Here is a 222384-nt window from a genome sequence, read left to right as displayed (position 1 = left end):
ACCAGGTGAAGAACTTGAGGAAGAATTGTTTCATGCGGCAAGGGCCCTGCTTCGTCGGGTCCTGATGCCATCCGGACGGCGAAATGTCCAGTTCGGCGGGGGCGGCGGTGCCCTGCTGCAGATGCGGTCGCCGGGCACACGGACTCTGCCGCAAATCGGACGCGATCCGTTCATGCCGGATACAGCCTCGCCATGAAAACTTGTCCTCGCACGCAAACCGCCGTGATCCCAGGAACCACAGCCCTTTCATCGGGTTTGCTTCCGGGAAAAGGAGTTTTGATCATGAGAAGTCTGAAAGTCTTGAGCGCGGCTGCGGCCGTGGCGCTGGTTCTCCCGTTGGCGACGCCAAGCTTCGCGCAAGGTCGCGGCGGACATGGCGGTGGCGGCGGTGGCCATTTCGGCGGAGGTGGCGGTGCCCACTTCGGCGGCGGCGGCGGCGGTGGCGCTCACTTTGGCGGTGGCGGCGCCCGCATGGGCGGCGGCAACTTCGGCGGCGCGAGGATCGGTGGCGGCGGTGGCAATTTCGCAGCAGGTACAGCCATGCGTCCCAGCGGCGGAGCTGCCTTCAACGGCGGCGGCGGGCGCAGCTTCGCAGCAGCCGGGGGTCAGCACTGGAATGGCGGCGGCGGTCATTGGCACGGCGGCGGCTGGCGCCATCGCGGCGGCGGCTTCTGGCCCGGTGTCGCGGCAGGCGCTGCGATCGGCGGCCTCGGCTCGTACGCCTATTACGGCGGCGGCTATTACAACGACCCGTACTACTATGGCGACGACAGCTATTATGATGAGCCGTCAGTAGCCGTGGTCCCAGATAGCGGCGGCGACTCCGCGGGCTACTGCGCGCAGCGCTACAAGTCCTACGATCCGGCGTCCGGCACTTATCTCGGCTATGACGGCCAGCGTCATCCCTGCCCGTAACACGACCTGCAACACGTGAAGAAGAAGGCGTCGCAGCGATGCGGCGCCTTTTTCGCATTCGGGCGCCTCACCTGTTTCGCTCGCCTCATGTTCGCCATCGGCCACTGTCGCATACAACCGATGCGCGGACCTTTATTCACCGCACCGTGCATACCTACCCTTATCCAATCCCAAATTGACCCGACGCGCGATTCACCTGTATCAACTTGGCTATGGGGACTTCGATGACTGGGAAGTGTCATGCCGCGTATTCTCGTGGTCGATGACGATCCGATGGTCGGTGCGACCATCGAGGTCCTCCTCCAACGTCAGGGCTTCGACGTCACGTTGACTGACGGCGGAGAAACGGGTTTGGCTGCGCTCGAAACCCAGAGTTTCGACGTGATGCTGGTCGACATCTTCATGCCGCATATGCGCGGCTTCGAGTCCATTCGCATCTTTCACGAGCGCGCGCCGGCGGTTCCGCTGATCGCAATGTCCGGCTACGCCTTCGCCTCATCCGCCTCGCCCTCTCCCGACTTCCTCCGGATGGCGCTGGAGCTTGGCGCGACCCGCTGCCTGCGCAAGCCGTTCACGCCGGACGCGCTGCTGACCACGATCCGGGAATGCATCGCCGCGCCGGGCGATGGCTCGCAGCCGAAGGACAAGAAAGAAGCCCCTTGATCCCAACGCAGCGCGTCATTCTCGGTGCTGGACTTGCCATCCTCCTGATCATCACCGCAGCCTCGATCGGCCTCGACGTCAAGTCGCGGTCCGACGCGGCCTGGGTCAATCACACCGTCCAGGTGCTGAAGAAAATCTCCGACCTGCGCGTGCTGATGCGCAGTGCCGAGAGCGCCGCACGCGGCTACGAGATCTATCGCAACCCGAGCTTCAGCGAGGAATTCCAGGCGGTGCACGCCCGGATCGCACCGGCACTCGCCGACCTCAAGCGCAGCGTGCGCGACACTCCGGAACATGTCGCGCTGCTCGAGGGCACCGAGCCGCTGGCGCTGCGCCGGATCGAGATCGCCGCCGAAGTGATGCGCCTGCGCGCCGGAAACGACCAGGCCGGCATTGCCGCGCTCCAGGGCAAGGGCGAGGGCCGTGGCCTCATGGACACGGTGATGGGCAATTTCGATCATCTGAGCGCAGAAGAAGAACGATTGCTCGCGGCGCGCTCCCAGGATTCGCGCCGCACCGGCATCGTGCTGCTCGGCATCGACGTCGCCGGCGCGCTGGTGATCCTGCTGCTGGTCGTGATGATGATGCGCGAGAGCCGGCGCACCGAGGGCGCACTCAAGAGCACGCTATTGGAGACTACGGCCGCCAACCAGCAGCTCGAGACCGCAGTGGCCGAGCGCACCGAGCATCTGGTCACCGCGCATGACGAGCTCCGCCTGTCGGTCAACGTGCTCCAGAGCACGTTCCACAGCATGGCGGAAGCGGTGCTGGTCATCGACGCCGAGGGCAACGTCCTTCTGTCCAATCCCGCCGCCGAGCGCATGCTGCTGCACCGGACCGGCATGAACCTGCGCAATCTGCGGGCGCTGTCCAACGTGCTTCACGGCGACGGCGTCACCCCGCTCAAGCCGGACGAACTGCCGTCGGCACGCGTGCTGCGCGGCGAGCCGTTCGAGAATATGGAGATGATCGTCCGCCCGCACAGCGGCAATGCTCCCCGTCATCTCATGATCAGCGGCCGGCCGATGCTGGACGGGCAAGGCAACGTCTCCGGCGCGGTGCTGGTCTATCACGACGCGACCATGTCGCGCGAGACCGAGCGGCAATTGTACCAGTCGCAGAAGCTGGATGCGATCGGCAAGCTCACCGGCGGCGTCGCGCACGACTTCAACAACATGCTGACCGTGATCTCCGGCAATACCGAGACGCTGGTGGCAAGTCTGAAGCAGCAGCCCGAGCTCCAGCGCGTGGCGCGCCTGATCGACGAGGCCGCCGAACGCTGCGCCGAGCTGATCCAGCATCTGCTCGCCTTCGCGCGCAGGCAGCCGCTGCAGCCGCGCAACGTCGAGATCAACGCCGCGGTCGCGGACATCGCGAAACTCCTGCGCCCCACCCTCGGCGAGCAGATCGAGATCGAGACCGTGCTCGAACAGGGGCAGATGACCGCGCACATCGATCCGTCCCGCCTCACCAATGCCCTGCTCAACATGGCGATCAACGCGCGTGACGCCATGCCGAACGGCGGCAAGCTGCTGCTCGAGGCCCACCGCGTCGTGCTCGACCAGGCCTATGCGCAAAACAATCCCGACGTACGGCCCGGTCCTTACGTGATGCTCGCCGTCAGCGACACCGGCACCGGCATGCCGACGGAGGTGCAGCAGCAGGCGTTCGAGCCGTTCTTCACCACCAAGGAGGTCGGCAAGGGAAGCGGCCTCGGCCTTTCCATGGTCTACGGATTCGTCAAGCAGTCCGGCGGCCACATCAAGATCTACAGCGAGGAAGGCCACGGCACCACGATCAAGCTCTATCTGCCGCCGGGCGAAGGCATGGCCGAAGTGGCCCCCACCACGACGCCGCAGGCGGAAGGCGGCGCCGAGACCATTTTCGTGGTCGAGGATGATCCGCTGGTGCGCAACTTCGTCACCGTGCAGCTCCAGAGCCTCGGCTACCAGACCGTCGCCGCGCCCGACGGCAAGGCCGCGCTGGAGCTGATCCAGGCCGGCCAGCCGTTCGATCTGCTGTTCACCGACGTCGTCATCCCCGGCGGCATGAGCGGACGCGAGCTCGCCGACAAGGTGGCGACGATCCGCCCCGGGGTGAAGGTGCTCTACACCTCCGGCTACACCGACAACGCCATCGTCCACCACGGCAAGCTCGACGACGGCGTCATGCTCCTGACAAAGCCCTACCGCCGCAACCAGCTCGCCGAGATGATCAGGAAGGCGCTCGGTGGCGGGGTGGCCGGCTAGAGTTTCTGCTTGGCGGCACATCCAATGGCGTTGCAGATGATCCGCGCTGCGCAGATCGCCCGAATAGTCTGCACATCACGCTCCGGCACCAATTCGACCAGATCGAGACCGACAATTCTGGCCTTCGAGGCGACGCCCGCGATCAGGTCTATGACGTCGAAATAGGACAGGCCCGCTCCCAGGAGCCGTTGCAACAGGGGTAGCGTGCGTTTTTACTCCGAACAACATAAGCCATAGCCGCAGCGTAAGAGACATGTGTTTTCGCGTCTCGATCGCACCTGGCGGTTCCTCGGCCAGGTAGACAAACCGAACCCCAGGAAAAACCCGACTGAGCTGCAGCTGAACGTCAGCCACGCTTCCCAATGCAGTCCGGTCCGATTTGCGGATCACTCCACGCAATGACATCTGACACCTCGGCTTTTGTGCGTACACCAAGGCCGTCGATCCTTCCTGCCCCGACGGTAGCCCGTCAACAACATAGACTTCTGCAATTGGCCCCATAGCCGACTTGTCGCTCTTCGCACATTTCGCAGTGTTTCGATGCCTACCAATCGTCGCGACAACAGGCGAGTGTGGCTTTCCGGGGACAGTAATTTGCCAGAATAGCGCTACTTTCGGGCCACGATTTCGGATGCGCCATGGGAGAGTGGACATGAAAAAGATCGTGATCTCTATCGCCGCTATAGCAGCATTCACCGGATCAGCTATCGCCGCAGATATGGCTCCTCGTTATGCGAAGGCTCCACCCCCCGCACCTGTCACGGTCTATAACTGGACGGGTTGCTATGTTGGCGGCAACGTCGGCGGTGGTTGGGCCCGGACTGATCAAACCCGAATGTCGCGACTCGGTGTACTGTTTCCGGCGGACTATGGTTCTAGCGATAACAGCCAGGTCATTGGCGGCGGTCAGATCGGATGCGATTACCAATTTGCTGGAAATTGGGTGGTCGGCATCCAAGGCATGTACGATTATGCTCGCATCGGCAGCTCGCACGCTTTGCCAGCGTTCCCGACCTTTACCTCCGTTAACGAGACCAAAGACGTTTGGACTGTCACGGGCCGCGTCGGCTATTTATTCGTTCCGCAGCTGCTTGGCTATATCAAGGGCGGTGGCGCTTGGACCCGGCAGGACAATATCGTCGTGCAGCCCAGCGGAGCTCTTTCCGAAACGGCTCTGGGTGTGAACCGTTCTGGTTGGACAGTGGGTGGCGGTCTCGAGTGGATGTTCGCTCCGGGCTGGTCGGCTTTTGCCGAGTACAATTATATGGACTTCGGCCGTCGAGACGTTCAGCACATCTCGGCCGTTACCGGCAGTGGCTTCGTGGCGGGACTTCCCTCCGAAGTCATCTCGACTCGGCTGGAGGTGTCTACCGCGACGGTCGGCGTAAACTACAAGTTCAACTTCGGCGGTCCGGTCGTCGCCAGGTACTGATCCTTAAGAGCACTGCGAAAGCCCCGGCATCCTCCGGGGCTTTTTTGTGTGCTCAGCATGTCGCCGATCGGTCCATCCGCGACCTCGGAAGCCTTCCGCTCTCCGGCCGATGATGGCGGTAAAGCGGACATCAGGCGGCCAGCCGCTTCATGAGGACTCGCTCTACCGCGTCGCCAGCACCACCGCCGCCAGCGTGAACACCAGTGCGGCGATCTGCCCTGCTCCCAGCGGCTCGTGGAGCGCGATCGCCGACGCCACGACGCCGATCACCGGCACCGCCATGGTCCCGATCGCGGCGACGGAGGCCGGCAAGCGCGCAAGGGCCGCGAACCAGCTGACATAGGCGATGCAGAACTGCACCACGGTCGAATAGACCAGCAGCCACCATCCGACCGGCGTCACCAACTCCAGATGCGTGGTCTCGACGGCAAGGCCGATGATGGTGATCGGCAGGCAGCCGATCCCGATCTGCCAGGCGGCGGCCGTGATCGGCGGCAGGCGGATGGGGTACTTCTTCGAAAACACCGTGCCGGCGGCGAAGCCGATCGCGCCGCACAGCGCCATGATGATGCCCGGCAGCTTGTCCGCGGTGGCGGCAAAGCCGTTGCCGCCCATGATCGAGGCAAGGCCAGCAAAGGCCATCACCAGTGCGATGGTCCGCAACAAGGTCGGCCGCTCGCCCAGCACCGGCCAGGCGATCAGCGAGGCCCAGACCGGCATGGTGTAGGCGATCAGCGCCGCTTCGCTCGCCGGCAGCCACAGCAGCGCCAGGCCCATCAGCACCATCCAGCCGGTGACGTTGAGGAGCGCCGCGGTGACGAGCCGCGGCCAGATCGCGCGCGGGACACTGAGGCTGTCAGCGCGGATCAGCGCCAGCGCCGCCAGCAGCACGGCGCCCAGCACGCCGGTGACCCCGCGCAAGGTCAGCGGCGGCAGCTCGGAGAGCAGGAATTTCGTCACCGGCCAGTTGAAGCCCCAGCCTACCGAGGTGATGGCGAGGAACATCAGGCCGGCCGGGGCGATGCGCGGTCGCAGCACCGGCCGAGTCGAATCAAGCATGTGGGTAGTCCGGCAAAATTTGACGGAGCTTGGCGCGGATTCGCGCCTCCCACCACCACCCCGGCGGGCATGCCTGCCCTCACCTTCCGTAGCCCTACGTGAGTCCCCCGGAGGCAAGCCCGCGATTCAAAAATATACCTGCCCTGTGAACAGCGGGGTGAAGCCTCCGTGGCACCACAAGATGCAAATTTTTTCGGTTGGGAATCCCTGAGGACTCACTGATACTTGGCTCAACAACAGGCGCGGGCCTGCCCCCTGTTATCCCCCACAATCCACCATATTTAGTATTTGATTCAGGAACTCGCACTAGTTCTTGACGGGCGTAACGGAGAGTCCTAGTTTTCGATCCGTTCGGCGCGAGTGTGTTTGCGTCCCGCCGGCACTCCCCCAAAGGGTCTGCAAAACAGCACTCCGCCAAGCCAGACAAGGGCAGCGGGATACGGGCTTGTCTGCCCGGCGAGAGCGGACCTTTCGGGCGCCTGAACGGGCTGGAAACAGGCCCGGATGGCAATGGTTGAAGACGTGCAGTGGTTGAAGACTTGATGTGTGGGGCGTTGAACGCATGTCGGGCTCATCCCTTTGGGGCGGATGGGTCTGGACGTGCCGGCGGATGATCGGTGCGCGCATCGAGGAATCGCGTCGGGAGAAAATGGGCCGGGTCTACCGGCTGAGCTGCGTTGCCAAGGGGCCCGACCGCCCTCAAGCACCGCGAAATGAAATGATGACCCGGCACGCCTGAACGGAGGCGGTCCGGTCAAAGATAGGACGGGGCAAGACCATGCGGATTGAGCGGCGCCACACCACTTCGGGACAGTCACCTTACGCCGGCATCGATTTCCGGCTGACCACGTCGGAGATCAGGAATCCCGACGGCTCTGTCGTGTTCAAGCTCGAGAACGTCGAGGTGCCGACCACGTGGTCGCAGGTCGCCTCCGACGTCCTGGCCCAGAAGTACTTCCGCAAGGCCGGCGTTGCCGCGCGCCTGAAGAAGGTCGAGGAAGAGTCCGTTCCCTCCTTCCTGTGGCGCTCCGTGCCCGACACCGAGGCGCTCGCCCTCCTGCCCGAGAAAGAGCGCTATGTCAGCGAGCTCTCGGCCAAGCAGGTGTTCGACCGTCTCGCCGGCTGCTGGACCTATTGGGGCTGGAAGGGCAATTACTTCTCCTCCGACGAAGACGCCCAGACCTTCTACGACGAGCTCCGCTACATGCTGACCATGCAGATGGTCGCGCCGAACTCGCCGCAATGGTTCAACACCGGGCTTCATTGGGCCTATGGCATCGACGGCCCCGGCCAGGGCCATTATTACGTCGACCCCTTCACCGGCAAGCTGACCCGGTCGAAATCCTCCTACGAGCATCCGCAGCCGCACGCCTGCTTCATCCAGGGCGTCGGTGACGACCTCGTCAACGAGGGCGGCATCATGGACCTCTGGGTCCGCGAAGCCCGCCTGTTCAAATACGGCTCCGGCACCGGCTCCAACTTCTCGCGCCTGCGCGGCGAAGGCGAACGCCTCTCCGGCGGCGGCCGCTCGTCCGGCCTGATGAGTTTCCTCAAGATCGGCGACCGCGCCGCGGGCGCGATCAAGTCGGGCGGCACCACGCGCCGCGCGGCCAAGATGGTCGTCGTCGACGTCGATCACCCCGACATCGAGACCTATATCGACTGGAAGGTGAAGGAGGAGCAGAAGGTCGCGGCTCTCGTCACCGGATCCAAGATCAACCAGAAGCACCTCAAGGCCGTGCTCAAGGCCTGCGTCAATTGCGAAGGCTCGGGCGACGATTGCTTCGATCCCGAGAAGAACCCGGCGCTGCGCCGCGAGATCAAGCTGGCCCGTCGCTCGCTCGTGCCCGACAATTACATCAAGCGCGTCATCCAGTTCGCCAAGCAAGGCTACAAGGACATCCAGTTCGACGTCTACGACACCGACTGGGATTCGGAAGCCTATCTCACGGTGTCCGGCCAGAACTCCAACAACTCGGTCTCGCTCAAGGACGACTTCCTGCGCGCGGTCGAGACCGACGGCGACTGGAATCTCGTCGGACGCACCACCAAGAAGATCACCAAGACCCTGAAGGCGCGCGACCTCTGGGAAAAAATCGGTTACGCCGCCTGGGCGTCGGCCGACCCGGGCCTGCACTTCAACACCACCATGAACGACTGGCACACCTGCAAGGCGTCCGGCGACATCCGCGCCTCCAATCCGTGCTCGGAATACATGTTCCTGGACGACACGGCGTGCAACCTCGCCTCGGCGAACCTGCTGACGTTCTACGACATCCCCTCCAAGCGCTTCGACGTCGAGGGCTACGAGCACCTCTGCCGGCTCTGGACCGTCGTGCTCGAAATCTCGGTGATGATGGCGCAGTTCCCGTCGAAGTCGATCGCCGAGCTCTCCTACGAGTTCCGTACGCTCGGCCTCGGCTATGCCAATATCGGCGGCCTCCTGATGACCATGGGCCTGTCTTATGACTCCAAGGAAGGCCGCGCCATCGCGGGCGCGCTGACCGCGATCATGACCGGCATCACCTACAAGACCTCGGCCGAGATGGCGTCCGAGCTCGGCACCTTCCCCGGCTACAAGAAGAACGCCGCGCACATGCTGCGCGTGATCCGCAACCACCGCCGCGCCGCCCATGGCCAGTCCAACGGCTACGAGGCGCTGAGCGTCAACCCGGTGCCCATGGACCTGGTGTCCTGCCCGCAGACCGACCTCGTCACGCATGCGCAAGCGGCCTGGGATGCGGCGCTCGAGCTCGGCGAAAAGCACGGCTATCGCAACGCCCAGACCACGGTGATCGCGCCGACCGGCACGATCGGCCTGGTCATGGATTGCGACACCACCGGCATCGAGCCTGATTTCGCGCTGGTGAAATTCAAGAAGCTCGCCGGCGGCGGCTACTTCAAGATCATCAACCGCGCGGTCCCCGCAGCGCTTCGCGCGCTGGGCTATCGCGAGAGCGAGATCGCGGAGATCGAGGCCTACGCCGTCGGCCACGGCTCGCTCTCCAACGCGCCCGGCATCAACGCCTCGACGCTGAAGGCCAAGGGCTTCACCGACGAGGCCATCGCCAAGGTCGAGAAGGCGCTGCCGACCGCCTTCGACATCAAGTTCGCCTTCAATAAATGGACCTTCGGCGAGGACTTCATCCGCGACCAGCTCGGCATCGGCGCCGAGGCGATCGCGACCCCCGGCTTCGACCTGCTCCAGGCCGTGGGCTTTACCAAGCGCGAGATCGAGGCGGCCAACGTCCACATCTGCGGCGCGATGACGGTGGAAGGTGCCCCGCACCTCAAGGCCGAGCACTATCCGGTGTTCGACTGCGCCAACCCTTGCGGCAAGGTCGGCAAGCGCTATCTGTCGGTCGAGAGCCACATCCGCATGATGTCGGCGGCGCAGCCCTTCATCTCGGGTGCGATCTCCAAGACCATCAACATGCCGAACGACGCGACTGTGGAGGACTGCAAGTCCGCCTACATGCTGTCGTGGAAGCTGGCGCTCAAGGCCAACGCGCTCTATCGCGACGGCTCCAAGCTCAGCCAGCCGCTCAACTCGCAGCTCATCGCCGACGATGAGGACGAGGACGATGCGATCGAGCATCTCTACGACAAGCCGATGGCGGCACGCACCGCCCAGGTCTCGGAAAAGATCGTCGAGAAGCTGGTCGAGCGCATCATCGTGATGCGCGAGCGCGAGAAGATGCCGGATCGTCGCAAGGGCTACACCCAGAAGGCGGTCGTCGGCGGACATAAGGTCTATTTGCGCACCGGCGAATATGACGACGGCCGCATCGGCGAGATCTTCATCGACATGCACAAGGAAGGCGCCGCACTTCGCTCCTTCATCAACAACTTCGCCATCGCGGTGTCGCTGGGCCTCCAGTACGGCGTGCCGCTCGACGAATATGTCGACGCCTTCACCTTCACCCGCTTCGAGCCGGCGGGCCCCGTGCAGGGCAACGACAGCATCAAATACGCGACCTCGATCCTCGACTACGTCTTCCGCGAGCTGGCGGTGAGCTATCTCAGCCGCTTCGACCTCGCCCATGTCGATCCCAGCGAGACCGGGTTCGACGTGCTCGGCAAGGGCGTCGAGGAAGGCAAGGAGCCCGACGATCACGGCCAGCGCGCCTCCAAGCTGGTGTCGCGCGGCCTCACCCGCTCCCGCACCGACAACCTCGTGGTGATGCGCGGCGGCTCGACCGCGGTCGCGCAGGGCAACGACAGCGCACCATCAGGCGGCAGCAAGGTCACCTCGCTCGCCTCGCACGGTGCGTCAGGCCGCGCCGGCGACGTCCTGGAAGGCGCGGTCGCGCTGAAGCAGGAAGTCCAACACGACCTCTCGCCCACCGAGAAGCTGGAGGCCCTGCAGTGGAGCAAGTCCGGCAGCGCGCAAGTCGCAGTCCCCAGCAAGGCCGAGCGCCGCGCGGAAGCCAAGGCCAAGGGCTACGAAGGCGAGATGTGCGGCGAGTGCGGCAACTTCACGCTGGTGCGGAATGGGACGTGTATGAAGTGCGATACTTGCGGCAGCACGACGGGGTGTTCGTGAGGGGGCTAGGTCGCGACCGAGCTTGACCTGAGTATGCATTGAGGGAAAGGCGGCCGCGAGTCCGCCTTTTTCATTTACAACCACAAGACGTGCCATCTAAGTTTGGCTTTTTAGGAGAAACCCTTTGCCCGAAAAGCCAACGCAGCCTCCCCTATGTTTTGTTATCGGCCCGATCGGCAGGGATGGCACGTCCGAGAGAAAACACGCTGACTTGCTTCTGCATTCAGTAATAAGGCATGTACTTGAATCCGGGGATTTCAACTACAAAGTCAAGCGCGCCGACGAGGATGCTGATCCCGGCATGATCGGCGATCGCGTCGTAAGCGACATAATAAACTCTGATCTCGTGGTTGCCGATCTTACTGATCTAAATCCCAATGCCTTTTATGAGTTGGGGATTAGGCACTCAACAGAGAAACCAACGATACATATGGCCAAGCTGGGCACAGCTTTACCATTTGACAACATTTCTCATCGAACGATCTTCGTTGATTTGATGGATTGGCACAGCACTGAAATTGCCCGAAGCCGCCTTGCAGACGCAGCCAAAGCGATAAGGGCCGCTGACTACAAAGTCAGCAATCCTATTACCCAAGCAAATGCCAGTTTTCGGATGCGGCGAAGTGAAGATCCCCGAGAGCGAGTTCTGGCGGACATGCAAGAGCGAATGATTTTCTTGGAGAGTTCTCTGACGAGGTTTACGCCGCCCTCACCGGAAGAGCTAATCGTTAGTGAACGGCAAGAAGTGATAAGACAAGTAAAGAACGAAGTGGACCACCGCCGCCGCGAGGGGCAGTCTGACGTATTCATAAAAACGCGCCTCGAAACTGGTCCCTTCGCACACCGTCTTTCCGGCATATCCATTGAGGGAATTCTCATGAGGATCGTTATCGATGGTGGAGGTTTTGTGATTGGAATAGATCCACCAATCGACGGCGCCTGATCTCGATTGCAACCGTAGCCCGGATGAGCGCAGCGATATCCGCAAGCCAAGCAATCAATACTTGGAAGTTTCTTGCATGACCAGCAAAGCCGATTGGCCTGATCCCAACTGGCACATCGGACAGTTTGATCACCTTCATGCACTAGGCGTGATCACTTCTGCATACAATCACCTAGAATTCGTGCTGCTGACGTTCTTCATGAAGTACGTCGTAGCAGACCCTGCGGCCGCCCAAAGAATTTTCGGACTTCTCTCAAATTGCAATACTTGCGATCTGATACGAGAATCTGCACAGGCGAAAGAAGAAGATGAAATTGCACGAGAATCTGTGCTGCACTTCCTGAAAGGGTTCGAATCTCTGGAATGGAATAGAAATTTTCTCGCGCACTCTCATTCCATCTTGAACAACCCTGAGCAATCTCATCTGACTTTCGGGAAAGGGTCTCGAAGCAAGCCCAACGTTTGGAGTTTTGTCCACCTGAGCTTGCCAGAAATTAGGGGGATCGCAGACTCGATTCGCGATTATTGGTCGTTCGGATCCGACCTCAATCTCTGGCTTATTGGCCGCGGTACACTCATCTTTCCAGACGGCCGCAAAGAGACGGTGGTGCTTCCTGATAGACCACCTTTGCCAGAAAGGCTTAAGACAGTGCCTCGTCGCACCCCGGAGCAGCAAGCATAACCCAGATGAGCGCGGACCCGCGGCGACAGTTTGTAGGATGTCTGATGCGAAGCGATAATTGTCAGTTGCTCAGTTCAAAATGGCGGATTCGCAGCGCACGAGCTAGCGGGAGCGATATGTGAGGATCGATGGCAGGAAAGTGGTTTGCTAATCGGGGCCAGATTATACAAGCGGTGATCGCCTTTGTAGCGCTATTCTTAGGTATCTACGTGGCGTTACCGCAACTTCCCGTGCAACAGGGGGCTGCAGGCCTTCTGAAGATATGGCCGATCATCATTTTTCCCGCAATAACTACCGTGTGCGTCATTTGGTTCTTCAACCATCGACTATCGAAAAAGCTCGACCTACTAGGATCAAATATGAGCGGCTCGGCCGCGACGGGAGACAAGTCATCAGCACCACCCCTTCTAACTAATGAACTGTCCGATTTTCGAATCCCCGACGACGGCGTCAGCATTGAGAGTGTGACTTTGAGGCTGGGCGCGTACTGGGAGCGAGGGCCCGATTTGAGTCGAACCCGCATTACTCTTTCGCAGTTTATTCACGAACCAGACCAGCCCCCTATCGTCGAGCTTGCATTTGATTTTGGCACGGGCGCGTTTGTACACGGAGGCACGAAAACCAAGCGGACAAGTACAAATCGATATTTCGTTCCAGTTGCTGAGTCGGGCCTGCCAATGGAGCCCTATTCGATTTTCAAATTTACATTTGCGGAGGACAGCCTCAATTTCTTTGGTGTGCGCGTGGACCATATCAACTCATTTGATCGCAGCGCAAAACTGCTTATAGCTCGCTGCAGGCTGTTGCGCAGTCGAGGCTCGTAGGATGGTGCGAAATCCGCAGGTGAGTGGAACTACGATTACAACGACAGTGCACTAAACTGTCAGGGACGGATCGTTGCAGTTTCGGCGGCAGGGTCCCGGATATCGTTCCGCCTTCGCTCTGCGAGCTACGGCGGACAAGTCGCTCATCCGGGCTGGGAGCTACAGTTCGGTGTCGGACCTCGATCCGCCCTACCCGCGAGCCCGCCATAATTTCTCCTTCGCACGCGCGTTGTGTTGGACAGTGGCGAGGCCTATCGTTCCAGCGATCGGACTGCCGCACTCCCATTGACGCCCGACTGGATCGAGTGCGCATCGGTGCCCGAAGCGAACGACCCCAAACCTGATCACCAGAAGCCTGTTGACCAGAAGCCTGACGCCGCCAAGCCGGACGCGGTGCGCGCCGATGGCGGGCTGGCGCGGGCCTACACCCAGATCAAGAGCGCAGAAGAAGACCTTGCGCGGCTGGACCGGCTGGTTTCCGGAATGGAACGCGGCAGCGAAGGCCCGCGGGCCTCGCGAGCAAGCGCCGGTGCGGAGGCAGCCAAGACTCCCAAGGACAAGACTCCTGAGGACAAGACTCCTGAGGACAAGACTCCTGAGGACAAGACTCCCACGGACAAGGCACCGGCACCGGATAGCAAGCCTCGCGATCAAGGCCTGAAGGGAGATCGGCCCATGCTGCGCGCATTGATCAGCCTCGTGCTGGCGATCGGCATTCTCGGTGCCGCCTTCGCTTCGCACTATCGCGATGAGGAAATTGCGGTGACAGTGCACCAAATTCACTCGCCCATCCTCCCGATCTGCGGCTTCAGCTCGCGTTTGGTGCGTCCTATCAATTGAGTGCACTATCTGGATAGTCCAATTTGTTTCCGACTTCGATGCTCATCAATACCCTTCCTCCGAATTGCCTTTGCGGTAGAGCCCTTCCCTCCTAAACTCCCGACACACCGGCATGGGTTCCGACGGGCCCGGTAAAAGCGGAGTCGAGTTATGCCCAAATCGGAAAGCTTCCCGATCGAGAAGATTTTCGTTCCCACGAAAATCAAGAAAGCCCTCAAGCCCGAGGTCGTCGGGGAGATCGCGGAAAGCATGCTGGAGATCGGACAACAGGCCCCCATTTCCGTTCGGCTCGACGGAGACCGCCTCGTTCTGGTCGATGGACTGCATCGGCTCGAAGCCTGCAAGGCGCTCGGCGAGACGACCATTCTCGGTGTCTTGGTCCCGGCCGAGCTTGCTCAACACAAGCCAGGGCTCGCCGAACGACCCGAAGTCGAGGCAGAGCGCCTCAAGATGGCGCGGTTGAAGCAGTTGCGCCTGGAGAAGGAAGCCGCTGAGGCATCGACGCCTGCCTTTAGGAGCGTCCACGCAACGGATGCGCCGCGCACCCGTTCGACCAGAGGCACCCGCGACCATTCAAAGGCACCACCGGGCCGGACCGAGAAATCCAGACCGAAAACATTGTCGGACTGGATCACGCAGCAAAAGGGCAGCGGCAGCCGCTATTGATTGCTGGCTCCAGAATTCTGGCGCGTAAGGTGGGTTAGCGAAGCGTAACCCACCTCTTTTGTTTTCTCCGGCAAGTCGTGGGGGGTACGCCTTCGGCTAACCTACCCTACGAGCTACGAGCCAATTTCAGTTCGATCACGCCACGTGAACCGGGGTTGGATGGCATCGCCTCGCGCACCGCCAACACCCTTACGCCGCGTTGCTGCGCTGGGTGTGGCGGCCTTCCTTCACCTCTTCAATGATCTTGGCGCTGAAGGCCTTGAGGTCACCGGGGTTGCGCGAGGTGATGATGCCCTGGTCGACGACGACCTCGGAATCCTCCCACTTCGCCCCGGCATTGGCGATGTCGGTCTTGATCGATTTGTAGGACGTCATCCTGCGGCCCTGCGCGATGCCGGTCTCGACCAGCAGCCAGGGCGCATGGCAGACCGCGGCAACGACCTTCTTGGCATCGAAGATGCTCTTGATGAAGGCCAGCGCCTTGGGCTCGACGCGCAGGAGATCAGGGTTGATCTGGCCGCCGGGCAACACCAGCGCGTCATAATCGCCGGCCTCGGCCTGATCGAGGGTCTTGTCGACCTTGACGGGGCGGCCCCAGTCCTTCTCGTCCCAGCCCTTGATCTCGCCGGGCTGCAGCGAAATGATCTCGACGGTCGCTCCGGCCGCCTTGAGGGTATCACGCGGCACTTCGAGCTCCGATTGCTCGAAGCCGTTGGTCGCAAGAATCGCAATCTTTTTCCCGGACAGTTCCATCCGTGTCTCCGTTGATCGTGGGGTGATGCTCATCAATCGAATGATTTTGCATTTGGTTCCCAAGCCCAACATTACGGCAAGAGCTCGTCGGGTGGACGAGCGAGGCGCTACTTCGTATTGGCCTCGACCGCATCCAGCAGCGGCATCTCGCGATGCGACTCGCAGAAGCGCGAGAGCTTGTTGCCGTTCTTGTTCAGCGCTTGCGTGTCCACAACGGGATTGTTGCGGCGGCCGGCGTAGAACCCGGCCAGCCAGACGTTCACGGTCTGCATGTGGGTAATGCGCTGGGTGATGTACTGGTCGCAGCTGATCTTGGAAACATCGACCAGCACCTGGGCCTTGGCCGGCACGGCCAGCAGCAGGGCGGCGAAGGCACCAAGGACGATCACTCTTGTCTGAACCATGTTTTCCTTCCGATGAATGCCTGCACGCTGGAGGCGGTCGGGCGCTGCCTGCTTGATCCAGATCAAGGGGCCCGCTACCCCGCGACCCGCCCTCCTCCGAGCCCGCCATAATTTCTCCTTCGCACGCGCGTTGTGTGGGACAGCGGCGAGACCTATCGTTCCGATTGAACTGCCGCACTCCCATTGACGCCCGACTGGATCGAGAGCGCATCGGTGCCCGAGACGAACGACCCCAAGCCTGACGACCACAAGGCAGACGCGCCCAAACCTGAGGCCCCCAAGCCGGACGTGGGGCGCGCCGATGGCGGGCTGGCGCGGGCTTACGACCGGATCAAGAGCGCGGAGCAAGACCTTGCGCGGCTGGACCGGCTGGTTTCCGGAATGGAACACAGCAGCGAAAGCCCACGGGCCCCGCGAGCAAGCGCCGCCGCGGAGGCTGTCCAGCCTCCCAAAGACGAGATTCCCAAGGAGGAGCCTCCCAAGGACGAGCTTCCCAAGGCAGCGGCGCCGGCGCCGGACAGCCAAGTTCGCGATCAAGGCCTGATGGGAGATCGTCCCATGCTGCGCGCTCTGATCGGCCTCGTGCTGGCAATCGGCATTCTCGGTGTCGCCTTCGCTTCGCAATATCGCGATGAGGCCAGGTCGATCGGCAGGTCGATCATGGCGCGATGGGCTCCGCCGGTCGCGAAGGCGCCTCCGCAAGCCTCCGCTGTCGAAAGTCCGGCGCCACCGCGGGCCGTGCAACTGGCTGCCGCGGATGAGCCCGGCACGGTGCCAGCGCCGCCGGTCGCCAAGGACACGGAGAGCAATGCAGGATTTGACGCTTCAAGACCCGATGCCTCGAGATCCGACGCCTCAAGAACCGGCGCCACAACGCCTGATCCGTCGTCGTCTGATCTCGCGCAATCGCTCAAGACCATCAGCAGCGAGCTCGCGAACATCAACGGAAAGCTCGAGCAACTGAAAAGCCGCAGCGAGCAGACGCTGCGCGAGCAGGCCGACACCATTCAACAGCTCAAGGCGGCGCAGGAGAAGGATGCGGCGGCCAATGCGCGCCTCGCCGCACAGGTCCAGACGCTGCAAAAGGAGCTGACGACTTCACCCGCATCCGCACCTGCATCCGGGAAGCCGGCCGCGCGGAGCGTGATGAACAACGAGACCGCTGCGCCTGCACGGCCGCACGCTCAAGCGGCCGCACCTCGGCGGCCCAGGCCGTCGCGAGGGCCCTGGATGCCCCCGCCCTATATGGTCGATCCCTATTACGGCGATCCGGATTGGTGAGCCCGCTGGGCGAATGAGCCGACTTTACGGAGCCGCCGATCGAAGGCGGCCCCGGATGTTGAGTCGGATTGCGTTTAGCGCCAGCCGCGATGACGGCCCCTGCTCCAGCCATAGTGATGACCGTGGCCGCCACGTCCCATGTGACCGTGGCCGTGTCCATGACCGCCGCGCGCGAGAATCACCGGACTGTCGGAGCCAGCGACCAGCGTCTCCGCCGCAACCCGGGGCATGGCAGAAGCGGATAGTGTCGACATTGCCGCGATTGCGCACGCGGCAACGCCGATCAACAAATGACGTATCATGTTGGGGATTCTCCAGGAGCCGCGTGATCGCGGCTGCAGATGTGAATGCTTCCGCGGCCCCAGAGTTCCATCGAGGCATCCGGGCACGGCAATCAACGCGAGCAAGTCTGCGCCAGCACACAAGCTGGCGAGCCGGCATCAATCACGCGGCGAGATCTGAAGCTCCATCAACGCCATGCGCTCCAGGACAGCGGGGTCTCGCTCGCCCTCCTTCGCCGTGCGAAGGATTGTTTCCGCGATCGAGCGAACATGCGCAGAGCTGACCGGGGCCGGCAGTGACGCAACCGCCGTGTCCAGCGCGGTTTTCATGACGCCGATGGTTTCAGGCGTAAAAGATGCATTCGAAAAGTCTAACATGCTGGATCCGATCTGGAGGTCATCACGGGCGTCGCTTGGTTCGAATGGCTGCTGATATGCGCGATCCGGTCGACCAGGGCCGCTAGATGTCGCGGCAATGGGTCGTGCTCGCCGCCAAGCTTGATCCGCAGGCGGTCGCCTATTTCATTGCAGATCGCCAGGCTGGAGCCGCGGTCGATCTGAATGGCATTGCGAACATCGGGGCTGTTCATGAAGGTTTCCGGTTGATACGCACGGAGGACGCTTCGCGCCGAGCCGCTCTCACAAGGCGACTGCGGTCTTGTTCAGGCGAGGATCGGAGGTTCGATCTCGCTACGCTCGGGGATCACAGGCTCAACGGCTCCCTTGGGCCAGAGTTCCCTCCGAACACAACTTATGTTTGGATTTCACCGATGGCGTCCAAGCCAACGCGGGATAGATGCGGTTTTGGCCCGCGCCTCACGCACGTGGGATGGGTAGAGCACTTGCGAAACCCATCGCGTCATAATGGCAATTGATGGGCTTCGCTTCCGCTTGACCCATCCTACCTGCTTCAGACCATCGCTTCGGTATCTGCCACTGGACGCTTTCCGTCCTCCGAGTCTCCAGAGCGAACAGCCCTGCTTCCCGCCGCGAAAATGTCGTGCACCAATCCGAGCTTCCCCAGCCCGAGAATGATCAGGCCGTTGATATCGATCTCGTACCAGGCGTGCGAAATGTAGGCGTCGCGCGGAAACCGGTGATGGTTGTTGTGGAGGCCTTCACCGAAGGTGAGGATCGTGGTCACGAACTCGTTGGTGGTGCCGTCGTCGAGATCGAAGCGGCGGTAGCCGTAGCGGCCGTCGCTGTGGCAGACCGAATTGACCATCGAGGTGGCCATGGTCATGAGGTAGCTGCGGAACAGGCCGGAGAACAGGATGCAGCCGGTCATCGTGTGCACGCCGCCGAAGGCGTAGCCGATCGCGCCCGGAATGATCACCGCCGAGAGCGCGTACCAGTACCAGCGTGTCCTGGTGAAGAACATCGCGATCGGATCGGCCAGGATATCCTTGGCGTAGTATCCGGCATCGGTGGTGGCCTGGTCCCACACCCAGCCGCCTTGCGCATGCATCATCCCCTTGGCGAATGTGACATAGGGGTTGCCGTCGCCGTCATAGTAAGGGCTGTGGACGTCGCCGGGCTTGTCGGAGTGCAGATGATGCCGGCGATGATTGCTCACCCATTTCAGGATCGAGCCCTGCACCGCCATGGTGGCGATGGCCGCGAACAGCGTCCGCATCACTGGACCGCAGCGAAAGCTGCGGTGGACGAAGTAGCGATGCATGAAGCCGATCCCGACCGTGGACAGCGCGAACGTGCCGGCGAAGACCGAAACCTCCACCCAGCCGATGCCTTGCCAGAACGCCCAGACCAGCGCCGCGATCGAACCGCCGATCATGATGACGAAAGAGATGTAGGAGTCGCGAAACTTGGCCTCGACCACCGGCCCTTCGACCAGCACGCCCGGCGGCATTTTCCGCTCCGCGCCTTCCGCCGACACCACGCTTTCGATTACGGTCATTCCAGCCGATCCATTCACACAAAATTAACCCTGTTGCGGCGCACAGTACAACCTCGGGTTATTTCCATCAAGGATGCGAACTGCCGTGGGAGTACGGACCGGCGGCTTGAAAGGACGCGACCGGAGCGAAAAGAAGCCGGATTTCAAGGCCTGGTGGCAGCGTTAACCAGGTGCAAAGCCTCCGCAATGCACTCCCAGAAGACCGATGCCAGGACGAAGCAAGCCCCTCCTCTCTCGCCTTCGCAAGCTCAGGCGACGCGCACGATGGATGCGAAAGACCTTCGCGCGCGCACCGCGGATGGTCCGGATCGCGGGCGGCGTGGCGATGCTGCTTGCGGTCGTCGTGCTCGTGAACATCGCCTATCAAACCATGCGCAAGCCGACCGAGCTGTTCGTCCTTGTCGGCCACGCGCTCGACAAGGATCCACCGGAGACCTGGCGGCAATACGGGCCGCTATTCCGCAAGCATGCCACCGCGACGATCACGCCCGAATTGCTGGCCGCGCTGGCGCAGGTCGAGACATCGGGCAATCCGCTCGCGCGCACCTACTGGCGCTGGCGATGGAGTTTCAATCCGCTCGCGATCTACCGGCCCGCCTCCAGCGCCGTCGGCCTCTTCCAGATGCTGGACGCAGCCTATGCCGACGCCGCGCGGTTCTGCGTTCGTGGCAACGCAGTCACGGAGAATGCTTGCGGGTCTCCCTTCCTCTATGTCCGCGCGATCCCGAGCCACGCCATCGAACTCGCATCGGTGTATCTGGACCGTAATGTCGCCGATGTTCTCGCCCGCGCGGGCGATGTGAAGGCGAGCGCGCGCGAGAGACAGGATCTCGCCGCCTTCATCCATCTCTGCGGCGCCGGCCCCGCCACGGCCTATGCGCGCCGCAAGTTTGCGATGAGCGCCGACGAGCGCTGCGGCGATCACCTCGTCGCGAGCTATGTCGCCAGGGTCAACGCGATGAAGCGGCAGTTTGTGCGGCTTGCGGCGGATGACGGCGGTTAGGAACGTCGCCCTTCACCACCAATACGGCCACCGCCAGCCCTCGTAGCGGACATACGACGACACCAGCGGCGGGCCGTAGGGATCGACCCGGTCGTCTTCAGGGCGGTAACGATACCGTGGAACGATATTGTAATCCCACGGCGTCGGCCGGAGCACCGGAACATCCACCCTCAGCCGTTGTTCATCCACCACTCGGGCCTTCCGCACCCGGGCTTCGGCATCCGATATCCCGAGATTACACAGCACCAGGGCGGTTCCGAGCGCACACGCGACAGTCATGATCTTCATGCGTTGGTCTCCTTGCCGCCAGAGTGCAAAAGGACGCCAGGCAAGGCAAGCGAATTTGCGATCAAGCTTTGCCGGAATGACCGACGCCGGCCGCTCCGCCGTTTCGGCGCAGCGCAGACCGACCATCATGCGCCGGGCTTGCCATCCAACAGCGCGAGCGCTCGCGGCACCTGATCGCGGTCCGCAACCAGCACATATTCCTGCCGCGCCAGGCTGGCGCCGCTCGCGATCACGATCGATTGCTTCGGGCACAGGCCGAAGCATCCGGTCACGATCAGCTTGGCCGGCTTGGTGCCGTCGCGCTTGTTCGCCTTCAGTTCGGATTTCAGCGCACGCCTGACGTCGCGGCCGTCGTCGCTGCGCTTGAGGCACTTGCGGCAAACCAGGACAGGCGCCGCGCGGCGCGAGCGCACGATCATTGGGCTTGCAGAATTGGGGCTTTTAGAAATCGACGGCTTTTCAGACATGGCAACCTATGTGGGACGTCAGTCCATATAGGCATGGAACCGCGACCTCGCCGCCAAGGACGACGACGCGGCGCGCATGGCCGGGCATTTACTCCCGCGCGCGACGCACAGCCTCCGCCAGCTTCATCCTCTGCTTGTCCCACCGGCTCTGCTCCGCTTCGGCGCGTTCGTCGAGTGCAGCGCGCTCGGCTTCGATTGCCTCCGCCCGAGATTCGTGCTCCCGCTTTGCCTCGTCCAGCGCCGCCTGCGCGCTCGCAACCGCCTTGTCGCGGCGCGCGCGCTCCTTGGCGCGAGCGGCCTCCTCCTTGCGGCGCTCGGCTTCCCGCCGCCGCTCTTCCTTCTCGAACGCCGCGGCGGCCTTGCGCGCCTGTTGATCGTCGATCTTGCGGGCTGGTTGCTTTGCAGCCTTTAACGGACGCTTTTCCGGCTTGGACTTTACTTTGGACTTGGCCTTGCGCTTCGGCGTGGCCTCGTCGTCAGCGAGATCTGTCGGCAACTCGGAATGCTCGGTGAACGCCCCGTCCGACCCCACCGGACGCCGGAGCACCACGCCCGGCTTCTCCATCGTCGCCGCGACGATGTCGGGATCGTCGGTCTCCTTCGCGGCGCCCTGATGAAACAGATTGGACCTGGCGCCCCAGGCGTCCAGCGCCGCCTTCATCGAGGGCGCGGCGATCGCCTGGTCGTAGAAGCCGAGCGAGGTCTGGTAGGTCTTCAGTTTTCTTTTTGGTGTCTTCGGCATGTCGCTCCGCAGCTGGCGAGCCACCAGCTTCCAGCGGCGCCATCATGCCATACTGCCCCTGTTTTGCCCGACGAGTCAAATTCGATTCGGTATCGCCGAAGTCGGTGCGAGGCCCGTAGCCCGCTGCGCTCCATCCGTGCTACGGCTCAACACCACCGCTTTTTCGGATTTTCAACACGCTGAAATCCCTCGGGATTTCTACTGTGCATGGGGTTGTTTTCGACGTTTTTGTTTTGAGGCGGTGCCGCCTACGCCGCGTCCACGTCCTCGGGCGCCGGCCCTGCGACGAGCCCGTCGAGACCGACCATCAGCAGATCGGCGATGTGCATCAGCTGGTACAGCGGAATGTCCGCCAGGCCCTGCTCGGCCAGCGAGACGAAGGCCGGCGTGGCGCCGATGAGTTCGGCGAGCTGGCCTTGCGTGTAGCCGCGTTTTTCGCGCGCAGCCCTGAGGCGCGCACCGATCCCGAGCCGGTGGCGGGACTGCTCGTCCGCGGTCATCATCACGGCCTGCTCGTCCGCGCTCGCATAGCCGTCCGCGAATGCGCTGCCGATCAGCCGGCCCTTGCGCCAGGCGACGCGGCAGTCCTTGCGCAGTCCGCTGCTGAAGACCAGCGTGAACTGCTCGGCGACCCAGAGCGAGGCGTTGAGGCCAAGGCGCGCGCCGGTGCCCGAGACATCGCGGATCGTGCAGGGCGCGCTGATGATCTTGCCGGTGCCGTTGTCGAATTCGACAATGCCGGTGCGCAGCGTGTGATGTCTGACTGCGGCGCGATGCTCGCTCATGACCAGAACACTCCCTTCCGCCGCGACGTCGAACCGGCGCAGCCACAAATTCCGGACCTCGATACCGCAGAATTTTTCCCGAACTCCTAAATTTCCAGGGGTTCGACCAGGACTGAAAGCCATGGTAAAGGATTTGCTCCCAATCCATCTTTTCCGGCGGAAAGCGTGCGGCGCGCCCGTGACGGGCGACGAGGCAAACGATGACCGACGCGATGAAATGTCCGACCTGCAACTCCGAGCACGCATATCAGGATCGCGGCCTCTGGGTCTGCCCGGAATGCGGCCATGAATGGAGCGGCACGGCGGAGGCCGCCGCGGACGCCGCGCAGGAGGCCGGCGTGCGCGATGCCAACGGCAATGCGCTAACTGATGGCGACAGCGTCATCGTGATGAAGGATCTCAAGGTCAAGGGCTCCTCCTCCGTCGTCAAGGGCGGCACCAAGGTCCGCAACATCCGCCTGCAGGACGCGACCGACGGCCACAACATCGCCTGCAAGATCGACGGCATCGGCGCGATGAATTTGAAATCGGAGTTCGTAAGGAAGGCGTAAGCCGAGGCGGCCGCATGTCGCAATGTTCAGAAGTGGACATACGTTGCTGCGCCGGACCGCTACCCATGAGCCGACATCCGTACGAACAAGACTTGGGAGGCCGCTCTGCGAGGACCGCCAACAAGCGACGCGACCAAACCAAACCCGACCGATGACATGTTCGACAATCTGAGCGATCAGGCCGTCTTGCGATTGTACGAAAACATCCGGCATCAGGTTGCCGCCGACAAGGCGCTCGGAGGCAGGTATCGGCTGCTCGGCAAATCCGCCAGCGAGCGCGCCGAGCGGCTCGGGCGGGAGCTGACCGGCCGCGGCGTCAAGTTCACCACCATCGAATGGTAAGCGCCGTGCGGAGGCTTGCGGTCTATCGCTGCCTCTGCGCCAGATAGAATCCGCACAGCACCGTCACCAATCCCGCCGTCTGCAATAGTGTCGGCGGCTCGCCGAGCAGGAGCCAGCCGGTGAGCACCGTCAGCGCCGGCACGCAGGCGGGGACAACGGCGGCGCGGGCAACGCCGAGGCGTTGGACCGAGACGGCGAACAGATAAAGCGCAGCCGGGCCTGCAAGCACGCCCTGCGCCAGCGCCTGGATGGCGTTCTCACCGATACCGATCGCCGCGATCCGCGCGAGGCCGCCGGTCATGAGGTAGATCGGCAGCAGCAGCAGCGACAGCACGTTGATGACGAGCGCAGCCGACACGGCGGAGACACGCCAGTGGCGCACCAGCGCGCCGAAACCTGCGAACATCAATCCGGTCAGCACGAAGGTGAGATCGCCCAGCACGCCATCGACGCCGATATGACCGATCGATTCCGCGCCGATCACGCCGAGCCCGGCGACGATGACGAGGGCGCCAGCGATGCGCGACGCGGAGACATGCTCTTTCAGAAACAAGGCCGCGAGCAGCAGGCCGCCGAGCGTCGCGCAGGAGGGCTGGATCACGCTGCCATGGCCGAGCGGCACGAACAGAAAACCGGTGTAGGAGATCAGCGACATCACGGGGCCGCCGAGCACCATCAGCGCAAGGCCCCTGCCCCAGCCGATGCCGCAGAGATCGGAGATTCCGCCGCGTATCACCAGCGGCAGGAACGCGATGCCGGACCAGACATAGCGATGCACGAGCAGATCGACCGGCGTGAAGCCGACCTTGAGCCCGTGCCGCGTGCCGGCAAAGCCGAGCGCCCAGAACACCGCCGCGGCAAGGCCGCAGAGCACGCCGACAAGCGCCGGCGCCTGATCGTTCTTCCGAATGAGAGCGTCGGCGCCGCTCGTCCGCTGATCCATGGGACAAAGCGGTACGCCGACAGAGGCCATGGCTCAACCCATGTGCCTGCAAGGCTGGCACGCAAGCGAGAGACGCCAGCGCGCCTTCTCTCAGAAAAACCCGGGGCTGAGATCGAGCCCATAGGTCAGGCTCAGAACGAACACGAACAGCGCGGCGGCTGCGAACAAGGCGAGATGCTTGAGAATGAACGCGCGCGGCGAGACGCTTGCAACAACGGCTTTCTGTGCAACAGGCATGACTACTCCATTATGAAAATGATTCTTGGCTGCTCAATAAGCGGCGCCCGCATCAAGCGCCGCGATCTGCAAAGCAACTATTAAAGAGATCACACTCGCTTTGAACGGCCGTACACAACCGCACGTGATCATGACTCGCTGCGCCAAAAAAAAGACCGCGCTCCCGAAAGGGAACGCGGTCCAGGCAGGCTCGGAGAAAACGAGCCTGCATCACGTTGGCTTGATGTTGGCTTGTGGCGTCCCCAGATCAGCGGGCGCTGCCCGTCGTGACGTCAGCCGTCTTCACCTTGCGCGGCGACAGAACGCGGGTCTGGTGGACCGAAGCGACAGTAGTGGGCGCCGAGGCCTGCTGCTCGACATGCGCTGCACCGAGCACGCGCACCTGCATCGGGGAGACCGGAAAGCCGTTGACCTCATAAGTCGGCAGCTCGGCGGCGAAAGCCGCGGTGCTGCCCGCGATCGTCAGAATGGCGGCGGCGATCGACAGAGTCTTCTTGTTCATGGGTGATGCTCCTGATGGAAGGTTCGGAGCACATCTAAGCTCATTTTGCTGCGTTGCGACATGCGTTGCTGCATTGCAACAACGCGCCCGGTGCATAGCAATATGTTTAATGCGCACAAGGCTTTGGCCGAATCACCGCCGACTGCGACATGATACTTTTATGAGCGGCGGTCAGCCGCCGAGCACGTGTCCCCAGCCGTCGAAGACGTAGGTCTTCCAGATCACGGTTCCGTCCTGTCCCGGCTGGCTGGCACGCCTGAAATCGTCAGCCTGCTCAGCGGTCCACGTGATGATCGTATCGGAGAGCTGGTCGTGCAGGATGGCGGGCTCGGAAGGATCGAAGGCGTCCATGGGACGAAGCGACGAATGCGTCATGGCCGCCTAACGCGCCAGCCGGCCCAAGGTTGCGAAGCGCCGGGCGCCGCACCGTCGCCAGCGATTGCAGCTTTGCGACGAGGTTGGTGCCGAGGGCGTAGATGATCTCGATGATCGCGAGCGCGATGCCGGCTGCGATTAGGCCGTATTCGATCGCGGTAGCGCCGGATTCATCGGCAGCGAATTCGGCCCATTTGCATTTCAGTTTCATGTGCGTGTCCTTCCCAACTCTGCCGGAATCGCCGACACGGGAGACTTGCACAGCCACAATCCAAGATTGAGTAAATTCAGTCGCCTCAAGTTGATGACAATGAATGCCGCATTTGCGGGCCCTTTCGACTACGGCCCCCTGAAACCACAATGGAACCCGCGTTGCCCGCGCGCAACACCCGCTCGAAAAGCCCCATTTCGCCGAATTGCGCCATTGCGCCGCCACACCGTCCTCCGAACAATCGACGCGTAGCGTGCCTTTTCGTGCAAGACTGTTTGGTCAAGACTGTTCGGAGAAGACGCGGTTCGACAGAACCGTTTGGAGGCAGGGATCATGAATGATCGGCGGTCTCTTCTGGTGGCGGTCTCCTGCCCCTCGGCGGTTCTCGCTGGCTGGCTGGCGCTCTCTTTGTCCGCCTATGCCCCTGCCCTTATCGAGAACAGCGGCGCGAATGCTTCCGCCGTCTCGCGCGCGAAGGATCTCAGCCGGCTTGACCTCGCGGACATCCCGCACGCTGGGGCCATCGAGGACGGCGTCGCCCTGACCGCCGACATCGCGGCCGCCATCGCTGCGACACCGTCGATCGTAACCACTGAAACGGCAGCGCCCGAGGCGCCAGCTCCGGCCATCAAGCTCGCCTCGGCCGACCCGTTGCTGATCTTGCCGACCGAAGCGCCGCTCGTGCCGCAGATTTCAACTGAGCCGACTCCAGTCGCCAGCGAGGTGGCTCCGGCTCCCGCGCCGGAGCCCGTGATTAAGCTCGCCTCGGCCGATCCCACCGAGATCGTGACGACGGACGCACTGTCGCCCGCGACGATCGCGACCGGCCCTGCGCCTGCCGCGAGCAAGGCCTCGCCGTCTGCGGACACGACCGCGGTGCTCGACGAATGCTACGTCATCGAAGCCTGCATCGACCGTTATCTCTGGGCGCTCTACCAGCGCACGCCCAAGGAAGATTCCGTCAAGGTCGAGGATCGCCGCGCTGTCACCGTCAAGCGCAAGGGCAAGATGGTGACCGTGATGCGCAGCTTCACGAAACTGGTCGACGAGGACTTTGGCTGGAAGGATCCGAAGGCGGCCGACCGCGCCGGCATGTCGATGATGGACTACGTCATCGGCGGCATGGACAAGAGTTTCAAGAAAAAGCTGTTTCGCACGTTGCTCGCGGCTGAGGCTGCCGGGCTTTCGCCGGGCATCACCAGCGCGTTTCGGGACGACTATCGCCAGTCGATCGCGAGCGGCCTGAAGGCTGCCTCGGACCGATCCTATCACGGCGGCAGCACGCGCGGCGGCTACGGCCACGGCATGGCGGCCGACATCGTCAGCACCAAGGGCGACAACCGCGCGCAACGCTGGGTCTCGACCGAGGTGCTGTGGAAGTGGGTCGATGCCAATGGCAAGGCGCTCGGTATCGGCCGACCCTATCTCGGCCGCGATCCGCCGCATGTCGGCCCGGTCGACGGTTCGGAATATGTCTCGCGCCGAGGCACGTCGGACCGTAAGGAAGCCAGCGTCAAGCCGAGGAAGGCGCGGGCCGTGGCAAGCGCAAAGCCGCCAAAGGCGAAGGCACAGGCGACGCGCGAGCAGAAGGTTCCGGCAAAGCCGCAGAAATCAGCGCAATCGGCCGCGAAACGCGCGACCTGAGTATCACACCTTATCGTCCCGGCGTCGGCAGCGGCACGAGCTGCATCTCGACGGTGCCCGCCTCCTGTGTCCGCACCAGCACTGCAAAGATGGTTTCGACCGCGAGCCGTACCGCCGCCTCGGTCGCTGTGCCCTTGGCCAGATGCGCCGCGATCAGGCCCGTGAGAAGATCGCCGGTGCCTGAGGGGCGGATCGGCAGGCGCGGCGTCGCAAAGCGCGACAACTGACCGTCGGCGCACAGAATCGTTTCCACCTGCCCTTCCGCCGTATCAGTGAGCGTGCAACCGGTGGCGACCACGTCGATGTGGCCGGTCCCGGCCAGCGCTGCGCACGCCGCGCGCAGACCCTGCGCATCTGTGATGTCGAGGCCTGCGAGCAGCCCGAGCTCGAACTGGTTCGGCGTGGTCAGATTGGCGGCCGGCAGCAGCCGGTGCCGGACCACGTCCAGGATGCCGTCGGCGACGTAGACGCGGCCATCGTCACCGATCACGGGGTCGCAGAGATAGATCAGCTTTGGATTGCGTGTCAGCGCCCGCTCGACGAAATCGGCAATGACAGCGGCATTGCCGGACGAACCGAGATAGCCGGTGACGAGGACCGCGGCCTGGTCGACGAGATGGCGCTCCTCGACGCCTCTCAGCAGGTCTGCAACGAGCTCGGTCTCCAGCACCCGCCCGCGCAGGGTCGGATAGCGCGGATGGTTCGACAGCAACGTGGTCGGCACCGCCGCGACATTCACACCTTCCGCCTGCATGGCATAGGCGGCGGCGCTGTTGCCGACATGGCCGTGGACCACCTGGCTTTGAATGGAGATGACGAGCATGAAGGAGGTCCGTAGGAGTAATCGTCAAGCGGGCAAGGGTCGCCCAGATCACGAAAAATCATATCCAAGCCCCGGCCGCAGCGCTTGCATCTTCCGCGCCAGCCGCCGATGCCCGCTCTCCTCCGACCGCGCCAGCCGGCCGGCGACCGCGACGTGATCCGCATCGCTCTTGTGCTGGTTGAGCTTGGCCTGCCCCTCGACGGTATCCACCACGAGATCGATGACGCGAATGGTGGCTAACATGGTCTCGCGCTTGTCCGGCTCCATCTGCGCCAGGTCCCAGGGCGCCTTCGGCAGCCGCGCTTCGGCGACCGCGAGTAGCGCATCGCCGTGCCCGCGGTTCTCGTCGAGCCCGCGCACATGCGCCACGCCCGACAGGTGCACGGCCTCGTACAGCCAGGTCGAGACGTTGTCGCGCGAAGAATACCAGTCGTTGGAGATGTAGGCGTCATCGCCGGCAACGATCAGCAGAAAGCGCCGCACGCCATCCGCGAGCGGAACGAGCGGATTCCTGGCGGTGAAATGGATCTGGACGATCGCGCGCCCCTCACGTTGCTCCAGCACGAAGGGCACATGCGAGGCGCGCGGACCGCGCTCATCCGCAGCGACGATCATGCCGAAGCCGCGCTGGGTTGCGAATTCCAGCGCTTGCTGCTCCTCGATGCGGAATTGGGGGCGGAGGACATGCATGGCGGGGCGCTCGTTAGCGGGCTGGAGGACAAATCGAGGCTAACTCATGATCCAGTCAGATCAGAAGCGATATTGGCCCGCAAACGCAGATGTCAGGAATGATCTCGCCGCCGCGCAAGCTCATCGATATAGGCGCAGAACATGTCGGCCATTGCGTCGGCACGACGCGCGATCTCCGCCTCGTTGCGCGGTGTCTCCGAGAACTGCTTGCCGACCTCGCTCAGCGTCGTCTTGATCAGCTCGCCGGCAAGCTCCCGCGTCGCATCCGGCGCCTTGGGCAGGGCCTCCCGCATGAAGGCCGCGACGATGCCTTTACCGGCGGCCCGCGCGTCGTGTGCTTCGGGCGCATCGCGATAGAGCGGCGCGGCGTCGCTGAGCGCCGTGCGGATTGCAGCCTCCTCGCACTCGGAGCGAATGAAGGCGTGGACCAGCGCGCGCAGCCGCACCAGTGGCGGCTTCGCCCGGTCCGCCAGGATGCCGCGCAGGAGCTCGCTCGTGCACCGCCACTCGTCGCTCTGGAGGCGGAACAGGATCGCCGCCTTGTTCGGAAAATATTGATAGAGCGACCCGACGCTCACCCCGGCTCGCTCGGCCACCCGCGCCGTCGTGAAGCGCTGCGCCCCCTCCTTTGCCAGGACCTGAACAGCCGCGTCCAGAATGGCCGCCACCAGCTCGTTCGAGCGGGCCTGCTGCGGCTGTTTTCGTGAGGAAACTGAACGGCTTCGGCGATCGGCCATGGGGCCCTCGGGCAATGCGAATAGCGAATGCGACGAATTAGTCGTATTTCAATTCTCACGCAAGCACTCGCCTCTCGGCGACATCTGGAGAGTACACATGACCACCCCGACCATCACATCACTTGCGCCACTGCTCGATCGTCTGTTCGACCAGGACGAAGCCGCGCGCGGCGCGATGCGAGCCGCCTTCGCCGATGTGACCGACGCCGACCGCGCACGGATGATGCGGAGCAAGACCGCTTACCGCGACCTTTACGGGCGGCTGAAGGACGCACCGCTCGCGGTCTCCCGCGAGACCGGTCACCTGCTCTACATGCTCGCACGCAGCTGCCGCGCCAAAGCGATTGTCGAGTTCGGCACCTCGTTCGGCATCTCGACCCTGCACCTTGCCGCGGGCTTGCGCGACAATGGCGGCGGCCGCCTCATCACCAGCGAATTCGAACCGTCCAAGGCGGCCCGGGCGCGCGAGAACCTCGCGGCCGGCGGGCTGCTGGATCTCGTCGAAATCCGCGAAGGCGACGCGCTGAAGACGCTTCAAGTCGATCTGCCTGATACGATCGATCTCGTGCTACTCGACGGCGCCAAGGCGCTCTACCCCGATGTCCTGGATCTGGTCGAAGGCCATCTCCGGCCAGGCGCGATCATCGTCGCCGACAACGCCGACGACAGCCCTGACTATCTGGCGCGCATGCGGATGCCCGGAAGCGGCTACATGTCCACGGCCTTTGCCGAGGACGTCGAACTCTCCGTGCGGATCAACTAACGCCACGACCAATGAGCCGCCGCGCGAACCATCGCGCGGCGGTTTCGTGCGGCGCTCCTCCGTGTCGCAGGCTCGTCACTGACACGTGATAGCTGGACCCCGGCAAACGTCATATTCCCCGTACCGTGCGGTATCTTTCTTTGCACAATACGCCTGAGCCCGTGATGACTTACGCCTTCAATGCCTACGCAGCGCTTGCCCTCGCTATCGTCCTCGAGGTCACGGCGTCCGCCTTCCTCCAGCAATCCGTGCAGTTCACGCGGCTGTGGCCGACGCTGGGGATGGTGCTGTTCTATGTCGCCTCGTTCTACGCGCTGTCGGTCGCGATCCGGGTCATCCCCCTGAGCATCGCCTATGCGATCTGGGGCGGGGTCGGCATCATCCTGACTGCAACGATCTCCTTCGTGCTGTTTCGCCAGATGCTCGACGCTGCGGCCTTCGTCGGCATCGCGCTGATCGTGTCCGGAGTGGTGGTCATCAACCTGTTCTCGGCGACCACGGTGCATTGATGCCGGCAAGCACGGTGTTCACCGGCAAGGCCTTCGGCTTCGCGACGCCCTGCCGGCAGCCGACCCACGCCTACTGGCTTTGCGACGGCTTGGGCGCACGCGGCCCGGATCGCTTCGCGCCAGGCTTGGCCGCAGCTCGCGGCGGCGCCGTGTCGACCGATTCCAGATAGGCGGCAAGCGCCTTGGCTGTGTCCGAACTGGTTGCGTAATGGTCCTTCAGAAAACAGGACAGCGTCAGGTTGAAGCGCCCCTTGGCAAGACCGCGCGGGCTGCGATGGCAGGTCGCGCACCCATCGGCGAAAAGCTTTTGCGGCGACTTGCCGGCATCGAGATTTTGCGCCACGGCAACCGTCGCCGTCAGAACGGCGGCCGCCGCAAGAGTCATCGTTGGAAGAGTCATAGGGGGCGCGATCACGCCACGCCCCAATCGAAATGGCGAAATCAATGTCTTGCCCAGCCCCGTCTTGCGGTCAGGCCGCCAATAGCTGATCGAACTCGGGTGGCGCGTAGGCCTTGCCGTCCTGGTCGGTGATAACGACCTTCCACCCCTCGCTTGCCCAAACCTTTGCCTTCGCCACGATGAGCAAACGGCTCTCGCGGGCAAAACTGCACTTCTCATTGTCGCGTTCTGCGATCATCTTGTAGGCCAATGCGCATCCCCTTAGCGTTGCCTGCACCCGCTCTCGTCGTGGCAGCGGGCTTTGGCGGCAATTCGCCGGGAGCGTGGCAATTTGGTGCCATCCGCGGCAGCATTGTGCCTGGTTCCGATTGCGAAAGGAGCTTTTCGTGCGCCGCATCATGAATGCGATCCTGCTTGTCGTGGGGTGCCTTGGTGCGGGCCTGCTTGGCGCGGCGCCCACAGCGGCTCAGACCTACGATCCGCGCCATCCCGTCTGCATCGAGATCTACACCATCGACGGCCGCAGCATCGATTGCAGCTTTGCGACGATCGCGCAGTGCGCCGCGACCGCTTCCGGGCAATCCGCCCAGTGCTACGCCAATCCCTATGCCACGCAGAGCCGGCAGCTGAGCCCGGTTCCGTCGCCGCCGCGACGAAGCCGATAGCATCAGGTCTGCGCTCCGATCAGTGGACGCGAATGATGTGGGGGCGGCCAAGATCGATCAGCCCCTGCACCGCGGAGAGGCGGTCGTCGAGGGCTGCGATGGTCAGCAACAGATTGTTGCGGCGTTCGTCGAGAAGGCCCATCTCGGCGCCGGAGAGTTTGGTGCTCGATCGCTCCTTGTGAATCACCTCGAGAGATTGGCGCAATCCGGCAATCAGGCCGGACAGCTGCTTGGCTTCCTTGGTCATCGACCTCTTCGCGACATTATGGCGGCGCGTCTCCGCCTGGTTCTGTCTCATCGTCGTCATCCTCCCGTGCCCCGCTGCCCCGAGTGGAATGCTTACAGCTTTGAGTAGACATATTACGATCGATGAAATCTTCCCGCGAAGAAACTTCTTAAATTGTATGGGCAAGGAACCCGCTCGGGCCTCAGCAGAAAGCCCGGCGCGAGGGCCGGGCTTTCGTTGGCAAAGCTAGTGCTTCTGGTGCCCGCCACCGGGACCGCCGGCCGGCGCACCGCCGCCGTGCGGCGCGGCGTTGATGTGAGGAGCGCCGCCACCGCCATGAGGCATCGCAGGCGCAGCCGTGCGCGGCGCCGGCATTTGGGCATGAGCGTTCATCGGCGAGCCGTGGCTCACATTAGGCTGGGCCACATGCGGCATCGCGGGCCGGCTTGCGGGAGCTGCTGAGACACGCGGCGCCTCATGCGGGCGCGCCGTCGGCTGCGCATGCAGGGCCGCGCGGTGTGCGGCCTGCTCGTGCATGATGCGGGCCTGTGCATCGTGCGGATTGCGGCCCTGAAGATTGGTCCGCTCATGCGCGATGCGGTCGCTTCGTCCCGCACGGCTCCGGTCCGTCGCAGTCGCACTCTCGTGCCTGGCCATCGCGGCGTCGTGCCGTGAAGTTATGGCATCACGACCGGAGACCGCGGCCGCGCCCTTGACACTTTCCTTCGCATTTTCCCTGGCATTCGCACTGTTGCGCCCGAGTGCGACCGCCGCATCGCGCGTTGCCGCGCGGCCCATGCGAGCCGCGCGCGGATCGATCGTCATCCGCGTCGCTTCGCGCTGATGCGAGGTCCAGTAGCTATTCCAGTGGGCATGCCGCCGATACCAGGGCCGCCCCTCATAATAGCTCGACCAGTACGAGGTCAGCACGAAGGGGACGATCGGCACGTCGATCTCGTCGACATAGTCGGGGAGATAGACGTAATGATTGCGGTAGAGATATTCGAGATATTGCGACGACACCCAGCCACGGTCATCCGAGAAGCTCACGTCGCACCAGGCTTTGCCGCGCAGGCAACCATGGATATCGACGCGGGCGCCCTCGGGGATGCGATCGACCAGCGGAAAGCCCGAACCCGGCCCGGCGCGCAGGCCGGTCGAGACGGTGACCATACCCGGAGCGGCCAGCGCGGCCGTCGGGGCGAGCAGCAATGCGGCTAACAACATGCTTCGGAATTTCATGGCGTAGTCCTCCTCTTTCGAGTCGGAACGCGCAAGCGGAACAGGCGTTCCGCGAACGAAGGTCTCATCCGTCGAAAGATCGAGACGAATGCCGCGCGCGGTTCAATATTCATTCGCCGTTCATCGACATCGCGCGCACGCGCGAGTGTGTGCGCCGCCGTCCCGTCAGTTCACTTGCTGCATAAAACCGTCGAAGTACGCAGCAAGCGCAGCAAAATGATCGAGCGGCAGCACGGTCGCGACATACTGATCCGGCCTCACCACGACCACGCAGCCGGCCTTACGATCGATACCGCGCATCGCGAAAACGGCTTGGCCATTCTTGAGGTCCGGACAGAACATTTTCTCGTAGTCGATCAGGCCGTACCGGCCCTTGCGCGGAAGCAACAGCGCGGGCATCGCCTCGACGGCGAGCTCGCGATGATCCTGCTGGAAGACCGCCCGCAGGTCGATCACGCTGTCGATGTCGGCGGCCACGGGCGTGTAACGCCGGACCGGCGACTCCCGCGCCTCGGAGAGAAAATTGCACAAGGCGCGTATAGCCGAGCCGGCTGTTGCCGGATCCTCAGCGCCGGAGAAAGCGTAGATGCGAAAGCGGCCATCCGCGGACGCTGCGTGACCGAGATGCACCGGCTTGGCATCCGCAAGCCGGATCACGGGTGCGGAATGAAAGCGCGTGCCGATGACGAGGCCTTGCGCGAGCTGCTGGTGGGACGTCGCTCCGGTCAGAACCGACGGGCGGTAATGCGTCGCCGTGCCCGCGGTGTAGCGACCGTGCCTGACGAAATAGTCCTGCGTCCTGGCGGCATCGGCGCCGCCGGCCTTGGCGGCGGACGCAAGAATCCCAGCCCATTCGCGGTCGAAATCGATCAGCTCTTTCGCAACGGCCTGGCGCTCGGCCGAATAGGAATGCAGCAGGCTTGGCGCAGACTGCTTCCGCAAAACGGCAGCGAGCTTCCAGCCGAGATTGAAGGCGTCTTGCATCGAGACGTTCATGCCCTGCCCCGCCTTCGGGCTGTGGGTGTGGCAGGCATCGCCGGCGATGAAGATCCGCGGCAGACGCTTAGCGATCTCGATCCCCGGCACGTCGTCGAACTTGTCGGTCAGTCGCTGGCCGATCTCGTAGACCGACCACCACGCGATCTCCTTCACATCCAGCGTGTGCGGCTTGAGGATCCGCTGCGCCTTCGCGATCACGTCATCGGCGGTGATGTTGCGATTGGCGACGCGCTCGCCGATGTCGAGCTTGGCGAGCTCGACATAGAGGCGGACCATGTAACCGCCCTCGCGCGGAATGATCAGCAGGCTGCCGTCCTTCGCCGACTGGATCAGGGCCTTGAAGCGGATGTCCGGAAAATCGGTCACCGCCAGCACGTCCATCACGCCCCAGGCATGATTGGCGGAATCGCCGAGCAACTCGCGGCCGATCGATTTGCGCACTGTACTGCGGGCGCCGTCGCAGCCGACGACGTAGCGCGCCTTGATCGTCTCTATCTTGCCCTCGTTCCCGGCATCGAGCCGTTCGAGCCGCGCCGTCACGGCATGGTCGGCGGGACCCGCGGCCGGATCGACCTGAAGGTCGAGCAGGCGCCGGCTGTAATGGGGCTCGAGGCTGGCGGGCGCTTTGCGCATGACGTCGAGAAAACCGTCATGAATGCGCGCCTGGTTGAGAATGACGTGCGGGAATTCCGACAAGCCGTCCTCGACGTCCTGCACCCGGCCGCTGCGGACGATATGTTCTGGCAGCCGCTCGTCCGGCTTCCAGAATGTCGTCTCGTTCACCCAACAGGCTTCCTTGAGGACGCGCTCGCTGAATCCGAAGGCGTGGAACATCTCCATGGTGCGGCATGCGATGCCGTCCGCCTGCCCGACCAGCAAGCGGTCCGGCTTCTGCTCGACGATGCAGGTCTTGATGTCATCAAACTGCGCAAGCTGGGCCGCAAGCGTCAGGCCCGCAGGACCACAGCCGACGATGAGGACATCGACCTCTTCAGGCACGGCGCCCGTTGCGCCAGAAGGCTGAATGCGCGCGGCGGGATCTGCGATTTCAGGGTCACCCGGCTGAAATCCATTGAGATGGAATTGCATGAGCACCTCTCCCGCCGATGTTCTGTTTGGATATTGCTCAGTATGCTGACTATCAGTATACTTGTCAACGATCCCGGCCGTCCTACCCCAACGGAGAAATTCAGTGAAAGACAACAACGACATGCCCGGACATCTGGCGCGCCGTTTCCAGCAGATCGCGGTCGCGGTGTTTCTGGCCGAGGTCGAGGATGCCGGCTTCGACCTCACGCCGGTGCAATACGCCGCGCTCGCGACCATCAAGGCTAATCCGGGGCTCGACCAGGTGACGCTCGCAGGATTGATTGCCTACGACCGCACCACCATCACCGGCGTGATCGACCGCCTCGTGCAGAAGGGGCTCGCGGAGCGCCGCGCCTCGCGCCGCGACCGTCGTGCCCGCGAGCTCGAGATCACCGACGAAGGCCGCCGCACCCTGCGCAAGATCACGCCGGCCGTCGAATCCGCGCAACGCATCATGTTGCGTGGCCTCAGCGCGAAGGAAAGTGAGGATCTGATGCGGCTGTTGCACAAGGCCATTGCCGCCGGTAACGAGCTCAGCCGCGCCCCGTTGCGCGAGGTGCAGGCATAGAGCGTTTTCGAGCGAAGGGGCACCGCTTCGCGTCAAGAAAACGCGCCACGACAGAAGGCCCCCGTAATTCTACCCCTCATTGTCGCAGTATCGCGAAACCAGGAACTAACCTTCGGCTGTTACGGTCGGCGGCATTCGGCGTTTAACGCGCGATTAACTTTGCCGGTCTGGAGTTTCGGATGTTCAGGTTCCTCATTGCGGCGGCGGCGATCGCGCTCTCGGCCGCTCCGGCGCTCGCGAATGGCCATGGCGGCGGCGATGCCCCTCCCCCGCCGAAGCCCGCGACCTCACCGGCGAAAGTGATCCTGACCAAGCAGGGCCCGACGCTCGTCGACCTCAACGGCATGACGCTCTACTATTACGAGCGCGATACCACCGGCAAGACGTCGAACTGCAACGGCAAATGCGTCGAGAGCTGGATTCCGCTCTCCGCAACAGCCGATGCCAAGGCGATCGGCGATTTCACCGTGATCAACCGCAACGACGGCAGCAAGATGTGGGCATATCGCTATCGTCCGCTCTACACCTCGCCGGCCGACAAGGCGCCGGGCGAGGCCAACGGCAATGCCACGACGCTGCAATGGCGCATCGCCCGTCCCGAGAACTAGGGCGACCTCACCCGCGCCAGCTGGGCCGCGCCTCGACCTGCGCGTTCTGTCCGGGCGGCAGCACCACGACCATTGAATTGAGCTTCACGCGGTCATAGAGATCGATCACATCCTCGTTGCGCATCCGGATGCATCCGGACGAGATCGCCTGCCCGATATATTCCGGCTGGTTGGTGCCGTGGATGCGGTAGAGCGTGTCCTTGTTGCCGGCATACAGATAGATGCCCCGCGCGCCGAGCGGATTGGCGGGACCGCCGGGCACGCGCGCCGGATAGGGTCCGAGCCGCGCCTGGATGTCCGCCGTCGGAACCCAGTCCGGCCATTCCGCCAGACGACCGACCCGCGCGACCCCGGAGAACGCCATGGCTTCCTCGCCGACCGCAACGCCGTAGCGGATCGCCTTGCCTTCGGGCAGCACGAAATAGAGATAGCGCGCGTCGGTATCGACCAGGATCGTGCCCGGCTGCTCCTTGCGCGGATAATCGACGATATGACGGAGATATTGCTCGGGCACGTTCGCCTGCGCGTACGGCGTATGCGCCAGCAACTGCCGGTCGCGCGGCGTCATGCTCGCATCTGTCGATGGCGAAAGCGTTGTCTGCATGCAGCCGCCCAACGGAAGCATGGCAAGGACGAATAGAACAAATAAGGATCTTGGCACCGCCGGCCCCGATAGCGATAGCAGCACCCCCAGCAACACCAGATGCTGCCAAAATCGTGCTGAAAACAAGGCATTGCGGAACAATTGCGCGTGTTTGATCAACCGGGTTCCATCACCACAAACGGCGCAAGAGCGTCGCACAGTCTCCATCCCCTCGCCTTGCTTTGGTCAAACCCGGCTGGACTCGTGCGTCATGTGCTTGGGCCTCGGGGAATTGGATGGGCTCACCTCACGGATCTGCTCGCGCGAATGCGGACGGCCAACACTTCAACTACTCAACAACTGGGCTTCAAAACACCCAGGCTTCAAAGGAGCTGCGATGCTCGCGACGCTGAACTCTCGGCAAATCGTCGATGAGATCGTGAAGGACACGGTCACGAACAACGACCCGCACGACGCCGTGCAGATTTCGCCTGACGTTGTGCTGGCCTCGCGCCCTCTCAGCGTCGCGCCCGCGCTCGCGCCTGAGATTACGGCCCGTCCGGAGCCCAAGATAGATCCGGCGTTCACGCTGAAGTCCAGAACGAATCCGGAGCCGAAGTTCAGTCCCCTCGTGGAGCCGCAGGCGGCAGCGCCCTCGGTCGACACCGCCGTGCGCGTCGCGGCCAGTGATGGTCTCAGCCGGCAGAAGCGCTCCTCAGCCGGCAAATGGCTGCGCGGCGCGTTCGTCACGATGCTGTTTGCGGGCGGAAGCGCGGCCGCCACTGTCGCCTGGGAGAAACATGGCGACACCGCAAGACAGATGCTCGCCGAATGGACCCCGGCATTGTCGTCGCTGCTGCCGTCGACCTCGCACACGGCACCGGTCGCCGCCGCACAAGCCGCGGCGCCTGCGGACCAGGCTGCAACGGATCAAGCCGCAACGGATCAAGCAACCGATCAATCTGCGGCTCCGCCCGCAACCCAGCTTGCAGCAGCGGTGCCCGCGGCAGCACAATCCGATCCTGTACAATCGGTGCAGTCGATGACGCGCGATCTCGCCGCGATGGCGCAACAGATCGAGCAGCTCAAGGCCAACATCGCCGAGTTGAAGGCCGGGCAGGAGCAGATGGCACGCGAGATGGCGAAGCCACCCGCGCCGAAGCCGGTGGCCGATGCCAAGCCGCGCATCGATCCGCGCGCGCAAATGTCTGCGCTGCCGCCGCGACCCGCGGCGCCGCCGGTTCGCAAGCCCAAGCCGGTCGTGTCGCACACCTACATGCCGGCTTATTCGCCCGCGCCGCTCGCTCCGCCGCCGCCTTCGCAGGCTGCCGCAGTCCCACCGCCAGCTGCCATGACGACGCAAGCCGTTGCCGACGACGACGGACCTGTCGTACGACCGCCAATGCCGCTGCGCTGAACGATCGTCACGCGATGACACGAAAGCGTCGCGCGAGCGATGCTGTCCGAGTCGATATGATGCGTTGACTCCGGATGACTACGGGACGCGGCGCTTCGATCGTTCTCGATCAAGAGAAAAGGCCGTCGGGATTTATGCCGGCGGCCTTCTCTTGCAGCTGCCGGTTCCCGGAGCCCGGTTCTGCTGCAATTCCATGCCTCATGATCACGCCGACATATTTAATAAAATCTTAACACGCTTGAATGCTGCACATCATTTCTGCGCCATAAGCACAGAGATTGCGCGCGCCGTTCATTCGATAAACATCGACTCAGTGGTACCATCGGTCATGTGTTGAAACGTCCACCTGAAGCTCAATTCGTCACACCGGGGAATTCGGATGCCCTACTATTCCTTCGATCTCGTGGTTGGTGAAGAGTTCAAGAACCAGGGCGGCATCATCCTCGAAGACATCGAGGTCGCCTCCGACCGCGCCGTTCAACTGGCCACCGAGCTGTCGCAGGTGAAGCCCGAGCTGCAAAGCAAGGGTTGCGCTGTGCGCGTCACCGACCGCGATCACAAAGAGGTCTATCGTACGCCGCTCGATCCCGTGCCGGCCTGGCGGCGCTAGGTCGCCGACCGGCTTCGCAGCCGCACGCTATCCCCATTGCGGAGCGGCGCGGCAGCCGCTAGCCTTCCCGAAAATTCGGGGAGGTACCAAGGATGCGCACTGGTTTTCTGATGACGGCCCTGTTGCTGCTGGCGGCGCCGGCCCAAGCGGCCGACCATCCACGTTCGACCTATGTCACTTTGGTCTTGCAGGCCTTCGCCGCCAAGGTCGAATGTCCCGGCACGGATGTCGTCTACCAGGATCTGGTGCAGAAGGCGGAGCAGATGCAGCTGCCCGAAGGCACCACCGAGAAGGTCCGCAAGGCAATCGCGTGGATGCACACCGGCGGCAAATTGGGCGAGAAGCAGGACGACGATCTGATGGCCGAGGTCGCGGTGGCCACCCAGGCGACCGACCTCAACCAACGCCGCCTCGGCATGCCCAGCTGGTGCGAGGCCCAGAAGACCAACCTCGCCGGCCTGATCCGCAGCAAGGGCGGCTAGCGTTGTCGCGGGGCGTTAAGCACGCCGCGCCGGAACTTTTGCTTCGGCCAATAATCGTCACAATCCTCGCCAGCATGCGGCTCTCTTCGAATCTCGAACAGGGGAGCCCCATGCGGATCAACCATGTCATTCTCGCCGTGGCGTTTGCCGTCGCCACGATCCTGACTGCGCCCGTGCTGGCAAAGAATTCCGACGCCCAGAAGGGTGAGGACAAATCGACCTCGTCGTCATCGTGCAGCGCTTATCAGCAGGCGCCGGACGGCTCGTGGGAGCCGCTGCCCTGCAAGGAAACGGGCGAGCGCTCCCAGCCGCAGACGCAGCATCGTACGTCGCCGCAAGGCGCCGACCGCGGGGAGCGTTGAACGCGCGGGAGTGTCAGCTCTGGTGCGGACCGCGAATGATCTTCATCGCGTCGGCGAGGTGACGCCACTCTTTGGCTTCATCGGCCTCGCCGCGGCCCTCGCAAGCCCTGGCCTGTTCCGCGGCCTTCGCGATCGCCGCAAAACCGTGCTGTTCCAACATCTGGCGCGCGACGGTGTGGACCTGGACCTCGGTCATCATGGGCGTTCTCCCGTTTGACGAAACCGCGGTGCATCGCGCCGCCGCGGGTTGTTCACAACGATTGAGCCCCGGACCTCGTTCCGTAGCGTTCACTCGACGCGCAAAAGGCGGCCCGCTATACCCAGCGGACCGCCTTCTCACCCACCCCAAATTCGAAGCGTCGCGGCCGAAATCCTACCCGGCCGCCGCGCGCTTGCGCTCGAAATCGTTGGGCACCTCGATATCGACCTCGAGGGTCGAGACCTCGTCGCCGCGATCGAGCCGGACGATGACCTTGGTCGGGTCCAGCGTGACGTGCCTGGAGACGACCGCGAGAATTTCCTCACGCAGCACACCGAGCAGATCGGGCTGGCCGCGCAGTCCGCGTTCATGGGCAAGCAGGATCTGCAACCGTTCGCGCGCGACGGGTGCAGAGGCCTTGTTGCCGCGGAGAAGCCGAAGCAAACCCATGCTCATGCGGCCCTCCTTCGCAGCAGGCGGTCCATGAAGCCCTTGCGCTCGGTCGGCACCTGCATCGGCACGGTGTCGCCGCACAGCCGCCGCGCCGCGTCGATATAGGCCCGCGCCGGAGCACCTTCCGCGTTCGACAGCGTCACCGGCGTGCCGACATTGGAGGCGCGCAGCACGTCCTGGCTCTCCGGGATGATGCCGAGCAAGGGCGTTGCGAGGATCTCGAGGATGTCCTCGATGGTTAGCATCTCGCCGCGCGCGGCGCGCGAGGGATCATAGCGGGTGATGAGAATGTGCTTCTCGACCCGCTCGCCCTTCTCGGCCCGCACCGTCTTGGAATCGAGCATGCCGATGATGCGATCGGAATCGCGCACCGAGGAGACTTCCGGATTGGTGACGATCACGGCCTCGTCGGCAAAGCGCATCGCCATGGAGGCGCCGCGCTCGATGCCGGCAGGGCTGTCGCAGATCACCCAGTCGAAACGGCTGCGCAGATCGTCGATGACCTTGCCCACGCCCTCTTCGGTCAGCGCGTCCTTGTCGCGGGTTTGCGAGGCCGGCAGCAGCCAGAGGTTCTCCAGCCGCTTGTCCTTGATAAGGGCCTGCGGCAGCTTTGCGACGCCCTGCACCACGTTGATGAGGTCGAACACGACGCGGCGTTCGGCCCCCATCACGAGGTCGAGGTTGCGCAAGCCGACGTCGAAATCGACGACCACGACCTTTTCGCCGCGTTGCGCGAGCGCAGCTCCCAGCGCGGCGGTCGTCGTGGTCTTGCCGACGCCCCCCTTGCCTGACGTCACGACCAGTACCTTGGCCATCTCTCAAATCTCCTTCTGGTCAGTTCAGCGCAGTAATTCGCATGGTGTTGCCCTGGAGCCAGGCCTGAGCCGGCTTGCCGCGCAGGGCCGCGTCGATATCGTCGGCGGTCTGGTAAAAACCATCGATTGCAAGCAGTTCGGCCTCGATCTTCTGACAATAGATGCGTGCGCTCGTGTGACCGTTCACGCCTGCCATGGCACGGCCGCGCAGCGCGCCGTAGATGTGAATGGAGCCGCCGGCAACGACCTCGGCGCCGGAGCCCACAGAACCCAAAATGGTGACGTCGCCTTCGGGGAAGATCACGGTCTGGCCGGAGCGCACGGGGCTTTCGAGCAGCAGCGAAGTCGGCTTGGTCTCGACCTTTGCCTCAACCTTCTTGGGTGCACTCGGCTCGACCACGCAGCTCCGCCCGCCTGACAGCAGCGGCGGCATCATGGGGGTCAGCCGGCCCTCCTCCACGCCCTCGATCCCGAGCACGCGGATGTTGCGGTCCTGAAGGCTGGTGAGCAGATGGCCGATGCCGGACTGGCTGAGATCGACCGAGGACAGGTCGATCACCACGGGGCGGCCGGCGAAGAAGCCCGGCGAGCGCGCGATGGTGGTGTCGATCTCCTGCAGCCAGTCCTGGATGGGAACCGTCGGCACGAACACGAAGGCCACATAGGAGCGCCCGCGCAGGCGAACCATTTGGCGTTGAGGTTTTACTGCAGCCTCCATAGCGGCCGACTCGTTCCCTGTTATTGAATGGTTAACGATGCCGCCGATATGGTTAATGGCTGGTTAATTTCTCCGTGCGGTTACGTGAGTGGTGGGCTCGGCTGGGCGTTGGGGCAAATGTGCTCGCCCAGCACAGAGCTGTCATCGCCCGCGAAGGCGGGCGATCCAGTACTCCGAGACGGTAGTGGGCAATCGACAGGCGGCGGCGTACTGGATGCCCCGCCTGCGCGGGGCATGACAGCGACATGCGGGGCGAGCGCTTGCCCCCCCTACTTCTTCACCTTGCTCGCATCCATTTTGATGGTCGGATCGAGCATCTTGGTCGTGAACGCCGTCGTGACGTCGAACGGCTTCTCCATCCCGAGATAGGTCTGGACCAGATCGTAGTCCTTCTTCATCCGCTCGCCGTCGATCCAGCCGAGCGCCTTCGTCGTCGTGAATTCGTCCGTCATCAGAAACTTGATGCGCTCCCACTGGCGCTCCTGGTTCTCCTTGTCGAGACCGGAGACCTGGTCGAGCAGCGCCTTCAGGCAGGGCGCGGCGTCGGCAACGCAAGTCGCGAAGGCCTTTTGCGTGACGCGGACGAACTCCTCGACCAGCTTCGGGTTCTTCTGCAGATAGCCGCCGTTGACGATCAGCGAATTGCCGTAAGGATTGAGCCCGATGTCCTTCCAGTTGACGTAGCCGAGATCGGCTCCGAACTCGATCACCTTCAAATCGTGCTCGTTGTAGAAGTCGCTGATGATGTCGACGGTATGGCTCTTCAGCGCGGCGATCTTCGCCGTCGGTCCGACATTGACGAAGCCGACGGAGTCGGGCGCAAGCCCTGCAGCCTTGGCGAAGGCCGGCCACATCACGCGCGAGGCGTCTCCGGGCGGATTGCCGATCTTGTGGCCGGCAAAATCCTTCACCCCGTCCACGCCGTAGCTCTTCAGCCAGTAGAAGGTCTGGCCGGTGTTGGCGTAGACGCTCATCACGGCAACGGCGTCAGCCCCCTTGCTCTTCGCCACCAGCATGGTGGCGAGATCAGCGACGCCGAAGGGCGAGCCCCCAGAGCCGACCTTGGCGGCGGAGACGCCGGAGCCCTTGCCGACCTCGATGGTCAGATCGATGCCCGCCTTCTCGTACCAGCCTTGCGCCTTGGCGTAATAATACGGCGAGTGATCGGCCGTCGGTGCCCAGTTCAGGATCAGGTTGACCGCCTCGCCCGCGGTCGCCGGCACGACTGGTAATCCGAGCATCAGGGCCACAGCCAGGGCCGAGCCCGCCGCCTGCAAACGCTTCATCGCATCTCTCCTCGTTGCCCGCGACCGGCTTGTCGCTCTCCCCCTGTGAGGATACCAATGCAACAAGGCCGCCCTCAACTTGTCAACTGTTTGGTTGGAAATGCCCGCAAAACGTTCAGGCGACACCGTGCCGCAGCGGCGCGACCCGGTCGCCACCCGCAAGAAGCTGCTCACCGCGGCGCGCGAGGAGTTCGCCCGGCACGGCTTTGCCGGTGCCCGCGTCGACGAGATCGCGGAGCGCGCCGGCGTCAACAAGCAACTCGTCTACCATTATTTCGGCGACAAGGACGCGCTCTATCTTGCCGTGCTCGAATGGGTTTACGCCGATATCCGCGAGCAGGAGCGCCAGCTCAATCTCGAAGGCCTGCCGCCGGAAAAGGCGATCCGGAAACTGATCGAGGCCTCGTTCGATTACCTCGCGGCCAACCCCGATTTCATCGTGCTTCTGAACGACGAGAACCGCGGCGGCGCCCGCCACGTCCGTGGCTCGACGCGGCTGGAGGCGATGCATTCGCCGCTGGTGAAGAGCGTGTCCCACATCCTCCACGAGGGCGTCCGCGCCGGCATGTTCCGCAAGGGGATCGACCCGATCCAGCTCTATATCTCCATCGCGGGCCTCAGCTATTTCTATCTCTCGAACACGCCGACGCTATCGGCGATCTTCGGCAAGGACCTGTCGAGCCGGGCCGCGCGCCGTGCCCGCCGCCGGCACGTCGCAGATCTCGTGCTGCATTCGCTCCGTCCGTAATCAACCAACTGGTTGAAACTTCCCTCAAGGACGGTTAGGCTTGAGACCAGGCAGCAAGGTGGCCGGCAGCAACAGGGAGCAACCGGTGACAGGAGACGGCGCCCGCAATACGCGCAGCTTTGCGATCGTCCTGATCGTGCACCTCGCCGTGCTCGTGCTCTGGCAGGTCCTGGTCGATGCCTTCCACGTGCCGAAGTTCATCCTGCCCTCGCCGCTCGCGACAATCCAGACGCTGGGAACCGCGAGTTACGCCTGGGGCGCCAATACGCTGGTGACGGCGATCGAGATCCTCGGCGGCTTTGCGCTCGGCGCATTTGTCGGCGTGGCGCTGGCCGTCATCTTCAGCTGGGCGCCGCTGATCAGCCTCGTGCTGCTGCCGCTGTTCGTGACGCTGAACATGATCCCGAAGGTCGCGCTCGGCCCGCTCCTCATCGTCTGGTTCTCCTACGGCATCGTGCCGAACATCCTGATCGCCTTCAGCATCTGTTTCTTTCCGATCCTGCTCACCACCGCGCGGGGCTTGCGCGAGGTCGAGCCGGATCTGCTCGACCTGGTCAAATCGCTGCGCGGCTCGCGCTGGACCCTGTTCCGCAAGATCCAGCTGCCGGGATCGCTGCCTTACATCTTCTCCGGCATGAAGGTCGGCGCCATCCTCGCGGTGGCCGGCGCCATCGTCGGCGAGTTCATCGCCTCCGAGCGCGGGCTCGGCTACCTCATGATCCAGGTGCAGTCGTCGCTCGACACGCCCGCGATGGTGATGGCTGTCGTGCTGCTGACGCTGCTCGGCGTCGCGCTTTACGGCTTCGTGCTCGTCCTCGAACGCATGTTCGTGGTCGGTGACGCAACACCGACTTGAACGGCAAAGCCAAGACCAAGGACCACAACCATGCTCCTCACCCGCCAGACACTGCCGAAGACCATCCCTGATATCGCTGCGCTCGACGATCTGCTGTGCCAGCCGACGCAGGCATTGATCGAGGACCTCGCCAGGGTTGATGGCGACATCATGATCCTCGGCGTCGCCGGCAAGATGGGGCCGACGCTGGCGGGGCTTGCCAAAGCCGCAGCGCCCGATCGGCGCATCATCGGCGTCGCCCGCTTCAGCGACGCCGGCGTCAAGGACTGGCTGCACGCGCGTGGCGTCGAGACCATCAATTGCGATTTGATGGACGAGACCGCGATTGAGGCGCTGCCGAAGGCGCCCAACATCGTCTTCATGGCCGGCCGCAAATTCGGCGCGGAGGGCGACCTCTCGCTGACCTGGGCGATGAATGCGCACGTGCCGGCACTGGTCGCGCAGGCCTTCCCGTCATCGCGGATCGTGGCGTTCTCGACCGGCTGCATCTATCCCTTCGTCCTCGTGGACGGCAAAGGCGCAACCGAGGACATGGCGCCCAATCCGCCCGGCGAATACGCCCAGTCCTGCGTCGGCCGCGAGCGCATGTTCGAGCATTTTTCGCGCAAGTTCGGAATGCCCGGGCGGCTGTTCCGCCTCAACTACGCGATCGACATGCGCTATGGCGTGCTCCACGACATCGCATCGAAAGTGCTCACGGGCTCGCCGATCGACGTCAGCATCGGCCATGTCAATTTCATCTGGCAGGGCGATGCCTCGTCCCAGGCGCTGCGCTGCCTCGCGCATTGCACGACGCCGACCTCGCCGATCAATGTCAGCGGCCACGAGATCTTGGCCGTGCGCGACCTCGCAGCACGATTCGGCGCCAGGTTCGGCCGCGCGCCGGTGCTGACAGGAAACGAACAGCCGACGGCGTGGCTGACGGACACGTCCAAGGCCGTCGAGCTGTTCGGCCTGCCGGTCGTCGACACCGAGCAGCTGATCGCCTGGACCGCAGATTGGGTGTCCCGCGCCATGCCGAGCCTTGGCAAGCCCACCAAATACGAGGTGCGCGATGGACGCTACTGACGAGCTGGCCATCATCAAGCTCGGCGTCGACGATGCGATCGCCGGGCTCGTGCTGTCGACGGAAGCACACTGGAACCAGACCGAGGAGGACTGGCGCATCTTCCTGCACGATGGAATCGTGTTCGGCATTCGCGACGGCAGACGGCTGGTGGCAACCGCGGCCCTGCTGCCCTACTCCGGCAAAAACGCTTGGATCAGCATGGTGCTGGTATCAGGCACCCATCGCCGCCGCGGCCTTGCAACGCGCCTCGTCGATGCCTGCCTGGAAACCGCCCGCAGGAACGGCCTGACGAGCTGGCTCGACGCAACACCCGACGGTGCTGCCGTCTACGGACCGCTCGGGTTCACGCCGACGCTGCAATTGCGCCGTCTCAAGCTGGTGAAATCCGCGTTCGCGTCCGCGCAGCCACCTTCATCCGCGACGCTCGACGCGCTCCGCATGCGTGACCGGCAGGCCACGGGCCTCGATCGAACCGCCCTGCTCTCCAACTTCGCTCAGCGTCCCGGCTCACGCATCGTCTCCGCGAACGGCGCCATCGCGCTGGTTCGCGACGGACGCACCGCGCGCCATATCGGCCCGCTGTTTGCCGACGACACGGCAGCCGCGCTGACCCTGGTCGAGGCCATCGCGCGATCGGAGACCGGGCCGCTGCTCCTCGATGCCGTCGCGTCGCAAGCCGCGTTCCCTGACGGATTGACCGCATCGGGCTGGAGCATCGAACGGCCATTCCAGCGCATGCGGTTCGGCCCCGCCACTGCCGCGGGGGAAGACATGCCATTCGCCGTCGCCGGCCCTGAATTTGGATAGGACATCATGCACCACAGCCAGATCAATCGCGATATCCGCAAGCTGATCGCCGACGGCACCGTGCTGCCGGCGCATCCCCTCGCGCTCACCGCCGAACGCCAGCTCGACAAGAAGCATCAGCGCGCGCTGACGCGCTATTACATCGACGCCGGCTCCGGCGGCCTTGCCGTCGGCGTGCACACCACGCAGTTTGCGATCCGCGATGTCGGCCTCTATCGTCCCGTGCTCGAGCTCGCTGCCGAGACGGCGGCGAACTGGACCAAGCGTCCGCTGGCGCTGGTCGCGGGCCTCGCAGGTCCGACCAGGCAGGCCACCACTGAAGCTCGCACCGCGCGCGACATCGGCTACCACGCAGGGCTCCTCAGTCTCGCTGCGATGAAGAGCGCGTCCGAAGACGAGATCATCGCGCATTGCACAGCGGTCGCAGCCAAGATTCCGCTGGTAGGCTTCTATCTTCAGCCGGCAGTCGGCGGCGTGGTCCTGTCGAGCCGGTTCTGGCAGCGCTTTGCCTCGATCGACAATGTCATCGCGATCAAGATCGCGCCGTTCAACCGCTACAGGACCCTTGATGTTCTGCGCGGCGTCGCGGCGGCTGGCGCGCTCGACCGCGTCGCGATCTACACCGGCAATGATGATCATATCCTGCTCGATTTGATGCTGCCGTTCGATCTGCGCGACAACGGCGTCACCACGCGGACCTACTTCAAGGGCGGTCTGCTCGGCCACTGGTCGGTGTGGACGGCGAGCGCGATTGAGCAGTTCGAGCGCTGCAAGGCGGCACGGCACAAGGACAGCGTCCCGGCCGAACTGCTCGCGCTCGATGCCCGCGTCACCGATTGCAACAGCGCCTTCTTCGACGTCGCCAACGATTTTCGCGGTTGCATCGCCGGCTGCCATGAGGTGCTGCGACGGCAGGGCCTGATGCAGGGCCTATGGTGCCTCGATCCGAACGAGGGCCTGAGCCCCGGCCAGAAGGACGAGATCGACCGCGTCACTCGCGAGCATACAGATCTCAGCGACGATGCCTTCGTGGCCGCAAACTTGAATAAATGGCTGGCATGAGCTCAACCCCCTTCATCAGCCTGCAAGGCGTCCGCAAGGTCTATCGTAGCGGCGGAGCCGAATTCCTCGCGGTGTCCGACGTCACCATGGACGTGCAGGAGGGTGAGCTTGTCTCGCTGGTCGGGCCGTCCGGCTGCGGCAAGACCACGGTGATGAAGATCTTGGCCGGCCTGCACGACGCCGACGGCGGCACGGTGAAGATCGGCAATGCCAAAAGCCCGTTCGATCCGACCCGCGACATCGGCATGGTGTTCCAGCAGGCACTGCTGCTGAAATGGCGGACCATCCTGGACAACGTGCTGCTGCCGGCAGAGATCGTCGGCCTTCCGATGAAGGCCGCGCGCGAGCGGGCGCGCGATCTGCTCAATCTGGTGGGGCTTGCCGGCTACGAGCAGAAATATCCGCGAGAGCTGTCCGGCGGCATGCAGCAGCGCACCGCCATCGCGCGCGCCTTCATTCACGACCCAAAACTGATTCTGATGGACGAGCCGTTCGGCGCGCTCGACGCCTTGACGCGCGAGCAGATGAATCTGGAGATGCTGCGGATCTGGCGCGAGAGCGGCAAGACCATCATCTTCATCACGCACTCGATTCAGGAGGCCGTGTTCCTGTCCTCGCACTGCGCCGTGCTGACCGCCGGCCCGGCGAAGATGGCCGATTATTTCCCGATCGATCTGCCCTTCCCGCGGGCTCTGCCGCTGAAGACGACGGACGCGTTCGGCGCCTATGCACGGCGCATTTACGAGAAGCTGGGTTTGGGCGCGGCTTAATTCACCGCACGATAGATGCTGTAGGGTGGGCAAAGCGAAGCGTGCCCACCATGGCGAGTCGAGCAAGCAGTGGTGGGCACGGCGCAAGTGCGCCTTTGCCCACCCTGCGGGAGTTTGCGCGATCAGGTCTTGTTGCGCATCTTGCCGAGCAGATAATTGTCGTAGAAATTCTCCGCGATCTGCGTGTAGAACAGCAGCTCCTTCATATAGGCGTCGTGGCTTTCCTTGGTGCGCTTGAACAGGTCGCTCTTGGTGGCGAGCTCGTTCAGATGGTCCTGGGTCGCCGCATAGCAGGCCTCCAGCACCGGCTGCGGAAACGCCTTCAGCTCCGCGCCATTGGCGATCAGCCGCTTCAGCGCCGCCGGATTCACGCTGTCGTATTTCTCGAGCATCCAGGCGCCCGCGGCCGACGCGGCCTGATTGACGATCGCCTGGTACTGCTTCGGCAGCGACGCCCACTTCTCGTCGTTGACGATCATGTGCAGCATGGCGCCGCCTTCCCACCAGCCGGGGAAGTAATAGTATTTGGCGACCTTCTGGAAACCGAGTTTTTCATCGTCATAGGGGCCGACGAATTCGACCGCGTCGATCGTGCCCTTCTCCAGCGCCGGATAGATGTCGCCGCCCGCGATCTGCTGCGGGACCACGCCGAGGCGCGCCAGCACATGGCCGCCCATGCCCGCAATGCGGAATTTCAGGCCCTTGAGATCGTCGACGGTCTTGATCTCCTTGCGAAACCAGCCGCCCATCTGGGTGCCGGAATTGCCGCAGAGGATGGCATGCGCCTTGAACGGCTTCAGCGCCTCGTTGGTGAGGTCGGCGCCGCCGCCGAAATGCCACCAGGACTCCTGATGACGATGGTTCATGCCGAACGGCGCGCCGGTCGCATAGGCCAGCGCCGGCTCCTTGCCGATGTAGAAATAGAGCGGCGTCTGCGCCATGTCGACGGAGGCTGTGCTGACGGCATCCAGCGCCTGCAGGCCGGGAACGAGCTCGCCGGCCGCAAAGGTCTGGATCTGGAATTTGTTGTCGGTGGCCTCGGCAACATATTTCGCAAACGTCTGCGCGGTGCCGTAGATGGTGTCCAGCGACTTCGGGAAGCTCGACGTCAGGCGCCATTTGATCTCGGGCGCGCCTTGCGCGATCGCGGGTGCGGCAACCAGCGTCGTCGCGCCGGCGACCGCGCCGCCCTTGAGAAATGTACGGCGTTTCATGATGGGTCTCTCCCTGAACTACGTTTCAATGTATCGGCTTGAGCGCGATCTTCGCGAGCTATTGCCGTTCCTATAGCGGAATTCAAGTGGTGAGCGGTAGCCCGGATGGAGCGCAGCGCAATCCGGGAATCTCCCCAAATATCTGCCGTGTCGCTCTCAGAGCAGCTTGGCGCTGACGAACAGCGCGCGCACGGCGTTGGTCGCCTGCACGACGAGCATGGCGTTCTCGGCGGCGCCTTCGAGCGCCGCGACCGCGTCTTCGTGCAGCGAGCGGAATTCCATCCACTCGACCGATTTGAAATTGGTGAGGAATTGATAGGCCTGGCCGACGGTCGCGATCGCCAGCGTGTCGCCGTTCAGCTTGATCTTGAACGTCGTGCGCAGCGGGGTCTCGGAACTTTGCGGATCACTCATGGGCTGCTTCTGGACGATGACGGCTTAACGAAGGGAAAACGGCAGCCCCGCCGCGGCAGGCAAATATCAGGAGCAGATATCAGGACTCAGTGCTCGCGCGCTGCGAGGCGGTCGCCGATGGGGTCAACCTGGGCACCACGACCAGACGGTTGAACTCACCGTTGTCGTAGGCCTTCATGAACCGATCATAGTCCTTGATCGACACGCAACCGTTGGAGTCGCCACGGGGCCCGAGCATGTAATTGTGGGTGAGCAGGCCGACGCGGCCGAGCGCGCTGGTGCCTTCGGTAGGCGTCAAGCGCAGTGCGCGGACGCCGTGAAACAGTTTTTCGCGCGGCTTGAGGTCGTAGGTCGCGGGCGGGGTCGCGCCAACCATCCGCTGGTCGACGTGCTCCGGATCGTCCATCAGCGCGCCCATGCCGGAATGCGCTTCGAGCGCGAGGCCGCTCGGCAGGTAGAGCGCCTTGGCCGAGATGTCGTAGACCGCGGTGCGCGAATCGTAACCGAGCGCGGCGAGGTCCGGCGCCTTGCCGAACAGGCCACTGTCGGGCGTCAGCGAGGCCAGCCTGATCTTGTCGGTGAATTTTTCGAAGAAGTTGCGGTTGTCGACCCTGGGGTTGGTCTCCGCGTAAGCCTGGCTCGAGGCGATCTGGGCGGAGATGTCGGCCTGGGGCGGGCGCGAGCGCGGCATCGGGATGGCGTCAGCACGCTGCGATTGTCTCGTCTCCTCCGACATATGCCGGTCGTCGTCGGTCAGGGTCGAGCGCCAGTCGTCGCCCTGGAGCTTCTGGGCAAGCACCGCCTTGGCGTCGCGCAATTTGAGCTGGACTGCACTCACGGCGGAGCGCTCCAGCGTCCGCAAGCCGAGCTCGCGGGCGGGCGGACTGCTGGAAGCCGAAGCGAAACGATCATCGAATGAAGGCGCATTGGCCGGCGGCAGCGCAGCGGTGACCAGCGAGGCCGAACCGCCGATATCCGCGACCCAGGCGGCGGCGCCCAGTGCCAGCGCGACAGCGGCCAGAGACAGCAATATCGTCTCGGCTCGCCCAAGACGGCGGCGCGACAATAGCCTCTCGGCTTGTGCCCGGTCGGAAACCATCAGCTCCCCAAAATCGATCCCCGGGGGGACCCACCCCAACCCGGAGATTCTATACCAGCTACCACATTGGGAGCCAAAAGTTAGGCATAATCGCGGCCGGCAAGGCTCCGGCAAGCCATTCCAGGGTATCCCAAGGTATCCAATGACCGATCCTTTCGACCTCATGCGGTTTGTCCGGGCCCAGGACCCGGTCTATCGCGACATCCAAGAGGAGCTGACCCGGGGCCGAAAGCAGAGCCATTGGATGTGGTTCGTCTTCCCGCAGGTCGCCGGCCTCGGCTTCAGCGCCATGTCGCAGCGCTACGCCATCGCCTCCCGCGCCGAGGCCAAGGCCTATCTCGCCCACCCCATCCTCGGTCCGCGCCTGATCGAATGCACCCGCCTCGTGCTTGCCATGGAGGGTCGGAGCATCAACGCCATCCTCGGCGCGCCCGATGACGCCAAATTTCGCTCGTCGATGACGCTGTTCGACGCGGTGTCCGACGAACCCGTTTTCGACGAGGCGCTCGCCAAATATTTTTCCGGCGAGCGCGACGACGCTACGCTGGAGATCCTGTCGAAGCTGGATCGGCCGACATAGCGCGTCGGATCAGCGCCCCTGAAAGACGGCCGCGCGACGCTCGATGAAGGACTGAATGCCCTCCTTCGCGTCGGCGCTGGCAAGCACGCGATCGCGGATTATCGGGATATAGGTGATCGCCGCGGCCTCGCCGGCTTCGACATATTTGGCCGCGGCTTCCTTGGTGACCTGGATGCCGAGCGGCGCATTGCGCGCGATGATGGCGGCGAGCGCCATCGCCCGCTCGACCTGCTCTCCCGCCGGCACGACCTCCTGGACGAGACCGATTGTGTGGGCGCGCTCGGCTGAAAACTCGTCGCAGAGGAACAAATGATACATCGCGTCACCCCAGCCGGCGCGCGACAAAAAGCGGAAATGCGCGCCCCCGAGCGGCGCAATGCCGCGCTTGGACTCCATTTGGCAGAAGCGCGCATCCTCGGCGGCGACCACGATGTCGCCGGCGAGCATCAGCTCGATGCCGATCGTGAACACGATGCCCTGCACGGCGGTGATAACAGGCTTGCGGCAGCGCTTGGCAAGGCCGAACGGATCGACATTGCCTTCCCTGATATTGCGCTTCTCCGCAGTCGGGCCGAAGAATTTCGGCATGTCCAGACCGGCGGTGAAATCCCCGCCCTCGGCGCAAACCACGCCGACGCGATAGGCATCGTTGTCGTGCAGCTCAGTCAGCGCATCGGACAATTGCTCCATCATCGCCGGCGTGAACGCGTTCTTCTTCGCGGCGTTGTCGATGATGATCTTGAAGACATGGCCGTGCACCTCGGTGCGGATCTGACCTTCGCTCATTTCGCTTCTCTCCGGATTAGTCGGTGGGCAAATCAGGCCGGCGGCTGAATTGCCGCGCGGATAGCCTCGATCCGCTGCGGCGTGAACACACCGGAATCCAGGAGTTGGAGGATCGAGAGCACGCCGCCGCGCGATCCCCAGCTTCCCTCCTCGATGATCTCGAAATTGACCCACCAGGTTGGCGCAGGCGCCTGCATGCCGCAGGCCTCCGCAAGCCGCGCCAGCACATTGCGGATCACCTCCGCTCGCACCTCGGCAGGCCAGGCTGCGTTCATCACCGCGATATTGACGGTCATCACGTCGCGCGGCGTTTCCTGGTCCGACAGGAGCCGGCCGCCAATCGCCATGCAGTCGGCTGGCAGGTCATGGAAATGCACCTGAAAGCCCATTCGCGCCGCCGGCGCATGCTGGCCGATCTCGGGCGAGAGCACGGCGTCGGTCAGGCTTTCGGCGAGGCAGCGGCGCTGCGCCAGTCCGAGCCGGCCGGCAGGTGCGGTCACGGTGATGATGGTCAACCTATTCCTTTCTGCGACTATGACGCACGTCATATCGCAGTGCCGCTTGCCTATGTCAATCGTCATAGTTTAGATAAAGCACAGCCAACTGCGGAAGTTCCGATGACCACCACGCGCGACAAGATGATCGCCGGCGCCGCCGACCTGATGAGCCGGCGCGGCGTCAACGCCACCAGCATGCGCGACGTCGTCCGCCATACGGCGACGCCACGCGGCTCGATCAGTCACCACTTCCCCGGCGGCAAGCAGCAGATGATCGCCGAGGCCGTAACCTTTGCCGGCAAGCAGGTGTCCATTCCCCTGGAGAGGGCCATGAACGAACGCGGCGTGATCGGTGGCTTGCGAGCTTTCGTCGCATCGTGGCGCCGCCAGCTGGAAGCGACCGGCTTCGAGGCCGGCTGCCCCGTGCTCGCGGTCGCCGTCGACCGCTATGTCGGAGAAGCCTCCGACAGGGACGACGAGACGGCGCAGCAGCACCTGCTCGATCTTGCCGACGGCGTGTTCGCCGATTGGCGACAGATCATGCGCTCAGCCCTCCTGCGCGAGGGAGTGGCCGCCGAACGCGCGGAGCGGCTTGCAACGCTGGTCGTCGCCTCGATCGAAGGCACGGTCGCAATGTGCCGTGCAAATCGCAGCGCCGACGCGCTCGATCAGGTGCAAGAGGAGCTGGAGACGGTCCTGTCCTCCGCCCTCGCCCGCACACCAGGATAGAATGGAGACGCACCGATGGATCTCTCCCGACAACGCGAACTCGCCCGCCATCTCGCCGATTTGCGCCGCGAGGGCCGGCAGCAAAGCGGCCTCGAGCAGCGGCTGGTGCCGCCGGATGCCGACACGGCGTACCGCATCGCGCAGATGGTGGAAGAAGAATTGGGCTGGGACGTCGTCGGCTGGAAGATCGCCGGCATGAAGCCCGGGCTCCAGCGCCAGCTTGGCATTTCCACGCCGATCTATGGGCGGGTGTTCGCGCCACTGATCAAGACCTCGCCCGCGAGCGTGGAACACGTCAAACAATGCAGTCCGATTCCGGAGGTCGAGTACCAGGCCCGGCTCGGCGCCGACCTGCCGCCGCGCGCGAAGCCCTATACGGTGGAAGAGGTCGGCGATGCGGTCGCTTCGCTGCATCCCGGCATCGAGCTCGCGGAATGCCGCTTCGTCCACGACGCGGCGTTTCCCCCGATGCCCGCAATCATGGCCGACGGCTCCGGATCGGGAACGATCGTGCTTGGAGAGCCCATCGCGGACTGGCGCAAAGGCGACATTGCCAATCAGGAGGTCGTCCTGAACTGCAACGACGCCGAGAGGCGCCGCGGCAGCGCTGCAGAGGCGATCGATCATCCGCTGGTGCCGCTCGCCTGGCTCGCCAATGAGCTGTCACGAACCGGCATCGGCCTCAAGGCCGGCCAGACCATCTCCACCGGCACGCTGACGGGCATGCTGCGGCCGAAGCGGGGCGAGACTTACGTCGCCGATTTCGGTCCGCTCGGAACCGTAAGCGCGACCTACGCCTAGACGGACAGACTCAGCGCGCGGCTGCCCGCGGCCACCAGCGTAAACCCGGGATTAACATCGCCTGCTTATTGTCCGTGCAAATAATTTCCCGCGCCAGTTGCCGGACAGAATCATGAAAATCGGTACGCTCCTGACCACCGCCATCGTCTCGCTCTCGACAGTGGGCGGCGGCCTCGCCGTCTACGTCGCCGTGACGAAATACCAGACCATGGAGCGGATCACCGAGGCCCAGGGGCGGCTGGCGATCGTTCGCGCCGTCAGCGACATCCCACGCTACCTCAATCCCGAGCGCGGCTTTTCCACCAACATCCTCTATGGCCCTCCCGCCGTCGACCCGGCGCTGCTTGCCGAGCAGGACAAGCTGCGCAAGCAGACCGATGCCGCCCGCGACAGGATGAACGCGCTGCGCAAGGACCTGCCCGGCCCGTTCGACGACGGCAACACCACCGGCGGCAACATCGACGCCGTCAATTCGAAGTTCACCGCGCTGCGCGAGGCCATCGACAAGGCGATGTCGGGCCCGCCGGAGGCGCGCAAGGACGCGGCCAAGAAGATCGTCGCCGACAACGCCGTGCTCAACGCCGGCGTGACCGCGCTGCTCAACGAGCAGGTCCGCCGCATGGCGATCCTCAACGGCGATGCCTACCGGCAGGCCAGCTACGCCAACATCGCCATGACATTGCGCGACGTGGGCGGCTTCAACTCCAGCCTGCACAAGAATCTCGTCGGGGGCAAAAAGCCGGCGACCGATACCGAGAAGGCCGAGATCAGCCGCTCGCAGGGCCGCAACGACCAGATCGTGATGTCGCTGCTGGAGTTGCGCGGCAATCCCGCAACGCCGGCGAACGTTGCCGCCGCACTGGAGAAATTCAACGCGATCTATATCGACGAGTTCGGCCGCGAGCTCAAGCTGGTGAAGGAGGGTGCGGTCAGCGGCAAGTACGAACACGACATGGACACCTATTACACCGCCACGCAGCGCGGCCTCAGCACCATCATCGACGTCCGCGATGCCTTCTACGACAACGCGGAGCAGATTCTCGCCGGTGCATCCACGGCCGCCCATACCAGCTTCACCATCGCACTCGCGGGCCTCCTCGCCGTGCTGATCGCCAGCGCCGGCCTCATCGTCACGGTCCGCCGCCGCGTCTGCGCCCCGATCGTCAACCTGACGACCCGGATGTCGCGGCTTGCCGATGGCGAGGTTGCGGAAGAGATTCCCGGCGCCGAGCGTTCCGATGAAATCGGTGCCATGGCCGCGGCCGTCCGGGTGTTCAAGGACAACATGATCCGGGCCGACAGCCTTGCGGCGGAGAAGCAGGCCGAGAACGACGGCAAGATGCGCCGCGCACAGGCGCTCGACGGGATCACCCGCGCGTTCGAAGCCAAGGTCACCGAGCTCGTCGGCGGACTGTCCCGCGCGTCATCCACCATGGAAAGCACGGCGCAGTCGATGACCTCGACGGCGGCCCAGACCAACAGCCAGGCCGCGGTCGTTGCCGCCGCCTCACAGCAGACATCGAGCAACGTCCAGACCGTCGCGAGCGCCACCGAAGAGCTGACCTCTTCGATCTCGGAGATCGGCCGTCAAGTGGCCCAGTCTACCGAGATCGCGGCCCGCGCCGTCGACAACGCCCGCCGCACCGGCGACACCGCCCGAGCGCTGGCCGAGGGCGCACAGAAGATCGGCGACGTCGTCACGCTGATCCAGAGCATCGCCGAGCAGACCAATTTGCTGGCGCTCAACGCGACCATCGAGGCCGCCCGCGCCGGCGACGCCGGCCGCGGTTTCGCGGTGGTTGCTGCCGAAGTGAAATCGCTGGCGGGCCAGACCGCCAAGGCCACCACCGAAATCTCCGAGCAGATTTCGGCGATCCAGGCCGCGAGCGACGAGACCGTGACCGCAATCCGCAACGTCGCCGACGTGATCGGCGAGATCGACCAGATCGGCACCGCCATTGCGGCCGCGATCGAGGAGCAGGGCTCGGCGACCAAGGAGATCGCCCGCAGCGTCCAGGAGGCCGCGCGCGGTACCCAGGAGGTCAACACCAACATCTCAGGCGTGCAGCGCGCCGCGGACCATACCGGCACGGCCGCGAGGGAGGTGCTGGGCGCGGCCGAGCAGCTCTCGACCCAGTCACGCGATCTCGCCGGACAGTTCGACCGTTTCCTCGGTGAGGTCAGGGCCGCGTAAGCGCGGCAAACGCGCAGCTTCGTAGTCCGAGACCGTCAGTAAGGCGGTGCCTTGCGCGCCCGCTGCGCCTTGGCGGCCTCGATCCACCAAGCGAGATCGTCGGCGAAGCGCGGGAATGAACGTTCGAGCGCTTTGCCGCCCTCGCCGATCGGTTCGCCAGCTTCCGACAGCGTCTGTGCGATCGGGCCGACGCCGATGGTGCTCGACACCACCACCATGCCCATCTCCGACAACGTGCCATGCCAGGCGGTCGAGGCACGCGCGCCGGACAGGCGGCCGGCCGAATAGCTCACGATCGCGGCCGGACGCCAGAACCACTCCTCGAGGAAGTGGTCGGTGAGATTTTTCAGGCCCGGCTGGATGCCCCAATTGTATTCGCCAGTGACGAAGACGAAACCGTCCGCGCCGCGGATCTCTCCGGCCAGCTTCTCCAGCGCCTCGGGTGCGGAGCCCTTGGGATATTCCTTGTACATGCGATCAAGCATCGGCAGGCCGATCGCCTTGGCATCGATGAACACGGCGTCGTCGCCGCGGGCGCGCAGGCGATCGATGACGAAATTCGCAAGGCGGATGCCCATGCGGTCGGAACGGTAGGAACCGTAGAGGACGAGGATGCGATTGCTCATGGGCGGTAGTATAGCACGGATCAGCAAGCCGGCCTCAACGTTTTGACGCGCTAGGTTCGCCGCCCGTGCTCGAGCGTTTGCGACGGTGTCTCGCCGAACTGATCGCGATAGCTTCTGGAGAAGTCGCCGAAATGCCAGAACCCGAACGCCAGCGCGACGGCCTTGACGCTGTCGGCACCGGCGAGCAGCCGCTGGCGCACCAGCCACAGCCGCCGCAGACGTAGATAGCGGTGCAGGCTCATGCCGCGATAGCGGCGGACGACGTCGTGCATGGTGCGAACCGGCAGGCCAAGCTTGCGCGCGATCTCGTCGCTGTAGATGGGCTGAGAGAGGTCGTCGGAAAGCAGCGCGCGGATGTCCTGGAAGACCTTGAAGTTCCGCTCGTCATTGGGATGCAGGGTCCATCGCGCGGGACCCATATTTTGGAAAATTACGTCCACGGCGCCGAGCAGGGTCTCCTTCATGGCGGCCGCCTTCAGCGGCACGTCGGGCGCGTCGACCGGCTCCGACGCGGCTGTCAACACCTCCCGAACCACAACGCGGAGCCGGTTCAAGCCCGCGGCGGTCGTTTCGAAGATCTTGAAGCAGAGGGCTGCTTGTGGCCAGCCGCGATCCGTCACCTCCGGCCTGAACACCACCGAGGCGATTTCCCGCTGAACCTCCTCGACGGTGGTGTAGGCCGCGCCGCCGCTGCCGATGACGATGACGGGTCGTGTGCGCCGCGTGCCGTTGAATCGAACGGACACGTCCAAATCGTCCATCGTGAATCCGATCGCGGTGCAATTCTCGACGAGCTGTGCGTCGACGACCCGCGGAAATGCCCGCGTCAAATTCACGTCGCAGCCGGGCAGCGACAGAATGGTCTGCTCGGCCGAAATCCTCCGTACGAAAGGCGTGAACTCGAAGTTCAGGCCCCGTATGGCATTTCGAAATTCATCGACGTCAGAGAAACGAAATACCTTTGGCGCCAGCGTCGGCGCATCATCAGTTCTGTTCATGGCAATGTGAAACTTCGCGTCGCAACACGCGCGCGTCCGGCGACGATGCCGGCCCAACTTCCCCGTTCCGGTGTCCCCTCAGTCTGAAAGAATCACTTCGAACTATGCCGACCAGTTGGCGAGCGTTGAAGTCCAAATACAACCCGGCGCATCAAATCTCGCCAATTTTCGATAGCGTTTCCTGCCGTGTCAGCGGTGCACCAATACCCAAACGATCGAAAGCAACATTTCAAATTAACGTCTGTCGGGCGGAATGAGCACTGTTCGATAGTCAAAATCAATTTTGAGTCAGGCCCCTGCCATGATGGCAAATTCGCCTGCTGATATTCTCGCTGAATTGGAAGAGGCGGTCGCAGCGTGCCCGGCGGAGCGTTGCGACCGCATTCTCTCCGGCATGGTGCAGCTGCTCATTGGCAGCCACGACCAGTGCCGGGAATTGCTCGTCAACGTGGTCGACGGTGTTCTGCTGCGCTTGACGGAACGGGTCGATGCCAGCGCGCTGGTTCAGCTCAGCACGGCACTGGCTGAGCTTGACGTTGCGCCTCCCGAAACATTGTGGCGTCTGGCCTCACACGACGATCCCGACGTGGCGTGTCCGGTGTTGCTCAAATCGCAGGCACTCTCCGCGGCAGACCTCGAGGCTGTCATTGACTCCCGTGGCGAGCGGCATCGACGCGCAATCGCCGCCCGCAGCGAGATCGCGCCGGCCGTGGCCGAGGCGTTGATCAAGCACGGCGGCCCGATCTGCCTTGCCCTGATCAAGAACCCGGGAACGAAATTCTCCGACGCAGCCTATGCGGCGCTGATTGCCAAGGCTGACCAGGACGGCGAGATCGCGAAGGCGCTGGTGCTCCGGCCCGGCACGCCCGACCTGGTCGTACGCAAGCTGCTCTCCGCCCCACCAGCCCGGAAGGCACCGGCCACACCCAACCCGCCCGCCGCGGCGCCGGTGCCGGAAGCGGAGCCGGCTCCGCCAAAGCGGCCTTGCAGGGCCGACTACGCAAGCGCGAGGCCGGAGATCGTCGTCCTCAACCGCATCGGCAAGCTCAACGATTCCACGGTGAACCGTTTTGCGATCCGCGGCGAAACGGCTAATTTGTTCACGGCGCTGTCGGTGCTTTCAGGGGCGCCGCTCGAGATCATCGAGCGTGTCGTGAGCGACGACGATTGCGAAGGGCTGGTCATGGCGTGCCGGGCATCGCGGCTGAACTGGCAGACCACCCTTACCATCCTGAGCAACCGCGGCGGGAAAAGGCTCTCTTTTGCCGAGCGCGAGCGCGCGCAACGCATCTTCGAGACGCTGCTTCTGTCCACCAGCCAATGGGCAGTGCGATGGGGAGAAATAGCAGCAAGCGCCAACACGCGCGATCCGGTAGATCGCGGCTCGAAGATGGTGGTTAACCGATGAAGTTCGACGGTCGCAAAGCGCAGCGCGTAAAAATGGATCACAAGCAGCCGGTCAATCTGATGGGCTCGGACGGCACGTGGCGGCGCAGTTGCGTTCTGCTCGACATATCGCAAAGCGGTGCGAAGATCGAAGTTGAGGGCACGCTCGACGTGCTGCGGGCAAAGGAATTCTTCCTGCTGCTATCGTCGACGGGGCTCGCCTACCGGCGCTGCGAATTGGTCTGGATCGACGGCACCACCGCCGGCGTGCACTTCGTCACCGCAGACGGAAAGAGGAAACCGGCAGCCGCCGCGCAGACTGCCGCTCAGAGCAAATAGCCTCAAGGATTCATCAGCCCCAGTTAACTCCAGCATGATTCAGGTCAACCGTGCAGAACGCGCGAATTATATCCCGCCCCGTCAAAGGCGACGGCGGCATCCGACAGAAGGAAGCGGCACGCCCGTTCGTGCATGTGCTGGCTGATTCCTCGGACAAATTGTCGAGCGTCTGTTCGATTCTCGAGCAGCAGTTTGCCGTCGCAGGCGAACGGCTCGACGCGGAAGCCAAGCTGTCCGAGGTGCCGTTCGCGATCGTGATCCGTGCGGAATTGCGTGACGTCCGCACCATTGCGGCCATCAAGAAACGAGCCGCAAAGCTCGCGAAGGCAACGAAACGCATCTTCCTGGTCGAGCACTCCTCTCACATGAGTATCTCGCAGGCGTACGCGCTCGGAGCCACGCTCGTCCTTCCCGGGACGATCGACAAGATCAAGCTCCTGGCAGCGCTGGCTCATCCCGCCGAAGAGGCGTCTGGTTCCTCAGGTCACGCGCCGCAGCCGGACAACGCCGTCGAGACCGCGGCGATCGCCATCGCGTCGATGTTCACGGCCGTCACGCTCGGCGAGCCTGTCGACGTCGACGGCACGAAGGAAGCCGGCCGCCAGATCGCCGATCGCATCACCCAGCATGGCTTGTCGGAGTGGCTCACCACGGTGCGGCGCCATCACGAGGGGACCTATCAGCATTGCCTCCTCGTCACCGGCGTCGCCATCGACTTCGGCCTGAGCCTTGGCGTCGGCAGGCCAGATCTGGAGCGGCTATACACGGCGGCCATGTTCCACGACATCGGCAAGGCCCGGATTCCGCTTGCCATCCTCGACAAGCCCGGCCGTCTCGATCCGGAGGAACGTGCCATAATCGAGACGCACCCGGTGGCGGGCTACGATTTTCTGAAAGACCACGACAATATCTCGCCGGAGATCCTTGATGCCGTGCGGCATCATCACGAATTTCTCGACGGCAGCGGCTACCCGGATGCGCTTTGCGCCGGGAACATCGGTGATGTCGTGCGCATCCTGACGATCGCGGACATCTTCGCTGCCCTGATCGAGCACCGGCACTACAAGCCGACGATACCGCGGGCAGAGGCTTATAACATTCTCTGCGGAATGAGTGGAAAGCTGGAAAAGGCACTGCTGACCGCGTTCAGACAGGTCGCGCTCACGAGATGAGCGCAGCAACCCGTCTCGACCCCGGTCTAGTGCGCGGCGCGATGTCTGGTGCGGCGCGGAACGGTCCGGCACGCGAGCCCTTCGGCCAGCAGCTTCATGTCCTCGTGCCGGCCGCTCCGGATCAGCCGGCCGAACTCTTCGGGTGTGAAAGGAAGACTTGGATCATCATCGATCGGACGCCGCACTCGCGGGCCGAAGAACCGTCGAACCAGGCTAGCGAGCCGCCGCATGTCAATTCCCTCGCGCCAGCATCAAACCTTTCAGTCCGTACATTGTTCCTCCTGCACGATCGAGATTGCAAGAGGCCGCCACACGGTCCGCACCAAAAAAATTCGGCGAGAGAATAATCTCCTCTGCCTGCGCTACTCGGCGAATCCGACGTAGCGCACGAAATCGTCGTTGCCCTCGCGATCGGAGCGAACGGCGTTCGCGGCAAAGTTGTCGTCGGGATAGCCCATCGCGACGCAGGTCATGATCACCTCGTCCTCCGGAATGTTTGCGACCTCGCGCACGATGTCGGAGCGCATGATGCCCTGCCCGTTGATCACCGAACCGAGCCCGCGGTCCCAGGCCGCGAGCACGATGCCGTAGCAGAGCGCGCCCAGGTCGAAATGGCAGACCGCGCCGGGATCGAGCACGCGGTCATAGGTCAAGACCAGCGAGACCGGCGCGTCGAACTGGCGGAAGCCGCGCAGCACCCAGTCCTGGCGCATCGGCTTGTCGTCGCGCGCGATCCCCATCGCGCCGAACAGTTTCTTGGCGACGTCGACCTGCCGCGTCCGGTGCACACCCTGGTACTCGCCGTGGCTGACGATGTCGCGCTTGACCTTGGCGCCGCCAACCATTTCCTCCATGTTGCGTCGGCGCAGCTGTTCCAGCGGACTGCCTGTGAGCACGTGGACATGCCAGGGCTGGGTGTTCATCGATGACGGCGCACGCTTGGCGCTGTCGATGATCGCCTCGATCACCGCGCGCGGCACCGGCTCGTTCCTGAAGCCGCGCACGCTGCGGCGCGACTGGACCAGCGTTTCGAATTCCACCTCAAGACCTCCCTGCCCGTTCATTCCCTGACATTGCCACATGCGAGCGGTTGCCGATGCGGCGCGCCATATCTATGCTAACCCGCAAGCAAGACCAACAACCCTGCGAGGATCCGCCAACATGGCCGCACCGCTCGATCCCGTCATCGCCCAGATCATTCCGCTGCTGCCGATGCGCGATGCCACCACGATGACGCCACAGAGCGCCCGCGATTCCTTGCGCGCACTGGCTGCCTCGCGCGCGGCCATACCGCCGCCACCCGTCGACACTGTCGCGGATATCAAGGTGAAAGGCGGCGCCGGACCGCTCGATGCACGTGTCTACCGGGTCGGCACCATGTCGGCGCCGACCGTGGTGTTCTTCCATGGCGGCGGCTGGGTCGCTGGCGACCTCGAGACCCACGACCGGCAGGCCCGCAACCTTGCGATCGAGACCGGCGCCGTCGTCGTCTCCGTCGACTATCGCCGCCCGCCCGAAACGCGCTTTCCCGGCGCGTTCGAGGACGCCTTTGCCGCGGTCAGCGACGTGTTTGGCCGCGTCGCGGAATTTGGCGGCGATGCAAAACGCCTCGGTGTTGCCGGCGACAGCGCCGGCGGCAATCTCGCCGCCACCACTGCGATCGCCTGTCGCGACGCCGGCATCAAGCTCGCTGCGCAACTCCTGGTCTACCCCGTGACCGACGTCCTCGGCAGTTATGCGGACGCGCGCGAGAACGCACGCTTTCCCTCGCGCGCAGAGAATGCCGAAGGCTACTTCCTCTCACGAGCCGTGATGGAGTGGTTTTGCGGTCATTATCTCGCAGATCCCTCGCACGCCACCGACTGGCGCGTCTCGCCGCTGCGCGCGAATTCGCTTGCCGGCGTCGCGCCCGCGATCGTCACCACCGCCTGGTTCGATCCCCTGCGCGACGAGGGCACAGCCTATGCGCACGCGCTGGAAGCCGCCGGTGTGCCGGTAAAGCACCATGAAGGCCCCGGCCTGATCCACGGCTATTTCGGCCTCGGCGATGCCTCCGAGGTGGCGCGCGCGGAAGCGCAGCGCGCACGCGCGGACTTCAAGGCGCTTCTCGCGCGCGGCGCCTGAGGGCGATATCGGGAGCGGCAGGATCGGCCGCCACGCCGGCCGGCGTTCAGGCCTTGGCAGCGGGCACCTCGAAGAAGCCCGTCGCCTGAACGAGCCGGCCGTCGCCGCCGAAGCGGCCGAAACTCTCACCCGTGACGAACACGCGACCGGCGCCATCATACATAGTCCAGCGAAAAAGCCCCTGGTCGTGGTGTTCGAGGAAGCTGTCATTCCTGAAATGCGCGCCAGGAAACTTGAGCTGGGTTTGACCGATGCGCGCCATCAAGGCGTCGCGTCCCTCAATCTGAGAGCCCGGATCGGTATACACGCAGTCCGCGGCGACGCTTTGCTCGAGCAGCCGACGCCGCTCGTCCTCGTCGACGGGTCCCCACGCCGCCTGATAGGTGTTCCAGGTCTTCAGTCGCGCTTCATCGTTCATCTCGCAGACCCTCTCATGGCTTCGTGCCACTTCCAAATTGACAATTCTTGTTCTTTTGTCAATATGACGGAGGTTCAATTCCGACGCCGGTGAGGCTCATGGCTCGTTCCAGCATTTCGAAAGAGGAGCTCGCGATCGAGGCTGCGACGGAGGTCTTCTCCCGCTACGGCCATGCCCGTACGACGATGGGCGATATCGCCGCCAAGGCGGGCATGTCGCGGCCGGCGCTCTATTTGCTCTTTCCCGACAAGGATGCCGTGTTCGCGGCGGTGATCCAGAGAATGGACGAGCAGAAGCATCGCGACATTAAGGCCGCGATCGCGCGTCTCGACGGTCTCCATGCCAAGCTGCTCCACGCCGGCAAATCCTGGGGATCCCATGGCTTCGACCTGATCGAGGCGCATCCCGATTCAGCAGATCTGTTCGACCTCCGTTTCCCGGCAGTCCGAAACGTCTACGACAACTTCCAGTCTTTGGTCGCCGACCTCATCCGCGATCAGGTGAAGGCCGCTGCAATAGCGGACGAGCCGGAAGTACTGGCGCGATGCCTGGTGTTCGGCATGCGGGGGCTGCGCGAAACCGCCAGGACCGGCAAGGAGATGCGGCGGCTGATCGCCGTTCAGGTCACCATGCTCGTCAGAAGCATCGATGACAGCGTTTGAGCTGCGAACAGCCGCCTATCTCCCCGCCCTTTGCGCGTCGGTGTGCCCCCACGTCTGGTCCCAATCCTGACCGGCGGCATCGACGACGCGGCCGTCGGCTTCGAAGAACTTGTTCGGCACCTGGAAGATCGCCAGGATCAGGGCGCCTTCCGGGCACCAGGCGGCATGCCGGCTGCCGGCCTCGCGCCAGATGAATTCGCCGGCCTTGCAGGCAATCCCCTTGGCCGGCCCCTCGTTGTCGACGAGAGCGCCTTCGATGACATAACTCTGCTCGACCCCGACATGCTCGTGATCGGGCAGCACCGATCCCGGCGCAAAGCGCATCAAGGCCGTCATCAGACCGCTGCTGCGATCGAACAGCAGCGTCTTGGCCTCGCAGCCGGGAAAGCGCGTCTTCTGCCATTCCATCTCTTGCGGCCGAACCAGGTGAGAATGCCGGTCAGAAGCGGCATCCGGCATGTTCGCAATCAGGGTCTCCATCACGATGCTCCCTTCGGCTAAACTCGCCCGAAGCTAGCAGGATCGCCCGTCCCGGTCAGCGAGCAGTGCAGCAGGCCGTCGGCCCCTTCGCACCCGCGCACGAAAAATCGCCAGGAAGACCGGACGGCAGGCGCTCATCCAGCTTGATTGCGCCACGATTCCCGGCTCCAATCCGCGCGCCATTTCTGGTTTAGGGAGACAATCATGATGAAGCGGATTTTCCTGGCTGCGATCGTTGCCACGTTTGCGGCGGGTTCGGCCTTCGCGGAGGACACCTGCGAAAGCAAGGCCGTCGGCAAGGACGGCAAGGCCCTGGCTGGTGCCGCCAAGACCTCGTTCATGAAGAAGTGCAAGGCCGACGCCTGCGCGCCCAAGGCCGTCAGCGCCGAGGGCAAGCCGCTCGCCGGCGCCGCCAAGAACAGCTTTATGAAGAAGTGCGAAGTCGGCGCCTGACCGCTGCGACTTTGGTGCTCATTTAGCGAGCAACGGTTCCACAAACTCGTCATGCCCGGGCTTGTCCCGGGCATCGACGTTTTTGTCTCTGAATAACAGAGGCAAAGACCGTTTGCCTCTTCTCGCATGCGCCGAGCGCGCAGAGCAAAATCGTCGCCACCCTAGACAGAGTGCCTCGGCTAGCGGAACATGCAGCGCTGAGCGAACAGGGGCGCACCAACGAATCTTCCAGCAAAGGGTGGTCGAGATGTTGCAGTTTCGAGTGCGTGATTACACGATGGCGATAATGAGCGTGCTCTTCGCGTTGCTCATCAGTTTTGACGTCGCGCATGCGAGGGGCCCGGGACTTCCCAACGTCATGGTGCTCGCAACCGGCGGCACGATCGCCGGCAGCGGGGCGAGCAGCACCACCGTGGTCGGCTACACCGCCGCCACCGTGGGCATTGAGACGCTCCTGAACGCCGTCCCCGAGCTGAAAACGGTGGCCAACGTCAAGGGTGAGCAGGTTTTCCAGATCGCCAGCGAGAACATGAACAATGACTACTGGCTCAAGCTCGCAAAGCGCGTCAACACGCTGCTCGCGCAGGACGACGTCGATGGCATTGTGATCACGCACGGGACCGATACGATCGAGGAAACCAGCTATTTTCTGGATCTCGTCGTCAAGAGCAAGAAACCTGTCGTCGTCGTCGGCGCGATGCGGCCGTCGACGGCGATCAGCGCGGATGGGCCGATCAACCTCTTCAATGCGGTGATCCTCGCAGGCAGCGACGAGGCCGTCGGCAAGGGCGTACTCGTTGCTCTCAACGATCAGATCAACGCGGCTCGCGATGTGACCAAGAACAACACCTCGACGGCAGACACCTTCCGCACGCCTGAACTCGGCTTTCTCGGCTACATGCAGGGCAACAAGCCGTTCTTCTATCGTCAATCGACGCGGCGGCACACGGCGGACTCTGAATTCGACGTCTCCAGCCTCGATGTCCTGCCGCAAGTCGACATCGTCTACGGCTACGCCAACATGAACCGGGTCGCGATCGACGCGTTTGTCGCCGCCGGGGCCAAGGGGATCGTGCATGCCGGCGTCGGAGACGGCAGCCTGGCTCGTCCCGCGGTCGAACCGGCCCTAGACGAGGCCCGCAAGAAGGGTGTCGTGATCGTGCGCAGCAGCCGTGTCGGCAACGGCATCGTCGCACGCAATGGCGAGGCCAAGGATGACGAACACGGCTTCGTCGTCTCGGATACGCTCAATCCTCAAAAGGCGCGTATTCTGCTGATGCTGGCGCTAACCAAGACGACCGACACCAAGGAAATCCAGCGGATGTTCTTCACTTACTAGACCGTCCGGTCGCCCTACTCCCGCTTGAAACGGTAGTCGAAGGCGGCGCCGAACGGCTTGATCAGCCCGACCGTCGGCGCCGGGAAATGAATCGGCAGGATCAGCGTGTCGGTGTCGACGACGGAAGCAAAAAACTTCCGCCGCGACACCGCCGACTGCTTCGCATCCCAATCCGGCTTGGCCGACCAGTCCGGCTCGCGGCACTGGATCTGGTGATGCATGAGATCGCCGGCCACCACCGCGCGCTGGCCCTTCGAGAAGATGTTCACGCAGCAATGGCAGGGCGAATGCCCCGGCGTCGGCGTCAGCGTGACGGTGTCGTCGAGCGCGTAATCGTCATCGACCAGCAGTGCCTGTCCGCCCTCGACGATCGGCAGGCAGTTGTCGCGAAACACGGTGCCGGGCGGGTTGCTGCCCTTGGCGTGCTCGGCCTCCCAGGCCGCATATTCCCCCTTGTGGAAGACGTATTTCGCATTCGGAAAAGTCGGCACCCAGCGGCCGTCGCGTAAGGTCGTATTCCAGCCGGTATGGTCGATATGAAGATGCGTGCAGAAGACGTAATCGATCTGCTCGAAGCCGATGCCGAGCGCGAACAGCTCGTTGCGCCAGCGCGCCTTGCCCGGAAAATCGAACGGCGGCGGATGGCCCTTGTCCTCGCCGGTGCAGGTATCGACCAGGATGGTGTAGCGCGGCGTGCGCACCACGAAGGTCTGATAGGTGATCACCATCATGCCTCGCGCGGCGTCGAACACCTCCGGCTCCATCGTCGGCAGATGGTGCTTGAACACACCCTCGTCATAGGCCGGGAAAAAATCCTGCGGCCGCCGCCACGGCCCCTCCCGCTCGATCACCGCATCGATGGTGATGTCGCCGATCCGCAGCTGCTTCATGTGCGTTCCACCCCAGCTTTTAAACCAGCGTAGCGGGCGGCATCGGACCGTTCAAGCCGGAAGGCGCTGAGCCGTCCCCTTGCGTGACGATTGCCGCAAATCAACCCCAAACGCCGCCGACGGTGATCACGGAATTGGGGGAAGAATCGGTGGGCACGAAACTGAGAGTCGCGACGGCAGCCATGATCGCCGTCGCCGCGGGCGTCTACGTCAACAACACGAGTCTGCTGGCGCCTCGTCGTGACGGCAAGCCAGTGCTGCTTGCCCATCGCGGCATGGCGCAGCGCTTCGATGAGCGCGATGTGAAGAACGACACCTGCACCGCCGCACAAATGCTGCCGCCGACACACGACTATCTGGAGAACACTGTTCGCTCGATGCGGGCAAGCTTCGACGCCGGCGCGGATGTGGTCGAGCTCGACGTGCACCCGACCACCGACGGCGAGTTTGCCGTCTTCCACGACTGGACGCTCGATTGCCGCACCGACGGCCACGGCGTGACGCGCGAGCAAAGCATGGCGAGGCTGAAGCTGCTCGACATCGGCTATGGTTACACCGCCGACGGCGGCAAGACATTTCCGTTTCGCGGCAAAGGCATCGGGATGATGCCGAAATTGTCGGAAGTGTTCGCCGCCTTCCCTGACAGGAAGCTGCTCATCAACGTGAAGAGCCGCGACGCATACGAAGGCGAGAAACTTGCCACGGTGTTGAACGCGCTGCCGGCCGAGCGCCGCCGGACGATCATGGTTTATGGCGGCGACGAGCCCATCGACATGATGCGTCGCCTTACCCCGGAAGTTCGCACGATCTCGCGCGCGGCAATCCGAAGCTGCCTGATCGGCTATATCGGCTACGGCTGGACCGGCCTGGTGCCGGCATCCTGTCGGAACGCGATGGTGCTGGTGCCGATCAATATCGCGCCCTTTCTATGGGGCTGGCCTGACCGCTTCCTCGCGCGCATGGAGAGCGCGAACAGCGCAGTGTTCGTGCTCGGTCCCTACAGCCGAGGCGAGTTCTCCACCGGCATCGATACGCCCGAGCTCATTGCCCGGCTCCCGCAAGGCTATTCCGGCGGGATCTGGACCAACGAGATCGAGGCAATCGCCACGATCGCGGGCAAGGGCAAGAGCAAGAACTAGCTCCGCAACCCCGGCGCTTCCTGCCCCGTGCGCGCGACATATTCGGTGTAGCCGCCGCCGAACTGGTGGATGCCCTCGGGCGTCAGCTCCAGCACGCGGTTCGACAGGACGCTGAGAAAATGCCGGTCATGCGAGACGAACAGCATGGTGCCCTCGAAATCCGACAGCGCCGCGATCAGCATCTCCTTGGTGGCAAGGTCGAGATGGTTGGTCGGCTCGTCCAGCACCAGAAAGTTCGGGGGGTCGAACAGCATCTTCGCCATCACCAGGCGCGCCTTCTCGCCGCCTGACAGCACGCGGCAGCGCTTCTCGACGTCGTCGCCGGAGAAGCCGAAGCAGCCGGCGAGCGCGCGCAGGGAGCCCTGCCCCGCGGTCGGAAACGCGTATTCGAGTGACTCGAACACCGTCTGCTCGCCATCGAGCAAATCCATCGCGTGCTGGGCGAAATAGCCCATCTTGACGCTGCCGCCGACCGCGACCGTGCCCTCGTCCGGCTCGCTCGCACCGGCGACGAGCTTGAGCAGCGTCGATTTGCCGGCGCCGTTGACGCCCATCACGCACCAGCGTTCTCGGCGGCGGATCATGAAATCGAGCCCGTCATAGATGCGCTTGCTGCCGTAGCCCTTGAACACCCTCTTGAGCGCCACGACGTCCTCGCCCGACCGCGGCGCCGGCGGAAAGTCGAATGCCACCGTCTGGCGGCGGCGCGGCGGCTCGACCCGCTCGATCTTGTCGAGCTTCTTCACCCGGCTCTGGACCTGTGCCGCATGAGATGCGCGCGCCTTGAAACGCTCGATGAACTTGATCTCCTTGGCGAGCATGGCCTGCTGGCGCTCGAACTGCGCCTGCTGCTGCTTCTCGCTCAGTGCCCGCTGCTGCTCGTAGAACTCGTAATTGCCGGCGTAGGTGGTGAGCGATCCGGAATCGATTTCGACGACTTTCGAGATCACGCGGTTGATGAACTCGCGATCATGCGAGGTCATCAGCAGCGTGCCTTCGTAGTCGTGCAAGAACTTCTCCAGCCAGATCAGGCTTTCGAGATCGAGATGGTTGCTCGGCTCGTCGAGCAGCATGACGTCGGGGCGCATCAGGAGAATACGCGCCAGCGCCACGCGCATCTTCCAGCCGCCGGAGAGCTTGCCGACGTCGCCGTCCATCATCTCCTGGCTGAAGCCGAGGCCGGACAGCGCCTCGCGCGCACGGCCGTCGAGCGCATAGCCGTCGAGCTCCTCGAACGCGTGCTGCACCTCGCCGTAACGCGCGATGATCTCGTCCATCTGGTCGGCCTTGTCGGGATCGGCCATCGCGGTCTCGAGCTCGCGCAGCTCGGCCGCGACCGCACTCACGGGTCCCGCCCCGTCCATGACCTCGGCCACGGCGCTGCGGCCGGCCATCTCGCCGACGTCCTGGTTGAAATAGCCGATGGTGATGCCGCGGTCGGTCGAGACCTGCCCCTCGTCGGGCAGTTCCTCGCCGGCGATCATCCGGAATAGCGTGGTCTTGCCCGCACCGTTCGGGCCAACGAGGCCGATCTTCTCGCCCTTGTTGAGGGCGGCGGACGCTTCGATGAACAGGATCTGGTGGCCGGCTTGCTTGCTGACGTTGTCGAGGCGGATCATGGGGTCTTTTTGGGGGATTGTTGCGTTGCAGCGTCATAGGCCATGCCGGCCGCCAGGGGAAGCCCGGCCGGACCCGGATCAGCCCCGCGCGCCGCCGAATTCGCGCAATTCGACCCGCAGCTTAGGCCTTGTAGACCTCCACGGTCTGCATCATGCCCATCTCCTCATGGTTCATCATGTGGCAGTGGAGCATGTAGACGCCGGTGAAATCGATGAAGCGCGAGCGGAACACGACCTGGCCGCCCTTGCGCTCCACGATCACGGAATCCCGCCATTCCGGCACCGCCAGTGCCTTGCCATTGGCCGAGATCACCTGGAACGGGTTGGTGTGGATGTGGAACACGTGGTCGTCATGCTCATGGGTGTTGACGATGGTCCACTCCTCGACCGCACCCAGCTTGACCCGCTGATCGATGCGGCCGGGGTCGAACTTCTTGCCGTCGACGAAGAACTCGAATTCCTGCCAATGGCCTGCGGCATCGGCCTCCGGCGCGGTCGCCGACAGCACCACCTTGCGGCGGTTGGTGATCTCGGAGTCCTTGATGGTCGCGAGCGGCGCCGGCGGCAGGGCCGGCGGCAGCTTCATGTCCATCGGCGCGCCTGAGACCACAACCCGCGCCAGCGGTCCCACTGGCGAAGGATGGCCCTGGTCGTACTGCGCCGCGTTGAAGGCGTAGGTGCCGGGGCTCCCTGCTTTCACCAGAATGTCCGCGCGCTGGCCGGGCGCGATCAGGACCTGCTTGAGCGGCTGCATGGCGCCGAGCTGGATGCCGTCATAGGCGATCGCTTGCAGATCGTGCTTTTCCAGGTCGAGCAGCATGTCGTCCTGATAGGCGGCATTGAGGATGCGCCAGCGCTGCACCTCGCCGGGCCGCATCTCGATCATTGGCCGGCGCTGGCCGTTAATGGCGAGAAAACGCGTCGCAGTCTCGGGAAACAGCGTCTCGAAATTCTCGACCATGCCGTTTGCATCGTAGACCACCTGGGTCAGCACCATGAGACGTTCGCGGGCGGTCGCGATCTCTGGAATTTCGGCGAAATCGCCCTCGATGACGACGGCGCCGACCATGCCGGAGGACATCTGGATGTCAGCGCTGCCGTGGTGATGTGGGTGATACCAGTAGGTGCCCCTGGTGTGATCGGCCGGCAGCGTTATTTCGATGTTGTAGCTGCGGCCCGGCGCCATCGAGCGCATGACGTTGTCGGAAATCCCGCTTGGGCTGGTATGCGCGCCGTGAAAATGGAAATTGGTGTTGTTGAACTGGTGCGGATGGCTGATGTCGGCCGGCAATCCATCGCGGTTCGGCGGCAGATCGTTGATCATCTTGATGCGCAGCGTATCGCCGGGCTTCATGCGCAAGGTCGGGCCGGGGCTGCCGCCTTCATAGGACCTGACATAGAGCCGGACGCCGCCGATCTGGCGATAGGCATAGCCGACGCGCAAGGTCGTGCTCAGCACGCCATTGACGGACCGCCGCACCTCGGGCTCGAGCAGCGGCTGGTCCATGGCGGGAACGGGCGTATCAGCGATCATTCCCATGGTCGGCGACATGTCCGCGGTGTGGGACGTGCCTGCATGGTCGTGCACGGCGTGCTGGGCATTCGCTGCACCTGCGAACAGCGACAACGCGCCCGCTTTGAGACCGCAATCCAGCAATTGGCGGCGCGACAATGTCGTCGTGCCCATGGTGCTGGTGACTGAAGACGCACCGTTCGGATCGTGCTGCATTTGAATCGCGCCCCCTGTTGCCGGACCGTCTTCCGTTCGATTCGATTTCAAAGCAAGCACGAAACCACAATTCGATCTGCGAGCGCACGACATTCAGCGGTTGTAAACCTTCTCACCCGTTCTATCGTCGCATGATGCATCGTGACGGATTCGCGCTGGCGCTGACCTATGCCCTCCGGACATCGCATGCTGGCCGCATCCCGATGTTCTCGAAACTCTGTACAAGGATATGATCATGGGGCCTTCGCGACGTGAGTTCGTGAAGTGGTTGTCGGCGGGAGGCATCTCGGTCAGCCTGTCACATCTGGCGTCCGCGGCGGGCGTGCCCTTCGCAGCGCACGAGACGCTGCCCGGACGCGGCAAGTTCAATCCGGCGGCAACGGGCGCCGGCCGCGTCGACGGCGTCGCCAAGGTCACCGGCGCAAAGCTCTACGCTTCCGACTTCCGCGCCAACGATCTGCAGGGCTGGCCACAGACCACCTCGCACGCGATCCTGATCCGCGCCAACGACGCCACGCATGTCTATACCGGACTGGACCTCGCCCGCCTCGGCGGCGCGCTCAAGCCGTCGGTGGTGGTGACAGCCGCCGATCTCGACCGGATCGGGACGCAGGTGCCGGAATTCTATGCGGGCGACCTGTTCTGTCCGATCGGCAAGACGCCGCTTTATCTGGGACAGCCGGTCGCGCTTTTGATCTTCGAAAAGTTCGACGCCTTCGACCAGGCGCGTCTCGCGCTGCGCGACGGCACGTTCGTCCAATTCGGCGAGGAGACCGGGCCTGTCGTCGTCCCCGATTACGGGGCCTTCCGCTTCACCCGCGTGGCAGGTCCCTCGCCTGACCAACCGGATGTCTATTCGCCGCTCCAGGCCGGCTGGGTCTCGCCCAAGAAGGTGCAGAGCGCGGCGCTGCCGGTGTGGTCACCGCTCGCGAAGGACATGCCGGCGGATTACGCCAAGGCGGCGAAACATGGCGAGCAGATCCGCGCCGAGCTTGCAGCGGATGACGCCTCCATGCTGGTGCTCGACCGCGAGTTCGAGACGCAATCGGTCGACCCGATGTTCCTCGAGCCGGAATGCGGGCTCGCCTGGTACGACGGCAAGGGCGGCAATCTCGAACTGCTGCTTGGCGTCCAGTCGCCCTACGAGGCGGCGGAGTCGATCGCGCATCTGTTCGGCAAGGCCCGCGCGCCGTACAAGCCGGCGCACATCAACGCGCAGTTCGCCCATGTCGGCGGCGGCTTTGGTGGCCGCGATCACACGCCTTTCATTCTCTATGTTGCGCTCGCGGCGGTCTGCTTTCCCGGCAAGCCGGTGCGGCTGGCCCATGACCGCTACCAGCAATTTCAGGCCGGCATCAAACGCCATTCGATCAAGATGCGCTCACGCATCGGCATCGATCGCGCGACCGGCAAGATCAAGGCGTTCGCCGCCGATCACGTGCTCGACGGCGGCGGGCTCGCCCATTTCTCGGCCAGCGTCGCAATCGTCGCGGCCACCGGCGCGATCGGCATCTACGACATTCCGAAGGTCGACGTTAGGACCGTCGCGGTGCACTCGCGCGGCGTGAGCGCAGGCTCGATGCGCGGCTATGGCATCCTGCAAGCCATGACGGCGCTGGAGGTCCTGATCGACGAAGCCGCGTCCGAGCTCAAGCGCGATCCGATCGATTTCCGGCGGCGTAACGCGCTGCCGCAGAACGGTCGGACCATGACGGGCAATCCCTACATCGTCTCGGTGCGCACGCCTGAAATCCTCGACAAGCTCGAGAAGCATCCGATCTGGCAGCAGCGGGCGCAGTTCAAGCAGACCTCGTCGGATCGGCTGGTCGGCACCGGCGTCGCCTGCGTGACGAAAGACTATGGCTCCGGCGCGGACGGCTCGCTCGGACGCGTGGAGCTTGGTCCCGACGGCAGGATCGTCATCTATTGCGATCATGTCGAGATGGGCAACGGCATCGGGACGGCGCTGGCCAACCGGGTCGCCGGCCATCTCGGCGCCATCGCCGATGAGGTCTCGGTCGCCCGCGTCGCCAGCTATGACGTACTCGGGCTGGTCACATCCGGCGATCCCTCAACCATGGACCAGAAGACCCAGGATGCCGCGGAGAAGAACCCGCGCTGGGTGCCCGCGATCAGCTCGCCAACGAGCTCCTCGATCGGCGCGCATGTCGGCACGCATTCCGCCGCGGAAGCCGCCCGCGTGATTTTCCGCTTCGGCCTGTGGCCCGCGGCGCTCGAGCTGTGGCGCATCGCAAAGACCGATCCGCGCGCGGGGCAATGGGCCAGCGCAAGCTGGCAGAACGGCCAGCTCATCATGCCCGGCCTCGAACCGCTCGCCCTCCCTGCGCTCGCGGCGACAGCTCACGCGCGCGGCTTCGTCACCGGTGCGGTTGCGCACAGCTTCTCGCGCTGGGCGTGGTCGCGGGCACGCTTCCCGCTGTCCGGCGAGCAATACCGCGCCGAGATCGACGCGCTGGCGATCCGCAAAGGCAACGGCAAGTTCGAGCGGATCAACCGCAGCAGCGTCAAGTTTCCGCCGACCGACAACAACCGGATCGGCACCGCCTACACCTCGATGTGCGGCACGGTCGTCCGCGTCGAGATCGAGCGCGCAACCGGCGCGCTTCGCATCGCCAAGGCCTATAGCGTGCTCGAATGCGGCACCGCGCTGGTGCCCGAGGTGGTGATGGGCCAGGCCCAGGGCGGCTTCGCCATGGGCGTCGGCTACGCGCTGCTCGAAACCCTGCCCCCGTTCGAGGGCGGGCCGGGCAATGGCGAATGGAATCTCGGGCGCTATCTGGTCGCACGCGGCTCCGACCTGCCGCTCCGCGATCTCGAGATCGAGATGCTGAAGCCGCTAGTACCAGACGAAGCGCCGAAGGGCATGGCGGAGGTCGTGATGATCCCGATCGTGCCGGCGCTGATCAACGCCATCCACGACGCCACCGGCCATCGCTTCCGCGCGCTGCCGGTCACCGCAAGCCTATTGAAGGGAGTGCTCGCGTGACGACCCTCAGCCTCACCATCAACGGCCAGAAGCACGGTCCGATGGACGTCCGCGACGATCTCTCGATGAACGATTTTCTGCGCGAGATGCTGGGCATGACCGGCACCAAGTTCGGCTGCGGCGCCGCGCAATGCCTGAGCTGCGCCGTCATCGTCGACGCGCCCGACGGCACCAGCACCACCAGCCCGACCTGCGTCGCGCCCGCCATGAATTTCGACGGCAAATCGATCCGCACCGTCGAGGGGCACGCGAGGGACGGCGAGCTCTCGACCCTGCAAAAGGCGTTCATCGCGCATTTCGCCTTTCAATGCGGCTATTGCACCGCGGGCTTCCTCAATGAGGGCCAGGTCTTGCTGGAGCGCCTGTCGCGGGCACCGGTCGCGCGCGAGGCGCTGGAGCAGACCATCGCGGATGCGCTCGACGGTCATCTCTGTCGCTGCACCGGCTACGTCAAATATCACGAGGCGGTGCGCGACGTGATCCTCGCCGACTCGAAGCGCTACCTCATGGCCACCAAGTGACACGCATCATGATCTCCGACGTGCGGTTCAAGATGATTGCCGTGGTCGCCGCACTCGCCGGCAGTCTCAGTGCGGGCTACGCGGCGTCGGAGACGGCAAGCCACGCCCTCGCCTCGCCCGAGAGCTTTGCTTCGGTCGGCGACACCGAGAAGCGTTCGGCCGCAATCTTCACTGAGCTCGGCAAGGTGCTGACGCATCCGCGCTGCACCAACTGTCATCCGGCCGGCGACAGGCCGCACCAGGGCGACAGTGCCCGCCTGCATCAGCCGCCGGTCACGCGCGGCGCTGACGGCCATGGGCTCGAGGCGATGCGCTGCAACACCTGCCACCAGAAGGCCAATTTTGAGCCCGGCCGCATGCCCGGCCATCCCGACTGGCACCTCGCCCCGCGCGAGATGGCCTGGGAGGGCAAGACCGTCGGCGAGATCTGCGAGCAGATCAGGGATCCCGCGCGCAATGGCGGACGCAAGGTGGAAGACCTGATCGACCATATCGGCAAGGACACCCTCGTCGGCTGGGCCTGGAAGCCCGGCTTCGGCCGCTCACCCGTGCCGGGCACGCAACAGCAGGCCGGCGCGCTGGTGGAGGCCTGGGTGAAGACGGGAGCGGCGTGTCCGGCGCCTTGACGACGTCGAAGCATGACAAAAAAGCTCCAGTGAAGCAGCAGTACGGTGACAGGGCATCGAGGCTTCACTCCTTCGACGCCGAGAAAATGCAAACCAACGCAGTGTGAAAAATAACTGAGGGGCTCCGTCGCCGGGGCCCCTCTTGCGTCTCGTTCTCAGCCAACGTCTGAAAGCTTCGTTCGCTTAAGCTTCGTTCGCTTAGAAATGATAGTTCACACCAGCGCGCACGACGTGCATGTCTGTTTTTTCGCTGACAGAGAAGCCGGTGCCTGGGGGAAGGCCAAATTGATCTAGGTTGAATGCGTCCTTGCCCAGGTCAACGTAAAGGTACTCGGTCTTCAAAGACCAGTTTTGTGCGATCATGTATTCGAAGCCGGCGCCGGCGGTCCAACCGAGTTTCGTATTCGTCCCGAGTGGAACGCCGCTGTTGGTTGTTGTCTGTCCATAGGCGAGACCGCCCGTCGCGTAAACGACGAAACGCTCCCACGGCAGGAAACCAATGCGTCCGCGAACCGTACCGAAATAATCCACCGTCGTGCCGGCGGCGCCGCCAAAAAGCGCGGGGATCCCGAGGCTGCTTTTCACATCGGTGCCCTGAATGTCAGCTTCGAAGCCATACAAGAACTGTGCGGCCTGCCAGTTGTAACCAAATTGGCCGCCGCCGAGAAATCCGTTCGACTTGAGGGCCAACACTCCGCTCCCGAAAGGAGACTCAGTGATGATTGCCGATTCACCGCCGCCATATCCGGCGTTCACACCGACGTAGAAACCTGTCCAATTGAAAACCGGAGCGGCATGGGCCGGCGCCTTTGCGTACAAGTCAGCGGCCGATGATGAGCCAACCATAGTCAGTAAGGCCACCGAGGCCATCAAGATCTTCTTCATTAAAGCCCACCTGTTTTTTAAGTTATCGACTGTATTCATAGCTTTCGAGAACGGTAGCAGTGCGTCCTCATCGTCACGCTCCCGACTCGTCTTTCAGTAAGAATGACGCTCGGTAGCAAGCAGACAGCGTCATTCGGGTCGGCGGCGCCCGCGCGCCGCCGCTTCTTCGCGATCTCAACAGCGCGCCAATCGATCTCATTTCTCAAGCGCACTCCGTCCCGGGAACGGAGTCCAATCGAAATTGTAGTTCACGCCGAGCGTCATCACGTGATCGCGCGGCCTGATCATTTCCGACGGCACCGCTGCCACCCGAGGAGTTCACCACGCATATCGCACCACGCCTTTGCCGGCGTAGCTGCGCGTCACGTTGGAGAACTCGCCTTCGAAAGTCGCGGCGGTCGACCAGCCGTTCATCCATTTGGTTTCGGCGGATGCGGTGAGAAGCGCGGAATCGGTAGCCTGCGGGGCGCCGTTGACGAAGAAGCTGGCGCCCGGCAGAGTCTGGAACGTCGCACCGATGCCGCGGTCGGAACTGAAGTCATGCGCCCAGGCCACGCGGCCGCGCAGCGTCAGCAGCGCGCTCTGCATGGCGAAGGATTTGTCGGTGCGCACGCCGAGTTCGCTGCGGGTGTCGGTCACGCTCTTCGCCGTATAAGCGAGCGTAAAGGTGTTGTTGCCCGAGATGACACCTTCCGCATAGGCCGGCAGTACGAACGTGGTGAACTGGCCCGCCCCGTAGGGCGTGAAGCCGATCCCGCCGATCAGGGGCGCCACGAAGCGGTAACCGCCCTCGACGCGGCCGGACCAGGCATTGGCGTTGAACTGCGCGCGCAGCCGATCGATGCCGGCAATGGTGACGGTGCGATCGGTGGTGACATCCTGCCAGCCATAGGCGAGTGCGCCGGAAACATAGGCGGCGCCGATAGTGTGCCGAACGAACGCGCCGGCCTGGAACAGGTCGGAACGCCCGGTGCCGTTATTGGCGACGCTGAAACTGGTACCGCCGCCGGCCAGCGAGAAGCCGGCGATGGTAAACGGCGAGAAGCGATAGTCAGCGCCAACAGCTGTGCCAAAGACCTGCGACGTCGCCGCATTGGAGCCGGTCACGTTGTTGCCATTCGTCGTTTGCGAGCCGCCGAAGCCGGCCGCCCACACGCTCCAGCGCTGCTGGAACGGCACCGCAGCTGGCGCCTTGGTGTAAATCGCCGCCAGCGCATCGTTCAGATTGCGCTTCTTCGCGGCAAAGGCGAGCGCTTCCTCGTCGGCATAACCGGGGGCGTTGCCGCCGGCAGTTCCGCCGTCATCGCGTCCGGCAATGAACGGGTCGGTCATGACGCCCATGAACTGGTTCATCGCGTTGAACGTGGATTGCTGCGATCCCGTTCCGGTCTCGCCGGCCGCCTGCGAGAGCCCCTTCGGCGACATGTTTGCGAACACTGCGGGAATGCCGCCGGTGGTGTTGAAGAACTTCGTCAGCGCGTCGCCGACCGCCTGCTGATTGGGGTTGAGGCCGCCTGGAATGCCAAAATTCAAGACCATGTCCAGGTAGACGTTGTTGGCATCGTAGCTCAACGTCGAAGAAAAGTTCGATGGCGCACTGGAAGTAATCACGCCACCGAAGGCACCGCTGACGCCGCCCGTCGCGGTGAGGATGATGTACTTTTTCTGCACATAGGTCCCGGGCGCAAAGCTGGCGCCCACCGCAGCGCCGCCAAGCGTCGCTGTACCGTTGACGACCGTGAATGAGGCCGTCGTGGGGTCGATTTGGACCAGATATTGCGCGGCCGCCTGGAACGCGAGATTGCCCGTTATCACCATCGACGAACCCGGCGTGCCGTTGCCAGGCGTAAACATGCCGGAGATCGTGCTGCTGGCGCCGGTCACCGTGCCGGTGCCTTGCAAAACGGCGAATGTCTGGTTGAAGCCGTTCAAATCCAGCGTCGCGCCGCCCGCGACCGAAAACTGATTGCTGGTCCCGAACGCGGCGGCGTGTCCGGCGCGCAGCGTTCCGCCGTCTACCATCGTTGCGCCGCTATAGGTGTTGGCCGCCGAGAGCACCAGCGTGCCGACGCCGTTCTTGTTCAGTCCCCATATTCCGGCCTCGACACCCGTGCCGCCAGAACCGGTCTGGTCGGCGATGCCGTCTGAAAGCGTTTGCGTCGCGCCGCCGCCGGGCTGGAAGTTGAGGATGCCGTTGCCTTGAAGGAAGATGCCGGCTCCGAAAGCAGAACCGCCACTACCCGCCGTGCCATTGTCCACGCCGCCAAAACCGTTGCCGCCCGTGCCGCCGACTCCCCCGGCGACGCTGCCGCCGTTGACGTTGAACGCGCCGGCGATCGTTAGCGAGCCGCCCTCCTGAACGAACATGGCGCCGCCCAATCCGGCGCCGCCGCCGCCGCCGCCACCTCCACCACTGCCACCGTTCGCCGCGATGCTGCTGCCGTTGCCACCGACGCCACCACCAAATCCTCTACTCCCGCCGGTTCCGGCCACCTCACCCAAATGGTCTGCCCCGCCGCCGCCGCCGCCGCCACCAACGCCACCAGCGCCTCCCTGATGGCCCGCTATCGAGTGACCCCCTGCGCCGCCGCCGCCAAATCCCCCCGAGCCGCCTCTGTCGTCCGCAGCACTATGAGTGCCGCCGCCGCCGAAACCGCCTTGGCCATTGCCGAATATGGGACTTCCGCCGATCCCGCCGGCACCTCCATCGCCGCCACCTCCGCCGTTAATGCCACCGGGGGAGCCGCCGAAACCCTGTCCGCCACTTGCCGCACCAACGACAATGCCCGCCCCGCCTCCGGCCCCTGTGTCGCCATCGGCGCCGCGTCCGACACCGCCACCGGCGAACCCGCCCACTGCATGGCCGCCGAGACCGCCGCCTGCGCCGCCGGCCGTTCCTGCGCCCGGCACGCCGTCACCGCCGACAGCGCCGGCGCCGCCGGTTGCGTTGTTGCCTGAAAGAACGACGTTGCTCACGGTCACATGGCCACCGCTCGCCACGAACAGCGCGCCGCCTGCACCGAGGCCGCCAGCGCCGCCCCCGCTACCGAATCCAACGTTGCCCCCGTCGCCGCCAAGCGCCTGGGTGTTCTGGATCGTCAGATTGTTAATGGCGACAGTGCCTGCGTAGACAAAGAACCCGCGCTGCACGCCACCGCCGTCCAGCCTGAAGCCGCCGCCATTCACCGTGACGTTGCTGGTGGTGTTGAAGGCGCTGAGCGTGTCGGCCGCTGCGCCAGTCAGCGTGATGTTGTTCTGGAAATTGATGACATAACTCGCGCTGGCATTGCTGTCGGCCTGCGCGATCGCCGCCGACAGGCTGGCACCGTCGGACACATTGATGACCGTCTGGGCGTGCGCACAGGTGCAACTGATCAGGGCATAAGCCGTGCCGCTCAGGAGAGTTGATCGCACCAGAAGCTCGCGGCGCTGTCGACGGGCAGGCGTATTCTTCACTTCATTGCTCCACCGCCGGCACCCTGGCCAGTGGAAGCTGCGAGTGCCGGAATAGCGCCTGACAGGACGAAGAAAGAGCCGGGCCATCGCCTGTCCGTCCGGCCTTCGCCGGGCCATCTAAGCCGGCGCGCGCCCGTCGTCGTACGCATCGCTGATCTCCCAATGTCGCTACGCTGAGAGAATCCGTCTTCCCAGTCACGGCGCCGAATATCGCGCCACTGGATAGGTCTGAGAACTACCTAGAAAGGTGGTTCGCCGTGCTTTATGTATGCCCGCGCAGGTCGGCGACCTCTGAGGTCAGAGAAACTCTGCACGCGCACTGGGAATGACATGCTTCTCTCCACGGATCCCATCGATCCGCAAAATCAAGACGTCTATGCACTCTGGGATCAACTGGCCGACTTCTCGGTAGCCGATGGTGATGCTGCGCTGACCCACCTGATGTCCGCACTGCGCACCATGTTGTCGGCACGCAATGTGCTGTGGGGCGTGGTCGTGCGATTGCCTTCGCCGAAGCGGGCCGATCCCCTGCTCGGCTGGCGTCCGCGCCTCGTCAGGGTGCTGGACCCGGTACCGGCGGTCGCGGCATCCGTGCAGAAGCAGTACGATACGCTCTGGTCGGACGACGTCGACCTGTCGCAGATCCTGTCAATGTCGGGCGATGAGCCGTTCCGCGTCCGTCTGCTGTTCGAAACGCTGCCGCCGGCATGGTTCGAGGGCAAGCACTATCGTCGGCACTATCTGGATGTCGGCTTCGCCGACAGCATTTCCGTGCGCATCGCACTCAATGACGATTTGAGGATTCGCCTGTTCGTGTTTCGTGATGCCCAGCAACCCCGCTTTACGGCACAGGACGGCCAGCGTCTGGGCTCCGTGATGCGCGCCTTGAGATGGTTTCACCGTCAACAATTGCTCAGCCATGGTCTGCTCATCGCCAACGCGCCCCTCACGCCAGCTGAACGCCGGGTGTTGCTCGGACTGCTCGCAGGGGACACGGAAAGGCAGATCGCGCAAAAGCTCGAGCAGAGTCCGAACACCACGCATTTTCACGTCAAGTCGATCTACGCCAAGTTCGGCGTGCGCAATCGCCAGTCGCTCGCCGCCCTGTGGCTCGGCAAGCTGCAATAAACGAACTCAAGTCCGCAGTTAACCCGGCCTGACACAGGTCGGTAGAGGCTGTTCTCAAACACGGACGGCGGGCCGATGCACCCCTTGACCGACGAGGAAATCGTTTGATGGGAGTTCTATACAACCGAAGCCCTTTGGTCTGTGGCGCGCCTCGCAAGTCAAAGAGCCGCTGCGGCACCGGGCTCTCGCGTGGTCGAAATTTCTTAGATCAGGACTTCGCAACTGACCCGGCCTTCCGGCGAAACCGCCACCGGTCGCAGCAGTCGAGCTTCGATGCGATAACCACGCGGCCCTCAATGAAATGCGCCGCTACTTCGCTGATGGTCCAAGAGCAGAAGTCGCAGTGCATGAGCGCGCCGACGCGGCAGCCTTACTCTTTGTTCTCAGTCCAGGTTTGCTCGCCGCACTGGCACTTGAACATGCGAACGATTCCACCGGTATCCGGGTTGAGCATCTTCACCGCGAGGGCCAGCCTTCGGCCACAGTGATTGCAGGGCTTGGTCGGATTTGGCTGATAGCTGGAAAAGACTTCGTTTTTGAAATCGCGGTCCACTGTACTGCACTCAGGTTGCGAGAATCACTAAGTTCCAACGTGCACAATTGTTCCGCAGATTGAACCAGGCGAGCGCGAATTCAACTGAGGCTGCGGGGGTTAAGTAGCCCCGGTGTCGCGCCGAGAATGAGAACAAATCGGCATAGAACGCGAACCTCCATGTCCTCTTGGGTCAACAAAGCCGGTTTGACTGGAGTCGTGGCACTTCCGGACTGACCCGAACTGCAGATAGATCGCTGCACGGCGTCCGGGCAATGCGAAGGGCCAACACCGGAAGTGTCAACTCACCACATGTATCTCACCACGCCGAACTGGCTCTCGGCTGCAAACTTCCGCTCTAACCTCTCGAGCCGACATGCATCGCACCGCGTCAACCGAAGCGATGGGCCAACAGAGGAAGTCAGCACGTCGATCACGATTCAAATCCGTGACGCCGCAAACTAGCGGCGGCCGGCAGGGACCATGCGCTCGCGAAAACAGAAGCCATCCTCCATAGAAGCTTTCGAGCTTTTGGTCTGCCTCGTTATTGAAGGCTTCATATCGCTCGAGTGCATTTGCCTCCAGATATCCGGGCCCAGGACTACGCAGCCCTCACTGTGCTAAGAAACTTGCCAACCTCCAGCTTGAGACGATTAGAATCACCTGAGAGTGACTGCGCAGCAGATAAAACTTGCGAGGAAGCCGACCCGGTCTCACTAGCTCCCCGCTGCACATCCATGATGTTGGAGGAGACCTGCTGGGTGCCTTGCGCCGCCTGCTGGACGTTGCGGGAAATCTCCTGCGTCGCCGCGCCCTGCTCTTCGACTGCTGCGGCAATGGTTGACGAAATCTCCGACAGCCGCTCGATGGTGCCGCTGATTTCCTTGATGGCGCTCACCGATTCCTGGGTCGCGGCTTGAATACCGGTGATCTGCTGACCGATCTCGCCGGTCGCCTTTGCGGTCTGCTCGGCCAGGGCTTTAACCTCCGAAGCCACGACTGCGAAGCCGCGACCGGCCTCGCCAGCACGGGCCGCCTCGATGGTTGCGTTGAGAGCCAGCAGATTGGTCTGGCCGGCTATGGTGTTGATCAGTTCTACCACATCGCCGATGCGCGCGGCAGCCTTCGACAACTCGCCGACTCGATCGTTGGTGGTGCGGGCCTGGTTGACGGCATCATTGGCCATTCGCGCCGATTCCTGCACTTGGCGGCTGATCTCATTGACGGACGACGTCAGTTCCTCAGTGGCGGACGCCACAGACTGCACATTGGTTGAGGCTTCCTCCGAGGCCGCAGCGACCATGGTGGTGAGCTCCTGCGCTCGCTCGGCGGTGGAAGTGAGCGTTGCCGCGGAGGCCTCGAGTTCGGTCGAGGCCGAAGACACGGTTTCGATGATCTCGCCGACAGCGCCTTCAAAACCATCAGCGAGCTTGATCATGTCCGCCTTGCGCTGCTGCGCGGCAACTTGGTCCTGCTTGATCTTGGCTTCGGCTTCCGCTTGGGCCTTCTGTGCCGACACCACCTTGAATTTCTCGACCGCTCCAGCGACCTGGCCAACCTCGTCCTTACGGCCGAGGCCGGGCAGCACCACTCCGAAATCACCCTCGGCAAGCTTCTCCATGGAAAGGCTCAATGCGCGCATGGGACGGGCAATGCTGAAAATCGAGAACACGCAGCTTGCGACCAACAATAACGCTGCCGACAGGCCGATCGCCAGCGACATGAGTTCGGCTGAAGCCATTTCCTTTGCGGCAGTGACATTGGCCTCATCGGCGCTGCTCTTCGAAAATTCAACAATTTTGTTGGCCAGCACCTCAACTTCGTTCGCGACGGGCAAAGTCACCTCGCGAGCGACGCGGACTGCCTCGTCGTTGAGTTTTGCGATCTTTGCAACAGCATCAGCCGGCAGTTCGCCGCCGGCGACGCGCTTAGCTTCGATCCCAATGATCTCGGTCTTGATCGCTGCGATCTGCTGGGCACCCTTGGCATATTCTCCAATACCGCCCTTGAGCTTCTCCATGCGTCCTCGATTTTCCGGGGAATGGCTCAGCTTCAACATCGCGTCGGCAAATCCGTGTGCCCGCGTCACCCGGGCCGCAAGGTACTCGCTCGCCGCTTTGAAGCTCTCGGGGCCATTGGCGAGGCGCATGTCGCGAAGGCCGATCTGCATGCCGCGCTGCGCCGCCTTCGCCTCTGCAGCAGTGAGCGCGATTGTCTGTTGCTCGGTCGCAGTCTGATTAGCTCTTTTAACCGCCAAGTTGCCGGACATCTGGGTGTAGATCATCAGGCCCACCAGAAGAATGCTCAGGGCCGAAGCGATCCCAAGCTTGGTTCCAATGCGCAAATTCTGGATCATGCCAATCATGTCGTTTCCTCAAAATGTGTTCAGCCCATCAACGATGTGCGGTCGGCAATTGATGATTTGGGGGGCGAGCGGCGGTGCTCTGCCTAAATCTGAGGCACGGCTGGTATTGTTAGTCTTAACATTCCGTTACGTAAAAATACGGATCCACCCTGCTCGCAATTTTGGGCGTCCTCGCCGGAACGGCACAGGTTGACACGGTGGTGGTGCGATCGAGGATGATCTGCAATGGCGGAATTACCGAATGACGCTTCGTTCAGAAGCGCCGCTATCGGAAGTTCAACGAGAGATCCGCAATGGGGTCACGTGCTGACCTCGACCTCAGCGGAACGCCGCCTGCTTATCTTCGCAAGCGGACACCCCGGACCTTTGAATAACCGCCCTACGCCCGTCGCATCAGCTTGAGCGATGCTGCCAGCCGCAAGCTGCGCTTGCCGGCGAGTGCGATGCCTTCGAGCTCACCGCTGTCGGCCGTGCAGGTTCCGGAGAAGCCGATCCCGACCTCATAGCCGCCGAACACGGGGTTCTCGCCTTTCGCCGGCGTGTGCTCCTGGTTGAGGATTTCGCCCTTCCAGCGGCCGTCGGCCGAGGAATAGGAGCCGAGATAGTAGAAGAACGCATCGCCCCCGAGGATGCGGCCGTCCATCAGCAGCATGACGCCGGAGAGCCCGGCATCGACGCCGTCGAGCGCGCGCAGGTGGATCGCATAGAGCCCGTTCACCACCCCGCCCGGACCAATCGTCCCCTGCGGCGGCAACCCCTCGTCATCGAGCCGGGTGAGATTGGCCCAGAAACCGGCGCCCGGCATCGTGTCCGCGCTGCCCGCGAGACGGATCTGGTTGCCAACGAGCCGGCCGCGCGCGCCGATCGAGGCGACGTCGGCCCCCATCAGCGGCTTGTAGTTGGGATCGTCGTTATGCCGTTCGGTGATGACTTCGGCGATGATCTCGCCGTCGCGCTCGAAATAGCTTCCGAGATGCGCGAAGGCCGAATTGCCGCCCAGCAGCTTGCCGTCATGCATGCACATGATGCTGCGGCCGAAGGCATCGTTGACCCCGTATTCAACCTTGTAGAGTCCGTCCAGCAACGCAATTGACCCGGAATATCAGAAGGAAAGCACGCGCTACCTAGCACCGCCATCGCACCAAGACCATCGGGCTTTTTCGCGCAGGGGCATTCGCGAAGCCACACCCTGCCATGATGCCATCATGCGCCTGTTTTGCCCGACGGCGCAATAGATTTCGGTAATTCCGCAGGTGACGATTTCACACCATTTGCGGGCCTGTGATTTCAAACACTTGGCTACTGTGCATGGGGTTGTTTTTCGAGTTTTTTGTTTGGCCGGTCGCGAGCGGCCCTTACGCACTCCCCCAAGCCGGCTTCGAACCGGCCGGTTGAGGCGCGCGACAAACCGGCATGGATCACATGGAGCCATCAGCCGAGGCGCAGATCGCAACCTTCATCGCAAGCGCGGCGAAGCAGCCGCTGCTCGATGCCGCGTTCGAGCTTTGGCGCCGACGCACCCAGCTGGATTCGGTCGAGGGGCGCCCGACCGCCGAAGAGGTCCGCGTCAACCGCACCCTCACGCCGGAGCAGATCAGCGCGAAATACCGCTGGGATCGCGGCCACGCCCATGAAGGACCGATGTTCGATTATCTGAAGCGCGCTCATCTGCGTGCCGATGACGACGCGATCAGGCAGGCCATCATCACCGCCGTCAGGTTCGAGGACGCGACCTTCACGCATTTCAGCTGGGATGGCGATTTCTGGGACTGCGTCGTCCGCGCGGTGGCGAAGGCCTCCGCGCAATATCCCGATTTTCTCGAGACGACCTATCGCGACGCCCGCAACAACGTCGCCTACTACTACAAATGAGCTACAGCATAATCCGGAAAAGTGCGCAGCGGTTTTCCGAAGAGATCATGCTCCCAAATAAATCCAAAGCGCGTTCAACGCGCTTTAGAAGCACAGCGTGGTGACGAGCTTGCCCTGCTTGTCCTTGATCGCATAGGGACAGCGCAGCCGCTCCAGCGCCTGCTTGGCATCCGCATCGCCGAGCGCTGCGGCGCGCTCGTAGTAGGATTTCGCGGCGTCCTTGTCCTTTGGCCCGCCGCGGCCTTCCTGTGCGAAGGCACCCATCCGCTCCAGCGCGCCGGGATGGTTTTGCGCGGCCGCCTTCTCGAACAGCGCGCGCGCCGCGGCGTCGTCCTTCGCCCCGCCGGTACCTTCGGAGAGCATCACGCCGAGCTGGTACTGCGCCTCGGCATTGGTCTCGGCGGCCCTGCCGAGCAATGCGCGCGCCTGTGCGGGATCGGCCGGCGCGGCACCGCCGGTACCACTGAGCGCGGCGAGATTGCTGATGCCGCGGGGATTACCGGCCTGCGCCGCCTTCTCGAACAATTTGCGCGCCTGCGCTTCATCCCTGGCGACACCGGAGCCGGTGCCGTAGGCCACACCGAGCTCGACCATCGCCGCACTCGATCCCTTGTCGGCGGCCTTGCGCCAGGCTGCCATCGCTTCCGCCGTCTGCCGGTTGGCCGCATAGGCGCGGCCGAGCGCGAACATCGCGCGTCGCGATGACGGCGCGGCCTGCTTGCAGAACTTGATGGCGCTCGCAACGTCGGCGGCCGCAATCTCCGTCACGCCTCTCATGTCGGCCGGCTTGTCGGGATCGCTGGGGTCGGCGGCGACCCGGTCGCACAGGACGAGATCGGCCGATTGCGCATGCGCCGACAACGGCGCCGCAAGCGTGAGGAGGATGGCAACGAGGAAAGTCCGCATGGACGCCAGGTTGCGTCGTGGCCCCGGCAAATTCAAGGCTCCAGCCCCGATTGGCGCAGCACGGGGATCACCTCGGGCGATGCCAGATAGCGCAGCAGCCGGTCAGCGGCGTCGGCATGTTTGGCGTTGGCCATCCGGCCGGCGGAGAACACGGCCGGCGTTTGCAGATCGTGCGGGACCGGGCCGACCACCTCGATGCCTTCGACCTGCTTCAGCTCGCTGATCTGCTGCACGGCGAGGTCAGCTTCGCCGGTCACGAGCCGCTCTGCGGTAAAGCCCTGCTCGACGATGGTGGCCTTGGCATTGATCTGGGCCGCGATCCCCATCCGGACGACCAGCTGGGCGAAGTACACGCCGCTCGCGCCCAGCCGCGAATAGGCCACGGACCGCGCCGCCAGCAGCGTGTCGCGCAGCGCGCATGCGGTGGCGATGTCGGGATGTGCTTGCCCTGCCCGCACCGCGATGCCGACGAAGGAACGTGCGAGGTCGGCTGCGTTCCCTGAGACGACGCGGCCCTCGCCGATCATCTCGTCGAGCCCTTCGCGGGTGAGGATCACGAGATCGGCGGCCTCGCCGTCCCGCAACCGTTTGAGCAGCGCCAGAGTCGGCGCGAAGTCGGCGTCGATGCGGACGCCGGTCGCGGCCTCGTACGCGGAGGACAGGCTGCGCATCGCGCCCATCAGGCCGAGCGTCGAAAGCATGCGAATTGTTTCCATCAGCGATTCCCGTGGCGATCAGGCGCGGTGCATCAGCTTGAGCGCGGCGGTCAGGCGCAGACTGCGCTTGCCGGCGAGCGCCGTTGCCTCCAGGACCGCCTCCTCGGCATCATAAGTGCCGGAGAAGCCGATGCCGACCTCGTGGCCGCCGAAGATCGGATCGTCCTTGGCCGGCGTGTGCTCCTGATTGAGGATCTGGCCCTTCCAGCGCCCGTTGGCGGCGGTGTAGCTGCCGAGATAGTAGAATGATGCGTCGCCGCCGAGGATGCGGCCCTTGTTGAGCAGCATCACGCCGGTGAGACCGCCGTCGACGCCGTCGAGCATGCGCAGATGCACCGAGTAAAGCCCGTCGGCGATGCCGGCCTCGCCGACGCCGCCGGCGATCGGCATCTCGTCTTCGGTGATCGGCGTCATCAACGACTGAAAGGGTACGCCGGGCAGCTCCTTGAGCTCGCCCTTGAAGCGATAGAGATCGCCGTCGGCCCAGCCCTTGGCCAGCAAGGTCGCATCGTCCGTGCCCGCCATGGCGCGATAGGTCGGATCGGGGTTGTGGCGGACCGTGTTGATCACGATGTCGACGCCGGCTTCGGTCTTGGCGTAGGTGCCGATATGGGCGAAGGCCGAATTACCGCCGAGCATCTTGCCGTTGCCAGCATGCATCACGCTTCGGCCGACCCCGTCGCCGAGCTGAAATCTCACCTTGTAGAAGCCTTCAAACACCAGCCGTCCCCGGCCCTGCACGCATCCAGGCGCACTCTATCCCGCTTTCGGCGGCGATGGACAAATCTCCCGCGATGACGTCCGAGGGGTCTCCGCAACGGCTGTCATCAGAATGAAAAATCGCCGAAGCCTTTCGGCTTCGGCGGATCGAAGTCCAACCCGGGCCAGCCCCCCAGCCCGGGCCGGGAGGATCTTAGGCGGCGGCCTTCTTGTCGGCCGGCACGGAGGCGATCGTCTTCAGTATCTGCGAAGCGATCTGGTATGGGTCGCCCTGCGAATTCGGACGACGGTCTTCCAGATAGCCCTTGTAACCATTGTTGACGAAGGAGTGCGGCACGCGGATGGAAGCACCGCGATCGGCAATGCCGTAGCTGAACTTGTTCCAGGGCGCGGTCTCGTGCTTGCCGGTCAGACGCTTGTCGTTGTCCGGGCCGTAGACGGCGATGTGGTCCATCAGGTTCTTGTCGAAGGCCGCCATCAGCGCCTCGAAGTACTCCTTGCCGCCGACCGTACGCATGTACTCGGTCGAGAAGTTGGCGTGCATGCCGGAGCCGTTCCAGTCGGTGTCGCCGAGCGGCTTGCAGTGGAACTCGATGTCGATGCCGTACTTCTCGGTCAGGCGCAGCATCAGGTAGCGGGCCATCCACATTTCGTCAGCGGCCTTCTTGGAGCCTTTGCCGAAGATCTGGAATTCCCACTGGCCCTTCGCGACTTCCGCGTTGATGCCTTCATGGTTGATGCCGGCAGCCAGGCAGAGGTCGAGATGCTCTTCGACGATCTTGCGGGCGACGTCGCCGACGTTCGAGAAGCCAACGCCGGTGTAGTACGGACCCTGCGGGGCCGGATAGCCGGAGGCCGGGAAGCCGAGCGGACGGCCGTCCTTGTAGAAGAAGTATTCCTGCTCGAAACCGAACCAGGCGCCGGAATCGTCGAGGATGGTGGCGCGCTTGTTGGTCGAGTGCGGCGTCTTGCCGTCGGGCATCATGACTTCGCACATCACGAGCACGCCGTTGGTGCGGGCGCCATCCGGGAACACCGCGACCGGCTTCAGCACGCAATCGGAGCTGTGGCCTTCAGCCTGCTGGGTGGAGGAGCCGTCGAAGCCCCAGAGCGGAAGCTGCTCGAGCGTCGGGAACGACGCGAATTCCTTGATCTGAGTTTTGCCGCGCAAGTTCGGAGTCGGCGTATATCCGTCGAGCCAGATGTACTCGAGCTTATACTTGGTCATTGAGCCTCTCTGTAGATGATGCGAAAGGTGGGGGCCGCAGGCCCCCGCACGATTGTTTACCCGGCCAACATCGGCCGACCCTTTCCAAGCATTTAACGTGCCAAAAGGCCGCAGCGCGGGAGGTTTTCCACCGCCGCCGGCCCCCTCTCCCTCCCGGCGGATCGGCCAGTGCGCCGTGCGTCATAGCGGCGCACCTTTGCGTGAAGCTGCACCGCAAAAATCCCGCGGAAATCGCCCGATTCTGGAGCAGGCAGGCCCCGGCCTGAGGTTGCCGGCTAAACGCGCATCAACGTCCGGCAATATTCGCCAAGTCTGCGCCCGTCGCCCGCAACCTTCGCAACGGCCCACGCGTTAGCCACCCGAGCGCTGCCTTAGAGGAAGCAGAATGCAGTCTGCCTACAAAATAGGCCAAGGCTGATTTCCTTTTCAGCACTTTGCATTTCGGAATGCACGGCCGATATGGGGATTCCAGTAACCACAAGCCAACGAGTCGGGCGCACCATGGAGGCCCAGCGCTGCGATCTCGGGAGATACCGCAATGATGAACAATGGACTGAGTCACGGATCTGCACAGATCTACCAATTCCCTGTCGGGGGCCGCTCGGCTCTCGGGGGGCGCCGCAACGGTGAGACCCGCCTTCCCGCCAACCACGCCTCGCTCCCCGTGAACGAGACGATTTGCAGCGGCAGCTGGTACCATCAGGAAGCAGTCGATGAAGCCAAGCCGAAATGGGATCGCTGATGCCTGCGTTCGGTTCAATACCGCCGCGGTCTCTCGATGCCCGGCGTCAGTCGAAAAAGGGTCGAAACAACGGTGTTTCGGCCCTTTTTGATTCCGGACTGGATTGCGGGACCATATGGTCGCACAGGCGGGCACCGACCGCTTTAGATGCGTGACAAGACACCTCCATGAAAGACTCCCCTACCCGCCATCTCGCCCTGCAAGGCGCCAGCAATTTTCGCGACCTCGGCGGCTATCCGACCGCAGATGGCCGTACCACGCGCTGGCGGCACATCTTCCGCTCCAACCATCTCGGCCAGCTCACTGCCGCCGATGTCGAGATCGTCCGCGCGCTGGGCGTGCGGAGCGCCTTCGATTTTCGTGGCGTCGAGGAGCGCGCGGCGGGTGTCTGCGTGGTCAGCGAGATCGCCGTGCATTCACTGCCGATCGAGCCGACGGTCGTGGCCGCGCTGCGCGCCGAGCTCGCCAGGGGCAGGCTGACGGCGCCGGTCACGCTCGAACTCATGCGCGAATCCTATCGCAACTACGTCCGCCACAACACGGCCAGTTTCCGCAACCTGTTCGGACATCTCCTGGAGGACTGCGCGCCGCTCGTCATTCACTGCACCGCCGGCAAGGACCGCACCGGCTTTGCCAGCGCGCTGATCCTGCATGCGCTCGGCGTGGCCGACGAAATCATTGCCGAGGACTACCTGTTGACCAACCAGCACTACAAGCGCGACGCATCAAATGTCTCCGATCTTCCCGCCGATGTTCTCGACGCGATCGGCACCGTCGAGGCCTCGTATCTTGCGGCTGCTTTCGAGGCCGTCGGTAGCGAGTATGGCGATCTCGAAACCTACTTGCGCGACGGTCTCAAGCTCGGCAGAGCGGAGCGGACCGCACTGAAGGCGCGCTATTTGCAATCGTAGGCGGCCATAAATCTTAAGCGGCCATGCCGGGAGAACAATGATGCAAGGCAAGGTTCTGATCGTGACCGGAGCACTCGGCGCACTTGGAAAAGTCGTCGCCGAGACGGCGCAGTCGCGCGGCGCGCGCGTGGCCGGCATCGACCATGCGCCATCGCAAATCTCCGCGACGCCTGAGCGCATCGAGATCGGCGGCGTCGATCTGTCCGAGGCGGCACAAGCAAAGACGGCGGTCGAGGTGGCGGCAAGACACTTTGGCAAGGTCGACGTGTTGGTCAACATCGCCGGTGGCTTCGCCGTCGAGACCGTGGGCGACGGCGACGTCAAGACGTGGCAGCACATGCATGCGCTCAACCTGCTGACGGCGCTCAACGCCTCACACGCGGCGCTGCCCCATCTGGCCGCGTCCACAGCCGGCCGCATCGTCAATATCGGCGCCATGGGAGCGCTTCAGGCCGGCTCCGGCATGGGGCCCTATGCGGCTTCGAAAGCCGGCGTCCACCGGCTCACCGAGGCGCTGGCGAGCGAGTGGAAAGGCAAGGTGACCGTGAACGCGGTGCTGCCCTCGATCATCGACACCAAGGCGAACCGCGCCGACATGCCGAAAGCCGACTTCGCCAAATGGGTGACCCCGCAGGAACTCACCGAAGTCATCCTGTTCCTCGCCAGCGATGCCGCCAGCGGCGTCACCGGCGCGCTGATCCCGGTCGGCGGGCGGGTGTAGGTTCAACTGCCGCCCACCTTTTCTGAACCTTCCTGCATTGCTATATTCGAACCATGACAACGGATGATATCGAGCAAGCGGTCGAGCGACTTACGCCTGACGAATTGGCCCGGTTTCGTGCATGGTTCGAGCAGTTCGACGCTGAACGCTTCGATCAGGTCCTGGAGCAGGATATCAAGGCGGGTAAGCTCGATCAATTTGCCGAGGAAGCGCTGAGCGATTATCGCGCCGCCCAAACGCGCGACTTGTGAAGCACACAGCTTCCACGAGATTCTGGAAGGCTTATGAGGCATTGCCCGTCAATGTTCGGCGGCTCGCCGATGCCAATTTCAAGCTGCTGAAGAACGACCCAACGCATCCCTCGCTTCAATTCAAACGGGTCGGACGATTTTGGTCCGCCAGAGTCGGCCTACGTTATCGCGCCCTGGCTATCGAGTCTGATGGAGCCTGCGTCTGGTTCTGGATCGGCTCGCACGCAGACTACGACCGTCTCATAGGCTAAAGGCATCAATCCGGCACCCAAGAGCCGGAGATTGCCTTTGCAACGGATGCTCTGCTCGCCGGTGAGTGCGATTTTCTCGCCAAAAGCCGGATCATCTGTTCCCGATCAAATGGCGCAGAGCCCCGAGCCCGTTCCGGGCTAAACTGCCGCAACTGATTCTCCGATCGGACGTGACACCCGGAAACTTTCTTTGGAAACCACGCTCTATCTGCCTGTCAAACGCTTCCTCGAAGAGCTCGGCTTCACGGTCAAGGGCGAGATCGGCGGCTGCGATCTCGTGGGCCTCAGCGCCGGAGATCCGCCGGTAGTCGTGATCGGCGAACTCAAGCTGAGCTTCAATCTCGAGCTGATCCTTCAGGCGGTCGATCGTGCACCGGCCGGCGACGAGGTCTGGATCGCCGCAAAGATGTCGGTGCGCGGCAAGGGACGCGAGACCGACGCGCGCTATCGCAATCTCTGTCGCCGCCTCGGCTTCGGCATGCTCGGGGTGACCGACCGCGGTCAGGTCGAAGTGCTGGTGAAGCCGCCGACGGCAGCCCCACGCCGCGAGCCGAAGGTCCGTTCGCGCCTCGTCGCAGAGCATCAGCGCCGCCAGGGCGATCCGGTGCTCGGCGGTAGCACGCGCGCGCCGATCATGACGGCCTATCGGCAGCAGGCGCTGGCCTGCGCCTCGGAGCTTGCGGCAGGCCCGCGGCGGGTGAGCGAATTGCGCCGACGCTGTCCCGATGCCGGCAAGATCATGCTTAACAATGTGTATGGCTGGTTCGAACGCACCGAGCGGGGAATCTACGGGCTGACGGAAGCGGGCCACGCGGCGCTGAAACGCTGGCCACAACAGCGGCTTGCGGATGTTGCCGGTGTCGCGTCACCACCCTGACACCCAACCGGTGCATAGCTGAGATGCCACACCGATTTTATATTGCAATGCAACATAGACAGCACTAGGTATCCCGGCATCGAAACGAGGCCGTTATGAACGCAGACTGGAATACCAAATATGGCACGCGGCGCGTGCGCCACGATCCGCCGACCCTGGACGAGGCGATCTTCGCCGCCGTCGGCATCACCGACGATCAGGAGCAGCAGGCCGAGATCGCCGCAGCCCTGATGGGCATGCCGCTCGATGTCGTCCAGGCAGAGGTCAAGAAACAGGTTCGCACCAACAGCCGCATCACCTCGACCCGCGTGATCGCCGGCGAACAGGGCGCACAGCGCTCGGTGGTGGTCGAACGCCGTGTCGTGCGCCGCTTCGGCAACGACAAGCGCACCGGCACCTGAGCTCGCTATTCTGAATACAAAAGCGGACCGGTTTTGCCGGTCCGCTTTTTTGATTCCAATCGGCTTTTTCAGGCGGCGCGATTGCCGTAGATGCTGGAAATGATCTTCCAGCAGGTCGAGTTGAAGCTGATAAGAGCGCGGCCGGCCGCGAATGGCGAGGCCGCGAGATCAGCGAGTTCGTCCTCAGGCGCCTTGGCGAGATCGATCGTACCGGTCGATTCGCCATGACGGAATTGCAGATGCGCGCCGAACTTCCTGGCGAGCGCCCGCATCGCGTGATTCTCGGCGCCGGTGGTAATACGCAGGCGCTTGTAGCCTTTCCAGCGCGCTTCCGCGATCAGGCGGCTGAACAGCACGGTGCCGACGTTCTGGCGCCGCGCCGAGGCTTCCACGCTGAAGGCGACCTCGGGCAGCGAATCGCCCTCGGGCGGATGCAGCTCGGCCGCCCCGCGGACCACGCCGTCGACGATATAGGCGACGATCACGGTGCCGTCCTCGGCGCAACGGGCCGCGTAACGCTCGATGAAACTGTCGTCGAGAAAACCGTTGAAGCGGTCGTGCCGGCTTTCGGCATCAAGCCTCAGCAGGTGATCGCGCAAGAGCGGCAATTCTTCCTGCTGGCTCAACGTGCGCACGTAGCCCTGAACGGACTTCGGGCGGCTGGTTACTTCAAGTCCAAAATCTGCTGCGAGTGACAAGTCAAAACTCCTCTTGGTGTCCCTCGAGGAGGCGTTCGAATCCCTAGGCCTCCAATATTGTGCATCGCAACAAATTTTTCAAGACGGGAACCTGCCAAAGTTTCGGGCATGGGAGGCGACTAATTCGTTAACAAAATCAAGCCCCCGTATTCATACGAGGACCAGCTGGGTCTGCGTCACCACGGCGACCAGCTTGCCGTCCTCGGTCTCCAGCCGGGTGGTCCAGACCTGGGTTCGCCGGCCTCTGTGGACTGGGGTGGCGGTCGCGATCACCGTGGTTCCCTCCTTGGCCCCCCCGATAAAGTTGGTCTTGCTCTCAAGCGTGGTCGTGCCCTTGGCGTCCTCCGGGAGATTGATCACGGTGGCCGCCGCGCCGACGGAATCGGCCAGCGCCATCACCGCGCCGCCGTGGATGGTGTGATGAAGCGTGCAGAGATCGGGCCTGACCGTCATCCGCGCCACCACGCGATCTTTCCCGGCCTCGACGAACTCGACGCCCTTGAGTTCGGCAAACGGCATCTTCATTGCTTTAAGCTTCTCGAGCGGCGTCATCGGATCTCCTCCCAAATCATTCTGCTCACAGGGTGAATTGCTCCGCGCGGCAAAGCAATGACGTCCGAGGTCGTCATTGCGAGCGCAGCGAAGCAATCCAGAAATGTATCCGCGGAAAGATTTTGGATTGCTTCGCTGCGCTCGCAAGGACGGGGGAGACAGCCTTCGTACCTCACGTTACCGCATTCACCACCTGATACTCCGGCCGCCGCCAAATCTCGCCCGCGATCACCTCCTCGATGAACTCGGCTGCCTTCATCACCTCGGCCTCGCCAATATACAGCGGCGTGATGCCAAACCTCATAATGTCAGGCGCGCGGAAATCGCCGATCACGCCGCGGGCGATGAGGGCCTGCATCGCAGCGTAGCCGCCTGCGAAGGCGAAGGAGACTTGCGAGCCGCGACGCTCATGCGTGCGCGGCGTGACGAGCTTCAAGGACGGACAGCGGCGTTCGACCTCGGCAATCAGGAGATCGCCGAGCGCCAGCGAACGCGCGCGGACTTCCCTGATATCGACGCGGTCCCAGATGTCGAGCGAAGCCTCCAGCGCCGCCATTGCCAGCACCGGCGGCGTGCCGACGCGCATGCGCTCGACACCGCCCGCGGCTGCATAGGCAAGCTCGAACGCGAACGGCTTTGCGTGCCCCATCCACCCCGACAAAGCGGCTCGCACGCTGTCGGCGTGGCGCGGCGCGACGTAGAGGAAGGCTGGCGCGCCGGGACCGGCGTTGATGTATTTGTAGGTGCATCCGGCGGCGAAATCAGCGCCGGTGCCTGCAAGGTCAACCGGCAGCGCGCCGGCCGAATGCGCGAGGTCCCATACCGTGACGATGCCGAGCGCATGCGCTCTTGCAGTCAGCTTCGCCATGTTGTGGCGCCGTCCGGTGCGGTAATCGACCTCGGTGATGTAGAGCACCGCGATCTCCTCCGACAACGACGCCTCGATCTCCTCCGGCGCGACCAGGCGCAATTGATGGCCACGGCCGAGCGTCGCGATCAGGCCTTCGGCCATATAGAGGTCGGTCGGAAAATTACCGGTGTCCGACAGGACGACCTTGCGCGATGCGTTCATATCGAGCGCGGCGGCGAGCGCCTGATAGACCTTGAGCGACAGCGTATCTCCGACCATGATGGAGCCGGCTTCCGCGCCGATCAGTCGCGCGATGCGATCCCCGACATGACGCGGCTGGGCATACCAGCCCGCTGTGTTCCAGGCGCGGATCAACTCATCGCCCCACTCGGCGGTGATGACGCGACTGACGCGCTCGGCCACGCCAAGCGGCAGCGCGCCGAGCGAATTGCCGTCGAGATAGATGACACCGTCGGGCATATGGAACAGCGCTTTGGTGTCGTCGTAAACGCGAAGCTTGGTCATGAAAATCTCTACAGGATCGTGCGCACGCGCCAGAGCTCGGGAAACAGCTCGACCTCCAGCATACGCTTGAGATAGCTGACGCCGCCGGTGCCGCCGGTACCGCGCTTGAAGCCGATGACGCGCTCGACTGTCGTCACATGGTTGAAGCGCCAGCGCCGGAAATAATCCTCGAAATCGACCAGCTTCTCGGCCAGCTCGTAGAGCATCCAGTGCGTTTCCGGCGCTTCGTAGACGATACGCCAGGCCTGCAGCACACCTTCGTTGAAGCTATGGGTCTCGCGAACATCGCGCGCCAGCACGGCCGCAGGCATCTTGAGCCCGTTGCGGTCGGCGAGCCGCAGTACCTCGTCATAGAGGCTTGGCGTCGCGAGCTCGGCTTCGAGCAGCTGCGTGGTTTCCAGATCGTGCGCGTGCGGCTTGAGCATGGCGTGGTTGCGGTTGCCGAGCAGGAATTCGATCAACCGGTATTGCCGCGACTGGAAGCCTGAGGATTGGCCAAGCTGCGAGCGGAAGCGCGTATACTCGCTGGGCGTCATGGTGCGCAGCACGTCCCATGCGCCGTTGAGCTGCTCGAAGATGCGCGACATCCGTGCCAGCATCTTCATCGCAGGCTGCACCTCATCCTTTGCAATCGAACGGCGTGCGGCACTGAGCTCATGGATGGCGAGCCGCATCCACAGTTCGGTGGTCTGATGCTGGATGATGAACAGCATCTCGTCATGCGCTTCCGACAGCGGATGCTGCGCACCGAGGATCGCGTCCAGCGCCAGATAGTTGCCGTAGGACATGCGCCGGGCGAAATCGGTCTCGGCGCCTTCGCTTGCGGGATCGTATTCGCTGGACGTCATGGCATGCCCTTTCGATCGATCTTTAAGGCCTCGTCAGTCGAGGCCGATCAGGCGCGCGGTGATTGGCGACGACGGGTCCTTGAGGGCGTCGATCACGGTGAAATGGTTCAGCCCGGGATCGACGACAAGACGCGTCGGCGCGTCGAAGCCAGTCCAGACATTGGCCATCAGATCGGACTGGCGGATGAATTCGGGCCGCTCGTTGCCACCGACCCAGGCGGTCACGGGTGAAGGCCCGCGCGGCAGATGCAGCGCCGCGCTTTCCAGCGTCGCCTCCTCCATCGTCATGCGCAGGGTGTCGTTCATCCTGGTCTTGAGCAGCGGACGCAGATCATGCAGGCCGCTGATGGACAGCGTCCCGGCGATGCGGTTGAAGACGGCGGGCTCCAGCCGGCTGTCGTCGCACAGCATGCGCGTAACGAGATGCCCGCCCGCGGAATGGCCGGCGAGCCGGATCGGTCCCGCGACGAGCGCGGCCGCCTTGGCGATCGCTGCGGTGATTTCCGCCGTAATGTCGGAGATGCGCGCGGCCGGCGTCAGCGTGTAGCTTGGCAGTGCCACCGTCCAGCCGTGATGCCGCGCGCCTTCGGCGAGATCAGTCCATGCCGATTTGTCGAAGCGCATCCAATAGCCGCCGTGGACGAAGACGACGAGGCCCTTGCTGTCGCCGTCGGGCAAGATCAGGTCGAGGCGCTGGCGCTCGCCGGGGGCATAGGCGATGTCGGCGCGAAACTCCTTCAGTCCGGCGCGATAAGCCGCCGCGCGCTCCGCCCACAGCGCCGGTATCTTGTCCGAGCCCGGGATATGGGCCGAATTGGCGTAAGCGTCATCCCAATCGCGCATCGTGACTTCCTCGACGGACTCAAGACCTTGTGGACCCGGCGCCAGTCTGCCACCGGCGCGGGCGGCATCCTAGTCTTTAGTTTAAGCTTAAAGGATTTTGGAACGCCGGTGGATTGGGCAGCTCCCGTCATTGCGAGCGCAGCGACTTGTCCGCCGAAGCTTTAGCGAAGGCGGAAGCAATCAGGTCTGCCTCCGCGGGCAGTCCGGATTGCTTCGTCGCAAGGGCTCCTCGCAATGACGGCGGAAGGCCCCTACCCCTTCTCCACCCCGCACCAATCCGCGATGAACAGCGCCATCGCCTTGGTCGTCTTCTTCAGCGATTGCAGATCGACATATTCATTGAAGCCGTGCATCTCGCCGCCACTCGCGCCGAAGCACAGGCTCGGGATACCGTGATTGAGGCCGTAGAAGCGCGTGTCGGTGAGCGCGGTGAAGACGAGGTCTTCGATTTGGCCGCCATAGACGGCGCTGAAGGCCTTGCCGAACGCGGCTTCCGGCGCGGCGGCGTCGGTCAGCTCATAGCCTTCCGACAAGAAGCCCGACCATTCGACCTCCGGGGGATTATTGGCGAGGAAACGATGGTTGCGCGCGGCAGCCGCAACGCAAGCCATGATCTCCTTCTGGTGATCGGCGATCGACCAGCCCGGCAACACGGCAATCCGGCAATCGACGTCGCACCAGGCCGGCACGCTGGAGGCCCAGTCGCCGCCCTTGATGATGCCGGGGTTGAAATTGATGGGATGGTTCAGCGTCTTGAAGTGACGATCGGCTTTCGCGCGCTCGTTCCACTCGATCTCGAGTTTTTGCAGCGCCTGGATCAAATGATAGGCCGCCATGATTGCGTTCGCGCCGGAGCCGGCGAAGGCGACGTGTGTCGGATGGCCCTTCACGCGCAGGCGGAACCAGATCACGCCGACCTGCGAGCGCACCATCTTGCCGCCGGTCGGCTCAGGAATGAAGCAGGCATCCGCGCGATAGCCACGTTGAAGCGTCGAGAGTGCGCCGACGCCGGTGCTCTCCTCCTCGATCACGGACTGGAAGTGAATCCGCGCCGTCGGCCTGAGGCCCGCGGCCTTGATCGCATCGAGCGCGGAGAGCGCTGCGATGGTGCCCGACTTCATGTCGCAGGCACCGCGACCGAACATCTTGCCGTCCTTGATGACGGGCGAGAACGGCGGGGTGTCCCACAGTTCCAGCGGGCCGGCCGGTACGACGTCGCAATGGCCCTGGAGGATCAGCGATTTGCCCGCCTCGGTTTTGGGCCGGTACGTGCCGACCACAGTGCGCGCCTTCGAAAAATCGTGCTCGATGGGCCCGAAGCCGCGCAGATCTTTGAGGTCGTCGACATTGATGTGCCAGTCGTCGACCTCGTAGCCGCGCACGCGCAGGAGGTCGCCGATCATGTCCTGGCACGGTCCCTCCGCACCGCGGGTCGAGGGGATCGCGACGAAATCGCGTGTGGTCGCGAGCTGGGCTTCGAAGCCGGCATCGACGGCGTCAAGAATCCTCTGCTGCGTTTCGGCATTCATCAGGCAACTCCAATCGGGCATTGAGATCAGCGATGGAGCGCAAGCTAGCCGATTTCAGCCGTTCGGGTACTCTGCAAAATAGGCATCCCGCAATGCATCTTCGAGCAGCCGGCCCTCCGAATAGCCATTCAGTGTCGCCGGTCGGCGCACGCCCTCAAGCAGCCGCGGGCAAGGCTCCGGCGCGCCGAGCACGGTGCGCACCGGGATGCGCTCGGCATAGATCGGCAATTCATAGTCCTCGTCATCGTCGGCGACACCCTTGGCGCGGACTTTCGCGGAGGCCTCCTCGATCTCCATCGCGATAAAGGAGGTCGCCTTGATCTCCTGCGTGTTGCTCGCCCGCAGGCTCGCGGTGCGGTCCGGGAAGAAGCGGTCGACCATGGCGATCACCGCGCGCTCCTTCTCCTCGGGATCGGTGACGAGATAGGCGGTGCCGAATGCCATCACCGCGCGGTAGTCAGCCGAGTGATTGAATCCGCAGCGCGCCAGCACCAGGCTGTCGAGATGGGCGACCGTCAGGCACACACGCTCGCCCCGGGTCTGGTTGCGCAGCATGCGGCTGGCGCTCGAGCCGTGCCAGTACAGCTTCGTCCCTTCACGCCAGAAGAAGGTCGGCGTGCAATAGGGTTGGCCGTCGATCGCGTAGGAGACGTGGCAGAGCATCGAGGAATCCAGGATGCGATGAACGGTGTCGTGATCGTAGAAGCCGCGGTCGTGACGGCGCTTCACCTGGTTGCGCGCGGATGTCGGATAGGAATTTTGGTTCTCGGTCTGGCTCACGGCCGCTCCTGTCGGATTGAAACACTTCCAGCGCAGTTGTAGCCACGGATTTGGTCTGCGATAGTGCCAATTCCATGCGAAAAATTCCGACCAATTCCGTCTCCTCGCCGGCCAAAGCCGAGCTGCCGCTCGACCTCGCAGGCCCGCACATCACGGCTGGCGCCTCGTCGGCGCACCGGCTGTATCAGGCGCTGTGCGAGATGATCGTCGGCGGTCTGGTGAAACCCGGCGAGCCGCTGCCGCCGTCGCGCACGCTGGCCAAACAGACTGGCTTTCGGCGCAATGCCGTCGTCACCGCCTATGAGCGGCTGATTGCCGACGGCTTTGCCGACGCAACAGTCGGCTCCGGCACCTTCGTCGCCGCGCGCATCCCCGCGCGCGCGGCCGAGCCGAAGCGGCCGAAGATCAGCGTCGAAACGCCCGGGCAAGGCGCGTTTTCGCTCGGCTGCACCCATATCGACGCGCGCGCCGTGCAGCGTTTCCGGGCTTTTGTCGGCCGTCGCATGCGCTCCTTCGGCGCGGAGCATCTGCACTATGGCGATCCCCGTGGCAGCCGCGAGCTGCGTGCGGCGATCGCCGATCATCTGTTGTCGGCGCGGGGCCTGCGCTGCGATCCCGATCAGATCATGCTGACGTCGGGCACGCTGCACGCGCTGCGCATCGTGCTGAGCGCGATCCTGAAGCCCAACGACCAGGTCTGGTGCGAAGACCCCGGCTACCCCGCTGCGCGGAAAACCATCGCGCATTGCGGCTATCGTGCGGTGTCCGTTCCCGTCGACGCGCACGGCATGCGTGTCGCCAAAGGCCGCGCAGCGGCGCCGTCCGCGCGCGCAGCCTATGTGACCCCGTCGCACCAGTTTCCGCTGGGTGTGCAGATGTCGATGCCGCGACGGCTCGAGCTGCTGGACTGGGCCAGGCAGGCCGGCGCCTTCGTGCTGGAAGACGATTACGACAGCGAGTTCCGCTATGACGGCGCGCCGCTGATGTCGCTGGCCGGCATCGATCACCTCCAGCGGGTGATCTACATGGGCACGTTCGCCAAGACGTTGTTTCCGGGCCTGCGCATCGGCTATTGCGCCCTGCCCGAGCGCTTGATTGCGGATGTCACCGCCGCGCGGGCCGCGCTCGACCGCTTTCCCGGCACGCTGATGGAGGGCGCGGTGGCCGACATGCTCAATTCCGGCGCGTTCGCGGCGAACCTGAAGCGCGTGCGCAAGCTTTACCGGGAGGCGCGCGACGCGCTGGCCGGGACGCTCGAAGCCGAATCCGAGGGCGTGCTGTCGGTGCCGGTCCCATCACAGGGTCTGCATCTTGTCGCTCGGTTCGATCCCTCGGTCGATCTGGCTGTGGCGGCAGACGCCAAGCAGGCCGCCGGCGCCGAAGGCTGGCTGTTGGCCGACACCTATTCACGCGCGCGTCCTCTTCCCGGTTTCGTGCTGGGATTTTCCGGCCACGCGGTTCCGAAGCTCGTCGCATCCGCCGAGCGGCTCGCGCGGGAATCGCGAGCGGCCTTGCGTGCGAGACGCAAGCCAGCCCGGCGGGCATGACGAACGCTCACTATGAGAATCGGCTGCCGCTCCCTACATTGCGGCATCGATGCTGGGAGCTCACACCATGCTGCTACGCCGCGCGACTTGCCTCTCGCTCCTGATCTTCATCGCACTCGCCGCGACCGCGCGCGCAGGCACGGTCGGACGCGAGCAGGACATCGTCGATCTCAAGCTCGGCCAGCGCGTGCAAGTGGACGACGGAACCTGTCCCGCCGGACAGGTCAAGGAAGTGCGCGGCGCCAAGATGACCGACAAGGGCGTCGCACGGACGAGCACCTGCGTGTCGCGGTTTGGTCCGAAATCAAAGCGATGAGCGCTACTTCGCCGGATCGAACATACATTGCAGGGTCGGCTTGGCGATCTTGGTGAAGGTCGGGCCGATTTCGGTCTGCTTTGCGGCCGGCACCCAGTCGGTCTCGATCGTCGGCACCCCGGTCTCGCTGATGCCGCGCAGCAGGGCCTCGCGGAGATCGCGATCCTCGACGACGGCGGCAGCATGATCGTGCAGGCAGCCGCAGACCTCTTCCGGATGCTCCCATCGCCCGAGCATGCGCGGCGCGCATTGCCTCACGAACTCGGTACGGGGATCGGGTAATCTGGAGGGAGAGCGCACCTGCGCCTGAACGGCACTGATCGTCAGAAGGAATATGAACGCCGCAGCGAAGGTACGAACAATCATGATGGCCTTTATCGGCTGATTTTTCTTGTTGGCGATCAGAAGCGCGCGGCAACCACGATCGGCTGCGGCGCCGGGGTCATGATCGGCGAGCCGCTGTACTGGAAAGTACCGATGCCTGGGACATTGCCGTCCGGCGAGCCCGCGAACGAGGAGCCGGCGAGCACGAAAGCGAAAGCAAGGATGAGGCTGAGCGTGCGCATGGACTTGTCTCCGAATTTTCTGGCCGGCGTGCGCCGTCGTCGTTGTGAGGTTGATAACCATGGGCGGTTTCGCGCGTGATGCGCCAAAGCCGGAAAATGGTTTCATCTCCGTGAGAATTGTTTCGTCCCGTTCGGAGCGACGACATATTCGACGGAAAATTCCAATCTTTTCAGATGGGTCGTGTGGCCGCCCAATGTGGCCTGGCAGGTTCCGTGCGCGCTCGGCTGCGCGCCGGAACGCTGGCGCTGTCATGATCCCGCCTCACACCCTTCACATGCGTTTTACGTTTTTCTGCTGAAGAGAAGCCGAACGAAGGCTGGGCCCCGTCGAACCGGGGGCGCTTCGACGGCGACCCAAGCTATCGAGACCGAGACGCCCGGAATCACCGAGCGCGTTCATGTGAGGAACGGCCATCATGACGGCGCAGAATCGCGCAACGACGCGCGATGCGGACCAACGAACGGACCGCCGGGAGCAACGGTCTGTTCGCAGCAGCGCCACATCGCCTGGCGAAATGGCGCTGCAATCGAGCCGCGGGTTTGAGGCCACACCGCAATCATTCGTGCGGCTGACCGGCTCGCATCTTGCAAAACCGCGCGCCAGCCGCGCTGACATCACCGAGTGAACGCAAACGCGTCATTGGTGAACGCAAGCGCGTCACTGAATGAACGCAAGAGCGTCACTGAGTGAAGAACTCTCCGCACTTCTGGACGTTTGCGTCCGCCGGTCCCCACGGCATGACCGGGACGGTCGAGGTCGAGTTCTTCGGCGAGCCCTCGATCAGCCTGTCCGAATAGACCATGTAGACCAGCACGTTGCGCTTGGCGTCACAGCCGCGCACGATCTGCATCTTCTTGAAGAACAGCGAGCGGCGCTGGCGGAACATGTCGTCGCCCTGCTCCATCTTGTTCTTGAACTTGATCGGGCCGACCTGACGGCAGGCGAGCGAAATGTCCGAGACCTCCTCGGCAAGGCCCAGCCAGCCCTTGAAGCCGCCCTTCTCCGGCACCGTGAAATGACAGGCCACGCCCTCGACTTCAGGATCGTCGAGACCATAGGTCGCAAGCTTGTCGTTCGGGCTCATCCATTTGAACACGGTCGAGCGGCGGAAGATCAGATCCGGCTCGTCCGCGGCGGATGCGGACGCCGCAGGCACGGTCAGCGCCAGGAGAAATAAAGCGAGGCCTTTCAAGCGGATGCTGGAAAGACCGGGGAAACGAGATGACATGAAGTTCTCCAGTAACAAGTCCCAGCAATGTAGGTATGAGGCGACCGATCAGGAAGACGATCGGCAGGCCGATACGGCCGCCGTTTACCGCTCCGTGAGGCTTTTTTGCTACGCTTTGGACAAAAGTAGCTGATCGCAGAACCGCCGCGCTGGTGAACGCGTATCCCCTCTGAGAGACTAACATCTGATTTGGATTATGGATTCGATGATGAACAGCGTGAACGGGTCTGGTTTTTCTGCCAAGCCGGCGCGATTTTGGCAGGTCGCCATTTTGACGGCGGCGGGTGCGATCGGCACGGCGAGCCAGGCGGACGCAGCGTTTTATTACTGGACGGATTATTCCGACGGGTCCTACGGGCGCCAGGAGCGCCATCCCGAAGTCCCGCGCCAGAAGCCGCAGAAGCGTGGTGCGGCCGGCAAGAAAGAGCTCGTTGCCGAAAAAGAAGCCGGCACGAAACCGCAGGGTCCTCTCGTCATCGTCGTCTCGATCGACCGGCAGAAGGTCACGGTCTACGACACCAAGGGCGTGTTCGCGGAATCCCCGGTGTCGACGGGCATGAAGGGCCATTCGACGCCGATGGGTGTGTTCAGCGTCATCCAGAAGCACAAATTCCACCATTCCAACATCTATAGCGGCGCGCCGATGCCGTACATGCAGCGGATCACGTGGTCGGGCGTTGCCATGCATGCCGGTGTGCTGCCGGGCTATCCGGCCTCGCACGGCTGCATCCGCATGCCGATGGCGTTCGCTGTGAAGATGTGGAACTGGACCAGGATGGGCGCGCGCGTGATCGTTTCGCCCGGGCAGATGTCACCGCAGAACTTCTCACATCCGCTGCTTGCCTCGATGCGCGTTCCGCCGCAACCCGCGGCCAGCTTGGAGCCGCAGACCAATGCCGCCGAGAAGGCCGACAAGGTCGCGGCCAATACCGGGGCCACCGAAGCAAAGCCGGTTGAAACGAAGACTGCCAGCGCGGACGGCGTGCTCGAGCTGCGCTCGTCGGTCGGCCACACCGTGTTGTCGGACGTGACCACCGGATATGCCCCGGTCCACGAGGAGGCCTCGGCCGACCAGACCGAGACCACCGCAAAGCCCGAGACCAAGACCGCTGAGGCGGCGGACGCGGCCAAGCCCCAGGCCGGAGATGCCGCGCAGCCCGCGAACACTGAAGCGAAGCCTGTCGAGGCCGCGGAGACGCCGAAGTCCGAAACCGCCGAACCCGCGAAGACGCCCGATGCACCGGCCGTGGCTCCAGCGCAGGCGGCCACGCCCGACGTCAAGAAGGACGAAACCCGCGTTGCCGATCCGGCGTCCGTGGCAAAACCTGAAGCGCCCAAGCGCGCGGGCCAGATCGCGGTCTTCATCAGCCGCAAGGATTCCAAGCTCTACGTGCGGCAGAACTTTGCGCCGCTGTTCGAGGTGCCTGTCACGATCGCCGCGAGCGATCGACCGCTCGGCACGCATGTCTTTACCGCCGAAGTCGACAAGGCCGATTCCAATGCACTGCATTGGTCGGTGGTGTCCTTGCCGGTGTCCGTCCGCTCTGCCGCGCGCGAGGATGATCGCCGCATGACAGGCCACCAGCGTGGCGCAGCCGTGATTCCCGTCGCTGCCAAGCCCGTGGTCACGCCGGACAGCCCGGCCGAAGCCCTCGACCGCATCTCGGTCCCGGCCGACACGATCACGAAGATCAACGAAATGCTGACGTCAGGCGGCTCGATCATCGTCTCCGACCAGGGCATCAACCAGGGCGAGACTGGCGAAGGCACCGATTTCATCGTCCGCCTGTACTAACGCGCTTCATCGCAGCAGATAACGCGGTGTTGACGAGGCCGCTCGCAGCGGCGGGGTAACATCCGCCCCGGATCATTTCGGGAAACGCCGTCATGATGAACCGCAGGACCATGCTCATCGCCGCCTTTGCAGGCACGCTGGCGCCGGTGACGCGTGCACTGGCGGATGGCGGCATGAGCCGAATCTCCGCCTATGCCTTCTCTTTCCCGGCATTGTCAGGCGGCGACATCCGCCTTGCGGCCTTCACCGGCAAACCGCTGCTGGTGGTCAACACCGCTTCGCTCTGCGGTTACACGCCGCAATACGCTGGCCTGCAAGACATCTGGGGCGAGTTTCGCCAACGCGGCCTCACCGTCATTGGCGTGCCCTCCAACGACTTCGGCGGACAGGAGCCCGGCGGCACCAGCGAGATCTCGGAGACCGCCCACCACCAATACGGCGTTACCTTCCCGATCGCGGCCAAGGCTGTCGTGGTCGGTGCGAAAGCGCATCCGTTCTACAAATGGGCGGCAGAGGCGCGCCCCAAGGATGTTCCACGCTGGAACTTCCACAAATACCTGATCGGCCGGGACGGCTATATCGCCGACGTCTTTGCATCCATGGTCGAGCCGGCCGACACGCGGATCAAGACGGCGATCGCCAAGGCGCTGGCCGACACTTGACGGCGCATGTCCCGCAACCCGGTTGGGCACAATTGCGGTGGGGCGCCAAACAGCCGTTGCAATGGCGAGGGCCCACCATCTAGGCTAGGATCGTTAGGGGCAGGATGGTTTTGCCGGAGGCGAAAAGCCGCGGCGGAACAACGGGATCAATCTCGAGGACAACACCATGCGTGTGGCGGCAGGACTGATTTTGGCAAGCGCGATGTCTCTGGCGATGACGAGCGCGGCATGGTCGCAGACCCCGGCTGCAAAGCCCGCTGCCGCGACGCAAGCCCCACCGGCGGCAACACCGGCTGCGGCTGCGCCCGCTGCGGCTCCGGCACCCGCTCCTGCAGCAGCCGCCGCGCCGGCGGGCTTCGTCAATCCTCCCGCGCCTAAACAGGCGCCGCAGCCCGCGCGCGCGGCTTGCAACACGCCGGGCGCCTTGGGCGTCGCCCGCACCGTCGAGATCGACACCACGGGCGGTCCCGGCTTCGGCTTCGAGCATTTCAAGGAGCTCGATTTCCTGCGCGACAAGGAGGTCGTGCTGACCTTCGACGACGGCCCCTGGCCCAAGAACACGCCTGCGGTGCTGAAGGCGCTCGCCGACGAGTGCACCACCGGCATCTTCTTCTCGATCGGCAAGCACGCGACGTACGAGCCGGAGATCCTCAAGCAGGTCTACGCGGCCGGCCACACCGTGGGCACCCACACCTGGTCGCACGCCAATCTCAACAACAAGAAGCTCACGGAAGCGCAGCGCAAGGAAGAGATCGAGAAGGGTCTTTCCGCGGTGAAATGGGCGCTCGGCGGCATTTCGCCCTCACCGTTCTTCCGCTTCCCGGCGCTCCAGCATCCGCCGGAGATGGTCACCTATCTCGGCAACCGCAACACGGCGATCTTCTCCTGCGACATCGACTCCTTCGACTTCAAGGCCTCGAAGCCCGAGAAGGTGGTCGAGACCGTCATGAAGAAGCTGGACAGCAAGGGCAAGGGCATCATCCTGATGCACGACTTCCAGAAGCACACCGCGGAGGCCCTGCCCGAATTGCTCAAGCGCCTGAAGGCCGGCGGCTACAAGGTGGTGGCGATGCGCGCCAAGTTCCCGGCCTCTACGCTGCCGGAATACGACCAGGAGCTGCTCAAGGACGTCAAGCTGCCGACGGTGAGCACCCGGCCGGTCAACAGCGTCGTGACGACGGTTTCCGAATAGCCGCGCCTTGTCCTTTCGCATCGAAGGCTACGTCATCGTCTCCGCGGACGGCATGCTCGCCGACGCGGCGCATGTCATGCCCGACAGCCTGAAGTTCGAAGGCGACAAGCTGTTCTTCGAGCAGGCGCTCGATCGCGCTGCGCTGATCGTGCACGGCCGTCACTCGCACGAGCAGCAGCCGAATTCACCCAAGCGCAAGCGCCTGATCCTGACCCGCAAGATAAAGGAGCTGACCGTCGATCCCGAAATGCCGAACGCGACCTTGTGGAATCCGGATCACGCCAGCTTCGAAGACGCCTGTGCGTTCGCCGATGTCGCCTCCGGCACCGTCGCAATCATCGGCGGCCCCGTCGTGTTCGACATGTTCATGAACCGCTACGACACGTTCTGGCTGTCGGAAGCCCCGCATCTGCGGCTGCCCGGCGGCGAAGGCTGTTTTGTGGAAGTACCGGCGCGGACGCCTCAGCAGGTGCTGGCCTCACACGGGATGAAGCCGGGCGCGCCGTATCTGCTCGACGCCGCGCATGACGTGACCGTCACGCCGTGGCGCAGGACGTAGCGGTCTAACTTTTATACGTCCCCGTAGGCCGCCTCGGCCGGACGCGTGGCGCGGCCGTAGCCCATGATCATGAAGAGCGCGCCGATGATCGACAGGTTCTTGAGCGCGTCGACCAGCATCTTGCCGTTGTCAGGCGGCACCTGGTTCCAGAAGTCGTAGAACAGGAAGGTCGCGACCGCGACATAGATGATCATCAGCATCGCGAAGAACCGCGCGCCGAAATTCAGCGCGATCATCACCCCAGCGATGATCTCGAGGACACCGACCGCGATCGCCAGCAGTTGCGGCGTCGTCATGGCCGTCGCCGTCTCGACCTGCTTGGCGTAAGGCGCGATCATGTCGGGCACCACGACCTTGGCGGCGATGAAATCAACGGTCGCCTGCATGGCAAACAGTCTTGCCGCGCCCGTGTAGATGAATAGCACGGCGAACAGAATCCGCCCGAAAGTCACGAACGCTGGCATGATCGGCCTCTTTGCTCAGGCTTTTTGAAACCGGGATTTTCGCGAAAGCACTGAAGGATTATGGAGAGTCATTCGCCGGTTGACAAACGGGGAAATGGCGAAAGTCGTTTTGAAAGCATTGAATTGCCGACGCGCGGCAGGTGCGCTCCCTCGCCCCGCTTGCGGGGAGAGGGTTGGGGTGAGGGGGAGCCTCGGCCGGGACGGTGAAAGTTGGACTCGCGGAGAGTCCCCCCTCGCCCGAATTCGAGCTGCGCGCGAATTCGACCTCTCCCCACAAGCGGGGCGAGGTAAAGAGCCCCGCCCCTACGTAAACAACGTCGGCTGCTGCCGCGACGCGCGCTCCTGCGCTTCCACCACAGCCACTGCGGTCATGTTGAGGATGCCTCGCGCCGTCACGGACGGGGTGAGGATGTGGGCTGGACGCGCCGGCCCGATCAGGATCGGACCGACGGGCAGCGCGTCCGCCAGCGACTTGATCATCTGATAGGCGACGTTGGCGGTGTCGAGGCTTGGCATGATCATGATGTTGGCCTCGCCCTCGAGGTTGGAGTGCGGCAGCACCATTTTGCGCGCCGCGGCCGAGAGCGCGGTGTCGCCCTGCATCTCACCGTCAGCCTCGAGCTCCGGATGCTTCTCCTTCAGGAGCTGGGTCGCCCGGCGCATCTTGCGCGAGGATTCCGTGTCGTAACTGCCGAAATCCGAATGCGAGACGAAGGCGATCTTCGGCTTGATGTTGAAGCGTTGGACGTGGACCGCCGCGAGCGAGGCGATCTCGGCGAGCTCTTCGGCGCTCGGATTGGGCCGCACCTGGGTGTCGGCGATGAAGAAGGCGCCCTTGCTGGTGATCAGCAGCGCCAGCGCCGCATAGTCGCTGATCCCCGGTGTGAACCCGACGATCTCGCGGACATGGCGCAGATGGCTCATGTAGCGGCCCTCGACGCCGCAAAGCATGGCGTCCGCCTCTCCGCGCACCACTGCGAGCGCCGCGATGACGGTGTTGTTGGTGCGCACCACCGTGCGCGCCGCATCGGGCGTCACGCCGCGGCGGCCGGCGACCTCGACATAGGACTGCACGTAGGAGCGGTAGCGCGGATCGTCCTCGGGATTGACGAGATCGAAGTCCCTGCCGGCCTTGATCGACAGGCCGAAGCGCTCGATGCGGGCCTCGACCACCGACGGACGTCCGACCAGGATCGGCGTCGCCAGCTTCTCCTCCAGCACCACCTGGGTGGCGCGCAGCACGCGCTCGTCCTCGCCTTCGGCGTAGATCACGCGCACCGGTTGGGTCTTGGCCTTCGCGAACATCGGCTTCATGACGAGGCCGGAGCGGAAAGCGAAGCGCTCGAGCAGCGCGGTGTACTCGTCGAAATTGGTGATGGGCCGGGTCGCGACGCCGGAATCCATCGCAGCCTTGGCGACCGCCGGCGAGATTCGCAAAATCAACCGCGGATCAAACGGAGACGGGATCAGCGAGCCCGGGCCAAACCCTTGCGTCTCGCCGGTATCAAAGCCTTGCGCGACCGCATCGGACGGCGCCTCGCGCGCGAGCTGCGCGATGGCCTCGACGGCGGCGAGCTTCATCTCCTCGTTGATGGCGCTGGCGCCGACGTCGAGCGCGCCACGGAAGATGAAGGGGAAGCAGAGGACGTTGTTGACCTGGTTCGGAAAGTCGGAGCGGCCGGTGCAGATCATGGCGTCGGGGCGCACCTTGCGCGCCTCCTCCGGCATGATCTCCGGCGTCGGATTCGCGAGCGCCATGATGAGCGGCTTGTCGCCCATCGCCTTGGCCATCTCGGGCTTGAGCACGCCCGGTGCGGACAGGCCGATGAAGATGTCGGCGCCGCCGATGACGTCGGCGAGCGTGCGCTTGTCGGTCTTCTGCGCATAGACCGCCTTCCAGCGGTCCATCGTGGTGTTGCGGCCCTCATGCACTAGGCCGTCGATGTCGCAGACCCAGATGTTCTTGCGCTGCGCCCCCATAGACACCAGCAGGTTCAGGGTCGCGATCGCCGCGGCCCCTGCCCCCGATGCTACGATCTTCACGTCGGAGAGCTTCTTGCCGTTGAGTCGCAGGGCGTTGGTGACGGCGGCGGCAACGATGATCGCGGTGCCGTGCTGGTCGTCGTGGAAGACCGGGATCTTCATGCGCTCCTTGAGCTGCGCCTCGATCTCGAAGCATTCCGGTCCGCGGATGTCCTCGAGATTGATGCCGCCGAAGGTCGGCTCGAGCGCGGCCACGGTCTCGACCACGCGCTCGATGGTGTCGGCCGCGATTTCGATGTCGAACACGTCGATGCCGGCGAATTTCTTGAACAGGACCGCCTTGCCCTCCATCACCGGCTTCGAGGCCAGCGGACCGATATTGCCGAGGCCGAGCACGGCGGTGCCGTTCGAAACCACGGCGACCAGATTGGAGCGGATCGTCAGCGTCGCCGCTTCCGCCGGGTTCTTGGCGATCTCCAGGCAGGCGGCGGCGACGCCGGGCGAATAGGCCAGCGCGAGGTCGCGCTGGTTGGCGAGCGGCTTGCTCGCCTGAATCTCGAGCTTCCCGGGGCGCGGCAGACGGTGATAGGCCAGCGCCGCCTGGTGGAGATCATCGGAATAAGACGACATGCGGTGTCTCGCCTCGCGTTACCGGCCTCAAACTACGTTGTCCTGACCGGCCCGCCTTCGGGTGGTATTTTCCGGGTCATGGAAACGGGATGAAGCACGCCGGGCGCCCCGGTGGCAACATCCGATTGCGGCTCCATCAACAGGGCGCCCGGTCAAATATCTGATAGCGCTCACTTTCCCTGGACCCCGCATTGCTTTGCGAATATGGCAAGTTGCGTCCTGCAACGCGAGCAACTGGAGCTGAGAATGAAGCGAATCCTGATCGGCCTGATCGTCGTGGCCGTGGTGGTCGCGGGCGGATGGTTCGGCTTCAATCTCTACGTCCAGCATCGCACCACCGCCGAGGTGGAGGCCGCGTTCGAGCAAATCCGCAAGCAAGGCGGCAAGGCCAGCTACGGCAAGATCGCCTTCGATCTGCCCACGCGCACCCTCACGATCGAGGACATCGCAGTTACGCCCGGCAAGGCACCGCAGGCGCAGATTAGGATCGCCGCTATCAAGGGCACGGGCGTTCGCCAGATCGACGAGACAAGGTTCTCGGCCGACGATATCAACATCACCGGGCTCGAGGTTACGCTGGACCAGATCGGCGCTGCCAAGCTCAAGGTCGCGTACAAGATCCCGCAATTGGTCATGCGCGACTATGCCGGTCCTGTTCACGCGGATCAGGTGCCGGCGGACGGCTCGCTGGTCGACCTGTACCGCTACGTGCTCGGCCAATATGCGAGTGTCGCTGCATCGTCGCTCACGGCCCCGACCCTCACGATCAGCTTCGATTCCGGCGCCGCCGGCAGCGGCGAGGTCACCTATTCCGGACTGGCGATCCAGAACCTGAAGCACGGCAAGATCGACGCGATGAAGTCGGACCGCGCCGTGATCTCGGTCGACGTGAAGCAGCCCGGCAAGCCGGACAAGCTGACGGGCGAATTGTCGAACATCATCGTCAACGATTTCGATTCAAGCGCGATCCTCGCCGCGCTCGATCCGCAGACGGCCAGCGACGACAGCTATCGCCGGGTCTACCGGCAGGTCTCGACAGGTCCCTATGCGCTCAAATCGGCACAGGGGATGCGAGTGGATATCGACGGCTTCACCATGGAAGACATCGCCGTGCAGCCGTCGAAATTCCGGCTGGCCGAGATATTTGCCGCGCTGCCGCGGGATCAATCGACCCCGCCGACGCCGGCACAGGCACGCGAGCTGCTGGAGAAGCTCGCCGGAGTCTATGAGGGTCTTCGCATCGGTAAGGCCGAAATCGGCAAGATGTCGGTCGGCACGCCGCAAGGAACGGCCACGGTTAATGCCATCCGATATCGCGACGGCGAGTTCGCGGTCGAAGGCGTCGACACGCCGTCTCCGCAGGGACAGTTCAAGATGGAGCGCTTCGCGCTGAAATCCTTCAGCACGGCGAATTTGATGCGCTGGGCAGCAAGCCTCGCCACTCCCGGGCGGGCGCCCTCGCCGGATCAGATGCTCGGGCTGTTCGGCGTGCTCGCAGGCGCAGAGATCAAGGGCGTGACGGCGCCGTTCAAGACCACCAAGAAGCTGGTCATGATCGACACACTGAGCCTGGACTGGGGGCAGCTGGTCGGCTCAATCCCGACCAAGGCGCATGTGGTTGCCAAATTTGTCACGCCCACCGATCCATCCGACCCGAAGCAGCTTCCATTGATTGCCAGCGGGATCGACAAGCTCGCGGTCGACCTCGATCTCGGCGCTGCCTGGACCGAACAGTCCAACAGCTTCGTTCTGACGCCGGCGACGCTCGACATCGGCGGGATCGCAGGCGCGCAATTGCGTATTGCGCTCGGCAACGTGCCGCGTGAGGTGTTTTCGACCGATCCCGCTCAGCTCATGGGCCAGGCGGCACGCATCGAGGCGGGCACACTCGAATTCTCATTGCGCGATAGCGGTGTCGTCGATCTCGTCGCGGCGCAGTTCGCGCGCATGCAGAATGTAAGCCGCGATACCGCACGCCAGGCGCTCGTCGAGAGCATCACGGCTAAACGCGACCAAGTTGCTTCCGCCAATCCGGATGCGAACGCGGCCGTGGACGCGATCGCCCGCTTCGTCGAGACGCCGGGCCAGACGCTTTCCATCAAGCTGTCCCCGCGCGCCAAGGCACCGCTGATGCAATTGATGCAGCTCTTGCAAACCGACCCACAGAGCGCGCTTGCCCAGTTCAGGATCGAGGCGTCGACGGGGCTGTAAGGAACGACGCTGCGCGCGGGGACGGCAATTGGACCGGCGAAAATCCCTCCCCGTCATTGCGAGCGAAGCGAAGCAATCCAGAGTCCCTCCGCGGAAAGATTCTGGATTGCTTCGCTACTCGCAATGACGCCGTGGAGACAGCCTCACTTCTGCGGCAGATTCACCTTCACATGCAGCTCGCGGAGCTGCTTGGGGCTGGGCTCCGACGGCGCGCCCATCAGGAGGTCCATGGCCTGCTGGTTCATCGGGAACAGCGAGATCTCGCGCAGATTGTTGGTGCCGCACAAGAGCATGACGATGCGGTCGACGCCGGCGGCCATGCCGCCATGCGGCGGGGCGCCGTACTGGAAGGCACGGTACATGCCGCCGAAGCGATCGACGACTTCCTGTTCGCCATAGCCGGCGATCTCGAAGGCCTTCACCATCGCTTCCGGCACGTGGTTGCGGATACCGCCCGAGGCGATCTCGTAGCCGTTGCAGGTAATGTCGTACTGGAATGCCTTGATGGTCAGCGGATCCTGGCCCTTCAAGGCATCGAGACCGCCCTGCGGCATTGAGAAGGGATTGTGCGAGAAGTCGACCTTCTTGTCTTCCTCATTGTACTCGTACATCGGGAAGTCGACGATCCAGGCCAGCTCGAACCGCTCCTTGTCGGTGAGGTTCAGGTCCTCGCCGACCTTGTTGCGGGCCAACCCTGAAAACTTCCAGAACTTGTCGGGATCGCCGGCGACGAAGAACGCGGCATCGCCTTCCTTCACGCCGATCTGGGCGCGGATCGCGGCGGTGCGCTCAGCGCCGATGTTGTTGGCAAGCGGACCGGCACCTTCGCCGCCCTCGCGCCACATGATGTAGCCGAGGCCGGGCTGGCCCTCGCCCTGCGCCCATGAATTCATGCGATCGCAGAAGGCGCGAGAACCGCCACCCGGCGCCGGGATCGCCCAGACCTGGTTCTTGGGGTCCTCCAACATCCGCGCGAACACCTTGAAGCCGGAGCCACGGAAGTGTTCGGAGACGTCCTGCATCTCGATCGGATTGCGCAGGTCCGGCTTGTCCGAGCCGTATTTGCGCAGCGCCTCGGCAAACGGAATCCGGCGCCAGCCCTTGGTCACCGGCTTGCCCTTGGCGAACTCCTCGAATACGCCCGTGATGACAGGCTCCATCGCGGCGAAGACGTCTTCCTGCGTGACAAAGCTCATCTCGACGTCGAGCTGGTAGAACTCGCCCGGCAGACGATCCGCGCGCGGGTCCTCGTCGCGGAAGCAGGGCGCGATCTGGAAGTAGCGATCGAAGCCCGACATCATCAACAGCTGCTTGTACTGCTGCGGCGCCTGCGGCAGCGCGTAGAACTTGCCGGGATGGATGCGCGAGGGCACCAGGAAGTCGCGCGCGCCTTCCGGCGAGGATGCGGTCAGGATCGGGGTGTTGAACTCGAAGAAGCCCTGCCCCTCCATGCGCCGACGCATCGACTTGATGATGTCGACGCGCGTCATGATGTTCTGGTGCAGCTTCTCACGACGCAGGTCGAGGAAGCGGTACTTGAGCCTAATGTCCTCGGGATATTCCTGGTCGCCGAACACCGGCAGCGGCAGGTCGCCGGCCGGGCCCAGTACCTCGATCTCGGTGACATAGATCTCGATCTTGCCGGTCGGCAAATCGTCATTGTCGGTGCCTTCGGGGCGGCGACGGACCTTGCCGTCCATCTTGACCACGAATTCCGAGCGCAGCTTCTCGGCCTGCGAGAACGCCGGCGAGTCCGGATCGACCACGCACTGGGTCAGGCCGTAATGGTCGCGCAGGTCGATGAACAGCACGCCGCCATGGTCGCGAACGCGATGGACCCAGCCTGAAAGGCGGACCGTCTCGCCGATGTTGCTCTCGCGGAGCGCGCCGCATGTATGTGACCGGTAGCGATGCATGGTCGTCCCAAAATGATGTCTGAGGATCGAATCGGACGGCCTGAAACGACCGGTCCGAAGTTGCGGCAGGGTTTACCCGACGAGGCCCCAAGCGGCAACCAAGGGAACGCCCTGTTTTCGGCTGGAAGTGCCCCTTTTTGCCCAATCCGGGCTCAAGCCTTTGCCATCCGGCGTTCCACGCCTATCTTGAGGCCATGACAGTCCATTTCCCGTTCCAGAACTCCTATTCGGCGCTGCCGGACAGCTTTTTCGCCCGTGTCGCACCGACGCCGGTGGCGGCGCCCCGGCTCATCAAGCTGAACAGGCCGCTGGCAGTCCAGCTCGGGCTCGATCCAGATGTGCTGGAGACCCCTGAGGGCGCCGAAATCCTGGCGGGCAAGACGGTTCCCGCCGGTGCTGATCCGATCGCCATGGCCTATGCCGGCCACCAGTTCGGGCAATTCGTACCGCAGCTGGGCGACGGAAGGGCGGTGCTGCTCGGCGAGGTCATCGACAAGGACGGCATCCGCCGCGACATCCAGCTCAAGGGCTCGGGTCCCACTCCGTTCTCCCGCCGCGGCGACGGCCGTGCCGCGCTCGGGCCGGTGCTGCGCGAATACATCGTCAGCGAAGCGATGTTCGCGCTCGGCATTCCGACCACGCGCTCACTCGCTGCCGTCGTCACCGGCGAGCACGTCATCCGCGAGACCGCGCTGCCAGGCGCGGTGCTGACCCGCGTCGCCTCGAGCCACATCCGCGTCGGGACCTTCCAGTTCTTCGCCGTTCGCCGCGACACCGATGCCATTCGCCGGCTCGCCGACCATGTCATCGCGAGGCACTATCCGGAGCTGCTCGGCGCCGAGCGGCCCTATCACGCGCTGCTCGGTGGCGTCGTCGCGCGCCAGGCCGATCTCGTCGCACGCTGGCTGCTGGTCGGTTTCATCCATGGCGTGATGAACACCGACAACAGCTCGATCTCGGGCGAGACCATCGATTATGGCCCCTGCGCTTTCATGGATGCCTACAATCCGGCGCAGGTGTTTTCCTCGATCGACGAGATGGGCCGCTACGCCTATGCCAACCAGCCGCGCATTGCGCTGTGGAATCTGACCCGGCTGGCCGAATGCCTGTTGCCGTTGTTCGGCGAGGAGCAGGAGAAGGCGGTCGCCGATGCCCAGGACATTCTCGGCGCCTTCTCCGAGACGTTCAGCGACGCCTATCAGGCGGGCCTGCGCAAAAAGATCGGCCTGTTCACGGAGCGCGACGGCGACGATGCGCTGATCCAGGACCTGCTCGACGCCATGGCCAAGAACCAGGCCGACTTCACCCTCACCTTCCGCAAACTCGGTGACGCCGCTGGCGATCCTGCTGCCGACGATGCACGCGCGCAATTCATGGACCCCGCGGCGTTCGACGAGTGGGCCAGGCGCTGGCACGAGCGCACGGCGCTGGAGCCGCAGAGCGCAGCCGAACGGCAAGCAGCCATGCACGCCGTCAACCCGATCTTCATCCCGCGCAACCACCGCATCGAGGCCGTGATCCAGGCCGCGGTCAACGATGACAACTACGCGCCTTTCGAGGAATTGGTGAAGGTGCTGTCAAAGCCGTTCGATGACCAGCCGGACTACGCCGCCTACGCCGATCCCCCGCTGCCGGACCAGCGGGTGCTGCAGACGTTCTGCGGGACGTGAGGCAGGCTCGGTGCGCAGGGTGGAGGAGCCGAAGGCGTAATCCGTGATGCGGGTGCGGAAATCGTTTGTCCAGGACGATCGTTCGCTCAGATCGACACCACGATTTTGCCGACCTGCATGTTTGACTCCAGAAAACGGTGCGCCTCGACGATCTCGTCAAAGCGAAACGTTTTGGCGATGATCGGACGCAAGGCACCACCCGAAAGCCCATCGAGGATGAACGCCTTCGCCTTCGCAAGCCGCGTGGGGTCGCGGATGATCTCGTGCACGAGATAGCCGCGCAGCGTCAGGCTCTTGGTCAGGACGTTGACCAGCGGAAATGGCGTCGGCTCGGGGCTCAGGCCGCCATATTCGATGAGAACGCCACCCGGCGACATCGCGGCGGTGAGCGGCTCAAATATGGGACCGCCGACCGCGTCGAACACCACGCGGACGCCGTTTGAGCCGACAATGTCCTCCAGGCGGGACCCGATGTCCTCTTCCACCGAGGCGATGACGTCGGCAGCGCCAGCATCGCGCAAGGCTTGCCGCTTGATCGAGGTTCGCGTCACTGCAATCGGCATCGCACCAATCCGGTTCGCGATCTGAATCGCTGCAAGCCCGACACTGCTCGACGCCGCCGTAATAACGACTGCCTCCCCTCGCTTTAGCCCAGCAATATCGACCAGAGCACCGAACGCCGTCAGATATTGCATCCATACCGCGGCCGCCGCGTCGAAGCCGAGCTCGGGCGGGTGCTTCACAACGAACTCCGCCGGAAACGTGACGAGCTCGCCATAGGCCGGCCATCGCACCATTGACACGGGCGGCACGATGCTGACGACCTCCCCCGGCGAGAAGCCGCTCACGCCTTCGCCGATCGCCTCGACGATGCCGGCGGCCTCGAGACCAAGGCCGGACGGAAAGGTCGCGGTCTCGATATAGGTCCCCGCTCGCAAGAGCGCTTCCGCGCGATTGAGCCCGAGGGCCTTGACCCTGATCTGCACCTCGCACCTTCCTGGCGGCGCGACGTCAACGGTCTCGATGCGCAGCACCTCGGGGCCACCATGTCTGTGGAAGCGAACGACGCGCGCCATGAACACACTCCAAAACAATTGAATTGAATGGAGCTATGCCAACCGCGCGGCAGCGCATAAAGCGATCAAACGGCAAAACAGTCGAAACCAGGAGTTTGCAATCATGGACCGCCTGACCAGCATGGCCGTCTTCGTCAAGGCGGTTGACGTGGGTTCGTTCGCCGCTGCCGCCGATGCGCTCGAAATGTCGGGGCCAATGGTCGGCAAGCACGTTCGCTTCCTCGAACAACGCTTGGACGTCCGCCTCCTCAACCGCACCACACGGCGCCAGAGCCTGACCGAGACAGGCCAAGCCTATTACGAGCGCTGCCGCACTGTGCTCGCCGAAGCCGAGGCCGCCGATGCCGTCGCTTCCGACGAATTGTCCGAGCCGCGTGGCCGGCTTCGCGTGACCATGCCCGCCCTGCTGGGCCGGCACTGCATCGCCCCCTTGCTGATGAAGCTCGCGCGACGATATCCCCATCTGGAGCTCGATCTCTCGTTCGGCGACCCGATCGCTGACATCATCGAGGCCCGCTATGATCTTGCGATCCGGACCGGCGATCTAAACGATCAATCCGGCCTGATGACGCGGCGCATCGCAAGCCAGCGCATGGTGGTGTGCGGTTCGCGCTCCTATCTGCGCGCCAACGGCAAGCCGAAATCGCTCGACGATCTCGCCGCACACCAAGCGATCATCTATCGCCGCTCCGGACGCGTCCGGCCGTGGCTGTTTCCCCGCGAAGGCCAGCCTCCGAGCGAAATCATGCCGGCGGGAAGGCTCAGGCTCGACGATCTCAACGCGATTGCGGACGCCGCTACACAGGGGATGGGACTGGCCTGGCTGCCATACTGGCTGGTCCGCGAACGCCTACGCGCCGGTACGCTCATCAATCTGTTGAGCGGTCAGCCGGGATTTCTCTACGACTGCCACGCGCTCTGGCCCCGCTCGCCCCGGATGCCGCCGAAAGTTCGCGCCGCCGTGGACGCCTTGGCGGCCGTCCTGCCGAAGCTCATGACGTGACGCCGGATGCCGCGGCGCTGCATCGCATGGTGCCCCCGTTAACCCCGCGTCCACCATCCGGCCCAGCCCGCCGCCGGTAACCACGAGAATTAACAGACCCTCAATTCCCCCCGGACAAGTTTAGCAATGTTGCTGGGGGATATTGCCGTGGATCTGTTGGTTTTCGAGTTCCTGGGGCTGGCGCTGGTCGCGATGTGCGTGGTTGTGGTGGCGCTGCCCTGCGCGCGCAAACCCTCCCGGCGGGTCCGCTACGAATAGGATTTTCGTCGGAAAATGCGATTCCGGCCCAAATGCAAGGCTCGAATTCGCTTCGAGCCCCTTGACATCACAGCGCTTTCGGCAGAACGGCTGATGGACTTGTCATGGGCCGTTCATGGATTTGATTACCACCACCGCTGACCTTGCGGCTGCCTGCAGCCGGCTGGCCAAGCACCCCGTCATTACCGTCGATACCGAGTTCCTGCGCGAGACCACCTATTACCCGCTGCTGTGCGTGGTGCAGATGGCGAGCGCCGAGGAAGCGATCGTCATCGACACCCTGGCCGCCGGCATCGACCTCAAGCCGTTCTTCGAGCTGATGGCCAATGAGGCCGTGCTGAAGGTGTTCCACGCCGCCCGCCAGGACATCGAGATCATCTGGCATCAGGCGGGCATCATCCCGCACCCCGTGTTCGACACCCAGGTCGCGGCCATGGTGCTCGGCTACGGCGACAGCATCGCCTACGACGCGCTGGTCGAGAAGGTCACCGGGCACCGCCCGGACAAGACTCATCGCTTCACCGACTGGTCGCGCCGGCCGCTGACCAAGGAGCAGATGCACTACGCCGTGTCCGACGTCACGCATCTGCGCGACGTGTTCGCAGCGCTCGATGCCGACCTCAAGAAGCGCCGGCGCAGCGAATGGGTCTCGATCGAGATGGAGGTCCTGACCTCGCCCAAGACCTACGACTTCCACCCCGAGCGCGCCTGGGAACGGCTCAAGACGCGGGTGCGCAAGCCCAAGGACCTCGCAGTCCTGATGGAGGTCGCCGCCTGGCGCGAGCAGGAGGCGCAGAGCCGCGACGTGCCGCGCGGCCGCGTGCTGCGCGACGAGGCCGTCAGCGACATCGCCACCCACGCGCCGAATACGATCGAGAAGCTCGCAAACCTGCGCTCGGTGCCGAAGGGTTTTGAGAAATCCAAATGGGGCGCCGATATCGTCGCCGCGGTCGAGCGCGGGCTGGCGCGGGATCACGCCACGCTGCCGAAGCTGGAAAAGCCGCGCAACAACAACAATGGCGCCGCGATCGTCGAGCTGTTGAAGGTGCTGCTGCGCATGACCGCGGAGCGCCATGCGGTCGCCAGCAAGGTGATTGCAACCGTCGACGATCTCGAGGAGATCGCGGCCGACGACGAGGCCGACGTGCCGGCGCTACGCGGCTGGCGCCGCGAGCTGTTCGGCGAGGCCGCACTGAAACTGAAGCGCGGTGAGCTGGCGCTGGCGGTGGAGAAAGGCCGCGTGATCGGGGTTCAGCGGGCGGAATAGGCCGCCATCCCTCCGCAACGTCGTGCCCATTACTCCAGACAAGAGTTTGGCGAAGACTCGTCGTTCGGGACTACTATCACCCGTCTCGCTAGATCGCGCGGTATGGGTCCTGGCTTTCGCCAGGACGACACCGAGAGTGTGGTGAGACGCTCCGCTCGCGTTGAAACGCTTCCCTTACGCCGGCGTCAGCTTCGCCACTTCCGGCTTCATGTCGTCCAGCACACCTGAAATCGCCGCAACCAGCTCGTCGATCTGGGCCTTGGTGACGATCAGCGGCGGGCAGATGGCGATGGCGTCGAGCATGTTGCGCGAGATCACGCCGCGCTCCTGCAGCATGCGGCTGGCCATGCCGCCGACGGCGCCCGGCGTTGCCGCTGCGGTCTTGCGTGCCTTGTCCAGCACCAGTTCGATCGCGGCGATCATCCCGACACCGCGGACCTCGCCGACCAGCGGATGGCTGGTGAGTTCACGCAGCTTGCCTTGCATGTAGCCACCGAGCTCGGCGGCATGCGCAACGAGGCCCCGCTCCTCGATGATTTTCAAATTCTCCAGCGCAATCGCCGACCCGACCGGATGGCCGCCCGCGGTGAAGCCGTGGCCGAGCACGCCGATCTTGTTGCTCTCATCGGCGATCGGCTCGAACATGCGATCGTTCATCATGATGGCTGACAGCGGGAAATAGCTCGAGGTTATCTGCTTGGAGACCACGATCGCGTCGGGCTTGATGCCGTAGGTTTCGCAGCCGAACATCTTGCCGGTGCGGCCGAAGCCGCAGATGACCTCGTCGGCGACCAACAGGATGTCGTACTTGTTCAATACCTTCTGGATCTTGTCCCAATAGGTCGCCGGCGGCACGATGACGCCGCCCGCGCCCATCACCGGCTCGCCGAAGAAGGCCGCGATCGTGTCCGGGCCTTCCTTCTGGATCAGCGCATCGAGCTCCTCGGCCCGCCGCGTCGCGAAGGCTTCCTCGCTCTCCCCGGGCGCGCCGTCCTTGTAGAAATGCGGCGAGCCCGTGTGCAGGATGTTCGGGAGCGGCAAGTCGAAAGAGCGGTGGTTGTTCGGCAGCCCGGTGAGGCTGGCGGACGCAATCGTGACGCCGTGATAGGCGCGCATCCGGCTGATCACCTTCTTGCGCTGTGGCTGGCCGAGCGCATTGGAGCGATAGGCAATCAACTTCAGAACGGTGTCGTTGGCCTCCGAGCCGGAGTTGGTGAAGAAGACCTTGCTCATCGGCACCGGCGACAGCGCCACCAGCTTCTCGGCGAGATCAATCGAGGGCCCGTGCGATTTGGCGGAGAAGGTGTGATAGAACGGCAGCGCCTGCATCTGCTTGTGCGCGGCTTCGACCAGCCGCTTCTCGTTGAAGCCGAGCCCGACGCTCCACAGGCCTGCCATCGCCTCGAAATAGCGCTTGCCCGAGGCGTCGAACACGTAAGGGCCCTCGCCGCGTTCGATCACCAGGGGACCGGCCTGCTGATGGGCGCGCGCGTTGGTGTAGGGATGGAGCTGATAGGCCACATCCCGGGCCTCTTGGGAATTGGGCAACATGGACATTTGCAGGCATCCTTGAAAGCGTCACGTCGCCGGCGCGGCCAGCGTCATCACTCGATGATCCAGCTCCTTGGCTATTGCCACCGCGCAAAACTTGCAACGTCAATTCGTCGGCAGCAAGCGCTCAGCAGCGTTGCACAAAGCCGCACATCGGGCAGCTGTCACGTCGCGCCGTCGTCATTTCCATCGCCATCGGCGGCAGCGGCCTCCCGCACCTCCACCAGCGCCATCGAGAGCAGATACACCGTCGTGGGCAGACCGAGACGGCGCGCCGCCTCGGCGGCACGCGACAGGTCGCTTGCCAGCTCCTCGAGCTGATCTCCCCGTGACAATGTCCCACTCCATCCGTCGATCGCGGCCGCCTACACCGCAACGGCGCCGCTGGTTCTGATCAGTTCGGCGCTGGACTGGATTGTAGCAAAATTCCCGATCACATTCACTACCGCATGCTTGTAGGCGGCAGCATCGCCTGTCCCCGGCTGCCGGCAGGCCACCGCGTCAACCACCACCTGGAAGCGATGACTGCGGTGAAACCCGTCGATAGCGGTAGCCAGGACGGTTTCGTCCAGGGAAAAACCCGCGAGCACGCAACGGACATTGCGGATATTAACCATGTAGTCCACAAACCGCGACGAACTGTAGGCCGACGGCAGCGGGTGCTCGAACGTCATTTCTCCCGGCCGCGGCTTCGCCTCCGCGATCCAATCGGTCAGCTTGGATGCCGGATTGAACCAGGCCGCCTGCGCGATGCGCTTCAGATGCATCACCGGCCAGAGATTGTCGCGCCAGAACGTCAACAGTTCCACGCAGCGCGCTGTCGCGGCGTCGCCATCGAGGATGACGTGGCGACGTCCGGGGGTCAGATATTCGACCTGGAGATCCGCGCAGACCAGGATCGGCGGATCGTCGGTGATGGAAACCAGCATGTTTTTGCGCGCAGCTGCACCAGTTTCAACGGCCAGCGAGCGCGACGTCCCGCAGCGGCGACGTCACGGCCCGTCCCGCCGAGGCGTCGAGCACGCCCGGCCGGTCCCAATCGCCCTCGGGTCGGATGATCACGTACGGATCGCTGTCCAGCGTAATGGCATCCGGGCCCGGTTCGATCTCCAGCAGCATTTCCGTGTAGGAGAAGTCGGAGAAAGTGATCTTGCGATTGTGGCCGAGCGGCTTGGCGCCGAAATGGGCCCAGAAATCGACCAGCCGATCCTGCGCCTGGCCGTAGATCTTGCGAAAGCCCTTGCGCTTCACATAGTCGACGCTCGCCTGCACCAGCTTGAACGAGACCCGCGAGCGCCGATATTGGTGCCGCACCGCAAGCCGTTCCACCTTGGCGAAATCGCCGAAGAACCGCACCCGCAGACAGCCCGCAGGCTCGTTGCCGACATAGCCGATGAAATGCGCGGCGACCATGTCGTTGCCGTCGAACTCCTCGTCGAACGGGCAATCCTGCTCGGCGAGATAGACGGCCGAGCGGATCGAGGTGACCAGCATGAGATCGCTGAGATCGCGTGCGAGGCGAATGGTGATGGCGCGGGAATCGGGCTTCGCGAGAGGAATCCTAGTACCGTGCATCTGCAAAACTCCTTGCTTGAATGATCGCGCCCGGCATGCGCATCGGCTGCCGATGCCAGGGCCGCTCGTAGCACCAGAGGTCGGGTTGGAAGCTTGGAACAGGCTCGAATCCCGTCGCCTTCATGATGTCGCGTCCGGCCACGGTTGACGGCTGCGCATAGCAATCCGCGTGGCGAAACCTTAGCTGCCTCAGATGAGCCGCGGCCTTGCCGAGACCGGCGACGCCGCGCCCCGTCGCCGCGATCGCCCAGATGTAGATGGCGGAAACGTCTTCCTTCGCGGACGCGAGATGGCGCGTCTCCGGCGCGGTGAGGCAGATCTCGTCGAGCAGCAGCGCATCATGCCCGCGATCGTTGAGAAACAGGAAGGCCATGCCGCCGACGAGATTGCCCTTCCGGCTGAAAGTCAGGATGCTCTCGGGATCGAAGGCGAAATATTTTGCAAGCTCCGCCGCCCCGATCCGAACGCCCGGCACCAGCCGGTGGGCCAACTGCGAAAGCGCGGCGATTTCGGAAAATTGCGCGCGGCGGACGTCGACATCCGGACTGAGCGGCAGCGCGTCGAAATCATGCCTTGCGGCAAACGAGCCCCTTTCCATACCCATGTCACCCCTCTATCGTTCGCGGCTTTCGTGCCCCGCTATGACCAAGAGCTTAGCGGCTGGGGATCTGGCGTATGCAGCAGTTATTGCACCGGGGTGCTGCGATGATGCAGCACCGTGAAGAAGCCCTGGATATGTCCTGGGACGATTTGAAACTGTTTTTAGCTTGCGCAAAATATAAAAGTTTCCGCAACGCCGCCGAGGAGCTCGGGCTCACCTCCACGACCCTGATGCGCAGGATCGACCGGCTCGAAGAGAGCATCGACTGCAAGCTGTTCCTGCGCGACCAGAGCGGGCTCACGCTCAGCGACGAAGGCAGCGCGATGATCGCCGACGTCGCGCATATGGAGCGTCATGCCTTCAACGTGTTCCGGCGTGCTTCGCGATCGTCGAACGACATGTCAGGCACCGTGCGCGTCGCGGTGACGGAAGGCCCCGGCAATTTCTGGATCCTGCCGCGACTGATCGACTTCCAGAAGACCTATCGCAAGATCACCGTCGACCTGCGCTGCGCGATGGAACAGGCCGACGTCGCGCGGCTCGAATCCGATATCGCGATCCAGCTCGAGCCGCCGACCAATCCCGATCTGATCGTCGCCAAGCTCGGCCGGCTGCACATCTATCCCTTCGTCTCCAAGGAGTACGAAAACCTCTACGGCGTGCCCGCGACCCTGGCCGAGCTGAAGAACCATCGCATCATCAAGCAGAGCGCCCCGCAGGTCGACGACGGCGCCTACGCCCGCGTGCTCGGACTGAAGTCGCTCGAGGGCATCGTCGGGATCAAGACCAATTCCTCGGTCGGCGTGCTCTATGCGGTGGAGCGCGGCGCCGGCATCGGGTTCCTGCCGACGGTCTCGATCGCGCTCGGCGCCCCGCTCGTTGCCGTCGATCTCGGCGTCAGCCACCACGCCGATCTCTGGCTCACCTATCACAAGGAGTTCCGCGCCTCCGAGCGCCACAAGATCGTGGTCGATTGGCTGAAGAAGATCTTCGATCCCAAGATCCATCCCTGTTTCCGCGACGAGTTCATCCATCCGAACGCGCTGGCGCCAATGATGACGGCCGCGCGCGAGGGCTTTGGATTGACGGGTTATGTCGCGGCGATGCCGACTTAAAGCTTGAACATGATCTCTTCGGAAAACCGCTTCGCAGTTTTCCAGATCCGGCTCTGGGCGGACGTGGGCAGGCTTCGCCTCACCACCGATATTCGAAGCCGACCGTGCCCTGGTGCGACGTCAGCTCGCTGCGGAACTTGCCGTCGTAGTTGACGTAGAGCCGCGCCGTGTTGGTCAGACTGAGCGAGGCCGAGGCGCCGGCATCCGTGCCGTAGCGGCTCTCGCCGATGCCGGGCACGACGATGCTCTGGGTCCCGAGGCTGACCTGCACCGATCCCAGGTTCTGATGGAAATTGTCGACGAACTTGCCGTAGGCGGACAGGTCCAGGATCTTCTGGTCGAAGATGAAGTAGCGTCCGATCTCGGCTCCGATCATGACGCGCGCGCGAGAGAGCGCCGTCGAGCCGACATTGAGTGGATCGAGGCCGCCAACCTCCTGGAACGCGACGCTGGTGGCGCGGACATATTCCAATGCGCCCTTGGGCACGATGCGCATCTGGTCCTTGGTCCAGTAATAGCTGATCTCGGTCAACGCGCCGTCGACTGCGGCGCGATAACCCGCGGTCGCAAGGCCGAGGCCGGTATCCCGGCTGGAGCGGACCTTGCCGAAACCGTGCACCAGCGCGAAAGCCCAGGTCCAGGGGCCCTTGTCGACGGAGCCACTGAAGCCGAGTTGAGTCAGGTCCAGCGTCGCGGACTGGAGCGCGAGCGGAACGTCGATGTCGGTGTGGCTCTGGTCGACGGAGAAGCCGAGATTGACGCCCGGTGCGAGCCGCGCGCCAAAGCCCGCGACACCGCCAAAGGTCTTCCGCTTGTCGCCGACAAAGTCTCCTTGCGCATCGGTCCGGACCGAGATGCCGTAGCCCTCGAACCAGGTGCGGTAGCGCGGATCTTCCGCGCTGGCCGATGCGCCGCCGCCGCCGGGATTGGTTCGGAACGCCCGGTTGACGCCGCCAGATGCCTGGTTGCCGAGCCGCTCCAGGAAGTTCGACCCGAGATTGAGCGCGCTGTTGCCGGCCGATTGGTCGTAATTGGTGGAGGTGGCCGACGGCGTGGGAGGCGGTGGCGGTGGCAGCGGCGGGGCGACCTGAGCGAGAACGGGAGCAGCCGTCGTCACCAAGCCAAGCACGATGGCACTCGCGACCTTGGCCGCCGTCCGACGAACCCGGTCTCCGCCAATCACCCGCCGCGTCCCGGAAAGCTGCAATGTGCAGCGCATGACAATGAATCCCAAAGCAAAATGGCGGCGCGCAAAAATGCAACACGCGCCACACTGCATGCGACGATTTGTGCTGAACTGCCCCCGAGGGTCAATCGGTCCAGACCTCATCGCCAAGGCGATTGCCCTCGATTGTGGTTCCCCGGCCACAGGTCGTAAATTGCAGATGACGCACCCGGCCCGGACTTGAAATTCGCGCGCGGCTTGCTAACGGGCGATTTTCATGTTGCAATATCGGACACAATCGGAATTGGCCGCTCGACTGTGCGTTTCGCGACATTGAGACTCAAGACTCGAACAGACTACCGGAAGCCCGTTTGTGGCGTGGCACGCGAAAAGCGGCCGCGTCGTTTTTGTATCTAGCGGAGGAGACTGAGGATGCCGCAAAAGGGCACCGTCAAATGGTTCAACCCGACCAAGGGATATGGGTTCATCAAGCCGAACGGCAGTGACAAGGACGTCTTCGTCCACATCTCCGCCGTCGAGCGCGCCGGACTCTCCACCCTCAATGAAAACCAGGTGGTTGAATACGACCTCGTGGAGAACCGCGGCAAGGCATCCGCGGAGAACCTCAAGGTCTCCTGACTTCTCTCGCGGTCTGCGCAAGAGATCATGACGTTGCCCCCGGCTCTGCCGGGGGTTTTTGTTTTGGGGATGAGAAGTATTTCGTGCGACGGCGCTTCACCGCACCAACGGCGCAACAAGAAAATTCTCCGACGGCCCGCTGCCCGCGGTCTTGCACACATCGCCCTCGATCCGGACCTTGCCGGTCGCGAGCAGGCTCAGCGCTGCGGGATAGATGCGGTGCTCGACCTCGAGGATACGCTCCGACAGCGTATCCGCCGTGTCGTGGTCGCTGACGGGAACCGCGCCCTGCATCACGATTGGGCCGGCGTCGGTCTCGGGGATTACGAAGTGCACCGTTGCGCCGGACAGCTTGACGCCGGCGCGCAAGGCTTGGCCGTGTGGGTCGAGACCGGGGAACGACGGCAGCAGCGAGGGATGGATGTTGAGCATCCGCCCGTACCAGGCTTTTGTGAATTCAGCCGTGAACAGCCGCATGAAACCGCCGAGACAGATCAGCTCGATGCCGTGCTGATCGAGCGCTGATTGCAGCACCTTCTCGAAGCCGGCGCGGTCCTTGCCGAACGGCTTGCTTTCGATCACCAGCGTCGTCACGCCGCTCGCTTTGGCCCTTTCCAGCCCCTGCGCGTCGGCCTTGTTCGAGATGACGAGCGAAATCTCCGCCGGGAAATCCGCAGCAGCAGCGGCCCTGATCAGCGCGGACATGTTGGAGCCGCGACCGGAGATCAGGATGGCGACGCGGCGTTTCATCAAAGCGCCAGATCGAGGTGGCCGTTATAGATGACGCGGTGCTCGCCCTCAGCCGGGATCACGGTACCGAGCTGGGCGACGGTCTCACCGGCGTCAGTGAAGACCTCCACGACCTCGTCGACCTTGTCCGGCTCGACGATCGCGATCATGCCGATCCCGCAATTGAAGGTCCGCAGCATTTCGAGCTCGGCGATGCCGGCTTGGGCTGCCAGCCATTTGAACACCGGCAGCACCGGCAGGCGCGCCAGATCGATACCGACACCGAGATGGTTCGGCAGCACGCGCGGAATGTTGTCGGTGAAGCCGCCGCCGGTGATGTGGGCAAGCCCCTTCACCGCGCCGGTCTCGCGGATCGCGCGCAGGCAGGATTTGACATAGAGCCGCGTCGGCGTCAGCAGCGCGCCGCCGAGCGTCATGACAGGCGCAAACGGCGCCTGCGCCCCGAAGCCGAGGCCGGATTGTTCCACGATCTTGCGCACCAGCGAGAAACCGTTGGAGTGCACACCCGACGAGGCGAGCCCGATCACGGCATCGCCGGCGGCGATGTCCTTGCGCGGCAAGAGCGTGCCCCGCTCCGCAGCGCCGACGGCAAAGCCGCCGAGGTCGTAGTCGCCGTCCTTGTAGAGGCCGGGCATCTCGGCCGTCTCGCCGCCGATCAGGGCGCAGCCGGATTCGCGGCAGCCTTCGGCGACACCGGCGACGATCGATGCGGTCGCCTCCGGATCGAGCTTGCCGCAGGCAAAATAGTCCAGGAAGAACAGCGGCTCGGCGCCCTGCACCACGAGGTCGTTGACACTCATGGCGACGAGGTCGATGCCGATCCCGCCATGCAGGCCGGTCTCGATCGCGATCTTGACCTTGGTGCCAACGCCATCGGTCGCGGCCACCAGGATGGGATCCTTGAAACCGGCCGCCTTGAGGTCGAACAGGCCACCGAATCCGCCGATTTCGGCGTCGGCGCCGGCCCGCGCGGTTGCGCGCACCATTGGCTTGATCAGGTCGACCAGGCGGTTGCCCGCGTCGATATCGACGCCTGAATCGGCGTAAGTGAGGCCGTTTTTGCGGTCGGTCATGCCCGATTTCCAGTGGGTTTGCGGCTGGTTACGTCGAATTCCGGGGACGCGCAATGGCTCGCATGGCGCGCCTCCGTATACTATGTAGAGATATCAACCGGTTCAGCCTCCAAAGGGCCGAATTCGAGGTCAGGCCGGGTGCCGGGAAGCGCCGTGTGAGTATACCGAACATCATTACTTTGGGCCGCATCATGCTGGTCCCGATCATCGTCTGGGCCATCGTGTCGAGCCAAATGGAGGTGGCGTTCGCCGTCTTCCTGATCGCCGGGATCAGCGACGCGGTCGACGGCTTCCTTGCCAAGCGCTTCAACATGACGAGCGAGCTCGGCGCCTTGCTCGACCCGCTCGCCGACAAGGCGCTGCTGGTCTCGATCTACATGGCCTTGGGCATCTGGGGCGCGATTCCGCGCTGGATCGTCATCCTAGTGGTCTCGCGCGACATCATGATCGTCGCCGCCGTGATCATATCGTGGCTGTTCGACCGCCCTGTGGAGATGAAGCCCTCGAAGGTATCCAAGCTAAACACTGTGGCCCAGGTGGCGTTCGCAGCGCTGGTGTTGGCCGCCCTCGCCTTCGGCTTCAAAGCCGGTCCTTATGATATAATCTTGATGGGCCTCGTTACGGTCTTCACGCTCTCCTCCGTGTCGCTCTATCTCGTTGAGTGGTTGCGGCACATGAGCACGATCGAGGCCAAGTGAGTTGGGAAGCGGCCCCCGCAAAAGGCCAACTCCCGCTCGATGAAGTCGCATCTCGTCAAACGAAGCCGGCACGCCGGCACGGAGCAAAGCAAGCGTGCCAGGCCGCGTTCATCCCCGACAATTGGCGTTTTCGCTTCCGCATGCGGAGAGCCTGAGCCGGGACAATTTCCTCGAAGGCCCCGTTAATGCCGCCGGTCTTGCCCTCATCGACGCCTGGCCGGAATGGCCGAACCGGATCATGTGGCTGGCCGGCCCGGAAGGAAGCGGCAAGAGCCATCTCGCCGCGATCTGGGCCGAGGCTTCAGGCGCCCGCTCGACCACGGCCAATGGGCTGACCGCCGAAGCCGTCCCGGCCGCGCTCGCCACCGGCGCGCTGGTGGTCGAGGACCCCAAGGCCAGGGAATTCGACGAGCGCGCCCTGTTCCATCTGATGAATCTGGCGCGCGAGGACGGCGCCTACGTCCTCTTCACCGGACGCGAGGCGCCCGCTTCTCTCGAGATCGAGCTTGCCGACCTGCGCTCGCGGCTCCGCGCCGTCCCTGTTATCTCGCTGCTGCCGCCTGACGACCAGCTCTTCCGCGGCCTGATCGTCAAATTCTGCGCCGACCGCCAGCTCGCGGTGGACGAGAGCGTGGTCGGCTACCTCGCCACTCGCCTGGAGCGGTCCTCGGCCGCCGCCCGACGGGCTGTCGACCTGCTGGACACCGAGGCCCTGCGCCTTGGCCGTCCCGTCACCCGGGCCCTGGCAGCCGAGCTGCTCCGGGATGTCTGACCAAGGCGGCTTGACGCGGCCGGGCGGCGGAACATCAATGTCATCGAAACGTCATCGCTCTAACACATGCTCCCGCGGATTTTGCGCGTAAGTCGCAAATTGGGGCGAACTGGATGGATCGACTTCTGATGGACTCTGCGCAAGCTGTTGAAGTTAAAGAAAAAGCCCCGGAAGCCGAAGGCCCGCCGGCGATCGCATCGAGCCCCGAGCGGTTCATCAATCGCGAGCTCTCTTGGCTGCACTTCAACCGCCGCGTCCTGGAGGAATCGGTCAATCCCAGCCACCCCATGCTGGAGCGGGTGCGATTCCTGTCGATTTCAGCGAATAACCTCGACGAGTTCTTCATGGTCCGCGTCGCCGGCATCAAGGCCCAGGTGCGCGAGGGCATTGCCGAGCGCAGCCCCGACGGTCTGACCCCGTCCGAGCAGCTCGCTCTCATCAACCGGACCGTCTCGCAGCTTGCGTCCGACCAGCAGGCGATCTGGCGCGACCTGCGCGGCACGCTTGCCGACGAGGGCATCGTGCTGGTCGAGGGCAAGGAGGTCACCAAGGCGGAACGAACCTGGATCGAGGACTACTTCCTCAGCAACGTGTTCCCGCTGCTGACGCCGCTCGCGATCGACCCGGCCCACCCCTTCCCGTTCATTCCGAGCCTCGGCTTCACCATCGCGCTCCAGCTCACGCGCGCCGCCGACGGCAAGCAGATGAACGCGTTGATCCGCATGCCCGGCAAGATCGACCGCTTCATCCGCCTGCCGGCCGAGGGCAAGGTCGTCCGGCTGATCTCCCTGGAGCAGGCCACCGCTCTGTTCATCAACCGCCTGTTCCCCGGCTACAATCTGCACGGCCAGGGCGCATTCCGCGTCCTCCGCGACTCCGAACTCGAAATCGAAGAAGAGGCCGAGGATCTCGTCCGCCTGTTCGAGACGGCGCTGAAGCGCCGTCGCCGCGGCTCCGTGATCCGACTCGAGATCGACGCCAAGATGCCGGAACAGCTGCGCAGCTTCGTGCAGCACGCGCTGTCGACCGCCGACGACGAGGTGTTCCTGGTCGACGGCGTGCTCGCCATGAACGAGCTCTCGCAGCTCACCCGCCTCGACCGGCCCGACCTGGAATTCACCCCTTATGTGCCGCGCCATCCCGAGCGCGTGCGCGAGCAAGGCGGCGACATCTTCGCTGCGATCCGACAGAAGGACCTCGTCGTCCATCACCCCTACGAATCCTTCGACGTCGTGGTGCAGTTTCTCCAGCAGGCCACGCGCGACCCCGACGTCGTCGCCATCAAGCAGACGCTCTACCGCACCTCCAGCAACTCGCCGATCGTGCGTGCGCTCGTGGAAGCCGCCGAAGCCGGCAAATCCGTCACCGCGCTGATCGAGCTGAAGGCCCGCTTCGACGAGGAGGCCAACATCCGCTGGGCGCGCGACCTCGAACGCGCCGGCGTGCAGGTCGTCTACGGCTTCCTCGAACTGAAGACGCACGCGAAACTCTCGATGGTGGTGCGCCGCGAGGGCGGCAGCCTAACGACCTACGTCCACACCGGCACAGGCAATTACCACCCGGTGACCGCGCGCATCTACACTGACCTCTCCTACTTCACCTCGGAGCCGACCATCGGCCGCGACGCCGCGCGCGTGTTCAACTTCATCACCGGCTACGCTGCGCCGAGCGATCTGGAAAAGATGGCGGTCTCGCCGCTGACCTTGCGCAAGCGCATCATCGAGCACATCCAGGGCGAGACTGCGCATGCGCGACACGGCCGGCCTGGTGCGATCTGGATGAAAATGAACGCGCTGGTCGACCCCGACATCATCGACGCGCTCTACGAGGCCTCACAGGCCGGCGTGCAGGTCGAACTCGTGGTGCGCGGTATCTGCTGCCTCAGGCCCGGCATTCCCGGCCTGTCGGAAAACATCCGCGTCAAGTCGATCATCGGACGATTCCTCGAACACGGCCGAATCTACTGCTTCGGCATGGGCCAGGGCCTGCCGAGCGCGAAAGCGGCTGTGTATATCTCCTCGGCGGACATGATGCCGCGCAACCTCGACCGCCGCGTCGAGGTGCTGTGTCCGCTGCAAAATCCCACGGTGCATCAGCAGGTTCTCGAACAGATCATGGTTGCGAATCTCAAGGACAATGAACAGAGCTGGCAATTGTTGCCGGACGGGTCCTCAACGCGTATGAAGACCGCGAAGGGCGAGGAGCCTTTCAACGTCCACAACTACTTCATGACAAATCCGAGTCTGTCTGGCCGTGGTAAGTCGCTCAAGGAATCCTCGCCGCGCCGCCTCACGCGCCGTAATGAACGTCATCAATCCTGATCCGGGATCGTCGACGTGAAGCGGCCGCGCAAGCGCGGCTCGAGCGTCGCCGTCATCGACATCGGCTCCAACTCGGTCCGTCTCGTCGTCTACGAGGGACCGACGCGGAGCCTCATTCCGATCTTCAACGAGAAGACGCTGTGCGGGCTCGGCCGCGAGGTGCAGAGCACCGGCTTGCTTGCGCCCGACGCCGTCGACAAGGCGCTGACCTCGCTCAAGCGCTTCCGTGCGCTGTGCCGGGTGATGCAGGTCGGACGGGTGTTTGCGATTGCGACCGCCGCCTGCCGCGACGCCTCCAACGGCGCCGACTTCATCGCGAAAGCCGAGCGCATCTGCGCGGTGAAGATCGAGATCCTGTCGGGCCCGCGCGAGGCGCGGCTGTCGGCGCTCGGCGTGATCTCCGGCATTCACCATCCCGACGGCATCGTAGGCGACCTCGGCGGCGGCTCGCTCGAACTGATCGATGTGCGCAAAAACACCGTGCGCAGCGGCGTGACGCTGCCACTCGGCGGCCTCGCACTGCAGGACCTCGCGCATAAATCCCTGAAACGCGCCGACCGCATCGTGCGCGAAGCGCTCGACGGGGTGCCGCAGCTCAAGGCAGGGAGCGGCCGCAGCTTCTACGCCGTCGGCGGCACCTGGCGCGCGCTTGCGCGCATCCACATCATCCAGAGCGGCTATCCGCTCCAGGTGATGCACGGCTATTCGATTTCGGCGGCCGAGGCGCTCGATTTTTCGCGTCGTCTCCGCCGGCTTGCGGCCGCCGGCATGCTCGCCGACATCGAGATCGTCGCCGATGCCCGGCGCCCGCTCCTCACCTATGCGGCACTGGTGCTCGAGCACATCATCCGGGTGGCGAAGCCGAAGACCATCGTGTTCTCGACCTTCGGCGTGCGCGAGGGCCTGCTGCACGAGAAGCTGCCGGAGTCCGAACGCAACAAGGACGGGCTGATCTGCGCGGCCGAGGAGCTGAACCAGCTGCTGTCGCGTTCGGCCAAGCACGCGCGCGAGTTGATCGCCTGGACCGACCGCCTCGCCCGCGTGGTGAAGCTGCGCGAGACCGAGGAGGACCGCCGCCTGCGCCACGCCGCGTGCCTGCTGTCCGACATCGGCTGGCGCGTGCATCCCGACCATCGCGGCGAGCAGACGCTGAGCCTCGTCGTCAACGGCAATTTCGGCGCGATCACCCACACCGAGCGCGCCTTCGTCGGCCTGTCCGTGTTCTATCGCTATGCGGGGCTCAGCGAGGAGAACCAGCCGCCGGTCGCCATGCAGGAGCTTCTGACGCCGGCGCAGCTCGAACGCGCCCGCCTGCTGGGCGCGGCCTTCCGCGTCGCGCATCTGATCTCGGCGGCGCGTCCGGGCGTTTTGCCTGCGACGCATTTCCGCAGCGTGGGCCGTAAGCTGTTGCTGGTGTTCGAGCACCGCCTCGGCGATCTCGTCGCGGACCGCGTCGGCAGCCGCTTCCGCGCGCTCGCCCGGCTGATCAACCGCGCCGGCTCGATTGTCCGGCGCTAGCGCATGATCCGGAAAAGCGTGAAGCGTTTTTCCGGAAAGATCGTGCTCGAAAGATAAGCCTACTCCGCAGAGGCTTTGGCGTGGCGTTCGGAGGACTCCAGCGCGGCCGCGCTCATGCTGCGGCGGCGCCAGATGGAGCCGACGACCAGCACGACGACGACGCCGAGAGCTGCGCAGAGATATTCGCCGCCTCCGCCGCCATGGGCGAATTGCGGCGGGATACGCAAGGCGCCGAGCATGTTGTCGAGCGAGGCGCCGAACGGACCGTCGAACAGCGTGTGCAGCCTCGGCGCGATGCCGGGATCGGTCGCGATCACCTCGCCCGCGATCCAGCCGAGCAGCGCCGCGCCGGCCCACACCAGAACCGGGAGCTTTGCGAGCAGCGCCATGATCAGCGCCGCACCGGCGACGATCAAGGGCACGCTGATGGCAAGGCCGAGCACCAGCAGGGGCGCGCTGCCATTGGCGGCCGCGGCCACCGCAATGACATTGTCCAGGCTCATGACGATGTCGGCGACGACGACGATCTGCACGGCCTGCCACAGATGCGAAGCCGACTCGACGCCGTCCTCGTCCTCCTGTTCCGGCACCAGCAGCTTTGCCGCAATCACGATCAGCGCAAGACCGCCGACCAGCTTGAGGTACGGCAGCTCCATCAGGCTCGCGACGATGCCCGTGAAGATGATCCGCAGCAGCACCGCCGCGCCTGCACCGAGGATCATGCCCCACAGCCGATGCCGCGGCTTGAGGCCGCGGCAGGCGAGCGCGATCACCAGCGCATTGTCGCCGGACAAGAGAATGTTGATCCAGATGATCTTGCCGACCGCGACCCAGAAGGTCGGTTCGGCCATCTCAACGCGGAACTGGGTGAAGAATGGCCCGATCGTAGCGGGATCGAAGATCTGCCAGAGCCAGTTCACACTACGTCCTTTCGCCGCGTCTCGTTACCTTATCGGCCGACGGATCAGCCGACGATCTCGTTGCCCGAGAAGAACTGCGCGATCTCGATCGCAGCGGTTTCCGGCGCATCCGAACCGTGCGCGGAGTTCTCGCCGATCGACTTTGCATAGAGCTTGCGGATGGTGCCGTCAGCCGCCTTGGACGGATCGGTCGCCCCCATCACGTCGCGATACTTGGAGACGGCACCCTCGCCTTCCAGCACCTGGACCACCACGGGGCCCGAGGTCATGAAGTCCACGAGCTCACCGAAGAAGGGGCGCGCCTTGTGGACCGCATAGAAGGTCTCGGCCTGTTCCTTGGTCATGCGGATGCGCTTCTGCGCGACGATGCGCAGGCCCGCCTTCTCGATCACGGCGTTAACCGCACCGGTAAGGTTACGCGCGGTGGCGTCAGGCTTGATGATCGAGAAGGTGCGTTCGATGGCCATGATCTTGTCCTTGAAGAGAAAACGGTGGTTCGGAGTTGCCGGGCTTATATCGGCGCGTTCGCGATACGGCAAGCGACCGCCAAAACCGACTCGCGGGCGCTTCGCCGCAGGCCAAGCGCCCGAATTCCAACATGGATTACGACGATTTCACCCAAATGAACCCAATCTGAAGGCCTCGTCAGGGTTTGGTTCAGCCTCGCTCGGATAACCTCAGGTCCATCGAAACCAAAGCCTCTGCCCCAGGCGGACCGTTTCGGCGGCCTTTCCATCGACGCGATAGCCCCGCGCCGGCAGTTTTGAGGAGATCACCATGTTGAGGAAACTTTCGCTCGCCGCGGTCGCCGTGGTCGCGCTTGGTGCCGCGCTGGCGCCGACCTCCGCGTCCGCTCATTGGCATGGCGGCTGGGGTCATGGCGGCGGCGGTGGCTGGCATCACGGCTGGGGCGGACCGCGGTTCTATGCCGGCGGCCCCGTCTCTTACGGCTATGGCGGCTGCTATGTGCGCCGGCTGGTCCCGACCCCCTGGGGACCCCGCTGGCGGATGATCAACCGCTGCTACTGAGCCCGACAGCACCTTTGCTACCTGAGCCCCAAGGTACCTTCCAAGCGAAACCCCGGCGTCCCCCAGCGCCGGGGTTTTGTATTCGGAGGGGGCCATTGCGCGGCTTCACACAATTTTTGCTAGAATGCCGCGCAATCGCCGCGAGTGGCGAAACCATTTGGGGGCTAAGGACTTGGTACCGTGTCGCTTCTTTGAGAACACGGAACCCTGCGATGGTTAGCCTTTTCGCCGATGACAGCGAGCAAATCGACCGGCGCACCAGCCGCTCGATTCGCGATGCGGTGGGCGAACGGCTCCAGCAGAGTCTGCGCCCCGAAGCCAAGCTCCCGACGCACCTCGAGCAACTCCTCAATGAGCTGAAGCAGCGCGACCGCGATTCGCACTGAGTTGACGAGCACTGGCCCGTGGACACGGAAAAACGGGTTGCGTTTGATCGCGGGTGCGGTGACAAGGCCGCATGCTTGCCATCACCGACCTCTCCATCCGCCTCGCCGGACGCCTTCTGATTGACCAGAGTTCCGTGCAGATCACGCCCGGATCCCGCGTCGGCATGGTCGGTCGTAACGGCACCGGCAAGTCGACCCTGTTCAAGGTGATCCGCGGCGAGCTCGCCGCCGAGCACGGCACGGTGACCCTGCCGCCCCGCTGGCGCGTCGGCAGCCTCGCGCAGGAAGCGCCGAACGGCCCCGAGAGCCTGATTTCGGTCGTGCTCAAAGCCGACCTCGAACGCGACGCGCTGCTCGCCGAGGCCGAGAGCGCGACCGACCCGCACCGGATCGCCGAGATCCAGACCCGGCTGGTCGACATCGACGCGCATTCGGCACCGAGCCGTGCCGCCGCCATCCTTTCCGGCCTCGGCTTCTCCGCCACCGACCAGCTCCGCCCCTGCGCCGAATTCTCCGGCGGCTGGCGCATGCGCGTTGCGCTCGCCGCAACGTTGTTCGCGGCTCCCGACCTGTTGCTGCTCGACGAGCCCACCAACTATCTCGACCTCGAAGGCACGCTGTGGCTGGAGGATCATCTCGCACATTATCCGCGCACCGTGATCGTGATCAGCCATGACCGCGACCTGCTGGAAAGCTCGGTCGACCAGATCCTGCATCTGGAACGCGGTAAGCTCACGCTTTACAAAGGCACCTACTCCTCCTTCGAGGAGCAGCGCGCCATGCGCGAGATGCTGGATGCCAAAGCGGTCAAGCGCCAGGAAGCCGAACGCGCGCGCCTGCAGGCCTTCGTCGACCGCTTCAAGGCCAAGGCCTCGAAAGCCCGCCAGGCGCAGTCCCGTGTGAAAATGCTGGAGCGGCTGAAGCCGATCACCGCGCTTGTCACCCAGGACGTACGCGAGATCAGCTTTCCCGCGCCGGAGAAAATCCTGTCGCCGCCGATCATCGCCGCCGACAACGTCGTGGTCGGCTACGATCCGAACACGCCCGTGCTGAACCGCGTCACCTTGCGCGTCGACAATGACGACCGCATCGCGCTGCTCGGCTCCAACGGCAACGGCAAGTCGACCCTGGTGAAACTGCTCGCCGGCCGCCTCGCGCCGTTTTCGGGCAAAGTGACCCGCGCCGACAAGCTCTCGATCGCCTATTTCGCCCAGCACCAGCTCGACGAGTTGAACGAGGATGCCTCGACCTACGACCACGTCCGCAAGCTGATGGGCGAGGCGCCCGAAGCCAAAGTACGCGCCCGCGCCGGCGCGATCGGCTTTTCCGGCAAAGCGGCCGACACCAAAGTCGGAAAATTGTCGGGCGGCGAGAAGGCGCGGCTCCTGCTGGGGCTTGCGACCTTCTTCGGCCCCAACATGATCATCCTGGACGAGCCGACCAACCATCTCGACATCGACAGCCGCGCCGCGCTCGCGGAAGCCATCAACGAATTCCCCGGCGCCGTCATCATGGTTTCGCATGACCGCTATCTGATCGAGTCCTGCGCTGATCAACTCTGGATCGTCGCCGACCGCACCGTGACCAATTACGACGGTGACCTCGACGAATATCGCCGCCTGGTGCTGTCCGCGCGCAATGGCGAGCCCGCCCTGCGCGAGCGCAGCGCCGCGAGCGAGAAGCCGCAGCGTCCGAGATCGGACAATCGCGGCTCGCTGAAGAAACGTATCGCGGAAGCCGAAACCGAGATCGCCCGCGTCAGCGAGATCATCAGCAAGATCGACACTGCGCTCGCCCTGCCCGACATCTTCACCCGCGATCCCAAGCAGGCCGCGCAACTGTCGAAAGCGCGCGCCAATGCGGCCGATGCGCTGGCGCGCGCCGAGGAGCAGTGGCTCGAGGCGAGCACGCAGTTCGACGAGGCGGCGGGTTGAAGCCTCCACGACCGGGCCGACATCAAAATCGCAAAAACAACCCCATGCACAGTACCGGTATTTTGCTACCCGGTGATTAGCTTTTGAATAGACTGGTCTTACCGTGGTGACTTAGCCCGCTCACGCAGCGATGTCGGCACGAATTGAGCAGAAACGGCTCAGTCCGCGAATTGGCCGGCTGCCTTGATCATCGGAGCCCAGCGGTCGACTTCACTCGCGAGCATCGCGGCTAGCGCTTCCGGCGTCGCCTTCTCCTGCGGGACCGGCTCCGTGTTGATGTCGTTGAACCGGGCGATCAGCGTGGAATCCCTAAGGGCGGACTGGAGCGCCGCGGTCAGCTTCTGAACGACCGCCGGCGGTGTGCCCTTGGGGGCATAGATGCCGTGCCAGACACCAAGTTCGAAGCCTTTGAGGCCGGCCTCGTCGGCCGTCGGCAGATCGGGCAGGCTCTTCAGCCGCTCCTTGGTGGTGATCGCATAGGCCTTGACCTGCTTCGACATGATCGGGCCGGTCGTGTTCGTGGCCTGGTCGCAGGTGAGATCGATCTGCCTGCCGAGAAGATCGTTCATGATGGGGCCGTTGCCCTTGTAGGGCACCGCGGTCAGCTGCTTCTGGATCGCCGTCATGAACAGCATGCCGCAGAGATGCGACGCCGCGCCGAGTCCGGCATTGGCATAGGTCAATTTGTCGCCCTGCTGTTGGGCGTAGGCGACCAATTCCTTCAGCGTGTCGGCCGGAAAATCCGGACGCGCGATGATGGTCATCGGCGCATTGGTCACAAGCCCGATCGGCGCAAAGGCCGTCTTCGTGTCATAGCTGAGGTTGCGGTACAGTGTGGCGGCGGTCGAGAGGCCGACATGATGGATCAGCAGCGTGTATCCGTCGGGCTGGGCTCGCGAGGCGCGGGTCGTGGCGATGGTGCCACCAGCGCCGGGCGCGTTCTCGACGACGACCTGTTGGCCAAGCGATTTCGCCATGCCTGCCGCGGTCAGGCGAGCAATGGTGTCCGTAGGTCCGCCGGCGGCGAACGGCACCAACATGGTGACGGGCCTGATCGGATAGTCCTGGGCGAGCGCCGCGCCAAACGGCAGAACCAGAGCCGATACGAGGGCAATGAGCCGCATGCTTTCCTCCAAATTTTTTGCTTGCTCCTATGTACGCATTCCGGGCTGCGCGGCCACACCAAAATGACTTCATCGCGAGTGGCGCGCCCGCGGCATGGTGTAGCTGCCGAAGGCCTGATCGGCCCCCTCAGCACGCCTCGCGAAGCTTCGTCGGCAACAGGCGGGAACTAGCGCTCCCGCATGATCTCGTGCCGGTAGCGCTGCAGGGGCGACAGGAGATAGCTCAGGATGCTGCGCGAGCCGGTCCTGATCTCGACGGTCACCGCCATCCCCGGGGATAGATTGACGAGGCGGTCGTCCACCTGCATCTGGCTGCGATCCAGCGAGATGCGGGCGCTGTAGCTCAACTCCTGCCCGCTGGGCTCGCTGCTGTCGCGTTGCGTCCCAAGCGCACGGTCGCTCCCGCGCTCCTGCGGCCGGTCGCGGATGATGGCGTCCTGCGAGACGCTCACGACCCGGCCTGCGAGAAGCCCGTAGCGGGTAAAATTGAAAGTATCGATCTTGATGGCAGCGCCCTGCCCGGCCTCGACAAATCCGATATCGCGGTTGGAGATCATCGCCTCGATCTCGAGCCGCGTATCGGTCGGCACGATCACCAGCAGCGACTGCGCGGGCGTGACCACGCCGCCCACAGTGTGGACCGCGAGCTGCTGCACGACGCCGTCGACCGGCGACGTCAGTTGCTGAAGCCTCGTCCTCTGCTGCGCCTTGATCAGATCGCGTGCGACGCCATTGGCTTTCTGTTCGCTCTTGGCAAGCTCGTCGGAGAGACTTTTCCTGTACTCCGCCAAGGCCTGGATGCGGGTCTCCCGGATCGCGGCGACGGCCGCCTCGGCCTCCTTCAAGCGGCTGCTCTGGACGCGAAGCTCCTCCTGCTGCTCGATCTGAAGCTGGAGGGTCTCATAGTAGGTGAGCTTCGAGCCGATCTCCTTCTCCATCAGCGTCTTGCGAATCTCGACACGCTGCTGGGTGACCGGCAGCAACGCATCAAGCTTGTGAATCGTCGCCGCAATCGTCTGATGTTCGGCCTCCTTCTGCGCTTCCTGACGCGCCAGCGCCGCGAGCTTGGCCCTGTTCTCGCTGACCTGATTGGCGAGGAGCTGCCGTTGCGTCGCGACCAGCATGGGATCGGCGTCCTCTGGTACGACGAGATCGGCGGACACCTCTTCGCCGCCTGCCAATGCGGCGCGCAGGCGCGCAACGTTGAGCCGCTCGGCCATGAGATCGTCGTGCAGACGATCGCGCTCTGCGGCGTTCACGGTCGGATCGAGCTCGATCAGCAGGTCGCCCGATTTGACCGATTGACCGTCCTGCACGTGAATGGCGCGCACCACGCCGGTCTCGAACGGCTGGACCACCTTGCTTCGCCCGCTCGACACGACCTTGCCGGTCGCGGAGGCCACGATGTCGATCGTGCCCCAGGCCGACCAGGCCAGCGCTACGCAGACAAGCAGCATCAGGACCAGGGCGATGGCGCGGCCGATCGGCGACGGCGGTGTTTCCGTGATTTCCAGCGCCGCCGGCAGGAAGGCGACTTCCTCGGCGCGCCGGCACTTTCCATTCCGGAACGGGATCACGGTCTGCTCCGGACGAGCGGCCGGCACAGTGCTAGCCGACCTCATAAATGCCTCCCTGGAGACGATGCAGGGCGGCGTAGCGGCCGCCGGTCTTGATCAGCGCATCATGCGTGCCGTCCTCGACCAGACGGCCGCGTTCCAGGGTGAAGATGCGATCGGCGCCGCGGACGGTGGACAAACGGTGCGCGATGATCAGGACGGTGCGGCCTTTCGCGATCTCCTTCATGTTGTCATGGATGATCCGCTCGCTTTCATAGTCGAGCGCGCTGGTGGCTTCGTCGAAGATCAGGATCCGGGGATTGCCCACCAGTGCGCGGGCAATGGCGATGCGCTGGCGCTGCCCGCCCGAGAGCGTCGAGCCGCGCTCGCCGACCATCGTATCGTAGCCCTCGGGGAGCTCCAGAATGAAATCATGCGCGCCCGCCAGCTTCGCCGCGTCGATAATGCGATCCATCGGCAGGCTCGGATCGGCCAGCGCGATGTTGTCGCGCACCGACCGGTTGAACAGCATGTTGTCCTGGAGCACGATTCCGATCTGTCGACGGAGCCCGGCCGGGTCGGTCGTCATCAGATCCATTCCATCGACCAGCACGCGGCCGCCCTGCGGAACGTAGAGCCGCTGCACCAGCTTGGCGAAGGTGCTTTTGCCCGAGCCGGACGATCCGACGATGCCGACGGTCTGTCCGGCAGGAATGTCGAATGAGACATCGTGCAGGATCTCCGGCCCATCGGGCCGGTAGCGGAAAGAGACGTGCTCGAACCGGATGTTGCCCCGGATCGGCGGCAGCCCCGCGCGGGCGGCGGAGTACGCCGGCTCCGCCGCGCTGTTGAGGATGTCGCCGAGCCGCGCGATCGACAGTCGCGCCTGATGAAAATCCTGCCAGACCTGCGCGAGCCGCAGCACCGGGGCCGACACCCGCCCCGCGAAGATGTTGAAGGCCACGAGCTCGCCGACCGTCAATGCGTCACCGATCACCAGCCTGGCTCCGACATAGAGAATGGCGGCAGTGACGACCTTACTGACGAGCTGCACCAGCTGGCTTGCCGTGTTGCCGAGGCTGGTGACACCGAAGCTCGCCGAGACATACCCGGCGAGCTGCTCTTCCCAGCGACGCTGCATCTGCGGCTCGACCGCCATCGCCTTCAGCGTTTCGATGCCGCTGACGCTCTCGACCAGGAAGGCCTGGTTCTCGGCGCCACGGCGGAATTTCTCGTCCAGCCTGCGGCGAAACAGCGGCGTCGCCACGGCCGAGATCGCGATGTAGAACGGGAACGATGCGAGCACGATGAAGCTCATCTGCGCCGAATAGGCGAACATCACAGCCAGGAACACCGAGGTGAAGACCAGGTCGATGAGAAGCGTCAGCGACGAGCTGGTGATGAAATTGCGGATGTTCTCGAGCTCTCGGACCCGCGCCACGGAATCGCCGACGCGCCTGGCCTGAAACCACGCCATCGGCAGCGCCAGCAGATGGTGGAACAGGCGGGCCCCGAGCTCGACGTCGATGCGGTTGGTCGTGTGCGCAAACAGGTAATTGCGCAGGATCCCGAGCACGGTGTCGAACAGGGAGACGACGACGAGGCCGATGACGAGGACGTCGAGCGTGGACAGCGAGCGGTGCACCAGAACCTTGTCGATTACGACCTGGAAGAACAGCGGCGAGACCAGCGCAAAAAGCTGGAGGAAGAACGAAGCCGCCAGCACCTCGCCCAGCAGCCGCCGGTATTTGCCGATCGCGCCAATGAACCAGGTAATATCGAACTGCCGGCCGAGGTCGGACAGGCCGGCGCGCCGGACCATCAGGATCAAGCCGCCGTCCCAGATCGCGCACAGCTCGTCGCGATCCATCAGCACCGGGCGCTGCGCCTCCGGGGACTGCACCAGCACCTTGTCGGCGGAGGCCTTTGCGATGACCATGAAGCCGCCGTCCCGCAGCATTGCGATCGCAGGCAGCGGGGTGTCCGACAGACGGCTCCACTGCGTTCGGTAGGTTCGCGCTTTAAGCCCGAGAGACCTGGCGCAGCGGACGATATCCGCTGCGCCGAAACTTGCCGCTCCGAGCCGGTGCCTGAGCTGCTCGCGATCGGCCGCAACGCCTTGCAGATGCAGCAGCGTCAGCAAGGCATCGAGCCCCGTATCGGCGGAGACCGCGTTGGTCGTCATGAGCGTTCTCCAGGCCGCAGCCGCCAGCTTCAGGCGTGCTGGGGCGGTGCGAGCACCTGGCTCTGCGCCGCGTGCGGATCGGGCAGCGGCATCTCGCCATTGCCCTCACCTGCCGGGACGAAGCTCGCCGCCATAGCCTGGTTGAGCAGCATCGCGGCCGCGAACGCTCCGCCCTGGATGACGACGTTGTTGCCGGTGCCGCCGTCCAGGATGTCGAGGCCGCCCCCGCCGATCAGCACGTCATCACCGGCACCACCCGCCAGCGTGTCGTTGCCGGGGCTGCCGATCAGCACGTCGTCGCCGTTGCCGCCATTGGCAACGAGCTGGATGCCGCCGTGCAAGCCGGAAGCCGTGATGACATCGTCGCCATCGAGGCCGTTAATGACGATCCTGTCGCCGGCGCCGGCATCGGTGATGTTGATGTCCTGGCCAAGCCCCGACACCGTGATGATGCCGTCGTGCTCGGTCACCGTGATGACGTCGTTGCCGCCGGTTGCGTTGATGGTCACGGTATCCGCGGCGCCGTCATTGGCGCCGAGATCGAGGTCGACCTGGCTGACGCCGGTGCCGGAGAGGTCGCCGACGGTAATGTTGTCGGCACCGCCGAGAGCATTGAAGTCGACATGCTCGACCCCGTTCAGGTCCATCGCAATGGCGGCGACATCTCGCGTGAACAGCACGCGGCCGCCATTGGCCGAAATGTTGATGTTCTCGCTGATATTGGCGCCGTTGAATGCCAGCGTGTCGGTGCCCTTGCCGCCTTCGACGGTATCGCTGCCGTCGCCGGGATTCCAGACGAAGGTGTCGTCGCCCGCACCGAGATTGGCGAAATCGTTGCCGCGTCCGCCGTTCACAATGTCATTGCCGGCACTGCCGGTGATGGTGTCGTTGCCGTCACCGCCGTTGATGTTGAGGCTGAACGACTGTCCCGCCTTGATGGAAGACGCATTGATGACGTCATTGCCTTGTCCGCCGTTGATGCCGAGCACATCACCGGCGTCCGCGTGTGCAATCGTCACCTGCGCAGCGAGGCCGTTGACCACGATCGATCCGCCGGAGGTCACAACCGATATGTTGTCGTCACCGGTCGTGCCGTTCGCGGTCACGCGGTCCGCCGCTCCATCGCCGCTCTGGCTGCCGGGGCCGGCACTGAGGTCGATGGCAACCTGCGTGATTCCTGTCCCGGTCAGATCGTTGACGGTGATGTTGTCGGCGCCGCCTGCTGCCGCGATCTGCACGTGCTCGACGCCAGCGAGGTCCATGACGATAGCACCGACGTCACGGGTGAGTAGCGCACGGCTTCCGTTCGCCGAGATCGACATGGTCTCGGCCACATTGGCGCCGTTGAACAACAGCGTATCGGTTCCCGTGCCGCCTTCGACAGTGTCGCTGCCGTCACCGGGATTCCACGTGAAGAGGTCGTCGCCTGCGCCGAGAAGCGCGACGTCATTGCCGCGGCCGCCGATGACCTTGTCGTTGCCGTCGCCGCCGATCAGGGTGTCCGCGCCCTGGCTGCCGGTGATGGTGTCGTTGCCCGCCCCGCCGTCGATGGTCAGCCCGATCGCCGAGCCGAGCGTGGATGCATCGATCACGTCGTTACCGCCGAGCGCCTGCACGACCAGCCGGTCGTTGCTGGTCTCTGCGTTTGCGATTGTCACGACCTCTGGCAGCCCCGTGACCGTGACCGTTGTGCCTGTGGCTGTGACCTCGATGTGCTGATTGCCGTTGCTGCCGTTGACGGTCACCGTATCAGCTGCGCCGTCGCCTTGCGTCCCTCCCGGAACGGCTCCGAGATCAACCAGCACCTGCTTGACGCCGGTCCCGGTGAGATCGCCGACCGTGATATTATCGGCGCCGCCGCGCGCATCGAATTCGATCTGCTCGACGCTGTTGAGATTCATCGTGATGTTGGCGACGTCGCGGGTGAAGCGCACCCGGCCGCCATTGGCCGAGATGTTGATGGTCTCGTTGATGTTGGCGCCATTGAAAAGCAGCTTGTCGCTGCCCGAGCCGCCCTCGACCGTGTCGCTGCCGTCACCGGGATTCCAGATGAAAGTGTCGTCGCCACTCCCGAGCTGGGCGACGTCGTTGCCGCGTCCGCCATTGACGATATCGTCGCCGCTGCCGCCGATGATGAGGTCGTTGCCGTCACCGCCGATGATCCTGTCGTTGCCAGCGCCGCCATCGAGCGTCAGCGAGATCAGGCTGCCGAGCCCGTTGCCCGCGGTGATGGCATCGTCGCCGCCGCCACCGTGCAGGACGAGATTTTCCGTCGTGCCGATATCGAGCGAGAACGGCGCCGCGCCCGCCCCGTCGAGTCGCACGCGGGTGCCGTTCGCCGTGATCGTGAACGTCTCGGCGCCGTTGCTTCCGTTGACCTGAGCCGTATCGTTGCCCTCACCACCCTCGAACAGGTTGGTGCCGCCGCCGGGATTCCAGATCATGACGTCGTCGCCGGCCTCGCCGAACAGCTGGTTGTCGCCGCTGCCGCCGTCCAGCACGTCGTTACCCGCTCCGCCGAACAGCAGATCGTTGCCGCCGCCGCCCTTGATCAAATCGTTGCCGGCCTGACCAAACAGAAGATCGGCTCCCGAGCCGCCCGTGATCTTGTCATTGCCGTCGCCGCCGAAGACGTGCACCGCCGGCATCGGTCCGTGGCATTCGTCGACGGTGATCGTGTCGTCACCGCCCTGACCGAAGATGTCGATCGCGGTGGTGTTGTCGACCGTGGGTTCGCCACCAACTGTTTTCACGTGCCCGTTATTGACCAGGATGCGGCCGGACTTGTCGCGACTTATCACGAGGCCGTTATTCGCGCTGTCGCCGAAAATGGTGAGTTGCCCCGTAACCGGGGAAAACACAGAGGTAATGGACATCCAAATGATCCTTCCGACCTAGCCCCTCCCTTCGACGCGTAGCATTCGCGCACATGACATTCTTGAACCGTTGCTTGAGACGCGCGTGATTATTCTGGAGATTTCCTCCAGTTTTCCTTCGGGGCAGTTTCCGACAGCGGATGCGAAGGCTCGCTCATCACGAACCGCCTGATCACGGATCACGCGTAACGCCCCCGTGATTTTCAACGCGCGCGGAAGAACGCAGCTCGAGGCAATGAAGGCACTTTGGGCGAAGGTCGGCATCCGCGATGTCGAAACTCGCGAACAAGATCGCCGGCGAGCGCGAACGGGAGAGATCACGACTCACGCCTCTGCCATCGCAATAGGGATGCAAAGCCGCTTGACGAAGGGGACGAGCGTGCGCGGCTGATCGCATCGACAGCCGCAACCAGCTTCAGGGCAAAAGGCCGACCCGTGTTACGCCGACTTCTTCTTCGGCTTCGGCTTGGTCGCCTTCGGCATGACCGGCGCCTCCGGCGTGCCCTCGATCGAGGACAGGCGGCCGGCCGTGAAGGTGTAGATGCCGGCACGCGGACCGGTCGTCCAGGTCACGACCGCAACGCGCCTGCCGGCGGCATCACCGGAGAGATTGACGCTCGAGGGCGCGCCGATGCCGCGCACCACGTCGCATTCGGTGTGGCCGAGCGCGACGGTGCCGCCCATCGGAGCCGGCGCGGTCGTCGACGCATTCGCATCGGCCGGCCCGGGCGGCGGCGCCATGCCGGCACAAGCCCCGTCGGCGCTGACCAGATCCTCGGCCCCAACCGGCTTGTCGGGGGTCAGCGGCGGCGACTCAATCGAGATGCTTTTGATGAACAGGCGGCTGGGCGTGTTGAACCACTGGGCATCCCTGGACAACAGATCGGTCCCGCCCGAACAGCCCGCGACCAGCGGGGCTACGGCCGCCAACGCAATTACGAGCGAGCTGGGAAGCTTTTGATGTCGCACGATAAACTAAATTCCCCGAGTGAAGGATCGGCCCTAAGCAATTGTAGCAACATCACTTTGCGGCACGAAGGTGACAAAAGCCATCATCACCCGAAAAGTGCAAATTATCATTAATTGCGAGCGACCGCTAATTCCGCTTCTGCCACCGGCCCCGCTCGTCAGCCTGCCAATAGGTGACATCAAATCCCCGCGCCTTGCAATCCGTCCAAGCGCTGCGGGCGAACGCAAGCGCGTCCGGATCGTCGCCATCGAACAGCAGCACCATGCGCTCATAGCCCTGCGCGTCCTGCGGCAGCGCGGCGTTGTCGACGAGGAAGCGGACATTGGCACCGTTCGGATTGTCCTCCTCGACCGCCAGCACGATCGGCTGATCGGCGACGTCGCTGACCCGCCATGTCGCGTGCGGCAGGAAGGAACCGTCGCGATAGGTCCACAAATGGGCGTCGAGCGTATCGGCGCGCTCCGGCGACGTCGACTGCACCACGACGCGCCAGCCGCGCTCGAGCGATTTCTCGAGAAGCGGCGGCAACACGTTCTCCACCGTCATGTTTTGCAAATGGTAGAACAGGACTTCAGTCATCTCGGGTCATTTGCGCTCGTAGTGGTCGGCGACCAGACGGTCGAGCAAGCGAACGCCATAGCCGCTTCCCCAGCTGTGGTTGATGTCGGTCTTCGGCGCCCCCATGGCGGTCCCGGCGATGTCGAGATGCGCCCAGGGCGTGCCGTCCACGAAGCGCTGGAGGAACTGCGCCGCGGTGATCGAGCCGCCATGGCGTCCGCCGGTGTTCTTCATGTCCGCGAACTGGGAGTCGATCAGCTTGTCGTATTCGGGGCCAAGCGGCAGGCGCCAGACCTTCTCGCCGCTCTCGATGCCGGCCGCCAGCAGCCGCTCGGCAAGCTCGTCATTGTTGGAGAACATGCCGGCATGCTCGGTGCCGAGCGCGACCACGATGGCGCCGGTCAATGTCGCCAGATCCACCATGAATTTCGGCTTGGTTTTCTTGGCGACGTACCAGAGCACGTCGGCAAGCACCAGGCGGCCTTCCGCGTCGGTGTTGATGATCTCGATGGTCTGGCCCGACATCGAGGTGACGATGTCGCCCGGGCGCTGCGCGTTGCCGTCCGGCATGTTCTCGACGAGGCCAATGGCGCCGACGACGTTGACCTTGGCCTTGCGTGCCGCGAGCGCATGCATCAGGCCGACGACGCAGGCAGCGCCGCCCATGTCGCCCTTCATGTCCTCCATGCTGCCGGCCGGCTTGATCGAAATGCCGCCGGTGTCGAAGCAGACGCCCTTGCCGACGAAGGCAACCGGCGCCTCACCCTTCTTGCCGCCGTCCCAACGCATGATCACGGTGCGGCTCGGCCGCGCCGAGCCCTGGCCGACGCCGAGCAGCGCGCCCATGCCGAGCTTGTCCATCGCCTTGACGTCGAGCACCTCGATCCTGACGCCGAGTTTTCGGAGCAGGCCCGCGCGGCGCGCAAACTCCTCGGGAAAAAGCACGTTCGGCGGCTCGTTGACCAGGTCGCGCGCAATGACCACGCCGTCCACGATCGCAGCGGCCGATGCAAACGCCCTCTTCGCGGCGACGACATCGCCGACCGCAAACGAGACGTCGGCGCGCGTGCCGCCCTCCTCGCCGTCCTTCTTCTTGGTCTTGTAGCGGTCGAACTTGTAGGTGCGCAGCCGCAGCCCCGAGACGATCGCGACCGCCTGCTCGCTCGTCATGGCGCCATTGGGCAGTTCCGCCATGACGGTCATGGCCGCCGCCCCGGCCGGAAGCTTGCTCGCCGCCACGCCGCCGAATTTGAGGAAGTCGTTGGCCTTCAGGCCGGCCGCCTTGCCGGCGCCGATCACGATCAGGCGGGTGGCCTTCACGCCCTCGGGTGCAAGGATGTCGAGCGCAGCACCGCTTTTGCCCTTGAAGGCGGCGGCCGCCGCCGCCCGCTTCACGAGTTCGGTGGCGCCGCCGAGCGCCTTGGCGGTCGCCGGGCCGAGCTTCAGAGCGTCGTCGCAGAACACGACCATAATGCCACGGACGGCGGCAGACAATGGAACGAAGCCGACCTTGATGGCATCGGACATGAGTAACTCCTCAAAAACATTGCGTTTTTTACCGATCGGCGGTCCCGGCCACGGGCCGGAGCTGAACGGCGATTCACTGCGCGTGCCACACTATGGGCCACCGGCCCGGCAGATGCCAAGCACCCCCCGTGGCCGAGGGGCCACAACGAGGGAAATATTAACCATATATTGAGGGTGCCACGGGGCAGCCATTTTGTTGACGGATCAAAGGGATGGTACTGAGAGAGTAAGCCGGCGGATGAGATGGTTGGCCGACCTTGGGGATCCCCTTGCGGGGATTGGTTGGACAGCCGGAATTCCGGCCGGCATTGGGAACTTGGTGGGATTCGTGCGGTAGCGCATGGGGTCAATCGATAGGTATATCTTCCGCACGACGCTCGCGTCGTTTGCGCTGGTCCTGGTCAGCCTCACGGGCGTGATCTGGATTACGCAAGCGTTGCGCGGCATCGACCTGATGACGAGCCAGGGTCAGACCATCCTGACCTTCCTCGGTATCACCAGCCTCGTCGTGCCCGCGCTGGTCCTGATCATCTCGCCGATCGCGCTGATGATCGCGATCTCGCATACGCTGAACAAGCTCGCGACCGATTCCGAGATCATCGTGATGAATGCCGCCGGCTTCTCGCCGTTCCGGCTGTTCTATCCGTTCTTCTACGCCACCTGCGTGGTGGCGCTGCTGGTCGCCTTCATCGCGGCCTATCTCGCTCCCGACGGCATGCGGCGGATCAAGCAGTGGGACGCCGAGATCACCGCCGACGTGCTCACCAACATCCTGCAGCCCGGCCGTTTCGCCCAGCTCGACAAGAACCTGACGATCCGGATTCGCGAACGCCAGCCCGGCGGCATCCTCGCCGGCATCTTCATCGACGACCGCCGCGATCCGAACGAGCGGGTCTCGATCGTCGCCGAGCACGGCGAAGTCGTGAAGAACGACAACGGATCGTTCCTGGTGCTGGAGACCGGCAATCTCCAGCGCTTCGAGGCCGGCAAGCGCGATCCCGCGCTGGTGGCGTTCGGCCGCTACGGCTTCGACATGTCGAAGTTTTCGGGCCAGGGCCGCGACGTCACCCTCGGCATCCGCGAGCGCTATCTCTGGGAGCTGCTCTCGCCGTCCGAGGACGACCCTGTCTACAAGCAGATTCCTGGCCAGTTCCGCTCGGCCCTGCATGACAGCCTGCTGGCGCCGATCTATCCGTTCGCCTTTGCCGTGCTGACCTTCGCGTTTCTGGGTGCGCCTCGCACCACGCGCCAGAGCCGCAATTTCTCGATCGGCTCATCCATCCTCGCCGTGTTCGGCCTGCGCATGGCCGGCTTCGCCTGCTCGGTGATGGCGGTGAAATCGCCGGGCGCGGTGCTGGTCCAATATGCGATGGTCATCGGTGCCATCGGCCTCGGGCTGGCGATCATCATCGGCGGCCTCGTGGTCGAGCCGCCGCCGCGCCTCATGGAGGCCATCAACAGGTCGAACGCGCGCATCGCGCGGCTGTTCCGACGCCCGGCCACCGCATGAGCATGCTCACCAACACACTCGGGCGCTATTTCGCCGGCCGTTTCGTGGTCGCGGCGCTCGGCGTGTTCGCCAGCATTTTCCTGTTGCTGGTGCTGGTCGATTATATCGAGATGGTGCGCAAGACCTCGGGGCTCGCATCCGCCTCCGCAGTCATGGTGGCCGAGACCTCGCTGTTCCGCGTGCCGCAGCTGTTGGAGAAGCTGACGCCGTTCTGCATGCTGATCGGTGCCATGACCTGCTATCTCGCCCTCTCCCGCCGGCTCGAGCTCGTGGTCGCGCGCGCCGCCGGCGTCTCCGCATGGCAATTCATCTCGCCGGCGCTCGGCAGCGCGCTGCTGATCGGCGTGATCGCCACCGTCGCCTACAATCCGATGTCGGCAAATCTGCGCGAGCTCTCCAAGCGCATGGAAGCCGAGCTGTTCGGCTCGGCACCCGGCGGCGGCATTCAGGACGCCTCCGGCTTCTGGCTCAATCAGGTCACCAATGACGGCCAGACCATCATCAACGCAGCGCGCAGCGAGCAGCAGGGCGTCCGGCTCACTGGGCTCACCCTGTTCCGGTTTGACACAGAGCAGCACTTCAAGGAGCGGGTCGAGGCGCGCGAGGCGACGCTCGAGGCCGGCCGTTGGCTGTTCAAGGGCGTCCGCCGCTTCTCGCTGGATTCGCCGCCGGTCGATCAGGCCAGTCTGGAGATGCCGACGACGCTGACCGAGGCGCAGGTCCGCAACAGCTTTTCCACACCCGAGACTGTGTCCTTTTGGCAACTACCGAGCTACATCCGCTCGTCCGAAAGCTCGGGCTTCGCGACAGCCGGATACCGACTCCAGTATCAGAAGCTTCTGGCACAGCCGTTTTTGCTTGCGGCCATGGTGATGCTCGCGGCTTCCGTGTCGTTGCGCTTCTTCCGGATGGGCGGCGTGCAGAAGATGGTTTTGAGTGGCGTGGGCGCAGGCTTTCTGCTCTACGTTCTGTCGAAAGTGACTGAAGATTTGAGCAAGGCTGAGTTGATGCATCCGATCGCTGCGGCGTGGTTGCCCGTGGTGGTGGGCGGCCTCACCGGCTTTTTGGCCTTGCTGTATCAGGAGGACGGATAGTGACGGCCGTCCACCGCGGGCCCGTGTCTCGTTTGACGCGGCGCACATTGGTGCGCGCGAACGGGTGTGGCTTGTCCATTCGCAGGTTCCTGCTTGCTGTCGCCGCCGTGGCATCGCTCGGTGGCGTGGTGGACGTTGCCGCCGTAACGCCGGCCTCCGCCCAGAGCTTCACCTACAATCCGCTGCCGCCGCGTGCGAAGCCGCCGAAGGCCGTCAACGACAACCAGATGCTGGTTCAGGCGACCGAGGTCGACTACGACTACAACAATTCGCGCGTCTCCGCGGTCGGTAACGTCCAGCTGTTCTACAACGGCACCAGCGTCGAGGCCGACAAGGTCATCTACGACCAGAAGACCAAGCGGCTCCATGCCGAAGGCAACATCCGCATGACGGATGCCGACGGCAAGATCACCTATGCGGAGATCCTGGACCTGTCCGACGACTACCGTGACGGTTTCGTCGATTCGCTGCGCGTCGATACGGCCGACCAGACCCGCATGGCGGCGAGCCGCTCCGATCGCTCCAGCGGCAACTACACGGTGTTCGAGAACGGCGTCTACACGGCCTGCGCGCCGTGCAAGGACGATCCGAAGAAGCCGCCGCTATGGCAGGTCAAGGGTGCGCGCATCATCCACGACCAGCAGGAGAAGATGCTGTATTTCGAGACGGCGCAGCTCGAATTCTTCGGCGTGCCCATCGCCTATATGCCCTATTTCTCGACGCCCGACCCGACCGTGAAGCGCAAGACCGGCTTCCTGATGCCGGGCTTCACGTCGAATACGCCGTTCGGCTACGGCGTCGAGGTTCCGTTCTACTGGGCGATCGCGCCCGACATGGACGCGACCTTCAGCCCGCGCATCACGTCCAAGCAGGGCGTGCTGTTCCAGGCCGAATTCCGCCAGCGCCTGATGGACGGCGCCTATCAGATCCGCGTCTACGGCATCGACCAGCTCGATCGGAGCGCGCTCGCCGGCCAGCCCGGCGACAAGCAATTCCGCGGCGCCGTCGACACCAAGGGTCAGTTCGCGCTGAACGACAAATGGGTCTGGGGTTGGGACGGCGTCCTGATGTCCGACTATTATTTCTTCTCGGACTATCGGTTGTCGCAATATCGCGATCCGCTCGGCTCGTTCCTGTATCTGCCGACGGATGCGCTCTCGCAGCTTTACCTGACCGGTGTCGGCAATCGCAGCTTCTTCGACGCGCGCACGATGTACTGGCTGAGCTACTCGGGCAACCAGAGCCAGGTGCCGGTCGTCTACCCCGTGATCGACTATTCGAACGTGCTGAACTATCCGGTCTTCGGCGGCGAGTTCAGCTACAAGACCAATTTCGTGAACCTGTCGCGTGACACTGCGGTGTTCGATCCGATCACGACGCTCGCCAACACCAACAGCCTGTGCACGACGGCATCGGCCGATCCGCTCGCGCGCACGCCGTCGCAATGCCTGATGCGCGGCTTCCCGGGCACCTACACCCGCCTGACGGCCGAAGCGCAATGGCGCAAATCCTTCACCGATCCGTTCGGTGAAATCTGGACGCCGTTCGCCATTCTCCGCGCCGATGCGATCAACTCCTCGGTCTCCAACCAGCCGGGCGTGTCGAACTATCTTCCTGTTGGCGACACCCAGGCGTTCCGCCTGATGCCGACCGTGGGCCTCGAATACCGCTATCCCTTCATCAACGTTCAGCCCTGGGGCTCGACCACCATCGAGCCGATCGCGCAGATCATCATTCGGCCGAACGAGACCTATGCCGGCAAGCTCCCGAACGAGGACGCGCAGAGCATGGTGTTCGACGCCTCGAACCTGTTCAGCGTCGACAAGTTCTCCGGTTACGACCGTGTCGAGGGCGGCGGCCGCGCCAATGTCGGCGTGCAGTCCACCACGCAGTTCGACAGGGGCGGCGCCATCAAGACGCTGTTCGGCCAGTCCTACCAGCTGTTCGGCATGAACTCCTTCGCGGTCCAGGACTCCATCAACACCGGCGTGGATTCCGGCCTGCAAAGGCCGCGCTCCGACTATGTGGCGAGCGCCGCCTATTCGCCCAACAGCACCTATACGTTCAGCGTTCGCTCGCGCATGGACGAGCAGACCTGGAACGTCCAGCGCTTCGAGGCGGAAGGCCGCGCCAACTTCAACCGCTGGTCCGTCAGCATGCTGTACGGCAATTACGCGGCGCAGCCGGAACTCGGCTATCTGACCCGCCGCGAGGGCATCCTGACGTCGGGCTCGATCAAGGTCGCGGCCAACTGGGTGGTCACGGGCTCGGCGCGCTGGGACCTGGAGGCCAACAAGATCAACCAGTATGTGCTCGGTGCCGGCTACGTCGACGATTGTTTTGTGCTCGGCTTGAACTATGTAACAGCGTATAGCTATTCCGCAGGCGCGACGCCGCCCGTGCTGAACCACGCGATCATGTTCCAGATCGGCCTGCGCACGCTGGCGAACACAGCGACGACCAGCAGTTCCGGCAGCGGTCTCCAGTGATTGGTTTGAAGGTGCCGGCCGCGTGTTCCCGATCGCAGGTTCACCGCGGCTGACATGCGAGCGACAAATATGACGATCCCATTGCCTGTCTTCCGCCTCTTCCTCCTCCTCACCGCCCTGCTCTTGGCCGGCACGCCGTCGCGCGCGCAGAACATCGTCGTGATGGTGAACGGCGATCCCATCACCGACTTCGACATTGACCAGCGCTCCAAGCTCGACCAGCTGACGACGCAGAAGACACCGGCCCGTCAGGAGGTCATCAACGAGCTGATCGACGACCGGGTGAAGATGAAGGAAGGCAAGAAATACGGGGTCGATCCCGGCGTCTCCGACATCAACCAGTCCTACGATGGCATGGCGCAGCGCATGCGCATCTCGCCGGACCAGCTCACCAAGTCGCTCGAGGTCAAGGGCGTCCGCCCCGAAACCCTGAAGAGCCGCATGAAGGCCGAGATGGTCTGGAGCAGCCTGGTGCGCGGCCGCTTCAAGGAAAAGCTGTTGGTCGGTGAGAAGGACGTCGCGCAGGCCGTGCAGGCCCAGACCGGCGACAAGCTGCAGATCGAGGGCACCGAATACAAGATGCAGCCGATCGTGCTGATCGTGCCGCGCGGATCGTCGCCGGCGTTCCTGGAGACGCGGCATAAGGAAGCCGAGCAATATCGCTCGCGCGTCGGAAGCTGCGAAGAAGCCAATTCGTTGTTCCGCTCCACGCCGAACGCCACCATCCGCGACATCGTCACCAAGACCACCGCTGAATTGCCCGAGGCGCTACGCAAGGTCCTCGACGACACGCCGATCGGCCACCTCACCGCCCCCGAGACGACCAAAGCGGGCATCGAGATGGTGGTGCTGTGCTCGCGCAAGCCGACCATGATCGACACGCCGAAGAAGCGCGAGGTCCGCGAGAAGATGTATCAGGAGAAGTACGAGAAGACCCAGAAGGCCTATCTCGAGGACCTCCGCAAGGCGGCGATGATCGAGTATCGCAACCGCTGATGGCCCAGCAGCCTACCAAGCCTCTCGCCCTGACGCTGGGAGAACCTGCCGGCATCGGCCCCGACATCACTATCGCAGCCTGGCTCAAGCGCCGCGAACTGGACCTGCCCGCCTTCTATCTCCTCGGCGACGAGGCGCTGATCGCGCGCCGCGCCAAAGCGCTCGGCGCCGACGTCAGGATCGCTTCGGTGAGCGCCGGCGAGGCCGGGGCCGCTTTCCCTGAGGCCCTGCCCGTGGTCGCGACCGGCGACGAGCCCGCGAGTGCCGAGCCCGGCAAGCCCGACGCATCGAGCGCGCCGGCCGCGCTCGCCTCGATCCGCCAGGCGGTCACTGATGTCCGCGACGGTCGCGCCGGCGCCGTCGTCACCAATCCGATCGCCAAGAGCGTGCTCTATCGCGCCGGCTTCCGCCATCCCGGCCATACCGAATTCCTCGCCGAGCTCGCCGCGGAAGACGGCCGCGTGCCGCAGCCGGTGATGATGCTGTGGTCGCCGCGGCTCGCCGTGGTGCCCGTGACCATCCACGTCTCCTTGCGCGACGCACTGGCCCAGCTCACCAGCGAGCTGATCGTCTCGACCGTGCGCATCGTCGCGACCGAACTCAAATCCCGCTTCGGCATCGCCATTCCGCGCATCGCGATCTCCGGCCTCAATCCGCACGCCGGCGAGGACGGCTCGCTCGGCCACGAGGAGCAGACCGTGATCGCGCCGGCGATCAAGACGTTGCGCAGCGACGGCATCGAGGCGAAGGGACCGCTCCCCGCCGACACCATGTTCCACGAAGCCGCGCGAAACAGCTACGACTGCGCCGTCTGCATGTACCACGACCAGGCGCTGATCCCGATCAAGACGGTGGCGTTCGACGACGCGGTCAACGTCACGCTCGGCCTGCCCTTCATCCGCACCTCGCCCGACCACGGCACCGCCTTCGACATCGCCGGGACCGGCAAGGCCAATCCGGCAAGCCTGATCGCCGCGTTGAGGCTTGCGAGCCGGATGGCGGCTGCGAAAACCCGATGAGCGCGATCGACGACCTCCCGCCGCTTCGCGAGGTCATTCGCCAGCACGCTTTGTCGGCCCGCAAATCGCTCGGCCAGAACTTCCTCCTCGACCTCAATCTCACCGCGCGCATCGCGCGTGCGGCGGCTCCGCTCGAGGACTCTACCATCATCGAGATCGGCCCCGGCCCGGGCGGATTGACGCGCGCCTTGCTCGCGCTCGGCGCCAGACGCGTCATCGCCATCGAGCATGACGAGCGCGCGATCCCTGCCTTGCAGGATATTTCCGCGCGCTATCCCGGCCGTCTCGAGATCGTGCATGGCGACGCCATGACCTTCGACCCGCGCCCGCTGCTGTCGGGCGAACGAGCAAAAATCGTCGCCAACCTGCCCTACAACATCGCGACCCACCTTCTCGTCGGCTGGCTCACCACCGAGCCCTGGCCGCCCTGGTACGACATGATGGTCCTGATGTTCCAGCGCGAGGTCGGCGAGCGCATCGTGGCGCGCGAGGACGACGAGGCCTATGGCCGGCTCGGCGTGCTCGCCAACTGGCGCTGCGAGACCAAGATCCTGTTCGACATTGGGCCGTCCGCCTTCGTGCCGCCGCCGAAGGTCACCTCTTCCGTCGTGCGACTGATCCCGCGCGAAACGCCTCTCGCCTGCGATCGCAAGCTGCTCGAACAGGTCGCCGCCGCCGCCTTCGGCCAGCGCCGCAAGATGCTACGGCAAAGCCTGAAGGCGCTGGGCGCCGATCCCGCACGGCTCGCCGCAGCTGCCGGCGTCGACGCGACGCGGCGCGCGGAGACCGTTCCGATTTCCGGCTTTGTTGCCATGGCCCGTGAATTGGCCAATATACGCAGCGAAACAGAGAGATAATTTCGGAGGAAGAAATATGGCGTTGATGCGTCGGCAGTCCCTTGTCAAGTTCGATGCGCCGCTGTGCGAGACCATCGTCGACACGCCGAAGCCGCAAGGAAGCGAGGTGCTGGTGCGCATCGAGCGCTGCGGCCTCTGCCACTCCGATCTGCACATACAGGACGGCTACGCCGATCTCGGCGGCGGCAAGAAGCTCGACACCACGCGCGGCATGACGCTGCCCTTCACGCTCGGCCACGAGATCGCGGGCGTGGTCGACGAAGTCGGCCCCGACGTATTCGCCGGTCTCGTCGGCAGCAAGAAGGCGGTGTTTCCGTGGATCGGTTGCGGCCAGTGCCGCGACTGCGCCAATGGCGACGAGAACCTCTGCGCCAGGCAGCGCTTTCTAGGCGTCTCCATCGACGGCGGCTTCGCCACCCACGTGCTGGTGCCCGACTCGAAATATCTGCTCGACTACGATCCCCTGCCCGTCAACCAGGCCGCGACGCTGATGTGCTCCGGCGTCACCGCCTATGGCGCGCTCAAGCGCCTCGTCGACCGGCCGCGGCAGCGCAATCTCCTGCTGATCGGCCTCGGCGGCGTCGGCATGATGGGCCTTTCCTTCGCGGCGGCCATGTTCAACCAGCCGATCACGGTCGCCGATCTCAGCGGTGCCGCGCGCGAGACCGCGCTGAAGAACGGCGCGGCGGTGGCCTACGATCCGGCCGAGCCCGACGTGATCAAGCGCATCCTCAAGGAAACCGATGGCGGCTTCGACGAGATCGTCGATTTCGCGGGCAATGAAAAGTCCATGGCTTTCGCGGTCGCGGTCGCCGCGCGCGGCGGCAAGATCGTGGTCTCCGGCCTGATGGGCGGCCAGTTCACGCTGCCGATGGTGCAATGGGTCTACAAGCGCATGACCATCGAGGGCTTCATGGTCGGCACGCTCACCGAGGCTCACGAGCTGATGGCGCTCGCCCGCGCCGGCAAGATCAAGCCGACACCGATGCGCGAGGAGCCGATGGGCGACGTCCAGACCTGGATCGACGAGCTTCGCGCCGGCAAGGTCGTCGGCCGCATCGTGCTCAAGAACTAGCGCCGTAGAAGATCGACGAACGCAGGGCGGCGGAATCCATTTCTCACCGCCCGCTTCGTGGACGGAGATTAACTCGAAATTGACGCAAGGCGGGGTTCCGAATTGGGGAACCCGCTCCCTGCGGATTATGGTCCTCGCCAACTCTCTTTTGGAATTCTGGCAAGACCATGCAGACCATCCGCCGCTTCCTCGCCGACGAGTCCGGCGCCACCGCGATCGAGTACGGCCTGATCGCCGCCGGCATCGCGCTCGCGATCATCGCCGTCGTCAACAATCTCGGCGCGACGCTGAACAAAAAGTTCACCTCGATCAGCAGCTCGCTGAAGTAGCGCGGGCACGCTCGTTAATACACGGCATTCGTCTGTCCCGCGGAACGGCAACGGCCGCGCCGCGTTGGCAGCCATGTCCATTCGCTGCACCGTCGAGAACGCATTCTTCATCGCCTGGAGCTTCCTGGAGCAGAGCGGAGAGCTCGGCTCTCCGGACGAGACGGCGAACGTCCTGCTCGACGCCATCGAGGCCCAGCTCAGGACCGGTGAACGCCGGCAACTGATGCTCGCCAACAGGGCGATCGATGCCTATCGCGCCCACGCGGAAAAAAGCCGGCCCGCGCATGATTGCGAAGCACGCTTCGGGTGACGAACATCCTCGCCGCCCTCGGGCCCGCCGGCCCGGCGGCGTTTGAGGTATAGGCCGGCGGTCCGTCGGGCAGAGCGCACGGGCTGCGGCGCCCCGCATCGGGGACGCTACGCCGATCCGCGCCCCTGTTGTGTGCACTCCTGCACAGAGTTCGTGAAGTTGAAGGCCGCCGGGTTCGGCAGCGCCATTTGCCTCGCGTAACATGCGCCTCGCCAGCGATTTCCGTAATTCCGCAGACCGGAGGCCAATTTTTCAACGCTTGGAAAACGCCTTGTGTGCACTTTGGAACCGTCGGCTCCGTCGCGGAAACGTAGGGTTCTGGCCGGTGCCGATTCCCGGCCAGAGCAACACATGTGACCGGTCGGCCCCAGAACGATCTTCTCCAGCGGCTCAGCCGCCCGGATTTCGAACTGCTTGCGCCGCACCTCCAGCCGGTCGAACTCGAGGCGAGCCACATCCTGCATCACGCGGGCGACGAGGTCACGGCGGTGCATTTTCCCTGCCGCTCGACACTCGTGTCGTTCGCCGTGCCGGTCGAGGACGATCGCGAGGTCGAAAGCCTGCTGGTCGGACGCGAGGGCGCGGTGGGCATTGCCGCCGGCCGCAGCGCCTCGCTGGCCTATTCGCGCATCGTCGTGAAGCTGGGCGGCACCCTGATGCGGCTGCCGCCGCGCGCGCTCGAGCAGGCCCAGCAGAGGTCGGCCACGCTCCAGCAGGTGTTCTCGCGCTACGCCGACTGCCAGTTCGCTCAGCTGCTTCAGACCGCGGCCTGCAATGCCGCGCATTCGATCGAGCAGCGCGCTGCCAAGTGGATCATGTCGGCGCAGGAGCACGTCGGCGGCCCCGAGATCCCTCTCACCCACGAGCAGCTTGCCGGCATGCTCGGCGTCTCCCGCAGCTATGCCAGCCGCGTCATCCAGATGTTCAAGGCGAGGCGGATCCTCGCGACACGCCGTGGCGCCATCCTGATCCTCGACGCGCCGGCGCTCGAAGCCAGAGCCTGCCGTTGCAACGATTGGGTGAAGAAGCATTTCGACGAAGTGCTCGGCGCGCGGCATCTGCCAGCGGCTGACATATTGCGGCCTCACGCGCGCGGCGGCGACTGACGCTTGAGATGCAGATAGGTCGGACTGAAGCTTCCGAGCCGCTGCAGTTCGCGCCATTTCAGCACGATCAGCTCGCTGTCGCGCAAGTCCATGGTCCCGCTCCGCCTGAGGTCAGCGAGCGTCCGGTTCACCGTCGCGATCGCCATGCCCAGCGTCTCGCCGAGCTGCGCCAGGCTGATCGGCAGGCGGCAGCGATTGCCGCGAACGAGTTGCGCGGCCCGCGCGCGGTAGAACAGCTCGCAGAACAGGTGTGCCATGCGCGTGTGCATCGGCCGGGCGCTGTTGTTGGTGATGGCCTCGCGAAAAATAGCCGCATCGAGCAGCGTCTCGCGCCAGACCGAGAGCGCGAAGGTCGGTCGTCGCCGGAAGGCAATGAACAATTCGCGATGCGGGATGAAGGCCACCGAGGCGGGCCCGAGGGCGCAGAGGCCATGGTCCATCTGGTCGATGAACAAGCCCTGGGAGTCCGGCAAGTCGCCGGACAGATGGAACGCGAGATATTGCCGCCGGCCGCTGTCGAGCAGATGGTAGCGCGCGATCATGCCGGAGACGACCAGCGCCGAATGCTCGGGTTCGTCACCCTGACGGATGAAATCCTCGTTCGGCGCGAACTCGCGCTGCACAAAGGTCAGCCCGCGAATTTCAGCGACATCTTCCTGTGCGAGCGCGGTGTGCTCGCCCAGGTTCCGGATCAGCACGTCATGGGCTTTTTCCATGTGTCCCGTTCCACGTATCCCGCCAAAAATCCTGCCGCTTCGATCAAATGATACATCTGTCCCATATCCAGCGGACTAGAACGCTGGTCGGAAGCACAGGTTGCTACCGGTCTGCGACATTACTTGGTCGCAGCCCACCGTCCCTCGATCGCGGACTGCACCCGCCATTCGCATGAGCTCTACGACGATCCTGAAGCGCATTCGCCACCTGTTCGCACCGGATTCGGGCGAGCACCTGGACAGTATCAGCCGTGCCTTCCTGCAGGGCAGGTTGAAGGAGCCGGCGCAGCCGATGTCGGATCAGGAGCTTGCGCGCGCCGTCCGCGAGTTCCAGGCGGTTCCCGTCTCCGATTGGACCATCGCAAAACTCTCCCAACGCCTGCTCGACCCGGCGATGCCGCGTGACGAGTGAAACACCTCCTCTTGTCCATGCCGCACCCGAAGTTCATCGCTCATCTCCAGGCGATTGAAGGCCTCTCAGAAGACGAACGCCGCCAGATCGCTGGCCTGCCGTCCACGCTCCGTCAGGTTTCGGACGGCGAGATCGTGCTGCGCCAGGGTGAAGATGCCTCGCGCTGCGTTTTCGTCGTCATCGGCTTTCTCTACCAGGCTCGCATCGTCGGCGATCGCAGCCAAATCCTCGCCTTCCACGTTCCGGGCGACATGCCGTGCCTGCACACGCTGCTGGTCTCGCCGATGGATGCGGACCTCGTCGGTCTTGGCCCCACCATCGTCGGCTACGTCGCACACAGCCAACTCAAGCAGCTGCTCGACGGCTCCATTCACCTGACCCGCGCGTTCTGGCGCGAAACGCTGATCGATGCGGCGATCTCGCGACAATGGATCGCGCGCCTCGGTGCACAGGCGGCACTGCCGAAGGTAGCGCATCTGATCTGCGAGCTCGCCGCAAGGCTGGAGGTCGTGGGCCTCGTCAAGAACCGCCGCTTCCAGATGCCGATGACGCAGCGGCATGTCGCCGATGCCTGCGGATTGTCGATCGTCCACGTCAACCGCACCATCCAGGAGCTGAGAGGGCGCCGATTGATTGCCTGGGAGGGAAGCGAGATCGAGCTGTTGCAACCCGACGAACTCCGCGCGCTCGCGGATTTCACGCCGGATTATCTGACCTGAGCGCGACGGGCAAGTTGGGGGACGCGCCGGCGCTCCAACGAGGCAAGCCCGGTCGGCCTGCGTCCGGGACACGAGATGGAGGGATAGCGCACGCTGTCTCCACGCGGTCATTGCGAGCGCAGCGAAGCAATCCAGAATGCCGCCGCGGAAAGATTCTGGATTGCTTCGCTTCGCTCGCAATGACGAGGAGGCCGCGGTCCTGCCCCAAGCCCTCTCGCCGCACAAGGCCTGCACCGCGACCGGAGGCAATAGTGCATCGCTCCCGGGGAGAGCACGAAGGACACCGTTAAAACCATCCACGCAGGGAAGGCCGGGCGATCGGCCACCCCATCGGTCCACCCCGTCTGCATTCCTGTAGCGCACGGACCAACGGGTGCCGCCGGCGCCCGGCCTTCCCTGCGCCCTTTGGCCTCCATTGGGCGATGAACGGCGGCAAGGCTCGGGCAGAATCTGCCGCGGGAACGTGCAGGCATGCGCCTCGCCTGCGAATACATAACGCAGCCTATCCGCGTCATGGCCGGGCTTGTCCCGGCCATCCACCCCTTGCCGCGCAGCACGAAGGACGTGGATGCCCGGCACAAGCCCGGGCATGACGGCCTGTACAAATGCCGCACCGCTTTTCGCCGGGGCGTGGGACTGCTAGGCTGACGCCATTATTTTGGGGAATTTTGATGCGCGCGAGGATTTTCAGTCGCGTCCCGGGGCTGGCGACGCTGGTCGCAGCCCTGCTCGTCGTCGCCACGCTACCTGCATCGGCCGAGAAGCGCATCGCGCTCGTGGTCGGCAACTCCGCCTACAAGAACATCACGCCGCTCGATAATCCATCAAAGGACGCGAGCCTGATGGCGGAGACGCTTGGCTTGCTCGGCTTCACGCTGGTCGGAGGCCGCGCCCAGCTCGATCTCGACAAGGGCGCGATGGACCTGGCGGTGCAGAGCTTTGGCCGGCAGGTGCAGGGCGCCGACGTCGCGCTGTTCTATTATGCCGGCCACGGCGTGCAGGTCTCGGGCGCCAACTATCTCGTGCCGGTCGGCGCCAATCCGACGCGCGAGGCCGACGTCGACTTCCAGATGACCGACGTCAACCTCGTGCTGCGCCAGATGCAGGGATCCGGCACGCGCCTCAACCTCGTGATCCTGGACGCCTGCCGCAACAACCCCTTCGGCTCGCGCGGCCTGCGCGCCTCCGATGGCGGTCTCGCGCAGATGCGCGCGCCCGAGGGCACGCTGATCTCCTACGCAACGCAACCCGGCAACGTCGCCCAGGACGGAAGCGACGGCCACAGCCCCTACACAAAAGCATTGGCCGCGACGGTCCGGACCGCGGGCCTCGACGTGTTCCAGACCTTCAACCAGGTCGGCCTCGCGGTGAAGCGCGCCACCTCCGGCGCGCAGCAGCCCTGGGTGTCGTCCTCGCCGATCGACGGCACTTTCTATTTCGTACCCCCGACGCAAACCGCCCCGCCGCAGGTCGCAGCGATGCAGCCTGATCCGTTGCCGGCGGATCGGCTGCGCGCCGATCCGGACCGCGTCCCGTTGCGCGATGCCGTCCTGCTGAGCGAACTCAGCGAGCGGCTCTACGAGCTCAATTTCGATCCTGACAGCCCTGACGGAATGACCCGCGCGATCACAAAGCTGCAGCAGCGGATTTCCATGGCGCCGACGGGCGAAGCCACCGAAGGCCTGCTGCTGCGGATGCGCAAGATGGAGGACCTGAAGCCATGGGGCTCGATCGTCTACGGCCCCGACGGCAGCAAATGGGGCATATCCTGGAACCACGCCTCGCGGCGCGCGGCGGTGGCGGATGCGCGCGGCAATTGCGCCGGCGCCAAATGTCCGATCGAGCTGTCCTTCTATGGCAACCGCTGCGGCGCGTTCGCGATCTCCGACAAATCCTGGTCGCTGGTCCAGCGCGACAACGTGCAGCGCGCGAAAGACGCCGCGCTTGACGAATGCGGCAAGGCTGGCAAAGCTTGCCGCATTATCGGTTCCGTCTGTGCCGACGGTTCCGGCCGCTGATACGATTTTCATTTTGGATTTTTACGCATGCGCAATGCCATCATCCCCGCGATTGCCCTCGCCTTCTTCCTGTCCGCCACCATCGCTCCACCGTCCGCCGTCGCACAATCCGGCAGCGCCGGCGGCTCGATCGGCAATGACGAGAAGTCGCTGTCCGGCTCGCGATCGGACCGTTCCGCCGAGCCGGCGCCCTCGGCGCGTCGCAGCAAGCCGGCCGAGGAGCCGCGCAGCTCCTCGCGACGCGGCGGTGGGGGTAGTGGCGGCGGGAGTTTCGACGGCGCCTGGATGGTCGTCAGCGTCGGCTGCGGCGGCACCACGTCCGGCGCGGTCGTGGTTTCCTCAGGCAAGGTCATAGGCCAAGGCGTCACGGGTACCGTCAGCGCAACCGGCGCGGTCAGCACGTTCGGTCAAGGCGATGGTGTGACCTTCACCGGCTCCGGCCGCCTCGGTGGCCGCAGCGGCTCCGGATCATTCCGCCGCTCAGACGGCTGCGGCGGAACCTGGACCTCAAGCAAGCAATAGCGGCGAAAAAGTCTGATCCCGCGGCGGAACGAACGCCGCGCAGGCCCGATTCAGGCCACATCCTCTCCGGATTTGCGGCTCATTGCCACCCAAGTCTTTGACGACAAAGGGAAGGTAACGAGTTGCGTCATGCGTAATCGGGAGACCAGGATGGGCAACCGCACCGCAAAATTCTTATCTGTCCTCGTAGGCAGCATCATTGCCGGCGCGCCACTTGCCGCCGTGTCGCAGAATGCATCGACGCCACCGAGCACGGCAAATGCCGCGAGCGACTGCCTTGGCTCGCCAAAGGGCGCCGCCCCGCAAGGCCAGCATTGGCATTATCGCCTTGAGCGCGCGACCAAGCGGCAGTGCTGGTATCTGCGCGCCGAAGGCGGCAAGGCCACTCAAACCGCCCAAGCTGCGCCGGATACGCCTGCAGCGGATTCAGCCGTGCCGCAGCAGCACTCGGTCCAGGACGCGCGCGCCGAATATCTGACGCCGCAGAGCATCGTCACTGTGAAGACGCCTGCACAGGCGGGACCGGCGCCAACGCAACAGGCCACGAGCCCCTCCGCTGACGTCAACGCTCAGCAGCCCGCCGTCGCCGGGCGCTGGCCCGACGCCACCACGGCGTCCGCCGCGCCCACAGAGCAGCCATCGCCTGCACCTGTGGCGGCCGCTGCGCAGCCGACGACCACGAAGCCGGCGAAGTCCCCTGCTCCGATGGCTCTGGCCGCGGCCGACAGCACCGCCGACAAGCAGACCGGCTCGCTCCAGATGCTGCTGCTCGTGATCGGCGGCGCGCTGACGCTTGCCGGCATCCTCGCCAGCGTCGTCTACCGCTTCGCCGGTGGACGCATCCGCGTCCAGGCCGCCGACCAGCGCCGCGTCAACTGGGACAATTTTGAGCCGCACGATCGCGACGATAGCCGTGCGCCCTGGCTCAACGCAGCGCCGGCCGGCGCGCCGCACGCTCGGCAGCCGCGCCCGGTGGATTTCGATGCCGTGCGTCCGCAGGCATCCCAGCTCAAGACCGCGCAGCTCGCCGCGATCGATCGCGAGATTGATGTGATCGACAAGCGCGTCCCGCAAGCGCAGCTCGACGACGCCGATATCTTCAACGGAGAATTCCAGATCGAGGCGGCGCCGCGGCTCGCGGCCAACGAGGTCGATGACGAAGAGCTGGCCGGTCGCGATGACGATGCGGGTGTCGAGGGCGCCATCGACATCGACGTGATCACGACGATGCTGGAACGGCTCGCGAAGGACGGGCCGCGGCTGACGCAGCCTAACCCTGAAGCTGACCTTGCAGACCTCGCACGAAGCCCACGAGGCCGGTCTGCCGCTCGCGCTTGAGGCGTTCGGCCTTCAGGATCGACTGCACCTCGGCGAAGGCCTCGTCGACGTCATGGTTGATGACGATGTAGTCGTACTCCGCCCAGTGGCTCATCTCGTGGCTGGCGCGGCTCATGCGCTTGCGGATCACCTCGTCGGAATCCTGCGCGCGCGAATGCAGCCGCTTCTCGAGATCGGCGGCCGAGGGCGGCAGGATGAATACACTGACGACGTCTGCGCGCGCCTTCTCTCGGAGCTGCTGCGTGCCCTGCCAGTCGATGTCGAACAGCACGTCCTGCCCGGCTGACAGCGCAGCCTCAACCGGCGCACGCGGCGTGCCGTAACTGTTGTCAAACACGGTCGCCCATTCCAGCAGCTGGTCAGCCTTCACCATCGCGCCGAAGGTGGCCTTGTCGACGAACGAATAATCCCTGCCGTCGACCTCGCCCGGCCGCATCGCCCGCGTGGTCGCCGACACCGACATTCGAAGGCCGGGCATACGGTCGATCAACATGCGCGACAGCGTGGTCTTGCCCGCGCCCGACGGCGAGGACAGCACGAACATCAATCCGCGCCGCTCGACACCATCAGTTCCGTGACCGCCAATCGTCATCGATCACTCCAGATTCTGGACCTGCTCGCGGAACTGCTCGACCACGTTCTTCATGGCGAGCCCCGTATTGGTCAGCTCGATGTCGTTCGACTTCGAGCAACAGGTGTTGACCTCGCGGTGAAACTCCTGCGCCAGGAAGTCGAGTTTGCGTCCGACCGGGCCGCCCTTGCCGATCAGCTCGCGCGCCTGCGCGATGTGCGAGGCGATGCGGTCGAGCTCCTCGCGGATATCGGCCCTGGTCGCAATCAGGATCGCTTCCTGCATCAGGCGGTCGGAATCGAAACGGTCGGAGGTGTCGAGGAGGCTCGCGATCTGCTCGGCGAGCCTGGCCTTGATCGCCTCGGGCTTGCGGCCGGGCGCTGCCTCCGCCTTCTTCGCCAGTTGCTCGACCTCGTCGACGCGCTGTATCAGGATCTGCCCGAGCGAGGTCCCCTCGCGCTTGCGCATCTCGACAAGTTCGGCGAGCGCCTTGTCGAAGGCGTCCGCGGCGGCGGCGCGCGCGGCCTTGTCTTCTTCCTCGTCGCCCTCGGGCTCGGCAACCTCAATGACACCCTTGATGGCCAAAAGCCCGTCGACGCTCGGCGCGACCGCGTCGACCTTGCCGGCGATCACGGCGGCGGCTTTGAGGACGGCGTTGAGCACGTCCTCGTTGACACGGACGCTGGTGGCCGCATTGGCGCGTTTGACGGTCAGATTGGCGTAGACGGTGCCTCGCGAGAGCAGCTCGGCGGCGCGCTTCTTGGCATGAGCCTCGAGTTCGTCGAACCCCTGCGGCAGCCGCACCCGCAAGTCAAAGCCCTTGGCGTTGACCGACTTCAATTCCCATTCGAACGTATACGGCCCGCTCGCGCCGTGGCTTCGGGCAAAGCCGGTCATGGACGACAACGCCATCAGGTCAATTTCTCCAGAAGCACGGGATTCGCGCGGCCATCAAGCCACGCGAATCTTAAGACTATTTTGCAGGAAAAGGTAATCCGCAAAGTCCCGCGGGGCAGGTCTGCGCGCAGGCCTAGCGCTGCACCACCGGGGGCGAGGCCTGCACCGCGCCTTGCCGGGCCGGCGGCGGACCCGCGGGGCGAGCGGCCGGCGGCTTTTTCTGCTGGTTGGGGCGCGCCGGCGTCGTCGCCGTCGGCGTATCGGCGGCACCGGGCGCGGCGGCGGCCGGCGCCTGCGCGTCCTCGGCCGGCTCGACCGTGTCGTTCTGGATCTGCTTTTCCATCGCGCGGAGTTTCGCGACGTTCTTCTGGTGCGCGTCGTAGGTCTCGGTGAAGGAATGCCCGCCGGTGCCGTCCGCGACGAAATAGAGGTCACGGGTGCGGGCCGGGTTGGCGGCGGCCTCGAGCGAGGCGCGGCCGGGATTGGAGATCGGGCCCGGCGGCAGACCCTCGATGACGTAGGTGTTGTAGGGCGAGGGCTGCGTGATCTCGCTGCGCTTGATCGGACGGCCGAGCGTGCCCTTGCCGCCGACGAGGCCATAGATGATCGTGGGATCGGACTGCAGCTTGATCCTCTGCTTCAGGCGATTGACGAACACCGCGGCGACGCGGCTGCGCTCGTCCGGCTTGCCGGTCTCCTTCTCCACGATCGAGGCCAGCGTCACCAGTTGCTCCGGACTCTTGACCGGAATGTCCTGATTGCGGCGCTCCCAGATCTCGGTCAGCACGCGCTTGTGCGCCTGCTGCATGCGCTGGATCACCTGATCGCGCGGGGTGCCGCGCGGGAACTTGTAGGTCTCGGGCAGCAGCGTGCCTTCGCGCGGCAGCTCACGCACGCTGCCGGTGAAGATGTCGTTGTCGGACAGGCGCGCCACGATCTGCTCGGAGGTCAGCCCTTCCGGAATCGTCACGGCATGCTGCACCACCTTGCCCTCGACGATGGTGGCAATGACGTCGCGCAAGGATGCGTTTTTCTGGAACGAGTATTCACCGGGCTTGAGGTCCGAACTCGCCTTCAACGCAGCGACGCTGGCAATGAACGCCCACGGATTGACGTCGGTCACGCCTTCCCGGTTCAGCGTCTCGGCGATGTCGCGCTTGCCGGCGCGCTGCGGGATGTTGACGATCTTGTCTTCCTTCAGCGGTCCCGGCGCCTCGAGCACCTGTCGGCCGTAATAGTACACGCCGCCCGCACCGATCATCGCAATCAGCAGCAGGGTGATGATGGCGTTGCCGACGATCACGAAGGGATTGCGCGCGCGGTCCGATCGCTTCGGCGGCGGCGGGACCTGCTCGGGCTCGAGCGCTGCCCGCGGACTCCGGGGCGAAATGGGCGGCCTTTCACTCATCGAAGCAACCTGAATCCTGCCGGTTCAAATGCGACCCGACAATCGCTTGTCTGGCCAAGTACACGCGCCCACTTGTATGACTATCGCCGAATACGGCAAAACGGTGGATTCGTCGCAAACACAAACTATTGGACCGGACGCCGGAAGATCACCGACGCGTTGGTACCGCCAAAACCGAAAGAATTCGACAACGCGACGTTGACCTCGCGCTGCTTCGCCTTGTGCGGCACGAGATCGATCGCAGTCTCGACCGACGGATTGTCCAGGTTGATGGTCGGCGGCACGACATTATCGCGAATCGCGAGAATGGCGAAGATCGCCTCGATCGCGCCGGCCGCACCCAGGAGATGACCGGTCGACGACTTGGTCGAGGACATCGCGACCTTGGAAGCGGCATTGCCGAGCAGACGTTCGACTGCACCGAGCTCGATCTCGTCCCCGAGCGGCGTCGAGGTGCCGTGCGCATTGATGTAGTCGAGATCGGAAGCGGTGAGACCGGCGCGCTTGAGCGCAGCCGCCATGCTGCGGAAGCCGCCGTCGCCGTCGGGTGACGGCGAGGTGATGTGATAGGCATCGCCTGAGAGACCGTAGCCGATCACCTCGGCATAGATCTTCGCGCCGCGGCGCTTGGCGTGTTCGAGCTCTTCCAGGACCAGAACGCCGGCGCCCTCGCCCATCACGAAGCCGTCCCGGTCCTTGTCGTAGGGACGCGAGGCCTTCTCAGGCGTTTCGTTGAAGGCTGTCGAGAGCGCACGCGCGGCGTTGAAGCCGGCAATGCCGATGCGGCCGATCGGCGATTCCGCGCCGCCGGCAACCATGACGTCGGCATCCCCGAGCGCGATCAGACGGGCAGCGTCGCCGACCGCGTGAGCGCCGGTCGAGCAGGCCGTGACCACCGAATGGTTCGGCCCCTTCAGCCCATGCTTGATCGAGACATAGCCGGAGGCGAGATTGATCAGGCGGCCCGGAATGAAGAACGGCGAGACCCGGCGCGGCCCGCGTTCCTTCAGCAGGATCGCAGTTTCTGCAATGCCGTTGAGGCCGCCGATGCCGGACCCAATCATGGTGCCGGTGGCGCATTTGTCCTCTTCGGTCTCGGGATGCCAGTTGGCATCGTCGAGCGCCTGGCCGGCTGCGGCCATGCCGAAGATGATGAAGTCGTCGACCTTGCGCTGGTCCTTCGGCTCCATCCAGATCTCGGGATTGAAAGTGTCGTTGGTGCCGTCGCCGCGCACGACCGTGCAGCCGATCTTGGTCTGAAGATCGGAGACATCGAAGCTCTCGATTTTGCGTGCGCCACTTTGGCCGTCGAGGATGCGTTTCCAGGTCGGCTCGACACCGCAGCCGAGTGGCGAAACCATGCCAAGACCCGTGACGACAACCCGCCTCATATCCGAAAACTCCGCATCGAAACATTCACGGCCAATAACAAGAAACCGGCTGACCGCTGTTGGGCGGTCCGTCCGGTTTCAATGTTGTCCCCGCGAAAATGAAGAGCCTTAGCTCTTCGCGTTCTTCTCGAGAAACTTGGTGGCGTCGCCGACGGTGAGAATCGTTTCCGCGGCATCGTCCGGAATCTCGCAACCGAATTCCTCTTCGAACGCCATCACCAGCTCGACGGTGTCCAGACTGTCGGCGCCGAGGTCGTCGATGAAGCTCGCAGCATCGACAACCTTCTCGGGTTCAACACCAAGGTGTTCGACCACGATCTTCTTAACCCGCTCGCCAATCTCACTCATTGCATAACCTCGTGTTGTTCCCTGTAGACCCGACCCCCCGGGACGATACGAGCCGTCGTGGTCGTTGACTGCCTTCGCTTACGAACTTTGATTGGCCCCATCCTAACCGATGCAGGCCCGGCGAATGACGGCCAAGGCTCCGCATCGCCAATATACAGGGTTTCAAAAACCTGCAATGGCGTTCTTTGCCCATCCGTTGAAGGTCCGGTTATCATACTTCAATTGCGTTGACTACAAGCCTCATTTCGCTCCGGAAACGGCCGTTTGCCGCATTCCGCGCCGCCAAGGGGGCGGTGCGGCATGATGCGTCAGATCATGGCCATGCCGCCGTTGACGTGGATGGTTTGGCCGGTGACATAGGCCGCTTCGTTCGAACTCAGATAGACGGCGGCCGCCGCGATGTCCTCGGGCGTGCCCAGGCGATTGGCCGGAACCTTGGTCAGAATCGTTTCGCGCTGCTTGTCGTTGAGCGCATCGGTCATCGGCGTCTTGATGAAGCCGGGAGCGATACAATTCGCGGTGACGCCGCGCTTGGCGTATTCGGCACCCAACGTCTTGATCATGCCGATCAGGCCCGCCTTCGACGCGGTATAATTGCCCTGCCCCGGGTTGCCGGTGACGCCGACCACCGAGGTGATGGCGATGATGCGGCCGAAGCGCTTGCGCATCATCAATTTGGTGGCCGCTCGGGCAAGCCGGAAGGTCGAGGTCAAATTGATGTTGATGACCTCCTCCCAGTCCTCGTCACGGAGCTGCACGAAGAGATTGTCGCGCGTGATGCCGGCATTAGCGACGAGGATGTCGACCTGTCCCATCGCCGCCTCCGCAGCGGGCACCAGCGCCTCGACCTCGTCGGCCTTGGAGAGATTGCAGGGCAGCACATGGGTGCGCTCGCCGAGCTTGCCGGCAAGCTCATCCAGCACTTCCTTGCGCGTCCCCGATATCGCGACGGTGGCGCCCTGCGCGTGCAGCGCCTGCGCGATCGCGCCGCCGATGCCGCCGGTTGCACCGGTGACGAGCGCCTTTTTGCCAGTCAGATCGAACATCGATAACTCCTCCAAAGCACGATCCGGAAAAATGCGCAGCGGTTCTCCGAAAGGATCGTGCGTCAACTAAAGAACTCGATCGCGACGACGAATCATCGCGCCTCAGGCCTGCTTCGCAGCGGCCAATGCATCCTTGGCGGCAGCAATGTCGTTGGGACCACCGACCGCAACGCCAACGGCACCGTCCGCAATACGCTTGACGAGACCGGTCAGCACCTTGCCGGCACCGATCTCGAAGAAACGGGTGACGCCCTGCCCCGCCATATAGGCCACCGACTCGCGCCAGCGCACGGTGCCCGTGACCTGCTCGACCAGGCGGCGGCGGATCTCGTCGGGATCGGTGATCGCGCTCGCCAGCACGTTCGACACCAGCGGGGCCGCCGGCGCCTTGATCGTGACCCCGGCCAGCGCCTCCGCCATCGCATCGGCGGCCGGCTGCATCAGCTTGCAATGGAACGGTGCGGACACCGGCAGCAACATTGCGCGCCTGGCGCCCTTGGTTTTGGCGATCTCGACGGCGCGATCGACCGCGGCCTTGTCGCCGGAGACGACCACTTGTCCGCCGCCATTGTCATTGGCTGAATGGCAGACCTGCCCCTGCGCGGCCTCGTCCGCCACCGCCACGGCTGCCTCGTAGTCCAGACCGAGCAGAGCGGCCATCGCACCGACTCCGACCGGCACGGCTTTTTGCATTGCGAGACCGCGGATGCGAAGCAGCCGCGCGGTGTCGGAAATCGTCAGGCTGCCGGCCGCGGCCAGCGCCGAATATTCACCGAGCGAGTGGCCGGCGACGAAGGCGGCATCCCGCTCCACGGAAAACCCGGCTTCGGCCTCCAGCACGCGCAGGGTGGCGACAGACACCGCCATCAGGGCCGGCTGAGCGTTTTGAGTGAGCTGGAGGGTTTCGGCCGGACCATCCCAGATGGTCGCCGTCAGCTTCTCCCCCAGCGCGGCATCGACCTCGTCGAACACGGCGCGCGCCACCGGAAAGGCATCCGCCAGCGCCTTGCCCATGCCGACCGCCTGGGAACCCTGCCCCGGAAATGTGAATGCTGCCGTCATCGGCGCTCCCTGCTTGTCGGGCGTGATCTCTGCGAGAACCGGCAGCCGATTACGCACGGCCGTAGGCCATGGTTCCGGATCATGCTCCAAAGGGGGCCGTAGACACTGTCCGGGGCTGGAATGTCAAGCCAAGATAGGAACTTCGATCGCCCTTCAACTGATGAGGCGGGTCCCTAAAATCCGCCGGCCGTCTGGTTGGCGTCGACCTCTGACCCCGCCTGCGCGCGGCGCGCGCTGTTGACCAGTTGCCCCGGGCGATCATCTCGGTTCGGCTTCGCGGTCGCAAGCCGCAGCACGGCCGCGTAACTCGGTTGCACCTCCATGCGGGCCGCATGCCGGCTCTGGCTCAGCAGGCGATGCACCTTGGGCAGATTGTAGCAGGGCACATAGAACAAGAGATGATGTTCGAGGTGGTAGTTCACGTAATACGGCGCGATGAACAGACGCTCGAGGAAATTGGCGTAGGTGGTGCGGGTATTGCGCAAGGGATCGCTGCTGTCGGGCACGACTGCGTGCTCGGCGATGTTGCGGATACGGGTGATCACCATCATCCAGGTCAGGAGCGGCACCAGCCATAGCAGCGGATAGGCCCACCACACGCCGGCCGCCGTGAGCGCTGCGAACATCGCGCCATTGACCAGACATTGCGGGCCGAGCTGCTCCCAAAAATGCGCCGCGCGCTGTCGCAACGGCCAGTCCTTCGGCCCCAGCGCATTGAGCAACTGCGCCTTGCGCTGCTGGTAGCCGGTCTGCCCGGTGATGTCGCGAATGAACTTGCGGCGATAGCTCAGCTTCGTGATCGGAAATGGTGCCGACAGCACGAGATCGGGATCGTCCTCCTGCTGCGTGCGCGCATGATGCTGAAGGTGATAGCGCCGATAGCTGCGCGTCTCCGCAAACAGAGGATAGGCGCAGAACCACTGGCTCATGGTCAGATTGGTTTTCTCGTCGGCGGACAGGCAGCCATGCGCGCCGTCATGCATGAGGATCGCGAGCCCGAGCTGGCGCGAGCCGATGATGGCGACGGCGAAGAGATAAGTGATCGGATTGGGCCACCACGCGACCAAGGCGATTGCCGCGATGATGAGCGCCCAGGCGTGCGCGATCAGCGCGACGCCTTTCCAGGTCACGCGCTGGCGCACGTCGGCAAGTTGGTCGTCGGTCAGGAAATCGCGGGCACGCATGCGAAGCGCAGTCATGGCCTAACTCTCCTCATTCGAATTGCTCGATGCGTCGCGCGCGTCGACAAGGCGCAGGCGCGTCGTGTCATTATTGAATTTCGCCTGTTCACCCAGCACGCGCAGCATCTCGGCGCACAGCGCCTCGGGCGAACGGCCCATCGCGTAGCCCTCGAGGATGACGCCGATGGCGACGGCCCAGAACCGCCGCGAACTCTCATCGGGCGCGCGCAGGGAGCGCCAGCCGTGCCGCGCGACCTGGCTCGCATAGGCTCGCGCACCCTCACTGTGCAGGCGCTCGATGGTGCGCTCGACCAGCGGCGCGAGATCCTGGCGCCGCCGCGTCAGCGTCAGCGCCTCGGCGAAGAAGGTCACCGAATCGCTCGCCGTGACGGTCTCGGCCAGCGCGTGGGTATAGTCCCGTGGCGTGCGCGCCTTCAGCGCCGCCTGCTCGGTCGCTCGCGCCAGGTACAGCAACTCGCGGCAGGCGCATTCGACGAACAGCGCCTCCTTGGTGCGGAAGTAATAGGTGATCTGGCTCGGGAACGCGTTCGCAGCGGCTGCGATGTCGGTGATCGCCGTGCCCGACAGCCCCCGCTCCCGAAACAGCGGGCTCGCGGCATCCAGCAGCAGCGAGCGCATTTTGCGGCCGGCCGACCGCGTGGCGCGGGCGGCGTGTTTGGGATCGCCTGCCGCCTCGAGCGGCTTCTGGGCCGACTTTTCTGCCATGGGGGTTCGCTCCCGTCAGCTTTGTTTGTATGATATACAAACAAATAAATCAAGCCGGTATGGTGGACCGCGGTGGATCCAGCCGCCCGCATCGGGACCATCCGCGCCAAAACGCCGCCTGCAACCTTGCCAGAAACCTTGCCAAGTCAGCCGAAATCCGTATAACGCGCCCATCCGCAGACCCCGGCCGGGAGCTGAACGGACGGTCTCAGCAAATCATTCGTGATTTTGGTGTGGCAGGGCCAGTCGGCCCGTCGTCCCGTGTTTCCGCCTTCTGAGCTTAATCCCAGAGTCCTTTCCGAAGGCCTCTTAAGGGCTTGACGCCGGGCGATGCGCCAACATGAGGAAAGGACTTCCATGGCTCTCTATGAGCATGTTTTTCTCGCGCGCCAAGACGCGAGCACGCAGCAGGTCGAAGAGCTGACTGCGCAGATGACCGGCATCGTCGAAGGTCTCGGCGGCAAGGTCACCAAGACCGAGAATTGGGGCGTACGCTCCCTCACCTACCGCATGAACAAGAACCGCAAGGCGCATTTCGTGCTGCTCAACATCGACGCGCCGTCCGCGGCGATCGCCGAGATCGAGCGCCAGGAGCGCATCAGCGAAGACGTGATCCGCTATCTCAGCGTCCGCGTCGAGGAGCTCGAGGAAGGTCCGTCCGCGATGATGCGCAAGGCTGACCGTGACCGCGAGCGTGACGACCGTGGCGGCGGATTCCGTGGCGATCGCGAAGGCGGTGGCTTCCGTGGCGACCGCGAGGGTGGTTTCCGTGGTGGCGATCGTGAAGGTGGCGGCTTCCGCGGTGACCGCGGTCCGCGCCGTCCGCGCGAAGACGCTGAAACCACCACCACCACCACGACGGATGGGGAGTAAGAACAATGGCTGAAGCTGGTGCACGCCGCCCGTTTTTCCGTCGCCGCAAGAGCTGCCCGTTCACGGGCGCGAATGCTCCGAAGATCGACTACAAGGACTCCAAGCTGCTGATGCGTTACGTCTCCGAGCGCGGCAAGATCGTGCCGAGCCGCATCACCGCGGTGTCCGCGAAGAAGCAGCGTGAGCTTGCCCGCGCCATCAAGCGCGCGCGGTTCTTGGGCCTGCTGCCCTACGTCATTCGCTAAGACGAATTCGGCCGGCGGCGACATCGCCGCCGGCCGAGCTACCTAGTTTCTCATAAGGCTTCCGGGTCGTCCGGTCGCCGATGGTTGGGGCGAGATGCCTCTAACCGCTCGAAGGGAGCGGGACAGCTGATGATGGCCTTTGGACTGATAGCCCTGATCGCCGGCGCTGCGTCGGCCCTGATGTTCGCCTCGATCGCTTCGGGCGCGCTGATCTCGCTCGTCCTGTTCTATCTCGCACCGCTGCCGCTGATGGTCGCCTCGATCGGCTGGGGACCGCTTTGCGCGAGCCTCGGCGGCATCGCCGCCGCGGTTGGCCTCGGCGCGCTGTTCGGCCTGCCCTACTGCATTGCCTTCGCCGTCACCGTCGCATTGCCGGCCTGGTGGCTCGGCCATCTCGTCCTGCTCAGCCGGCAGGTCGGACCCTCCTCGCCGAAGCCCGCCGGCGAGCCGCCCACTGAGCCTGCGTTCGAATGGTATCCGGTCGGCCGCATCCTGCTGTGGATCGCGGGCTTCGCCACACTGACCACGCTCGCCGCCCTGCTCACGCTCGGCACCGACGCCGAGACCATCACCGGCACGCTGCGCCGTGGCCTGATGCGCCTCCTCCGCGCCGCCGACCCGCAGACCTCCGGCGAGACCGACCAATTCGTCGACGCACTGGTGCGGATCGTGCCGGCCGCCGCCACCATCGTCGCGATGATGACGCTGACCCTCAACCTCTGGCTCAGCACCAAGGTGACGGCGACGTCGGGCCGGCTGCGACGCCCCTGGCCGGACCTGATGACGGCGGAGCTGCCGCCGATGACGCTCGTGGCGCTCTGCATCGCGCTCGCCTTCTGCTTCACCGGCGGACTGCTTGCGATCGTGGCGCAGATCGCGGCGGCGGCGCTGATGATGGGATATGCGCTGACCGGCTTTGCCGTGCTGCACACGCTAACGCTGGCGCTGAAGAGCCGCACCTTCTGGCTCGGCTCTACCTACGCCGTCGTGGTCGTGTTCGGATGGCCCGTCATGGCGATGGTGATCCTCGGCCTCGCGGATGCCGTGTTCGGCCTCCGCGAACGCTTCCTTCGTACGCGCCAACCACCGCCGCTGCCGACCTCTTGAGTTCAAATCCGAAAGTTCAAGTTCGAAATTCCAACTCACTCAACACATCAAAGGAGAACGAATATGGAAGTCATTTTGCTGGAACGCGTCAACAAGCTCGGTCACATGGGCGAAGTCGTGAAGGTTCGCGACGGCTATGCCCGCAATTTCCTGCTCAAGCGCGGCAAGGCGCTGCGCGCCACCGCCGACAACCGTGCCAAGTACGACGGCATGAAGGCCGAGCTCGAGGCTCGCAACCTTGAGTCCAAGGGCGAGGCGTCCAAGATCGCCGAGAAGATCCAGGGCAAGAACATCATCGTGATCCGTCAGGCTTCGGAAGCCGGCCAGCTGTTCGGCTCGGTCAACGTGCGCGACATCGTCGTGGCGTTCGAAGCCGACGGTGTTTCACTGTCCCGCCCGCAGGTTCAGCTCGACGCGCCGATCAAGACCATCGGCAAGCACACCATCACGGTCGCCATCCACCCCGAGGTCGAGATCGAGATCAGTGTCACCGTGGCGCGCAGCCAGGACGAGGCCGAGCGCATCAACCGCGGCGAGGACATCTCGAGCCGGAACGAAGACCGGGATGCTGCGGCCGAAGCGATCGCAGCTGCCGGCGAGTTCTTCGACCCGGAAGCCCAGCAGGACGACGCCGAGCCGGCGCCGGCTGCGGAAGAGACCGAGAAGTAAGCCTCGCATTCGCGCAAGGCTTTCGAAGCCCGGTCGCCTCAGGCGGCCGGGCTTTTCGTTTTGGCGGCAACGTCCTCGCTCAGCATCGCGATCGACGCGAGCGCGGTTGCCGGTTGCTTCTCGATGCCGTCGGTGACGCAGAAAGCGTCAGCTGCGACCACGGAGACCTGACGCCCCGGCTTGATCACCCTCGCCCGGCCGATCAGCTTCTTGCCAGCCGCGGGCGACAACAGATTGAGCTTGTATTCGGCCGTCAACGCCGGCTGGCCGCGCGAGATCGCAGCTGCGATCGATCGTGTTGCGGTCAAGACGACGAAGGCCGCGCGAGCCGCGCGGCCTTCGCATGTCGAAATGTATGGTCGTTTATCGGGAAATCGGCGGCGTCGGCGGACCGGACGATTCGGCTGGCGGCGGTGGGGCCGCAGCGGTTGCGGGCGGCGCGGGCTCCTGCGACTTCGCTGGCGGTTCGGCCCTTGCGGCGGGCTTGGGGGCGGCGTCTTCCGCCGCCTTGGGCGCAGCTGGCTCGGCGGGCTTCGCGGCGGATGGTGCCGCCGGCGTCACCTGCGGCACTGGATCGGGCCGCAACGCCGGAGCCTCGCTGCCGCGCGGCTCAACCTTGGAACTTTCCGGCTTGGCCTCGGCGGGCTTCTCGGACGGCTTGCTGCCTTCAGATTTGCTGCCTTCGGATTTAGCCTCGCCGGAATCCCCCTTCGCAGTCTCAGGCTTTGTCTCGGGCTTGGACTCGACCTTCGGCTCGCTCTTCTTGTCGTCTGCCGTGGGCGCCGCGGCATCGACCTTCGGTGCCTCATCACTTCCCGGCTTGCCACGCTTGCCGAGACGCTTGGCCTTGCGCCCTTCGGGGGCAGCCTGGTCCTCGGGCTTCGCGCCTTCCTTCGTTCCTTCTTCGGCCGGCCGCGCGGCGCGTTTCTGACGCGCGCCCTCGACCGCGGGAGCGGCACCCTCGCCTTCCGGCTTGGCGGACTCCTGGGAACGTTGCCGGCGGCCCTGACGTTCGGGGGACTGCGCGGGATTGGTATTGGCTTCCTTGTCCTTGTCCTTGGCGCCGTCCTTCTTGTCCTTGCCGTCCTTGGCCTGGTAGCGGGTGTCGGTGGCTCCGTTGGAGACGAGGTAGGAGGCGAGCACGCCGGCCATGTCGGAGCTGGTCGTGTAATGCTGGCGCAGGAAGCCCGGCAGCGAACCCGGCGCCACCGTTTTCAACAGGCCGCGCGGGCTCTTGTGACATGCATTGCAGGTCTGCGCGAAAAGCTGGGATGGGGCCTTGCCGGCCTCGAGGTTCGTCGCCTGCGCGAGAACGGTATCGGTCGCGCCGAAGCCGATCAGAAGCAAGATCGTCGCGAGGCTGAGCGCTCGGCTCGACATTCCCATCATCTCCATTGAATTCCGAGAGGTGCAGCCGGCAGGCGGCGCCGCGGCGGGTCACCTTTTATCCGATTGAGCCGCGAATGGAAGCAGCCTCCGCGCGCAAGGATGTGATTAAGCGGTTTGGGAATATCCGCTTTGAGCACAGCGCAATAGCGGGCCCGGGACACCTCCCTAGATCTAGATGCAAACGCATAGGAACCGCCGAGATGCCCGGGCGTAGGGTGTGAAAGGCCGGGTAGTCGCATCTCTTCGGGTCCGCTCGAGAGGATGGGTACCGATGGATCGATTGCTGCGTCAATTCCTGTCTCAATTCATCCGCCGCGGGTCGATGACGGTGACCACGGCGAAGGGCGCGAAGTTCACCGTCGGCGACGGCTCGGGCAAACCGGTCGCAGTCCGCTTCGTCACCGCGGACGCAGAGCGAAGAATCCTCGTCAATCCCGAGCTCGGGCTTGGCGAGGCCTACATGGACGGCGAGTTCGTCGTCGAGCACGGCACCGTAGCTGATGCCCTCGCGATCCTGCTCGATCAACCCGACCTATTGCCGCACTGGGCAAAACCCTGGTGGCACCTGCGCTATCTGGTGCGGCACCTGAAGCAGTTCAATCCGCGCCCGCGCTCCCGCAGCAACGTCGCCCACCATTACGATCTCGATGCAAGGCTCTATTCGCTCTTTCTCGACGCCGACAAGCAATATAGCTGCGCCTATTTCGAGACGCCGGAGAGCACGCTCGACGATGCGCAGCTCGCCAAGAAACGGCACGTCGCCGCAAAGCTGCTCGTCAAGGGCGGCCAGCGCGTCCTCGACATCGGCTCGGGCTGGGGCGGACTTGGGCTCTATCTCGCCGAGATCGCAGGTGCTGACGTCACTGGCGTCACGTTATCGACGGAGCAGTTGCAGATCGCCAATGCGCGCGCAGCCGAAAAGGGCCTGACCAGATCCGCCAAATTCCTGCTTCAGGACTATCGCGACATCGCCGGCCCGTTCGACCGCATCGTCTCAGTCGGCATGTTGGAGCATGTCGGCGCGCGCTTCTACGACACCTACTTCCAGCGCTGCGCCGAGCTGCTGGACAAGGACGGCGTCATGTTGTTGCACTCGATCGGCCGTTCGCAGGGCCCGGACTCCACCAATCCGTGGATCGCCAAATACATATTTCCCGGCGGCTACATCCCTGCTCTCTCGGAGGTGCTGCCGGCGATGGAGCGGGCCGGCCTGCTGATCTGCGACATCGAGATACTGCGCCTGCATTACGCCGAAACGCTGAAGGCATGGCGCGAGCGCTTCATGGCGCGGCGCGAGGAAGCCGTGCAGCTGTATGACGAGCGCTTCGCGCTGATGTGGGAATTTTACCTGGCAGCCAGCGAGATGACGTTCCGCAAGCAGGATATGATGAACTTCCAGATTCAACTCACCCGGCGTCAGGGCGTCGTGCCGATGACGCGCAACTACATCGCGCGTGAAGAAGCCCGGCTGCGGGCCGTCGAAGCCGGCGCCAAGCCGAGGCTGAAGCTGGCTGGTGAATAAGTCCTAGTGGCGCAGGGTCGAAATCGGAGCAGACCGGAAAGAGGCCGTTAAGGCCAATTGCATCCGCAGTGCCTTCAGGATTTCGGGGGCCACCGGTTCCCGACGCACTTCAGGCCGCTCAGCATGCTCCATGGCCGCGATCAGCCCCGACAGCCAATGTCGGCTGCCTGCTTCGCTTCGCCAATTCCGGGGCTGCCGTTCTGGCCGCATCGCTTGCCTCGTTCCCTGGTGGCAGACCGGGAGACAACCCCCCGCCCGCTTGCCTGTTCCGGCTGTACCCCCGAAAGAATCCGGGGAGATGTGATCTGCTTCACATAAGTCTCGTCGGCCCTGGCTTAGACCGTCGCCATGAGCAAAGAGACCCAAACCTCATTCGACGTGCAGGACGACCTCCGCACCGATTACGCCCTGATCGCTACCGGCGTCGGGGCGGCTCTGGTTGCACTGGTTTACCTCCTGCTGGTCTGAACCGAGCCGAAAGCGCCCAGCGTGCGTCATTTCGCGCGCGTCTCGATACGTCTCCCGCCAACCCATTAGGTTCACTTCAACGAGCGTTTTCCGTGGCGCGGTAGCGACGGCTTTCAGGTCCCGGCATGGTTCCAGGAAAATCCGTCAAGCGCGGCGCGGGCTGCGGCGGCCAATCATCCACCATTTTAATGATCGGTTGATAGCGGCGAGCTTTTGCTTCCGCTTTGGTCTGAGGCGGCGCTTTATCCCGGCCCCGCATCCGCCCCAGAAAATTGCTATCGCTCGACCATGGCCCTGACTGATTCGAACGTTCTCAAACTCGCGCCCGAAGCCGGAACTCCCGCTTATCGGAGCGCGCCGCATAATATCGAGGCGGAACAGAGCCTGCTGGGCGCGATCCTGGTCAACAACGACGCGTTTTACCGCGTCTCCGACTTCCTGGAGCCGAAGCATTACTTCGAGCCGCTGCACCAGACCATCTTCGAGACCGCCTCGAGCCTGATCCGGATGGGCAAGATCGCGACGCCCGTCACGCTGAAGACCTTCCTGCCCGCCGACACCGACATCGGCGGCATGACCATCGGGCAATATCTGGCGCGCCTCGCCGCCGAAGCGACCACGATCATCAATGCGCAGGATTATGGGCGCACCATCTACGATCTGGCATTGCGACGCGACCTGATCGGCATCGGCGAGGACATGGTCAATGTCGCCTATGATGCCCCGGTCGACTTCGCGCCGCGGGCGCAGATCGAGGACGCCGAGCGCCGTCTCTACGAACTCGCCGAATCCGGCCGCTACGACGGCGGCTTCCAGAAATTCTCGCAGGCGCTGACGCTTGCGGTCGATCTGGCCGCGAAAGCGTTCCAGCGCGACGGAAAGCTGTCGGGCATCTCGACCGGCCTGCGCGACCTCGACACCAAGATGGGCGGGTTGCAGCACTCTGACCTCATCATTGTCGCCGGCCGACCCGGCATGGGCAAGACCTCGCTTGCGACCAACATCGCCTACAACGTCGCCCGGGCCTATGTCGGCGAACTCCAGGCCGACGGCACCATGAAGGCGGCCCATGGCGGCGTCATCGGCTTCTTCTCCTGCGAAATGTCGGCCGACCAGCTCGCCACGCGTATCGTGGCCGAGCGCACCGGCATTCCCTCCTCGTCGATCCGCCGCGGCGGCATCTCGGAGGCCGATTTCGAGAAGATCCGCGAGGTCTCGATCGAGCTGCAGTCGCTGCCCTTCTATGTCGACGAGACCGGCGGTCTCTCCATTGCCCAGCTGATGGCGCGCGCCCGCCGGCTGAAGCGGCAGAAGGGCCTCGACCTCATCGTCATCGACTACATCCAGCTCTTGTCGGGTTCGGGCAAGCGCAGCGAAAACCGCGTGCAGGAAATCACCGAGATCACGACCAGCCTGAAAGCGCTCGCCAAGGAACTCAGCGTGCCCGTGATTGCGCTCTCGCAGCTCTCGCGCCAGGTCGAGTCGCGTGACGACAAGCGGCCGCAGCTCTCGGATTTGCGCGAATCGGGCTCGATCGAGCAGGACGCCGACGTCGTGCTGTTCGTCTACCGCGAGGAATATTACCTCGGAAACAAGGAGCCGCGCCCGGGCACACCCGAGCACGAAAAATGGCGCCTGGACATGGATCTTGCGCATGGCAAGGCCGAAGTCATCATCGGCAAGCAGCGCCACGGACCGACCGGCACCGTCGATCTGGCCTTCGAAGCGTCGATCACGCGGTTCGGCGACCTCGCGCCGGACAGCCAGGTGCCGGACCGCAGCGGCAACGACTACTGAGTTCCCTGGGTTGAACCTGACCGGCCTCTTGCGTAAAACGGCGCCATGACAATGGCGTCCGACCCGAAAATCATCCCGCAATCCGGCCTTCTCTCCGCGGAGGCCAATCAGGCTGCCGCGCTCGCGACCTTCGGCGGCGTGCTCACCGTCGATCTCGACGCCATCATCGCCAATTGGCGCAAGCTCGAGAAGACCGCGGTGCCGGCCGAATGCTCGGCGGTGATCAAGGCCGACGCCTATGGCTGCGGCGCCGAGCAGGTCGCGCGTGCCCTGAACAAGGCCGGCTGCAAGACCTTCTTCGTCGCCACCATCGAGGAAGCGCGCAAGGTGCGCGCGGCGGTGCCGGAGCCTGCGATCTACGTGCTCGGCGGCTATTTCCAGAACACCGGCGAGCACTACGCCCAGATCAACTGCCGCCCCGTGATCGGCGATCTCAACGAGCTCGCCGAATGGGACGTGTTCTGCCGCCGGACCGGCTGGACCGGTGGCGCCGCCATCCACATCGACACCGGCATGAATCGGCTCGGCCTGACGCTTGCGGAAGCACAGGCCATCATCCCCCGCATAAACGCCGGCGATCACGGCATCACGCTGGTGATGAGCCATCTGGTTTCGGCCGAGCAGCTCAACAGCCCGGTGAACGCCAAGCAACTCGCGGCCTTCCGCGGCATCGCCAGCGAATTCTCCGGCGTGCCGGCGGCGCTCGCCAATTCGTCCGGCGTCTTCCTCGGCGCGCCCTTCCAGTTCGACATGGTGCGGCCGGGCGCCGCACTCTACGGCGTCAACCCGACGCCGGAGGCCGACAATCCGATGCAGCCGGTGGTCGACCTCAAGGCCCGCATCGTGCAGATCCGCAATATCGAGCGCGGCGAGAGCGTCGGCTATGGCGGCACCTGGACCGCACGGCGGCCGACGAAACTCGCGATCATCGCGGTCGGCTACGCCGACGGCTATTTCCGTGCCGCAAGCTCCAACGACGGCACCCGCGGCGCTGAGGTCATCGTCGCCGGCAAGCGCTGTCCGGTCGCGGGCCGCGTTTCGATGGATCTGATCGCGATCGACATCACCGATCTGCCGCCGAACGCGGCGCGGCGGGGCCACATGGTGACGCTGCTCGGCGAAGGCATTACCGTCGACGAGCTCGCGCATCATTTCGGAACGATCGGCTACGAGGTGCTGACCAGCCTCGGCCGCCGCTACGCCCGCATCTACAAGGGCGGGAACGTGGTGGAGCCGCTGGCCAAGCCGGCGCCCGCACAGGCGGTCGAGCAGCAGACGCCCGCTCCGCCGCCGGTCGAGCCGTCCGCTAGCCCACCGCCGCTGCCGGGCTGAGCAGCACGCCGCTTACTTCTTTTTCCTGCTGTCCAGCGCCGTCTTGCAGGTTGCGGTGAGCTTGTCGCGCTTGGCGTTGAGGCAGGCGACGATGCCGCCGCCCGGCGCAATGCCGGCGCAGAATTTGTCATAGTCCGCCTTGCACGCGCCGCGCGGATCGGATGATTGTGCCGAGACGCCCCCGGAGAACGCAACGGCGACGGCGATAACGGCAAAGCTCAACTTGGACATTGTTTCTCCGGTAACGGAAGGCAGGAGCCGGTAGCTCTACATGAAGATCGCGACCTTCAACATCAACAACATCAATCGCCGCCTGCCCAATCTGTTGGCATGGATGCGAACGGCGAAGCCCGACGTCGTCGCACTTCAGGAGTTGAAGGCAAGTGATGGCGAATTTCCGGCGGCCGCGATCGAAAAGGCCGGTTACGGCGCAGTGTGGTGTGGACAGAAGACCTGGAACGGCGTCGCCATCCTGGCCCGCAATGCCGAGCCCGTTCTCACCCGCGATCGCTTGCCGGGAAAGCCCGGCGATCACGAAGCCCGCTACATCGAGGCCGCGGTACGCGGTGTCATCGTCACCAGCATCTACCTGCCGAACGGCAATCCGCAGCCGGGACCGAAATTCGACTACAAGCTCGACTGGTTCGCGCGGCTCAAGCGCCATGCCAGAACGTTGATCAAGCAGGATCTGCCCGTCGTGCTCGCCGGCGACTACAACGTTGCGCCTGATGAGATCGACATCTATCCGACGCGCTCGTGGGACAAGGATGCCTTGATCCAGCCGAAGAGCCGTGCGGCTTTTGCGTCGCTGGTGGCGCAAGGCTGGTGTGACGCGATCCGCGAACTGCACCCGGAAAAGCGCATCTACACCTTCTGGGATTACAAGCGAAACCGCTGGCCGCGTGATGCGGGCCTGCGGCTCGACCATCTCCTGCTCAGCCCTGCCCTCGTCTCACGCCTGGCAAAAGCCGGCGTGGACAAGGAGGTTCGCGGCGAGGAAGGCGCGAGCGATCACGCACCGGCCTGGGTCGTGCTGCGCTAGGTCAGCGCCCGTAATATTCCTGCACCGTGTCCCACGCTGCTTTTTGCAGCAGCTCCACCGTCGGTGCGTCCAGTCCCATCGTGTAGGAATTGCCGACCGGCGAGCGGCCCGTCAGCGCGGCGAACGTCACGCAGGTCGCCAGATACGTGCCTGCGGGGCTCGGGTGCCGCTTGTCCGGCGCATACAGATTGAGTTCGGGCTGCAGCTTGCGCACGCGCGCGAAGGCAAGACCTGCTGGGATCACCAGCGCATCATTGGCATTGCCTGCGATCGTGTAGGCTTCGGCCAACGCTTCCGTCATCTCAGGCTTGTCGGCGTAGGCCCAGGACATGAACAGGACCGGCCGCATGCCGTGGGCGCGGACGATCTCGCTGTCCTTCTTCGCGAAGGTCGCGAACGCGTCCTTCAATTGCGGATGGATCGGGCACTGGCTGCAATCCATCATCACGACGGCGTCGTATTGCCTGCCCGGCTTGTTGAAGATGACGTTGTTCTGCTCGTCGAACGAATAGGCGCCGAGGCCGCCCGGCCGCAGCAGATTGTCCATATCGTGCCAATCGAGGCCGGAGCCGCCGATCGTTGCCATGGTGTTGCGATAGGCCGCCTTGTTTTCGGGATACGCAGCCCGCTCCATGAAGGAGAGATGCCCGGGCATGCCGTTGTTGTAGTAGAAGAAGCTGTTGCCGACGAACAGCGCGGCCTTGGGGAAATCCGGTCCTGATGTCGTGACCTTGGGCTTGGTCTGCGCCTGCGCATTGAAGCCGGCTACAACGGCCAGACACATCGCGAGCATCACTCGCGCGAAAAGACGCATCATTGGCTTCCTCCCCTTTTCTGTCGGGCGGAAACAGATCAGCTTTTCAAGAGTGTCTCAAGAGCACGGACGAGCAGCAGACATGCGTGAGAGCGCATGCTCACCACAGATTCTTGCCGTCGATCATGGTCACCGGCACGGCCTCGAGATCGAACTCGTCGAACAGGCGCGCGTTGACGCCGACCCTGGGATTGTCGAAATCGGGCTTGCCGGTCGACCAGTCCGGCGACTCCGAATAGGTACCGCAGCCGCAGCTTGCGCAGAAATGGTGTTTGACCGTGCGGCTGCCCCAGAGATAGGTCGCGACATTCTCCGCGGGCGACAGCAGCCGAAACTGCGCCGGCGTGTAATAGGCCCACAGCGCGCCGCGCTTGGCGCAGAGCGAGCAGGTGCAACGGGTCACGCTCGCGGGCGCCTCCGTGACCTCGAACACCGTCTCACCGCAATGACAGCTTCCCTCGACCCGCATGACCCACTCTCCGTCTTGTCAGGAGATGGTCGTAGCCGGCCCCTGCTGCCAACATGCTGTCAGCAGCGCGCAGCCGGACTTGACCCATGTGCTGCGAGCACCGACTTGCCGCGCCAACCCACTAAAAACATGAAAAACAACCCCATGCACAGTAGCCGACCGCTGGCAAATCAATGGGTTACGCCTGCTCCGAAACGGGCAAAACACCGGCGGATGTCTCCGGAAGCAGTCATCGCCCACTGGACAGTGAACAGGAGAGATCGCCCACGAGCGACCTCTCCTTCGCCTTCAGCGCAGTGACTGCGATCAGCCTTTTTGAACGGCGGCCGCGGCCTTGCGTATGACGTCGATCACCACATCAGGCTGGGACAGCATTGGCACGTGGCTGCTCGCGACCTCGGTCACTGTCGCTCCCATGCGCTTCGAGACCCAACGTTGCAGATCGGGATGCACAGTGTGGTCTTTCGTGGCCAGGACGTACCAGCTTGGCTTCGATCTCCACGCGACCTTGTCCGCGCCGAGCTTTTGCTGCTGGAACAGGTCGTAGACGGGCGCATAATGCGTGGCCCAAACCAGCTTCTGGTCTGCCTCGGAGAGGTCACCTGCGAAGAACTCGGTGCCGCTCGGAAGCATCCAGGCACGCCCATCCGCCACCTCGACGCGAGAGAAAATGTCCGACGGATATTTGTCGAGCTGATCCTGTACGGTTTCGCCAACATCCGGAGCCACCGCTGCAATGTACACCAGCCCAACCACGCGCTCATCCGTGCCTGCGCCTGTAATCGTGGCCCCGCCGTAAGAATGACCGACGAGGAGGACCGGGCTGCCGACACGATTGAGCGTGCGCTTAACCGTCGCCAGATCCTCCTCGTAAGAGTCCAAACCATATTGAACGGCAATCACCTCGTGCCCATCGGCCTGCAATGCAGGGATGACCTTACTGAAGCACGAGCCATCGGCCCAAATGCCGTGGCAGAAAACGATCGTTGGTTTGCCGTTCATGGGAACTTGCCTTCCTGATCACAATTGAAGAGCGACAGGATAGCGAGGCGGTAAGGCGCGTCTTCCGGAATGGCACGGGTAGGTGTGGTCTTTTGAAAATAGCTCGATTGGGCGACTTGACTTGCCTCCTTGTCCTCCGTTGCAGGAGGAGGACGAAGGACGAGTTACTGGGCCTCGGCGATCTTCGGTCCGGATGACGGCATCTGCGCGTGGGTTGCGGAGGGCCGGTTCAACGGGGATGCCGGGTCCGGTAATCGGAAAGCGGCGTCGGCCGGCGCTCCCTGGGGTGGTCGACGGGCAACGGTTGTCGGAAGCACGATCACTTTCGCGCCGACTTTCACGCGATCATAGAGGTCAACGACGTCCTCATTGGTCAGCCGGATACAGCCGGACGAGACCCGCTTCCCGATCGTATCGGGCTTGTTGGTGCCGTGAATTCGATATTCCGTCTCGCCCAGATACATCGCCCGAGCGCCGAGCGGGTTGCCGGGACCGCCGGCCATGAACCGCGGCAGATAGGGCTGACGCGAGACCATCTCCGCGGGCGGATGCCAATCCGGCCATTCCGCCTTGCGAGCCACAGTCTGCTCACCCGACCATGTGAAACCTTCGCGGCCAACACCGATGCCGTAGCGCAGTGCCTGCGCGTCGTTCAGGACGAGATAGAGGAAGGTGTTCTTGGTGTCGATGATCACGGTGCCCGGCGTCTGGCGGCTGGCGTAGTCGACCACCTGCCGAACCAATGCTCCGGGAACGTCGGCCGCTTTGGGCGGTTCGATCAGAGGCGCGGGGGCCGGAAGCGGAGCCGAAGGCGGCGTCGGAGCCGGAGCTGATGCATGAACCGGCGTTGCGACGTAAACCGGAGTTGACGACGCCTGGACTTCGTGCGCGGGCGGCTTTCGTGCCGGTTGCACGTTCGCCGGCCGGGACAGCAAACCGTACCCCAACGCGCCAACGGCCACAGCGCCAATTGCAACTCTCGCGGCCATCGGGATCGCGAAGGTCTCCGCCTTTCCGCGTTTGGCCCGCTTACCCATACTCTTCCCCCAGATCACTATGCCCAAGAGAGGTACCCAGTAAGATTTAAGAAACTTCGAAGCGATTTCGCTCAGACTGGAACCGTCGGCGATGGTTAACGCCGGGCTCTCGGCAAGACAGGGTTCCCTCGCCTCGCAGATCGCCTGCGCCCATGGCCGCGGCTAAACTCCCGATTCGTGGAGACCGTTTTGGCTTTTCTCTTCGTCCTCATCGTCGGCCTCATCGCAGGCACCATTTCCGGCATCGTCGGCACGGGCTCGTCGATCATGCTGATGCCGGTGCTTGTCTATGCCTATGGGCCAAAGGAGGCGGTGCCGATCATGGCGGTGGCCGCCGTCATGGCCAACTTCTCACGAATCCTGGCCTGGTGGCGCGAGGTCGACTGGCGGGCCTGCGCGGCTTATTCGGTGACAGGCATTCCGGCCGCCGCGCTCGGCGCGCGGACGCTGCTGGCCCTGCCCTCGCACGCCGTCGATCTCGCCATCGGCGTCTTCCTGATCGCGATGGTGCCGGTGCGACACTGGCTGGCGCGGCACGATCTCAAGGCCGATCTCTGGCATCTGGCGATCGGCGGGGCCGTCATCGGTTATCTCACCGGCATCGTCGTCTCCACCGGCCCGCTCAGCGTCCCGCTGTTCCTGTTCTACGGCTTGTCCCGGGGCGCCTTCCTCGCGACCGAAGCGGCTTCTTCGCTCGGGCTCTATGCCGCGAAATCCGTGACCTTCGAACGGTTCGGCGCGCTGACCGGCGACGTGTTCGTCAAAGGCCTGATCGCTGGATCTTCGTTGATGGCGGGCGCCTTCATCGCCAAACGCTTCGTGCTGCGCCTGAAGCCGGAGATGTTCCGCGTCGTGATGGACGCGATCATGATCGCCGCCGGCCTCTCCATGCTGTGGAATGCGGCGCAGCCGTAGCCGCGCTGCGCTCAGACCGCAAATTCGGGCGCGATCGACGGGCTATCCTCGATGACGCGGCTCTGGTGGGCCGGCCGTCCCTCGAGCCATAGCAACACGGCCTCGAGTGGCTGCGGCCGATGATAGAGAAAGCCCTGGCCGAACCTCACGCCCATCTCGCGCATGGCTTGGGCCTGCTCGGCGCGCTCGATGCCTTCGGCCACCAAAGTGAGGCCCAGCGTGCCGGCGAGCGACGCGATGACGCCAACAATCGCCTTGTCTTCCGCACTATCGGGGATCTCGCTGATGAAGGCCTTGTCGATCTTGACCTTGTCCAGCGGAAACCGCCTGAGATGGGCGAGCGAGCTGTAGCCCGTGCCGAAATCGTCGAGCGCGATGGTGGCACCCAGGCGCCGCAGGCGGTGCAGCGTCTCGGATGCGCTGGCCATGTTGTTGATCAGCGATCCCTCGGTGATCTCGAGCTCCAGCAACGATGCCGCCACGTCAAAGCGCGCGCAGGTCGCGCGCAGCTCGGCGGCGAACGAATGGTCGGCGAGCTCGGACGGCGGCAGATTGATCGCAATCCGGATATGCGGCCTGCCGGCCGCAGCCAGATGTTGCAGCGCGCGGCAGGCGTCGGTGAGCACATAGCGCGTCAGCCGCGCATTGTTGCCGCTGCGCTCGATCAGCGGCAAGAATTCGCCCGGACCGATCACGCCATGTTCCGGATGGCGCCAGCGGATCAGCGCTTCCAGGCCGACGATGTCGTGGCTTTCGAGATCGACCTGGCTTTGATACCAGACCTCGAATTGCCTCTCGTCGAAGCCTGTGAGAATGGCAAGTTCGAGCTCCCGGCGGCGGCGATAGTCGCGCTGAAGCGCTTCGTCGAGCACCGCAACCGTGCCGGGCGCCTTGCTCTTGGCATGGTAGAGCGCGATGTCGGCGAGCGCCGGCAGGTGCGAAAGCTCGGGATCTCCGGCACGGCGCACGGCAAGGCCGATGCTGGCACGCGGCACGACTTGCTTGTCGTGAAGTCGGATCGGCTCGGAAATCGCATCCAGCAAGTGGCGCGAAAATCTCTGCGCGGTCTCCTCGTTGCTGACCTCGGGTCGAATGACGACGAATTCATCGCCGCCGAGCCGAGCTACCCAATCCTGCGGTTCGACCGCACCACGAAGGCGCTCGGAAATGTGCACCAGGAACTTGTCGCCGGAATCATGGCCAAAGGTGTCGTTGATGCCCTTGAAGTCGTCGAGATCGATGAAGCAGAGCGCGATCAGCGCGTCCGGTGAGCCGGCATCGTGACTCAGGGTCACGAGGTGCTCGGAGAGCGAACGACGATTGGGCAGCCCCGTGAGCGGATCGTGCGCGGCCATGTGGCCGAGCCGGTCGAGCGCACCGGACGTCGTGTGCTGCATGGCGTTGAAGGCATGCGCAAGCTGACCGAATTCGTTCGAGGATTTGACCTCCGCCGGATAGGCGCGGCCGTCCTCCTTGCTGCGCTGGATTGCGGACATCATTGCCGCCAGCGGCCTGCCGATGAAGAGGTTGGCGGAGATCCGCATGGCGATCAGGGTCGCAAACGTTGCCAACAGGCCGACGACCAGCAGCAGCACCAGCCGGCTGCCCGTGTCCGCGTAGAGCGCCGCATGCGAATATACGATCGCGATGCGGCCGGCCTGGACCGCCATGTTGCCGTTGCTGTAGTTGATCGGACGCGAGATCTCCGCGACCGCCTGTCCCACCGGGCGCGCCACCACGCGGGCAATCGCGATTCCGGTATCGTCGTAAACGGCCGCCGCGGCGATGCTCTCGTCGTGCATGATCTCGTTGAGCACGCTCGTGACCTGATCGTAGCGCATCTTCCAGAGCGGTTCGGCGATCAGCTCGGCACGGCTCTCCGCGAGGCGGGCGATGCGCGCGTCGAGCTGCCTGATCTGCGACCAGAAGCTCGAGGCCTCGACGCCGGCGGAGGCGAGCAACTGAACCAGCAACAGAACAGGTACTGTCGCCCAGATCATCGCGCGGACGACCGAGCGCAAGCGCGGCGGCGGCGCCTGCTGCTTGCGATCCGGATCGGTCATGTCGTCGCCGTTTCGCATCAGTCGGCAGCGCCTTCCACAGGGGTCAGCGACGAGATCAGCGCATCGACGGAGAAGTCGTACTGGCCGCAGCGCCCTGCCTTGGCCCTGAAACGCGCGAAATCGATCCGGTCGAAGGCGCGCGTGGTGATGAGGTCGTCGACCGCAGCGAGGTTGTTACGCGTGATCGCGGACGTCTTGACCTCGACACGGGGTGATACGTCCGCAAAATCGCAGCCGTCGGCGTAGTCGCGCAACAGAACGATCGACCAGCCGCCGAGCAGGAAATGCCCGCCGTCGGTCAGAAGCAAGCGGCCCGCCTTGATCTCGCGCAGCGCATCCTCCGACCAGTTGAGGCCGACCAATTGGATGTTCCGCCCGGGCGTGAGGCCGCCAGCGATCACCGCGCGAAGCGCTCCCAGCGCCATCGGATCGTTTCCGGCCCATATGCCTGCGGGCCGGATGTCCTTGCGCGCGGCCCAGCTCAGATAATTCGTGGTGACATGCTCGGCCTCCGACCGCGTCCAGTTGGCGAACAGCATCCGATCCACCACGACGTCCGGCGCGGCGTCCACCGCGAGCTTGAGGCCCGCGTTGCGGGCGATCGAGGCCGGCGTGATCTCGTCGCCGCCGATGCCGAGAATGTGGATCTTGCCGTCCGGGCTCTGCCATTTCTCGGCACGCGCCGCGTCGATCAGGGCATTGGCCATCCGCGCGCCCGCGGTCTGAAGATCCGTCGTGATGTCGCCGAGCCAGGTCTTGAGCTTTTGACGCGGCGGTCCAAGACGCGCCGCATCGTCACCGATCAGCGTGTTCGAGAGCAGCAGCGTCCTGATCCCAGCGGCCTCGGCTGCCTCCATGATCGGAACGGCGGCCGATTCCTCGTTCGAGAGAATGAGAAAGTCGGGCTTGTCGCTGCGTGCCACCACGCCGAACCCGAGCTCCTGCATGGTGCGGTAATTGCGCTCGCTGGTCAGCACCTCGACATGCGCGCCGAGCTTGCGGCCGGCGGCCTGCATGGTCAGCGAAACCATGTCCCAATAGACCTCGCCGGTCTTGCCCGGGTTGACGAAGACGACGTTGAGACGCTTCGCATCGGCCGCAACAGCGCCGCCAGACGGCATCAGAACGCCGCAGGTGATGCCGAAAGCCAGCAATATCCGCAAAAGTCCGGTCATTCTTTTCGCCATCCCGTATTGGTTCCGAAACTGGACCCGCGTCCGCTAACATTTGGCAAAGTCCGGCCTGTTGCGGCGGCATAGAGCTAACAAAGGGTGTATCAGGCCTGCCGAACTGCGATATGCGGTCCGCTCGGACTCACGCTCTCGACCCGTCATTCCGTGCTATCAGCAAACCTGAAACCCCCGACTCGCTGTCCCCGGACTCGCTGTCCCCATGGCCAAGAACACGCTTTCCTTCGTCTGCCAGAACTGCGGCGCGGCCTATAACCGCTGGCAGGGCAAGTGCGAGTCCTGCGGCGAGTGGAATACGCTCGCGGAGGAGGACACGACCGGCAGCGTGCCGGTGTCGATCCGCTCCAAACGCAAGGGGCGGACGTTCGCGCTGGAGAGCCTGTCCGGAAAAACCCAGGACGCCCCGCGTCTGTCCTCGGGCATGACGGAGCTCGATCGCGTCACCGGCGGCGGCTTCGTGCGCGGCTCGGTGCTTCTGGTCGGCGGCGATCCCGGCATCGGCAAGTCGACGCTGCTGACGCAGGCCACAAGCCTGCTCGCGCGCGCCGGTCACCGCGTCGTCTACATCTCCGGCGAAGAGGCGGTCGCACAGGTGCGGTTGCGCGCGGAGCGGCTCGGGCTGTCGGATGCGCCGGTGCAGCTCGCCGCCGAGACGTCGGTCGAAGACATCGTGTCGACGCTGTCCGAGGGCGCGGTGCCCCGGCTGATCGTGATCGATTCGATCCAGACGATGTGGACCGACACGGTGGAATCGGCGCCTGGCACGGTCACCCAGGTGCGCGCCTCGGCACAGGCCCTGATTCGTTTTGCCAAAAGGACCGGCGCGGCCATCATCCTGGTCGGCCATGTCACCAAGGACGGACAGATCGCAGGCCCTCGCGTGGTCGAGCACATGGTCGATGCGGTGCTGTCGTTCGAGGGCGAAGGCTCGCAGCAATTCCGCATCCTGCGCGCCGTGAAGAATCGTTTCGGGCCGACCGACGAGATCGGCGTGTTCGAGATGACCGGGCTTGGCCTGCGCGAAGTCACCAACCCCTCCGAGCTGTTTTTGTCCGAGCGCGATCTCGGCACGCCCGGCACCGCAGTCTTCGCGGGCATCGAGGGCACAAGGCCCGTTCTGGTCGAATTGCAGGCGCTGGTGGCGCCGACCTCGCTTGGCACGCCGCGCCGGGCCGTGGTCGGCTGGGATCCGAGCCGGCTGTCGATGGTGCTGGCGGTGCTGGAAGCCCATTGCGGGGTCAAGCTGTCCGGCCACGACGTCTATCTGAACGTCGCGGGCGGCCTGCGCATCCACGAGCCCGCGGCTGATCTGGCCGCCGCGGCTGCGTTGGTGTCCTCGCTGGTTAATGCGCAGTTACCCACCGATGCGGTCTATTTCGGTGAGATCTCGCTCTCCGGCGTGGTGCGCCCGGTGGCGCAGACCCCGGCCCGGCTGAAAGAAGCGGCAAAACTCGGCTTTCAGCGCGCCGTGCTGCCCGAATCGGCCCGGGGCGAAGCCGCCGGCGATGCCGGCCTGTCGCTGAACGCGATCAACAGCCTGACCACGCTGGTCGCCGAGATCGCCGCCCGCGGCTCCCGGCGGGGCGACTCGAGCGCACCGGCAGAGAAAAATGCCACACCGGCAAGATTCCGCCGTGGAGAGGGTTAGCCGGTGGTGACGTCCCCCGCCCTCGCCGCTATACAGCCGTCACAAAAGCAGCATGGGATTGCGTGGTTGCGGCCTTGCCGGGAACGTCGTCTGGCCCTCACTTAGGGGCGGCGGCCAAACACCGATTCGCTGAGCACCTTGAAGTACGAGCGGACCAGACCAGCCGATGCCAGTAACCATCCTCGACCTGATCCTGCTCGGTGTGATGCTGATTTCGGGCCTGCTCGCCATGGTTCGCGGCTTCATGCGCGAAATCCTGTCGATCGCGGCCTGGGGCACGGCGGCGATCGTCACCCTTTATTCGTTCTCGAAGCTGCTGCCGACCGCAAAGACCTATTTCAACAACGATACCGTCGCGAGCGTGGTCGTGGTCGCCGGCGTGTTCGTAGGCACCCTGGTCGTGGTCTCCGTGATCACGGTCCGGATCTCCGACATGATCCTGGATTCGCGCATCGGCGCGCTGGACCGCACCCTCGGCTTTCTGTTCGGGCTGGCGCGCGGGCTTTTGATCGTCGTGGTCGCCTTCCTGTTCTTCACCTGGCTGGTGCCGGACAAGCAGCGCCCGGATTGGGTCACAGGGGCCAAATCCCGCGTGGTGCTGCAGGGAACCGGCGATTGGCTGATGGCCCTCTTGCCTGACGACCCCGAGAACACCATCTTGAAGAGATTCAAGAAAAACAAACCAGATGAAGAGCAAACTGATTCCGAGCAGCAGCCTTCGGGCAGTGCCGACGGATACAGCAAACCGGCTCGTGACAGCCTTAAAAAGCTGATCGAGAAACCCGCGGCGCGTTGATAAGCCCTAACGAGAGGCTCGGACGAGATGCGAAATCCTGACCAGGACGCCCTACTTGATCTCGGCCCGGCCGCGCTGGAACTTCAAGACGATCTGGAGGGGGATACGCTGCGCGAGGAATGCGGCGTCTTCGGCATCTACGGCCACCCAGATGCCGCCGCCATCACGGCGCTCGGCCTCCACGCCCTTCAGCACCGCGGCCAGGAAGCCGCCGGCATCGTCTCCTATGACGGCGGCCGCTTTCATTCGGAACGCCGCCTCGGCCTCGTCGGTGACACCTTCTCCCGCCGTGAGGTGATCGACCGCCTGCCCGGCACAATGGCGGTCGGCCATGTCCGTTATTCCACCACCGGCGCGACCATCCTGCGCAACGTGCAGCCGCTGTTCGCCGAATTGAATGCCGGCGGCCTTGCGGTCGCCCACAACGGCAATCTCACCAACGGCCTGACGCTGCGCCGCGAGCTCGTGAAGAACGGCGCGATGATGCAGTCGACCACCGACACCGAGGTGATCCTGCATTTGGTCGCGCGCTCCAGGCGCAGCCGTTTCATCGAGCGCTATATCGACGCGCTGCGCGAGATCGAGGGCGCCTATGCACTGGTGTCGCTGACCAACAAGAAGCTGGTCGGCGCGCGCGATCCGCGCGGCATCCGTCCGCTGGTGCTCGGCGAACTCGATGGTTGCCCGATCCTGACCTCCGAGACCTGCGCCCTCGACATCATCGGCGCACGCTTCGTCCGCGACATCGAGCCCGGCGAGGTCATCGTGTTCGACGAGAACGGGCAGGACATCCACAAGCCGTTCCCGCCGATCGCGCCGCGTCCCTGCATCTTCGAATACATCTACTTCTCCCGTCCGGATTCCATCGTTCACGGCCGCTCGGTCTACGAGGTCCGCAAGGCCTTCGGTGCGCAGCTTGCGCGCGAGAGCCACGTGCCGGTCGATGTGGTGGTGCCGGTGCCGGACTCCGGCGTGCCCGCCGCGGTCGGCTACAGCCAGCATTCCGGCATCCCGTTCGAACTCGGCATCATCCGCAACCACTATGTCGGCCGCACCTTCATCCAGCCGACGCAGGCGATCCGCGAATCCGGCGTGCGCATGAAGCATTCGGCCAACCGCGCCGCGATCGAAGGCAAACGCATCATCCTGATCGACGATTCGCTGGTACGCGGCACCACCTCGAAGAAGATCGTGCGCATGATGCGCGATGCCGGCGCCAAGGAAGTGCACTTCCGCCTCGCCTCGCCGCCGATCCTCTATCCCGACTATTACGGAATCGACCTGCCGGACCGTGGTGGTCTTCTTGCGGCGACACATTCGCTGGAAGAGATGCGCGAGATCATCGGCGCCGACTCGCTCGCCTTCCTGTCGATCGACGGCATGTACCGCGCCATGGGCGAGCCGGGCCGCGACCCCGCCAATCCGAAATTCTCGGATCATTGCTTCACCGGGGCCTATCCGACCCACCTCACCGACCAGACCCAGACCGAGCAGCAGCCGCGGCAATTGTCGTTGCTGGCGGAGGCGAGCTGACGAAGGCATGCCATGACCCAGTCGGTAATTGCGATTATCGGCGGTTCATTGCTCATTGGGTTTATCTTCTTTGCCTTTCGACAAGGCACGAAGGTCACTCCCGATGACCGCGAAGACCGTGGACCCTCGGTTGGGACCGGCAACGACTACTAGGTCTGGCTTGTTTTTGTATGGCCAGACTTGTCCCGGCCATCCACGCCTGTAAAACCCCGCCATGACAAATCCTCTCGCCGACCGCATCGCTCTCGTCACCGGCGCCTCGCGCGGCATCGGCTTCGCCACGGCCAAGGCGCTGGCCAAGGCCGGCGCGCATATCGTTGCGGTCGCGCGCACGCAGGGCGGGCTTGAAGAGCTCGACGACGAGATCCGCAAGGACGGCGGCAGCGCCACGCTGGTGCCGCTCAACCTCACCGATTCCGACGGCATCGCGCGCCTCGGTGCCGGCCTGCATGAGCGCTACGGCAAGCTCGACATCCTCGTCGGCAATGCCGGCGTGCTTGGGCCCTCCTCACCGATCGGCCATATCGAGCTGAAGGCCTTCACCGACGTGATGGCGGTCAACGTCTCCGCGAACTTCCAGCTGATCCGCTGCATGGAGCCGCTTCTGAAGCAGTCCGACGCCGGCCGCGCCGTGTTCGTCACTTCCGGCGCCGCCAACAAGGCGACCGCTTATGTCAGCCCCTACGCCGCCTCCAAGGCGGCGCTGGAGACGCTGGCGCGCGCCTGGGCGCAGGAGACCGCGAACACCAAGCTGCGCGTCAATCTGTTCAATCCGGGCCCCGTCCGCACTCGGATGCGCGCCACGCTGATGCCGGGCGAAGACCCGGCGACGCTCGATACGGCCGAGCAGGTCGCCGAATTCATCGTGCCGATGTGCGCGCCTGATTGGACCGAGACCGGCAAGTTCTACGACTACAAGACCCGCAGCCTGATGAGCTTCCGCTCTCCGGCCTGATTGACTTGACGGCCTCCCCGCGATTGACTGCCCGCGCTCAAGCGGCAGCAAGCTGCAGGCCAAAAAAGGGAGGTTGCCATGGCACCATGGCGGAATCGCGCAGGCTCTACGCGTGCGCTCGCAAATGTCTCTCGCGCCCTCTCCGTCCTGATCGCCGCCGTGGCGTTCGCGCTTCCGGGCGCGGCGACCGCCGGCGATGTCCCGACCTTCGCGGTCGATGCGTCCTGGCCAAAGCCGTTGCCGAACAACTGGATCCTCGGCCAGGTCGGCGGCATCACCGTCGACTGGCAAGGCCACATCTGGGTGATCCATCGACCGCGCTCGCTCACCGACGACGAGAAAGGCGCAAGCCTCACCCCGCCGCGCTCGAAATGCTGCGTCTCGGCGCCGCCCGTGCTCGAATTCGACAGCGACGGCAACCTGCTGCGATCGTGGGGCGGCGCGGGCGAAGGCTATGAATGGGTCGGCCGCGAGCACGGCATCGAGGTCGACGAGCGCGGCTTCGTCTGGGTCGGCGGCAATGCCGACAACGACAACGCGATCCTGAAATTCACGCTCGACGGCAAGTTCGTCGCCCAGATCGGCAAGATCGCGCCGAGCCTCGGCAGCAACGACACGACGCAGCTCGGCAAGCCCGCCGAGACCGCGATCGACAAGGCCGCCAACGAGATCTACGTCGCCGACGGCTATGGCAATCGCCGCATCATCGTGTTCGACGCGACCACCCTCGCCTATAAGCGGCACTGGGGCGCCTACGGCAACAAGCCCGATGACACCAAGCAGGCGGCGTACGATCCCAAGGCGCCGGTGTCCCAGCAGTTCGGCAATCCCGTCCATTGCGTAAAACTCGCCAATGACGGTCTCGTCTACGTCTGCGACCGCATCAACAACCGCATCCAAGTGTTCAAGAAGGACGGCACCTTCGTGAAGGAGTTCTTCTTCGAGAAGAACACGCTCGGCAACGGCGCGGTGTGGGACATCGCGATCTGGCCCGATCCGAAGCAGACCTGGCTGCTCAGCGCCGACGGCGAGAACAACGAGATCAGGGTGATCAGGCGCGAGGACGGCAGCGTGGTCGGCAGCTTCGGCCACAACGGCCGCAATGCCGGACAATTCCACTGGGTGCATGCCATGGCGATCGACGCCAAGGGTAACGTCTATACCGCCGAGGTCGACACCGGAAAGCGCGTCCAGAAATTCAAGCTGACATCGGACGCGCTGAAATAGCGTCTCGACGCATTTTGCCCAAAAGTTAACGGAGGGATGACGCTGCGACGCAGCGTCATCCGGCTTTAGGCGCATTGCCGACGGCGGTGGGACACGGTAGAGCCATCAGCCGGAACAAGGCTCCGTTCAAGAGGGCCGTCCGCATGTTTGACAATGGAGGAAATCTTTTATGACGACGACGTTCGCGCGCCGCTCTGCGGCCCTTCTGGCCTGTGCCGCCTTCGGTTTTGCCACATCCGCCTTCGCCCAGGACAAGACCGTCAAGATCGGCGTGCTCAATGACATGTCCAGCCTCTACGCCGACATCGGCGGCCCGAACTCCGTGGTCGCGATCAAGATGGCGGTCGAGGATTCTGGCCTGCTCAAGAAGGGCTGGACGATCGACGTCATCAGCGGCGACCACCAGAACAAGCCGGACGTCGGCGTCAACATTGCCCGGCAGTGGATCGACAACGACAAGATCGACGCGATTGCAGACACGCCGAATTCCGGTGTCGCCCTGGCGGTCAGCAATCTGGTCAAGGAAAAGAATGCGGTGCTGCTCAATTCCGGCGCGGCCTCGGCCGACCTGACCGGCAAGGCCTGCACGCCGAACACGGTCTCGTATACCTACGACACCTACATGTTGGCCAACGGCACCGGCAAGGCGCTGACCAAGGCCGGCGGCGACAGCTGGTTCTTCCTGACCGCAGATTATGCCTTCGGCCATGCGCTCGAACGCGACACCACCGCGGTCGTGACCGCGAACGGCGGCAAGGTGCTCGGCAGCGTCAAGCATCCGATCAATACCGCGGACTTCTCGTCCTTCCTGCTGCAGGCTCAATCGTCCAAGGCCAAGGTCGTGGGCCTAGCCAATGCCGGCGGCGACACCACGAACTCGATCAAGCAGGCCGCCGAGTTCGGCATTGTGCAGGGCGGGCAGAAGCTCGCGGCGTTGCTGCTGTTCATCAACGACGTGCATTCGCTGGGTCTGAAGACCGCGCAGGGCCTGACCTTCACCGAATCTTTCTACTGGGACATGAACGACCAGACCCGCGCCTGGTCGAAGCGCTTCTCGGCGCTGGCCAACAAGAATGCGATGCCCTCGATGACGCAGGCCGGCAATTACGCGATGGTGCTGCATTATCTCAAGGCGATGGATGCGCTCGGCAGCAATCCGCATGACGGCGCCAAGGTCGTCGCCAAGATGAAGGAGCTTCCGACCGACGATCCGCTGTTCGGCAAGGGTCCGCTGCGCGAGGACGGGCGTCGTCTCATCCCGGCCTATCTGTTCGAGGTGAAGAAGCCCGAAGAATCGAAGGGACCGTGGGATTACTACAAGCAGATCGCCACGATCGCGGCGGAAGATGCGGCCAAGCCGCTCAAGGACAGCGAGTGCCCGCTGGTGAAGAAGTAAACGAGGCTTTGTAGGGTGGTTTGCCGAAGGCGTAACCCATCCTACGATTCTGATGTTGCCGCGCCCAGCGCCCGCACAGCAATCGCCACGCACGCCACCATCAGCACCGCCGCGAGCAGGAACGGCGCGCCGGGCAGCTGCCACGGCGCGCTGGCGCCGATGAAGTATGAAAACGTCAGCGTGAACAGGAACGGGCCGACGAGCTGCGACACGCTCTGCACGCTCGCGGTCGCGCCCTGCAACTGGCCTTGCTGATAGGGCGCGACCAGCCGGGTCATCAGCGATTGCATGGCGGCGCCCGAAATGCCCCACAGCGACATCACGGGAATGCCGATCCAGAACAGCGGCCCGGTCGGCGCCGCGCCGAAGATCACGAAGCCGATCGCGCCACAGCACAGGCCCATCAACAACGCATTGCGCTCGCCGAGCACACGCACGATCGGGCCGATCGCGAGCCCCTGCACCACCAGGGCGCAGACGCCGACCATCGCCAGCGTCAATCCCACGGTCTTCGAATCCCAGCCGTAGCGATAGGTCGCGTAGAGCACGAAGGTCGAGGGCAGCACGACATGCGCGACCTGCGCGATGAAGTTGACGACGGACAACGCGGCGAGCACCGCATTGGAACGCAGCAGGCGGAGCGCACCGAGCGGATTGGCGCTCCTCCAGCGGAACGGCGCGCGCTTGTCCGGCGCCAGCGATTCCGGCAGGACGAAGAGCCCATAGAGCGCATTGGCAAAGCTTAAGGCCGCCGAGGCCCAGAACGGCAGGCGCGGATCGATATCGCCGAGCAGGCCGCCCAGTGCCGGGCCCAGCACGAAGCCGGCGCCGAAGGCAGCGCCAATCCTGCCGAACACCGCCGCGCGCCGCTCCGGCGGCGTGATGTCTGCGATATAGGCAAAGGCGGTCGAGATGCTGGCCGAGGTGATGCCCGAGATGACGCGGCCGACGAACAGCCAGACCAGCGACGGCGCCAGCGCCATTAGCACATAATCGGCCGCGAGCCCGAAATTCGACAGCAGCACCACCGGCCGCCGCCCGAAGCGATCCGACAGCGCGCCAAGCACCGGCGAGAACACGAACTGCATCAGCGCCCAGGCGGTGCCGAACAGCCCGAAGATGCGGGCCGCATGCGCCGTGTCGTTATCGACGAAGCTCTCGATCAGTTTCGGCAGGATCGGCATGATCACGCCGAGCGCGAGCATGTCGAGCAGGATCGTGACGAAGATGAAGGCGACCGCACCGCGCCGGACTGGCGCTGCGCCCTGCGCCATCGCCTCGCCGGCGTCGTTGCTCACGACGGCCGCTTGCGCTTGTGGGCGAACGGATTGGCCTTCTCGCGCAAGGTGATGCGCACCGGTGTGCCCGGCAGCTCGAAGGCCTCACGCAGCGAATTGGTGAGGTAGCGCAGATAGGACTGCGGCACCGCATCCGCACGCGAGCAGAACAGCACGAAGCTCGGCGGGCGGGCCTTGGTCTGCGTGATGTAGTTCAGCTTGAGTCGTCGTCCGGACACGGCCGGCGGCGGATTGGCCTGGACCGCCTCCTCGAACCAGCGATTCAGCGCCGCGGTCGACACACGCCTGTTCCAAAGCGCATAGGCATCCTGGATCGCCTGCATCAATCGATCGATGCCCTCGCCCACCAAGCCGGAGACGGCGACGATCGGCACGCCCTTGATCTGCGGCAGCAAGTGATCGGCATCGCGGCGCAGGTTCGAGATCGCGCCGCCACCCTTGCTCTCCATCAGGTCCCATTTGTTGACGGCGAGCACGACGGCGCGACCCTCGCGCTCGATCAGGTCGGCGATGCGAAGATCCTGCTCCTCGAAACGGTTCTGCGCGTCCATCATCATCACGACGACTTCGGCAAAGCGCACCGCGCGCAGTGCGTCGGCGACCGAGAGCTTTTCGAGCTTCTCCTCGATCCGGGAGCGCCGGCGCAGACCTGCGGTGTCGAACACGCGAAACTCGCGGCCCTTCCAGTTGATCTCGACCGCGATGGAATCGCGCGTGGTGCCGGCCTCCGGGCTCGTCAGCAGGCGCTCCTCGCCGAGCAGATGATTGATCATCGTCGACTTGCCGGCGTTGGGCCGGCCGACGATCGCGACCCGGATCGGGCGCGTGGCGGCCTCTTCCTCCGTCAGCGGCTCATCGTCTTCGAACTCATCCTCTTCCACCGGCTCCGGCATCAGCGGGCGCAGAGCATCATAGAGCTCGCCCATGCCCTCGCCGTGCTCGGCCGAGATCTGGATGGGATCGCCGAGGCCTAGCGCGAAAGCCTCCATCGCGCCGGCATCGCCATGCTTGCCTTCGCTCTTGTTGGCGACGAGCAGCACCGGCTTGTTGGCCTTCCGGGCGAAATCGGCGAAGGCGCGATCGTTGGGCGTGAGGCCCATGCGGGCATCGATCACGAAGAACAGCGCGTCGGCCTGTGCGATCGCGGCCTCCGTCTGCTCCTGCATGCGGGCGGTCAGTGAGCCCTTGGCGCCCTCATCGAGGCCGGCGGTGTCGATGATCGTGAAGTCGAGATCGCCGAGCCTGGCCTCGCCCTCGCGGCGATCGCGGGTGACGCCCGGCAGATCATCGACAAGCGCGAGCTTCTGCCCGACTAGGCGGTTGAACAGCGTCGACTTGCCGACATTCGGCCGGCCGATAATGGCAATCTTAAAGGACATGGGTCATTCGTGCGCTGCCGGAGCCGCGCCTGTCAATGAAATGAAAAATTAGCGCGAGAAGCTGCCGCTCGGCATCGGTGCCGGGAAGGCGCCCTGCGATTGCTGCTGGGTGGTCTGGGTCGGTTGCGCCTGCTGGACAGGCTGATCGGGCGGCGGCGCGGTGGTGCGCTTGCGCACGATCTTCTGCCTGGGCGGCGGAGTGGCTGCGGGCGGCGCGACCTCGGGCTGGGCCTCGCCATCGACTTCGCCGGCGGGCGCCTCAGCCGGCGCAACGGCCGCGCTGGCCGGCTGCCTGGTCTTTTTCGCCTTGGCACCCTTCGCCGGCTTGGCTGGCTCGGGCAGAGGCTCGGTGGGCAGAGCCGCGACGGCGGGGCCGTTCGGATCGGGCTGTTGCTGCGCGCCCTTGTACATATCCTTCGGAACGCCCTGCTCAAGGCCCGGCACGCCTTCCGGGAACACCGGCTTGCGGTCGCCCGGCAGCTTCTTCTTGGTATCGAGGAAGTCCAGCATGTCGCTCGGATCGAAGCTGGAGCAACCGCCCAGCACGCCCGTGAAGGCGATCAGGACGGCGGCTGCGATCAAGCGTGGCGTGCGGCGCATATCGGTATCTCGTCTCAGCTCTCGGCTCAGCTCTTGGCTACGGGCGGCAGCAGGGCCTGCAGCGCCTCGGCCCGTGAGCGCAGGCCGGGCGGCGTTTCGCCATCCTCGGCAATCGCGTCGAGCCATTTGCGGGCCGCGGTCATGTCGTTGTTGCGCCAGGCCGACAGCGCCAGCATCTCGCGGGCGGTATGGCGGAAGGTCGATTTGGGCGCGGTGGAGGCTTCCAGCCGCTGCTGCATGTCGGCATAGCCCGCGCTGTCGAGCAGGAGACCGGCGGCGCGGATCTTTGCCAGATCCTGCCACTCGCCGCCTACGCTGCGGTCGGCGGCGATGTCGTCATACAGCTTGGCGCCTGCCTTGGGATCGCGGGCCGCCGCCTCGGCCGCGGCACGCAGCCGCGCCAGAGTGCGATAGCCTGATGGAGCCTTGGCAGCGAGCTCGGTGAAGGCCACCTCGGCCTCCGCATGCTTGTCCTGCTCGGACAGCTCGGCGGCCTTCTCGAAGGCAGCACCGGCCTCGGCAGCCTTCTTGGCCTCCACATACTGGTAAGCGCGCCAGCCACCCACGGCGGCGACGATCAACACCATCAGTGCGATAAAGACGATCGAATATTTGTCCCACAGCTTCTTGAGCTGCTCGCGACGTACTTCCTCGTCGACTTCGTCAAATAATTCAGACACTTATGCTAATCCCATGCCCGTCCGGGTGCGCGCGCCAAAGCGTTCGCGTCAGGAATCCCGTCCCCCACGTGGCGGCGGGGTACCCTAACGATATGGCGGTGGCAAGGCAAAGCGAGCCCGATCAAGGCTTTAACCACCCGAGACAGCCCGGACAGACCGCCTCCCCGGCTCAGGTTCCCAACAGCTCCCGCAGCTGCCGTTTCAGCACCTTGCCATTGGCATTACGCGGCAGCGGCTCCGCGGTGATCACCATGGTCTCCGGGACCTTGTAGTCGGACAGCCGCTCCGCGCACCAGGAGCGCAAGGCCTCGCTGTCCACCGGTGCGCGCGCCACCACCACGGCGTGGACGCGCTCGCCCAGCACCGGGCACGTCTTGGCGACTATCGCGCTCTCGACCACGGCGGGATGGCCGGCCAGCACGGATTCGACCTCGGCCGAATAGATCTTGAGGCCACCGCGATTGATCATGTCCTTCTGCCGGTCGAACACCCGGACAAAACCCTCCGTGTCGACCGAGCCGAGATCGCCGGAATGCCAGAACCCGCTGGTGAAGCTTTCGGTCGTGGCTTTTGGATTGCTCCAATAGCCCTTGATCACGGAGGCACTCTGGATCCAGAGCTCGCCGATTTCCCCGGGCGGCAGCTCACGCCCGTCCGCGTCCATCGCCAGGATGCGCGCACCCGGACACGGCAGGCCGACGCTGTCGATATGGCTTGCGGTCAACCTGCCCGGCATGATCGTGGACGGCGACGTGGTCTCGGTCGCGCCATAGCAATTCGCCAGCTCGAGGCCGGGAATGATCGCCTTGAGCTTCTCGATGGTGGCAACCGGCATCGGTGCGCCGCCAAAGCCGCCGATGCGCCAGCTCGACAGATCGTAGCTCTCGAAATCGGGCTGGAGCAGGCAGAGATTGTACATCGCCGGCACCATCACCGTGTAGGTGACGCGCTCGCGCGCGGCGAGCTTGAGATATTCGCCGGCCTTGAACTCCGGCATGATGATCAGCGCGCCAGCGCAGCAGATCATCGTCGTGATATTGGCGACGACGCCGGTGACGTGGCCGAGCGGCACCGCCGCGATCGAGCGGTCGGCCGCCGTCAATTGCAGGCAGGACACGAAGATCATTGAGGAATGCACGATGTTGCAATGGGCCAGCATCGCACCCTTCGGCTTGCCTGTCGTGCCCGAGGTGTAGAGGATCATCGCGGTGTCCTCCTCGCTCGTCTCGACCGGTGCCGAGGCCGGGGCGTTGTCTGCCAGCACCGCGAAACGCGACAGAGCCGGATCGTCGTCGACGGCGATGCGGTGGATTATGTCGGGCACATCCAGCGCGTCCGGCAGACCCGCCGCGAGCGCCGCCTCGTGGATCAGGATTTTGGCACCGCAGTCGGCGAGGACATAGGCGATTTCCGGTTTCTGCTGGCGCGTGCTGAGCAGCACCGTCACGAGCCCCTCATGCGCGGCAGCAAACAGCAGCAGCGGGAATTCGACGCGGTTGCCGAGCAGGATCGCGACACGATCGCCGCGCTGCAGTCCGAGCTTGCGAAATCCCGCCGCAATCCGCGCAGCCTGCTCGACGGCCTGCCGCCAGTTCAGCCGGACATGGCCTGAGATCAGCGCTTCGCCGTCGGGATTGCGGGCGCAGGCGTCCGCAATCATCGCCCACAGGCTCGACGGCCGATCGCAAAATGCCGGCACGATCCGATCGCCGAAGCGCGCCTCGAACCGCATTGGAGGGATCTGAGAATGCGACCAGTCCATCGAAATGCCTTGGCTTGTTGCTCTCGTTATCTTCCGCGCATGGCATGCGGTCCTGTCTTGTGCTGATCGGCTAGCCGCCCATCACGGGAACGCCGATGACGACAGGATGGAACGCAAACGCCAGCGCCAGATAAGCGACGATTCCAACCACGACCGCGATCAGATCGTTGGTGACGCCGCCGACCGGAATCGGCGGACCGCCACCATCAGTCCGACGCTTCAGCGTGATGCGATCATACACCGCCCAGCCCAGGAAGGAGCCGAACAGGATGATGGAGCCGAGATCGCCATTGGCCAAAAGATGCGCCGCCGCCCACAGCTTGATGCCGGCCAGCATCGGATGCTTCAGCGTCGCATAGATGCGGCCGCGCAAGTAGGATGCGACCACCAGGATGACCGCGGGCAACATCAGCGCGAGCGTGATGTGCTTCAGCGCCTTCGGCGGATACCAGACGTCGATCCAGCCCGTCGCGCGATAATGCGCGAAGCCCCAGATGATCAGTGCGAGCCCCGCGAGCGAGGCAAGCGAATAGAGGATCTTGTAGGTCCCCTCGCCCAGTCTCGCGATGGCCTGCGCGCGCGCCTCGCGTTTCGTCGTGAACACATGCGCCGCGAAAAACAGCGCAAGCCCCAGGATCATAACCAGCAGACCCACGAGATTCTCCCCTCAACCAGCGCCCCAGCCCATGGCGTATCATCGATTGGCCGCGGGTCGCAACTGACGCGCTACTTGTGGATCTCGCGATTGTCGACATACCGGATCGCGATCGGCCGCCCGGCGACGGCACCGCCAAGACCGCCGGTGAATTTCAGCGGCAGGCAGGCGTTCAACGATGAATTGACCGCATCGAGGTAGGTGGTTCTCGTCTCGGCGGCCACCCCCGCGGTCGCAAAGGTCAGGCGCGGCGGGCCGATCAGGCCGCCCGATTTGTTGAAGCTGAAACGCACGGCGATCTGCATGCCCGCGCGCGCATTGTCCGTTGGCGGCGACCAGCAGCTGCGCAGCTCGGCGAAGAGATCGCCGATCGTATCGAGATCGTGATCCGGCTTTTGGTATTTGGCGCGATCGGCCTCTGACGGCACGCTTTGGATCGTGAGCTGGAGGTTCTGGCCGTAGGGATAGTCGATCTCGGGAATACAGGGACCAGGCTCGAGCGGGCTGCAATAGGACGGCGTGCAGGGCCTGCCATCGAGCACGCTGCACGGCTCGTGCGAAAACGGAATTGGGTTGATTTGCCGGGGCCGCGCATCGGCGGCGATCGTCGAGATCGCCAGCAGGAGGAAAACAAGGATGCCGCGCCACATGAAGTGAACTCGCAAGGCCACATGGGTGAACGTGGCATTGCCGCCGGCAACGTCAAGCCTGCGGCTGTTCACATGCGCGCGTCCAAGGACGGTGTCGTCGCCCGGCTTGACCGAGCGACCCAGTACTCCGGGACGTCTGTGATTGAGCCGGGAAGCCGCGGCGTACTGGATGCCCCGGTCAAGCCGGGGCATGACAGCGGAGGGTGAGGAGCGGACGGAACGCACCTACCCCTTCTTCTTGACGTCCTTGACGTTGGTGAACTCGATGCCCTCGGCCCGTTCCCTTGTGTAGCCGAGATAGAACTCGTTCCGCGCCAGATAGACGGGATCGCCGTCGACATCGTCGGCGATGCTCGAGGTGTTGGCAGCGATGAAGGTATCGAGCTTCTTGCGGTCCTCCGAGGAGACCCAGCGTGCAAGCTGGAACTCGCTGACCTCGAATTCGACCGGCAGCGAATATTCCGCATCCAGCCGCGCCTTGAGCACGTCGAGCTGCAGTGCGCCGACGACACCAACCAACGCGGGCGCGCCGTCGCGCGGGCGGAACACCTGCACCACGCCCTCTTCCGACATCTGCTGAAGCGCTTCCTTCAGCTTCTTCGCTTTCATCGCATCCGTAAGACGCACGCGGCGAACGATTTCCGGCGCAAAGCTCGGCACGCCGACGAAGTTGAAATCCTCACCGTCGGTCAGCGTATCGCCGATGCGCAGCGTGCCGTGATTGGGAATCCCGACGACGTCGCCTGCATAAGCCTCGTCCGCAACCGAACGGTCCTGCGCGAAGAAGAATTGCGGGCTGGATAGCGGCATGCTCTTGCCGGTGCGCACGAGCTTCGCCTTCATGCCGCGGCTCAGCTTGCCGGAGCACAGGCGGGCGAAGGCGATGCGGTCGCGGTGGTTGGGATCCATATTGGCCTGGATCTTGAACACGAAGGCGCTCATGCGCGGGTCGGTGGCTTCGACCTTGCGCTGGTCGCTCTCCTGCGCGCGCGGCTCGGGCGCGAACTTGCCGAGCCCTTGCAGCAGGTCGCCGACGCCGAAATTGCGGAGCGCGCTGCCGAAATAAACCGGCGTCAGATGGCCCTCGCGAAACGCTTCGAGCTCGAACGGTTTTGAAGCCGCGGTGACGAGCTCGAGCTCGTCCTTGACCGCCGACACGTCGAGATTGGCGTTGAGCTTGGCGAGCTCGGCGATCTCGATCTGCTGCGCCGCGCCGGTCTTGGCGCCGCCGCCTTCGAGCAGACGCACGCCGCCATTGACGACGTCATAGGTGCCGAGGAACTCACGGCCGCGGCCGACAGGCCAGGTCATCGGCGTGGTATCGAGCGCCAGCGTCTTCTCGATCTCGTCCAGGAGCTCGAAGACGTCGCGACTCTCGCGGTCCATCTTGTTGATGAAGGTGATGATCGGGATGTCGCGAAGACGACAGACCTCGAACAGCTTTCGGGTGCGCGCCTCGATGCCCTTGGCGGCGTCGATCACCATGACGGCGGAATCGACCGCCGTGAGCGTGCGATAGGTGTCTTCCGAAAAGTCCTCGTGGCCCGGGGTATCCAGCAGGTTGAACACGAGGCCCTCGAACTCGAAGGTCATAACCGATGTCACGACCGAGATGCCGCGCTCGCGCTCGATCTTCATCCAGTCCGAACGCGTGTTGCGCCGCTCGCCTTTGGCCTTGACCTGCCCGGCCAGATTGATGGCGCCGCCGAACAGCAGCAGCTTTTCGGTCAGCGTGGTCTTGCCGGCGTCCGGATGCGAGATGATGGCAAAGGTCCGCCGCCGCGACACTTCAGCGGCAAGCGAGGAACGGGCCGTCGATTCGGCTGTGGTGGCGATGTCGGACATTGCGGCAGCGTTTGGCAGGGAAAATGAGCCTGATCAAGCCTCATCTGGTGATTGCGGAGCGTTCCGGCCAGTCCCATATCCGCCTGGTTGGGAGGGACGACCTTCCCTTTCCATCAGCACACCAGTCGCGGGGACGCCCCTGCCTTGAATGGAGGGTCGTCATGGCCTGGAGCATCCTGTTCGTCGCCGGTCTGCTGGAGATCTCCTGGGCGATCGGCCTCAAATATACCGAGGGTTTCAGCAAGCTCGTTCCGTCGGTCCTCACGCTCGGCGCCATGGCCGGCAGCATCATCCTGCTCGGGCTCGCCCTCAAATCGCTGCCGATTGGAACCGCTTATGCCGTCTGGACCGGTATCGGCGCGGTCGGTACCGCGACACTTGGGATCATCCTGTTCGGCGAGCCGGCCACCGCGTTCCGCCTCGCCAGCATCGGGCTGATCGTCGCCGGGATTGTCGGGCTGAAGCTGGTTACCTGACGAAGATCTTGACCGCCCACCAGCTCAGCGCGGCGACGATGGCCGAGGCCGGCATCGTGATCACCCAGGCATAGACGATCGAGCTGGCGACGTTCCAGCGCACCGCCGAGAGGCGCCGGGCGGCGCCGACACCGACGATGGCGCCGGTGATGGTGTGGGTGGTCGAGACGGGAACGCCGAGGAAGGTCGCCATGAACAGGGTCGCGGCACCGCCGGTCTCGGCGCAAAAGCCCTGCATCGGGGTCAGCTTGGTGATGCGCAGGCCCATGGTCCGAACGATGCGCCAGCCGCCCATCAGCGTCCCCATCGCCATTGCGGCCTGGCACGAAAGCACCACCCAGAAGGGGACGAAGAATTCGCCGCCGAGCTGGCCCTGCGAATAGAGCAGCACGGCGATGATGCCCATGGTCTTCTGCGCGTCGTTGCCGCCGTGGCCGAGCGAATAGAGCGAGGCGGAGGCGAATTGCAGGATGCGGAAGGCGCGATCCACGGCAAAGGGCGTGGAGCGCACCGAGGCCCAGGAGACGATCGCAACCAGCACCATCGCGAGCAGAAAGCCGACGAGCGGAGACAGCACGATGGCGATCACCGTCTTGGACAATCCGCTCCAGACCACCGCCGAAAGGCCCGCTTTGGCCACGCCGGCACCAAACAAACCACCGATCAATGCATGAGACGAGGACGATGGGATGCCGAGCGCCCATGTCACCAGGTTCCAGACGATGGCGCCGACCAGCGCAGCGAAGATCACCTGGGCATCCACGATCGCGGGATCGATGATGCCGGTGCCGATGGTCTGGGCGACGTGCAGCCCGAACACCATGAAGGCGACGAAATTGAAGAACGCGGCCCAGAACACCGCGTATTGCGGCCGCAGCACACGGGTCGAGACGATGGTCGCGATCGAATTGGCGGCGTCGTGCAGGCCGTTCAGGAAGTCGAACAGCAGCGCGACGGCGATCAGTCCGACCAGGACGGGAAGACCCAACGCAACATCCACGGCGCGGTCCCCTGCCCTAAACTTGCTCGATGACGATGCTGTTGATCTCGTTCGCGACGTCGTCGAAGCGGTCGGCGACCTTCTCGAGATGGTCGTAGATCTCCGCGCCGACGATGAAATCCATCGCGTTGCCGTTGCGATGCTTGAGGAACAGTTCCTTCAGCCCGATATCATGGAGATCGTCGACGCGGCCTTCCAGCTTGCCCAGCTCTTCCGTGATCGCGGTCAGCATGGCCACGTTCTGGCCGATCTTCTGCATCAACGGCAGCGCACGGCCGACCAGATTGGCGCATTCGATCAGAAGCCCGCCGATCTCCCGCATGGGCGGCTCGAAGCTGCGGACCTCGAACAGCATCACGGCCTTGGCGGTCTGTTGCATCTGGTCGATGGCGTCGTCCATCGAGGTGATCAGGTTCTTGATGTCGCCGCGGTCGAACGGGGTGATGAAGGTCCGGCGCACCGCCGTCAGCACCTCACGGGTGATGTTGTCGGCATCGTTCTCGAACTGGTTAACGCGCTGGCAATAGACCGGCGTCTCCTCGCCCCCGTTGAGCATGCTCTGGAGCGCGATCGAGCCCTGGATCACGGTCTGGGCGTGGCGGTCGAACAGGTCGAAGAACCGTTCTTCCTTGGGCAGGAAAGCGCGAAACAATCGCATCATGGGAGAGAGACTACCGGTTGGATAATGGCCTGGCCCGAGCGGGCCGTCATGAAACTGTCATAGACCATTTTCGATCCACGCGCGTGCCACCTCACGCCCGTGGAGCCGGATCATCCACCGCTTTCGCGCGTCAACACATCTTCCATTATATCAATGACTTACAGCGACCGCCGGAAGTAATGCGCGATTTCTCCGATGACGCCGCGGCGGAAGGTGAGCACGCAGATCACGAAGATCGAGCCCTGGATCACGGTCACCCACTGGCCGAACCCCGCCAGATATTGCTGCATGGCGATGATCACGAAGGCACCGACCACGGGACCGAACACGGTTCCGAGTCCGCCGACCAGCGTCATCAGCACGACTTCGCCCGACATCGACCAGTGCACGTCGGTGAGCGAGGCGTTTTGCGCCACGAAGACTTTCAACGCACCGGCAAAGCCGGCCAACGTGCCCGACAGGACGAAAGCCAGGAACTTGTACTGATCGGTGCGGTAACCCAGCGAGATCGCGCGCGGCTCGTTCTCGCGGATCGCCTTGAGGACCTCGCCGAACGGCGAGTTGATGATGCGGAAGATCAGCAGGAAGCCGGCGAGGAAGCCGACCAGAACCACGTAGTAGAGCACGGTCGGCTTGGTCAGATCGAAGACTCCGAACATGCGGCCCTGCGGAATACCCTGGATGCCGTCTTCACCATGGGTGAACGGGGCCTGGAGGTAGATGAAGTACAGAAGCTGCGACAGCGCCAGCGTGATCATCGAGAAATAGATGCCCTGGCGGCGGATCGAGATATAGCCCGTGATGAGCGAGAGCACGAAGGCACCGGCGACGCCGACGAGGATGCCGAGCTCCGGCGGCAACGCCCACACCTTCAGCGCATGCGCGCTGCAATAGCCGGCCGTGCCTAGGAACATCGCATGGCCGAAGGACAGCAAACCGCCATAGCCGATCAGCAGGTTGAAGGCGCAGGCGAGCAGCGCGAAGCACAGCGCCTGCATCACGAAGAACGGGTAGACCCCCGTGAATGGCACCGAAGCCAGCAGCAGCGCCATCACCACGAAGACGATCATCTCGTCGCGGATCGCGCGCGGGGTTACCGGCAGCGTGTCGTCCGTCAAGGCTGTCATGTCAGGCCGCCCTTCCCGTCAATCCCGTTGGCTTCACCAAGAGCACCAGCACCATCAGCACGAACACGACGGTGTTGGAGGCCTCGGGGTAGAAATATTTGGTCAGGCCCTCGATCACACCGAGCGCGAAGCCGGTGATGATGGAGCCCATGATCGATCCCATGCCGCCGATCACCACCACCGCGAACACCACGATGATGAGGTCGGCGCCCATCAGCGGTCGCACCTGGTTGATTGGCGCCGACAGCACGCCGGCGAGCGCGGCAAGGCCGACACCGAGGCCGTAGGTCAACGTGATCATGCGCGGAACGTTGACGCCGAAGGCGCGCACCAGCGTCGGGTTTTCGGTGGCGGCGCGCAAATAGGCGCCGAGCCGCGTCTTCTCGATCAGGAACCAGGTCGCGATGCAGACCACCAGCGAGAAGATGACGACCCAGCCGCGATAGACCGGCAGGAACATGAAGCCGAGATTCATGCCGCCCTTGAGCTGGTCCGGAATGGCGTAAGGCAGGCCGGAGGAGCCGAAATAGTTCTGGAACACGCCCTGCACGATCAGCGCAATGCCGAAGGTCAGTAGCAGGCCGTAGAGATGATCGAGCCCGGTCAGCCATTGCAGCATGGTCCGTTCCAGGATCATGCCGAAGATGCCGACAATGATCGGTGCAAACAGCAACGCCCACCAATAGTTGATGCCGCCGAGGTTCAGCAGGAAGTAGGCGACGAACGCGCCCATCATATAGAGCGCGCCATGGGCGAAATTGATGATGTTGAGCATGCCGAAGATCACGGCAAGCCCGAGACTGAGCAGCGCGTAGAACGAGCCGTTGATCAGTCCCACCAGTAGCTGAGCGTAAAGAGCCTGCATCGATCCCGCACCCGGTCCCTTCGGCGTTCCCTGAAAGTCGCCCGCAGGCCTGATGGTCTGCGGGCGGTTATCTTACTTCTTCAACAGAGCGCACTTGCTCTCGGACAGCGGCGTGAAGGCCTGGTCGCCCGGCACCGTGCCGACCAGCTTGTAGAAATCCCACGGTCCCTTGGACTCGGAGGGTTTCTTCACCTCGAACAGATAGGCATTGTGGATGGTGCGGCCGTTGGGCTGGATCTCGCCCTTGCCGAACAGATCGTCTTCCGTCGGCATCGACTTCATCTTCTCGACGACCTTGGCGCCGTCATGCGGGTTGCCGCCGAGCGCTTCCAGTGCCTTGAAATAGTGACGCACGCCCGCATAGACGCCGGCCTGCACCATGGTGGGCGGCGCGTTGTTCTTCATCTTGTCGGCGAAGCGCTTCGAGAACGCCCGGGTCTGATCGTTCATGTCCCAGTAGAAGGTCTCGGTGAAGTTGAGGCCCTGTGCGGTCTCGAGCCCGATCGCCTTGACGTCGGTGAGGAACAGCAGCAGCGCTGCGAGCTTCTGGCCGCCCTTGACGATACCGAACTCGGCCGCCTGCTTGATCGTGTTGGTGGTGTCGCCGCCGGCATTGGCAAGGCCGATGATCTTGGCCTTGGAGGCCTGCGCCTGAAGCAGGAAGGACGAGAAGTCCGGCGTGTTGAGCGGGTGCTTGACGCCGCCGACCACCTTGCCGCCATTTGCGGTAACGACAGCGGTGGTGTCGCGCTCCAGCGCCGCGCCGAAGGCGTAGTCCGCGGTCAGGAAGAACCAGGTGTCGCCGCCGGCCTTCACCAGCGCCTGGCCGGTGGTGTGGGCCAGCATGTAGGTGTCGTAGGTCCAGTGCACGGTGTTGGGTGAGCACTGCGCGTTGGTTAAATCCGAGGTCGCCGCGCCCGAGTTGATATAGACCCCGTTCTTTTCCTTGATGACGTTGTTGACCGCGAGCGCCACGCCGGAATTCGGCACGTCGACGATGACGTCGACCTTGTCGACGTCGAACCATTGCCGCGCGATCGCGGTGCCGATGTCGGGCTTGTTCTGGTGATCGCCCGAGATGATGTCGATCTTCCAGCCCTTCGCAGCCAGGCCGGAATCTTCAATGGCCATCTGCGCGGCGAGCGTCGAGCCCGGTCCGCCGAGGTCGGCATAGAGCCCGGACTGATCGGACAGCGCGCCGATCTTGACGGTCTTGTCCTGCGCGAAGGCTACGCCCGCGGTGGTCACGGCCAGCGCCGTGCCGAGCAGAAACGACGCAATCGACTTTGTCATCATGCTACTTCCCTATGAATCTTCTTGTTGGCCGTTCTAGACGCCGAGATAGGTGTGGAGCTTGTCCATGTTGGCGGCAAGCTCCGCATTGGAAAATCCGTCAATGATCTTGCCGTGCTCGACCACGTAATAGCGGTCGGCGACGGTGGATGCGAACCGGAAGTTCTGCTCGACCAGGAGGATCGTAAAACCCTCCTTCTTGAGCCGCGCAATGGTGTGGCCGATCTGCTGGATGATGACGGGCGCGAGACCCTCGGTCGGCTCGTCCAGCATCAGGAAGTTCGCGCCGGTGCGCAGGATGCGCGCGATCGCGAGCATCTGCTGCTCGCCGCCGGAGAGCTTGGTTCCCTGGCTGTTGAGCCGTTCCTTCAGGTTCGGAAACAGATCGAAGATCTGCTCGAGCGGCAATCCGCCGGGACGCACCACCGGCGGCAGCAGCAGGTTCTCCCGCACGTCGAGGCTGGCGAAAATTCCACGCTCCTCCGGGCAGAACGCGATTCCCATCCGCGCGATCTTGTCCGAGGTCGTGCGGATGATGTCCTGGTTGTTGAACTTCACCGAGCCGGTGCGCTTGCCGATGATGCCCATGATCGACTTCAGCGTGGTGGTCTTGCCGGCGCCGTTGCGCCCGAGCAGGGTGACGACCTCGCCCGCGTTCACGTCGAAGTTGATCCCGTGCAGGATGTGGGACTCGCCGTACCAGGCTTCCAGGTTGCGGACCTGGAGCAGGTTGCCGCCGCTCGCGGCCTTTGCGGGAGCTTCCGCCGTTGCAGTCTCAGCCATGACCGGCTCCCAGATAGGCTTCCTTGACGCGTTCGTCCTTGGTGAGCTCGCTGTAATGGCCCTGCGCGAGCACCTGTCCGCGCGTCAACACGGTGATGATGTCGGAGAGATTGGCCACGACGCTCAGATTATGCTCAACCATCAGGATGGTGTATTTCGCGGAGATGCGCTTGATCAGCGCCGCGATCTTGTCGATGTCCTCGTGGCCCATGCCGGCCATCGGCTCGTCCAGCAGCATCATCTCGGGGTCGAGCGCGAGCGTGGTTGCGATCTCCAGTGCACGCTTGCGCCCGTAGGGCATCTCGACCGCGGGCGTATTGGAAAACTCGCTGAGGCCGACATCGTTCAACAGCTCGCGCGCGCGATCGTTGAATTGGTTGAGCACGGACTTTGAGCGCCAGAAATCGAAGGAGCTGCCGTGCTGGCGCTGAAGCGCGACGCGGACGTTTTCCAGCGCGGTGAGATGGGGAAACACCGCCGAAATCTGGAACGAGCGAACCAGTCCCAGGCGGGCCACATCGGCGGGCGCCATCGCGGTGATGTCCTGCCCCTTGTACAGGATTTTTCCGGCAGACGGTTTGAGGAACTTGGTCAAAAGATTGAAGCACGTCGTCTTGCCGGCGCCGTTCGGGCCGATCAACGCGTGAATGCTCCCACGGCGAACCTTGAGCGCAACGTCGCGGACGGCGAAGAAGCCCGCGAACTCCTTGGTCAAGCCTTCCGTTTCGAGAATGAACTCATCGGCCAAACAGTTTTCCCCCTGCCCGCACAACGCGCGTGGCTATCCTTGTTGCTTCGGCTTTCCGGAGGCCTCGGAGCCACTCCCTGGAGCCCATCCGGAACGCCGCCTCCGGGCGCGGAATATGCCGGAGGTGACGGGGGTTAGGCAAGGCGGAAAGCTGAGCAGGTCAGGCCTCCGGCCGGGAGACTTATGCTCCCTTAGTCGGACGTGTTTTGATGTCGCGCCTGCCCGGCTTCCCGGTTCGCAAAGCGCCGGTCATCAAGCCGTCGTTAACGGTCTTTCGTTCCATGCGCCAGCCTTCATGGAAAATTTTCCCGCAGTGAGGATCATGCGCGGGTTTCAAGCGTCCGGAATTTCTTTTCGTCGGGAATATTGCCTTGGATTTTGCAAGCGCGGCTCCTTCCGTGGTCAAGTCGATCAAGCAGCGTGATCTCCTGAACACGTGGCTGCGGCTTTATGGGCGCCAGCAGACGGCTCCGGCGATCTGGGAGTACCAGCCTGCGCGGCTCGAGGAAGAGCTCTCCGACCTGATCTATTATACGGTGGACATGTCGACGCCGACGCCGCGTCTGACCATTCAGAGCGAAGGTACGCGCATCTCGCGGGCCTATGGACACACCGGCAAGGGCGCTCTGCTCGACGACTATATCGGGCCGCGTCTCGCGCCCCTGGTGATGCCGGTCTATCATGAATGCGTGGCGCGCGGGCTGCCTGTCTACAGCGTTGCCGACGTCGATGACATTTACGGCCGTATCGTCGCCTATGAGCGCCTGCTGCTGCCGTTCCAGACTGACGACAAGGTCTGTCACATCATCGCGTCGCTCAAGACCTTCTGCGAGGACGGCGGCTTCGAGATCAAGAATCTGATGCGCGGAAATGACGCGCTGCCGCGCTCGAGATTGCGCGCGGTGATCGATCGGGACCTGTTCCATCGCACCCCCGGCCGCATCGCGCCGGCCGAGTTGGTCGAGTTCGCGGACCAGCAGGGCTCCGGTGTTCCCACCGAGATCATCGAGCTGAACTAGCGGTCAGCGCGATTTGGCGGCGGCTTCCTTGGTCGTGACTTACTTGGTCGTGACTTCCTTGGCATAGACATCCGGCTTGAAGCCGACCAGCAGCTTGCCGGCAACTTCAAGCACCGGCCGCTTGATCATCGATGGTTGCGCTAGCATCAACGCCAGCGCCTTTTTCTCCGAGAGGCCTTCCTTGTCGGCATCGGGCAGCTTCTTGAAGGTCGTTCCGGCGCGATTGAGCAGCGTCTCCCAACCGACCTTGTCGCTCCACTGCTTGAGCTTGTCCTTCTCCACCCCCGTCGCCTTGTAGTCGTGGAACGTGTAGGCGACGCCATGGATGTCGAGCCAGGCGCGCGCCTTCTTCATGGTGTCGCAGTTCTTGATGCCGTAGATGATGTTGGGCAAGACAGTCCTCGCGCATGCGTCGCAGCGTAATGCTCCGACGTTGTACGCAACTCCAGTTCGCACGACAATATTGCGAATGATGCCAGCTCTTCGGACGGACACTCCATGCACGTCACCCACGATCCAGCCGCGACCGCATCGCCGACCATCGACTTCGACACCTTCCTCGCGGTCGATATCCGGGTCGGTACCATCGTCGATGCAAAGCCGTTCCCGGAAGCACGCAAGCCGGCCTGGCGGCTGTGGATCGACTTCGGCCCCGCGATCGGCGTGCGCAAGAGCTCTGCGCAGATCACCGAAAACCATCCGCTTGAAACGCTGGTGGGCCAACAGGTGGCTGCGGTCGTGAATTTCCCGCCGCGCCAGATCGGCCCTGTTGTCTCGGAGGTGCTGACCCTCGGTTTCCCTGATGCCAGCGGCAAGGTCGTGCTGGTGCAGCCGAGCAAGCTCGTCCCGAACGGCGGACGGCTGTTCTAGCCCCGCGCGATCGAGGGCGGTATTCAGGCCGCCGGCGACGCTCCTTAACGATTCGCTCCGCCTGTGTCCCGGTACGGGTTGTCGGGGTTGACCGGGATCCAGTTCGGTAATAAAAATGACTGACTGATCGTTTTTATATTGATCAGCGCTCTTGGGTCCTTAGCCCGCCGGGCGAATAAAACGATCGATCTGTCAGTTATTTATGGATGGCCGGATGCCCAAGATCAGCGACAAGCAACGTGAAGGCCGCCGGCAGCAGATTCTCGAAGCCGCCCTCGCCTGCTTCGCCGAGGACGGTTTTCACCAGACCGGGATGGCCGACATCGTCAAACGGTCGGGACTGAGCCATGGCGCGGTCTATCTCTACTTCCAGAGCAAGGACGATCTGATCGAGGCCCTCGCCGACGACCGGCACCGGCGCGAGGCCGTGCTCAACTCGGTCGCGCAAGGATCGGGCGATCCGATCGAAGGACTTCACGCGCTGGTCGGCGTCTACGCGCAATGGCTCACCGACCCCGCCGGCGAAGCGCGCCGCCGTGTCGGCATCCACGGCTGGGCCGAGGCCCTGCGCAACCGCCGCGTCCGCACCAGCATCGTAGAAGGCATCGACATGCCGCGCGCCCTGATTGTCGCGCTGGTCGAGCGTGGCCAGCATGACGGCCTCATCAAGCGCGATCTCGGTGCGGAAGCGATCGCGCGCGTGCTGATCGCGATCTTCCAGGGCTTTGTGCTGCAAAAATGCTGGGGCCAGGATTTTGACATCGAGGCCTGCATGGCAGCCGTGACCGGCGTGATCGATGGATTTCGCATCACGAAGGCCGACGTCAAGCGACGAACCAGGAGCTGAGCGATGTCATGGATCCATGACCTGCTCGCAGGCATTGGGGTCGGCCTTATCGGCGGGCTGACATCGGGCTTCATGGGCACGAGTCCCGGAGGCGGTCTCGTGATCTTCAGCGTGCTGCTGCTCGGCGCCGAGCAACACATCGCCCAGGGCACGTCGCTGATCACGCAGGTTCCACCGACCGGACTCGCGGGCGTTCGCCGCTATTGGCAGAGCGGCAATCGCAGTCCCTTGCTGTGGATCGTCTGGATCGGCATCGGCTTTCTCTTCGGCGGCGCCGGCGGCGGCTACGCTGCGGCCGCAGTCTCCGACTCGGTGTTGCAATGGACCTACGTCGTCTATCTCGTCGCGCTGATCGCTCTCCTGATCCTGCGCCGCGACCGCGAGGAGAAAACCAAGGAGACCGGCGACCGAGACAAGCTGCCCTGGCTGCCGCTGCTCCTCATCGGCATGCTTGCCGGATTTTCCTCCGGCTTCATGGGCATCGGCGGCGGGCTGGCGATCACCGTCGGGCTCGCGGCGGGCCTGCGGGTGCCGCAGCACCAGGCGCAGCTCGTCAGCCTCGTCTTCTCGGTCATCCCGACCAATATTCCGGCCGCCGGCATCTACTGGAGCAAGGGACTCATGGTCGGTTGGCCCGCCATCATCGGCATTCTTGCCGGCCTCTGGGTCGGCACTGATCTCGGTGCGCGCGCAGCCAATCGCGTCAGCAAATCGGTGCTGCGCCGGGTCATGATCGCCGTCATCCTGCTGATGGCGCTCTACATGACCCACAAGGCGCTAACCTGATCTTACGGCCGCTTCGGAATGTTGAGCCCGCGCTCGACCGCCCGACGCGCCAGCCCGCGTTCGAGCCAGGCGGCGACGGATTTGAACTGGCTGAACTCGACGAGATCGCCGGCGCCGTAGAAACCGATGAGATTGCGCACCCAGCCGAGCATGGAGATGTCGGCGATGGTGTAGTCGTCGTCCATGAACCATTGCCGACCGGCAAGATGCATCTCCATCACCCCGAGCAGCCGCTTGGCCTCGCCCACATAGCGCTCGAGCGGCCGCTTGTCCTCGAAGTCCTTGCCGGCGAATTTGTGGAAAAAGCCGACCTGGCCGAACATCGGCCCGATGCCGCCCATCTGGAAATGCAGCCACTGGATGGTCTGGTAACGGCGCGAGGCATCCTGCGGCAGCAGCTTGCCGGTCTTCTCCGCGAGGTATTGCAGGATCGCTCCGGATTCGAATAGCGGCAGCGGCCTGCCGCCGGGACCATCGGGATCGAGGATCGCCGGGATCTTGCCGTTCGGATTGAGCGAGAGGAACTCCGGCGTCTTCTGGTCGTCCTTGCCGAAATCGACGAGATGGACTTCGTAGGGAAGCCCTATCTCTTCCAGCATGATCGAGACCTTGACGCCGTTCGGCGTCGGCAGCGAATAGAGCTGGAGCAGCTCCGGGTGCTTGGCCGGCCAGCGCTTGGTGATGGGAAAGGCGGACAGATCGGACATCAGGACCCCGGCTTCGTTCATGAGATGCCGCCTAGTCTAGGCCAGCGGACGAACGACGCAAGGTCGAGTGGTCAGATCATTTTCCCGCACAGTTCACAACGGCCGCAGCAAATGGTTGGTGGCGTGCATCACGTCGCGCTGTGCGCGTTGCTCGATGAAGAGCTGGCCGGTGACGAGCAGCGCTCCGGTGAAGACGAGTGCGAGCATCGCCGTCGCGAACTGACTGGCATCCCTCATCGGACGAGCTTCTCCCTGTTCGGTTCGCACGAGGAACGCGGGCCGGCCATCGTCTGTTCCTGCAAGCTTCAAATAAATTGCAGCTTTTTCCCGAATCGTCCTCATCGGTAGCCTCAATAATTGATCTCCATCCGCAAGCCCCGCGGGTCGGTCTCCTCTCCGCCGAACCGCTCCGTGCTGTCGCGTGCCGCGATCGCGCAGGCACAGGCGTCGATGAGATCGTCACGGCCGATGCCCGTGCCGTGTCGTTGATTCAGCCATGTCGGCAAGCGCACGAAGCCGCGCTGCTGCAGGAGTGCGATGCGCTGCTCCCGGCCCTCTGCAGACGTCTTCTTTGCAAGCCGGGCCCGCCCAGCGAGATTCCAGAAAATCAATTCCGGATGCGCTTCGCCGATCGTCGTCTGCCGCGTCGGCGTCATGATCTCGTCGGCATCCCTGATCTTGTCCCTGATGTTCCAGAGCTGCGCTGACACGCCCCTGTCCTTGCCCTCGCACTCCCAGTAGTGACGGTTAGCTGCGGCCATGTCGGCAAATTTCCAGAGGTCGCGGCGCGCGCCGAGAAACACGGCAGCACCGACGAGCTCGCGCGCGCGCAAATCGCAGATGCGATATCCGCTCCATTTCAAGCCGATCGGCATGTCGATCATCGCCCGGGCATGCGGCAGCGCAAGCAGCCGCACGAGACCCGGCGAATAATCGAACGCGTGATTGCCGCGGTCGTCGATCCAGGCGGCGACCCAGCCGAAGCG

General features: G+C 64.1%; 226 protein-coding genes and 3 pseudogenes (2 of these 229 cut by a window edge). 107 read left to right on the top strand and 122 right to left on the bottom strand.

Annotated features, from left to right (window positions below; all coding sequences use genetic code 11):
- On the bottom strand, positions 1-34 hold the 5' portion of the coding sequence (locus IVB48_RS39635; RefSeq protein ID WP_027569817.1) for an NADH:ubiquinone oxidoreductase subunit NDUFA12. Its footprint begins 374 nt before the window's first position; the window shows 34 of its 408 coding nt (coding positions 1-34); the start codon lies at positions 32-34; the stop codon falls past the left edge of the window.
- Between the two features lie 248 nt (positions 35-282).
- Between IVB48_RS39635 and IVB48_RS39630 the strand changes: the two genes are divergently transcribed.
- The 3 genes from IVB48_RS39630 (at position 283) to IVB48_RS39620 (ending at position 3827) form a co-directional block, all read left to right on the top strand.
- Positions 283-915: a BA14K family protein gene (locus IVB48_RS39630; protein ID WP_027569816.1), complete on the top strand. Its 633-nt coding sequence runs from the start codon at positions 283-285 to the stop codon at positions 913-915.
- 240 nt (positions 916-1155) lie between these two features.
- Complete coding sequence (locus IVB48_RS39625) at positions 1156-1578, top strand: response regulator (RefSeq protein WP_027569815.1); 423 nt, start codon at positions 1156-1158, stop codon at positions 1576-1578.
- Positions 1575-3827, top strand: coding sequence for a CHASE3 domain-containing protein (locus IVB48_RS39620; RefSeq protein ID WP_247408606.1), 2253 nt, complete (start codon positions 1575-1577; stop codon positions 3825-3827). The genes IVB48_RS39625 and IVB48_RS39620 overlap by 4 nt, the downstream gene beginning before the upstream one ends.
- Here the strand turns inward: IVB48_RS39620 and IVB48_RS39615 are convergent.
- Positions 3824-4021 (bottom strand): arginase family protein, encoded by a 198-nt coding sequence (locus IVB48_RS39615; RefSeq protein WP_247408604.1) that lies wholly within the window; start codon positions 4019-4021, stop codon positions 3824-3826. The two genes, IVB48_RS39620 and IVB48_RS39615, sit on opposite strands and share 4 nt — an antisense overlap.
- Positions 4022-4479: 458 nt before the next feature.
- Here IVB48_RS39615 and IVB48_RS39610 point away from each other — a divergent pair, with 458 nt between their 5' ends.
- Positions 4480-5259: an outer membrane beta-barrel protein gene (locus IVB48_RS39610; RefSeq protein ID WP_247408602.1), complete on the top strand. Its 780-nt coding sequence runs from the start codon at positions 4480-4482 to the stop codon at positions 5257-5259.
- Between the two features lie 162 nt (positions 5260-5421).
- On the opposite strand, the gene IVB48_RS39605 is transcribed toward IVB48_RS39610, so the two are convergent.
- Positions 5422-6318, bottom strand: a complete 897-nt coding sequence (locus IVB48_RS39605) for a DMT family transporter (protein WP_247408600.1) — start codon at positions 6316-6318, stop codon at positions 5422-5424.
- Positions 6319-7096: 778 nt separating this feature from the next.
- Between IVB48_RS39605 and IVB48_RS39600 the strand changes: the two genes are divergently transcribed.
- From IVB48_RS39600 to IVB48_RS39575, 6 genes and pseudogenes are all read left to right on the top strand, one after another.
- Positions 7097-10864, top strand: a complete 3768-nt coding sequence (locus IVB48_RS39600) for a vitamin B12-dependent ribonucleotide reductase (RefSeq protein ID WP_247408598.1) — start codon at positions 7097-7099, stop codon at positions 10862-10864.
- Positions 10865-10988: 124 nt separating this feature from the next.
- Positions 10989-11807: a hypothetical protein gene (locus IVB48_RS39595; protein ID WP_247408596.1), complete on the top strand. Its 819-nt coding sequence runs from the start codon at positions 10989-10991 to the stop codon at positions 11805-11807.
- 76 nt (positions 11808-11883) lie between these two features.
- Entirely contained in the window at positions 11884-12489 is a 606-nt protein-coding gene (locus IVB48_RS39590; RefSeq protein ID WP_247408594.1) for a hypothetical protein, read from the top strand.
- A gap of 128 nt (positions 12490-12617) precedes the next feature.
- A complete protein-coding gene (locus tag IVB48_RS39585; protein WP_247408592.1) occupies positions 12618-13313 on the top strand; it encodes a hypothetical protein in 696 nt (231 codons plus the stop codon).
- A gap of 315 nt (positions 13314-13628) precedes the next feature.
- Positions 13629-14078: pseudogene (locus IVB48_RS39580) on the top strand (hypothetical protein); the annotation flags it as partial.
- Between the two features lie 225 nt (positions 14079-14303).
- A complete protein-coding gene (locus IVB48_RS39575) occupies positions 14304-14819 on the top strand; it encodes a ParB N-terminal domain-containing protein (RefSeq protein WP_247408590.1) in 516 nt (171 codons plus the stop codon).
- A 189-nt stretch (positions 14820-15008) separates the two neighbouring features.
- Here the strand turns inward: IVB48_RS39575 and IVB48_RS39570 are convergent, their stop codons facing one another.
- Complete coding sequence (locus tag IVB48_RS39570; RefSeq protein WP_247408588.1) at positions 15009-15572, bottom strand: type 1 glutamine amidotransferase domain-containing protein; 564 nt, start codon at positions 15570-15572, stop codon at positions 15009-15011.
- A 107-nt stretch (positions 15573-15679) separates the two neighbouring features.
- Positions 15680-16042: an HdeA/HdeB family chaperone gene (locus IVB48_RS39565; RefSeq protein ID WP_027569803.1), complete on the bottom strand. Its 363-nt coding sequence runs from the start codon at positions 16040-16042 to the stop codon at positions 15680-15682.
- Positions 16043-16189: 147 nt separating this feature from the next.
- Between IVB48_RS39565 and IVB48_RS39560 the strand changes: the two genes are divergently transcribed.
- A complete protein-coding gene (locus IVB48_RS39560) occupies positions 16190-17257 on the top strand; it encodes a hypothetical protein (protein WP_247408586.1) in 1068 nt (355 codons plus the stop codon).
- A gap of 74 nt (positions 17258-17331) precedes the next feature.
- On the opposite strand, the gene IVB48_RS39555 is transcribed toward IVB48_RS39560, so the two are convergent.
- The 4 genes from IVB48_RS39555 to IVB48_RS39540 all read right to left on the bottom strand — a co-directional run bounded on the left by IVB48_RS39555 (position 17332) and on the right by IVB48_RS39540 (position 19456).
- Complete coding sequence (locus tag IVB48_RS39555; RefSeq protein ID WP_247286257.1) at positions 17332-17559, bottom strand: hypothetical protein; 228 nt, start codon at positions 17557-17559, stop codon at positions 17332-17334.
- 138 nt (positions 17560-17697) lie between these two features.
- Positions 17698-17916 (bottom strand): hypothetical protein, encoded by a 219-nt coding sequence (locus tag IVB48_RS39550; RefSeq protein WP_247286259.1) that lies wholly within the window; start codon positions 17914-17916, stop codon positions 17698-17700.
- The gene (locus IVB48_RS39545) at positions 17910-18128 is read right to left on the bottom strand and encodes a hypothetical protein (RefSeq protein ID WP_247361305.1); all 219 of its coding nucleotides are present in this window, start codon (positions 18126-18128) and stop codon (positions 17910-17912) included. Before IVB48_RS39545 ends, IVB48_RS39550 begins: the two co-directional genes overlap by 7 nt.
- Before the next feature lie 320 nt (positions 18129-18448).
- Positions 18449-19456 (bottom strand): acyl-CoA desaturase, encoded by a 1008-nt coding sequence (locus IVB48_RS39540; RefSeq protein ID WP_247286262.1) that lies wholly within the window; start codon positions 19454-19456, stop codon positions 18449-18451.
- Between the two features lie 205 nt (positions 19457-19661).
- On the opposite strand from IVB48_RS39540, the gene IVB48_RS39535 reads away from it, so the two are divergent.
- Positions 19662-20459: a lytic transglycosylase domain-containing protein gene (locus tag IVB48_RS39535; RefSeq protein ID WP_247408584.1), complete on the top strand. Its 798-nt coding sequence runs from the start codon at positions 19662-19664 to the stop codon at positions 20457-20459.
- Between the two features lie 12 nt (positions 20460-20471).
- Here the strand turns inward: IVB48_RS39535 and IVB48_RS39530 are convergent, their stop codons facing one another.
- The 4 genes from IVB48_RS39530 to IVB48_RS39515 all read right to left on the bottom strand — a co-directional run bounded on the left by IVB48_RS39530 (position 20472) and on the right by IVB48_RS39515 (position 22741).
- A complete protein-coding gene (locus IVB48_RS39530; protein ID WP_247408573.1) occupies positions 20472-20876 on the bottom strand; it encodes a hypothetical protein in 405 nt (134 codons plus the stop codon).
- Positions 20873-21166: a (2Fe-2S) ferredoxin domain-containing protein gene (locus IVB48_RS39525; RefSeq protein WP_035962697.1), complete on the bottom strand. Its 294-nt coding sequence runs from the start codon at positions 21164-21166 to the stop codon at positions 20873-20875. Before IVB48_RS39525 ends, IVB48_RS39530 begins: the two co-directional genes overlap by 4 nt.
- A gap of 136 nt (positions 21167-21302) precedes the next feature.
- Complete coding sequence (locus IVB48_RS39520; RefSeq protein ID WP_247286265.1) at positions 21303-21956, bottom strand: cell envelope biogenesis protein TolA; 654 nt, start codon at positions 21954-21956, stop codon at positions 21303-21305.
- A 248-nt stretch (positions 21957-22204) separates the two neighbouring features.
- On the bottom strand, positions 22205-22741 hold the full coding sequence (locus tag IVB48_RS39515) for a helix-turn-helix domain-containing protein (RefSeq protein ID WP_027569794.1): 537 nt from the start codon (positions 22739-22741) through the stop codon (positions 22205-22207).
- A gap of 200 nt (positions 22742-22941) precedes the next feature.
- Between IVB48_RS39515 and IVB48_RS39510 the strand changes: the two genes are divergently transcribed.
- A complete protein-coding gene (locus IVB48_RS39510; RefSeq protein ID WP_027569793.1) occupies positions 22942-23292 on the top strand; it encodes a zinc ribbon domain-containing protein YjdM in 351 nt (116 codons plus the stop codon).
- Between the two features lie 156 nt (positions 23293-23448).
- Entirely contained in the window at positions 23449-23634 is a 186-nt protein-coding gene (locus IVB48_RS39505; protein ID WP_247408571.1) for a hypothetical protein, read from the top strand.
- A 22-nt stretch (positions 23635-23656) separates the two neighbouring features.
- On the opposite strand, the gene IVB48_RS39500 is transcribed toward IVB48_RS39505, so the two are convergent.
- The 5 genes and pseudogenes from IVB48_RS39500 to IVB48_RS39480 form a co-directional block, all read right to left on the bottom strand.
- Positions 23657-24577, bottom strand: coding sequence for a DMT family transporter (locus tag IVB48_RS39500; protein ID WP_247408569.1), 921 nt, complete (start codon positions 24575-24577; stop codon positions 23657-23659).
- A gap of 90 nt (positions 24578-24667) precedes the next feature.
- Positions 24668-24814 (bottom strand): hypothetical protein, encoded by a 147-nt coding sequence (locus IVB48_RS39495; protein ID WP_018454523.1) that lies wholly within the window; start codon positions 24812-24814, stop codon positions 24668-24670.
- A gap of 247 nt (positions 24815-25061) precedes the next feature.
- Positions 25062-25316 carry a hypothetical protein gene (locus IVB48_RS39490; RefSeq protein WP_027569791.1) on the bottom strand — a complete coding sequence of 85 codons (255 nt, stop codon included), beginning with the start codon at positions 25314-25316 and terminating at the stop codon, positions 25062-25064.
- Between the two features lie 171 nt (positions 25317-25487).
- The gene (locus tag IVB48_RS39485; protein WP_027569790.1) at positions 25488-25691 is read right to left on the bottom strand and encodes a hypothetical protein; all 204 of its coding nucleotides are present in this window, start codon (positions 25689-25691) and stop codon (positions 25488-25490) included.
- Between the two features lie 43 nt (positions 25692-25734).
- Positions 25735-25902, bottom strand: a pseudogene (locus IVB48_RS39480) (Flp family type IVb pilin); the annotation flags it as partial.
- A 333-nt stretch (positions 25903-26235) separates the two neighbouring features.
- Between IVB48_RS39480 and IVB48_RS39475 the strand changes: the two are divergent.
- Positions 26236-27546 (top strand): hypothetical protein, encoded by a 1311-nt coding sequence (locus IVB48_RS39475; RefSeq protein WP_247408566.1) that lies wholly within the window; start codon positions 26236-26238, stop codon positions 27544-27546.
- A gap of 10 nt (positions 27547-27556) precedes the next feature.
- On the opposite strand, the gene pdxY is transcribed toward IVB48_RS39475, so the two are convergent.
- The 3 genes from pdxY to IVB48_RS39460 all read right to left on the bottom strand — a co-directional run bounded on the left by pdxY (position 27557) and on the right by IVB48_RS39460 (position 29796).
- Positions 27557-28369, bottom strand: coding sequence for a pyridoxal kinase (gene pdxY / locus IVB48_RS39470; RefSeq protein ID WP_247408564.1), 813 nt, complete (start codon positions 28367-28369; stop codon positions 27557-27559).
- A 48-nt stretch (positions 28370-28417) separates the two neighbouring features.
- Complete coding sequence (locus IVB48_RS39465) at positions 28418-29059, bottom strand: FMN-binding negative transcriptional regulator (protein WP_027569786.1); 642 nt, start codon at positions 29057-29059, stop codon at positions 28418-28420.
- Between the two features lie 92 nt (positions 29060-29151).
- Positions 29152-29796 (bottom strand): TetR family transcriptional regulator, encoded by a 645-nt coding sequence (locus IVB48_RS39460; RefSeq protein ID WP_247408562.1) that lies wholly within the window; start codon positions 29794-29796, stop codon positions 29152-29154.
- A 97-nt stretch (positions 29797-29893) separates the two neighbouring features.
- Here IVB48_RS39460 and IVB48_RS39455 point away from each other — a divergent pair, with 97 nt between their 5' ends.
- Positions 29894-30559 carry a class I SAM-dependent methyltransferase gene (locus tag IVB48_RS39455; RefSeq protein WP_247408560.1) on the top strand — a complete coding sequence of 222 codons (666 nt, stop codon included), beginning with the start codon at positions 29894-29896 and terminating at the stop codon, positions 30557-30559.
- Between the two features lie 164 nt (positions 30560-30723).
- On the top strand, positions 30724-31068 hold the full coding sequence (locus IVB48_RS39450; protein WP_247408558.1) for a multidrug efflux SMR transporter: 345 nt from the start codon (positions 30724-30726) through the stop codon (positions 31066-31068).
- Positions 31069-31138: 70 nt separating this feature from the next.
- Here the strand turns inward: IVB48_RS39450 and IVB48_RS39445 are convergent, their stop codons facing one another.
- Both IVB48_RS39445 and IVB48_RS39440 read right to left on the bottom strand, forming a co-directional pair.
- On the bottom strand, positions 31139-31453 hold the full coding sequence (locus IVB48_RS39445) for a hypothetical protein (protein ID WP_247408556.1): 315 nt from the start codon (positions 31451-31453) through the stop codon (positions 31139-31141).
- An 85-nt stretch (positions 31454-31538) separates the two neighbouring features.
- On the bottom strand, positions 31539-31745 hold the full coding sequence (locus IVB48_RS39440) for a hypothetical protein (RefSeq protein WP_027569781.1): 207 nt from the start codon (positions 31743-31745) through the stop codon (positions 31539-31541).
- A gap of 109 nt (positions 31746-31854) precedes the next feature.
- Here IVB48_RS39440 and IVB48_RS39435 point away from each other — a divergent pair, with 109 nt between their 5' ends.
- Positions 31855-32133 carry a DUF3551 domain-containing protein gene (locus tag IVB48_RS39435; RefSeq protein ID WP_027569780.1) on the top strand — a complete coding sequence of 93 codons (279 nt, stop codon included), beginning with the start codon at positions 31855-31857 and terminating at the stop codon, positions 32131-32133.
- Positions 32134-32152: 19 nt separating this feature from the next.
- On the opposite strand, the gene IVB48_RS39430 is transcribed toward IVB48_RS39435, so the two are convergent.
- From IVB48_RS39430 to IVB48_RS39420, 3 genes are all read right to left on the bottom strand, one after another.
- Entirely contained in the window at positions 32153-32431 is a 279-nt protein-coding gene (locus IVB48_RS39430) for a hypothetical protein (RefSeq protein ID WP_027517641.1), read from the bottom strand.
- 174 nt (positions 32432-32605) lie between these two features.
- The gene (locus tag IVB48_RS39425) at positions 32606-33601 is read right to left on the bottom strand and encodes an SH3 domain-containing protein (RefSeq protein WP_247408554.1); all 996 of its coding nucleotides are present in this window, start codon (positions 33599-33601) and stop codon (positions 32606-32608) included.
- A gap of 165 nt (positions 33602-33766) precedes the next feature.
- Positions 33767-35689 (bottom strand): FAD-binding monooxygenase, encoded by a 1923-nt coding sequence (locus IVB48_RS39420; protein WP_247408552.1) that lies wholly within the window; start codon positions 35687-35689, stop codon positions 33767-33769.
- Positions 35690-35792: 103 nt separating this feature from the next.
- Between IVB48_RS39420 and IVB48_RS39415 the strand changes: the two genes are divergently transcribed.
- Together IVB48_RS39415 and IVB48_RS39410 are read left to right on the top strand one after the other, a co-directional pair.
- Positions 35793-36257, top strand: a complete 465-nt coding sequence (locus tag IVB48_RS39415) for a MarR family winged helix-turn-helix transcriptional regulator (protein WP_247408550.1) — start codon at positions 35793-35795, stop codon at positions 36255-36257.
- A 179-nt stretch (positions 36258-36436) separates the two neighbouring features.
- Positions 36437-36865 carry a hypothetical protein gene (locus tag IVB48_RS39410; RefSeq protein ID WP_247286284.1) on the top strand — a complete coding sequence of 143 codons (429 nt, stop codon included), beginning with the start codon at positions 36437-36439 and terminating at the stop codon, positions 36863-36865.
- Positions 36866-36872: 7 nt separating this feature from the next.
- Here the strand turns inward: IVB48_RS39410 and IVB48_RS39405 are convergent, their stop codons facing one another.
- Entirely contained in the window at positions 36873-37490 is a 618-nt protein-coding gene (locus IVB48_RS39405) for a L,D-transpeptidase (protein WP_063628391.1), read from the bottom strand.
- Positions 37491-37845: 355 nt separating this feature from the next.
- Between IVB48_RS39405 and IVB48_RS39400 the strand changes: the two genes are divergently transcribed.
- The 4 genes from IVB48_RS39400 to IVB48_RS39385 all read left to right on the top strand — a co-directional run bounded on the left by IVB48_RS39400 (position 37846) and on the right by IVB48_RS39385 (position 40319).
- Positions 37846-38865: a hypothetical protein gene (locus IVB48_RS39400; protein ID WP_247408548.1), complete on the top strand. Its 1020-nt coding sequence runs from the start codon at positions 37846-37848 to the stop codon at positions 38863-38865.
- Between the two features lie 379 nt (positions 38866-39244).
- Positions 39245-39475: a hypothetical protein gene (locus tag IVB48_RS39395; protein ID WP_007591727.1), complete on the top strand. Its 231-nt coding sequence runs from the start codon at positions 39245-39247 to the stop codon at positions 39473-39475.
- 92 nt (positions 39476-39567) lie between these two features.
- Entirely contained in the window at positions 39568-39957 is a 390-nt protein-coding gene (locus tag IVB48_RS39390) for a hypothetical protein (protein WP_027517634.1), read from the top strand.
- A gap of 110 nt (positions 39958-40067) precedes the next feature.
- A complete protein-coding gene (locus tag IVB48_RS39385) occupies positions 40068-40319 on the top strand; it encodes a hypothetical protein (protein ID WP_247408546.1) in 252 nt (83 codons plus the stop codon).
- 13 nt (positions 40320-40332) lie between these two features.
- Here the strand turns inward: IVB48_RS39385 and IVB48_RS39380 are convergent, their stop codons facing one another.
- The 5 genes from IVB48_RS39380 to IVB48_RS39360 all read right to left on the bottom strand — a co-directional run bounded on the left by IVB48_RS39380 (position 40333) and on the right by IVB48_RS39360 (position 43790).
- Entirely contained in the window at positions 40333-40518 is a 186-nt protein-coding gene (locus IVB48_RS39380; RefSeq protein ID WP_027517632.1) for a hypothetical protein, read from the bottom strand.
- 174 nt (positions 40519-40692) lie between these two features.
- A complete protein-coding gene (gene minE / locus IVB48_RS39375) occupies positions 40693-40974 on the bottom strand; it encodes a cell division topological specificity factor MinE (protein WP_007591739.1) in 282 nt (93 codons plus the stop codon).
- Positions 40971-41786: a septum site-determining protein MinD gene (minD, locus tag IVB48_RS39370; protein ID WP_007591740.1), complete on the bottom strand. Its 816-nt coding sequence runs from the start codon at positions 41784-41786 to the stop codon at positions 40971-40973. Before minD ends, minE begins: the two co-directional genes overlap by 4 nt.
- 19 nt (positions 41787-41805) lie before the next feature.
- Positions 41806-42504, bottom strand: coding sequence for a septum site-determining protein MinC (minC, locus tag IVB48_RS39365; protein WP_027569772.1), 699 nt, complete (start codon positions 42502-42504; stop codon positions 41806-41808).
- A gap of 269 nt (positions 42505-42773) precedes the next feature.
- Positions 42774-43790 (bottom strand): ABC transporter substrate-binding protein, encoded by a 1017-nt coding sequence (locus IVB48_RS39360; RefSeq protein WP_247408544.1) that lies wholly within the window; start codon positions 43788-43790, stop codon positions 42774-42776.
- Positions 43791-43890: 100 nt separating this feature from the next.
- On the opposite strand from IVB48_RS39360, the gene IVB48_RS39355 reads away from it, so the two are divergent.
- The 6 genes from IVB48_RS39355 (at position 43891) to IVB48_RS39330 (ending at position 49102) form a co-directional block, all read left to right on the top strand.
- A complete protein-coding gene (locus IVB48_RS39355) occupies positions 43891-44538 on the top strand; it encodes a TetR/AcrR family transcriptional regulator (protein WP_007609554.1) in 648 nt (215 codons plus the stop codon).
- 85 nt (positions 44539-44623) lie between these two features.
- Positions 44624-45394 carry an ABC transporter permease gene (locus IVB48_RS39350; RefSeq protein WP_007609553.1) on the top strand — a complete coding sequence of 257 codons (771 nt, stop codon included), beginning with the start codon at positions 44624-44626 and terminating at the stop codon, positions 45392-45394.
- 30 nt (positions 45395-45424) lie between these two features.
- A complete protein-coding gene (locus IVB48_RS39345; RefSeq protein ID WP_247408542.1) occupies positions 45425-46462 on the top strand; it encodes an NAD(P)-dependent oxidoreductase in 1038 nt (345 codons plus the stop codon).
- Positions 46449-47270 carry a GNAT family N-acetyltransferase gene (locus IVB48_RS39340; protein ID WP_247408540.1) on the top strand — a complete coding sequence of 274 codons (822 nt, stop codon included), beginning with the start codon at positions 46449-46451 and terminating at the stop codon, positions 47268-47270. The genes IVB48_RS39345 and IVB48_RS39340 overlap by 14 nt, the downstream gene beginning before the upstream one ends.
- A gap of 6 nt (positions 47271-47276) precedes the next feature.
- Complete coding sequence (locus tag IVB48_RS39335; protein ID WP_247408538.1) at positions 47277-48332, top strand: dihydrodipicolinate synthase family protein; 1056 nt, start codon at positions 47277-47279, stop codon at positions 48330-48332.
- Entirely contained in the window at positions 48320-49102 is a 783-nt protein-coding gene (locus tag IVB48_RS39330; protein ID WP_247286294.1) for an ABC transporter ATP-binding protein, read from the top strand. Before IVB48_RS39335 ends, IVB48_RS39330 begins: the two co-directional genes overlap by 13 nt.
- A 122-nt stretch (positions 49103-49224) precedes the next feature.
- On the opposite strand, the gene IVB48_RS39325 is transcribed toward IVB48_RS39330, so the two are convergent.
- The 3 genes from IVB48_RS39325 to IVB48_RS39315 form a co-directional block, all read right to left on the bottom strand.
- Positions 49225-50316 carry a substrate-binding domain-containing protein gene (locus IVB48_RS39325; protein WP_247408536.1) on the bottom strand — a complete coding sequence of 364 codons (1092 nt, stop codon included), beginning with the start codon at positions 50314-50316 and terminating at the stop codon, positions 49225-49227.
- 156 nt (positions 50317-50472) lie between these two features.
- Positions 50473-50730: a hypothetical protein gene (locus IVB48_RS39320; protein ID WP_007609546.1), complete on the bottom strand. Its 258-nt coding sequence runs from the start codon at positions 50728-50730 to the stop codon at positions 50473-50475.
- Between the two features lie 79 nt (positions 50731-50809).
- A complete protein-coding gene (locus tag IVB48_RS39315; protein WP_247408534.1) occupies positions 50810-51760 on the bottom strand; it encodes a DUF2778 domain-containing protein in 951 nt (316 codons plus the stop codon).
- 211 nt (positions 51761-51971) lie between these two features.
- On the opposite strand from IVB48_RS39315, the gene IVB48_RS39310 reads away from it, so the two are divergent.
- On the top strand, positions 51972-52409 hold the full coding sequence (locus tag IVB48_RS39310; RefSeq protein WP_247408532.1) for a DUF1810 domain-containing protein: 438 nt from the start codon (positions 51972-51974) through the stop codon (positions 52407-52409).
- A gap of 9 nt (positions 52410-52418) precedes the next feature.
- Here IVB48_RS39310 and IVB48_RS39305 read toward each other — a convergent pair whose 3' ends face one another.
- Together IVB48_RS39305 and IVB48_RS39300 are read right to left on the bottom strand one after the other, a co-directional pair.
- On the bottom strand, positions 52419-53195 hold the full coding sequence (locus IVB48_RS39305; RefSeq protein WP_247408530.1) for a crotonase/enoyl-CoA hydratase family protein: 777 nt from the start codon (positions 53193-53195) through the stop codon (positions 52419-52421).
- A gap of 32 nt (positions 53196-53227) precedes the next feature.
- Positions 53228-53710 (bottom strand): hypothetical protein, encoded by a 483-nt coding sequence (locus IVB48_RS39300; protein WP_027569761.1) that lies wholly within the window; start codon positions 53708-53710, stop codon positions 53228-53230.
- A 102-nt stretch (positions 53711-53812) separates the two neighbouring features.
- Between IVB48_RS39300 and IVB48_RS39295 the strand changes: the two genes are divergently transcribed.
- From IVB48_RS39295 to IVB48_RS39285, 3 genes are all read left to right on the top strand, one after another.
- A complete protein-coding gene (locus tag IVB48_RS39295; RefSeq protein WP_027569760.1) occupies positions 53813-54421 on the top strand; it encodes a helix-turn-helix domain-containing protein in 609 nt (202 codons plus the stop codon).
- 15 nt (positions 54422-54436) lie between these two features.
- Positions 54437-55222: a fumarylacetoacetate hydrolase family protein gene (locus IVB48_RS39290; RefSeq protein ID WP_247408528.1), complete on the top strand. Its 786-nt coding sequence runs from the start codon at positions 54437-54439 to the stop codon at positions 55220-55222.
- A gap of 112 nt (positions 55223-55334) precedes the next feature.
- On the top strand, positions 55335-57416 hold the full coding sequence (locus tag IVB48_RS39285; RefSeq protein WP_247361354.1) for a methyl-accepting chemotaxis protein: 2082 nt from the start codon (positions 55335-55337) through the stop codon (positions 57414-57416).
- 35 nt (positions 57417-57451) lie between these two features.
- On the opposite strand, the gene IVB48_RS39280 is transcribed toward IVB48_RS39285, so the two are convergent.
- Together IVB48_RS39280 and IVB48_RS39275 are read right to left on the bottom strand one after the other, a co-directional pair.
- The gene (locus IVB48_RS39280; protein WP_247408527.1) at positions 57452-58042 is read right to left on the bottom strand and encodes an NADPH-dependent FMN reductase; all 591 of its coding nucleotides are present in this window, start codon (positions 58040-58042) and stop codon (positions 57452-57454) included.
- 50 nt (positions 58043-58092) lie between these two features.
- Positions 58093-59040, bottom strand: a complete 948-nt coding sequence (locus IVB48_RS39275) for a helix-turn-helix domain-containing protein (protein ID WP_247408525.1) — start codon at positions 59038-59040, stop codon at positions 58093-58095.
- A 301-nt stretch (positions 59041-59341) separates the two neighbouring features.
- Here IVB48_RS39275 and IVB48_RS39270 point away from each other — a divergent pair, with 301 nt between their 5' ends.
- Genes IVB48_RS39270 through IVB48_RS39260 form a run of 3 tightly spaced genes read left to right on the top strand, consistent with a single transcriptional unit; the run spans position 59342 to position 61937 of the window.
- Entirely contained in the window at positions 59342-60448 is a 1107-nt protein-coding gene (locus IVB48_RS39270; RefSeq protein ID WP_247408523.1) for a DUF2336 domain-containing protein, read from the top strand.
- Positions 60445-60765: a PilZ domain-containing protein gene (locus IVB48_RS39265; protein ID WP_007591767.1), complete on the top strand. Its 321-nt coding sequence runs from the start codon at positions 60445-60447 to the stop codon at positions 60763-60765. The genes IVB48_RS39270 and IVB48_RS39265 overlap by 4 nt, the downstream gene beginning before the upstream one ends.
- A gap of 50 nt (positions 60766-60815) precedes the next feature.
- Positions 60816-61937 carry an HD domain-containing phosphohydrolase gene (locus IVB48_RS39260; protein WP_247408521.1) on the top strand — a complete coding sequence of 374 codons (1122 nt, stop codon included), beginning with the start codon at positions 60816-60818 and terminating at the stop codon, positions 61935-61937.
- A 362-nt stretch (positions 61938-62299) separates the two neighbouring features.
- On the opposite strand, the gene IVB48_RS39255 is transcribed toward IVB48_RS39260, so the two are convergent.
- Complete coding sequence (locus IVB48_RS39255; protein WP_247408519.1) at positions 62300-62977, bottom strand: nitroreductase; 678 nt, start codon at positions 62975-62977, stop codon at positions 62300-62302.
- Between the two features lie 121 nt (positions 62978-63098).
- Between IVB48_RS39255 and IVB48_RS39250 the strand changes: the two genes are divergently transcribed.
- Positions 63099-64061: an alpha/beta hydrolase gene (locus tag IVB48_RS39250; protein ID WP_247408517.1), complete on the top strand. Its 963-nt coding sequence runs from the start codon at positions 63099-63101 to the stop codon at positions 64059-64061.
- Between the two features lie 46 nt (positions 64062-64107).
- Here the strand turns inward: IVB48_RS39250 and IVB48_RS39245 are convergent, their stop codons facing one another.
- The gene (locus IVB48_RS39245) at positions 64108-64479 is read right to left on the bottom strand and encodes a nuclear transport factor 2 family protein (RefSeq protein ID WP_247408515.1); all 372 of its coding nucleotides are present in this window, start codon (positions 64477-64479) and stop codon (positions 64108-64110) included.
- 98 nt (positions 64480-64577) lie between these two features.
- On the opposite strand from IVB48_RS39245, the gene IVB48_RS39240 reads away from it, so the two are divergent.
- Positions 64578-65141: a TetR/AcrR family transcriptional regulator gene (locus IVB48_RS39240; RefSeq protein WP_247408512.1), complete on the top strand. Its 564-nt coding sequence runs from the start codon at positions 64578-64580 to the stop codon at positions 65139-65141.
- Between the two features lie 15 nt (positions 65142-65156).
- Here IVB48_RS39240 and IVB48_RS39235 read toward each other — a convergent pair whose 3' ends face one another.
- The gene (locus IVB48_RS39235; RefSeq protein WP_247408510.1) at positions 65157-65621 is read right to left on the bottom strand and encodes a cupin domain-containing protein; all 465 of its coding nucleotides are present in this window, start codon (positions 65619-65621) and stop codon (positions 65157-65159) included.
- Between the two features lie 204 nt (positions 65622-65825).
- Between IVB48_RS39235 and IVB48_RS39230 the strand changes: the two genes are divergently transcribed.
- Positions 65826-66074: a hypothetical protein gene (locus IVB48_RS39230; protein WP_035962662.1), complete on the top strand. Its 249-nt coding sequence runs from the start codon at positions 65826-65828 to the stop codon at positions 66072-66074.
- A gap of 82 nt (positions 66075-66156) precedes the next feature.
- Entirely contained in the window at positions 66157-67413 is a 1257-nt protein-coding gene (locus tag IVB48_RS39225) for a type II asparaginase (RefSeq protein ID WP_276576839.1), read from the top strand.
- A gap of 14 nt (positions 67414-67427) precedes the next feature.
- Here IVB48_RS39225 and IVB48_RS39220 read toward each other — a convergent pair whose 3' ends face one another.
- Positions 67428-68303, bottom strand: a complete 876-nt coding sequence (locus IVB48_RS39220; protein WP_247408508.1) for an MBL fold metallo-hydrolase — start codon at positions 68301-68303, stop codon at positions 67428-67430.
- Between the two features lie 182 nt (positions 68304-68485).
- On the opposite strand from IVB48_RS39220, the gene IVB48_RS39215 reads away from it, so the two are divergent.
- Complete coding sequence (locus IVB48_RS39215) at positions 68486-69442, top strand: glycerophosphodiester phosphodiesterase family protein (RefSeq protein WP_247408824.1); 957 nt, start codon at positions 68486-68488, stop codon at positions 69440-69442.
- Here the strand turns inward: IVB48_RS39215 and IVB48_RS39210 are convergent.
- Entirely contained in the window at positions 69439-71061 is a 1623-nt protein-coding gene (locus IVB48_RS39210; protein WP_027569745.1) for an ABC-F family ATP-binding cassette domain-containing protein, read from the bottom strand. The genes IVB48_RS39215 and IVB48_RS39210 overlap by 4 nt on opposite strands.
- A 121-nt stretch (positions 71062-71182) precedes the next feature.
- The gene (locus IVB48_RS39205; RefSeq protein WP_247408506.1) at positions 71183-72790 is read right to left on the bottom strand and encodes a multicopper oxidase domain-containing protein; all 1608 of its coding nucleotides are present in this window, start codon (positions 72788-72790) and stop codon (positions 71183-71185) included.
- Between the two features lie 235 nt (positions 72791-73025).
- Here IVB48_RS39205 and IVB48_RS39200 point away from each other — a divergent pair, with 235 nt between their 5' ends.
- The 3 genes from IVB48_RS39200 to IVB48_RS39190 are packed head-to-tail and all read left to right on the top strand — an operon-like array spanning position 73026 to position 76944.
- The gene (locus tag IVB48_RS39200; RefSeq protein WP_247408504.1) at positions 73026-75797 is read left to right on the top strand and encodes a molybdopterin cofactor-binding domain-containing protein; all 2772 of its coding nucleotides are present in this window, start codon (positions 73026-73028) and stop codon (positions 75795-75797) included.
- A complete protein-coding gene (locus tag IVB48_RS39195; RefSeq protein ID WP_247408502.1) occupies positions 75794-76318 on the top strand; it encodes a (2Fe-2S)-binding protein in 525 nt (174 codons plus the stop codon). Before IVB48_RS39200 ends, IVB48_RS39195 begins: the two co-directional genes overlap by 4 nt.
- Positions 76319-76326: 8 nt before the next feature.
- Complete coding sequence (locus IVB48_RS39190) at positions 76327-76944, top strand: Isoquinoline 1-oxidoreductase subunit (protein ID WP_247408500.1); 618 nt, start codon at positions 76327-76329, stop codon at positions 76942-76944.
- A gap of 198 nt (positions 76945-77142) precedes the next feature.
- Here the strand turns inward: IVB48_RS39190 and IVB48_RS39185 are convergent, their stop codons facing one another.
- Entirely contained in the window at positions 77143-77829 is a 687-nt protein-coding gene (locus tag IVB48_RS39185) for an outer membrane protein (protein ID WP_247361382.1), read from the bottom strand.
- Between the two features lie 318 nt (positions 77830-78147).
- Entirely contained in the window at positions 78148-81285 is a 3138-nt protein-coding gene (locus IVB48_RS39180) for an autotransporter domain-containing protein (protein ID WP_247408498.1), read from the bottom strand.
- A gap of 264 nt (positions 81286-81549) precedes the next feature.
- On the opposite strand from IVB48_RS39180, the gene IVB48_RS39175 reads away from it, so the two are divergent.
- Complete coding sequence (locus IVB48_RS39175) at positions 81550-82413, top strand: helix-turn-helix transcriptional regulator (RefSeq protein WP_247408495.1); 864 nt, start codon at positions 81550-81552, stop codon at positions 82411-82413.
- A gap of 1133 nt (positions 82414-83546) precedes the next feature.
- Here IVB48_RS39175 and IVB48_RS39170 read toward each other — a convergent pair.
- Positions 83547-85310, bottom strand: a complete 1764-nt coding sequence (locus IVB48_RS39170; RefSeq protein ID WP_027569737.1) for a HAMP domain-containing methyl-accepting chemotaxis protein — start codon at positions 85308-85310, stop codon at positions 83547-83549.
- A 379-nt stretch (positions 85311-85689) separates the two neighbouring features.
- Positions 85690-86394, bottom strand: coding sequence for a GrlR family regulatory protein (locus IVB48_RS39165; RefSeq protein WP_247408493.1), 705 nt, complete (start codon positions 86392-86394; stop codon positions 85690-85692).
- 338 nt (positions 86395-86732) lie between these two features.
- Between IVB48_RS39165 and IVB48_RS39160 the strand changes: the two genes are divergently transcribed.
- Positions 86733-87182 carry a hypothetical protein gene (locus IVB48_RS39160; RefSeq protein ID WP_247408491.1) on the top strand — a complete coding sequence of 150 codons (450 nt, stop codon included), beginning with the start codon at positions 86733-86735 and terminating at the stop codon, positions 87180-87182.
- 84 nt (positions 87183-87266) lie between these two features.
- Here the strand turns inward: IVB48_RS39160 and IVB48_RS39155 are convergent, their stop codons facing one another.
- The 4 genes from IVB48_RS39155 to IVB48_RS39140 all read right to left on the bottom strand — a co-directional run bounded on the left by IVB48_RS39155 (position 87267) and on the right by IVB48_RS39140 (position 90752).
- Positions 87267-88088, bottom strand: coding sequence for a tetratricopeptide repeat protein (locus tag IVB48_RS39155; RefSeq protein ID WP_247408490.1), 822 nt, complete (start codon positions 88086-88088; stop codon positions 87267-87269).
- 32 nt (positions 88089-88120) lie between these two features.
- Entirely contained in the window at positions 88121-88804 is a 684-nt protein-coding gene (locus IVB48_RS39150) for a substrate-binding domain-containing protein (RefSeq protein WP_247408488.1), read from the bottom strand.
- Positions 88805-88822: 18 nt separating this feature from the next.
- The gene (locus IVB48_RS39145) at positions 88823-89524 is read right to left on the bottom strand and encodes a GrlR family regulatory protein (RefSeq protein ID WP_027569732.1); all 702 of its coding nucleotides are present in this window, start codon (positions 89522-89524) and stop codon (positions 88823-88825) included.
- A gap of 193 nt (positions 89525-89717) precedes the next feature.
- Positions 89718-90752 carry a glutamine synthetase beta-grasp domain-containing protein gene (locus IVB48_RS39140; protein ID WP_007591833.1) on the bottom strand — a complete coding sequence of 345 codons (1035 nt, stop codon included), beginning with the start codon at positions 90750-90752 and terminating at the stop codon, positions 89718-89720.
- 538 nt (positions 90753-91290) lie between these two features.
- Here IVB48_RS39140 and IVB48_RS39135 point away from each other — a divergent pair.
- The 6 genes from IVB48_RS39135 (at position 91291) to IVB48_RS39105 (ending at position 94906) form a co-directional block, all read left to right on the top strand.
- Positions 91291-91494: a DUF2735 domain-containing protein gene (locus IVB48_RS39135; RefSeq protein ID WP_007591835.1), complete on the top strand. Its 204-nt coding sequence runs from the start codon at positions 91291-91293 to the stop codon at positions 91492-91494.
- A gap of 167 nt (positions 91495-91661) precedes the next feature.
- Entirely contained in the window at positions 91662-92405 is a 744-nt protein-coding gene (locus IVB48_RS39130; protein ID WP_247408486.1) for a tyrosine-protein phosphatase, read from the top strand.
- Between the two features lie 40 nt (positions 92406-92445).
- A complete protein-coding gene (locus tag IVB48_RS39125; RefSeq protein ID WP_247286342.1) occupies positions 92446-93126 on the top strand; it encodes an SDR family oxidoreductase in 681 nt (226 codons plus the stop codon).
- A gap of 53 nt (positions 93127-93179) precedes the next feature.
- Complete coding sequence (locus IVB48_RS39120; protein ID WP_247408485.1) at positions 93180-93377, top strand: hypothetical protein; 198 nt, start codon at positions 93180-93182, stop codon at positions 93375-93377.
- A gap of 441 nt (positions 93378-93818) precedes the next feature.
- Complete coding sequence (locus IVB48_RS39110; protein ID WP_247408483.1) at positions 93819-94505, top strand: DUF2161 family putative PD-(D/E)XK-type phosphodiesterase; 687 nt, start codon at positions 93819-93821, stop codon at positions 94503-94505.
- Between the two features lie 95 nt (positions 94506-94600).
- A complete protein-coding gene (locus tag IVB48_RS39105; protein WP_007591844.1) occupies positions 94601-94906 on the top strand; it encodes a hypothetical protein in 306 nt (101 codons plus the stop codon).
- A gap of 68 nt (positions 94907-94974) precedes the next feature.
- Here the strand turns inward: IVB48_RS39105 and IVB48_RS39100 are convergent, their stop codons facing one another.
- The 7 genes from IVB48_RS39100 to IVB48_RS39070 all read right to left on the bottom strand — a co-directional run bounded on the left by IVB48_RS39100 (position 94975) and on the right by IVB48_RS39070 (position 101531).
- A complete protein-coding gene (locus IVB48_RS39100) occupies positions 94975-95604 on the bottom strand; it encodes a GNAT family N-acetyltransferase (RefSeq protein ID WP_007609461.1) in 630 nt (209 codons plus the stop codon).
- A 150-nt stretch (positions 95605-95754) separates the two neighbouring features.
- On the bottom strand, positions 95755-96156 hold the full coding sequence (locus IVB48_RS39095) for a PaaI family thioesterase (RefSeq protein WP_027569725.1): 402 nt from the start codon (positions 96154-96156) through the stop codon (positions 95755-95757).
- A gap of 172 nt (positions 96157-96328) precedes the next feature.
- A complete protein-coding gene (gene kynU / locus IVB48_RS39090) occupies positions 96329-97531 on the bottom strand; it encodes a kynureninase (RefSeq protein ID WP_247408481.1) in 1203 nt (400 codons plus the stop codon).
- A gap of 8 nt (positions 97532-97539) precedes the next feature.
- Positions 97540-98379 carry a tryptophan 2,3-dioxygenase gene (gene kynA / locus IVB48_RS39085; RefSeq protein ID WP_027569723.1) on the bottom strand — a complete coding sequence of 280 codons (840 nt, stop codon included), beginning with the start codon at positions 98377-98379 and terminating at the stop codon, positions 97540-97542.
- A 33-nt stretch (positions 98380-98412) separates the two neighbouring features.
- The gene (locus tag IVB48_RS39080; protein WP_247408479.1) at positions 98413-99222 is read right to left on the bottom strand and encodes an alpha/beta fold hydrolase; all 810 of its coding nucleotides are present in this window, start codon (positions 99220-99222) and stop codon (positions 98413-98415) included.
- Between the two features lie 251 nt (positions 99223-99473).
- Positions 99474-100751, bottom strand: a complete 1278-nt coding sequence (locus tag IVB48_RS39075; RefSeq protein WP_247408477.1) for an ArgE/DapE family deacylase — start codon at positions 100749-100751, stop codon at positions 99474-99476.
- A 54-nt stretch (positions 100752-100805) separates the two neighbouring features.
- Positions 100806-101531 carry a pyridoxamine 5'-phosphate oxidase family protein gene (locus IVB48_RS39070; RefSeq protein ID WP_247286347.1) on the bottom strand — a complete coding sequence of 242 codons (726 nt, stop codon included), beginning with the start codon at positions 101529-101531 and terminating at the stop codon, positions 100806-100808.
- 74 nt (positions 101532-101605) lie between these two features.
- Here IVB48_RS39070 and IVB48_RS39065 point away from each other — a divergent pair, with 74 nt between their 5' ends.
- Together IVB48_RS39065 and IVB48_RS39060 are read left to right on the top strand one after the other, a co-directional pair.
- Positions 101606-103078 (top strand): PLP-dependent aminotransferase family protein, encoded by a 1473-nt coding sequence (locus tag IVB48_RS39065; RefSeq protein ID WP_247408475.1) that lies wholly within the window; start codon positions 101606-101608, stop codon positions 103076-103078.
- A gap of 67 nt (positions 103079-103145) precedes the next feature.
- Positions 103146-103394 carry a DUF6719 family protein gene (locus IVB48_RS39060; RefSeq protein ID WP_027517580.1) on the top strand — a complete coding sequence of 83 codons (249 nt, stop codon included), beginning with the start codon at positions 103146-103148 and terminating at the stop codon, positions 103392-103394.
- A 3-nt stretch (positions 103395-103397) separates the two neighbouring features.
- Here IVB48_RS39060 and IVB48_RS39055 read toward each other — a convergent pair whose 3' ends face one another.
- The 3 genes from IVB48_RS39055 to IVB48_RS39045 form a co-directional block, all read right to left on the bottom strand.
- Positions 103398-103760, bottom strand: coding sequence for a hypothetical protein (locus IVB48_RS39055; protein ID WP_027569717.1), 363 nt, complete (start codon positions 103758-103760; stop codon positions 103398-103400).
- Between the two features lie 35 nt (positions 103761-103795).
- Positions 103796-103960 carry a hypothetical protein gene (locus tag IVB48_RS39050; RefSeq protein WP_007591870.1) on the bottom strand — a complete coding sequence of 55 codons (165 nt, stop codon included), beginning with the start codon at positions 103958-103960 and terminating at the stop codon, positions 103796-103798.
- 680 nt (positions 103961-104640) lie between these two features.
- A complete protein-coding gene (locus IVB48_RS39045) occupies positions 104641-105189 on the bottom strand; it encodes a CreA family protein (RefSeq protein ID WP_247360644.1) in 549 nt (182 codons plus the stop codon).
- 208 nt (positions 105190-105397) lie between these two features.
- Between IVB48_RS39045 and IVB48_RS39040 the strand changes: the two genes are divergently transcribed.
- From IVB48_RS39040 to IVB48_RS39025, 4 genes are all read left to right on the top strand, one after another.
- Complete coding sequence (locus tag IVB48_RS39040; protein WP_247408473.1) at positions 105398-106984, top strand: L,D-transpeptidase; 1587 nt, start codon at positions 105398-105400, stop codon at positions 106982-106984.
- A 92-nt stretch (positions 106985-107076) separates the two neighbouring features.
- Positions 107077-107646 carry a glutathione peroxidase gene (locus IVB48_RS39035; protein WP_247408471.1) on the top strand — a complete coding sequence of 190 codons (570 nt, stop codon included), beginning with the start codon at positions 107077-107079 and terminating at the stop codon, positions 107644-107646.
- A gap of 166 nt (positions 107647-107812) precedes the next feature.
- Positions 107813-108838 carry a polysaccharide deacetylase family protein gene (locus tag IVB48_RS39030; RefSeq protein ID WP_027569712.1) on the top strand — a complete coding sequence of 342 codons (1026 nt, stop codon included), beginning with the start codon at positions 107813-107815 and terminating at the stop codon, positions 108836-108838.
- Between the two features lie 7 nt (positions 108839-108845).
- Positions 108846-109397 carry a dihydrofolate reductase gene (locus IVB48_RS39025; protein WP_247408469.1) on the top strand — a complete coding sequence of 184 codons (552 nt, stop codon included), beginning with the start codon at positions 108846-108848 and terminating at the stop codon, positions 109395-109397.
- An 11-nt stretch (positions 109398-109408) separates the two neighbouring features.
- Here the strand turns inward: IVB48_RS39025 and IVB48_RS39020 are convergent, their stop codons facing one another.
- On the bottom strand, positions 109409-109861 hold the full coding sequence (locus IVB48_RS39020) for a DoxX family membrane protein (RefSeq protein ID WP_027569710.1): 453 nt from the start codon (positions 109859-109861) through the stop codon (positions 109409-109411).
- Positions 109862-110164: 303 nt separating this feature from the next.
- Positions 110165-112474 (bottom strand): NADP-dependent malic enzyme, encoded by a 2310-nt coding sequence (locus tag IVB48_RS39015; RefSeq protein WP_027569709.1) that lies wholly within the window; start codon positions 112472-112474, stop codon positions 110165-110167.
- A 246-nt stretch (positions 112475-112720) separates the two neighbouring features.
- On the opposite strand from IVB48_RS39015, the gene IVB48_RS39010 reads away from it, so the two are divergent.
- Entirely contained in the window at positions 112721-114685 is a 1965-nt protein-coding gene (locus tag IVB48_RS39010) for a hypothetical protein (RefSeq protein WP_247408468.1), read from the top strand.
- A gap of 143 nt (positions 114686-114828) precedes the next feature.
- On the opposite strand, the gene aspS is transcribed toward IVB48_RS39010, so the two are convergent.
- Positions 114829-116601, bottom strand: coding sequence for an aspartate--tRNA ligase (aspS, locus tag IVB48_RS39005; protein ID WP_247408467.1), 1773 nt, complete (start codon positions 116599-116601; stop codon positions 114829-114831).
- Positions 116602-116795: 194 nt separating this feature from the next.
- Here aspS and IVB48_RS39000 point away from each other — a divergent pair, with 194 nt between their 5' ends.
- Entirely contained in the window at positions 116796-118271 is a 1476-nt protein-coding gene (locus IVB48_RS39000) for a protein adenylyltransferase SelO (RefSeq protein WP_247408466.1), read from the top strand.
- Positions 118272-118357: 86 nt separating this feature from the next.
- Here IVB48_RS39000 and IVB48_RS38995 read toward each other — a convergent pair whose 3' ends face one another.
- Positions 118358-119347: a zinc-dependent alcohol dehydrogenase family protein gene (locus IVB48_RS38995; RefSeq protein ID WP_247408464.1), complete on the bottom strand. Its 990-nt coding sequence runs from the start codon at positions 119345-119347 to the stop codon at positions 118358-118360.
- 103 nt (positions 119348-119450) lie between these two features.
- On the opposite strand from IVB48_RS38995, the gene IVB48_RS38990 reads away from it, so the two are divergent.
- Together IVB48_RS38990 and rnd are read left to right on the top strand one after the other, a co-directional pair.
- A complete protein-coding gene (locus tag IVB48_RS38990; protein WP_247408462.1) occupies positions 119451-120350 on the top strand; it encodes a LysR family transcriptional regulator in 900 nt (299 codons plus the stop codon).
- A gap of 373 nt (positions 120351-120723) precedes the next feature.
- Positions 120724-121875, top strand: coding sequence for a ribonuclease D (gene rnd, locus IVB48_RS38985; protein ID WP_007591909.1), 1152 nt, complete (start codon positions 120724-120726; stop codon positions 121873-121875).
- A 174-nt stretch (positions 121876-122049) separates the two neighbouring features.
- On the opposite strand, the gene IVB48_RS38980 is transcribed toward rnd, so the two are convergent.
- From IVB48_RS38980 to IVB48_RS38960, 5 genes are all read right to left on the bottom strand, one after another.
- Positions 122050-123432: an aspartate aminotransferase family protein gene (locus tag IVB48_RS38980; protein ID WP_027569703.1), complete on the bottom strand. Its 1383-nt coding sequence runs from the start codon at positions 123430-123432 to the stop codon at positions 122050-122052.
- Between the two features lie 158 nt (positions 123433-123590).
- Positions 123591-123761 carry a hypothetical protein gene (locus IVB48_RS38975; protein WP_197031195.1) on the bottom strand — a complete coding sequence of 57 codons (171 nt, stop codon included), beginning with the start codon at positions 123759-123761 and terminating at the stop codon, positions 123591-123593.
- Between the two features lie 30 nt (positions 123762-123791).
- Entirely contained in the window at positions 123792-124355 is a 564-nt protein-coding gene (locus tag IVB48_RS38970; RefSeq protein ID WP_247408459.1) for an isochorismatase family protein, read from the bottom strand.
- A gap of 25 nt (positions 124356-124380) precedes the next feature.
- Positions 124381-125001, bottom strand: a complete 621-nt coding sequence (locus IVB48_RS38965) for a GNAT family N-acetyltransferase (protein ID WP_007591919.1) — start codon at positions 124999-125001, stop codon at positions 124381-124383.
- Positions 124988-125605 (bottom strand): hypothetical protein, encoded by a 618-nt coding sequence (locus IVB48_RS38960; protein WP_027569700.1) that lies wholly within the window; start codon positions 125603-125605, stop codon positions 124988-124990. Before IVB48_RS38960 ends, IVB48_RS38965 begins: the two co-directional genes overlap by 14 nt.
- Before the next feature lie 71 nt (positions 125606-125676).
- Between IVB48_RS38960 and IVB48_RS38955 the strand changes: the two genes are divergently transcribed.
- Positions 125677-126717 carry a LysR family transcriptional regulator gene (locus IVB48_RS38955; RefSeq protein ID WP_027517562.1) on the top strand — a complete coding sequence of 347 codons (1041 nt, stop codon included), beginning with the start codon at positions 125677-125679 and terminating at the stop codon, positions 126715-126717.
- A 79-nt stretch (positions 126718-126796) separates the two neighbouring features.
- Here the strand turns inward: IVB48_RS38955 and IVB48_RS38950 are convergent, their stop codons facing one another.
- Entirely contained in the window at positions 126797-127936 is a 1140-nt protein-coding gene (locus IVB48_RS38950; protein WP_247408457.1) for an autotransporter outer membrane beta-barrel domain-containing protein, read from the bottom strand.
- Positions 127937-128314: 378 nt separating this feature from the next.
- Between IVB48_RS38950 and IVB48_RS38945 the strand changes: the two genes are divergently transcribed.
- Entirely contained in the window at positions 128315-128521 is a 207-nt protein-coding gene (locus IVB48_RS38945; RefSeq protein ID WP_007591938.1) for a cold-shock protein, read from the top strand.
- A gap of 96 nt (positions 128522-128617) precedes the next feature.
- On the opposite strand, the gene purN is transcribed toward IVB48_RS38945, so the two are convergent.
- Together purN and purM are read right to left on the bottom strand one after the other, a co-directional pair.
- The gene (gene purN, locus IVB48_RS38940) at positions 128618-129271 is read right to left on the bottom strand and encodes a phosphoribosylglycinamide formyltransferase (protein ID WP_247286372.1); all 654 of its coding nucleotides are present in this window, start codon (positions 129269-129271) and stop codon (positions 128618-128620) included.
- Entirely contained in the window at positions 129271-130344 is a 1074-nt protein-coding gene (gene purM / locus IVB48_RS38935; protein ID WP_027569697.1) for a phosphoribosylformylglycinamidine cyclo-ligase, read from the bottom strand. The genes purN and purM overlap by 1 nt, the downstream gene beginning before the upstream one ends.
- A 155-nt stretch (positions 130345-130499) precedes the next feature.
- Here purM and IVB48_RS38930 point away from each other — a divergent pair, with 155 nt between their 5' ends.
- The 4 genes from IVB48_RS38930 to ppx all read left to right on the top strand — a co-directional run bounded on the left by IVB48_RS38930 (position 130500) and on the right by ppx (position 135653).
- A complete protein-coding gene (locus tag IVB48_RS38930) occupies positions 130500-131042 on the top strand; it encodes a CDP-alcohol phosphatidyltransferase family protein (protein ID WP_027569696.1) in 543 nt (180 codons plus the stop codon).
- A gap of 94 nt (positions 131043-131136) precedes the next feature.
- Positions 131137-131814 carry a DnaA/Hda family protein gene (locus IVB48_RS38925; protein ID WP_247286374.1) on the top strand — a complete coding sequence of 226 codons (678 nt, stop codon included), beginning with the start codon at positions 131137-131139 and terminating at the stop codon, positions 131812-131814.
- Between the two features lie 128 nt (positions 131815-131942).
- On the top strand, positions 131943-134135 hold the full coding sequence (locus IVB48_RS38920) for an RNA degradosome polyphosphate kinase (protein WP_027569694.1): 2193 nt from the start codon (positions 131943-131945) through the stop codon (positions 134133-134135).
- Between the two features lie 15 nt (positions 134136-134150).
- Positions 134151-135653, top strand: a complete 1503-nt coding sequence (gene ppx, locus IVB48_RS38915; protein WP_247286375.1) for an exopolyphosphatase — start codon at positions 134151-134153, stop codon at positions 135651-135653.
- 59 nt (positions 135654-135712) lie between these two features.
- Here the strand turns inward: ppx and IVB48_RS38910 are convergent, their stop codons facing one another.
- Entirely contained in the window at positions 135713-136573 is an 861-nt protein-coding gene (locus IVB48_RS38910) for a TerC family protein (protein ID WP_247408454.1), read from the bottom strand.
- 44 nt (positions 136574-136617) lie between these two features.
- Positions 136618-137040 (bottom strand): nucleoside-diphosphate kinase, encoded by a 423-nt coding sequence (ndk, locus tag IVB48_RS38905; RefSeq protein ID WP_007591953.1) that lies wholly within the window; start codon positions 137038-137040, stop codon positions 136618-136620.
- 310 nt (positions 137041-137350) lie between these two features.
- Between ndk and IVB48_RS38900 the strand changes: the two genes are divergently transcribed.
- From IVB48_RS38900 to IVB48_RS38890, 3 genes are all read left to right on the top strand, one after another.
- Positions 137351-137602: a sulfur globule protein precursor gene (locus IVB48_RS38900; RefSeq protein WP_247360624.1), complete on the top strand. Its 252-nt coding sequence runs from the start codon at positions 137351-137353 to the stop codon at positions 137600-137602.
- Between the two features lie 95 nt (positions 137603-137697).
- Positions 137698-137988, top strand: coding sequence for a hypothetical protein (locus IVB48_RS38895; RefSeq protein ID WP_247408838.1), 291 nt, complete (start codon positions 137698-137700; stop codon positions 137986-137988).
- 71 nt (positions 137989-138059) lie between these two features.
- On the top strand, positions 138060-139922 hold the full coding sequence (locus tag IVB48_RS38890) for an ABC-F family ATP-binding cassette domain-containing protein (protein WP_247408452.1): 1863 nt from the start codon (positions 138060-138062) through the stop codon (positions 139920-139922).
- A gap of 158 nt (positions 139923-140080) precedes the next feature.
- Here IVB48_RS38890 and IVB48_RS38885 read toward each other — a convergent pair whose 3' ends face one another.
- The 7 genes from IVB48_RS38885 to IVB48_RS38855 all read right to left on the bottom strand — a co-directional run bounded on the left by IVB48_RS38885 (position 140081) and on the right by IVB48_RS38855 (position 150718).
- Entirely contained in the window at positions 140081-141046 is a 966-nt protein-coding gene (locus tag IVB48_RS38885; RefSeq protein ID WP_085352933.1) for a tripartite tricarboxylate transporter substrate-binding protein, read from the bottom strand.
- 167 nt (positions 141047-141213) lie between these two features.
- Complete coding sequence (locus tag IVB48_RS38880) at positions 141214-142668, bottom strand: HlyD family type I secretion periplasmic adaptor subunit (protein WP_247408449.1); 1455 nt, start codon at positions 142666-142668, stop codon at positions 141214-141216.
- Positions 142655-144787, bottom strand: coding sequence for a type I secretion system permease/ATPase (locus IVB48_RS38875; RefSeq protein WP_247408447.1), 2133 nt, complete (start codon positions 144785-144787; stop codon positions 142655-142657). Before IVB48_RS38875 ends, IVB48_RS38880 begins: the two co-directional genes overlap by 14 nt.
- 29 nt (positions 144788-144816) lie before the next feature.
- Complete coding sequence (locus IVB48_RS38870) at positions 144817-147663, bottom strand: calcium-binding protein (RefSeq protein ID WP_247408445.1); 2847 nt, start codon at positions 147661-147663, stop codon at positions 144817-144819.
- Between the two features lie 438 nt (positions 147664-148101).
- On the bottom strand, positions 148102-148593 hold the full coding sequence (locus IVB48_RS38865; protein WP_018459090.1) for a hypothetical protein: 492 nt from the start codon (positions 148591-148593) through the stop codon (positions 148102-148104).
- 166 nt (positions 148594-148759) lie between these two features.
- Positions 148760-149212 (bottom strand): DNA polymerase III subunit chi, encoded by a 453-nt coding sequence (locus IVB48_RS38860; RefSeq protein WP_247408443.1) that lies wholly within the window; start codon positions 149210-149212, stop codon positions 148760-148762.
- A gap of 6 nt (positions 149213-149218) precedes the next feature.
- On the bottom strand, positions 149219-150718 hold the full coding sequence (locus IVB48_RS38855; RefSeq protein ID WP_247408441.1) for a leucyl aminopeptidase: 1500 nt from the start codon (positions 150716-150718) through the stop codon (positions 149219-149221).
- Between the two features lie 340 nt (positions 150719-151058).
- Here IVB48_RS38855 and lptF point away from each other — a divergent pair, with 340 nt between their 5' ends.
- From lptF to IVB48_RS38805, 10 genes are all read left to right on the top strand, one after another.
- Entirely contained in the window at positions 151059-152228 is a 1170-nt protein-coding gene (lptF, locus tag IVB48_RS38850) for an LPS export ABC transporter permease LptF (protein ID WP_027569682.1), read from the top strand.
- Complete coding sequence (gene lptG, locus IVB48_RS38845; RefSeq protein ID WP_247408439.1) at positions 152225-153322, top strand: LPS export ABC transporter permease LptG; 1098 nt, start codon at positions 152225-152227, stop codon at positions 153320-153322. Before lptF ends, lptG begins: the two co-directional genes overlap by 4 nt.
- A complete protein-coding gene (locus tag IVB48_RS38840; RefSeq protein WP_247408437.1) occupies positions 153322-155811 on the top strand; it encodes an LPS-assembly protein LptD in 2490 nt (829 codons plus the stop codon). Before lptG ends, IVB48_RS38840 begins: the two co-directional genes overlap by 1 nt.
- Positions 155812-155880: 69 nt before the next feature.
- A complete protein-coding gene (locus IVB48_RS38835; RefSeq protein ID WP_027569679.1) occupies positions 155881-156807 on the top strand; it encodes a SurA N-terminal domain-containing protein in 927 nt (308 codons plus the stop codon).
- Complete coding sequence (pdxA, locus tag IVB48_RS38830) at positions 156807-157826, top strand: 4-hydroxythreonine-4-phosphate dehydrogenase PdxA (RefSeq protein ID WP_027569678.1); 1020 nt, start codon at positions 156807-156809, stop codon at positions 157824-157826. Before IVB48_RS38835 ends, pdxA begins: the two co-directional genes overlap by 1 nt.
- Positions 157823-158683, top strand: a complete 861-nt coding sequence (gene rsmA / locus IVB48_RS38825) for a 16S rRNA (adenine(1518)-N(6)/adenine(1519)-N(6))-dimethyltransferase RsmA (RefSeq protein WP_247360601.1) — start codon at positions 157823-157825, stop codon at positions 158681-158683. The genes pdxA and rsmA overlap by 4 nt, the downstream gene beginning before the upstream one ends.
- A gap of 16 nt (positions 158684-158699) precedes the next feature.
- Positions 158700-159758, top strand: coding sequence for an alcohol dehydrogenase (locus tag IVB48_RS38820; protein ID WP_247408435.1), 1059 nt, complete (start codon positions 158700-158702; stop codon positions 159756-159758).
- Between the two features lie 167 nt (positions 159759-159925).
- On the top strand, positions 159926-160087 hold the full coding sequence (locus IVB48_RS38815; protein WP_007609340.1) for a Flp family type IVb pilin: 162 nt from the start codon (positions 159926-159928) through the stop codon (positions 160085-160087).
- Between the two features lie 73 nt (positions 160088-160160).
- Positions 160161-160397: a hypothetical protein gene (locus IVB48_RS38810; protein WP_007609339.1), complete on the top strand. Its 237-nt coding sequence runs from the start codon at positions 160161-160163 to the stop codon at positions 160395-160397.
- A gap of 353 nt (positions 160398-160750) precedes the next feature.
- The gene (locus IVB48_RS38805) at positions 160751-161503 is read left to right on the top strand and encodes a Crp/Fnr family transcriptional regulator (protein ID WP_247408433.1); all 753 of its coding nucleotides are present in this window, start codon (positions 160751-160753) and stop codon (positions 161501-161503) included.
- On the opposite strand, the gene IVB48_RS38800 is transcribed toward IVB48_RS38805, so the two are convergent.
- Positions 161482-162219 carry a Crp/Fnr family transcriptional regulator gene (locus IVB48_RS38800; protein WP_247408432.1) on the bottom strand — a complete coding sequence of 246 codons (738 nt, stop codon included), beginning with the start codon at positions 162217-162219 and terminating at the stop codon, positions 161482-161484. The genes IVB48_RS38805 and IVB48_RS38800 overlap by 22 nt on opposite strands.
- 172 nt (positions 162220-162391) lie before the next feature.
- On the opposite strand from IVB48_RS38800, the gene IVB48_RS38795 reads away from it, so the two are divergent.
- The 5 genes from IVB48_RS38795 to IVB48_RS38775 all read left to right on the top strand — a co-directional run bounded on the left by IVB48_RS38795 (position 162392) and on the right by IVB48_RS38775 (position 167228).
- On the top strand, positions 162392-162631 hold the full coding sequence (locus tag IVB48_RS38795; RefSeq protein WP_247408431.1) for a hypothetical protein: 240 nt from the start codon (positions 162392-162394) through the stop codon (positions 162629-162631).
- 17 nt (positions 162632-162648) lie between these two features.
- On the top strand, positions 162649-163350 hold the full coding sequence (locus IVB48_RS38790; RefSeq protein ID WP_247408823.1) for a Crp/Fnr family transcriptional regulator: 702 nt from the start codon (positions 162649-162651) through the stop codon (positions 163348-163350).
- Positions 163351-164021: 671 nt separating this feature from the next.
- Positions 164022-165368: a caspase family protein gene (locus tag IVB48_RS38785; protein WP_247408429.1), complete on the top strand. Its 1347-nt coding sequence runs from the start codon at positions 164022-164024 to the stop codon at positions 165366-165368.
- 27 nt (positions 165369-165395) lie between these two features.
- Entirely contained in the window at positions 165396-165890 is a 495-nt protein-coding gene (locus tag IVB48_RS38780; protein WP_247408427.1) for a hypothetical protein, read from the top strand.
- A gap of 150 nt (positions 165891-166040) precedes the next feature.
- Positions 166041-167228 carry a hypothetical protein gene (locus tag IVB48_RS38775; protein WP_247408822.1) on the top strand — a complete coding sequence of 396 codons (1188 nt, stop codon included), beginning with the start codon at positions 166041-166043 and terminating at the stop codon, positions 167226-167228.
- Here the strand turns inward: IVB48_RS38775 and gmk are convergent.
- The 9 genes from gmk to IVB48_RS38730 all read right to left on the bottom strand — a co-directional run bounded on the left by gmk (position 167161) and on the right by IVB48_RS38730 (position 175858).
- Complete coding sequence (gene gmk / locus IVB48_RS38770) at positions 167161-167820, bottom strand: guanylate kinase (RefSeq protein ID WP_018459113.1); 660 nt, start codon at positions 167818-167820, stop codon at positions 167161-167163. The genes IVB48_RS38775 and gmk overlap by 68 nt on opposite strands.
- Before the next feature lie 3 nt (positions 167821-167823).
- On the bottom strand, positions 167824-168711 hold the full coding sequence (locus tag IVB48_RS38765; RefSeq protein WP_247396299.1) for a YicC/YloC family endoribonuclease: 888 nt from the start codon (positions 168709-168711) through the stop codon (positions 167824-167826).
- 118 nt (positions 168712-168829) lie between these two features.
- Positions 168830-170104, bottom strand: a complete 1275-nt coding sequence (gene mltG / locus IVB48_RS38760) for an endolytic transglycosylase MltG (RefSeq protein ID WP_027517521.1) — start codon at positions 170102-170104, stop codon at positions 168830-168832.
- A gap of 125 nt (positions 170105-170229) precedes the next feature.
- Positions 170230-171495 (bottom strand): beta-ketoacyl-ACP synthase II, encoded by a 1266-nt coding sequence (gene fabF / locus IVB48_RS38755; protein ID WP_247408424.1) that lies wholly within the window; start codon positions 171493-171495, stop codon positions 170230-170232.
- Positions 171496-171603: 108 nt separating this feature from the next.
- A complete protein-coding gene (locus tag IVB48_RS38750; RefSeq protein WP_006020277.1) occupies positions 171604-171843 on the bottom strand; it encodes an acyl carrier protein in 240 nt (79 codons plus the stop codon).
- A 308-nt stretch (positions 171844-172151) separates the two neighbouring features.
- Positions 172152-172889 (bottom strand): 3-oxoacyl-[acyl-carrier-protein] reductase, encoded by a 738-nt coding sequence (fabG, locus tag IVB48_RS38745; RefSeq protein ID WP_007592006.1) that lies wholly within the window; start codon positions 172887-172889, stop codon positions 172152-172154.
- A 102-nt stretch (positions 172890-172991) separates the two neighbouring features.
- The gene (gene fabD, locus IVB48_RS38740) at positions 172992-173951 is read right to left on the bottom strand and encodes an ACP S-malonyltransferase (protein ID WP_247408422.1); all 960 of its coding nucleotides are present in this window, start codon (positions 173949-173951) and stop codon (positions 172992-172994) included.
- Between the two features lie 173 nt (positions 173952-174124).
- Positions 174125-175150 carry a fatty acid desaturase family protein gene (locus IVB48_RS38735; protein WP_247408420.1) on the bottom strand — a complete coding sequence of 342 codons (1026 nt, stop codon included), beginning with the start codon at positions 175148-175150 and terminating at the stop codon, positions 174125-174127.
- A gap of 3 nt (positions 175151-175153) precedes the next feature.
- Positions 175154-175858: a TetR/AcrR family transcriptional regulator C-terminal domain-containing protein gene (locus IVB48_RS38730; protein ID WP_247408418.1), complete on the bottom strand. Its 705-nt coding sequence runs from the start codon at positions 175856-175858 to the stop codon at positions 175154-175156.
- 357 nt (positions 175859-176215) lie between these two features.
- Between IVB48_RS38730 and rpsF the strand changes: the two genes are divergently transcribed.
- The 4 genes from rpsF to rplI all read left to right on the top strand — a co-directional run bounded on the left by rpsF (position 176216) and on the right by rplI (position 178752).
- Positions 176216-176731 (top strand): 30S ribosomal protein S6, encoded by a 516-nt coding sequence (gene rpsF, locus IVB48_RS38725; RefSeq protein ID WP_085352909.1) that lies wholly within the window; start codon positions 176216-176218, stop codon positions 176729-176731.
- Positions 176732-176736: 5 nt separating this feature from the next.
- Positions 176737-176976, top strand: coding sequence for a 30S ribosomal protein S18 (rpsR, locus tag IVB48_RS38720; protein WP_007592020.1), 240 nt, complete (start codon positions 176737-176739; stop codon positions 176974-176976).
- Between the two features lie 129 nt (positions 176977-177105).
- Positions 177106-178083: a DUF2232 domain-containing protein gene (locus tag IVB48_RS38715; protein ID WP_247408417.1), complete on the top strand. Its 978-nt coding sequence runs from the start codon at positions 177106-177108 to the stop codon at positions 178081-178083.
- A gap of 63 nt (positions 178084-178146) precedes the next feature.
- Positions 178147-178752, top strand: a complete 606-nt coding sequence (rplI, locus tag IVB48_RS38710) for a 50S ribosomal protein L9 (protein ID WP_027569660.1) — start codon at positions 178147-178149, stop codon at positions 178750-178752.
- A gap of 38 nt (positions 178753-178790) precedes the next feature.
- Here rplI and IVB48_RS38705 read toward each other — a convergent pair.
- Positions 178791-179072: pseudogene (locus IVB48_RS38705) on the bottom strand (PaaI family thioesterase); the annotation flags it as partial.
- A gap of 43 nt (positions 179073-179115) precedes the next feature.
- Positions 179116-180132, bottom strand: coding sequence for a hypothetical protein (locus tag IVB48_RS38700; RefSeq protein WP_247408415.1), 1017 nt, complete (start codon positions 180130-180132; stop codon positions 179116-179118).
- 280 nt (positions 180133-180412) lie between these two features.
- On the opposite strand from IVB48_RS38700, the gene IVB48_RS38695 reads away from it, so the two are divergent.
- The 3 genes from IVB48_RS38695 (at position 180413) to alr (ending at position 185260) form a co-directional block, all read left to right on the top strand.
- Positions 180413-181663: a cyclopropane-fatty-acyl-phospholipid synthase family protein gene (locus tag IVB48_RS38695; protein WP_247408413.1), complete on the top strand. Its 1251-nt coding sequence runs from the start codon at positions 180413-180415 to the stop codon at positions 181661-181663.
- 756 nt (positions 181664-182419) lie between these two features.
- Positions 182420-183928, top strand: coding sequence for a replicative DNA helicase (locus tag IVB48_RS38690; RefSeq protein WP_247408411.1), 1509 nt, complete (start codon positions 182420-182422; stop codon positions 183926-183928).
- Positions 183929-183979: 51 nt separating this feature from the next.
- A complete protein-coding gene (alr, locus tag IVB48_RS38685) occupies positions 183980-185260 on the top strand; it encodes an alanine racemase (protein ID WP_247408821.1) in 1281 nt (426 codons plus the stop codon).
- A 12-nt stretch (positions 185261-185272) separates the two neighbouring features.
- Here the strand turns inward: alr and IVB48_RS38680 are convergent, their stop codons facing one another.
- Positions 185273-185491 (bottom strand): cysteine rich repeat-containing protein, encoded by a 219-nt coding sequence (locus IVB48_RS38680; protein WP_247408405.1) that lies wholly within the window; start codon positions 185489-185491, stop codon positions 185273-185275.
- 40 nt (positions 185492-185531) lie between these two features.
- Between IVB48_RS38680 and IVB48_RS38675 the strand changes: the two genes are divergently transcribed.
- Positions 185532-186302 carry an exodeoxyribonuclease III gene (locus IVB48_RS38675; protein ID WP_247408403.1) on the top strand — a complete coding sequence of 257 codons (771 nt, stop codon included), beginning with the start codon at positions 185532-185534 and terminating at the stop codon, positions 186300-186302.
- A gap of 1 nt (position 186303) precedes the next feature.
- On the opposite strand, the gene IVB48_RS38670 is transcribed toward IVB48_RS38675, so the two are convergent.
- The 4 genes from IVB48_RS38670 to IVB48_RS38655 all read right to left on the bottom strand — a co-directional run bounded on the left by IVB48_RS38670 (position 186304) and on the right by IVB48_RS38655 (position 189624).
- Positions 186304-187119: a hypothetical protein gene (locus tag IVB48_RS38670; protein WP_247408401.1), complete on the bottom strand. Its 816-nt coding sequence runs from the start codon at positions 187117-187119 to the stop codon at positions 186304-186306.
- 97 nt (positions 187120-187216) lie between these two features.
- Positions 187217-187585 carry a GFA family protein gene (locus IVB48_RS38665; RefSeq protein WP_247408399.1) on the bottom strand — a complete coding sequence of 123 codons (369 nt, stop codon included), beginning with the start codon at positions 187583-187585 and terminating at the stop codon, positions 187217-187219.
- Positions 187586-187891: 306 nt separating this feature from the next.
- On the bottom strand, positions 187892-188587 hold the full coding sequence (locus tag IVB48_RS38660) for an alpha/beta hydrolase (protein WP_247408397.1): 696 nt from the start codon (positions 188585-188587) through the stop codon (positions 187892-187894).
- Between the two features lie 164 nt (positions 188588-188751).
- Positions 188752-189624, bottom strand: a complete 873-nt coding sequence (locus IVB48_RS38655) for a L,D-transpeptidase (protein WP_247408395.1) — start codon at positions 189622-189624, stop codon at positions 188752-188754.
- A gap of 189 nt (positions 189625-189813) precedes the next feature.
- On the opposite strand from IVB48_RS38655, the gene IVB48_RS38650 reads away from it, so the two are divergent.
- On the top strand, positions 189814-190539 hold the full coding sequence (locus tag IVB48_RS38650) for a sulfite exporter TauE/SafE family protein (RefSeq protein ID WP_247408393.1): 726 nt from the start codon (positions 189814-189816) through the stop codon (positions 190537-190539).
- Positions 190540-190550: 11 nt separating this feature from the next.
- Here the strand turns inward: IVB48_RS38650 and IVB48_RS38645 are convergent, their stop codons facing one another.
- Positions 190551-192620 (bottom strand): EAL domain-containing protein, encoded by a 2070-nt coding sequence (locus IVB48_RS38645; protein ID WP_247408391.1) that lies wholly within the window; start codon positions 192618-192620, stop codon positions 190551-190553.
- Positions 192620-193777, bottom strand: coding sequence for an ABC transporter substrate-binding protein (locus IVB48_RS38640; RefSeq protein ID WP_035962601.1), 1158 nt, complete (start codon positions 193775-193777; stop codon positions 192620-192622). The genes IVB48_RS38645 and IVB48_RS38640 overlap by 1 nt, the downstream gene beginning before the upstream one ends.
- A 217-nt stretch (positions 193778-193994) precedes the next feature.
- On the opposite strand from IVB48_RS38640, the gene radA reads away from it, so the two are divergent.
- The 6 genes from radA to IVB48_RS38610 all read left to right on the top strand — a co-directional run bounded on the left by radA (position 193995) and on the right by IVB48_RS38610 (position 201347).
- A complete protein-coding gene (radA, locus tag IVB48_RS38635; RefSeq protein ID WP_007592053.1) occupies positions 193995-195440 on the top strand; it encodes a DNA repair protein RadA in 1446 nt (481 codons plus the stop codon).
- A gap of 166 nt (positions 195441-195606) precedes the next feature.
- Positions 195607-196236, top strand: coding sequence for a CvpA family protein (locus tag IVB48_RS38630; protein WP_027569646.1), 630 nt, complete (start codon positions 195607-195609; stop codon positions 196234-196236).
- 27 nt (positions 196237-196263) lie between these two features.
- A complete protein-coding gene (gene purF, locus IVB48_RS38625; protein WP_007609288.1) occupies positions 196264-197769 on the top strand; it encodes an amidophosphoribosyltransferase in 1506 nt (501 codons plus the stop codon).
- A 214-nt stretch (positions 197770-197983) separates the two neighbouring features.
- Entirely contained in the window at positions 197984-198724 is a 741-nt protein-coding gene (locus IVB48_RS38620; protein WP_247408389.1) for an SDR family NAD(P)-dependent oxidoreductase, read from the top strand.
- 78 nt (positions 198725-198802) lie between these two features.
- Complete coding sequence (locus IVB48_RS38615) at positions 198803-199951, top strand: hypothetical protein (RefSeq protein ID WP_247408387.1); 1149 nt, start codon at positions 198803-198805, stop codon at positions 199949-199951.
- Positions 199952-200120: 169 nt separating this feature from the next.
- Positions 200121-201347: an ABC transporter substrate-binding protein gene (locus IVB48_RS38610; RefSeq protein WP_247408385.1), complete on the top strand. Its 1227-nt coding sequence runs from the start codon at positions 200121-200123 to the stop codon at positions 201345-201347.
- A 41-nt stretch (positions 201348-201388) separates the two neighbouring features.
- Here the strand turns inward: IVB48_RS38610 and IVB48_RS38605 are convergent, their stop codons facing one another.
- From IVB48_RS38605 to IVB48_RS38570, 8 genes are all read right to left on the bottom strand, one after another.
- Complete coding sequence (locus IVB48_RS38605) at positions 201389-202645, bottom strand: TCR/Tet family MFS transporter (RefSeq protein ID WP_247408382.1); 1257 nt, start codon at positions 202643-202645, stop codon at positions 201389-201391.
- Positions 202642-204024, bottom strand: a complete 1383-nt coding sequence (der, locus tag IVB48_RS38600) for a ribosome biogenesis GTPase Der (RefSeq protein ID WP_247408380.1) — start codon at positions 204022-204024, stop codon at positions 202642-202644. Before der ends, IVB48_RS38605 begins: the two co-directional genes overlap by 4 nt.
- 48 nt (positions 204025-204072) lie before the next feature.
- Entirely contained in the window at positions 204073-204624 is a 552-nt protein-coding gene (locus tag IVB48_RS38595) for a hypothetical protein (RefSeq protein WP_247408378.1), read from the bottom strand.
- Between the two features lie 26 nt (positions 204625-204650).
- Positions 204651-205304 (bottom strand): tetratricopeptide repeat protein, encoded by a 654-nt coding sequence (locus tag IVB48_RS38590; RefSeq protein ID WP_247408377.1) that lies wholly within the window; start codon positions 205302-205304, stop codon positions 204651-204653.
- A 169-nt stretch (positions 205305-205473) separates the two neighbouring features.
- Positions 205474-207066, bottom strand: coding sequence for a class I adenylate-forming enzyme family protein (locus IVB48_RS38585; RefSeq protein ID WP_247408374.1), 1593 nt, complete (start codon positions 207064-207066; stop codon positions 205474-205476).
- A gap of 70 nt (positions 207067-207136) precedes the next feature.
- The gene (locus IVB48_RS38580; protein ID WP_007609254.1) at positions 207137-207721 is read right to left on the bottom strand and encodes an NnrU family protein; all 585 of its coding nucleotides are present in this window, start codon (positions 207719-207721) and stop codon (positions 207137-207139) included.
- Positions 207722-207792: 71 nt separating this feature from the next.
- Complete coding sequence (locus IVB48_RS38575) at positions 207793-208371, bottom strand: hypothetical protein (protein WP_247408820.1); 579 nt, start codon at positions 208369-208371, stop codon at positions 207793-207795.
- Between the two features lie 225 nt (positions 208372-208596).
- On the bottom strand, positions 208597-210216 hold the full coding sequence (locus tag IVB48_RS38570; RefSeq protein WP_247360559.1) for a peptide chain release factor 3: 1620 nt from the start codon (positions 210214-210216) through the stop codon (positions 208597-208599).
- 161 nt (positions 210217-210377) lie between these two features.
- Here IVB48_RS38570 and sugE point away from each other — a divergent pair, with 161 nt between their 5' ends.
- Positions 210378-210692: a quaternary ammonium compound efflux SMR transporter SugE gene (sugE, locus tag IVB48_RS38565; RefSeq protein ID WP_247408372.1), complete on the top strand. Its 315-nt coding sequence runs from the start codon at positions 210378-210380 to the stop codon at positions 210690-210692.
- Here sugE and IVB48_RS38560 read toward each other — a convergent pair.
- The 7 genes from IVB48_RS38560 to IVB48_RS38530 all read right to left on the bottom strand — a co-directional run bounded on the left by IVB48_RS38560 (position 210685) and on the right by IVB48_RS38530 (position 217169).
- Entirely contained in the window at positions 210685-211692 is a 1008-nt protein-coding gene (locus IVB48_RS38560) for an inorganic phosphate transporter (protein ID WP_027569633.1), read from the bottom strand. The genes sugE and IVB48_RS38560 overlap by 8 nt on opposite strands.
- Before the next feature lie 16 nt (positions 211693-211708).
- Positions 211709-212353, bottom strand: a complete 645-nt coding sequence (locus IVB48_RS38555; RefSeq protein WP_027517485.1) for a DUF47 domain-containing protein — start codon at positions 212351-212353, stop codon at positions 211709-211711.
- A 158-nt stretch (positions 212354-212511) separates the two neighbouring features.
- The gene (locus tag IVB48_RS38550) at positions 212512-213480 is read right to left on the bottom strand and encodes a branched-chain amino acid ABC transporter permease (RefSeq protein WP_007592084.1); all 969 of its coding nucleotides are present in this window, start codon (positions 213478-213480) and stop codon (positions 212512-212514) included.
- A 1-nt stretch (position 213481) separates the two neighbouring features.
- Entirely contained in the window at positions 213482-214345 is an 864-nt protein-coding gene (locus IVB48_RS38545) for a branched-chain amino acid ABC transporter permease (protein WP_027569632.1), read from the bottom strand.
- Between the two features lie 72 nt (positions 214346-214417).
- Positions 214418-215641 carry an ABC transporter substrate-binding protein gene (locus IVB48_RS38540; protein ID WP_027569631.1) on the bottom strand — a complete coding sequence of 408 codons (1224 nt, stop codon included), beginning with the start codon at positions 215639-215641 and terminating at the stop codon, positions 214418-214420.
- Between the two features lie 33 nt (positions 215642-215674).
- Positions 215675-216421 (bottom strand): ABC transporter ATP-binding protein, encoded by a 747-nt coding sequence (locus IVB48_RS38535; protein WP_007609233.1) that lies wholly within the window; start codon positions 216419-216421, stop codon positions 215675-215677.
- The gene (locus IVB48_RS38530; RefSeq protein WP_018459153.1) at positions 216414-217169 is read right to left on the bottom strand and encodes an ABC transporter ATP-binding protein; all 756 of its coding nucleotides are present in this window, start codon (positions 217167-217169) and stop codon (positions 216414-216416) included. The genes IVB48_RS38535 and IVB48_RS38530 overlap by 8 nt, the downstream gene beginning before the upstream one ends.
- Positions 217170-217540: 371 nt before the next feature.
- On the opposite strand from IVB48_RS38530, the gene IVB48_RS38525 reads away from it, so the two are divergent.
- Positions 217541-218188, top strand: coding sequence for a hypothetical protein (locus IVB48_RS38525; RefSeq protein ID WP_247408368.1), 648 nt, complete (start codon positions 217541-217543; stop codon positions 218186-218188).
- 39 nt (positions 218189-218227) lie between these two features.
- Here the strand turns inward: IVB48_RS38525 and IVB48_RS38520 are convergent, their stop codons facing one another.
- Positions 218228-218581 carry an ArsC family reductase gene (locus IVB48_RS38520; protein ID WP_247408366.1) on the bottom strand — a complete coding sequence of 118 codons (354 nt, stop codon included), beginning with the start codon at positions 218579-218581 and terminating at the stop codon, positions 218228-218230.
- Between the two features lie 105 nt (positions 218582-218686).
- On the opposite strand from IVB48_RS38520, the gene IVB48_RS38515 reads away from it, so the two are divergent.
- The 3 genes from IVB48_RS38515 to IVB48_RS38505 all read left to right on the top strand — a co-directional run bounded on the left by IVB48_RS38515 (position 218687) and on the right by IVB48_RS38505 (position 220691).
- Complete coding sequence (locus tag IVB48_RS38515; RefSeq protein ID WP_247408363.1) at positions 218687-219058, top strand: tRNA-binding protein; 372 nt, start codon at positions 218687-218689, stop codon at positions 219056-219058.
- 214 nt (positions 219059-219272) lie between these two features.
- Positions 219273-219905, top strand: a complete 633-nt coding sequence (locus tag IVB48_RS38510; RefSeq protein WP_247408361.1) for a TetR/AcrR family transcriptional regulator — start codon at positions 219273-219275, stop codon at positions 219903-219905.
- 3 nt (positions 219906-219908) lie between these two features.
- Positions 219909-220691 carry a sulfite exporter TauE/SafE family protein gene (locus IVB48_RS38505; protein WP_247408359.1) on the top strand — a complete coding sequence of 261 codons (783 nt, stop codon included), beginning with the start codon at positions 219909-219911 and terminating at the stop codon, positions 220689-220691.
- A gap of 2 nt (positions 220692-220693) precedes the next feature.
- Here IVB48_RS38505 and IVB48_RS38500 read toward each other — a convergent pair whose 3' ends face one another.
- The 3 genes from IVB48_RS38500 to IVB48_RS38490 all read right to left on the bottom strand — a co-directional run.
- Positions 220694-221398, bottom strand: a complete 705-nt coding sequence (locus tag IVB48_RS38500; RefSeq protein ID WP_027569623.1) for a glutathione S-transferase N-terminal domain-containing protein — start codon at positions 221396-221398, stop codon at positions 220694-220696.
- A gap of 93 nt (positions 221399-221491) precedes the next feature.
- On the bottom strand, positions 221492-221635 hold the full coding sequence (locus IVB48_RS38495) for a hypothetical protein (protein WP_007609210.1): 144 nt from the start codon (positions 221633-221635) through the stop codon (positions 221492-221494).
- 113 nt (positions 221636-221748) lie between these two features.
- Positions 221749-222384: the 3' portion of a DUF429 domain-containing protein gene (locus tag IVB48_RS38490; protein ID WP_247408358.1), read on the bottom strand. Its footprint extends 30 nt past the window's final position; 636 of the gene's 666 nt are visible here — the last part of the coding sequence; its start codon lies off the right edge, out of view — the gene reads right to left on this strand; its stop codon occupies positions 221749-221751.

This window comes from Bradyrhizobium sp. 76 (genome assembly GCF_023073025.1).
Classification (GTDB): domain Bacteria; phylum Pseudomonadota; class Alphaproteobacteria; order Rhizobiales; family Xanthobacteraceae; genus Bradyrhizobium.
This window is presented reverse-complemented; position numbering and strand designations above follow the sequence as displayed.

What these genes read in the sequence shown, in the direction of transcription:
- IVB48_RS38680 (WP_247408405.1), bottom strand. Translation starts at nt 185,491, where the DNA reads ATGTCCAAGTTGAGCTTTGCCGTTATCGCCGTCGCCGTTGCGTTCTCC.
- lptF (WP_027569682.1), top strand. Translation starts at nt 151,059, where the DNA reads ATGGGGTCAATCGATAGGTATATCTTCCGCACGACGCTCGCGTCGTTT.
- IVB48_RS38675 (WP_247408403.1), top strand. Translation starts at nt 185,532, where the DNA reads ATGAAGATCGCGACCTTCAACATCAACAACATCAATCGCCGCCTGCCC.
- IVB48_RS39310 (WP_247408532.1), top strand. Translation starts at nt 51,972, where the DNA reads ATGACCGATCCTTTCGACCTCATGCGGTTTGTCCGGGCCCAGGACCCG.
- IVB48_RS39075 (WP_247408477.1), bottom strand. Translation starts at nt 100,751, where the DNA reads ATGAATGCCGAAACGCAGCAGAGGATTCTTGACGCCGTCGATGCCGGC.
- IVB48_RS39510 (WP_027569793.1), top strand. Translation starts at nt 22,942, where the DNA reads ATGACCGACGCGATGAAATGTCCGACCTGCAACTCCGAGCACGCATAT.
- ndk (WP_007591953.1), bottom strand. Translation starts at nt 137,040, where the DNA reads ATGGCCATCGAACGCACCTTCTCGATCATCAAGCCTGACGCCACCGCG.
- IVB48_RS39400 (WP_247408548.1), top strand. Translation starts at nt 37,846, where the DNA reads ATGCTCGCGACGCTGAACTCTCGGCAAATCGTCGATGAGATCGTGAAG.
- IVB48_RS38640 (WP_035962601.1), bottom strand. Translation starts at nt 193,777, where the DNA reads ATGACCGGACTTTTGCGGATATTGCTGGCTTTCGGCATCACCTGCGGC.
- IVB48_RS38855 (WP_247408441.1), bottom strand. Translation starts at nt 150,718, where the DNA reads ATGTCCGATGCCATCAAGGTCGGCTTCGTTCCATTGTCTGCCGCCGTC.
- IVB48_RS38610 (WP_247408385.1), top strand. Translation starts at nt 200,121, where the DNA reads ATGACGACGACGTTCGCGCGCCGCTCTGCGGCCCTTCTGGCCTGTGCC.
- IVB48_RS38795 (WP_247408431.1), top strand. Translation starts at nt 162,392, where the DNA reads ATGAGCTCTACGACGATCCTGAAGCGCATTCGCCACCTGTTCGCACCG.
- purF (WP_007609288.1), top strand. Translation starts at nt 196,264, where the DNA reads ATGCGAAATCCTGACCAGGACGCCCTACTTGATCTCGGCCCGGCCGCG.
- IVB48_RS39625 (WP_027569815.1), top strand. Translation starts at nt 1,156, where the DNA reads ATGCCGCGTATTCTCGTGGTCGATGACGATCCGATGGTCGGTGCGACC.
- IVB48_RS39525 (WP_035962697.1), bottom strand. Translation starts at nt 21,166, where the DNA reads ATGATCGTGCGCTCGCGCCGCGCGGCGCCTGTCCTGGTTTGCCGCAAG.
- IVB48_RS39065 (WP_247408475.1), top strand. Translation starts at nt 101,606, where the DNA reads ATGCGAAAAATTCCGACCAATTCCGTCTCCTCGCCGGCCAAAGCCGAG.
- IVB48_RS38665 (WP_247408399.1), bottom strand. Translation starts at nt 187,585, where the DNA reads ATGCGGGTCGAGGGAAGCTGTCATTGCGGTGAGACGGTGTTCGAGGTC.
- rnd (WP_007591909.1), top strand. Translation starts at nt 120,724, where the DNA reads ATGGATTTGATTACCACCACCGCTGACCTTGCGGCTGCCTGCAGCCGG.
- IVB48_RS39340 (WP_247408540.1), top strand. Translation starts at nt 46,449, where the DNA reads ATGGACGCTACTGACGAGCTGGCCATCATCAAGCTCGGCGTCGACGAT.
- IVB48_RS39410 (WP_247286284.1), top strand. Translation starts at nt 36,437, where the DNA reads ATGTTCAGGTTCCTCATTGCGGCGGCGGCGATCGCGCTCTCGGCCGCT.
- pdxY (WP_247408564.1), bottom strand. Translation starts at nt 28,369, where the DNA reads ATGCTCGTCATCTCCATTCAAAGCCAGGTGGTCCACGGCCATGTCGGC.
- rpsF (WP_085352909.1), top strand. Translation starts at nt 176,216, where the DNA reads ATGGCTCTCTATGAGCATGTTTTTCTCGCGCGCCAAGACGCGAGCACG.
- rplI (WP_027569660.1), top strand. Translation starts at nt 178,147, where the DNA reads ATGGAAGTCATTTTGCTGGAACGCGTCAACAAGCTCGGTCACATGGGC.
- IVB48_RS39455 (WP_247408560.1), top strand. Translation starts at nt 29,894, where the DNA reads ATGACCACCCCGACCATCACATCACTTGCGCCACTGCTCGATCGTCTG.
- IVB48_RS39600 (WP_247408598.1), top strand. Translation starts at nt 7,097, where the DNA reads ATGCGGATTGAGCGGCGCCACACCACTTCGGGACAGTCACCTTACGCC.
- IVB48_RS39295 (WP_027569760.1), top strand. Translation starts at nt 53,813, where the DNA reads ATGACCACCACGCGCGACAAGATGATCGCCGGCGCCGCCGACCTGATG.
- IVB48_RS39545 (WP_247361305.1), bottom strand. Translation starts at nt 18,128, where the DNA reads ATGAACAGCCCCGATGTTCGCAATGCCATTCAGATCGACCGCGGCTCC.
- IVB48_RS38765 (WP_247396299.1), bottom strand. Translation starts at nt 168,711, where the DNA reads ATGGCGTTGTCGTCCATGACCGGCTTTGCCCGAAGCCACGGCGCGAGC.
- IVB48_RS39035 (WP_247408471.1), top strand. Translation starts at nt 107,077, where the DNA reads ATGATGAACCGCAGGACCATGCTCATCGCCGCCTTTGCAGGCACGCTG.
- IVB48_RS39230 (WP_035962662.1), top strand. Translation starts at nt 65,826, where the DNA reads ATGATGAAGCGGATTTTCCTGGCTGCGATCGTTGCCACGTTTGCGGCG.
- IVB48_RS39520 (WP_247286265.1), bottom strand. Translation starts at nt 21,956, where the DNA reads ATGCCGAAGACACCAAAAAGAAAACTGAAGACCTACCAGACCTCGCTC.
- IVB48_RS39280 (WP_247408527.1), bottom strand. Translation starts at nt 58,042, where the DNA reads ATGAGCAATCGCATCCTCGTCCTCTACGGTTCCTACCGTTCCGACCGC.
- IVB48_RS39140 (WP_007591833.1), bottom strand. Translation starts at nt 90,752, where the DNA reads ATGACCAAGTATAAGCTCGAGTACATCTGGCTCGACGGATATACGCCG.
- IVB48_RS38920 (WP_027569694.1), top strand. Translation starts at nt 131,943, where the DNA reads ATGGACTCTGCGCAAGCTGTTGAAGTTAAAGAAAAAGCCCCGGAAGCC.
- IVB48_RS38615 (WP_247408387.1), top strand. Translation starts at nt 198,803, where the DNA reads ATGGCACCATGGCGGAATCGCGCAGGCTCTACGCGTGCGCTCGCAAAT.
- IVB48_RS38500 (WP_027569623.1), bottom strand. Translation starts at nt 221,398, where the DNA reads ATGTCCGATCTGTCCGCCTTTCCCATCACCAAGCGCTGGCCGGCCAAG.
- IVB48_RS39535 (WP_247408584.1), top strand. Translation starts at nt 19,662, where the DNA reads ATGCCAGGACGAAGCAAGCCCCTCCTCTCTCGCCTTCGCAAGCTCAGG.
- IVB48_RS38945 (WP_007591938.1), top strand. Translation starts at nt 128,315, where the DNA reads ATGCCGCAAAAGGGCACCGTCAAATGGTTCAACCCGACCAAGGGATAT.
- lptG (WP_247408439.1), top strand. Translation starts at nt 152,225, where the DNA reads ATGAGCATGCTCACCAACACACTCGGGCGCTATTTCGCCGGCCGTTTC.
- IVB48_RS38735 (WP_247408420.1), bottom strand. Translation starts at nt 175,150, where the DNA reads ATGACTGCGCTTCGCATGCGTGCCCGCGATTTCCTGACCGACGACCAA.
- IVB48_RS39010 (WP_247408468.1), top strand. Translation starts at nt 112,721, where the DNA reads ATGAAGCGAATCCTGATCGGCCTGATCGTCGTGGCCGTGGTGGTCGCG.
- IVB48_RS39215 (WP_247408824.1), top strand. Translation starts at nt 68,486, where the DNA reads ATGATCGCCGTCGCCGCGGGCGTCTACGTCAACAACACGAGTCTGCTG.
- IVB48_RS39080 (WP_247408479.1), bottom strand. Translation starts at nt 99,222, where the DNA reads ATGCGCGATTGGGATGACGCTTACGCCAATTCGGCCCATATCCCGGGC.
- radA (WP_007592053.1), top strand. Translation starts at nt 193,995, where the DNA reads ATGGCCAAGAACACGCTTTCCTTCGTCTGCCAGAACTGCGGCGCGGCC.
- IVB48_RS39290 (WP_247408528.1), top strand. Translation starts at nt 54,437, where the DNA reads ATGGATCTCTCCCGACAACGCGAACTCGCCCGCCATCTCGCCGATTTG.
- IVB48_RS39205 (WP_247408506.1), bottom strand. Translation starts at nt 72,790, where the DNA reads ATGCAGCACGATCCGAACGGTGCGTCTTCAGTCACCAGCACCATGGGC.
- IVB48_RS39630 (WP_027569816.1), top strand. Translation starts at nt 283, where the DNA reads ATGAGAAGTCTGAAAGTCTTGAGCGCGGCTGCGGCCGTGGCGCTGGTT.
- IVB48_RS39405 (WP_063628391.1), bottom strand. Translation starts at nt 37,490, where the DNA reads ATGCTTCCGTTGGGCGGCTGCATGCAGACAACGCTTTCGCCATCGACA.
- IVB48_RS38955 (WP_027517562.1), top strand. Translation starts at nt 125,677, where the DNA reads ATGCAGCAGTTATTGCACCGGGGTGCTGCGATGATGCAGCACCGTGAA.
- IVB48_RS39055 (WP_027569717.1), bottom strand. Translation starts at nt 103,760, where the DNA reads ATGATTGTTCGTACCTTCGCTGCGGCGTTCATATTCCTTCTGACGATC.
- IVB48_RS38880 (WP_247408449.1), bottom strand. Translation starts at nt 142,668, where the DNA reads ATGAGGTCGGCTAGCACTGTGCCGGCCGCTCGTCCGGAGCAGACCGTG.
- IVB48_RS39605 (WP_247408600.1), bottom strand. Translation starts at nt 6,318, where the DNA reads ATGCTTGATTCGACTCGGCCGGTGCTGCGACCGCGCATCGCCCCGGCC.
- IVB48_RS39345 (WP_247408542.1), top strand. Translation starts at nt 45,425, where the DNA reads ATGCTCCTCACCCGCCAGACACTGCCGAAGACCATCCCTGATATCGCT.
- IVB48_RS38970 (WP_247408459.1), bottom strand. Translation starts at nt 124,355, where the DNA reads ATGCTGGTTTCCATCACCGACGATCCGCCGATCCTGGTCTGCGCGGAT.
- fabD (WP_247408422.1), bottom strand. Translation starts at nt 173,951, where the DNA reads ATGACGGCAGCATTCACATTTCCGGGGCAGGGTTCCCAGGCGGTCGGC.
- IVB48_RS39460 (WP_247408562.1), bottom strand. Translation starts at nt 29,796, where the DNA reads ATGGCCGATCGCCGAAGCCGTTCAGTTTCCTCACGAAAACAGCCGCAG.
- IVB48_RS38550 (WP_007592084.1), bottom strand. Translation starts at nt 213,480, where the DNA reads ATGACAGCCTTGACGGACGACACGCTGCCGGTAACCCCGCGCGCGATC.
- IVB48_RS38860 (WP_247408443.1), bottom strand. Translation starts at nt 149,212, where the DNA reads ATGACTGAAGTCCTGTTCTACCATTTGCAAAACATGACGGTGGAGAAC.
- IVB48_RS38655 (WP_247408395.1), bottom strand. Translation starts at nt 189,624, where the DNA reads ATGGGTAAGCGGGCCAAACGCGGAAAGGCGGAGACCTTCGCGATCCCG.
- IVB48_RS39425 (WP_247408554.1), bottom strand. Translation starts at nt 33,601, where the DNA reads ATGAAATTCCGAAGCATGTTGTTAGCCGCATTGCTGCTCGCCCCGACG.
- IVB48_RS39610 (WP_247408602.1), top strand. Translation starts at nt 4,480, where the DNA reads ATGAAAAAGATCGTGATCTCTATCGCCGCTATAGCAGCATTCACCGGA.
- IVB48_RS39500 (WP_247408569.1), bottom strand. Translation starts at nt 24,577, where the DNA reads ATGGATCAGCGGACGAGCGGCGCCGACGCTCTCATTCGGAAGAACGAT.
- IVB48_RS39040 (WP_247408473.1), top strand. Translation starts at nt 105,398, where the DNA reads ATGAACAGCGTGAACGGGTCTGGTTTTTCTGCCAAGCCGGCGCGATTT.
- fabF (WP_247408424.1), bottom strand. Translation starts at nt 171,495, where the DNA reads ATGAGGCGGGTTGTCGTCACGGGTCTTGGCATGGTTTCGCCACTCGGC.
- IVB48_RS39530 (WP_247408573.1), bottom strand. Translation starts at nt 20,876, where the DNA reads ATGATGGTCGGTCTGCGCTGCGCCGAAACGGCGGAGCGGCCGGCGTCG.
- IVB48_RS39475 (WP_247408566.1), top strand. Translation starts at nt 26,236, where the DNA reads ATGAATGATCGGCGGTCTCTTCTGGTGGCGGTCTCCTGCCCCTCGGCG.
- IVB48_RS39150 (WP_247408488.1), bottom strand. Translation starts at nt 88,804, where the DNA reads ATGGAAACAATTCGCATGCTTTCGACGCTCGGCCTGATGGGCGCGATG.
- IVB48_RS38875 (WP_247408447.1), bottom strand. Translation starts at nt 144,787, where the DNA reads ATGACGACCAACGCGGTCTCCGCCGATACGGGGCTCGATGCCTTGCTG.
- IVB48_RS38620 (WP_247408389.1), top strand. Translation starts at nt 197,984, where the DNA reads ATGACAAATCCTCTCGCCGACCGCATCGCTCTCGTCACCGGCGCCTCG.
- IVB48_RS38900 (WP_247360624.1), top strand. Translation starts at nt 137,351, where the DNA reads ATGTTGAGGAAACTTTCGCTCGCCGCGGTCGCCGTGGTCGCGCTTGGT.
- IVB48_RS38700 (WP_247408415.1), bottom strand. Translation starts at nt 180,132, where the DNA reads ATGTCGAGCCGAGCGCTCAGCCTCGCGACGATCTTGCTTCTGATCGGC.
- IVB48_RS39175 (WP_247408495.1), top strand. Translation starts at nt 81,550, where the DNA reads ATGTATGCCCGCGCAGGTCGGCGACCTCTGAGGTCAGAGAAACTCTGC.
- IVB48_RS39360 (WP_247408544.1), bottom strand. Translation starts at nt 43,790, where the DNA reads ATGAAGCGTTTGCAGGCGGCGGGCTCGGCCCTGGCTGTGGCCCTGATG.
- IVB48_RS39320 (WP_007609546.1), bottom strand. Translation starts at nt 50,730, where the DNA reads ATGAGTGATCCGCAAAGTTCCGAGACCCCGCTGCGCACGACGTTCAAG.
- IVB48_RS39015 (WP_027569709.1), bottom strand. Translation starts at nt 112,474, where the DNA reads ATGTCGTCTTATTCCGATGATCTCCACCAGGCGGCGCTGGCCTATCAC.
- IVB48_RS39285 (WP_247361354.1), top strand. Translation starts at nt 55,335, where the DNA reads ATGAAAATCGGTACGCTCCTGACCACCGCCATCGTCTCGCTCTCGACA.
- sugE (WP_247408372.1), top strand. Translation starts at nt 210,378, where the DNA reads ATGGCCTGGAGCATCCTGTTCGTCGCCGGTCTGCTGGAGATCTCCTGG.
- IVB48_RS38995 (WP_247408464.1), bottom strand. Translation starts at nt 119,347, where the DNA reads ATGGCGCGCGTCGTTCGCTTCCACAGACATGGTGGCCCCGAGGTGCTG.
- IVB48_RS39390 (WP_027517634.1), top strand. Translation starts at nt 39,568, where the DNA reads ATGCGCACTGGTTTTCTGATGACGGCCCTGTTGCTGCTGGCGGCGCCG.
- IVB48_RS38800 (WP_247408432.1), bottom strand. Translation starts at nt 162,219, where the DNA reads ATGGAAAAAGCCCATGACGTGCTGATCCGGAACCTGGGCGAGCACACC.
- IVB48_RS39200 (WP_247408504.1), top strand. Translation starts at nt 73,026, where the DNA reads ATGGGGCCTTCGCGACGTGAGTTCGTGAAGTGGTTGTCGGCGGGAGGC.
- minE (WP_007591739.1), bottom strand. Translation starts at nt 40,974, where the DNA reads ATGAGCATGGGTTTGCTTCGGCTTCTCCGCGGCAACAAGGCCTCTGCA.
- IVB48_RS38960 (WP_027569700.1), bottom strand. Translation starts at nt 125,605, where the DNA reads ATGGGTATGGAAAGGGGCTCGTTTGCCGCAAGGCATGATTTCGACGCG.
- IVB48_RS39020 (WP_027569710.1), bottom strand. Translation starts at nt 109,861, where the DNA reads ATGCCAGCGTTCGTGACTTTCGGGCGGATTCTGTTCGCCGTGCTATTC.
- IVB48_RS38645 (WP_247408391.1), bottom strand. Translation starts at nt 192,620, where the DNA reads ATGCGAAACGGCGACGACATGACCGATCCGGATCGCAAGCAGCAGGCG.
- IVB48_RS39305 (WP_247408530.1), bottom strand. Translation starts at nt 53,195, where the DNA reads ATGAGCGAAGGTCAGATCCGCACCGAGGTGCACGGCCATGTCTTCAAG.
- IVB48_RS39235 (WP_247408510.1), bottom strand. Translation starts at nt 65,621, where the DNA reads ATGGAGACCCTGATTGCGAACATGCCGGATGCCGCTTCTGACCGGCAT.
- IVB48_RS39220 (WP_247408508.1), bottom strand. Translation starts at nt 68,303, where the DNA reads ATGAAGCAGCTGCGGATCGGCGACATCACCATCGATGCGGTGATCGAG.
- IVB48_RS39575 (WP_247408590.1), top strand. Translation starts at nt 14,304, where the DNA reads ATGCCCAAATCGGAAAGCTTCCCGATCGAGAAGATTTTCGTTCCCACG.
- rsmA (WP_247360601.1), top strand. Translation starts at nt 157,823, where the DNA reads ATGAGCGCGATCGACGACCTCCCGCCGCTTCGCGAGGTCATTCGCCAG.
- IVB48_RS38715 (WP_247408417.1), top strand. Translation starts at nt 177,106, where the DNA reads ATGATGGCCTTTGGACTGATAGCCCTGATCGCCGGCGCTGCGTCGGCC.
- IVB48_RS38950 (WP_247408457.1), bottom strand. Translation starts at nt 127,936, where the DNA reads ATGCGCTGCACATTGCAGCTTTCCGGGACGCGGCGGGTGATTGGCGGA.
- IVB48_RS39585 (WP_247408592.1), top strand. Translation starts at nt 12,618, where the DNA reads ATGGCAGGAAAGTGGTTTGCTAATCGGGGCCAGATTATACAAGCGGTG.
- IVB48_RS38990 (WP_247408462.1), top strand. Translation starts at nt 119,451, where the DNA reads ATGGACCGCCTGACCAGCATGGCCGTCTTCGTCAAGGCGGTTGACGTG.
- IVB48_RS38505 (WP_247408359.1), top strand. Translation starts at nt 219,909, where the DNA reads ATGTCATGGATCCATGACCTGCTCGCAGGCATTGGGGTCGGCCTTATC.
- IVB48_RS39185 (WP_247361382.1), bottom strand. Translation starts at nt 77,829, where the DNA reads ATGAAGAAGATCTTGATGGCCTCGGTGGCCTTACTGACTATGGTTGGC.
- IVB48_RS39265 (WP_007591767.1), top strand. Translation starts at nt 60,445, where the DNA reads ATGAAGTTCGACGGTCGCAAAGCGCAGCGCGTAAAAATGGATCACAAG.
- IVB48_RS38815 (WP_007609340.1), top strand. Translation starts at nt 159,926, where the DNA reads ATGCAGACCATCCGCCGCTTCCTCGCCGACGAGTCCGGCGCCACCGCG.
- IVB48_RS39105 (WP_007591844.1), top strand. Translation starts at nt 94,601, where the DNA reads ATGAACGCAGACTGGAATACCAAATATGGCACGCGGCGCGTGCGCCAC.
- IVB48_RS39490 (WP_027569791.1), bottom strand. Translation starts at nt 25,316, where the DNA reads ATGAACAAGAAGACTCTGTCGATCGCCGCCGCCATTCTGACGATCGCG.
- IVB48_RS38570 (WP_247360559.1), bottom strand. Translation starts at nt 210,216, where the DNA reads ATGTCCGACATCGCCACCACAGCCGAATCGACGGCCCGTTCCTCGCTT.
- IVB48_RS39555 (WP_247286257.1), bottom strand. Translation starts at nt 17,559, where the DNA reads ATGATACGTCATTTGTTGATCGGCGTTGCCGCGTGCGCAATCGCGGCA.
- IVB48_RS38595 (WP_247408378.1), bottom strand. Translation starts at nt 204,624, where the DNA reads ATGCGCCGCACGCCACGCTTGATCGCAGCCGCCGTCCTGATCGCCTTC.
- IVB48_RS38890 (WP_247408452.1), top strand. Translation starts at nt 138,060, where the DNA reads ATGCTTGCCATCACCGACCTCTCCATCCGCCTCGCCGGACGCCTTCTG.
- IVB48_RS39515 (WP_027569794.1), bottom strand. Translation starts at nt 22,741, where the DNA reads ATGAGCGAGCATCGCGCCGCAGTCAGACATCACACGCTGCGCACCGGC.
- IVB48_RS39380 (WP_027517632.1), bottom strand. Translation starts at nt 40,518, where the DNA reads ATGATGACCGAGGTCCAGGTCCACACCGTCGCGCGCCAGATGTTGGAA.
- IVB48_RS39125 (WP_247286342.1), top strand. Translation starts at nt 92,446, where the DNA reads ATGCAAGGCAAGGTTCTGATCGTGACCGGAGCACTCGGCGCACTTGGA.
- IVB48_RS38820 (WP_247408435.1), top strand. Translation starts at nt 158,700, where the DNA reads ATGGCGTTGATGCGTCGGCAGTCCCTTGTCAAGTTCGATGCGCCGCTG.
- IVB48_RS39550 (WP_247286259.1), bottom strand. Translation starts at nt 17,916, where the DNA reads ATGTTAGACTTTTCGAATGCATCTTTTACGCCTGAAACCATCGGCGTC.
- IVB48_RS38630 (WP_027569646.1), top strand. Translation starts at nt 195,607, where the DNA reads ATGCCAGTAACCATCCTCGACCTGATCCTGCTCGGTGTGATGCTGATT.
- IVB48_RS38790 (WP_247408823.1), top strand. Translation starts at nt 162,649, where the DNA reads ATGCCGCACCCGAAGTTCATCGCTCATCTCCAGGCGATTGAAGGCCTC.
- IVB48_RS39190 (WP_247408500.1), top strand. Translation starts at nt 76,327, where the DNA reads ATGATCTCCGACGTGCGGTTCAAGATGATTGCCGTGGTCGCCGCACTC.
- IVB48_RS39420 (WP_247408552.1), bottom strand. Translation starts at nt 35,689, where the DNA reads ATGCAATTCCATCTCAATGGATTTCAGCCGGGTGACCCTGAAATCGCA.
- IVB48_RS39485 (WP_027569790.1), bottom strand. Translation starts at nt 25,691, where the DNA reads ATGACGCATTCGTCGCTTCGTCCCATGGACGCCTTCGATCCTTCCGAG.
- IVB48_RS38535 (WP_007609233.1), bottom strand. Translation starts at nt 216,421, where the DNA reads ATGGCTGAGACTGCAACGGCGGAAGCTCCCGCAAAGGCCGCGAGCGGC.
- IVB48_RS39120 (WP_247408485.1), top strand. Translation starts at nt 93,180, where the DNA reads ATGACAACGGATGATATCGAGCAAGCGGTCGAGCGACTTACGCCTGAC.
- IVB48_RS39465 (WP_027569786.1), bottom strand. Translation starts at nt 29,059, where the DNA reads ATGCATGTCCTCCGCCCCCAATTCCGCATCGAGGAGCAGCAAGCGCTG.
- IVB48_RS39355 (WP_007609554.1), top strand. Translation starts at nt 43,891, where the DNA reads ATGCCCGCAAAACGTTCAGGCGACACCGTGCCGCAGCGGCGCGACCCG.
- IVB48_RS39430 (WP_027517641.1), bottom strand. Translation starts at nt 32,431, where the DNA reads ATGAGACAGAACCAGGCGGAGACGCGCCGCCATAATGTCGCGAAGAGG.
- kynA (WP_027569723.1), bottom strand. Translation starts at nt 98,379, where the DNA reads ATGACGTCCAGCGAATACGATCCCGCAAGCGAAGGCGCCGAGACCGAT.
- IVB48_RS39250 (WP_247408517.1), top strand. Translation starts at nt 63,099, where the DNA reads ATGGCCGCACCGCTCGATCCCGTCATCGCCCAGATCATTCCGCTGCTG.
- aspS (WP_247408467.1), bottom strand. Translation starts at nt 116,601, where the DNA reads ATGCATCGCTACCGGTCACATACATGCGGCGCGCTCCGCGAGAGCAAC.
- IVB48_RS39385 (WP_247408546.1), top strand. Translation starts at nt 40,068, where the DNA reads ATGCGGATCAACCATGTCATTCTCGCCGTGGCGTTTGCCGTCGCCACG.
- IVB48_RS39130 (WP_247408486.1), top strand. Translation starts at nt 91,662, where the DNA reads ATGAAAGACTCCCCTACCCGCCATCTCGCCCTGCAAGGCGCCAGCAAT.
- IVB48_RS38555 (WP_027517485.1), bottom strand. Translation starts at nt 212,353, where the DNA reads ATGATGCGATTGTTTCGCGCTTTCCTGCCCAAGGAAGAACGGTTCTTC.
- IVB48_RS39155 (WP_247408490.1), bottom strand. Translation starts at nt 88,088, where the DNA reads ATGCGGACTTTCCTCGTTGCCATCCTCCTCACGCTTGCGGCGCCGTTG.
- IVB48_RS39240 (WP_247408512.1), top strand. Translation starts at nt 64,578, where the DNA reads ATGGCTCGTTCCAGCATTTCGAAAGAGGAGCTCGCGATCGAGGCTGCG.
- minC (WP_027569772.1), bottom strand. Translation starts at nt 42,504, where the DNA reads ATGGAGGCTGCAGTAAAACCTCAACGCCAAATGGTTCGCCTGCGCGGG.
- IVB48_RS39060 (WP_027517580.1), top strand. Translation starts at nt 103,146, where the DNA reads ATGCTGCTACGCCGCGCGACTTGCCTCTCGCTCCTGATCTTCATCGCA.
- IVB48_RS38510 (WP_247408361.1), top strand. Translation starts at nt 219,273, where the DNA reads ATGCCCAAGATCAGCGACAAGCAACGTGAAGGCCGCCGGCAGCAGATT.
- kynU (WP_247408481.1), bottom strand. Translation starts at nt 97,531, where the DNA reads ATGACCAAGCTTCGCGTTTACGACGACACCAAAGCGCTGTTCCATATG.
- IVB48_RS39395 (WP_007591727.1), top strand. Translation starts at nt 39,245, where the DNA reads ATGCCCTACTATTCCTTCGATCTCGTGGTTGGTGAAGAGTTCAAGAAC.
- IVB48_RS38785 (WP_247408429.1), top strand. Translation starts at nt 164,022, where the DNA reads ATGCGCGCGAGGATTTTCAGTCGCGTCCCGGGGCTGGCGACGCTGGTC.
- IVB48_RS39275 (WP_247408525.1), bottom strand. Translation starts at nt 59,040, where the DNA reads ATGAACAGAACTGATGATGCGCCGACGCTGGCGCCAAAGGTATTTCGT.
- IVB48_RS38540 (WP_027569631.1), bottom strand. Translation starts at nt 215,641, where the DNA reads ATGATGACAAAGTCGATTGCGTCGTTTCTGCTCGGCACGGCGCTGGCC.
- IVB48_RS38670 (WP_247408401.1), bottom strand. Translation starts at nt 187,119, where the DNA reads ATGATGCGTCTTTTCGCGCGAGTGATGCTCGCGATGTGTCTGGCCGTT.
- IVB48_RS38780 (WP_247408427.1), top strand. Translation starts at nt 165,396, where the DNA reads ATGCGCAATGCCATCATCCCCGCGATTGCCCTCGCCTTCTTCCTGTCC.
- fabG (WP_007592006.1), bottom strand. Translation starts at nt 172,889, where the DNA reads ATGTTCGATCTGACTGGCAAAAAGGCGCTCGTCACCGGTGCAACCGGC.
- IVB48_RS38885 (WP_085352933.1), bottom strand. Translation starts at nt 141,046, where the DNA reads ATGCGGCTCATTGCCCTCGTATCGGCTCTGGTTCTGCCGTTTGGCGCG.
- IVB48_RS39570 (WP_247408588.1), bottom strand. Translation starts at nt 15,572, where the DNA reads ATGGAACTGTCCGGGAAAAAGATTGCGATTCTTGCGACCAACGGCTTC.
- IVB48_RS39325 (WP_247408536.1), bottom strand. Translation starts at nt 50,316, where the DNA reads ATGAAACGCCGTACATTTCTCAAGGGCGGCGCGGTCGCCGGCGCGACG.
- IVB48_RS38965 (WP_007591919.1), bottom strand. Translation starts at nt 125,001, where the DNA reads ATGCACGGTACTAGGATTCCTCTCGCGAAGCCCGATTCCCGCGCCATC.
- IVB48_RS39135 (WP_007591835.1), top strand. Translation starts at nt 91,291, where the DNA reads ATGATGAACAATGGACTGAGTCACGGATCTGCACAGATCTACCAATTC.
- IVB48_RS39330 (WP_247286294.1), top strand. Translation starts at nt 48,320, where the DNA reads ATGGCTGGCATGAGCTCAACCCCCTTCATCAGCCTGCAAGGCGTCCGC.
- IVB48_RS39505 (WP_247408571.1), top strand. Translation starts at nt 23,449, where the DNA reads ATGTTCGACAATCTGAGCGATCAGGCCGTCTTGCGATTGTACGAAAAC.
- IVB48_RS39000 (WP_247408466.1), top strand. Translation starts at nt 116,796, where the DNA reads ATGACAGTCCATTTCCCGTTCCAGAACTCCTATTCGGCGCTGCCGGAC.
- IVB48_RS38585 (WP_247408374.1), bottom strand. Translation starts at nt 207,066, where the DNA reads ATGGACTGGTCGCATTCTCAGATCCCTCCAATGCGGTTCGAGGCGCGC.
- IVB48_RS38695 (WP_247408413.1), top strand. Translation starts at nt 180,413, where the DNA reads ATGGATCGATTGCTGCGTCAATTCCTGTCTCAATTCATCCGCCGCGGG.
- IVB48_RS38810 (WP_007609339.1), top strand. Translation starts at nt 160,161, where the DNA reads ATGTCCATTCGCTGCACCGTCGAGAACGCATTCTTCATCGCCTGGAGC.
- IVB48_RS38980 (WP_027569703.1), bottom strand. Translation starts at nt 123,432, where the DNA reads ATGTCCATGTTGCCCAATTCCCAAGAGGCCCGGGATGTGGCCTATCAG.
- IVB48_RS39495 (WP_018454523.1), bottom strand. Translation starts at nt 24,814, where the DNA reads ATGCCTGTTGCACAGAAAGCCGTTGTTGCAAGCGTCTCGCCGCGCGCG.
- IVB48_RS39540 (WP_247286262.1), bottom strand. Translation starts at nt 19,456, where the DNA reads ATGACCGTAATCGAAAGCGTGGTGTCGGCGGAAGGCGCGGAGCGGAAA.
- IVB48_RS38750 (WP_006020277.1), bottom strand. Translation starts at nt 171,843, where the DNA reads ATGAGTGAGATTGGCGAGCGGGTTAAGAAGATCGTGGTCGAACACCTT.
- IVB48_RS39095 (WP_027569725.1), bottom strand. Translation starts at nt 96,156, where the DNA reads ATGACGCCGCTCGAGAAGCTTAAAGCAATGAAGATGCCGTTTGCCGAA.
- IVB48_RS39045 (WP_247360644.1), bottom strand. Translation starts at nt 105,189, where the DNA reads ATGTCATCTCGTTTCCCCGGTCTTTCCAGCATCCGCTTGAAAGGCCTC.
- pdxA (WP_027569678.1), top strand. Translation starts at nt 156,807, where the DNA reads ATGGCCCAGCAGCCTACCAAGCCTCTCGCCCTGACGCTGGGAGAACCT.
- IVB48_RS39245 (WP_247408515.1), bottom strand. Translation starts at nt 64,479, where the DNA reads ATGAACGATGAAGCGCGACTGAAGACCTGGAACACCTATCAGGCGGCG.
- IVB48_RS39445 (WP_247408556.1), bottom strand. Translation starts at nt 31,453, where the DNA reads ATGACTCTTGCGGCGGCCGCCGTTCTGACGGCGACGGTTGCCGTGGCG.
- IVB48_RS39160 (WP_247408491.1), top strand. Translation starts at nt 86,733, where the DNA reads ATGGAGCCATCAGCCGAGGCGCAGATCGCAACCTTCATCGCAAGCGCG.
- IVB48_RS39590 (WP_247408594.1), top strand. Translation starts at nt 11,884, where the DNA reads ATGACCAGCAAAGCCGATTGGCCTGATCCCAACTGGCACATCGGACAG.
- IVB48_RS38730 (WP_247408418.1), bottom strand. Translation starts at nt 175,858, where the DNA reads ATGGCAGAAAAGTCGGCCCAGAAGCCGCTCGAGGCGGCAGGCGATCCC.
- alr (WP_247408821.1), top strand. Translation starts at nt 183,980, where the DNA reads ATGGCGTCCGACCCGAAAATCATCCCGCAATCCGGCCTTCTCTCCGCG.
- mltG (WP_027517521.1), bottom strand. Translation starts at nt 170,104, where the DNA reads ATGAGTGAAAGGCCGCCCATTTCGCCCCGGAGTCCGCGGGCAGCGCTC.
- IVB48_RS39050 (WP_007591870.1), bottom strand. Translation starts at nt 103,960, where the DNA reads ATGCGCACGCTCAGCCTCATCCTTGCTTTCGCTTTCGTGCTCGCCGGC.
- rpsR (WP_007592020.1), top strand. Translation starts at nt 176,737, where the DNA reads ATGGCTGAAGCTGGTGCACGCCGCCCGTTTTTCCGTCGCCGCAAGAGC.
- IVB48_RS38870 (WP_247408445.1), bottom strand. Translation starts at nt 147,663, where the DNA reads ATGTCCATTACCTCTGTGTTTTCCCCGGTTACGGGGCAACTCACCATT.
- gmk (WP_018459113.1), bottom strand. Translation starts at nt 167,820, where the DNA reads ATGACGATTGGCGGTCACGGAACTGATGGTGTCGAGCGGCGCGGATTG.
- IVB48_RS39170 (WP_027569737.1), bottom strand. Translation starts at nt 85,310, where the DNA reads ATGATTGGCATGATCCAGAATTTGCGCATTGGAACCAAGCTTGGGATC.
- IVB48_RS38690 (WP_247408411.1), top strand. Translation starts at nt 182,420, where the DNA reads ATGGCCCTGACTGATTCGAACGTTCTCAAACTCGCGCCCGAAGCCGGA.
- der (WP_247408380.1), bottom strand. Translation starts at nt 204,024, where the DNA reads ATGTCCTTTAAGATTGCCATTATCGGCCGGCCGAATGTCGGCAAGTCG.
- purM (WP_027569697.1), bottom strand. Translation starts at nt 130,344, where the DNA reads ATGACCGACCGCAAAAACGGCCTCACTTACGCCGATTCAGGCGTCGAT.
- IVB48_RS38775 (WP_247408822.1), top strand. Translation starts at nt 166,041, where the DNA reads ATGGGCAACCGCACCGCAAAATTCTTATCTGTCCTCGTAGGCAGCATC.
- minD (WP_007591740.1), bottom strand. Translation starts at nt 41,786, where the DNA reads ATGGCCAAGGTACTGGTCGTGACGTCAGGCAAGGGGGGCGTCGGCAAG.
- IVB48_RS38835 (WP_027569679.1), top strand. Translation starts at nt 155,881, where the DNA reads ATGACGATCCCATTGCCTGTCTTCCGCCTCTTCCTCCTCCTCACCGCC.
- IVB48_RS38545 (WP_027569632.1), bottom strand. Translation starts at nt 214,345, where the DNA reads ATGCAGGCTCTTTACGCTCAGCTACTGGTGGGACTGATCAACGGCTCG.
- IVB48_RS39270 (WP_247408523.1), top strand. Translation starts at nt 59,342, where the DNA reads ATGATGGCAAATTCGCCTGCTGATATTCTCGCTGAATTGGAAGAGGCG.
- IVB48_RS39210 (WP_027569745.1), bottom strand. Translation starts at nt 71,061, where the DNA reads ATGATCCGCCTCGACAACGTCAGCAAGCAAGCCGGCCACCAGATCCTG.
- purN (WP_247286372.1), bottom strand. Translation starts at nt 129,271, where the DNA reads ATGAAACGCCGCGTCGCCATCCTGATCTCCGGTCGCGGCTCCAACATG.
- IVB48_RS38575 (WP_247408820.1), bottom strand. Translation starts at nt 208,371, where the DNA reads ATGTGGCGCGGCATCCTTGTTTTCCTCCTGCTGGCGATCTCGACGATC.
- IVB48_RS38660 (WP_247408397.1), bottom strand. Translation starts at nt 188,587, where the DNA reads ATGAACGGCAAACCAACGATCGTTTTCTGCCACGGCATTTGGGCCGAT.
- IVB48_RS38515 (WP_247408363.1), top strand. Translation starts at nt 218,687, where the DNA reads ATGCACGTCACCCACGATCCAGCCGCGACCGCATCGCCGACCATCGAC.
- IVB48_RS39335 (WP_247408538.1), top strand. Translation starts at nt 47,277, where the DNA reads ATGCACCACAGCCAGATCAATCGCGATATCCGCAAGCTGATCGCCGAC.
- IVB48_RS38495 (WP_007609210.1), bottom strand. Translation starts at nt 221,635, where the DNA reads ATGAGGGATGCCAGTCAGTTCGCGACGGCGATGCTCGCACTCGTCTTC.
- IVB48_RS39450 (WP_247408558.1), top strand. Translation starts at nt 30,724, where the DNA reads ATGACTTACGCCTTCAATGCCTACGCAGCGCTTGCCCTCGCTATCGTC.
- IVB48_RS39030 (WP_027569712.1), top strand. Translation starts at nt 107,813, where the DNA reads ATGCGTGTGGCGGCAGGACTGATTTTGGCAAGCGCGATGTCTCTGGCG.